The sequence below is a fragment of the Pseudomonas sp. TMB3-21 genome, from assembly GCF_054898145.1.
This window is the reverse complement of the sequence record NZ_CM142718.1, coordinates 2,338,140-2,565,000: the sequence shown is the minus strand read 5'-3', so window position 1 is coordinate 2,565,000 and position 226,861 is coordinate 2,338,140. Positions and strand designations below refer to the sequence as shown.

The window sequence follows — 226,861 nt, the reverse complement described above, 5'->3', positions numbered from 1 at the left end:
AGCCAAACAACACCGCTCTTCCAACTCCTTCCAGGCTTCGATGATCTGAAGCAAGCCACTGTCGAAAACCGCTTAACTCATTGTTTACCAAGGAGTTTTCCGTTTCGACTGCGCCGGAAGTGGGGCGAATTATAGACTTCCTGAATCTGCCGTCAACCCCTAATTTACGCTTTTCCTGGAGAATCTGGTTTTTTTGCACCAAGGCGCGGAATTCGCCGAGCAACACCAGGCAAACGTAGGGCTAACAGAACAGCACCTATAGATGCATAGATAGCCCATTCCTTGAGGTCGGCACGCGCGATCCACAACATGTGCAGCAATCCCAGCGCTAAAACTCCATAAACCAAGCGATGCAGCTTTTTCCAGCGAGCCCCCAAGCGTCGCTGACTGTAGCGATTGGAAGTTACCGCCAGTGCCAATAAGCCAAGAAAACCCAGCGCCCCGACTATGATGTATGGCCGCTTGCGCAACTCCACGCCGAGTTGAGACCAATCAAAACCTAGGATGAAAGCGGTGTACCCCGACAAATGCAGGACTACATAAGCGAAGCACCACAGACCCAGTTGGCGCCGGACAGATATCCACCCCGCCCAGCCAGTGAGCTTTTGCAGTGGAGTCATGCACAAGGTAATCAGCAACAATATCAGCGTACCCAGGCCGAGGCGATCCACCAGCACTTTGCCAGGATCCGGCCCAAGCACATCGGCCCACGCTTCATATAGCCAAAGCAGCGGCCAAATCGCCGCGGCTATAAAGACGCCCACATGCCAGAACGGATAGCGCATCAGTAATTCTTCCGCAAATCGAGCCCAGCATATAAAGAAGCGACTTCCTCCGAGTACCCGTTGAACATCTGGGTATCACGCACATTGGGCTTGAACAACCCGCTCGGCAGACGGCGCTCCCGCGCCTGAGTCCAGCGAGGGTGATCAACAGTCGGGTTCACGTTGGCATAAAAGCCGTACTCGTCGGCCGCAATACTTTGCCAGGTGGTTTTCGGCTGCTCACTGACCAGGCTGATGCGCACAATGGATTTGATGCTTTTGAAGCCGTACTTCCATGGCACCACCAAGCGTAGCGGCGCACCGTTCTGGTTAGGTAATTCGCGACCGTACATGCCCACCGCAAGAATCGCCAACGGATTCATTGCTTCATCCAGACGGAGCCCTTCTACATAAGGCCAGTCAATCAGAGCAAAACCGGAGCGCTGTCCGGGCATGGTCTTGGGGTCCTGCAGCGTTTCAAATCGGATGAACTTCGCTTTGGACGTTGGCTCAACTTGCTTGAGCAACGCTGCGATGGGAAAACCGATCCACGGAATCACCATCGACCATGCTTCTACGCAGCGCAGGCGATAGATGCGCTCCTCCAGCTGATAGGGCTTCATGAAGTCTTCCAGCGCATAACGCCCCGGCTTGGCCACTTCACCGTCGATCACCACACTCCACGGTTCGGTCTTGAGGGAGCCGGCATTCGCTGCCGGATCGCCCTTATCAGTGCCAAACTCATAAAAGTTGTTGTAGTGAGTCGCGTCCTTGAACGGCGTGATCGCCTCGTCTTTGACGGTAACCGCTTGCCATTTGGTAGCCGGCAGCTTGTCGTTGAACCAGCCGGGTGCCCTGCCCGGCTCAACACCGGGATAAAGCGCAGGCTGATCTGCACTGGCCCAGCTCGGAAGACTACTGGCGGCGACAGCGGCCAGCGCTCCACCCAGCAAGCTGCGGCGAGAAACATAAAAGGATTCGGGGGTGACTTCCGATTCGAGGCAATCGGACGTTTTTGGCAATTTGATTAACATGGCAACTCCGCAGCTTTGGAGAACTGATGCACCAATAGACTGCGGAGTATGGGGAACATTACATTAAGGCAATGTTTTGCGCCGACGCAAATGCAGCAAATATTGCACCGGACCCGAGGCCGCATAAGCGAGGAACACCAACAGCAGGATTCGCGGCGGATCACTGAACACCACTGCAAACACCAGGACGACAGCCAGGATCGCCACGAAAGGCACACGCCCTTTGAGATCCAGCTCCTTGAAGCTGTTGTATTTGATGTTACTGACCATCAGCATGCCGGCAGCGGCAACCATCAAGGCGACCAGGAATGACATCTTCGAACCCTGGATTCCGAAATCGCTGAAAGCCCAGACTATACCCGCGACCACACCCGCCGCGGCCGGACTGGCCAGACCGATGAAGTAGCGTTTGTCCGCAGTGCCGACCTGAGTGTTGAAGCGTGCCAGGCGAAGCGCCGCGCCAGCCACATAGATGAAGGCCACCATCCAGCCGACTTTGCCCATATCGCCCAAAGCCCAGGCAAACGCCAGCAATGCCGGTGCAACACCAAAGGCAACCATGTCGGACAGAGAGTCGTACTCGGCGCCGAAAGCGCTTTGCGTATTGGTCATGCGCGCAACACGGCCGTCGAGACCGTCAAGCACCATCGCAACAAAGATGGCGATCGCGGCAAAAGCGAAGTACTTGCTCGCGTTGACCGAGTCACCGGCACTCAGGGCCGCTTGGGCACTCATGGAGTTGATGATGGAATAAAACCCCGCGAACAGGTTCGCGGTGGTGAACAGATTCGGCAGAAGATAGATACCACGATGCCGGACTTTACGGCCTTCAGCGTCGTGCCCTTCTTCGACATGTTCATCGATGGGCAGCAGGCTTTCGGCGTCAGAAGCCTGGTTTGGCTCTTCGGGACGTTCGCTCATGGACAATACCTTGCAACTGGGTGGAAAAAATTACGACAAGTGTCTGCGACAACCTTCGGCCGCAAACGATGCAGCTTTATACCAGAACCGACCCCCCAAACGAAAAAACGCGGCCTGGGCCGCGTCTTCCGTACAAGAGTGCGACTTAGTTTTTGGCTTTGTCGACGATCTTGTTGGCACCAATCCACGGCATCATGGAGCGCAGCTGCTCGCCGATGATTTCGATGCCGTGAGCAGCGTTGTTACGACGCTTGGCGGTCATCGAAGGATAGCCGGTCGCGCCTTCGCTGATGAACATCTTCGCGTATTCGCCGTCCTGAATACGTTTCAGAGCGTTGCGCATGGCCTGACGGGATTCGGCGTTGATCACTTCCGGGCCGGTCACGTACTCGCCGTATTCGGCGTTGTTGGAGATCGAGTAGTTCATGTTGGCGATGCCGCCTTCGTACATGAGGTCAACGATCAGTTTCAATTCGTGCAGGCATTCGAAGTAGGCCATTTCCGGCGCGTAGCCAGCTTCAACCAGGGTTTCGAAACCGGCTTTGACCAGTTCAACGGTACCGCCACAGAGAACGGCTTGCTCGCCGAACAGATCAGTTTCGGTTTCGTCCTTGAAGGTGGTTTCGATGATGCCGGTACGACCGCCACCAACGCCGGCAGCGTAGGACAGCGCAACGTTTTTGGCGTTGCCCGAAGCATCCTGATAGATAGCGATCAGGTCAGGAATACCGCCGCCCTTGACGAATTCGGAACGCACGGTGTGGCCCGGTGCTTTCGGCGCGATCATGATCACGTCGAGGTCAGCGCGTGGAACAACCTGATTGTAGTGAATCGCGAAACCGTGGGAGAAGGCCAGGGTGGCGCCTTTCTTGATGTTCGGCTCGATTTCGTTCTTGTACAAGGCAGACTGGAATTCGTCCGGGGTCAGGATCATGACCAGGTCGGCAGCGGCGACAGCAGAAGCAACGTCGGTCACTTTCAGGCCGTGAGCTTCAGCTTTGGCAACAGTCGCCGAACCTTTACGCAGGCCAACGGTGACGTCCACGCCGGAGTCTTTCAGGTTGCACGCTTGAGCGTGGCCCTGGGAACCGTAACCGATGATGGCAACTTTCTTGCCCTGGATGATCGACAGGTCGCAGTCTTTTTCGTAATAAACTTTCATGAAATTCCCCTATATATCCAGGCCGTTCAGGCCATTCACTAATTTGGTTTAGATGCTGAGTACTTTGTCGCCGCGGGCGATACCGGTTACGCCACTGCGGACGGTTTCCAGAATCGAAGCGGTGCCGATGGACTGAATGAAGCTGTCGAGCTTGTCGCTGGTACCGGTCAATTGAACGGTATACACGCTGGCGCTGACATCGACGATCTGCCCACGGTAAATATCGGTGGTGCGTTTGATCTCGGCGCGCTGGGCGCCCGTAGCCTTGACCTTGACCAGCATCAGTTCGCGCTCGATGTGAGCACTCTCCGACAGGTCGACCAGCTTGACCACCTCGATCAGTTTGTTCAGGTTCTTGGTGATCTGTTCGATCACTTCATCGTGCCCCACGGTGGTCAGCGTCAGACGCGACAACGTCGGGTCTTCGGTTGGCGCCACGGTCAGGCTTTCGATGTTGTAGTTGCGCTGCGAGAACAGGCCGACTACACGAGACAGAGCGCCGGGTTCGTTTTCCAGAAGCAGGGAAATAATGTGCCGCATGATTATGTACGCTCCGTCTTGCTCAGCCACATATCGCGCATGGAGCCGTCTTTGATCTGCATCGGGTAGACGTGCTCGCTGGTATCGACCGACACATCAATGATTACCAGACGGTCTTTCATGGCGAACGCCTCTGCCATCTGCGATTTCAGGTCTTTCGAATCGGTGATGCGCACGCCGACGTGACCATAAGCCTCGGCCAGCTTGACGAAATCAGGCAACGATTCCATGTAGGAGTGAGAGTGACGGCTGCCATAACTCATGTCCTGCCATTGACGAACCATGCCGAGCACGCCGTTGTTCAGAATGACGATCTTGACCGGCAAGCCGTACTGCAGGCAGGTCGACAGCTCCTGGATATTCATCTGGATGCTGCCTTCGCCCGTCACGCAGACGACGTCATCATCCGGAAAGCTCAACTTGATACCCATGGCTGCCGGAAAACCGAAACCCATGGTTCCCAAACCGCCGGAGTTGATCCAGCGATTCGGCTTGTTGAACGTGTAGTACTGAGCGGCGAACATCTGGTGCTGGCCAACATCGGAGGCGACATAAGCATCGCCCTTGGTGACTTCGCACAAGGTTTCGATCACGGTCTGAGGTTTGATGACGCTACCGTCGCCCTTGTCGTAAGGGAACAGACCGCGATCACCGCGCCACTCATCGACCTGCTTCCACCAGCTGGCGACCGAGTCCTTGTTCGGGGTCTCGCCGATTTCCTTGAGGATCGCGACCATTTCGGTCAGGACGCTCTCGACCGGACCAACGATAGGCACGTCGGCCTTGATGGTCTTGGAAATCGAAGCCGGGTCGATATCGATGTGAATGATCTTGGCGTTCGGGCAGAACTTCGCCGGGCCGTTGATCACGCGGTCATCAAAACGCGCGCCGACTGCGAGGATCACATCGGCATGGTGCATCGCCAGGTTGGCGGTGTAGCTGCCGTGCATGCCGAGCATGCCGATGAACTGACGGTCAGTGCCAGGATAAGCACCCAAGCCCATCAGGGTATTGGTGACTGGCAGGTTGAGCATTTTCGCCAGTTCGGTCAGCGGCGCGGAGCCACCACCGAGGATCACGCCGCCGCCTGCGTACATCACAGGACGTTTGGCCGCGAGCAGCATTTCTGCTGCCTTGCGAATTTGCCCGGAGTGACCACGAACGGCCGGGCTGTAGGAACGCAGCTTGGCTTTCTTCGGGAAGATGTATTCGAATTTCTCGGCCGGGTTGGTCATGTCTTTCGGAATATCGACAACGACCGGTCCAGGACGACCGGATTGCGCCAGGTAGAACGCTTTCTTCATGACTTCCGGGATTTCCGAGGCGTGTTTGATCATGAAGCTGTGCTTCACGATCGGCCGGGAGATACCGATCATGTCGGTTTCCTGGAACGCGTCGGTGCCTACCATGGTGCTCGGCACCTGGCCGGAAATGACCACCATCGGAATGGAGTCCATGTAGGCCGTGGCAATACCGGTGATGGCGTTGGTCGCGCCCGGGCCGGAAGTCACCAGTACCACACCGGCTTTACCGGTGGCACGGGCATAGCCGTCAGCCATATGGGTCGCGGCCTGTTCATGACGAACCAGAATGTGGGTCACTTCCGGTTCTTTGAACAGGGCATCGTAGACATGAAGAAGAGCACCGCCCGGGTACCCGTAGATGTATTTGACGCCTTCGTCACGCAAAAAGCGGACGAGCATCTCACCGCCAGATAAAAGCTCCACGTTGTTCACCTCTAAAACGCCAGAATACCGCCCACATACAAGAGGACGGGTCTTAATAGGTTTACTTCTCGGCAGAGCATGAGCGACGGTGGTCGCCGACTACGTCAGCACTGACTGAGCAAGTATTGGGATCGTCCCAGTGTTGCGGGCCTTTCCCACCCAGCGCGAGGTAACGCGTTGCGGGTGTAACAGGTCGGCGCGGGTGTGCGCCTCATGATCTGCCGAGTGGGTCTGCTTCTGGCAGTCCCTCTACAGCGGACTTTGGATTCTTCTGTTTCGCCCTCTCCAAGTCAAGTCGTCAATGTGCTTTATTGAAGTAAGCACATGAGAAAGCAAGAAAAAACCGCCAAAGCGCCACTGTGTTAGCTTCAATTGCGCAACCCACTACAAGGAAATGCCATGCGATCGATGTTCCTCATTGCCAGCCTGCTGATCGGCCCTGCGTGCATGGCAGGCCAGATCTACAAATGGGTCGACGCCCAAGGCGTGACTCACTTCGGCGCTCAGCCGCCGCCAGGGCAGGAGGCGAGCACCGTGACGCCATCCGCGCCGCCCGCCAGCAAACCGCTGTCGTCGCAGGGCAGCTCGCCCATCGGCGATCAGCAGGCAATCGATAGAAAAGTGAAAAGACAGGTCGCCGAACAGCAAGCCGAGCTGAAGGTATTTTGCGAACAGGCACGCACGAATCTGGCGCAACTGCAGAACAATCCGCGCGTGCGAGAAGATGTGGAGGGTGAAATGCGCCGCTTGAGTGAAGAGCAGCGTGAGGAGCGGATTGTCGAAGCCCAGCGGCATATCAAGGAGAATTGCTCTTGAATCCGACGCTCTACCCTGTGGGAGCCGAGCTTGATCGCGATGGCGGCCTCGCATTCAACATTTCAGTTGAATGTTACGCCGCCATCGCGAGCAAGCTCGGCTCCTACAAGTACTTAATCGTCAGCGCGAGGCCGTGATCATCTGATCGAACTCTCTGAGCAGAACCTGCAATTGCCGATCCTTGCCTTGAACATTGCGCGCCGCGAAAACCATTCCGGCCATTTCCTGGATTCCGGAAGCGTTCGGTAAAGGTAGATCCTGTTCAAGGATAATCTTCATGCGCGGCAGGAAGATCCACTGCAACCACTGCTCGAAATCCAGTGTGTCGACCGAGAAAGGCTCGACACTGGACAACGCTTCGACTGAGGGCGACTCATTGTCCCACCAGCCTTGAACCCGCAGTTCGCGCTCGATCAGCAGCAACTGCTCAGCGATCTTCGGAAAGCGTGCGTCCATCACGAAGCGACCTTGGCCTTCTGACGGGCCAATGCAGCGCCAGCGGAATCGCCCTGTTTCTCACGGGCCTGAGCGATCAATTCCCACAGACTGGCCTGCAGCGCAGGGCGACCATTGGCGAACGTCAGACCACGACGGGCAAGCTGCTCAGCCTGGGCTGCATCACCTTGAGCCATGCGCACTTGAGCCAGTCGATAAAGCACTTGCGGCTCACGTGGCGCAACGCGCTGAGCGCGCTCGAGGCTGGAAGTCGCGCCATTCAGATCGCCGCCCGCCTGCTGTTGCTGGGCAGTGGTCAGCAGCGCCAAAACCGGACCGTCGAGTTGTTCGTCGGCAGACAGACCGCCCGAGTTTGTCGACGGAATGCCGCTGGGCGTCGCCGGCATGCTGTAGCTGCCCTGATTGACCGGCGCGGATTGCACCGGCGAAGTATCGATCGGGCCTGGAGTGATCGGTGCCGTGCTGATCGGCGCCGACGCGACTGCGCCGCCACCGGGCACCATCACGACCACACCGGTATCACCCTGGGGGATCGCCTGAGTCTGATTTTGCGCAGGGCGCTGGACCGTCGTCTGACGGAACCCGCCGTTTGCCGAAACACGTTCGCTGTTAGACACGGCGCTGCCGGAATCCACAACCGGAATCGAACCGCGCTGCACGCTGGAGCAACCGCTGAGCAAAGCCACGGCAGTAACCGCTGGAATCAACCACTTGTTCACTTCAAACCCTCTTCGCTTAGTTCATCCAGCCCTTGACCCAATCCATCACCGTTTCACCGGATGCAGGGTTTTCGCCACTGCAAGCCGGGCCGGGAGGCGGTTCGCTGCCGCGAATATACGGCATCTGCACGGCGCCGGGGCAGTTGCCATCGGCACCTTGCCCCGTCCGGGAATCCACCCAGGCCTGGACAATATTATCCGGTTGCGGCATGTCCAGCGGCAGCGGGTCAGCCTTGCGCATGAAACTGGTCCAGACTTGCAATGCACCGGTGGCACCGGTGAACGGCGTTTTGCCGTTGTCATCGCGCCCCAGCCAGACAACGGCCAGCAGATCCTGACTGAAGCCCGCGAACCAGCTGTCCCGCGAATCGTTACTGGTGCCGGTCTTGCCCGCCAGGGTCAGGGTTTTCGGCAACACCTTGTACACCGAACTGCCGGTGCCCTCTCGCATCACGCGCTGCATGGCGCTCTGCACCAGGTAGATGGAAGCGGGGTCGAAACGTTGTTGAATCTGGAATGGATAGCGCTTGAGGGGCTCACCCTCGGCCGTCAAGACGCTGCGAATGCCACGCATCGGCGTATTGAAGCCGCCGTTGGCCAGGGTCTGATACATCGTTGCCACTTCAATCGGCGTCAGACCACCCGCACCCAGCAACATAGACGGGTACGCCGGAAATTCGCGACTGACACCCAGACGTGCCAGGGTTTTCAATACGTTCGGCACACCCACCGCCAAACCAAGCCGCGCGGTCGACAGGTTGTAGGAATGCGCCAGACCTTGATACAGGAAAACCGTACCGTGGGACCGGCGATCATAGTTCTGTGGCTTCCACACCTGGCCGTCCGCACCTTTGACCGAGAACGAATCGTCCGACAGCCAACTGGTTAGCGTGTACTGGCTGGGTTTCTCCAGTGCTGTCAGGTAAACCGCCGGTTTGATCAGCGATCCGATCGGCCGAACCGCATCCAGCGCCCGGTTGAAACCGGCGAAACTGGCCTGACGACTGCCGATCATGGCCTGCACTTCACCGGTTTCCGGGTTGGTCACGACCATTGCCGCTTCCACCTCATCGGAGCCTTTGCGTCCGGACAAGCGCTTGAAGGTGTCATTGACCGACGCTTCCGCTTTCATCTGCAGGATCGGGTCGAAACTGGTGAAGATCCGCAGACCTTCTTCGGTCAAATCCTCGTCCCGATAGTCCTCGCGCAACTGACGTTTGACCAGGTCGATAAACCCGGGAAACGAGCTATCGGCCAACTTGCCGCGCGTGGTCACACCCAGTGGCATTTTCTTCGCGGCGGCAATCTGCTCGGCACTGGCAACACCTTGTTGCTCAAGCACATCGAGCACCAGATTACGTCGCTCAAGCGCCCGCTCCGGATTACGACGCGGGTTATAGTAGGAAGGCCCTTTGACCATGCCGACCAGCATGGCTACCTGGTGCAGCTTCAGCTCCGACAGCGGCTGTCCGAAGAAGAACTGGCTGGCCAGCCCGAAACCGTGTACCGCGCGCTGACCGTCCTGACCGACGAACACTTCATTAAGGTAAGCCTCAAGAATTTCCCGCTTGTCATAATGCAGCTCAAGCAGCATTGCCATCATGGCTTCGGTGAGTTTTCGGGTCAGGCTGCGTTCGCTGGTGAGGTAAAAGTTTTTCACCAACTGTTGCGTCAGCGTACTGCCGCCCTGGGTCATCCTGCCACCGGAAGTATTGACCCAAACAGCGCGGGCGATCGATTTCGGCGAGACGCCCCAATGGCTATAGAAGTCGCGGTCTTCCACGGCCACCAGTGTTTCCAGCAGATACGGCGGAACCTGGTCCAGCTTGATCAGAATGCGATCTTCGAGATTCTTCGGGTAAATCCCGCCGATCAGCAGCGGCTCCAGGCGCACGACTGAAAGCTTCGAACCGTTGGTAGCGGACAGTTCGGCCACGTAGTCGCCGGAGAACCGCACGCGCACGGGCTGCGCTTTCTCAAGGCCTTCATAAAACTGGAAGCCACGGGTATTCAGGTCGACGGTATTGCCGGTAACCGCCGCAGCGCCCGGACCGTTGCTCACGCTTTCACGGCGATAGCCCAACGCATCGAGCTCGGTGAGGAAGTCTTCCTTGCTCAACTTCTGCCCGGTAAACAATTCGAGCGGGCGCGCATACACCTTCGCCGGAATAGTCCAGCGCTTGCCGGAAAACTTCTCCTGAACGACCGCGTCAAGGTAAACCGCGAATCCGGCGAGCACTACAAGGCCTACCAGACTGAGTTTAAGGGCCCAGCCCAGCCAGGGGTGCATGCCCTTGGAAGGTGGTTTTTTGGGGGTACGGGGGGATCGAGTACGAGTCATGGCGGCGGATTATACGCACTTTATTCATACTCGACAGACGCCCTCCGAGGTTTGCGTCAGGCGGACTTGCCGCCATAATGACGGCCGTGAATTTTCCCAGACTCTGAAGGAACGCCTGTGAGCCAGTCCCTGATCGCTGCCCTGCAAAATCCCGCCCTCTACCCGCATCCTGTAGACGGGTTTCAGGTCATCGAGACCCATATCTCCTGGGTCATTCTCACGGGCCCCTTCGCCTATAAATTGAAGAAACCGGTCAATTTCGGTTTCCTGGATTTCACCAGCCTCGACGCCCGCGAGCATTTCTGCGCTGAAGAACTCCGTCTTAATCAGCGACTGACCAACGATTTGTATCTCGAAGTGTTGCCGATCACGGGCAGTGCCGAAGCACCGCAGTGGGGCGGCGACGGTCCGGTCGTCGATTTCGCTTTGAAAATGCGTCAATTCCCCCAGAGTCAGTTGCTCAGCACCCTGCAAGCCAATGGCGAGTTGACCACTGCCCACATCGACGAGATGGCCGCGCAAATCGCTCAGTTCCACCTCGACGCGCCTAAAGTGCCCGCCGAACATGATGCCGGCACACCGGACAGTGTCATGGCACCGGTACGGCAAAACTTCGAGCAGATTCGCCCGTTCCTCAGCGACAAGGCCGACCTGCTGCAACTCGACGCCCTGCAGGCGTGGGCCGAAAGCAGCTTCGAACGCCTCAAGCCATTGTTCGCTCAGCGCAAGGCCGATGGTTTCATCCGCGAATGCCACGGTGATATCCATTTGGGCAACGCCACCGTCATCGACGGCAGCGTGGTGATTTTCGACTGCATCGAATTCAACGAGCCGTTCCGTTTCACCGACGTGTACGCCGACACCGGTTTCCTCGCGATGGACCTCGAAGATCGTGGGCTGAAAAGCCTGGCCCGACGCTTCGTCAGCCAATACCTGGAGCTCACGGGCGATTATCAGGGCCTCGAGGTGTTGAACTTCTATAAAGCCTACCGTGCCATGGTTCGCGCGAAGGTCAGCCTGTTCAGCATGCCGGCCGAAGCCGATCCGGTGCAGCGCGCCACTACCCTGCGTCAGTACCGCAACTACGCCAACCTCGCGGAAAGCTACAGCACGATTCCTTCGCGATTCATGGCGATCACCCACGGCGTCTCCGCTGTCGGCAAAAGCCACGTAGCCATGCGCCTGGTCGAAGCGCTGGGCGCGATTCGCCTGCGCTCCGATATTGAACGCAAGCGTCTGTTCGGGAAGCAAACCGTCGCCAACGATCCACAGGCCGGCATCTACAGTGCTGAGGCCAGTGCTGCGACCTACGCACGCTTGCATGAGATTGCCGGGGTGATCCTGCACGCAGGTTTCCCGGTGGTCATTGATGCGACCTACCTCAAGCGCGATCAACGCGATGGCGCCGCAGCCGTCGCCGAGTCAACTGGCGCGCCGTTCCTGATTCTGGATTGCAATGCCCCACAGGCCGTAATCGAGAGCTGGCTGACGCTGCGTCAGGCGGATAACAAGGATCCGTCCGACGCCACTTTGGCCGTTATCGAAGCCCAACAAGCCTGTCGCGAAGCGCTGACGCCAGCAGAGATCCTTTACAGCAAACGCGTTCAGACCAACGAGAGCGGAACACTCGACACCGTTGTCGCACAAATCCGCCAGCGTCTGCCCGGCCTGTAAAAAAATATTTCAGCCGTGGAGCTCTGCCCGCTTCACGGCTACCAAATAGTGGCACTATACTGGCGCCATAAAACCAACAGGTATGTGACATGAGCCAGCCCAAAATTCTAGATACCCCGCTTTATGCCCTGCTGCACAAAGACGATATCACCGGGTTCAACAACGAACGCCCGTCAGGCGGTGCCGTCGATATGGTCGGTGGCGACTTCCGCGGTCTGGACCTGCGCGAACTGAACGCTGACGGCGTCGACTTCGGCGATGCCTATTTCCGTTCAGCCGACCTTCGTGGCATCGATTTCAGAAATTCCAATCTGCAAGGCGCGAGCCTGGCCCACGCGCAGATATCCGGCGCTTACTTCCCAGTGGAGTTGAGTGCAGACGAAATTCTGATGTCGATGAATTTCGGTACGCGTCTGCGCTACCGCACCCGCTGAACGCTGCGGTTGACCAAGTCCGGCGGCCCCGCTTGTGTCGGACTACGGTCAATATTTGTCCGTAATACTTCTCTCATGCGCCGCGTCCTGCGGCCTCGCGCCTCTTAAGCTGCCGCCAGTCCTGGCGTCTTAGAACCTTTTCGCATTGAAATATTCCAAAAAAACGCACTTTTCCTACTGATGACTACACTCCTCAAAGGCTTGCCCACGCACCATTCGGCCGTCGCAAGGAGGCTTGATGAATGATGAATTGCAGCACCTGAAAAATCTTGGCAAGACATCGGCACAATGGCTGCACGCCGTCGGCATTCACAGCGCTTCGGATCTGCGTCGCCTGGGCGCGGTGGATGCCTATCGAGCCGTACGCACGCGCGGATTTCGAGCTTCCAAGGTACTGTTGTATGCCATTGAAGGGGCGTTGATGGATGTGCACTGGAACGAAATTCCGGCGGAGCGCAAGGAAGCCTTGAACAAACAACTTGAGGCAATCTCGTCACGCCACAAGAACTGAACGGGCGACGCTGAATGTATTTACTTGGGGAACAACCGGCTTACGCCGATGCTTTGATCAATCGACTGCAAACCATTCCCGGCCATCTCCTGGCTCAGCTGTCTCCAAGTGGCCCGACACTGGAGGTTGCAGCCACGGACGATGTGGGGGCGTCTCTGCCCGGCGATCAGATATTTGTGCTGGAAACCGGTTCGCTGCACGGGTGCGTCAATGACCGCCCGTTGTTTTATCTGCACGAAGGCGATCTGATTGGCTTGCGTCAGGATCGGGATATGCCGCGGTTGCGTTTGTGCAGCGACAACCCGGTGACATTGCGTCCCTATCGGCGATCAGAAGTGTTCCAGCACATATTTGCTGACGAGCAACGCTCAGAGTCCTTTCTGGAATACCTGACCGGCCAGACCGCGCTGCTATCCGATGCGGTCGCTCGCCTTAAACAGCCAGAGTTTCGTAGCACCAACGGTTTCCAGCGCGTTGCCCGTGGTGAAGTACTGATCAGTCAGGGCGATGAGGCGGACCATGTATTTGTCATCATCGAGGGCCATGCCGAAGCATTCGTCGACGGCGTCAAAGTGGGTGATGTGCCCAAGGATGAGATTTTCGGGGCGATGGCGGTGTTCACCAGTGAAAGACGCAACGCCAGCGTGATCGCCAGCGAACCGAGCACCGTGATGTTGATTCCCAAAGACCAGTTTCTGACGCTGACCCAAAGCAATCCCAAGATTGCTCACAGTCTGATCGAGAGCATGGCTCGGCGCATTGATCATCTGAACAAGCAGATTATCCAACTGAGCAAATCTGCCAATGTTGCCTGAAGGCCGGTAGCAACAAGGGCTGCAGCGCAGAAGAACGCGGCTTTCAGGGCAAATGAAAATGAACGGTTGACACGCTAATGAGAATCGCTATGATTATCACAACTGGTCGCGAGACTGGTCGATATTTGAAAAGCCCTTGGTTCGGACTCTCAGATATCTCCTCATCAGGCTAATCACGGTTATTTGACCCGGCTCTTGTCGGGTCTTTTTTTGCCTGCAGAAAATTGCGCTTACTTCTCGAACTGCTTGCGCATCTCTGCGCAGTAATCCACAGCCGGCATGGCGGGTGTGTACCAGACGTAATCGGCCATTGCCGCCGTGACCTCACTGCCCTCCTTGGCCAGCATCAAAATCGTTGGCGCTTCGGGCGCACCCAAGTCAAGTACATGGATGGGCACACCGACGTCCTTGCGTGCATGGTAAGCGCCGGCGAATAGCACAGCCGGTGTCGGCGCCTCAAGCAAGCGTTCGGCCATGCGCCGGTCACGTTGTTGCTGCACCGCGAGCATTGCCGGCATGTGCGCGGTGGGCAGCAGGCCACAATGGGATTCACCGATTTGCGCCAGCAACTCATTTTTGACCGAGGCAGCATTTGATCGCGCGCCGCTCAAGGTTAAGGGTTTGGCATAAAAGACGCGCAGCTCGACAGCATCCAGGTTGGCCGCCAACAGTGGATAGGGCTGACTCAATGCAAAGCGGATCACGGGCTCGTAAAGCGTCCAGTCCCACCCCTCCTGCCAGGCCAGCGCGGCAGGCAAATCTGCCGGCATGGAAGACGAACGTCGCACTGCGTCTACTTTGGGTTGTTGATCCGGCGTGAGCATTTCCAACAGCAAACTGCCTTGAGGTCGCTGCTGTCCCAGCGTCTGTAACAACCACAGCTGCAGCGCGTGGTGATCGCGATTGTCGTGTTGTTCACCCACAATCAATCGGGAAGGCTTGGCCATCTGCGCGATCAGTTCGCGGGGCGTCACGGCCTGGCCGTTGCGCAAATCGCGAATTTCGCCCACAACCGGTGGTGGTGCATGCTGACAGGCACTCATCAGCAACAGCGCCGCAATAAATATCAAACGCATGCCCTTCCCTCTTTGAACAGATCAGCGGGCGATGATCAGCGGATGCCCGCGCTCCGGATGTGCTTGTACCAGCACTTCCAGACCGAAAACGGCTTTCAGTGGTTCCGGACGCAGTACCCGCTCCGGTGTATCGAGCGCGACGGGCCGTCCACCTTGCAGCAGCAACAGACGGTCACAATAGCGTGCCGCCAGATTCAAATCATGCAGGATCACCAGCACTGCAGCGCCGCGGTCGGCAAACTCGCGCACTGCCTGTAACGTGGTGTGCTGGTGCAAAGGGTCGAGCATTGAGGTCGGCTCATCAAGCAACAGCGTCTGTCCCGTTTCGCCCGGCCATAGTTGCGCCAAAACCCGAGCCAGATGCACCCGCTGACGCTCACCGCCGGACAGCGCCAGATAGCTGCGCCCCAGCAAATGGCCGGCGTCGGCGGCCTGCAATGCCGCCGCGATAATTTCATCATCGCGCACCTTGCCGCTTTGATGCGGCAAGCGGCCCATGCCCACCACTTCCTCGACGCGAAAGGCGAAGTCCAGGGTTGATACTTGCGGCAATACCGCCAGGCGTTGCGCTCGTTGTGCACCGGTCCAGTCGCGCAGTTCGCGCTTATCGAGCCATACACTTGCGTGATCAGCTTGCAGCTCACCACACAAAGCGCCCAACAGCGTGCTTTTGCCGGCACCGTTGGGGCCCAGGACGCCGAGGATTTCTCCTGGCTTGAGCTCGAGGGTGATGTCCGTCAACACGATTTTGCCGCCCCGGCGGATGTGCAGGTTCTGCGTTCGCAGCATCAGGCTCGCCCTCGCAACAGCAAATACAGAAAGACCGGCGCACCTATCATTGCGGTGACGATACCGATCGGCAATTCGGCCGGCGCCAGCGCCAGACGCGCTACAAGATCTGCAAACAACAGCAGACTGGCGCCCGCCAGTATCGAGGCTGGCAGCAACACTCGATGATCTGGCCCTGACAGCAGTCGTACCAGGTGCGGCACGACCAATCCGACAAAACCAATCATTCCCGCTGCCGCCACGGCGGCGCCGACTCCCAATGCCGTGCACAGCACAAGTTCGCGTTTGAGCCGTTCAACGTCGATACCCAGGTGACCGGCCTCCGACTCTCCGAGTAACAAAGCATTCAATGCTTTGGCCCGACGCGGCAACCACAGCGCTACGCCGAGACTGATCAACAAGAGCGGCCACAGTCGCGAGTAACTGGCGCCGTTGAGGCTACCCAGATTCCAGAACGTCAGCGTGCGCAAGGTCGCGTCGTCCGCCAGGTAGGTGAACAGACCTACGATGGCGCCGGCCAGCGCTGTCAAGGCAAGGCCGGCCAAAAGCATTGTTGCAACATCGGTGCGGCCGTTAGTCCGGCCCAGTCGATAGACCAATGCCGTCACCGCGAGACCTCCGAGAAAAGCGCACAGCGACAGCAGATACGGCCCAAGGAATTCAGGCAACCCACCGAGCAACGAGCCGCCGACAATCGCCACTGCAGCGCCTAATGCCGCACCACCTGAAACCCCCACCAGACCCGGATCGGCCAACGGATTTCGAAACAAGCCCTGCATCGCCACGCCCGAAAGCGCCAGCACACCGCCCACCGCCAACCCCAGTAAAGTGCGGGGTAAACGAATCTGGCCGAGGATCAGTTCCGCCTGCTCCAAACCATCCGCCGAAATCGGCAGCCCGAGCATGCGCAAGCCAACGCGCAGTGTGTCTAACAACGGCAAGCTCACCGGCCCAAGCGCCAGTGACAGCCAGATCGCCAGCAAACACAGGAGGCTCAGGCCAATGAACAATGTGCGCGGTTTGACCAGGACTGTCATTGCCCGGCAGTGCCGGGAAAGAAACCGTCCGACAGTGTTTCAAGCGCATCAGGCAAGCGTGGCCCGAGCCCGCCTACCAGCAACGTTGGATCAAGCTCCATAACGCGCGCGTTGCGGGCTGCGCGGGTTGAGGACAGGACCGGATTTTCCGTGAAAAAGGTAATCATATTTACTGTTACCCCCCTCTAGACCCAATAGATATTGGATGAGGCGGCACGTAACTGATTTTCTGTTACAGGAAGTTCATATTTCCGAATAAAAATTTTCACTTCTGATCCTCATAAACCACACGCTGGTCGTCCCAATCGAGCTAAGAATTGTCTTATCGCGCCTGCAATTTGAACTGGCCGATTCCTGCCGGCAGATGGCAGTCATATAGCGCTTACAATTTCGCTTACCTAGTGGCACATTGCTTCTGAATGATTCCCTAAAATTTGCAATGGATAGCGTATGCGCCCTCAAGACAACCCTTCTAGCTTTACTGGTTCTTCTTGGAAACGTTGGGATCCACACATCCACGCCCCTGGTACCTTGCTCAACGACCAATTTGATGGCGATTGGAATCTCTACCTCACCGCGCTGGAAGCCGCCGCTCCTTCTATCCAAGCCTTAGGTATAACGGACTATTTTTCTATCGAAAGTTATCGGACGATCCGGCGATGGAAATCGCTGGGGCGGCTGTCAGAAGTGGGGTTGATCTTTCCCAACGTGGAAATGAGACTCGACATCAAGACCGAAAAAGCGAAGGGAATCAATCTTCATCTTCTCTTCTCCCCTGAAGAACCCGATCACTTAGAGCATATAGATCGACTTTTATCCAAGCTCACATTCGAGTTCCACGATCGAAAGTACGCCTGTACCGAAAGTGAGCTGGCGCAACTTGGGCGAGCATTTCATGGACGGACAATCGACGATGCCGCCGCTCGGCGAATCGGCGCAAACCAATTTAAAACCCAGTTGAGTGATGTGAAGCATCTACTCAAAGATGGATGGGCGCAGGAAAATGTGCTCGTAGCAGTTTCTGGCAGTAGCGTTGACGGCACCGCGGGGTTACAGGCCGACAGTTCATTTGCTGCCACCCGTCAGGAAATAGAGCGCCTTGCACATATTGTTTTTTCCTCCAATGCAGGCACACGCAAGTACTGGCTTGGGCAAGGTGCGTTAGATCGCAAGGCCATAGAAAAAAAATACCGTTTTTTGAAGCCTTGCCTTCACGGATGTGATGCGCACGCAGACGCCAAGGTGGGGAAGCCTGCTGATGACAGGTATTGCTGGATAAAGGGGGATCTCACATTTGATACCTTGCTGCAAACAGTCCTGGAGCCTGAAGAACGGGTTTGGATTGGTTCGGAGTGTCCGGACACGAGCTTGCCATCTTATTCCATCAGTTCAATGAGCACGTCGGGTACTGCTTGGCTCGAGAACCATCACATCCAGATCAACCCAGGTTTGGTCACCATTATTGGAGCCAGAGGTTCAGGGAAAACGGCGTTGGTCGAGCTGATTGCCCACGCGACTAATTCGGTCAGCGAACGGTCCTCAGAAGTTTCTTTTCTATCTCGAGCAACGAAGCCGAAAAACTATCTGAAAGATGCCGTCATTCATTTGGACTGGGGGGATGGTGCAACAACGGTAGCTGATTTCACTCCCTCGCGGGACTGGGATGCAGGCGATCCCCCCGCACCTGGAGTGCGATATCTATCCCAGCAGTTTGTTGACCAACTCTGCTCCTCATCGGGCCTGGCTACTGATCTGAGAAAGGAAGTCGAGCGAGTTGTTTTCGAAGCTATCAATCCGATTAACCGCTTGGAGGCAGATACCTTCGCGCAGCTTGCAAATACAGTCTTGCATCCTATCCGGGCTAGGCAGGCTGGGTTGCGGCAGCGAGTCGAACGCCTTTCCGAACAAATTGCCACAGAAGATATCAGTCAGAGAAATCTCGCGGGTCTACGAGCTAAACGTTCCTTAAGCGTTCAGCAAGTGGAAAAACTCAAAAAAGAGGCGGCAGCTTTGATTCCGAAGGGTCGTGAGGCCCGAGCCAAGGTGCTCGCCGACATGGAAGATACCTATCGGGCCTTGCAACAAAGAGTCGAAGGCCTAAATCTACAACTGCAAAAGGTCGGTGACCTCGCGGCGGAAGTAAGTGACCTGATGGATTTTGACGAGCCCGCCAGATGGCGGGAGATGCAGACAAATTATGCTGGGGCAGGCCTGTCCCAAGAGGAATGGACAGCCTTCAAACTTGTTTTTTTTGGAAACGTCACGGAAATACTTAAGACGAAAGAAAATGCAGTTCGTAGAAATATAACGCTGCTCAAAGAGGGGGATCGCTCTGTACGGGATCAGAGTCTTGATTCCAGCCACCAGCCACCGCTGACGGAATTAGAGCAACGGCTTATCGCAATCCGCAAGGAAGTCGGAATCGACATCTTGCAGCAACGAAAATATGACGAACTCCAGGCCAAGATTCGTAGCGATGAAGCTGCTTTGAAGCGTCTCGACGCGCAGATCAGCGCATCTGAAGGAGCGGAGGCGCGCAAGAAAGACTTGATATCCGCGCGTAGAGATATACACCTGGAAGTGTTTCAATCGTATATCGAGGAAGAGGAGCAGCTGCAAAATCTCTATGCCCCCTTGGAGGCCGAATTGCGCAACGCCACAGGTGCGCTGGCGAAGCTTAAGGTGATCGTAAAACGTCGAGTTTCGCTCGATTCTTGGACGAAAGCTGGTGAAGGATTTATCGACCTAAGGGTTGCCGAAAAGCTCAGGGGCAAAGGGACTTTACGCAAGGAGGCGGAGCAGTATCTATTGGAGGCTTGGTGCAGCGGAACGCCACAGGATGTTGCAGAAGCGATGGAAAGCTTCCGTGATTCGTTCTCTCAAGATCTGATGAGCTCCATTCCAAAAAACCTGTCCATTGAAGAGCGTAGTCGACGGACACAAGAGATTGCAGCGTGGCTCTATGATACGGGCCACATCCAGGTCGAATACGGAATTGCATTCGACGGGGTCGCGATCGAGAAGCTGTCGCCTGGCACACGGGGTATTGTACTTTTGCTGTTATACCTGGCCATCGACAAGCGTGACAGGAGACCTTTGATTGTCGACCAACCAGAGGAAAACCTCGATCCTCAATCTGTCTATGACGAACTGGTTCCCCATTTCCGAGAAGCGAGAAAGCGTCGTCAGGTCATCCTTGTGACACACAATGCCAATTTGGTGGTCAATACCGACGCAGATCAGGTCATAGTCGCAAGCTCAGAGCGAGGTAATTCCGAGGGTTTACCAAACATAAGCTACAAGGCAGGCGCACTGGAGAACCGTGATATTCGACAGGCTGTGTGCAACATACTTGAAGGGGGAAACCGAGCGTTCCTAGAGCGTGAGCGAAGATATCGGTTCCGGTGGGATGATGTCCTGACCGCAGAACAGCCGGATGAATGACGGATCTACCACCGTCGAGCCGACCGACTCATCCCGGCAGCATGGAAAAAGCTCGATTGGCTCATGCAGTAGCTTTAGCAAAAGGGGAATAACACGTGACGGATATCTGTCACCACTGCGTTGGTGAAGAGTTTCTCAGTGGCCTAATCCAAGCCTCTGGAATAAGAACGAAATGCGGATACTGCTCCGGGCAAACACGTCGATGCTGGTCGATTGATATGCTGGCGGATCACATCGAGCGAGCATTTGCCGAGCACTACATTCGAACAGCTCCTGATCCTGACGACTGGCAACTCCGGTTGCTACGGGACAAAGAGTCGACCTACGAGTGGGATCGCGAGGGCTCTCCAACACGCGAAGCCCTCGAGTTGGCGGCTGGCATTTCAGACCAAGTAATTGATGACGTAATAGAGATTCTAAGCGAGCGGTACTTTGATTTTGACAGCGCTGCTATGGGCGAAGAATCCGAATATGACGCGGAAGCTCATTATATTCAGACCCCGGTCAGCAGCACGATTTGGGAGGAAAACTGGATAAGCTTCGAGAATAAAATGCGAACGGAGGCGAGGTATTTTAGCCGCGAGGCTGCTGATCACCTGACGGAAGTTTTCGGTGGCATAGACATGCTGCGCACCAGAAAAGGCCTGCCCCTCGTGGTAGAGGCTGGCCCTGGACAGACGATCGAAGTGTTGTTTAGAGCGAGGGTATTTCAGGCATCTGACGCTTTGAAGCAGGCAATATGTCGTCCAGATAAGCATTTAGGCCCTCCTCCTGCACGTGCTGCATCCGCAGGTAGAATGAATGCTCGCGGTATCGCGGTATTTTATGGTGCGACTCACAAGGAGGCTGCTCTCGCTGAGGTACGCCCTCCGGTAGGTAGTGATGTAGCGTTGGCGGCCTTCAAAATCATCCGTCCGCTGCGGCTTTTGGATTTGTCCGCGCTGGGAGATGCTTTCGATGGCGGAAGTATATTTGATCCCGGACTGGCGAAGCGGCTAGGACGGGTTGCGTTTCTCCGTACGCTAAGTAACAAATTGACTAGACCTGTGATGCCTGATGATCAGGAATTTGATTACCTTCCTACCCAAGCAGTCTCTGATTTTCTCGCAACCGAAAATGAGCCATCGCTTGATGGAATCATCTTCCGGTCTACGCAAGCAGAAAAGGGCGAAAACGTTGTGCTCTTTCACAAGGCATCTCGTGTCAAGGGCACCGTTTTGCCAGAAGGAACGAGCTTGATCGCAAACATCGCTTGCTGCGATGAGGACGGCTGGTACCCCGACTACAGCGTTGTCGAGGAGATTCCCAATCCAGAAGATCAAGCAACTGCGCCCACTGCTCAAGCACACTATCAGATAAACTCGAATGGTAATGAGAAACCGCGACCAGAGACATTAGAGGTTCTGCCAGAATCACTGGAAGTCCATCACGTAAACAAAGTAAAAGTCGATTGCACTGCCTATCCGGTCGATCGTTCCCGCCGCTTCCGGTTTAACGCCGTTGATTTCTAATTTGTGTAGTTCGATCACAGTAGATGCTGCAGCAACTCATTAATCTCAATCGCCCGCTGCGCCGGCAAACGTGTCGGCGAGTGCTTTAGATAGGTCAGTTCGCCGGACGGTGACTGACGATCCGCCTAGGTGGGTAATTGCACAGAATTGCCCACCCATTTGCATTCGGCATGACCAGCCATTTGCATCGTATTTGGCCAGCACGTTTCGCGGACATGACCGGCAGAGAACGATCCATAGCGGTCATTCCATCTGAGGCGATGAGCTGGATGGCGTATACCAGTGAACTCTGGAGTCGATATGAACGTGTTTTTGCTTCTGAGACGTGAAGGGGCTGTCGAGTGTGCCCAGTGCAATCGAAACCCAATCGGTAAATTCACCTTGGGAACGTGACCAGAACAAAGTCGAGCCACACCGCGCGCAGAACTCGCGAAGCACCGATTCTGAAGAAGAATACCTGGTGATGTGCCCGGCGCCGTTGAGTATCCGTAGTGCGATACGGGGCACGCTTCCATACGAAGCGAATGCTGCCCCGTGACCTTTGCGGCATTGACCGCAGTGACAATGACTCACTGCTTTTGGCGTCGTCAGTAGCTCGTAACGGATTGCTGTGCAAAGGCACCAGTCACGGGATAGGTGCGCCTGCACCAAGCCAAAAACCTCAAACTAACCCACTAACTGAGGAACAAAGGTCAACAAAGGGCCGAAAAACCGCTCAATGTGGTGAGTAGGTTCTCCGGTGGTGTGCGTAAGTTCAGGCGATCTGAAAATCTGACTTTTTCAACAGAATCGGCCAATAGCTGCCGCTTAGGCCGTCTGCATTCGGCTAGTTGGAGTTTTGCGCTCAGATGGATTCCATGAGTACCACCTGAACTGACTTCGCTCGGCAGCGCTGCAGCCCGCCCGGTCAATTAATCTTAAGGTTCGCCGCAAGGAAATCCATGAAAGCCCTGACGCGTGTGGGCAACCGACCTCCTTGCCCGACGTAAACCGCATGCACCTCAGTTTTCCCCGGGGGCATGAAATCCTCTAGAACTGGCAGGAGCTGCCCAGCGGCCAAGTCCTGCTCGACCTGGCAGAAGCCTACGCGCGCAAGGCCAAGCCCGAGGATCGCCAGGTTCCTGACACCATGGCCATCGCTGACTCGAGTGTTGCCGGTCACGTGTATAGAAAACGACTGGCCGTCCCCATCCACGAAGCCCCACTCCATACTTGGCTGGTTGAATGTGAATCCCAGGCAGTTGTGGGACGCGAGATCCGAGGGCAACGTCGGAGTGCCATGCGTTTCGAGATAGAGCGGTGACGCCACGATAAGTGTTCGAGTCTCACCCAGGCGCCTGGCCACGAGGTTGGAACTCTTGAGGGGCCCGCTGCGGATCGCTACATCTGCCCGCGAGCTGATGAGATCAACAACCTCATCACTGAGGAAAATCTCTACCGACACCCCAGGGTGGTAGCCGAGGAACTCGTTCAGCAGCGGCAACAGGTACAAGCACCCTATGTCCACGTTGCAGTTTACCCGCACGGTCCCCTGTGGTGCCGAGCTGGCGGCTGCTTCTTGCTCAGCCTCATCGAGAGCGGCCAGGATTGTCAGACTGCGCTCATAGAAAGCCGTCCCTTCGGGAGTAAGCAGCTGTCGTCGCGTCGAGCGATTGAGCAAGCGGGTGCCCAACCTATTCTCCAGCCGAGAGATCAGCTTGCTCACCGCGGAGGGGCTCATCGCGCAACTCTTGGCCGCAGCTGTATATCCACCGTCCTCGACAACCCTGACGAATACGCTCATCTCGGCAAAGCAGTTTATGTCTAGTCGTCTCATTTGAATTCAAGTCACAAGTTGTATGCCTGAGCACCGGCTATATCTGCCGAAACGCCACTCTTATTCTGTTCTCCAGAGCCCGTGTTGAGCCTCGAAACTTAGCAACAGGCGTGCCACCGCTATAGATGTCCAGTCTGGAGGATGAGATGAACAGCAAGGTAAAACTGATCCTGATCTACGACGGCAAGGATGAAGAGGAGATCGGTCCTGCGCTGGTGACGTGGGCCACGGAAGTTATAGCTCAGCGCGCCGAGTTCGAGTGCTGTCTACTTGAGCCCACCCACCTTGTGGGTGGCCCTCACGATGACGGTCAACCTCAGCGACGAGAAATCTTGCGTCAGCTTGCCACAGCTGATGCTTTCCTGATCCTCGCTTCGGAGCGGAGCAACGGGTATTCCGCGAAATTGAAAGCAATCATCGACAAGGTAGCAATTCGTTGGCAGGCCAGGCCGGTGGCATTCATCGGGTACGGCGGCGAGTCTGGCGGAATGAACGCTATCGGGCAGCTTCGTCAAGTAGTGGCGGGGCAACACGCGGTACCCATCTGCAGCTTTGTGACATTTCCTAATCCCTGGACGCTCTTCGATGAGTGTGGGGTCTTGCGCCTGCAAAATCAGGCAAGACTTCCCATGGCGAGAATGCTCGTCCAGCTCAACTGGTGGGCCAGAGCTCTGAAGATTGCACGAGAACAGAAGCCCTATGAGCTAGTAAGCCAATATCAATAGCTGAGGCAGAAATAGGCAATTATTTCACAGGAATCGATTACTGCTTCCTCGGCCTCCGACCCTAACCTTATGTCCATGCCCACTGCGGGGTGAACATAAGAGGAATCGAACATGATGAACATTGAAGGCAAAGTCATCGTAATAACTGGCGCCAGCAGCGGCATTGGTGAAGCTACTGCACGACTGTTGGCCAGTCGTGGTGCCAAGGTGGTACTCGGCGCTCGGCGTACCGAGCGTCTTGAAAAGATTGCCGGCGATATCCGAGGCTCCGGCGGTAGCGCGGAGTACCGTGCGCTTGACGTCACCGATAGACAAGACGTCCAGGACTTCATTCACTTCACCGTTACCCGCTTCGGTCGAGTCGATGTGCTGGTAAACAACGCCGGTGTGATGCCGCTTTCCAAGCTTGAAGCGCTCAAGGTGGATGAGTGGGATCGCATGATCGACGTGAATATCCGTGGAGTGCTGCACGGTATCGCTGCGACCCTGCCGTTGATGCAGACGCAGCGAGCTGGGCAGATCATCAACATTGCCTCGATTGGCGCATATGCAGTTAGCCCGACGGCGGCCGTTTACTGCGCAACCAAGTACGCCGTGCGAGCAATTTCGGAAGGCCTTCGCCAGGAAGTGGGCGGCGACATTCGGGTCACCGTTATCGCGCCTGGCGTGACCGAATCCGAGCTGGCAGAGAGCATTTCCGATGAAGGAGGTCGTGCCGAAATGGCGGAGTTCCGCAAGATCGCCATTCCTGCCGATGCCATTGCGCGGGCCATTGCCTACGCAGTGGAGCAGCCTGCGGAAGTAGATGTAAGCGAGCTGATCGTACGGCCAACAGCGAGCCCTTTTTGACGGGATGCGCAATTGCGAGGCTGACCATCGGGCCAGCCTCGCGTTGTTAGTGCGACTAACTGCCATGCCGAACGTTTTGCGAAGCGAGCGGCGCCTTAACTAAACCACGGAGGACCGACATGGCGAACCCCTCAGGTAATCAAAACAAGTATGTCGGCATGTGGGTTACTGCGGATGGCCACATTTGTCATGAACTGCTGACCGGCGGGCGCTATGACGAGGCCCGTGGTAACAAGAAAAGTGCCTACCAGGGCCGCTATTGGCTCGAAGGCAACCACATAGAGTATGTGGACGATACCGGCTTCACAGCGGACGGTGAGTTTCGCGATGGGGTCCTCTACCACGCAGGCATGGTTCTCTGCCGGGAGGAGTCATAAGCCGAATTCCTAATGCGTAAATCTGAACGCTGTATCGCCCATGACCGGCTGCTTTAAGTCGGATAGCAACCACCGCATCCAACGACGATTCTTTCCTCCCTCTACATGACGGAAAGGACACATCCAATTCATGTCGGGTGCTTTTTTCATCTCGGTGAAGACTGCTAGGAAGACTCGGAACAGCTTTTTAAGAAGTCTGATGAAGTTGACGATCCGTCCTGCAAAGCAGGTCCGCATTCGACGATCTATTTATTCGAACAAAACCTTCGATATTAGCCGGCTATTTAGGCAAGAAGACTGGGCGCAGAATTCTTCTCACTGCGGCTCACCGAGGTGGTGAGCTCTTCAAGGAAAAACAGCCATGACTCGAGCAATCGCAAACGCCAGCAGCACTTCCCGCACCAACGCCATCACTATCGATACGCTCTCCGCGTCGGCCTCACTAACCGGTCGCGTGTTTTTAAGCGCGATTTTTCTGCTCTCGGGCGTCAGTAAGATCAGCGCACCGGAGGGGATGATCGGCTACATCGACGCCGTCGGACTGCCGTTCCCGACCCTCGCACTGGCGGTCGCCATTCTGCTGGAAGGAGCCGGTGGCGTTGCGCTGATCCTGGGCTATCGCACCCGCCTGGTGGCGGCAGGGCTCGCCGTATTTAGCGTGTTCACCGCTCTGGCGTTCCACAGCCAGCTGGGCGACCAGAACCAGTTCATCCACTTTTTCAAGAACATCGCCATGGCGGGCGGGCTGATGCACGTCGTCGCTTTCGGTGCCGGACGTTGCAGTCTGGATGCACGTCGCGGCTGAATACCATCAGATTCTGGCCGGCACCAACCGCCGGTTCGCTCAAGCAACACACACTAAATTCGAGGTGAGAGATGAAAGCGATTCGCGTAGCGCAATACGGGCAGCCTGAAGGTTTCGTGTTCGAGGAGTTGCCATCGCCAGTGCCGGGCAAGGGCGAAGTGTTGATCGAGGTGGCCGGCAGCGGGGTGAACCCTATCGACTGGAAGGTGCTGTCCGGTGCGATGAAAGCCTTCATTCCGCTACAGCTGCCCTATACGCCGGGCGTCGAAGTTGCCGGTCGCGTGGCGGCGCTGGGCAAAGGTGTCAGCGGATTTTCGGTGGGTGATGAGGTGTTTGGTTTCATCAATATCGTCGGCGGCTACGCTACTGAGGTGGTGGCCAGCGCAGATCGTCTTGCCCATCGGCCGAGCCGCTTGTCGGCGTTGCACGCAAGCGGTGTACCGGCGGTTGCTCTTACTGCCTGGCAGGCGCTGCACGAACATGCGCAAATCAAGGCGGGCCAGCGGGTGCTAATTCATGGCGCCGCCGGCGGAGTCGGCAGCATGGCAGTGCAGATGGCACGCATTACTGGCGCCACCGTCGTCGCCACTGCCTCAGCCGGCAACCACGATTACCTGCGTGAGCTGGGGGCGTCAGAAGTAATCGACTACAACCAGTCGCGGTTCGAGACGGCTGTCGAGCCGGTCGATGTGGTGCTGGATCTGGTCGGCGGCGACACTCAAACTCGCTCGTGGTCGGTGCTCAAGCCTGGCGGTGTGTTGGTGTCCCCTGTGAGCCCGCCGGACGTCAAACAGGCAGAAGCCGCCGGCGCTACCGGCAAGCATTTCGCCACACAATCCGACGGCAAACAGCTCCAAAAAATCGCCGCGCTGTTCGAAACCGGCGAGCTGGTGATCGAGGTGCAAGTGCTGCCCTTATCCCAGGCTGAAGGGGCATTGCGTAAAAGCTCGGGGCGACACACACGCGGCAAGCTGGTACTCGACGCCCGCCTCTGAGCTGGCGCAACAGTCGATAAAGCCGGGCGGTGCCCGGCTTTTTCACGTCTCGAATTTACCAACTGCCTGGCAAGCTGTTCGTTCTAGGCGCAGCCGTGATCACACGAACTGAAGTTGCCATTTGTCTCAGCGCAATTTCGCGACATCTTCAACAGGCTCGCAACAGACGCAGCGCTGCGCTTGCGAGACGCTGACCTCATCTTTCAACCATGAGGACGCCGCTATGCACCGCTATGACAAGTTCGACTTCCCCCTGGCCAAGACCCGTCAGCATCTTGAGACCGGCCCGATAGTGCTTGTCAGCTCATGCTGGCAAGGCGAAACCAACATTATGACCATGGGCTGGCACATGATGATGCAGTTCAGCCCCGCGCTGTTCGGCTGCTATATCTGGGAGGGAAACCACAGCTACGAGATGATCCGCCGCAGCCGGGAATGCGTGATTAACATCCCCACAGCGGCCAACGTCGATGCCGTCGTCGCGATCGGCAACAGTTCGGGACGCTCGGTGGACAAGTTCGAGGCATGCGGGTTAACCGCTGCGCGTGCCAGTCAAGTGCAGGTGCCCTTGATCGAGGAGTGCTATGCAAACTTTGAATGCCGCCTGGCCGATGATAGCCAGATCGACGCCTACGGCCTTTTCATCTGGGAGGTGGTGAAAGGCCATGTCGCCACCGACGTTAGAGAGCCGGCTACCTTGCATTACATCGGGCAGGGCCGATTCCGTGTGGCGGGCCGGGTGATCGATATGAGCGAGCTCTTTAAACCGCAGAATCTCTGAGGCCGCCGTCACGCGTGCCTATAGATGCTGGGCGTGACGCCTACCTCGCGGCGAAACACCTGGGAGAAATGGCTGGGGCTCGAGTAGCCAACCTCTAATCCGACATCAATGATGCTGCGGTCCGTCTCCAGCAACAGATGCCGGGCGCGGTTCATACGCAAACGGATGAAGTACTGCGAAGGCGACAGCCCGGTGGCGCGTTTGAACATCCGACTGAAGTGGTACTCGCTCAAGCCGGCAACCCGGGCAAGATTGGCGAGACTGAAGTCTTCGGCCAGGCCTTCGTTCATCGCCTCGATGACGCGCCGCAACTTGTAGGCCTGCAACGCATTGCTGCGCCGGGCGCCGCGGCGGGGATCAAGGTATCGGCGCACCAGATGCACGGCGAGCGCCTGAGCCAGGCTGTGAGCAAACAAGGGGCTGGGGTGGCGCTCGTCGAGGAGCTCTTGGCGCAGCTGCTCCAACATGACGCTGATCCGATCATCCTGCGCGCCGGAAATATCGAGAAAGGATACCGGGTCGGCGTGATCGCCCAGTACGTCGCGAGCTGCCTGGTCGATCAGCGGCAGGCCGAGGTACAGGTGCATCACCTCGAAGATTTCGCAGCCTTGCGTTTGCCAGCGCATCTCGTAGGGCTCGCCAGTGTTTGTGAGAAAGAAGTCACCGGCTTTTATATCGGACGCCTCCCATTCGCCGCCCAGGGCGCGCTCCTCGACTCGGGCGGCGCCCGCCAGCACCCACACTAGAAGTGGCTCGACCACCGCGGGCACCAGGATCGGCTCGACGATGCTGCGATGGCTAAACCGCAGCAGCACCACGTCCTGCATCTGCGGGCGCGGCGGCAAGGCCTGCGGCGTACCTGGCAGGTAATGCAGCATCGATTCGCCCGTGATGCGCTGAGCATCGCTTGCAGGGAGGTTCTGGGGATCTGCTTGGCGCACAGGAAACTCCATCGACAGAGCCCTCTGGCGAGGGCTGGTGTAGATAGGGTAACCCAGCCTCGGCGGCTTTGAGCAGGGTAGCGCTGCGGATCAGCCGGCTAACGCAGGGATCGGCGCATCCAGGGCAAGGGCAGCCCGGACCGGGTCGAAGTATTCGCGGATAAACGCGAGCTTACCGTTCTCGACGCGTACAAACAGCACGTACTCCTGCTCGTAGATGCGTCCGGTCGGTTTGATGAGGCCCACGGCCTTAACCTCGGCGCTGGCCTCAAGCGGGCTCGCGCCGGGGTGAATTCGTAAGTCAAAGAAGCGGAAGTTCTCCACCGCGTTGATGAACCAGCCGACATGGCCAAGCACCTGGTCGCGCCCTTCGAGACGCGCTGGATGCCCGAGTGCGGGCGCAAATGGCAGCTCCCACACTAGGTCGTCAGTGATCATGGTTTTCCAGCGTTCAGAGTCATCAACAAAGGTTTCGAAATGCAGGCGCAGCAGCTGTTCGGCGGTCATGATGTTTGCTCGTATCCAGGAGAAAGGAAGGGCTTGTCAGAGGGCAAGCCCGGAACGGTCAGCCGAACAGCTTGATAGCTGTTTTGGCGATCAACTCTCCTTGGTGGCGAGCACCGTCCAGCTCGATGTCACTGGGCTGACGCGAGCCGTCACCGCCCGTGATGGTCGTCGCGCCATAAGGGGCGCCGCCCACCACTTCTGAAATGCTCATCTGGCCCTGGTGGCTGTAAGGCAGGCCGAGGATGGTCATGCCGAAGTGCAGCAGGTTGGTAATGATCGAGAACAGCGTAGTTTCCTGGCCGCCATGTTGAGTCGCGCTCGCCGTGAAGGCTCCGCCGACCTTACCGTTGAGCGCACCACGCGCCCAGAGGCCGCCGGCCTGATCGAGGAAGGCGGCCATTTGGCTGCTGATGCGGCCGAAGCGGGTGCCGGTGCCGACGATGATGGCGTCGTACTGTTCGAGCTCGGCGACCGTTGCAATCGGTGCGGTCTGATCCAGCTTGAAGTGGGCACCGCGGGCGATGTCTTCGGGGACAGTCTCCGGGACGCGTTTGACGTCTACCTGCGCACCGGATGCCCGGGCGCCCTCAGCGACGGCGTTGGCCAATGTTTCGAGATGTCCGTAGGACGAGTAGTAGAGAACCAGAACCTTTGCCATGAGATGTCTCCATTGGGTAAGTGCCAGCGGCGTGTTGCCGCGATGGAGCCAATGTCTCATGGCGCTACGATTCGAAAATAGGCGACTAATCTCGAGCGTTAGGTTCGATTTTATCGAATGGTCAGGCGTCTCCGGCGGCCTGCGCCTTGAACCGTTCGATCAGCCAGTTCGCGGCCGGGCCGGGCGGTGTGTCGGTGCGGTAGATGACATCGAAGGCGTAATCGCCGCCGAAGCAGTCAGGCAGGTCGAGTTGCACGAGGCGTCCGTCGGCTAGGTCATCGCGGATCATGTCGATCGGCATGTTGCCCCAGCCAATACTTTCGCGGAGCAGCATGTGCTTGGCGCCCAGATCCGCCAGTCGCCAGGTGCGAGTGCCGACTACGGCGAACTCCTGATCCTCGGTAAGTTGCGAGCGGTCGGTCAGGACCAGTTGGACATGTGCGCGGCCTGTACCGGGCGCGTGTGGACCCGGTTGCGCCAACGGGTGGTCGGGCGCCGCCACCGGAACCAGCGCCACCTTGCCTACGCCGATACGTTCGATGCCGTCGATGCTGGTGGTCAGCGGGCCGCTCACCCCCAGGGTGGCGCCGCGGTCGAGCACCTGTTGCGTCACTGCGCCAAGAGCCTCGATGTGCAGGTGCAGCGACACGGTGGGAAATTCCTCCCGGAAGGCTTTTAGCGCGTCGACCATACGTTCGCGGGGCAACATCACGTCGAGCACCAGATGCACCTCGGCTTCCAGGCCATGCAACAGCCCACGGACCTTGGCTCTCAACCCGTCGATTCCGTTATAGATGGTGCGAGCTTCGGCCAGCACCGTTCGGCCGGCGTCAGTCAGTTGTGGTTTGCGGGTGGTCTTGCGATCGAAGAGGCTGACGCCCAATTGCATTTCCAGGTTGGCAATCGAGTAGCTCACGACCGATGTGGCGCGGTGCAGCTTGCGCGCTGCACCAGCGAAACTGCCGACGTCTACCACCGTGAGAAATACGCGTAATTGGTCGAGGGTAGGGGTGCCTGGGTCTGAAATCATTTCTAATCTCTCGAACGTTTCGTTGCATATTATCCGGGTTTTGCAGATAAGCCAGCGGGCCTAGAGTGATCTCACTTTCTCACTCAATCAACGAGACCCGCCATGACCCTGTAGACCTCGACCACCGGAAGTATCGAACAGATCATTCTCCCCAACGTGCGCGACATCGGTGGGTTCGACGTGCGCCGAGCGTTGCCGTCGGCGCAGCGGCGGATGGTCGGGCCGTTCATCTTTCTCGACAGCTTCGGGCCGGTGGTTTTCGACTTGTTCTACGCGGACCTTCAGCTGCAAGCCGGCGCGCGTTATCGCCTGTCTGCCGAGCATATCGAGCGCGCTCTGTATGTAATCAGTGGTGAGGTCGAGGTGGTTGGGCAACCGGGTCGCTTCGGTGCCGATCGCCTGGTTGTGCTGCGCCCGGACAGCGAGGTGGTGCTGCGCGCCATCGGGCCCGCACGGTTCCTGCTGCTTGGTGGCGAACCGCTGGACGGACCGCGGCACATCTACTGGAACTCCGTCTCCAGTCGGCAGGACCGCATTCTCCAGGCGGCTGAGGATTGGCGCGCGCGCCGCTTTCCCGACGTGCCTGGCGATGACGAGTACATACCGCTACCCAGCACCGGGGCGCAATGGCGCTTCAAGTGATTACGGCTCCTTAGCACAGAAGCTGCGTTTGCAGATTTCAGGTTCGGGTACTCCAGTGATCATGATCAATTCGTATCGTTTTTATGTTGGCGCCGCTGCGGCGTTGTTCACCAATGGCATGTCGTTACTGGGTTTCGCTGACGAATCGGCGGGTGGCTCGCTCGGGCGCTGGAATGCAAAAGCTGTCTTAGCCGAAGCTCGGAGATCGTCTCGGCCATTGAGCTTGCCAGCGAGCCGCTTATATCGAACAAACCGCCGGCAGCTATTCCACCAGCGATGGAGCCAGACCAGTTCGGAGCAAAAACCCGACAGCCTAGGCAAACGCCCGAAGGCCGCGCTCGGCCATCTGCGAGATAGTAGAGCCGTCATCAACGACGGCACCCGACGGGTGCAGGCCGGCGAATGTTTCGCTTGGCCTCGAATCTGGAGGAAACAGCATGATCGATATCAAGAACACCGTCTCGCAGGAAGTTGAAGGCAAAGTCGCCCTGGTCACCGGCGCCGCTAGTGGCATCGGCAAGGCAATCGCACTGTTGCTGCATGCACGTGGTGCCAAGGTCGTTGCCGAAGACCTGAACCCCGCTGTAGAAGATCTCGCACGTCCCGGGCTAGTCCCGCTGGTGGCGGACATCAGCGAAGATGGCGCCGCAGAGCGCGCAGTCGGCCTTGCCGTTGAGCGGTTCGGCCGGCTGGATATCCTGGTCAACAATGCCGGGATCATCATCAACAAGCTGGTCGTCGACATGACCCGTGAAGATTGGGAACGCATTCAGGCGGTCAATGCAACCGCGGCATTTCTGCATTGCCGCGAGGCAGTCAAGGCGATGATGCCTAACAAATCCGGTGCCATCGTCAATATCGCCTCCTATGCCTCCTACTTCGCCTTTCCGACCATCGCGGCGTACACCGCTTCTAAGGGCGCGCTGGCTCAGCTGACTCGCACGCTCGCGCTCGAGGCCATCGAGCATGGCATCCGGGTCAATGCCATCGGCGTCGGCGACGTGGTCACCAACATCCTCAATGACGTGGTCGAGGACGGTCCGGGCTTTCTCGCCCAGCATGGCGAAGCCGCACCCATCGGCCGTGCCGCGCAGCCGGAAGAAATTGCCGAAATCGTCGCCTTTCTCGCCTCTGAACGAGCGAGCTTCATGGTCGGCTCGGTTGTCATGGCCGATGGCGGCATGACCGTCACCGCAGGTTGATCGACCCATCACTCATACAGGAGACCGCCTCATGAGCACGCTCACCAAGGTTGCTTTCTTCACCGCCCGCCCTGGGCAAAGCGATGCCCTCGGCCAGTGCCTGTTGGCGCTGGTCGGTCCCACACGGCAGGAGCCCGGCTGCGTCCGTTACGACATTTACCAATCGAGCGACTCGGCCGAGCACTGGTTCGTTTACGAGGACTGGCACTCGCCCACGGACTTTGACGGACATATGCAGGCGCCCTATGTGCAGGCCTTCATGAACGAACTCGATGCACTCTGCAGTGAGGCCCCCGAGATCCGCACGTTCGAGCGCCGTTCCGAAGCGGCCGAGCGCTGAACCTGACACTTGCAGGAGGACCTTCCCATGAGCACGCAAAACACTTGGCTGGTAACCGGCTGTTCTACCGGTTTCGGCCGCTACATCGCAACCCATCTACTTGAGCAGGGCGAGCGCGTGGTCGTCACCGCGCGCAAGACCGAACAGGTGCAGGATCTCGCCAGGCTCGGCCATGCCCTAGTGCTGCCACTGGACGTCACCGATGCCGAGCAGGCCAAGGCTGTGGTGGCTGAAGCCGAGCGCGCATTCGGCTCGGTGGATGTATTGGTCAACAATGCCGGCATCGGTTACTTCGCCGCGGTTGAGGAGACTGACCCGCAGGCGGCGCGCCGCCTGTTCGAAGTCAATTTCTTCGGAACCGCCCATGTGATCCACGCGGTGCTACCCGGCATGCGCCAGCGGCGTCGGGGCATGATCGTCAACCTGACCTCCATAGGCGGGCTCGTGGGTTACCCCGCGGTGGGCTACTACTGCGCGAGCAAGTTCGCCGTCGAGGGGCTGTCGGAAACCCTGCGCGCCGAGCTTGAGCCCTTAGGCATCAGCGTCATGACGGTGGAACCCAGCGCATTTCGCACCGAATGGGCAGGCTCAGCGGCCGAAGTGCCGGAACCGATCGATGACTACGACGTCACCGCCGGTGAGGCGCGCCGCGCCTACCACGCCTCGGTCGGCAAGCAGGAAGGCGATCCGGCCCGTGCCGCCGCGGCGATTCACACCGCGGTCACCACGGCTCAGCCACCGCAACGGCTGCTGCTGGGCAACAGGGCATTCGATGTGGCGACGGCCAAGCTCTCGGCCATGCGCGTGGAGTTCAACACCTGGGAAGCCATAGCTCGCGGCGCCGATTTTCTAGAATCAAATGTTTGATAACCGTCCCGGCGGCTCGCCGCGCGGGCTGCCGTCCAACCGAAATAGCTTTGGAGGATCGCAGATGTCTGACCATCACAGCAAGGTCGCCCTTATCACCGGTGGCGGTTCCGGCATCGGTGCCGCTGCAGCGCGCCGGTTCCTGCGCGGAGGCGGATCGGTCGTCGTTGCCGGGCGTAACCGGGACCGGCTAAACACCTTTGTGGCCGACCTGCCCGCCGACCGCGTGCTGGCTCACGCAGCAGCCGTTTCTCAGCGCGACGCCTGCGAGGAACTGGTTCGCTTGACGGTCGAGCGCTTCGGACATCTCGACACGCTGATCAACGCCGCCGGCATGAACCTGGTTGGCAACTGGAAGAGACATCAGACCAGGACTGGCGAGCCTGCATGTCTGCGGACCTGCACAGCGTGTACCATGATCGGCAGAGAACGGCCATAAGCTGCCGCAGACAGAAAAATCCACTGTCCTAGCAACACCGAAAAGCCGCCTCAGCACCAACTCTGAGCACTCATCGAATCGACTTCGCCTGACTTCTAGGACTGTTGATCTTAGATAGCAGATCACGGTTCACGCCTTCCAATTGCTTGTTCTCCTTGGCCAGCTGAGCGTTTTGCTCCTGAAGTACTTTCTTCTCTGTACAAAGCCGCAGATTCACGATGGCTATCCTCTTCAGATCTCCATCTCGCTCAGCCAATATGTCACGTAGTTCCTTGACCAGCAGGTCTGCTCCTTGAAGGGCTTTCTCCTTCTTGACGAGCTTTTCTCGCGACTCCTTGTTGGTCTTTTGACGAATTAGCTCTGCAAGGTCTGGATATCGGTTGTGTATCGTCGCATTGCTTATGCCGGCCTCTTCGGCAACGGAGGCGATACTTAGCTTACGACTCATCTGAACTTGCTTGGGACGCCCTTTGGTAATCCTTGAGATAGCCAACTCAATTGCACGCCTTGTCTGGTCGTTTCCCATGCTACACCGCCTCTACTGCTGGTATGAGACGCGATGGACGTTCTGGTAAGGGATACAGCTCAACTGGGTGTCCAAGTTCGCCTAGCACCCGCTCTGCCTCTCGCAAGTGCCTTGTGGCTCGCTCCCAGGCTGGATCGCCAAGATCTGGCCATGAGAGCACCTCAGCCTGCTGATCTCTAATGCGCCGCCAGATGAGCAAGTGTCCCTGGTCAATGACACCCTCACCGCAGCCAACGCACCGGATCGCATCGTAAAGCCCCTCCCCGCCGCATCCGCTAGTCGATGCCAGACACCAAGAGTGGCCAGTGCCACGGATGAAAACACCTTCGCCAACAGCCCTGACCAGAGCTTTAGGGTCCTTTGCTGTCTTCACCTCGGGTCTCCCTCTGAATCGCACGATATGGTCAGCCCTACCGCCAGAAAGCTTCTGACTTGGAGCCAGCCATCCAGAAATGATACTTACCTGCAATTCGTCCCTTTTTGACAATACAGATTCAAGAAGCGTGTCATCAAATAGCGGGTCTTTTGCATAGTGCAGAGTCATATCCATTGACCAATGTTTGAAATGGTGTCGCAGATACCGAACATCGCCAAGCACGTTCCTCGCGACAAAAACAGCAAATGTCCTACGAAACTGGTGTGTTGCGAGCGGCCACAGTTTCTCCGGAGTTATCGCAGTGCGATCAATAACCTCACCCAAGTCATCACTCAACACGACTAGCTCAAAACGCTCTGCAACCTTTTTGAGGAGCGTATTTGTTAGTACGTTCTGTAGAAATTCAGGCCGTGTGCCAAGCGCTTTCCAGCCAAGAAAAAGGCTGCTGCCCAAGAGAGTGGCATCATTGACGATTTTTGATTTTAGTCCCTCACCTTTGGCTAGTTCGGACAGATACAATCTTCTTTTGCCGATGTAGGGCAGAAGAGACCTCCGCAACCCCGATGCCACGTTAACAGCCTTTTCGACGACAGGTGGAACCATCCATCTTGCAGGCTTTGGCTGCTCTTCCAGCTTGTATGTGAGCCCATGAAGCCAGCAAAATTCTTCGCCACCCATATCGAACGAGCGCTCAAAGCAATTATATTTTAACGAAATAATTTCGGAGTCCCGCATACCGCTAAACATGGCAACGACGATGTAGCAGCACGTACGCAGAACCCTGACCTCATCATCAAGATCCGTTAGAAAGCGAAGTCCGTTCGCGTCCAGCAAAGGCTGCATTTTAGAAAGTGCCCTTGCCCTCGCGATATCATAAGACACTGACTCTAGTGTCTGATGGGCGCTCTTCGCTCCTTTTTTCATTCTCACCTTTGCATGATATTCAGCAAGCTCCATCTCTTGTGAATAAAAGGAATGGAATGTATCCCAGATATGCAGAATTCGATCCGACTCATGTTCTATGAACTCTATGGATTTCCGTCCGAGATCGGCATATAAGCGCTTTGGTATAATCTCAGTCCTGACATCATACATACCACCTGTACGTCGAGCCCCCGCAAGACTGAACGCAGTTTCCTCTGGCCATGGATGCTCACTCATTGGTTTTGGTAAATGCGCTCTAAAAGCGTAAATTAATTCCAAAACCTCCAATAGAGCAACTTTCTGTCGCTGCTTAACAGACTTATCCGCGTTTACATATGACGCATACGCAGCACACCGCATAGGAGTCAGCTCATTGAAGCCCGTGATGGATTGCCCACACATCCAACGAAGAAGCGGCTTCACGTTTGTCCAGCAAGAAATTAGTGTTGCGGCTTTTATGTGCTTGGTTGATCGCGGTGACTTGGCGAGCCAACGCGTATATATAAAAGATTTAGCGGCTATTAGCAAACTAGTCTTTGCTTCGTCGGTGGATCTCACTTCATCGGCAAGAGGATGATCAAAATTTATATAGAGGTTTGACGTATTTTTGTTGAGGACATACGGGGAAAAGTCCCATATGTTATTCTCATACCTAGAAAGCGGCATTGATTCACCGTTTTCGCCGGCTATATATGTAACTGCAAGATCCTTGCGATCATCAACAGCGATTTTTCTTAGGACTGCACAGGGCGGCCTGGCTATAGTTGCATTAGTAGCGCTCACTCCTCACCTCCAAGTAAAGTCCTATCTCGCCACATTGGATGAGGGGTAGCGAGCGCTCGGCGTTTCTCACGCTCAACTACAGCCGGTTCAAAAAGGGGAGTTATATCGTTGTCGATGACCCGGATCACCCACGCATAGACGGAATTCCAGCGCGATTTGCCGAGTAGCCCGCGTTCTTTGATCAGAAGCCAGTAAAAACTGAACAGACGATAAAGGTCTGATTCGATCACGACCTGATTGGGGCAACGAAAGCAATGGAGAAAGCGCTGACAGTTGGTGGTGCCATTTCTTGGAGCAAAACGTCCATTGATGGGATCTGAACAACGCGCAACGCCTGTATTTAGTGCTCCGCTCAGTAGCAGATTAACTTTTTCGGGCTCTATGGATAGTTGAGCTGACAAGTCATCGCGAAAGCTCTGCTCATTCACCTGACCGGTCATGACGCCTTCGAGAATACGACCTACGAATTTATGATTCCGCTCCATCTCAGGCGTGACAGCGAGGTAGTGGCTATCAGTCATCCGCGTACTGTTACCCAAGAGCTGAGCCGTCTTGAACAAGTTTCCGTTGGTCAATTGCCATATTCGCGTTGCGAAGGTTTTTCGTAGCCTCGATACATTGACCTTCAGTAATTTTGGCAGACCGTTCGATGCGCTTCTATCGCCAAAAATTTGATGCCGGGCAACCAGTGCAGCGGCTTGTTGGTCAATATTGGAGGCGTTGAGAGTCTTCACGCCTCTATTTCCCTTGGCACGGTAAAGCCAGACACGATCGTGCATGGTCTTCGGCGCTAGATCTAGCAGAGGAAAGGATCTGGCTAGCGCCTCCCTGTACAGGGTGACCACATCGCTCGGTACCGACGCGGACTCATCATCAGCGGTGTGGTAACGAAAGGCTTGGCGGTGAATCTTGAAGCCTCTACGCTTGTACAATTGGAGCACGCCCATGTCCGGCTTGAGAGGGTGATCGGTGATTGCATCTCTGCTCATCTCTAGTAGTGGAGTGAGATTGCGGCCACTTCTGGCAGCGATCAGCAAGAGGTAGACCGTCATAGCGGCGGCCTCGCTCCCACTAGGCAAATTACCGGAGCGGATCATGTCTAAGTCCTTCAGGAGCGCTATCAGCAAGCGCTCTATCTCGCCCTGCGTGAATGCCTGATGACCAACATACGCTCTGTCGGCATTCGGAAATGGAATTTGAGGAAACACACCGATCCCAAGTTGGCCGGCGCGAACGCGGTTCATCAAGACTGTTTTTGTTGCGTTGTAGATGGCCCGCGCCGAGGTGATTGAGATTGTCCCCTTACCCCTTGCTGGCTGTTGCTTTAGCCATTCCGTGTAGCGTTCAACTGTGCGCGGGATTATGTCGGCGAGGCACCCTATGACGCGACCCTTACCCAATTCAGCGTCGAGGTACTTGAACCAGTAACGCATACCGGATGCACAAAGGTTCAGTACGGTCGATTGGCTGACCCCTGACGATTGAATTTCTTGGACAGCTTCGTGCATCTGACGTGAGAGCAATAGTCTCGTAGCTGGCTCAATCGATTCCGGTACCGATGCCCACTGCGAGAAGTCGAACACCCTCGTTCCAACGCAAATCGTCATGTCATCAAGAGGTCTTTTTGCTGTTTCAATTGAGATGATATTTTCCGGCTGCATGCCATAGCTTTTTCTAGGTCTAGCCATGTGCACTCCCGAGCAAGTCCAACTCTTCCTGATATGTATTCAGCTCCGCGTTTTCCATGAGATCAAGACAGTGAAGATAGATGCTAGTCGTTTGGACGCTGCTGTGACCCAGGCGATCTCGAACCCATGAAAGTGCTTGCCCCATGGCCACACGCTGTGACTGGTGGAGTAGTTCAAAAGTAGCAAAGGTGTGTCTCAGCATGTGCGGAGTAACCCTGAACATAACCCGAGGTTGTTTCCCAGACCAAAGTCGTCTGTACGCATTGTTCAAGCCTTTCTCGCTGAAAGGGTGACCATCTCTGTTTAAGAAGACGGGTTGAATCCCAGAGCGGCTTGCACCGCGACCGAAGTTGGCCCTGAATGCTCCCTCAGCGAAGCTCAGGTAATCGAAAAGCTCCCGCATAACGTGCCAACCAATGAAGACTGTCCTAGGTTTTGAATTCTTCAGCAGCATGTCTGATGGGCTCAGATCAACACGAATGCGCTTCCGTGCATCGAGCCCTGTCGGGTCAAAAACATACTTGGTAGGAAATGTCCTGCATTCTTCGTTGCGAAGGCCGGTTTGAAGCATCAGCACCGTCATCAATCGAAGCGTTTTAGTTGTGCATGCCTGAATCAGGAGCTTGGCTTGTTCAAGCGATAGAAGTTTAGGCGGCTCGCGGAAGACCTTCAGCCGAAGGTCGTCGCCATCTATCATCTTGGCGGCATGTGCATGTCTCAAGAAGCCCTGATTGTTCCCGGCAACAAATTTCGGTGAGGCATCCCATGGAACTGAGCTAATGCGGCCCCGTTTGTGCGCCCATTGATAGAACCCCATGAGGCATGTCAGCCGCTGATTCACAGTGCTCGGTTTTATGGCCCTTAAGCCCGTTGATGGACTTGTCAGAGAGATTGACCAGTTCCTATACGCGGCAAGATTACTTACGGCGGATCGAGCGTGCCCCGCGAAAGGGACATGAGCCCAATCGAGGGCGTTTGCTTCCAGCCAGGAGAAGTAGTCGTACAGTGCCTCGCCATGATTTCTCCAAGTCTTGGGGCTACGTGTCTTGCCTCGTTCCAGCGCCAGATACATGAGGTAATCGTTTGCCGGCTCAACCAATTCCATTTGCCCGTCCAGCAGGAAAGGAATTCCAATATAAGCCTGTGTGAGCAGGACGAAACCGTTATCGGTGAACAGTAGCCTCATGGTGCATACCACTCATTGAGTAATGAGAGATCCTTTGTCTCTAAGCTAATGAATCATAGGCGCTCTGTCTGTAACAGAAATAGGGTTACCCTGCTTGAACAACGCTGCACGCGCCGCCTCGCCGGCCAGGGCTCGGTCAGCGAACACCAGCACTTCGGGGTCGAGACTGATCAATGACTCGGTGGAAAATGGCTTGTAACCACTGTGCGTCGCCAGATTGTGTCCGCCCGCCCGCTGAATCATCCAGTCGGCAGCCGTGTCCTTGCCGGCGATCAGCGGTTTGCCGCCGGCATGCCCCAGCAGCATCAACACACCGGGAGACGGTTGCGTCAGTTGCGCCTTGGTCACCCGAATCTTCTGCTGTTCAAGCCGGTGTTGATAATCCTGGAACAACTGCGTCGCCCTGTCCTGCGCACCGAGCAGCTTGCCCAGCTGCTGCAAGTTAGCCTGCAGGGTCAGCACATCGGGCTGCGCTGAAAACAACTCGACCTGCACGCCAGCACTGCGAATCTGCGAAAGCACTGGCGGCGGCCCCGTTTCTTCGGTGCCGACCAGAATGTGCGGGCGCAAGCTCAGCACACCTTCTGCCGACAACTGCCGCTGGTAGCCTATGCTGGGCAACGCTTTGAGGCTTGCCGGGTGCTGACTGGTGGTATCGACGCCCACCAGTTTCGACTCCCCGCCCAAAGCACTGACCCATTCCGACAGCGCGCCACCGGCACTGACCCAGCGCTGAGGCAATTCCGCTGCGGCGGCGTGGTGACTCGCGAACAATCCGAGGCAGAGCGCAACAACGCGGGCAGGCAGGCGCATAGACAACTTCCTTGAAGGTTTGCAGGCATTGAGATGACAGGCCAAGTATCCTCGGCATCCGGCATCGGCAGCCAAACGGGGTAGGCGGCCATTTGATAATTGTTTGCATTTGAACGTCAAGCTCGGACATTTCCAGTCACGAGTCAGGCGCATTTGAGGATACACATGAAGTTTCTTTGCGCAGGCACAGAAATCAGCGAAGCCAGCAGCCGCGGTTTCGACATTTGCGGGCAGAAACTTTTTGCCGTAAGACGAGGCGGTCAGGTCCATGTCTACATTAACCGTTGCCCGCACCGTGGCGTGGGGCTGGAATGGAAGCCGGACCAGTTTCTCGATGCCAGCAACAGCTTGATTCAATGCGCGACCCACGGCGCCTTGTTTCTCATCGAAGACGGTGAGTGCGTGTCCGGGCCCTGCGCCGGTCGGTCACTCACTGCCGTCGAATCCCGCGAAGATGAACAGGGCATCTGGATCAACGTTTAACCGTTGAGCAAAACATCCAGACGCCGATCCACGACCATTTCTTCGTGGCTCAGCCGCACACCGTACGCAAGCACCTCCACTCCGCACGCTACCGCCTCGCGTAACGCTGCCGCGTAGGCCGAATCGATCTCTTCTGCAGGACGCACGGCATCGATGCCGCTGAGGTTGACGCAATAAAGCTGCACCGCACGAATCCCGTCCCGCGCCAGATGCGCCAATTCGCGCAGATGCTTCGCGCCGCGCTGGGTCACTGCATCGGGAAACGCGGCGACGGACGATCCGTCGTAACCCAGGGTTACACTTTTGACTTCCACATACGCGGGCCCGCTTGGGTAATCGAGGCGGAAATCAATGCGGCTGCTTTCCTGACCGTAAGCCACTTCGCGCCGCAGCTCGGTAAACCCGTTCAGCTCAGTGATCACGCCGGCGCGCAGGGCTTCCTCAATCAAGCCATTGGCTCGCCCGGTATTAACGCAAAACAGGCGTCCTTGCGGGGTTTCGCCGATTTCCCAGGTACCGGGCAACTTGCGTTTTGGGTCGTTGGTGCGGCTGAACCAGACCTGCCCGCCTTCGACCTGGCAGTTGAGCATCGAGCCGGTGTTGGGGCAGTGAATGGTCAGCAACTCGCCGTGAACAGTTTCGATGTCTGTGAGAAATCGCTTGTAACGGCGGATCAGGCGTCCTTCTTCGAGGGGAGGATAAAAGCGCATCAGCCTTGCCAGCTCCGCAAACCGCGAGCGATGCGTTCGACCGCTTCCTCCAGTCGCGCAAGACTTTGTGTGTAAGCGAATCTCACGTGATGGCCGGCCTGATAGCGACCAAAGTCGAGCCCCGGGGTAATTGCCACGTATTCCGTTTCGAGGAAATGTCGGCAGAATGCGAAGGCATCGCCGCCGAAACGGCTGATATCAGCGTACAAATAGAAAGCACCTTCGGGCTCGACGGCGATGCCGAAGCCGAGCTCGCGCAAGGCGGGCAGCAGGAAGTCGCGACGGCGACCGAACTCGGCGCGGCGCTCTTCCAGAATGCTGATAGTCGCCGGCTCGAAGCACGCCAGTGCCGCATGCTGGGCCATGCTCGGAGCGCTGATGTAGAGGTTCTGGGCGAGTTTTTCCAGTTCGCCCACCGCCGCCTGCGGCGCGACCAGCCAGCCAAGTCGCCATCCCGTCATGCCGAAATACTTTGAAAAACTATTCAGGACAAAGGCTTCATCGTCGACCTCCAGCACGCTGGCCGCATCGGTGCCATAGGTCAGTCCGTGATAAATCTCGTCCACCACCAGATGACCATGACGCGCTTTGATGGTCGATGACAGCCCCGCCAGCTCGCTGCGGTTCAGGATTGTTCCGGTGGGATTGGCCGGCGATGCCACCAGAGCGCCGACACTGTCGTGGTCCCAATGCCGCTCGATCAGGTCCGGTGTCAGTTGATAGCGCACATCCGGGCCAACCGGTACAAGCTGCGCCGTACCTTCGACCAAGCGCAGGAAGTGCCGGTTGCACGGGTAACCCGGGTCGGCCAGCAGCCAGTGCTTGCCGGGATCCACCAGCAAGGCACTGGCCAACAACAGCGCGCCAGACCCGCCGGGGGTGATGAGGATTCGCTGCGGATCTATATCCAAGCCGTAACGCTGCTGGTAAAAACCCGAGATCGCCTCGCGCAGCTCAGGGATGCCCCGTGCGGCGGTGTAGCGGGTTTTTCCGGCAGTGAGCGCCGCCTGCCCCGCCCGGATGATCGGCTCGGCGGTGGTGAAGTCCGGCTCTCCGATTTCCAGATGGATCACATCGTGGCCGGCAGCCTGCAATTCGTTGGCCCGTGCCAGCAACGCCATGACATGGAAAGGTTCGATCGCGCGACTGCGGGCACTGTAGGGCGAGGCCATTGGCGTTCCTTCAACGGGAAAAACTGTGATTCTACCCATGCACTGGAACGAGCGAGAACCTAAAGCGGTCACAGGCCTTGAGACCCTGGCCGCAAACGACTCGAGCGAGTGTTCCAGGTTTGACTAAAATCATTAATTGATCAGGCCTCCGTCACTTCCAGACAAGACTTGGCAGCCTTTTGCAAGCAGGACGGCGCATTCCCTCGACATCCGGGAGTAGCGCGGTCCGATTTGATCTGGTAAGTTCGCCCGCTTGCAGCCGCAGGGCCGGCAGGTGTCGGTGATGGAGCAATCCTGCGCAGATGGATTACAAGAGTAGAGGCGGTCCATTTCATGCCCACCCAAGCAAAGCAGCAAAATCAGTCGATCAGCGGCTTCGAACCCTACCAGTCGGTCAAGGGCGAGGAGTACATGGGCAAGCCCATGCGCGCTCACTTCACCAAGATCCTGAACAAGTGGAAACAGGACTTGATGCAGGAAGTCGACCGTACGGTTGATCACATGAAAGACGAAGCGGCCAACTTCCCTGACCCGGCAGACCGTGCCAGCCAGGAAGAAGAATTCAGCCTCGAACTGCGTGCCCGCGATCGCGAGCGCAAGTTGATCAAGAAGATCGACAAGACGCTTCAGTTGATCGAAGACGAAGAATATGGCTGGTGCGAGTCCTGCGGCGTCGAAATTGGCGTCAAGCGACTGGAAGCCCGCCCTACCGCCGACATGTGCGTTGACTGCAAGACCCTGGCGGAAATCAAGGAAAAACAAGTCGGCAAGTAATTTGCGATTTGATTCAAAACGGAGCGTGCGAACGCTCCGTTTTTTGTTTCTGATACTCGCGCCGGTCGCAGATCTTGAGGATGCATCCCGTTGTGGCGAGGGGATTTATCCCCGTTCGGCTGCGCAGCAGTCGCTAACCCGATTGACGCGCTCTATCTGACGTATCGCGATTATCGAGTTTGGGGCCGCTATGCGACCCAACGGGGATAAATCCCCTCGCCACAAAGGCTCGCTCCTACAGGGGTCTGGCGCCAGACCGGAAAATGACATCGCCTTTATGACCTCTATCCCCTACATCGGACGCTTCGCACCAACGCCCAGCGGCCACCTGCATTTCGGTTCGCTGGTGGCGGCGCTGGCCTCGTACCTCGACGCGCGTTCGCTCGGTGGGCGCTGGCTGGTGCGCATGGAAGACCTCGATCCGCCACGGGAAGAACCCGGCGCGCAGAGGGCGATTCTCAAAGCACTGGAAAGTTACGGTTTCGAGTGGGACGGCGAGATGGTCTGCCAGAGCGACCGGCACGACGCTTACGCCGAAGTCCTCAATCGCCTGTTCAATCATGGCCTCGCTTACGCTTGCACGTGTTCGCGCAAACAATTGGAGCCGTATCACGGCATTTACCCGGGCCTGTGCCGCAACGCCGGTCACGGCACTGAACACGCAGCGATTCGCCTGCGCGTGCCCGAGCTGGAATACCACTTCATCGACCGGGTGCAAGGTGAATTCTGCCAGCACCTGGGCCGTGAAGTCGGCGACTTCGTGATCCGCCGCCGCGATGGGCTCTACGCCTATCAACTGGCCGTGGTGCTCGATGATGCCTGGCAAGGTATTACCGATATCGTACGCGGTGCCGATTTGCTCGACTCCACGCCGCGCCAGCTGTACCTGCAGGAACTGCTCGGTTTACCACAGCCGCGCTACCTGCACATCCCGCTGATTACCCAGCCGGACGGCAACAAACTCGGCAAGACGTACCGCTCGCCGCCGTTGACGGAAGATCAGGCAACACCTTTATTGCTGCGTGCCCTGCGCGCACTCGGGCAGAATCCCGGCACCGAACTGGCTTACGCGGCCCCGCGAGAAGTGCTGAGCTGGGGCGTTGCCCATTGGGATGCGCAGACAATCCCACGCACGCTGGCCCTGCCGGAAGCGCAACTGCAGTGATCGCACTTGCAGTGGCGCGCCCATCCGTTACCATCGCCGCACGTTTTCGGGCACGCGCATAAAAAAGAGAGGCCGGGATGTACATCTATCGCTTGGTCCTGCTTCTGGTAGTGGGGATTTACCTGTTTTCCCCGGCCATCATGGATTGGTGGATTGACGCCACGGGCGCCTGGTATCGCCCGTATCTGCTTTGGCTGATTCTGATTGTCGTGACCTTCATCCTGCAGAGCCAAAAAGATGCCGATGAGCTTTAGCCTGACCCAGATGATCCTGATCAGCGCCGCGTATCTGGCGGTGCTGTTCGGCGTCGCCTGGATCAGCGAACGGGGCATGATCCCCCGAGCGATCATTCGTCACCCGTTGACGTACACCTTGTCGCTGGGGGTTTACGCCAGTGCCTGGGCGTTTTACGGCACCGTGGGTCTGGCCTATCAATATGGTTACGGCTTTCTATCGAGTTACCTCGGGGTGTCCGGCGCATTTCTGCTGGCGCCGGTGTTGCTTTATCCAATCCTGAAAATCACCCGCACGTATCAACTCTCTTCGCTGGCCGATCTGTTCGCTTTCCGGTTCCGCAGCACCTGGGCCGGAGCACTGACCACGATCTTCATGCTGATCGGTGTGCTGCCGTTGCTGGCCTTGCAGATTCAGGCGGTGGCGGACTCAATCGGCATCCTTACCCGCGAGCCGGTGCAGCATCGCGTGGCGCTGAGCTTTTGCGCACTGATCACGCTGTTCACGATTTTCTTCGGCTCACGCCACATCGCCACTCGCGAGAAACATGAAGGGCTGGTGTTTGCGATTGCTTTCGAATCGGTGATCAAGCTGATCGCCATCGGCGGCGTTGGCCTGTATGCGTTGTACGGCGTGTTTGATGGTCCGCAACAGCTCGAGCTGTGGCTGCTGCAGAACCAGACCGCTCTCGCTGCGTTGCACACACCGCTGCAGGAAGGTCCGTGGCGCACGCTGTTGCTGGTGTTCTTCGCCTCGGCGATCGTGATGCCGCACATGTATCACATGACGTTTACCGAGAATCTCAATCCGCGCTCGCTGGTCAGCGCCAGCTGGGGCTTGCCGCTGTTTCTGCTGCTGATGAGTCTGGCAGTGCCGCTGATTCTCTGGGCGGGCCTGAAACTTGGCGCCACGACCAATCCGGAATACTTCACCCTCGGGATCGGTATCGCCGCCAACAGCAAAGCACTGGCATTGCTGGCGTATATCGGCGGGTTATCGGCCGCCAGCGGCTTGATCATCGTGACGACCCTGGCACTGTCCGGCATGGCACTGAACCACCTGGTGCTGCCGCTCTATCAGCCGCCGGCCGAAGGCAATATCTATCGCTGGCTGAAATGGACCCGCCGGGCGCTGATCGTCGCGATCATCATGGCCGGCTACGGTTTCTACCTGATGCTTGGCGCGGAACAGGACCTGGCCAACCTCGGCATCGTCGCCTTTGTCGCCACTCTGCAGTTTCTCCCGGGCGTGCTTTCGGTTCTGTACTGGCCGACCGCCAATCGTCGCGGTTTCATCGCCGGTTTGCTGGCGGGCATTCTGGTGTGGCTGGTGACTATGCTGTTGCCGCTGGTCGGCAATCTGCAGGGCTTTTACATTCCGCTGCTGAACATGATTTACGTGCTCGACGACACCAGTTGGCACATGGCTGCAATTGCTTCGCTGGCGGCCAACGTGCTGATGTTCACGTTGATTTCACTGTTCACCAATGCCAGCCCGGAAGAGGCCAGCGCCGCTGAAGCCTGTGCGGTCGACAATGTGCGCCGCCCGCAACGTCGCGAGCTGCACGCCGCCTCGCCGCAGGAATTCGCCACGCAACTGGCCAAACCTTTGGGCGCCAAGGCTGCGCAGAAGGAAGTCGAGCAAGCGTTGCGCGACCTTTATCTGCCGTTCGACGAGCGTCGGCCGTACGCCCTGCGTCGTTTGCGCGACCGCATCGAAGCCAACCTGTCCGGCCTGATGGGCCCAAGCGTTGCGCAGGACATGGTTGAGACTTTCCTGCCTTATAAAGCCGGCGGAGAAAACTACGTCACTGAAGACATCCACTTTATCGAAAGCCGGCTCGAGGACTACCACTCGCGCCTCACCGGTCTTGCCGCCGAACTCGATGCCCTGCGCCGCTACCACCGCCAGACCCTGCAAGAGTTGCCGATGGGTGTCTGCTCGCTGGCCAAGGATCAGGAAATCCTCATGTGGAACAAAGCCATGGAGGAGCTGACCGGGATTGCCGCGCAACGGGTGGTCGGTTCGCGCCTGAGCACCATTGCCGACCCGTGGAAAGAATTGCTGCAGGGCTTCATCAATCTGCCGGACGAACATCTGCACAAACAGCATCTGGCGCTGGATGGCCAGACCCGCTGGCTCAACCTGCACAAGGCCGCGATCGACGAACCGCTCGCGCCGGGTAACAGTGGTTTGGTGCTCCTGGTCGAAGACCTGACTGAAACGCAGATGCTCGAAGACAAACTGGTGCACTCCGAACGTCTGGCCAGCATCGGCCGACTGGCGGCGGGCGTGGCCCATGAAATCGGCAACCCGATCACCGGCATTGCCTGCCTGGCGCAGAATCTGCGCGAAGAACGCGAGGACGATGGCGAGCTGAGGGAAATCAGCGGGCAGATTCTCGAGCAGACCAAACGCGTCTCGCGCATCGTTCAGTCGCTGATGAGTTTCGCCCATGCCGGCAGTCATCAGCAGAACGACGAGCCCGTCTGTCTGGCCGAAGTGGCGCAGGACGCGATCGGCCTGCTGGCCCTGAACCGGCGCAATTTCGAAGTGCAGTTCTACAACCTGTGCGATCCCGATCATTGGGTCGAAGGCGACCCACAACGTCTCGCACAAGTGCTGATCAATCTGCTCTCCAATGCCCGTGACGCCTCGCCTCCCGGCAGTGCCGTGCGGGTCAAAAGCGAAGCCGGCGAACACACGGTCGATCTGATCGTCGAAGACGAAGGCAGCGGTATTCCGAAGAACATCATGGACCGATTGTTCGAACCTTTCTTCACCACCAAGGATCCTGGCGAAGGCACCGGTCTGGGCCTTGCACTGGTCTATTCCATCGTTGAAGAGCATTATGGACAAATCACCATCGACAGCCCGGCTGATGTTCAAAGCCAACGCGGCACCCGTATCCGGGTGACCTTGCCGCGTCATGTCGAAGCGACGTCCGCTGTGAACTGAGACCGTCGAGAGTATCGAATCAATGCCGCACATTTTGATCGTCGAAGACGAAACAATTATCCGCTCCGCCTTGCGCCGACTGCTGGAACGTAACCAGTACCAGGTCAGCGAAGCCGGTTCAGTGCAGGAAGCACAAGAACGCTTCACCATTCCTACGTTCGACCTGATCGTCAGTGACCTGCGTCTGCCTGGCGCACCGGGCACCGAGTTGATCAAACTCGGCCAGGGTACGCCGGTGCTGATCATGACCAGCTATGCCAGTCTGCGCTCGGCGGTCGACTCGATGAAGATGGGCGCAGTCGATTACATCGCCAAGCCTTTCGACCATGATGAAATGCTTCAGGCTGTTTCGCGCATTCTGCGTGATCGGCAAGCGACGCCAGCGGGCGGCGAACCGGTCATCGGTAAAGCCGTGAATGGCACAGCGAAAGCGGGTGCAGATAACAGCAATGGCGAAATTGGCATCATCGGTTCGTGCCCACCGATGCAGGATCTTTACAGCAAGATCCGCAAAGTCGCGCCGACCGATTCCAATGTCCTGATCCAGGGTGAGTCCGGTACCGGTAAAGAGCTGGTGGCACGCGCTCTGCACAATTTGTCCAAACGCGCCAAGGCGCCGATGATTTCGGTGAACTGTGCAGCGATTCCGGAAAGCCTGATCGAATCCGAATTGTTCGGCCACGAGAAAGGCGCGTTCACTGGCGCCAGTGCCGGGCGCGCCGGACTGGTTGAAGCGGCGGACGGCGGCACGCTGTTCCTCGATGAAATCGGTGAACTCCCACTGGAGGCCCAGGCCCGCCTCCTGCGCGTATTGCAGGAAGGCGAGATTCGCCGCGTGGGTTCGGTGCAGTCGCAAAAAGTCGATGTGCGATTGATCGCGGCCACGCACCGCGACCTCAAGAGCCTGGCGAAGATCGGCCAGTTCCGCGAGGACTTGTTTTATCGTCTGCACGTCATCGCTTTGAAATTGCCGGCTTTGCGCGAGCGCGGTGCCGACGTCAACGAAATTGCCAATGCCTTCCTGGCGCGGCAAAGCGCGCGGGTCAACCGCACCGATCTGAAATTTGCCCCGGACGCCGAGCAGGCAATCCGTCACTACTCCTGGCCGGGCAACGTGCGCGAACTGGAAAATGCGGTCGAGCGTGCGGTCATTCTGTGCGAAAGCCCGGAGATTTCCGCCGAGTTGCTGGGCATCGACATCGAGCTGAGCGATCTGGACGACGAGGATTTCATTGGCCTGCCACCGCAACAAGGCAGCAACACCGGCAACAATAGCCACGAGCCGACCGAGGACCTTTCACTGGAAGACTATTTCCAGCATTTCGTCCTTGAGCATCAAGACCACATGACCGAAACCGAGCTGGCCCGCAAACTCGGTGTCAGTCGCAAATGCTTGTGGGAACGTCGGCAGCGCTTGGGCATTCCTCGGCGCAAGACCGGGGTGGCCAGCGAAAGCTGAATGTCACCTGAACACTGTGCGGGTAACAGGTGATTGGGCGCAGAAACTGTTACCTCACATTTTTCGCGTAACAAAAGCCGGGGCTTACGGTAACGAAGCCCCGGTTTTTTTATGCCATGAAATAGCCACTCAGGCAACGTAACCCCTTGTTTTGCTGGGCATCACAAATGTTGGCACGCACCCTGCTATATGTTTGGTACAAGAACAATAACAAGCAATGCACAAGACAATAAAAATAAGACGAATCGACTCACGCACAATAAAAACAAGACGGCGAGAGGCGCAGCTAACTGATTCTTTTGGAGAGGCGTTGTATTTGGGGCTAGCCCCACGACCAGGCCGAGAACAACAAAAACTGTCCTGAGACAGAGCCTGAACTGGTTGGATCGCAAGATCACTGCAGCACAGCGACCAAAGCAATCCGTTTGCTCTTGACTCCCGATTGGGAGGGTCACGAAGGAAACTTCATGACGCGGGCACTTAACAAAAACAAAAAGCCCGAATCAAAAATAAAAACAGAGCATGCAACTACTTTCTTGGGGAGCTTCGGCTCCCCTTGTAGTTTCTGTGATTTCACATTACGCCCTTGTAGCAGCTGCCGAGCAGCGCGAGGCTGCGTCCGGCTGCGAAGCAGTCGTAAAATCATGCACACGGGGTATCGGTGAAATCGGTCAGTGCGACTGCTACGCAGCCTCGCAGGCTCGACAGCGGCTACAAAGCCCAGCCGTAGACACGTCCTTCACGCACTTGCGCAGTGTCCTACACCATCCCCTGACTAAATGCTAGAATCCCCGCCCATCATGCGGTCATTCTTGGTTATGGCCGAACATTCCTTCAAACAGTGCATCCCATGCTGAAGAAGTTGTTCCAGTCATTCCGTTCTCCCAAGCGTCATACGCAACACATCCGCAGCACGCCTGAAGTGCTTAATAGCGGCCAGCATTCATTGCAAAAAGGCCAATTCAGCCGTTACGCGGTGAACATTGTCGAGCGCCTGCAGAACGCCGGTTACCAGGCTTATCTGGTCGGCGGGTGCGTGCGTGACATGATGCTGGGCATCACTCCAAAAGATTTCGACGTTGCAACCAGCGCTACGCCTGAGCAGGTGCGTGCGGAATTCCGCAACGCACGGATCATCGGCCGCCGTTTCAAACTGGTGCATATCCATTTCGGCCGCGAAATCATTGAAGTCGCGACTTTCCGCGCCAATCATCCGCAAAACGATGAAGAGGAAGACAGCAGTCAGTCTTCCCGCAACGAGAGCGGACGCATTCTGCGCGATAACGTTTACGGCACGCTGGAAGAAGACGCGCAGCGCCGTGATTTCACGATCAACGCCCTGTATTACGATCCGGTCAGTGAGCGCATTCTCGATTACGCCAACGGCGTACACGACATCCGCAATCACCTGATCCGTTTGATCGGCGATCCCAAGCAGCGCTATCAGGAAGATCCGGTACGCATGCTGCGGGCCGTGCGCTTCGCTGCCAAGCTCAATTTCGGCATCGAAAAACACAGCGCCGCGCCGATCCGTGAACTGGCGCCGATGCTGCGCGAGATCCCCTCGGCTCGCCTCTTCGAAGAAGTGCTCAAGCTGTTCCTTTCCGGGCATGCGGCCGACACCTTCGAAATGCTGGTCGACCTGCAGTTGTTCGATCCGCTGTTCCCGGCCAGTGCCGAAGCGCTCGAATACAATCCGACCTACACCCACACACTGATCAGTGAAGCGTTGAGCAACACCGATCTGCGCATCAAGCAGAACAAACCGGTAACCCCGGCCTTCCTGTTTGCCGCTCTGTTGTGGCCTGCGCTTCCCGCTCGCGTATTGCGCCTGCAGGAACGCGGCATGCCGCCGATTCCGGCGATGCAGGAGGCAGCGCATGAGTTGATCGCGGAGCAGTGCCAGCGCATTGCGATTCCGAAACGTTTCACCATGCCGATTCGCGAAATCTGGGACATGCAGGAACGTCTGCCTCGTCGCAGTGGCAAACGCGCAGACTTGCTGCTGGACAACCCGCGCTTCCGCGCCGGTTACGATTTCCTGCTGCTGCGCGAAAGCGCTGGCGAGCAGACTGACGGGCTCGGCGAGTGGTGGACGGATTATCAGGACGCCAACGACAGCGAGCGCCGCGACATGATTCGCGACCTCAGCGGCAAGGACGATGGCACCGGCGCACCACGCAAACGTCGTCGCAGCGGCGGCGCCAAGCGCAAACGCACCGCCGGCGCCCCGAGTGCCACGGGCGAGTAAGCATGGAACGCATCTATATCGGCATGGGCAGTAATCTGGCTGACCCGGCTGAACAACTGCGAAACGCCGTCCAGGCGCTGGCCCGGTTGCCGCAAACTGAACTGATCGGCGTGTCCGGCTTTTATCAGAGCGACTCGCTCCTGCCGGGCCAGCCCCGCTATACCAACGCGGTTGCTGCACTCGACAGCGAACTCGCGCCACTGGACCTGCTTGATGCGCTGCAAGCCATCGAAAACGAACAGGGCCGCGAGCGCATCGAGCGTTGGGGGCCGCGCACGCTGGACCTCGACATTGTGCTGTTCGGGGATCGTCTGATCGACGAGCCGCGCCTCAAAATCCCTCACTACCATATGCAGGAACGCGCCTTCGTTCTGTATCCGCTGGCCGAACTGGCACCTGCTGATCTGCAACTGGCCGATGGCCGCAGCCTTGAATCCCTTCTCGCCGACTGCCCGTTTGTCGGCGTGGAACGGCTCCCGCCGAATTGAAAAAAAAATCCCTGTGGGAGCTAGCCTGCTCGCGATTGCGGTGTGTCATTCAATAAAGCTGCTGATGACACACCGCAATCGCGAGCAGGCTAGCTCCCACAGTGAATCGTGCCGAGCATACGATCTGCGTTTGCTGAATCGCATCAGTTACTCCGGTAACACCCCCCACGTAACAACCCGGTAACACACGCAATTGACTTCCCGAGTCCTCCTCACGACTATAGGCGTCCCGCTGCCGCCAACACGGCATTCAAGGGCGCAATTCAGGCCTTAAAAGCACGACATCAGACCGTGCGCCTGTATTTCACGAAGAATCACGCGCGTTACTCGCAGTAGTGTCAACAGCGCCTGAACGAGGAACTTTTCATGCCAGCCATCACCCTGACCACGCTGCAAGGTCTCAAGCAAAAAGGTGAAAAAATCACCATGCTGACCTGCTATGACGCAACCTTCGCCCATGCCTGTAACGAGGCGGGCGTCGAGGTGTTGCTGGTGGGCGACTCTCTCGGCATGGTGTTGCAGGGTCACGACAGCACGCTGCCAGTGACCACGGCCGAAATGGCCTACCACGTTGCATCGGTGAAACGCGGTAACACCGACGCGTTGATCCTCGCCGATCTGCCATTCATGGCCTACGCCACCACCGAACAAGCGATGACCAACAGCGCCTTGCTGATGCAGGCCGGTGCGCACATGGTCAAGGTTGAAGGTGCGTTGTGGCTGGCAGATTCGATCCGCTTGCTCGCTGAGCGCGGCATCCCGGTGTGCGCGCACATGGGTTTGACGCCGCAGTCGGTGAACATTCTGGGCGGTTACAAAGTCCAGGGTCGCAACGAAAACCAGGCACGGCAGATGCGTGCCGACGCGATTTCCCTCGAACAGGCCGGCGCGGCAATGCTGTTGCTTGAGTGCGTACCGAGCGAACTCGCCGAAGAGATCACGCAAGCGGTGAAGATTCCGGTGATCGGCATCGGCGCTGGCAGCGCCACCGATGGCCAGGTGCTGGTTTTGCACGACATGCTGGGCTTGTCGATCACTGGCCGGGTGCCGAAATTCGTCAAGAACTTCATGGCCGGGCAGCAGAGCATTCAGGCGGCACTGGGCGCCTACGTTTCCGAAGTCAAAGCCGTTACTTTCCCGGGTACCGAACACGGATTCTCCGCATGAACACCGTCAAAACCGTTCGCGAATTGCGAGCCGCCGTGGCCCGCGCCCGTGGCGAAGGCAAACGTATCGCCTTCGTCCCGACCATGGGCAACCTGCACAGCGGGCACATCGCGCTGATCGCCAAGGCCAGCCAACGGGCTGATTTCGTGGTCGCGAGTATTTTCGTCAATCCGCTGCAATTCGGCGCCGGCGAAGACCTCGACAAATATCCGCGCACCCTGACGGCGGACCAGGAAAAACTGCTGCAGGGCGGATGCCACCTGCTGTTCGCGCCTACGGTCGAAGAAATGTACCCCGACGGCATGGCCGGGCAGACTCGGGTCAGCGTGCCGCAACTTTCCGAAGGTCTGTGCGGTGCGAGCCGTCCCGGGCACTTCGAGGGGGTGGCTACCGTGGTCAGCAAGTTGTTCAACATGGTTCAGCCGGACCTGGCCATTTTCGGCCAGAAAGACTTTCAGCAACTGGCGGTGATCCGCGCACTGGTGCATGACCTGAACATGCCGGTGCAAATCATTGGCGAGCCGACGGTGCGTGCGGCGGATGGCTTGGCATTGTCCTCTCGCAATGGCTTCCTCAGCGAAGAACAGCGGGCGACTGCGCCGGTGGTGTATCGCGCATTGAACGCGATTGCCGAGTCGATCAAGCAAGGTGACCGCGACTTTCCGGCATTGGTGAGTGGGCAGTTGCAGAAGCTGGAGGCAGCAGGCTTGCGTCCTGACTATCTGGAGATTCGTCATGCGCTGAGCCTCCGCCCGGCCACGGCGGAAGATCGCGATCTGGTGATCCTGGTGGCGGCGTTTCTCGGCACCACGCGGTTGATCGATAACCTGCACCTGAATCTCGACGCACCAGCTTGAAATACGCAATCCATTTTGTAGGAGCGAACCTCGCTCGCGAAGAGGCAGTGACATTCGACATCTGCGTCGGCTGACACGACGCGTTCGCGAGCAAGCTTCGCTCCTAAATGGGATTGCACAACTTCGCGCCTTGTTGCCGCCTCAGGCCGTCCGGCAAAATGCCCTCCATTCAAAACCATTTCCCCGTTTGTCGGACCGTTCCCGAGCTGATGTATAAAAAAGTACTGCCGTCGGGTCTGACAAAGTCAAGACAGATCGCAGCGCGAGGTTTACTGTATTCGCCCTGTGCCATGAATTCGTGTCGACGCAGTTGACCGGACGCTCACTGCAGCGCACCGGGATTTTTAGTGTTCAAAAGCCGTTCAAGTAATAAGGAAACCCGCAGCGATGGCGTATTACCGCACTCCTCACGATGTGACCGCCCTGCCCGCCTGGCAGGCGTTGAAAGATCACCGCCAAGCCATGCAGGATTTCAGCATGCGCGAAGCCTTTAATGCCGATCCGCAGCGCTTTACCCAGTTCACCCTTAGCAGTTGCGGCCTGTTTCTTGATTATTCGAAAAACCTGATCAACGCCGAGACTCGCAATTTGCTGGTGGGTCTGGCCAACGAAGTTGATCTGCAGGGCGCGATCAAAGCGCTGTTCGACGGCGAAATCGTCAATTCTTCCGAAGGTCGTCCGGCCCTGCACACCGCACTGCGCCGCCCGGTGGGCGACAAACTGTCGGTCAACGGCGTCAACGTGATGCCCGAAGTACACAAGGTACTGAACCAGATCACCGACCTCGTAGGCCGCATTCACGACGGTCTGTGGCGCGGTTACACCGAGAAGCCGATCACCGACGTGGTGAACATCGGCATCGGTGGTTCTTTCCTCGGCCCGGAGCTGGTCTCCGAAGCGCTGTTGTCCTACGCCCAGAAAGGCGTGCGCTGCCATTACCTGGCGAACATCGATGGCAGTGAGTTCCACGAGCTGACCATGAAGCTGCGCGCCGAGACCACGCTGTTCATCGTCTCGTCGAAGTCCTTCAACACCCTCGAAACCCTGAAGAACGCCCAGGCCGCTCGCGTCTGGTACCTGGCTCAGGGCGGTTCGGAAGCCGAGCTGTATCGTCACTTCATCGCCGTTTCCAGCAACAACGCGGCAGCCGTAGCCTTCGGGATTCGTGAAGAAAACATTTTCCCGATGTGGGACTGGGTCGGCGGGCGTTACTCGCTGTGGTCGGCGATCGGTTTGCCGATTGCTCTGGCCATCGGCATGTCCAACTTCAAGGAACTGCTGTCCGGTGCCTACACCATGGACCAGCATTTCCAGAGCGCGCCTTTTGAACAGAACATGCCGGTGCTGCTGGCGTTGCTCGGTGTCTGGTACGGCAACTTCTGGGGTGCGCAGAGTCACGCGATCCTGCCGTATGACCACTACCTGCGTAACATCACCAAACACTTGCAGCAACTGGACATGGAGTCCAATGGCAAAAGCGTGCGTCAGGACGGCACGCCAGTGTCCACAGACACGGGCCCGGTCATTTGGGGTGGCGTCGGCTGCAACGGTCAGCACGCGTATCACCAGCTGCTGCACCAAGGCACTCAAGTGATTCCCGCCGACTTTATCGTGCCGATCGTCAGTTTCAACCCGGTGTCCGATCACCACCAGTGGCTGTACGCCAACTGCCTGTCGCAAAGTCAGGCATTGATGTTGGGCAAGACGCTGGCAGAAGCTGAAGCAGAACTGCGCGACAAGGGCTTGAGCGAGGAAGAGGTGCACAAGATTGCACCGCACAAGGTCATCCCCGGCAACCGCCCGAGCAACACGTTGGTGGTCGAGCGCATCAGCCCGCGCCGCCTCGGTGCGCTGGTGGCCATGTACGAACATAAAGTCTTCGTGCAAAGCGTGGTCTGGGGTATCAACGCCTTCGATCAGTGGGGCGTGGAACTCGGCAAAGACCTGGGCAAAGGTGTTTACAACCGCCTGGTCGGCAGCGAAGAGTCCCCGGCGGATGATGCGTCTACCCAGGGTTTGATCAACTTCTTCCGCAGCCGTCACCGCGGATGATCTGACGCCGTTCCTACGGGGTACTAACCTTGTAGGAGCCGGCTTGCTGGCGAAAGCGGTTTGTCAGTCGACATTTGTATTGACTGATACACCGCTTTCGCCAGCAAGCCGGCTCCTACGAGGGTCGCGTAGCTCCCCTCTTGTCGAAAAACAAGAATAAGGAACCGTCATGTTCGATATCAGCACGTTCCCCAAAGCCGATGCCGTCCGCCGGGCTGCGAATTTGAGTCAAGACGACTATCAGCGTCTGTATCGCCAGTCCATCGAGCATCCCAGCACCTTCTGGGCCGAACAGGCCACCCGGTTTCTCGACTGGAGCAAGCCTTGGGACACCGTCCAGCGCTATAACCTGAAGACGGGCGAAGCCAGCTGGTTCGCCGGCGGCAAGCTGAATGTCAGTTACAACTGCATAGACCGCCACCTGGAAAAACGCGGCGATCAGATCGCAATCATCTGGGAAGGCGACGACCCCGCCGAATCCGCGCAAATCACCTACAAAAAACTCCATCACCACGTCTGCCGACTGGCCAATGTGCTGAAAAGCCGTGGCGTGAAGAAAGGCGACCGCGTGTGCATTTACGTGCCGATGATCCCCGAGGCCGCGTACGCGATGCTCGCCTGCACTCGCATTGGCGCAGTGCATTCGGTGGTGTTCGGCGGTTTTTCCCCGGACTCGGTGCGTGACCGCATTCTCGACGCAGACTGCCGCACCGTGATCACCGCCGATGAAGGCGTGCGCGGCGGCAAATTTGTTCCGCTCAAAGAGAAGGTCGACAAAGCACTGGAGAGCTGCCCGAACGTCAGCACCGTGATTGTCGTCGAGCGCACACAGGGCGAAGTGAACATGCTCGAAGGCCGGGACATCTGGTATCACCAAGCCCTGCGCGACGTCAGCGACGATTGCCCGCCCGAGCCGATGGACGCAGAAGATCCACTGTTCATCCTCTACACCTCCGGCAGCACCGGCAAGCCCAAAGGCGTGCTGCACACCACCGGCGGTTACCTGTTGCAAGCGGCGATGACCTTCAAATACGTACTCGATTACCGCGACGATGAAGTGTTCTGGTGCACCGCCGACGTCGGCTGGGTCACCGGTCACAGCTACATCGTCTATGGTCCGCTGGCTAATGGCGCTACCACGCTGATCTTCGAGGGCGTGCCGAGCTACCCGAGCAGCTCGCGCTTCTGGCAGGTCATCGACAAACACCACGTGAATATCTTCTACACCGCGCCGACCGCCCTGCGCTCACTGATGCGCGAAGGTGCCGAACCGCTGAAGGAAACGTCCCGCGCCAGCCTCAGATTACTCGGCAGCGTCGGTGAACCGATCAACCCCGAAGCGTGGGACTGGTACTTCAACGCGGTCGGCGAACAGCGTTGCCCAATCGTCGACACCTGGTGGCAGACCGAAACCGGCGGCATCATGCTCAGCCCATTGGTCAGCGCTCAGCGAATCAAACCCGGCTGCGCCACGCAACCGATGTTCGGCGTGCAACCGGTGCTGCTGGATGAAACGGGCAAGGAAATCAAAGGCGCCGGCAGTGGCGTGCTGGCGATCAAATCCAGCTGGCCAGCGCAGATTCGCAGCGTTTATGGCGATCCGCAACGGATGGTCGACACCTATTTCAAACCCTACCCCGGCTACTATTTCACCGGTGACGGTGCTCGTCGCGACGAGGATGGCGATTACTGGATCACCGGGCGCATCGACGACGTGATCAACGTTTCCGGGCACCGCATCGGTACCGCCGAGGTGGAAAGTGCGCTGGTAGTGCATGACAGCATCGCTGAAGCCGCCGTCGTCGGTTATCCCCATGACGTCAAAGGCCAAGGCATATACGCCTTCGTCACCCCCATGAACGGCACCGAGCCCAATGACGAGTTGAAGAAGGAATTGCTGGCTCACGTCAGCAAGGAAATCGGCAGTTTCGCCAAGCCGGACCTGATTCAGTGGGCGCCGGCCTTGCCGAAAACCCGTTCCGGCAAGATCATGCGGCGGATTTTGCGCAAGATTGCCTGCAACGAGCTCGATACACTGGGGGACACGTCTACGCTGGCTGATCCAAGCGTGGTGCAGGACCTGGTGGATAAACGTTTGAATCAATAATCTGTACGCAGCTCCCCGGTGGGAGCGAGCCTGCTCGCGATGGACGTGAACGGTAACGCCGGTTTCCTGAGGAACGCGGCGCGCTTGAGCCTATCGCGAGCAAGCTTCACTCCTACAGGGAGCTTCTATTTTTCACCACAGAGTCGCCATGGAATTTATCCGCAGCCGCATCGAAACCCAGGTCATGAGCCTCACTGGTCTATCCCTCGGCAAGCTTGATCTGGAAAACCCCAAAGGCGATCCCGGCCTGTTCGGCCCCGATTCGGTGAGCTGGCAAATCCACGGTGATTTCAGCAGCATGCTTATCGGCGGCATCAGTGCGTTGATGCTCCAGGCCCTGCATCCGCTCGCACTGGCCGGGGTCTGGGACCATTCGAATTTTCGCGAGGACATGCTCGGTCGGTTGCGCCGCACCGGGCAGTTCATTTCAGGCACTACCTTCGGCTCGCGCCAGGATGCCGACTGGTTGATCGAGAAAGTGCGCACCATTCACTTGCAGGTCACCGGCACAGCGCCGGATGGGCGGACTTATGCGGCCAGTGATCCAGACCTGTTGACCTGGGTGCATGTGGCCGAAGTCAGCAACTTTATGGCGGCGCATCTGCGTTATCGCAATCCGGATTTATCGCTCGACGATCAGGACCGTTATTACGACGAAATCGCCCTGATTGCCGAACGCCTCGGCGCCCGTGATGTGCCACGCTCGCGGCAGCAAATTGCCGATTACCTTGAACGAATCCGTCCGCAACTGCTGTGCGATGCGCGCAGCCGCGAAGTCTTGCGACTGCTGCTGAATGCGCCTGCGCCGAGTCGTCTCGCCAAGCCGTTCGGCGGTCTGATGATGCAGGCCGGGATCGATTTGCTGCCGGACTGGGCGAGCGACATGCTCGGCGTCAGGCAAAATCTGCTGCAACGCAAAATGATCCGCGCCAGCGTCAACCGCAGCGCGCCGATGCTGCGCTGGGCGGTTCGTAATGGTTCGGTGCAACGGGCGCGACGGCGGATGGGGCTGAGCTGACGCTCAGAGCTGCAAGCTTGAAGCTTGAAGCTTGAAGCTCAGTAACTGCTAAACTCCCGCGCCAAATTCCCTCCTGCAAGGCGCCCAGCATGTCTTCCTTGAATCAGGCGCTGCGCGCCGCCCTCGATCATCGCCAGGACCTGCTTGCCGAACTGCATCAGCAAGGCACCGATTGCTACCGCCTGTTCCACGGCAGCCAGGAAGGCGCCGGCGGCCTGACCATCGACCGTTACGGCCCGCAACTGTTGGTGCAAAGCTTTCACCAGTCGCTCGAACTGAACGATCTCTTGCAGTTGCACGCCATCGTCAATCAGCAACTGGGCCTCGAAACCCTGCTGGTCTACAACGATCGCTCACGAGGCAATTCGCGCATTGACCGTGATGACAGCGTCTACCGCGCCGACCAGGCCGCGCTGCAAGACCTGATCGCGCACGAATGGGGTTTGAATTACCGCGTCCGTGGACGCCATGCCGGTCAGGACCCGCTGCTGTTCCTCGACCTGCGCAACACGCGCGGCTGGGTCAAGGCGCACAGCAAGAACAAAAGCGTGCTGAACCTGTTTGCCTACACCTGTGGCGTTGGCCTCAGCGCAGCAGCGGGGGGGGCGAGTGAGGTGTGCAACCTGGATTTCGCCGAGGGCAATCTCGCCGTCGGTCGCGAGAACGGGCTGCTCAACCCGCAGCTGCCGACCATGCAGTTCATCCAGTCGGACTATTTTCCGGCGATCCGCCAACTCGCCGGCCTGCCGATCAGCCAGCGTCGCGGGCAAAAACTGCCAAGTTATCAGCGCCTCGAACAACGTCAGTACGATCTGGTGCTGCTCGATCCTCCGGCCTGGGCCAAGAGCGCGTTCGGCACAGTCGACCTGTTGCGCGACTATCAAAGCCTGCTCAAACCGGCACTGCTGACCACCGCTGACAACGGCGTGCTGATCTGCTGCAACAATTTGGCGAAAGTCAGCATGGACGACTGGCGCGAGCAGGTTTTGCGTTGCGCAGAGAAAGCCGGACGGCCAGTGCGTGAGTGGACGGTGATGAAGCCGGGCGGCGATTTCCCGTCAATGGATCAACAACCGCCGCTGAAAACCCTGATCCTGCAGCTGTGAAAACCAGAGAAACTTTCAGATAAATCCTATAACGCAAGGTGGCTTCGGAACCGGATTCGCGTGCCATACTCCAAGGCATTCCGATTCAGACAGATGAAGCCGCACATGCCCAAAGGATTGATCCGCGCTTTCGGCGCACTGTTGACTGCTCTGGCCCTCTACAGCCTGTTGGGTTTTCTGATTTTGCCGGGCATCGCGTTGCGTGTGGCCAATCAGCAACTGGCCAACTACGCGACGACGCCCGCGACACTTCAACGGATCGAAATCAACCCCTTCAGCCTTGAAGTCACCTTGTGGGGTCTGGTGGTCGGCGAGCCGGGCAAAGAGCAGATCGGCTTCGAACGGCTGTACGCGAATCTGCAGCTCGACAGCCTTTGGACCAAAGCGCTGCATTTGTCCGACATCGAGCTCGACAAATCCAAAACCGAAATCCTCTTCGGCAAGGACGGCAAGCTGTATCTGCTGGGGCTGTTCAAAGTGCCCGCCAGCGAGCCAACCCCTGCCGACCCGGACGCCAAACCGTTCCCGCTGCGCATCGAGCGCATCAAACTGGCCGACGGTTCCGTGCACTTCAAGGATGAACGCCCGAGCGAACCGATCGAGTTTCTCTACGACCAGCTCGATTTCGAACTGAATAATCTCAGCACCTTGCCTGAAGACAGCGCCGACATGACGCTGGTGGCCATCGGCCCGGCAGGCGGCAAGATCGACTGGACCGGCAATTTCAGCCTGATCCCGATCGCCTCCGAGGGTAAGCTGAAGATTACCGACGGCAAAATGAAATCCTTCTGGCCTTATGTGCGTGACGCTGTGCCATTGGTGCTTGAGGACGGCGTCTTCAGCCTCAGCACCGACTACAAGCTGAACCTGTCCAAGAAAACCGAACTGCTGCTGAGCAACGTCGCGCTCAACGTTGCACCGTTCGCCATCAAGGCGCCGGATGGCCGCCCACTGGCGAGGCTTGCACGCCTGGACCTCAGCGAAACAAGCGTCGATCTGGCGAAGCAGCAAGTGATCGTTGGCAAGATCCGCAGCCAGAAACTGGAAACCTGGGCAGCGCTCGAAGCGGACGGGCAACTCGACTGGCAAAAACTGTTTGCCAGCCAACCGTCCAAAGAGGCCGCCAAGGCCAACGCCGAACCGGTCGACACGCCGGCCGCCGCCGATTCACCTGCGGCAGAACCGACGCCACCGAGCAAACCGTGGCAAGTGCTGCTTAAAGACGTGCAGTTGCGCGACTACCAAGTGCATTTGGAAGACCGCAAAGCGCAGCCCGTGGTGGCGCTGGATGTCGGCCCGCTGAATCTTGATTTGCAGAATTTCGACAGTCTCAACGGTTCGCCCTTCGCGCTCAAGCTCGACACTGGCGTGGGCAAGCAAGGCAAACTGATGGCAGACGGTCAGGTTAATCTGGCCCCGGTCAGTGCCAGACTGAACGTGCAAACCCGCGACATCGACCTGCGGATCGCACAGTCCTACATCAATCCGTTTATCCGCCTCGAGCTGCGCAGCGGCATGCTCGGCAGTGATCTGGCGGTGGACCTGAAAAGCACCGAGCCGCTGGCATTCAGCGTCACCGGCAAAGCCCAGGTTGATCAACTGCACACCCTCGACACCCTGAAAACCCGCGACTTTCTCAAGTGGCAGCAACTGGTGCTCGAAGGCTTGAATTACCAGCACGGCGACAGCCTGACGATTGCCAAGGTCAACCTGTTCCAGCCCTATGTGCGCTTCATGATCAACGACGACCGCACCACCAACGTCGATGATCTGCTGATTCCGCAGCCGGCGGATTCAACCGCCAAGACGACCGCAGGCAAACCCGCCAACCGGGAAAAACCGCTGGGTATTCACGTGGGCGGTGTTGCCATCAATGACGGTTCGGCGAATTTCGCCGACTTCAGCCTGACGCCGAATTTCGCCACGGCCGTGCAACAGCTCAATGGCCAGATCGGCACCATCGACAGCCGCCAGGCAAAACCGGCGACGGTGGACATCAAAGGCAAGGTCGACCGCTATGCACCGGTGACCATCAAGGGCGCGGTCAATCCGTTCGACCCGATGGCCAGCCTCGACATCGCCACCAGTTTCAAGCGTGTAGAACTGACCACGCTGACGCCCTACTCCGGCAAATTCGCCGGTTACCGCATCCGCAAGGGTCGGCTCAATCTCGACCTGCATTACATGATCACCAAAGGCCAGCTCAAAGCCGAAAACAAAGTGGTGGTGGAACAGCTGCAACTGGGTGAAAAGGTCGACAGCCCCGACGCCACCAGCCTGCCGCTGAAGCTCGCCATCGCTCTGCTCAAGGATGTCGACGGCAAGATTTCCATCGAGTTGCCGGTCACTGGCGACCTCAACAATCCGCAGTTCAGCGTCATGCCGATTGTCTGGCAGACCCTGCGCAATCTGATCGTCAAAGCCGCTGCGGCGCCGTTCAAGATGATAGGTGGTCTGGTCAGGGGCGGCGGTTCGGAAGACCTGGGCACGGTGTCGTTTGCGGCCGGTTCCAGCGAATTGAACAAGGATGCCGAGGGTTCGCTGATCAAACTTTCACAGGCGCTGAAAGAACGTCCTACCCTGCGTCTGGAAATTGAAGGCACTGCCGCTGCTCGCAGCGACGGCCCGCTGATTGCCAACGAGCGCCTGGAACGCGAATACCAGTACAACTACTACAAAATGCTCCAGCGTCGCGGCGACAAAGTACCGGCGCAAGCGTCATTACTGGAGGTGCCCGAGGGCGAGAAAGGTGCGTTGCTGGAAGGCATCTACCGCACCCGATTGAAAACCCAGCCACCGGCAGAATGGAAGGACCTTGGCAAGGAAGAGCGCACGGCGAAAATGCGTGAGGGTGTGATCGCGTTCTGGAGTTCCAGCGAAGTCTTGCTGCGCCAGCTCGGTCAGGACCGTGCCAGCAGCATCAAGGATTATCTGGTCGACAAAGGTCAGCTGGCTGACGACCGCGTGTACTTCATCGACTCCAGCCTCGGTGAACCCGAGAGCGATGGCCGCGTGGTTACGCCATTGCACCTGGATGCCGAGTGATGATCAAACGTTTTGTGTTGGGCTTGATACTGAGTGTTGCCGCCAGTCATACGATGGCCGCCAATACGTTGCGTTGCGGTAGCCACTTGGTCAGCGTCGGCGATCGCTCGGGCGAGGTTCTGCACAAATGCGGAGAGCCAGTGAGTCGCGATGTGCTGGGCTACAAGCGCAGCGCCAACCGGCGGGAAGAGTTTCAGGTCGAGGAATGGACTTACGGTCCGAACGGCGGGATGTATCAGTACCTGCGGTTCGAAGGTAATCGCCTGAAGCGAATCACCAGCAACCGCGGCAATTGAGCCACCGAGCGCTTTTGTAATTGGATGGACTCGCCCTCGCTGTCGATGGCTGTTTAGACTGCCACCGTGGCGCATTGACGCCTCGGCTTGGGCGAGTCCATCCAATTACAGGTTTTGCGTTGCCCACAATAGAACAGGCCCCGGACACGAATGTCAGGGGCCTGTAATGGCCACAATCCTTGTGGCCGTCGCATGAACTCTCAGTTGCGGTAGACGTATGACTCGGCTCGTCTACCGCGCCTTCTCCCGGTTCAGGCGAGAAGTCTTAACTTACTCGGATTTCAGGCCGTCAGCGGAGACCGCTTTAACGCCTTTGATCTTCTTGGCAATAGCGACTGCAACGTCTTTTTGCGAATCAGTCACTGCAGTAGTCGACGACAGGGAAACAACGCCTTTGTTGGTTTCTACCTTGATGTCGGTACCAGGAATGCCTTTTTCGGTAACCAGATCAGCTTTGACTTTAGTGGTGATCCAGGTGTCGGAGGTAACTTCTTTTGCTTCAGTCACTTCACCGGCGGCCAGAACCATTGGAGCCTGGGATGCCTGAGTGGCGGCGAAGGCAGCGTTGGCCATGGTCAGGGTCAGCGCGGTAGCAGTAGCGGCAGCGATAGCGAACTTCTTCATACGAGTAACTCCTGTTTTTCTTTAAAGTCTGCTGCGTGTGTTGTCAGCAGGGTTACTGGGTATGTTGCGAAGGGTGTGCCAACTTTGAGACAGGATTTTATTTGTTATAAATCAATAGGTTATGGAGAAGGTTGATTTTCGGAATCATGCATTTTGCATGAGTTGGAAATTATCGACATGCAAGTTGCGGGATTTGGGGTGGGCGTAAGGCCATGAATTTGCGGGAATTTCTGTTTTGCTGCTAGCCAATGTTTCAGAAATAAAAAACCGCCTCATTGAGGCGGTTCATTCAACACATCCCGTCTATGCACCGTCACAGCCTTTAGGAGCGTATTCCTGCGTCACTGCAGTCGTACACGCCCAGCCAGTCTCAGCCGCGCGTGTCAATGTGATTGTTTTCCCGCCTACCGGAGCTGGCGCATTAGCGATTGTGCAAACGATCGTTCCTTTACCGTCAGCAGCTGTCCCGGATGCAGTCACCGCGCAGTTTGGGGTCGTGGCAAGGCCACCTAATGCCGCCACATCTTTCACTCCAGTGCCGTCATTCATAAGTTGCTCAAATGGCACCTTAAGGGCAGAAATCTCAGCCAGCCCCGCCGTCACGCTTGCCCGAGCCTGATACTTCGAATAAGCCGGCAAAGCAAACGTCGCCAAAATCCCGATAATCGCCACCACGATCAGCAGCTCGATAAGGGTAAAACCTTTCTGTGTGTTCATTAACAAGCTCCGGTGCATGAGTCAAAATCCCATGATCTGATTAGCCCAAAGCACAGCTCATGCCAAAGCCGTTACCCGCAGTCGGCCGCGCGCGAAAAACCTCAGAGCGCCCTTTCCTACCCCCACCGTCCGCACTTTCTGACAATTTTTGTCACCTCGGCATCCATGGTTTGGCTCCGCCGGTTGACTACGCTATAAGTCATGCATAGTTTGCGTCCGGAATCCCCATGAACGATATCGCCCTAAGCGGCTTGGCCAAGCAATTGGTCCTGGCCGAACTGATCACTGAAAAAAGCGCACAACAGGCGTATGAGCAAGCTCAGCGCAGCAAAACCTCCCTGATCAGTTATCTGGTGCAGAACAAACTGGTGGGCAGCCGCCAGGTGGCCGAGATCGCCTCGGAGCATTTCGGCATGCCGTTGCTGGACCTCAGTTGCCTCGACAAAGAGTCCCAGCCCACAGGCCTGGTCAGTGAGAAACTGCTCCGCCAGCACCACGCGCTGCCCCTGTGGCGACGCGGCAATAAGCTGTTCGTCGGCGTTTCCGACCCGACCAATCTTCAGGCCATCAACGATATCCAGTTCAGCACCGGGCTCGGTACCGAAGCCATTCTGGTCGAGGACGACAAGCTCTCGGACGCGTTGGACAAGTTCTTCGACAACCAAAGCACCGGCCTCGAAGACATGGCCGATGTCGACCTTGATGGCGTGAACATCGAGTCGGACGACGACAACCGCCAGGAATCCATCGCCGGGCAGGATGCCGATGACGCACCGGTGGTGCGCTTCGTCCACAAGATGTTGCTCGACGCCATCAAAAGCGGCTCTTCCGACCTGCACTTCGAACCTTACGAAAAAACCTACCGCGTGCGGATGCGCACCGACGGCATGCTGCGTGAAGTGGCCAAGCCGCCGATCCAGCTGGCCGCGCGTATTGCCGCGCGCCTGAAGGTCATGGCCAGCCTGGATATTTCCGAGCGGCGCAAACCTCAGGACGGGCGAATCAAGATGCGTCTGTCGAAGAGCAAGTCGATCGACTTCCGGGTCAACACCTTGCCGACCCTGTGGGGCGAAAAAGTGGTGATCCGGATCCTCGACCCCACCAGCGCGCAGATGGGTATCGACGCGCTCGGCTATGAGCCCGGCCAGAAAGATCTGTACATGGCCGCCCTGAAACAGCCGCAGGGCATGATCCTCGTCACCGGCCCTACCGGTTCGGGTAAGACCGTCTCGCTCTACACCGGCCTGAATATCCTCAATACCGTGGACATCAACATCTCCACGGCCGAGGACCCGGTGGAAATCAACATGGAAGGCATCAACCAGGTCAACGTCAATCCCAAACAGGGGCTGGGCTTTCCCCAGGCGTTACGCTCATTTTTGCGTCAAGATCCTGACGTGATCATGGTCGGTGAGATCCGCGACCTGGAAACCGCAGAGATTGCGATCAAGGCTGCGCAGACCGGTCACCTGGTGTTATCGACCCTGCACACCAACAGCGCCGCCGAAACCCTGACCCGTCTGCACAACATGGGCATTCAGGGTTTCAACATCGCCACCTCGGTCACGCTGATCATTGCCCAGCGTCTGGCCCGCAAACTGTGCAGCCATTGCAAGAAACCCATCGACATCCCCCGCGAAGCGCTGATCAAGGAAGGGTTCCCCGAGCAGCTTCTCGGCTCGTTCACCATTTATGAGCCAGTCGGCTGCGATCACTGCAACGGTGGCTATAAAGGACGTGTGGGGATTTACGAAGTGGTGAAGAACACGCCGGACCTGCAACGCTTGATCATGGCCGAGGGCAATTCACTGGAAATCGATATTCAGATGCGCAAGGACGGTTTCAACGACCTGCGCACGTCCGGGCTGATCAAGGCCATGCAAGGCATCACCAGCCTTGAGGAAATCAACCGGGTTACCAAGGATTGAACATGGCGGTCAAAGCAGCAAAAATCAGTGTTTACAGCTGGGAAGGTACGGACAAGAAAGGCACAAAAATGGCCGGCGAGCTCACCGGTCAGAGCCCGGCGCTGATCAAGGCGCAACTGCGCAAGCAAGGCATCAACCCGGGCAAGGTGCGCAAGAAGTCCGCGTCGATCCTGAGCCTGGGCAAACGCATCAAAGCTCAGGACATCGCCCTGTTCACCCGGCAGATGGCGACCATGATGAAAGCCGGCGTGCCACTGTTGCAGTCGTTCGACATCATTGGCGAAGGCTTCGACAACCCGGCCATGCGCAAACTGGTCGACGAGGTCAAACAGGAGGTCGCGGCAGGCAACAGCTTCGCCGCAGCCTTGCGCAAAAATCCGCAATATTTCGATGAGCTCTACTGCAACCTCGTCGACGCCGGTGAACAGGCGGGTGCGCTCGATACCCTGCTGGAGCGCGTCGCCACTTATAAAGAAAAAAGTGAAGCCCTCAAGGCCAAAATCAAGAAGGCGATGACCTACCCTGCGGCGGTGGTGTTTGTGGCGATTATTGTGACCGGGATCCTGCTGGTCAAGGTCGTGCCGCAGTTCGAATCGGTGTTCAAGGGTTTTGGCGCGGAACTGCCGGGTTTTACCGTAATGGTCATCGGCCTGTCGGAGTTTCTGCAGGAATGGTGGTGGGTGATCCTTGGCCTGCTGATCGCGGCGATATTCGGCGTCCGGCATGCCTTCAAGAAGTCCCAGGCCTTCAGGGACCGCACCGACACCTGGATGCTGAAAGTTCCGCTGGTTGGCACGCTGATGTACAAGTCTGCCGTGGCTCGCTATGCGCGCACCCTCTCGACCACGTTCGCCGCCGGCGTGCCGCTGGTGGAGGCGCTGGAATCGGTAGCGGGTGCCACCGGCAACATCGTCTTCAAGCGCGCGGTGTTGCGCATCAAACAGGATGTGTCGACGGGCATGCAGCTGAATTTCTCCATGCGCACCTCGGGGATCTTTCCCAACATGGCGATTCAGATGACAGCCATTGGCGAAGAGTCCGGCGCACTGGATGACATGCTCGACAAGGTCGCCAGTTTCTACGAGGCCGAAGTGGATAACATGGTCGACAACCTCACCAGCCTGATGGAGCCCTTCATCATGGTGGTCCTCGGCGTCATCGTCGGCGGTCTGGTGGTTGCGATGTACCTGCCTATCTTCCAACTCGGCTCAGCGATCTGACATGCCTTTGAATGAAATCCTGACTGTCTATCCGCTGGCCTTCATCGTTATTGCCTGCATCGTTGGCCTGCTGGTCGGCAGCTTCCTTAACGTGGTGATCTGGCGTCTGCCGAAGATGCTCGCCCGTGAGTGGCGCGAGCAAGCCCTCGACATTCTCGGTTTGCCCGCCGAGCCCGCGCTGCCGACCTACAACCTGCTGTTGCCGCACTCACAGTGCCCGCATTGCGACCATCGTATCCGCGCGTGGGAAAACATCCCGGTGGTCAGTTATGTGTTTCTGCGCGGACGCTGTGCGGGGTGCGCAGCGTCCATCAGCCAGCGTTATCCGCTGACCGAACTGGCGTGCGGCGTGCTGTCGGGGTTCGTGGCCTGGCATTTCGGTTTCGGCTGGCCGGCGCTGATGGTGCTGTTGCTGACCTGGGGCCTGTTGGCGATGAGCCTGATCGACGCCGAGCATCAATTGCTGCCGGATGTGCTGGTGCTGCCGCTGTTGTGGCTCGGCCTGATCGTCAACAGTTTCGGGCTGTTCGTGCCGCTGACGGAAGCCTTGTGGGGCGCAGTGGCCGGTTATCTGGCCTTGTGGTCGGTGTTCTGGGTGTTCAAGCTGATCACCGGCAAGGACGGCATGGGCCATGGCGATTTCAAGCTGCTGGCGATGTTGGGCGCTTGGGGCGGCTGGCAGATTTTGCCGCTGACGCTGCTTTTGTCTTCACTGGTGGGTGCCGTGATCGGCCTGATCATGCTGCGCCTGCGTAACGCGCAAACCTCGACGCCGATCCCTTTTGGACCTTATCTGGCCATTGCCGGCTGGATTGCCTTGCTCTGGGGTGGTCAAATAACCGCCTTCTATTGGCAGTTTGTCGGTTTGCAATGAAAACCCCTGTGAAAACCCCCTGGATTCTTGGCCTCACCGGCGGCATCGGCAGCGGCAAAAGCGCGGCCGCCGAGCACTTCATCAGCCTTGGTGTGCACGTGGTGGACGCCGATCACGCAGCGCGCTGGGTGGTCGAGCCGGGCCGTCCGGCGCTGGCGAAAATCGCCGAACATTTCGGTCCCGGCGTGCTGCAAGGCAATGGCCAGCTGGATCGCGCGGCCCTGCGCAAACTGATTTTTGAAGTGCCGGAACAGCGCTTGTGGCTCGAAGCGCTGCTGCATCCGCTGATCGCTGAAGAAATCGTCGAACATCTGGGCAAGGCACAATCGCCTTACGCGATTCTGGTGTCGCCGCTACTGATCGAGTCCGGCCAGCACAGCATGACCCAGCGCGTGCTGGTGATCGACGCCCCCGAACAACTGCAGATTGAGCGCACCTTGCAACGTGACCAGACCAGCGAGCAACAGGTCCAAGCGATCCTCAAGGCGCAATCCAGCCGCCAGGATCGCGTGAGCCATGCCGACGATGTGGTGGTCAATGACCGCGACCTCGCCTGGCTGCACAGCGAGATCGAGCGTCTGCATCACTTTTACCTTACTTTGCGTGGAGGCCAGTCATGAGCCAAACCCCAACCGTCGAATGCCCAACCTGTGGCGCCCCGGTCGAATGGACCCCAAACAGCACGTTCCGGCCGTTCTGTTCCGATCGCTGCAAACTGATCGACCTGGGCGCCTGGGCCTCGGAAGAACACAAGATCCCGGTCAGCCCGGACGCCGAAGACGATCTGTTCAGCGAAGACTTCGAACCGCGTCATTGACCGCGTCATTGATCAGGGTTTCGGCTCTTCATCCTTCCACGGCGCTGACAGGTAGCGCGTGCGGTTGAAGGTCTCCAGCCATTCAGGGCTGAACACCACCAGCGCGCTGACCACCATCCCGTTGATGAACGCCTCCGGAAAAATGATCAACCACAGGTAACCGACGAAATCCTCCAGCCAGTACGGCATGGCGAATCGTCCGTCGAACCACAGCAGCCACAGGGCCAGCAGCAGGCACAACAACGCCGAGACCGCCGCCGCGAAGAAGCCCGAAACGAAGATATACACAAAGGGATTTCGCGGCTGTGCGCGCTCCACCAGAATCGCACAGCACTCGGTCACCAGCACCGGCAGCAGAATCAGCAACGCGCCATTCACCCCCATTGCGGCCAGGTCCTGGCGCCCCAGGAGGATCAGCCCCACCTGCGCAATCAGCCCGCCGACGATCGCCAGCGGCCAATCGAGCAGCAGCGTCACCGCCGTCATGCCGAGAAAATGGTAAGACACGCCGGTATCGAAATCCCTTCGCACCAGCCACAGCATGAACAGCGCAAACACAGTGCCGAATAGCAGATGCTGGCGCCGGCTGTCCGCGAACAATTCAACCCACGGCACACGGCAGATTGCCCACAGCAGTACCGGCGCATAGATCAGCCAACCCACTGTGAGGCTCTGCGGTGATAACAATTCGGCGCCGATCATGGCTACAGGTCTCCGGCACTTGGGCCAATACAACCGGGAGGTCGCCCGGGTAGCAGAGTGCCCCTGAGGATCTCCCTCAGTCTACACCGGGGTTCCCGGTGGCATTAAGTAACGTATCCCACCGACGTAAATGGATTTATTGCCTAGACTCTTTCTGTCCACCGTGCGTTTTGGAATAAACGACACGACAAAACAACAAGAGGAACATGTGAATGCTCAAGTCTTTTTGCAAGGCAGCGGTCTGTGTATTGGCGCTGGGGGCGTCCGGTCTGTCGCTGGCAGCCGATCCGATCATCATCAAGTTCTCCCACGTGGTGGCCGAACAAACGCCCAAGGGTCAGGGCGCGCTGATGTTCAAGAAGCTCGTGGAAGAACGCCTGGCAGGCAAAGTCCGGGTCGATGTGTACCCTAACTCTTCGTTGTTCGGTGACGGCAAGGAAATGGAGGCGCTGCTGTCAGGCGATGTGCAACTGATTGCGCCGTCGCTGGCAAAATTCGAGCAATACACGCCGAAGCTGCAGCTGTTCGACCTGCCGTTTCTGTTCAACGACATCGCTGCAGTGGATCGCTTTCAGCTCAGCCCTGAAGGTCAGAATCTGCTGAAGTCGATGGAGGGCAAGAACATTACGGGGCTGGCGTATTGGCACAACGGCATGAAGCAATTGTCGGCCAACAAGGCACTGCGTGAACCCGCCGATGCGCGAGGTCTGAAGTTCCGCGTACAAGCCTCCGCCGTGCTGGAAGAGCAGTTCAAGGCCGTGCGCGCCAACCCGCGCAAAATGAGCTTCGCCGAGGTGTATCAAGGCTTGCAGACAGGCGTGGTGAATGGCGCGGAAAACCCTTACTCGAACATCTACAGCCAGAAGATGCACGAGGTGCAGAAATTCATCACCGAAACCGACCACGGCTTGCTCGACTACATGCTGATCACCAACACCAAGTTCTGGAGCGGCCTGCCGGCGGATGTGAAAACCGAACTGGACAAGATCATCGTCGAGGTGACGGCGCAGGTTAACAAGGACGCCGAGAAGCTGAACCAGGACGCCAAGCAGAACATCCTCACTGCAAAAACCACCGAGATCATCACGCTGACTCCAGAGCAGCGCGGCAAATGGCGTGAAGCGATGAAACCGGTGTGGTCGAAATTCGAAGCGGATATTGGCGCTGACCTTATCAAGGCCGCCGACGCCGCCAATCAGGCTCAGTAATCTGCCCGTGAGCGCCGCCTTAACGGGCGGCCGCTCGTTCACAGTCGTCACTCGATCGGGAGATGCCACTCATGAATGCCTTGCGGCGCATCTGGGAACATTTCGAAGAAGGCTTCATTGTTTTCCTGCTGGCAGCGATGACGCTGGTGACCTTCGTTTACGTCATCCTGAACAACCTCTACAGCGTTTTTTACAGCTTCGCCGACTCGTGGCCGAGCGCCAGTGAACCGATGTTCGCGATTGGCGACAGCATCATGGGCATGGCGCAAGCGATGACCTGGAGTATTTCGATGACCAAGGCCCTGTTCGCCTGGCTGATCTTTTTCGGCTTGTCGTACGGGGTGCGCACCGCGGGCCACATCGGCGTCGACGCTCTGGTGAAACTGGCGAGCAAACCGGTGCAGCGTTACATCGGTATCATTGCCTGCCTGTGCTGCCTCGGCTACGCGGGCCTGCTCAGTGTTGCGAGTTTCGAATGGATTCAAACCCTGTTCATCGCCGGCATCGGTGCCGAAGACCTGGGCCATTACGGCATCATGCAATGGCACATCGGGCTGATTGTCCCGGTGGGTTTCGCCTTGGTGTTCATCCGCTTTGCCGAAATCTTCGTGCGCATCGTACAGAATCGCCAGACTGGTCTGGGCCTGGCCGATGAAGCGGCAGACGTGCTGAAACTTACCGAGCATGAGGATGACCGCAAATGACCATTCTCTTCCTCTTTGTGGCGCTGTTCGTGCTGATGTTCATCGGCGTGCCGATTGCTGTATCGCTAGGTTTGGCCGGTTCGTTGACGATCCTGTTGTTCAGCCCCGACTCCGTACGCTCGCTGGCCATCAAGCTGTTCGAGACCTCCGAGCACTACACGCTGCTGGCGATCCCGTTCTTCCTGTTGGCCGGCGCCTTCATGACCACAGGCGGCGTGGCGCGGCGCCTGATCGACTTCGCCAACGCCTGCGTCGGTCATATCCGAGGTGGTCTGGCCATCGCTGCCGTGCTGGCGTGCATGCTGTTCGCCGCGCTGTCCGGCTCTAGCCCCGCGACCGTGGCGGCGGTGGGCTCGATCGCCATTGCAGGCATGGTCCGTTCCGGTTATCCACAGGCGTTTGGCGCCGGTATTGTCTGCAACGCCGGCACGCTGGGCATTCTCATTCCGCCCTCCATCGTGATGGTGGTGTATGCGGCGGCGACAGAAACCTCAGTCGGTAAACTGTTCATGGCCGGCGTGGTGCCTGGGCTGCTGCTGGGTACATTTCTGATGGTTGCCATCTACGTGGTCGCGGTCTGGAAAAACCTGCCGGCCATGCCGCGGGCGTCGATTCGTGAATGGCTGACGGCTGCGCGCAAGGCGATCTGGGGCCTGCTGCTGATGGTGATCATCCTCGGCGGCATCTATTCCGGGATGTTCACGCCGACCGAAGCAGCGGCAGTGGCGGCGGTCTACTCGGCATTTGTGGCACTGTTCATCTATAAGGACATGACGTTTCGCGAGACACCAAAAGTGCTGCTGGAATCGGCCAAGCTGAGCATCATGCTGATGTTCATCATCGCCAACGCCATGCTCTTCGCCCATGTGCTGACCACGGAGCAAATACCGCAAACAATCACCGCCTGGGTTATCGCCGCGGGCCTGACACCGGTGACTTTCCTGCTGGTGGTCAACATTGTGCTGCTGATCGCGGGCGCATTCATGGAACCGTCGGCGATCATCCTGATCCTGGCGCCTATCCTGTTTCCGATTGCCATGGAATTGGGGATCGATCCGATTCACCTCGGCATCATCATGGTGGTCAACCTGGAGATCGGTCTGATAACCCCCCCCGTGGGGCTCAACCTGTTTGTCACGTCGGCGGTTACCGGCATGTCGCTGGGCGCCACTATCCGTGCGGCGATGCCATGGCTGATCATCCTGCTGCTGTTCCTGATATTGATCACCTACGTACCGTGGATTTCCCTGGCTCTGCCGAACTGGCTTGGAATGACGTGACGGAGCGTTACCATTACGACGCATTTGAACGCTAAGCTTGGGTCTATGGATGATTCAGATTACTTACGCCTGCTGACCATTGCGGCCGAGCAAGCCAACGCGTTCCTTTCCAATGCCCGCAAATGGGAGCGGGAGCGGTGGGTGTGTCAGCGTCTCTTGCAGGGGCTGAACATTCCCTACCGCGTTGATGAATTCGCCCCCGCCGGTGAGCCGCCGGACGTGCTGTTTCGCGATGCCAGTTTTGAAGTGTTCTTCGTCCTCGACGAAGGCCGCCGCCTCAATGACGAGTGGCGCGATGAACTGCAACGTCGACGCAGCGCGTTTTCCCTGAGCCAGCTGGTGCGCCGCGAAGCAAAACCCAAACGCATCCCTGCCAATGAATTCCTTTTGAGACTGGCACCGACCTTGCGCAAAAAAGCTCACAACTACAAAGAACGCGGTATGGACCTCGGTGAGCTGGACATCATTGCCTTCGCCAGTCTCAAGCGCGAAGTGCTCGACCTCAACAGTCATTTCCCGCCGCCCACCGAATACCTGCGCCAGGGCTGGCGCTCGTTGTCGCTGGTCGGTCCGACCTTCGCCCGTGTGTTGTTCGCCCACCCGGATGCGCCGGATTTCCTGCGCAGCAATTTGGGGCGCAGCATCGTCTTCGACGTCGGGATCAGCCTGTGACGCCATTGCAGGAATTGATTGCCGAGGTGCCGCAACAAGGTCGTGTTCGCTGGATCGGTGTACGCCCGGAACGGCACGCGCCGATGATCGAACTCGACGCGGTTGAAGCGCGCCTCGAAGCGGGCCTGACCGGTGATCGCGCGCGCCCCGGCGTGCGCAATGCGCGGCAGGTGACGCTGATTCAGTGGGAACATCTGGCCGTGATCAGTTCGCTGCTGGGACGTGCCGATGAGCATCCGGTGGCGCCTGCGGACTTGCGCCGCAATATCGTCGTCAGCGGCATCAATCTGTTCAGCCTCAAGGGCCGGCGTTTCCGGATCGGCCAGGCGATTTTCGAAACTACCGGTTGGTGTCAGCCCTGCGCGCGTTTGCAGAACAGCCTCGGCCCAGGGACTTTTCAGGCTGTGCGCGGCCATGGTGGAATCACGGCCCGAGTGTTACAAAGCGGGATCATTCGCCTGGAAGACGCAGTGAGCGTCGAGCCGATTCCGGACACCGGCTATGCTCCGTTCAACGTACGATAAAACCCCGCTGTAGCTTCTTCACATTCAGTAACGTCTACCTGACGAGGCCAATATGACCAGCCGCCTGAACCCGGACGACCAGAAGCATGTCGAAGAGTACTTGCAATTGGCGCAGCACCAAGTCGAGCGCCGGCCTTTCCGGCCGTGGATGCTCCTTATGCTGGTCGTCGCAGTGACCATTGGTCTAGGCCTGTTGAGCCGATTTATCAGTTACCTGACGCTATGAGCTGCTTAGCGCTCGCTCGGGTAATTGCACCGATTTCTTTTAGCCTTGCGAGATATCCCCATGACTCATCGTATTGTCATCGTTGGCGGCGGCGCCGGCGGTCTGGAGTTGGCTACCCGTCTGGGTAAAACTCTGGGCAAGCGCGGTACGGCCAGCGTAATGCTGGTCGACGCGAACCTGACCCACATCTGGAAACCGTTGTTGCACGAAGTGGCGGCCGGTTCTCTGAACTCCTCCGAAGACGAACTCAACTATGTTGCCCAGGCGAAATGGAACCACTTCGAGTTCCAGCTGGGGCGCATGAGCGGGCTTGACCGCGCGCAGAAAAAAATCCAGCTGGCCGCCACCTATGACGAAGCCGGACTGGAACTGGTGCCGGCGCGTGAAGTGGGTTACGACTCGCTGGTGATCGCGGTCGGCAGCACTACCAATGATTTCGGCACGCAAGGCGCGGCGCAGCATTGCCTGTTCCTCGACACGCGCAAGCAGGCCGAGCGTTTTCATCAGCAGTTGCTCAATCATTACCTGCGCGCCCATGCCGGGCAGACCGACAAGGTCGAGCAGATCAGCGTCGCCATCGTGGGCGCCGGTGCCACCGGTGTCGAACTGGCCGCCGAGCTGCACAACGCCGCGCATGAACTGGCGGCGTACGGGCTGGACCGGATCAAACCGGAAAACATGCACATCACCTTGATCGAAGCCGGGCCACGGGTCTTGCCTGCCCTGCCGGAGCGCATCGGCGGGCCTGTGCATAAAACCCTGGAGAAGCTCGGGGTGAATGTCATGACCAACGCAGCGGTCAGCGAAGTCACGGCCGATAGCCTGATCACCGTCGATGGCAAAGTGATCAACGCCAGCCTGAAAGTCTGGGCGGCGGGGATTCGCGCGCCGGATTTCCTCAAGGACATCGACGGTCTGGAGACCAACCGCATCAATCAACTGCAGGTGCTGCAGACGCTGCAAACCACTCGCGACGAAAACATCTTCGCGTTTGGCGACTGCGCGGCCTGCCCGCAACCCGGCACCGATCGCAACGTGCCGCCGAGGGCCCAGGCTGCGCATCAACAGGCGTCGTTGCTGGCGAAATCGCTGAAACTGCGCATCGAAGGCAAGGCGCTGCCGGAATACAAATACACCGATTACGGCTCGCTGATTTCGCTGTCGCGCTTTTCGGCTGTGGGTAACTTGATGGGCAACCTGACCGGCAGCGTGATGCTCGAGGGCTGGCTGGCGCGGATGTTTTACGTGTCGCTGTACCGCATGCACCAGATGGCGTTGTACGGCGCATTTCGTACGGCGATGTTGATGCTGGGCAGCAAGATCGGGCGCGGAACCGAGCCTCGGTTGAAGTTGCACTAACGCCACCTGCTGTAGGAGCAAGCTTGCTCGCGATAGCATCGGCGCGGTGCACATGAACGACCGCGCTGTCTGCATCGCGAGCAAGCTTGCTCCTACACCGGGTTTCTTTGGACCTGGTTCCTGTGTCCCACTGTATCTCCTCCGCCGTTTCACCCCTTGGCTTACAAACTCCCCCTGTCGCGACACAGTAGCGATACACCACTGACGCTAAATGGCCACACCCGAGCAAGGCAACCCGCCCGCTACGGGTATCGCCGCACTTGCGTGGCGTCCTTTATCGATGGTTGTGTCGTGCAACCCAGGAGAATGTAAATGTCCCGTACCCCTAAAAACACTATCGGTTTGCTTGGCGCAGTGCTGGCCGGCGGCATGATGTTGTCCGGCTCGGTGTTCGCCGCGCAGCCTTTGTCTCAAGGTTATCTGCTGGCGTCGGCAGAACAGGCGGTCAAAACCCCTGAAGGCAAATGCGGCGAAGGCAAGTGTGGTGAAGGCAAGTGTGGTGATGAGTCGATGACCAAAACCGACTCCGATGGCGACGGCAAGGTGTCTCGCGCGGAATTCAAAAAAGTCGCGCCAAAGTCCGATTTCGCCAAGATCGACACCAACCATGACGGCTTCATTGATGAGCAAGAGGCCTACGACAACGTGAAGGCCAACTTCGAAGCCAATGGCAAGAAAATGCCTAAAGGCCTGTTCGAGCATTTGAAAGATCAAGACGGCGCCTAAGCTATAAGGCATCCAGCCGCGCTTGCCAAGATCGGCAGCGCGGCTTTTTTGCGTCCGCGATTAGCCCAGGCCTGCCATGGCCGAGCGTCATCGCATGAGCGGCAGGCAAAAAAAATCCCCGTATCTTTCGATACGAGGATTTTTAATATGGTCGGGGTAAGGGGATTCGAACTCCTGACATCCTGCTCCCAAAGCAGGCGCGCTACCGGACTGCGCTATACCCCGGTAAAAAAAAGGCACCTTTAAAAGGCGCCTTCTGCGAACAGAGCTTTTGGCGTCTGATCTTAAGATCTGATCCCAGCGTTAACTGGTTTCAAAAATGGTGGGTCGTGTGGGATTCGAACCTACGACCAATTGGTTAAAAGCCAACTGCTCTACCAACTGAGCTAACGACCCAAAAATGGTCGGGGTAAGGGGATTCGAACTCCTGACATCCTGCTCCCAAAGCAGGCGCGCTACCGGACTGCGCTATACCCCGGTTTGAAATTGGCTCCGTGACCAGGACTCGAACCTGGGACCCAATGATTAACAGTCATTTGCTCTACCGACTGAGCTATCACGGAACTACATATTTCAATACTACTGATATTTCAATTACAACGTTTGAAGCTTTATTGCGTCTCTTCGACCCGTTCGCATCGCTGCGTTCGTGTGTCTGAGGCGCGCTATTCTACAATCTTAAGCACCTCTGTCAACCCTTTAAATTGCTTTCAAGTTAATGATTTGCAACTTATTTCAGATTTCTGCTTGGGGAGCAAAAACCCTTCCGGGTGACGTACTGCGGGGCGCACTTTACAAGCCTTTTCCTTTCAGTTCAACAACCTGACGAAAAAAAGGCCCCGCATTGCGGGGCCTCCAGGGTTTTCCAGCCAGCGTGGATCAGACGAAAACGATTTCGTCGTTTTCCACCACACCTTTTGCCGTGTCGCCGGGCATGAAATGCCCCGACAGAATCAGCTGCGCCAGCGGGTTTTCGATCCAGCGCTGGATTGCTCGTTTCAGTGGCCGGGCACCGTAGACCGGGTCGTAACCGACGGCGATCAACTTGTCCATCGCCTCCGGGCTGAGCTCCAGTTTCAACTCCCGCTCGGTCAGGCGACTGCGCAGGCGACCCAACTGGATCTCGGTGATGCCCGCGATCTGATCCCGCGCCAATGGCTCGAAGATCACCACTTCGTCGACCCGGTTGATGAACTCTGGCCGGAAGTGCATGGAGATCGCATCCATCACCGCCGCACGCTGCGCTTCACGATCACCGACCAGTTCCTGGATCTGCGCCGAGCCCAGGTTGGAGGTCATGACAATCACGGTATTCTTGAAATCCACCGTACGACCATGACTATCGGTCAGCCGGCCATCTTCCAACACCTGCAGCAAGATGTTGAAAACATCCGGGTGGGCCTTCTCGACCTCATCCAGCAGGATCACCGAATAAGGCTTGCGACGCACCGCCTCAGTCAGGTAACCGCCCTCCTCATAGCCCACGTAGCCTGGTGGCGCACCGATCAAACGAGCCACGGAATGTTTCTCCATGAACTCGGACATGTCGATCCGCACCATCGCCTCTTCAGTATCAAAGAGGAACTCGGCCAGCGCCTTGCACAGCTCGGTTTTACCGACACCGGTCGGGCCGAGGAACATGAACGAACCGCTCGGACGATTAGGGTCGGACAAGCCGGCCCGCGAACGTCGCACTGCGTTGGAAACCGCAATCACCGCTTCGTCCTGACCGATGACTCGCTTGTGCAACAGGCTTTCCATCTTCATCAGCTTGTCGCGCTCGCCCTCGAGCATTTTCGACACGGGGATGCCGGTCCACTTCGACACCACTTCAGCGATCTCTTCCTCGGTCACCTTGCTGCGCAGCAACTGATTCTCGCTTTTGCCGTGCTGGTCGACCATCTGCAGGCTGCGTTCCAGATCCGGGATCACCCCGTACTGCAACTCGGCCATGCGGTTCAGGTCGCCTTTACGGCGCGCGGCTTCCAGCTCCTGACGGGACTGTTCGATTTTTTGCTGAATCTGGGCAGAACCCTGGACTTCGGCTTTTTCCGAGTTCCAGATCTCTTCCAGATCCGAATAATCACGTTCGAGACGGGCGATTTCTTCCTGGAGTTTTTCCAGACGTTTCTTCGCGGCGTCATCGCTTTCTTTCTTCAGCGCCTGGGATTCCACTTTCAGCTGGATCAGACGGCGCTCCAGACGGTCGAGCACTTCCGGCTTGGAGTCGATCTCCATGCGGATGCGGCTGGCCGCCTCATCAATCAGGTCGATAGCTTTGTCCGGCAGCTGGCGGTCAGTGATGTAGCGATGACTGAGCTTGGCCGCCGCGATGATTGCGCCATCGGTGATCGCCACTTTGTGGTGAACTTCATAGCGCTCTTTCAGGCCCCGCAGTATAGCGATGGTGTCTTCTTCACTCGGCTCTTCCACCAATACTTTCTGGAAGCGACGCTCGAGTGCGGCGTCCTTCTCTATATATTGGCGGTACTCGTTCAGCGTGGTTGCGCCGACGCAGTGCAGCTCGCCACGTGCCAGTGCCGGCTTGAGCATGTTGCCCGCGTCCATCGAGCCTTCGCCTTTACCGGCGCCGACCATGGTGTGCAGCTCGTCGATGAACAGAATGATCTGCCCTTCCTGCTTCGACAATTCGTTAAGCAGGGATTTCAGGCGTTCTTCGAACTCGCCACGGTACTTGGCGCCGGCAATCAGCGCGCCCATGTCCAGCGACAACAGCCGCTTGCCTTTAAGGCCGTCCGGCACTTCACCGTTGATGATGCGCTGCGCCAGACCTTCGGCGATCGCGGTTTTACCGACGCCAGGCTCACCGATCAGCACCGGGTTGTTCTTGGTGCGGCGTTGCAGCACTTGAATGGTCCGGCGAATTTCGTCGTCACGGCCGATTACCGGATCAAGCTTGCCTTCTTCGGCGCGCTTGGTCAGGTCGACGGTGTACTTGTCCAGCGCCTGGCGCGACTCTTCGTGGTTGGCGTCATTGACCGCCTCGCCGCCACGCAGGTTGTTGATTGCATTTTCCAGAGCTTTTTTGCTGACGCCCTGGCCGAGTAACAGTTTGCCGATTTTGCTGTTCTCGTCCATCGCGGCGAGCAACACCAGCTCGCTGGAAATGAACTGGTCGCCCTTCTGTTGGGCCAGACGGTCGGCCTGATTGAGCAGACGCGCCAAGTCCTGCGCCATGTTCACGTCGCCGGTGGGGTTCTGGATTTTCGGCAGTTGGTCGAGTTCTTTGGTCAGCTCTTTACGCAAGCTGTTGACGTCGAAACCCACTTGCATCAACAGGGGTTTGATCGAACCACCCTGCTGTTCAAGCATGGCTTGCATCAAGTGCGCCGGCTCAATGCCGGGATGGTCGAGGCCGACAGCCAGAGATTGGGCGTCGGATAGAGCTAACTGCAATTTGCTGGTTAAACGATCTATACGCATGGGTCACCTTCCTTTTGAGCAGGCCGGACCTATAAAACATCCTGAATGAAGAAACCTGCCAGATACCACTGTAGATGCGGTCGATTCTGGGAGTTTCAAGCGTCGATCAGTTGATGCAGATCAGGGAAGTCTAGCGTTCCAGCCAAACGAGGGAGGCAAACCGGCCCGTGCGTGGCGCGCGGCGGTAGGAAAAGAAGCACGGATCGGTCACGGTGCAGAAACCGCCGCCATAAACCGCAGTGACACCGCGAGCGGCCAGACGTAAACGCGCCAGCTCATAGATGTCGGCCATGAATTTGCCGTCATTCTGGCTGGGCGTGAAGGCTCTGGCAGCTTGCGGCAGCTGCTCGACAAAGGTCTCGCGTACTTCCGGGCCGACTTCAAAGGCTTTTGGGCCAATGGCTGGACCGAGCCAGACCAGAATTTCTTCAGGCGCAACGGCGAGCGAGTCGAGGGTGGCTTCGAGCACACCAGCTGCCAGTCCGCGCCAGCCGGCATGAGCCGCTGCTACGCGAGTGCCTGCACGGTCGCAGAACAAAGCAGGCAGGCAGTCGGCAGTCATTGCCGTGCAGGCAATACCGGGTGTCGCCGTCCAGCAGGCATCGGCAGTGGCCACGCCACCGGGGTCCGCGTGTGCCACAGCGATCCCGTGGACCTGCTTCAACCAGGCTGGCTGGATGGCAAAATGATTGGTGAGGCGACGGCGATTTTCTGCAACCGCTTGCGGGTTGTCGTCGACGTGATCGCCAAGGTTGAGGCTATCGAACGGCGCCAGACTGACGCCGCCCGCACGGGTGGTCACACAGGCTTTCACCCCGGCAGGCGCAGGCCAGTCGGGAATCAGCCAGTCAATCATCCGATGAACGCCTCGCGATCTTGCTTGAGCAGGGTCAACAACCAGACAAAATCGTCAGGAAGTGGCGATTCCCAGCTCATGCGCTTACCGGTCGTCGGGTGATCCAGCTCCAGGAACCGCGCGTGCAGTGCCTGACGCGGGAACGCCTTCAACGATTCGACCATGGTCACACTGGCCGCCGGCGGAATGCGGAAACGACCGCCGTAGGCAGGGTCTCCGACCAACGGGAAGTTGATGTGAGACATGTGCACACGAATCTGGTGCGTCCGCCCCGTTTCCAGTTTTACCCGCACGTGTGTGTGGGAGCGGAAACGTTCGAGCACGCGGTAGTGGCTGACGGCTTGCTTGCCGCCTTCCATCACCGCCATGCGCTGGCGTTGCTGGCCGTGACGACCGATCGGCGCGTTGATCTTGCCGCCCGCCGTCACTACGCCGATGACGATGCACTCGTAGATGCGACTGACGCTGCGGCTCTGCAACTGTGTAACCAGCTGCGTCTGCGCCTGAATGGTCTTGGCCACCACCATCAGACCGGTGGTGTCCTTGTCCAGACGATGCACGATGCCGGCGCGGGGCACATTGACGATATCCGGCACGTGGTGCAGCAAGGCGTTGAGCAAGGTGCCATCGGCGTGACCGGCAGCCGGGTGAACCACCAGACCCGCCGGTTTGTTGATCACCAGGATGTCGTCATCTTCATAGACGATGTCCAGCTCGATGTCCTGAGCGATCCATTCACCCTGAGCTTCCTGCTCGGCAGTAAGCTCAAGAATGGCGCCACCGTGGACGATGTCTCGCGGGCGGATAACCGCCCCATCCACAGTCAGGCGGCCGTCTTTGATCCAGGCGGAAAGGCGCGAGCGCGAGTGCTCAGCGAATAATTGTGCGGCGACTTGATCGAGGCGTTGGCCGCCCAATTCGGACGGCACCTCTGCGCGAAGTTCAATTTTATCGGACATGCTCAGACTAGGCGTCGGCACAGCCTTTGGTTTCGGCTGCGCGCTTGTGGTTAAATACGGCGTCTTTTGCCCCGAGGCTATTCAACGGGGCGCTCATCATAACAGGACGGCCCCGCCCAAGACAGCGGCCGTCATAGGGACGCAAGCCGCCATGCAAGTGAAACACCTGCTGCTGATCGCCATCCTCGCATTGACCGCTGCTTGCTCATCGAAGGAAGTCGTCGACGAAAACCTGAGCGAGGTCGAGCTGTACCAGCAGGCTCAGCGCGATCTGGACAACAACAGCTACACCGCCGCCACAGCCAAGCTGAAGGCGCTGGAGTCGCGTTATCCGTTCGGTCGCTACGCTGATCAGGCTCAACTCGAGCTCATCTACGCCAACTACAAGAACGCCGAGCCTGAGGCTGCGAAGTCTGCCGCCGAGCGTTTCATTCGTTTGCACCCTCAGCATCCGAACGTGGATTACGCGTATTACCTCAAGGGTCTGACGTCTTTCGACCAGGACGTCGGCCTGCTGTCGCGTTTCCTGCCGCTGGACATGACCAAGCGTGACCCGGGCGCTGCTCGCGACTCCTATAACGAGTTCGCGCAGCTGACCAGCCGCTTCCCGAACAGCCGCTACTCGCCGGACGCCAAGCAGCGCATGATTTATTTGCGCAACCTGCTGGCGGCTTACGAGATTCACGTCGCCGACTATTACCTGACTCGTCAGGCCTATGTCGCCGCTGCGAACCGTGGCCGTTACGTGGTGGAAAACTTCCAGGAAACCCCTGCGGTCGGTGACGGCCTGGCAGTGATGACCGAGTCCTACCAGCGTCTGCACCTGGACGAACTGGCGGCCACCAGCCTGGAAACCCTGAAGCTGAACTACCCGGATCACCCGAGCCTGCAGGACGGTCAGTTCGTGCCTTCGCGGGACGAGGCTGACAACCGTTCATGGTTGAGCAAGGCAACATTGGGCCTGATCGAATCGCGTCCACCGCTGCCGCCGGGTGAAACTCGCGCCAACCAGGACGTGCAGAAGCAATTCCAGGACGCCAAGGACGCCATTCCTAGCGAACTCAAGCCGCGCGATGAAAACGGCGACGTGCTGGAAGAAGAGGAACAAGAGTCGGAAGTCAACAACAGCGACCGCTCGTGGTTCAGCTACATGACGTTCGGCGTGTTCGACTGACACACCGGGTTATGCCGAAAAAGGAGCCTTGCGAGGCTCCTTTTTTATTGCCGGTTTTTTATCGGCGAATGATTGAGCTGTGCGCTGGGGATGTCCTTGGCTAAACTGCGGAATCACTCGTCATAAAGCAGCTCACCATGCTTCGTTTATTGTTCTGGATCGCCCTGATTGCCGCTGCGATATGGTTATGGCGCAAATTCAAGGGATCAAACTACAGCCCCCCATCCACCGCGGAGAAAGACGCGGCGCCGATGGTCCGTTGCGCTCATTGCGGTGTGCACCTGCCCCGTGATCGCGCGCTGAGCGTTCAACAACAGTGGTATTGCAGCCAGGCTCACCTTGAGCAAGGCCCGGGCTCCATTGATCGCTGAGGGACTCAGTCCCGGCGACAAACAGGCGCAGCGACTGCTGCGTCTTTATCACCTGTACCGTTTAAGTGTCGGCATCATTCTGGTGCTGCTGATTTCCACTGACATGGACAACCAGTTGCTGGCGTCCGCCAACGACGATTTGTTGCGCGCTGGCAGCTGGCTTTATCTGATCCTGAATATTGTGTTGGTGGTTTTCTTCGAGAAGACCCGCCGTCCGACGCAGCTGTTCAGCCTCGCGCTGGTCGACGTTCTGCTGTTGTGCGCCCTGTTTTATGCGGCCGGCGGCGTTGCCAGCGCCCTGGGCAATCTGCTGATCGTCTCCGTAGCCATCAGCAATGCCCTGCTGCGCAGCCGAATCGGTTTGCTGATTGCGGCCATCGGTGCGCTCGGCATTGTCGGGCTGAGCTTTCTGCTGAGTCTGAGCCATGCCGCCAGCCCCAACGATTACCTGCAGGTTGGCACGCTTGGCGCATTGTGTTTCGCCGCCGCGTTGCTGGTGCAAGGGCTCGTCCGGCGACTGGAGGTCAGCGAAAGCCTGGCTGAACAGCGGGCCAGTGAAGTCATGGGGCTGGAGGCGCTGAACGCGTTGATTTTGCAGCGTATGCGCACCGGCATCCTGGTGCTCGATGATCAGCGACGGGTGCAACTGGCCAATCAAAGCGCCCTGTTGTTACTGGGCAGCAGCCACCTGGAAGGCCAACGGCTGGAGGACTGTTCACCCGAGCTGGTCGAACGCCTGCAGCTGTGGCGCAACAACCCGACCCTGCGTCCCCAAACCGTGAAGATCGCCTCTAACGGGGTCGAGCTACAGCCCAGTTTCATTGCCCTCGACCACAGCCTTGCGCCGCAGACGCTGGTGTTTCTGGAGGACATCTCGCAGATTGCGCAGCACGCTCAGCAACTGAAACTGGCCGGCCTTGGCCGACTGACCGCCGGCATCGCTCATGAGATCCGCAACCCGCTGGGTGCCATCAGTCACGCGGCGCAACTGTTGCGTGAATCGGAGGAACTGAACAGCGCCGATCGCCGTCTCACGCAGATCATTCAGGACCATTCACAACGGATGAACCGGGTTATCGAAAACGTTCTGCAATTGTCTCGACGCCAGCAAACCGAGCCGCAACGGCTTGATCTGAGGCCGTGGCTAGAGCAATTCGTCGCGGAAACGCGCGAAGGCGCAATCGATCGACAGCAAATTCATCTGCACATCGGCTCGGGAGACCTGCGAACCTTGATGGACCCGAACCAGTTGACGCAGATTCTCGACAATCTGGTGCGCAATGCCTGGCGTCACAGCGCTCAAGAGCACGATCAGGCGCGAGTCTGGCTGGATCTGTTCGTTGACCCCGCCAGCCAGTTACCCATCATTGAAATTCTGGACGACGGCGCAGGCGTCGCACCAGAACAGCAAGCGCATCTGTTCGAACCGTTTTTCACTACCAGCGCTCAAGGCACGGGGCTGGGGCTTTATCTGTCCCGTGAGCTGTGCGAAAGCAATCAGGCGCGCCTAGACTTTATGCCACGCCAAGGCGGCGGTTGCTTTCGCATCACTTTTGCTCACGGACGGAAACAAAGTTGAATATAAGCCCACAGCAAAAAGTCCTCATCGTCGACGACGAACCGGACATCCGCGAACTCTTGGAAATCACTCTGGGACGGATGAAACTCGAGACGTTCAGCGCCTGCAACCTTGCTGAAGCCCATGCCCTGCTCAAGCGCGAGACCTTCGACCTGTGCCTGACCGACATGCGTCTGCCCGACGGTACGGGCCTTGATCTGGTGCAGCACATTCAGCAGCGCTACCCGCAACTGCCGGTGGCCATGATCACTGCCTATGGCAACCTCGAAACGGCGATCAATGCGCTCAAGGCCGGCGCTTTTGATTTCCTGACCAAACCGGTGGACCTCACGCGGCTGCGTGAATTGGTCAGCAGCGCCCTGCGCATGCCGGCACCCGGCATGGTCACCGACCGTCGCCTGCTCGGTGACTCTTTGCCCATGCGCAACCTGCGCAAACAAATCGACAAACTCGCCCGCAGCCAGGCACCCGTGTACATCAGCGGTGAGTCCGGCAGCGGCAAAGAGCTGGTCGCCCGCCTGATTCACGATCAAGGGCCGCGCGCTACTCAGCCGTTTGTTCCAGTCAATTGCGGGGCGATCCCGTCGGAACTGATGGAAAGCGAATTTTTCGGTCATCGCAAAGGTAGCTTCAGCGGCGCCATCGAAGACAAGCCCGGTCTGTTTCAGGCCGCTCAAGGCGGAACGCTGTTTCTCGATGAAGTGGCGGATTTGCCATTGGCCATGCAGGTCAAACTGCTGCGGGCAATTCAGGAAAAAGCCGTTCGCAGCGTTGGCGGCCAGAATGAAACCGTGGTCGATGTGCGCATCCTCTGCGCTACACACAAAGATCTTGATGCGGAAGTCGCAGCCGGTCGTTTTCGCCAGGACTTGTATTATCGGCTCAACGTGATCGAGCTACGCGTGCCCTCGTTGCGTGAGCGCCGCGACGACATCGAGTCGCTGGCCGCTCATGTGCTCAAGCGCCTGGCAGCGGCCAGCGGGCAACCGCCCGCGAACCTGCTGCCGCAAGCCCTTGAAGCGCTGAAAAGCTACCGCTTCCCGGGCAATGTGCGAGAGCTGGAAAACATGCTCGAGCGTGCTCACACCCTGTGCGAAAACCAGCAGATCGAAGCCAGCGATTTGCGTTTGGCGGAAGGCAATTACAGTGCCGAGAACGGCCCGCCTGACCTGACGCGGGTCGATAACCTGGAAGATTATCTCGATAACGTCGAACGCAAACTGATCCTGCAAGCACTGGAAGAAACCCGCTGGAACCGCACGGCAGCGGCGCAGCGGCTGAATCTTTCATTGAGGTCCATGCGCTATCGGCTGAAAAAATTCGGTCTGGATTGAGGCCCGAGATATCGCAGCCTTCGCAGCACGCATCCCTCTGTAGGAGCTGCCGCAGGCTGCGATCTTTTTCTGTCAGATTCGCCCACCTGGCGCATACGGCACCGGGTCGATAATCGGCGCCCTCCCCAACATCACATCGGCAAACAGCTGACACGACGCTGGCGCCAACACCAGACCATTTCGGTAGTGCCCGCAGTTGAGCCACAACCCCTCGAACCCCGGCACTTGCCCAATGTAAGGAATGCCCTCCGGCGATCCCGGACGCAAGCCAGCCCAGTGCCCCACCACCTCGGCGCCCGCCAATGCCGGGATCAGTTCAACTGCCGAGGCTTTCAGGCTTTCCAGCGCGGAATGGGTGGGCGTCTTGTCGAAACCTTCGTGCTCCAGCGTGCTGCCAATCAGGATGTGTCCGTCGCGGCGAGGAATGGCGTAACGACCTTTGGCCAGCACCATGCTCGGCAGGAAATCCGCTGCACATTTGTACAAAATCATCTGGCCTTTTACCGGCTCCACCGGCAACTCGAGCCCGAGCTTTTTGAGCAGCTCCCCGCTCCAGGCGCCTGCGGTCAAAACCACCTGCTCTGCGTGAACGTCGCCCGTGCTGGTTTGCACTCCGATGACTTTATCTCCTCCACGGATGAAGCCGCTGACCTCGCACTGCTCGTGGATCGTCACGTTTGGCAGCGCCAGGAGCGCCGCCTTGAGCGATTTGACCAAGCGTGGATTACGCACATTGGCGACGTCAGCCATGTAGATGGCGCGAGAGAATCCGCTGCCCAGTACCGGCACCGCGTCATGAACCACCGAAATGTCCACCGCCCGCAGCGGACGACTCTCCCGTTTGGCCCATGCCAGTGCATCGGCTTCGTCATCCAGATCTAGCCAGTACAACCCGGTGGTATGAACTTCAGGATCAACTCCGGTCGCCGCAAACAGACGCTCGCCCAGCTGTGGATAGAAGTCCTGCGACCAATGCGCCAACGCGGTAACGGCCGGGCTGTAACGCCACGGGTAAAGCGGTGAAACGATACCGCCGCCCGCCCACGACGATTCCTGGCCGACATTCGCGCGATCCAGCAGCACCACGCTGGTTACATGTGAGGCAAGGTTGAATGCGGTCAGCAGGCCGATTACACCACCGCCGACGATCACCACTTGTTGTTGCATGGTCATGTTTCTGGTCCAACCGGGAAATAGACAGGGCGCAAAGGGCGCCCAAGAAAAACTCAGCGACCCCAGCAGTCTTTGGCCACGACGCCTGCCTTGGCATTAATAATGTCGCGGACACCGGTGTTGCTGATTCGGAAGTCGCCGCACTTGTCTGCGGCCATGGCTTTATCAGGCCTACGCACTGCGATCAGCGTAAACGCCTGGTCGACCACCAGGGATTTGTCGATTGTGTAGAAATCATTTCCAGCGCTGAGCCCGGTTGCATCCTTGTAGCGGCCCTGGCCCTGGTTCGAGTAGAAGCGTTCGAGGATCTGCGCCTGCTCGGACAGCAGCCCCGCCACTTCCGCCCGACGTCCCTTGTTCACGTATTCAGTGAGGCTGGGGTAACCGATGGTGATGATGATGCCGATGATCGCCACCACGATCAGGATTTCGATCAGGGTAAAGCCTCGGTTGTTTCTGCGCATGCTCAGCTCTCGCTTACTGTATTTGTCGCCACATGATGCGGCGGCTTCCGCCGCCGCCCTTTTCAGTCAGTTTGGTCACCGTCGCACTGGTGTCGCCCACGAGCTTGCCCGTCCCGCCGTTGACGATGGCGTTGAGGATCGGAATCCCGCCGGAGAAGACCACGCCACTGGTGATCATGTCCGAGCTGTCGACCACGCCGTCGTTACCGGTATCGAGCACTGCATAGTTGAGCATCTTACCGTTGAACGCATCCAGTTCGACCAACTTGCCCGTACCAAAACTGGCGCAGGGGTCCGTGGTATCGACGATAGCCGTGGTGAAAACAATCCGGCCAAGCACCAGCGCCGCTTGATTGATCACTCGCTCACCCGTCAATACGTTGTTGTACGCCAGAGGCAGATACCAGCCTTTTTTCGCCGGGTAAGAAACTTCATTCTGGCTGGTGGTGATGAACTGCCCCGTGCTGCCCGAGACTACCCCGGTCACCGACTGGAGTTGCAGATTGGCCGTGGTGATCTGTCCTGAGCCACCTTCGGCGTCCCACACCGCATAGAACGCCTGAAGGTCCTTGTTGGTTTTGTCGACGGTCTCGTTAAATTTGCCGGTACCGAAAAACACGAATTTGCCGCCCAGTGAGTTGTCCGCAAGCAGCGGTTGCGCGGTGATAGGCTGGGATGCGCCTCCTGCGGTGGTGAATAACGGCTTGCCGGAAAACGCGACGCCCCAAGTGTCGGTCGAGATGCCGCTCAGGTTGAATTTCCATAACTGGCCCTTCAGGTCTCCGCCGTAAGCCGCCTGAACCACATTCTGCGAGTTGACCCTGAGCTTGACCGAAGACAGACCATTGTTGGTGTCCGCGCTGTTGACGACGATTTTCTTGATCAGCGATCCGTCACGGATATCCACCACGTAAAGCGCCGCCACTCCGGAATTGCTGCCGTAGCCATTCGAGATGAAGGCCGCCCAACGACCATCGGCCAGCCGTGCCACTTCCGGCCGGGCGTAGGCATAACCCAAATCATTAAAAACGTTAGCGGGGATGGATGAGGCCGGCGCGCTGATTTCCCACAAAGCTCGATTCACGTTACCGGCTGCTGCGTCAAACAACTGCAACGCATAAAAAGTCTTGCCGCCCGCGCCCGTCCCACCGACTGCCACGGTTTTCCAGGCACTCCCAGACTGGACATCGAAAACACCGAGCTGACCGTCGACCAGGAATTTGTGGCCAACACCATTGGCGTAGGAAGGCTCGGCAATATAGTGCAAAGACGGCAGCACGTTGGTGGGCATATAGGCGTAGCGTCGAGTGCCATCACTCGCATTGAGGACGCTGACGAAACCATCATTGGCATTAACCACCAGGCTGGTGCTCATGTTGGCGGCTTTTGTGGCCAGAAAGGCGCTGTATGAGGTATCGGCCACCAGATCAGCGGCTGTCTGTTCGGAAGGCGAAGCGAGGACCAGCGGCGAGTTGATGATGTCGCCGAGCAACACGGTTCGGACTTTCAACCCGGTTTTGTGGGTGCCTTTGCTCCACTCCACCAAATCGTTGCCAGTAATGCCCAGGGGCAGGTTCTGACTGAGCAAGGCTTGTTGAGCCGGTGCAAAATTATTGAAAGCCAGAGTAACTGGCTTGTTGCTGGCGCTGTTCCACGATTGGTAGATGGGCACGGTGGCCGCGGGCACGACCGTCGTGTCCGTGGTCCAGAGAACTGTCGAAGTGTTGACCGCCCCCGTGGCGGTGAACCCATAGGATTTGATGGTGCCGCGCCAATCCTTGGGATCGTAGCTGGTCTGGTAATACGAGGACCCGACGCCGACGATGGACCCACTGCTGGCACCGGTTCCGCCAGAGCCGGACTTGGAGGTGATGTCGCGCAGCGCCGCCGATAGGGCCGCGTTCAGCCCGGCACTGTCTGTTGCCTGGTAATAACGACCCTGCCCGTAACTCGCAGCGTCCGACAACATCTGGTTAGCCGCCGTGAAACCTACGGTGTACGTGTTCATATTCTGTACGGGGAAATCTCCGCTGTTCCAGCTTTTGCCGGTAGCGTCATCGCCGGTACTGCGCATGTCGATGTCGAAGGCAAACTTGGCAATGTCATCCAGAAACAGCGAATCCCCTTCGCCATCGCCACCGAGCGGGTTGTCGCCATCGTTGCCTTTGCCATCCCAGTTGGGCAGCCTGGGGCCACCTTGGGCGATGGCCTGCGGATCATTGTTCGGGAATGTCCGGTCAAACGTCGGCAAGCCGTCGGTGATCACTACGCCATAGTTTTTCTGGCAGCGGTATTGGATGGGGCTGGTGTAGGTACTCGGTGACGAGTTGTAGTACGGCGCTAGTCCGCGCATGTAACGGGTAATTTCGTAATAGGCCTCTGCCAGAGGCGTGTTCGCGACCGCGCCCAGACCATTGATCGAGCTGATCAGGTTGTTGTAGTTGGTGTTCGCAGTGGCCTGGGTAACGCTGCCGACGGGAGACAGATCACTGATGGCGCGGGCAATATAGCCACCGGGCCCCGAGTTGCCGCTCGCTGGCGGATTGAACGTTGCCAGGCCTATCCGCAACGAACGGTTACTGGTGACCAGACTTTTTGAAACATCCCGCGCAACGGTGAGGCGGACTTCATCGGGGATTGCACCGTTCGTAAAATCTGTATCCGCACCGCCGGCCTTGCTCAACAGATAAGACAGGTAGTTGGCTGTGTACCGCGTGGTCTCATTGCGAGCCGGGTCCGGAAGTTTGAGACAAACTGATGACAATCTGGAACCACGATAGAAGCCATACCATCGGCCATTGGTCGTGTTGGTCGAGCAACCTCCGCGGTTGAGGGTGGACAACTGGACATTGGTATCGGTCATGTCCAGATTAAAACCACCATCACATGACGTGTTGGAGTTGCAATAAGCGATTTGCGGGTAGTTGGTTGCCGGTATGAAAAGAGGGTCCCAGATGATGTTATTCATGCTGCCCGAGTCATCGATCAACAACATCACATTCGGCGGAACAGCCGCCGCACTCAACAACGGCGAATCCGACGGCGTAAAGGCATAGGCCGGTGCCGCGAGGTACAACCCCAACAGCCCGCCGCACAACAACTGCCATAACCCGGCGCGCTTTTCAGAACTTGGCATAAACGCTCTCCACCACACTACGAACGTTGTCGCCAACGATTGCCACTGCCGTGACCCGATAAAGCGTCGCCGAGGTGCCGCTGGGCACATTCACGGCGTCCAGGGTGGTGCCGATATTTTGCACCCCGTAAAAACCTTTACCGGCTGCGACCCATGTGACTCCCGACCAGGTGCCTGCGGTGGTCAGAGTCAATGCATCTTTTGGCGGCAGACACTGAACGCCTGCACACGGCGCCAAGGTATAGGTTTCCGCCTGAACAGCGCTCTCGCCGATGCGCAACGCCGCTTCGGCGATCTGAAAAGACTGATTGCGCAGCGTCACGCTGCTGGCCATTTTTTCCTGCAGGTTGGCGTTCTGCATCGACGAAACACCGATCAGTGTCAGCAACAGCAAAAATACCAGGCTGACCAGCAACGCCATACCGCGCTGGGACTCAGGAGACGTGTTCATCAGTGCGCCCTTCATGGCAGGCGGTTGCGCAAAGCGGCAACCACGTTGAAGGTCTGATCCCGGACGCGCTCGTCCGGATCACTGAGGATCAGCGTCAGCCGTACGCTGCGGATTCGTGCCGCGTCGGTCGGGTTGAGGCTGTAGCTGGAAGCGGAATCATCAGCTGCAGAACTGGCCAGACCGAAACTCACTTTGAAGTCCCTGACGTTATCCACCAGTACGTATTGATTCGGATTTCCAGTGCCAACGCCCATGGTCAGCTGCTTGTCCTTGAGGGTGTAAGTCAGACGGCGAATCGGGAAGGCCTGCTCACCCGCTGCGGGAATGCGTGCGTCGGAGTAAGCAGTGGCCACATTTCGGCAGTTGGAAATCACGGTCCAGGTCGGCGCACCACCGCCGGCGCCGACATCAGCCGTCACCAGCGTCAGCTTCGCGGTGGCATTGTCCCAACTGATCGGCGCGAGTTGACTGGGATAAAAACTGGCTCCCTTACTTACGTCTGTAATCGTGCCAAGGCAACCAAACATGCCGACCATACGAATTTCCTGAATCATTTTGCTCAGGACGAACCGCGCATCTTCCTGCATGTTCGCCGCTGTGTTCTGGCTCACGAACGTGTTCTTGGCCGAAATGAATATCTGTGCCACGCCAAGCACCACCACCAGGCTCAACACCAGCGCAATCAGCAATTCGATCAGGCCGAAACCTCTGCTCGTGCGGTTCATGGTGTCGCCACCGGATCAATGCTGGCGCGACTGACAAGGACAAAACTGCGCCGGGTATCGGCGACATTCGCCGCTCTTGAGTCGTCCCAAGTGATGGTGATCGTGTAGTCGCGCTTATCGAGCTTGACGCTGCCGGTCGCGGTCGCGCCCAAAGCAGTCACGATGTTGGTAGTGAAGTCGTAAAGGTCCTGATCCCGGGCGACGCTCAGGTTGGGGGCCGTAGGCGGCGTGCCGGTGTAATCGGCTCCCGAGTTCGCGCGAATGCGGTCCATCATGTCATAGGCGATGAAGCTGGCCTGACTGGTCATTCGAGAGCTGTCGGTGTACTTCAGCGCATTGAGCTGAAACGCCGCCGCACCCAGCAAACCCACGGTCAGAATCAACAGCGCGACCAATACTTCGATCAGCGTCGTGCCCTCCTGAGCAACCTTGCTCCGTCCCCTCATCCGCAGTTTCCGCCCAATAGAATTCGTCCGTTCAGACACACATTAAGCCTTCTGCTTTGCGCCCCCAGCACATAGTCGATCACCACCGGCATGGCCGGTGCCGACAAACCGCCCAGATTATTGAAATCGATGGCGGTCACTCCCAAGGGTAGCGTCAGAGCGGCTCCGCTGCTCATCGCGGGAACAACACGCAATACTTTCGGCTGATCGCCAGTACCGTCGTAGACCGAAATTTCACCGGTCCAGGCGCCGCCAGCGTTCGTGGGACGCACACGGGTGGTGATCCCGCGATCAATCGCCTCCAGCCGGGCGTAATTCAAGGCACGTTGCAGGTCACCGATTTCGGTGTCGGCCTTGGTCGATTGCACCGAACGGGTAAAAGCCGGCACTGCCATTGTGATCAGGATCAGGAACACCGCGAGCGCGACCAGCAACTCGATCAGCGTGAAACCTTTTGTACGAAGATCCATCGGTGCCCTCCGCTGCCGTCGGCTATACCTGCTTCTACACGCTAAAACATACGACCGACAGATGTAACGTAGTTTTGCCATGACTCACGCAAGGATTGCGTGGGCCTTAGTCACTCAAGGAGGACATGACATGCATCAGCGAGGCTTCGGCCTGATCGAACTGCTTATGGGACTGATGATTGCCGGGATTGTTCTGCTACTGGTAAGCCCAGCCTTTGCCGCATTGACACAATCGACCCACCGCGATGAAGCAGCGCAGTCGATCATCAGCGGGATACGCACCGCCAGGACCCTCGCCATCTCGCGCAATGAAGTCGCGATGATTTACGGCATCAATGGTGACTGGAGTCAGGGTTGGCGAATCATACTGGACATTACTGGAAATGGTCCGGACGACAGCGATAACCCTGTGATAGCCGAGCACGCAAACAGTGATCGCGTAAAGGTTATCGGCAACAAGTGGGTAAAACATTACATTCGCTTCACCAGCCTGGGTGAACCTTATATGCCACACGGCGAATTTCAGGGCGGGACGCTGCATTTCTGCGACAGCGTTGAGCCGGTGAGCAGGCTTCAGTTAGTACTGTCACCGTCCGGTCGGACCAGGCTGTTCAACAAAGAGGCTGAGCAGGCCCGGTGCCAGACGGAGAAGACTTAAAGCAGCGACCGCACGCGCAGCTCCTTGGGCATGGAGAACGTGATGTTCTCTTCACGCCCTGCCAGTTCGTCAGCGCCTGTCGCGCCCCACGCCTGCAATTGCTGAATGACGCCGCGCACCAGCACTTCCGGGGCGGAGGCACCGGCAGTGATGCCGATCCGCTCGACACCGTCGAACCAGCTTTTTTGCAGGTCTTCGGCGCCATCGATCAGGTAAGCCGGGGTGGCCATGCGTTCGGCCAGCTCACGCAGGCGATTGGAGTTGGAGCTGTTCGGGCTGCCGACCACCAGCACCACGTCGCATTCGTCAGCCAATTGCTTTACCGCATCCTGACGGTTTTGCGTGGCGTAGCAGATGTCGTCCTTGCGCGGGCCGCCAATGGCCGGGAAGCGTGTACGCAAGGCGTCGATAACGCGGCTGGTATCGTCCATCGACAAAGTCGTCTGGGTCACGAAAGCCAGTTTTTCCGGGTTGACCACCTGCAAGGAGGCAACGTCTTTCTCGTCCTCGACCAGATAGATCGCGCCACCATTGCTGCCATCGTACTGGCCCATGGTGCCTTCGACTTCCGGGTGACCGGCGTGGCCGATGAGGATGCATTCACGGCCGTCGCGGCTGTACCGTGCGACTTCGATATGGACCTTGGTCACCAGCGGGCAAGTTGCGTCGAACACCTTCAGGCCACGCCCGGCGGCTTCGGTGCGCACCGCCTGGGAAACGCCGTGGGCACTGAAGATCACGATGACGTCGTCCGGCACCTGCTCCAGTTCTTCGACGAAGATCGCACCGCGAGCGCGCAGGTCTTCGACGACGAATTTGTTGTGGACCACTTCGTGGCGCACATAGATCGGCGGCCCGAAGACTTCCAGAGCGCGGTTGACGATTTCGATCGCCCGGTCCACACCGGCGCAGAAGCCACGGGGATTGGCGAGTTTGATTTGCATGCTGTGCCTCGTGTCTTGCGCGCAAGAAATAGCGGAAACATTGGAAAACGTACTGTGGCAGCGAGCCTTTTGTGGCACTGGGCTCATGTGGCGAGGGGGCTTGCCCCCGTTCGGTTGCGAAGCAATCGTAAAACCGGTCAGCAACGTTCTCATTCGAGATCGCGGTGTCTGGTTTCGGGGGGCGCTTCGCACCCCGACGGGGGCAAGCCCCCTCGCCACTTCTGGTTTCAGGGGCGCTTCGCACCCCAACGGGACGGTGCGACGTTTCGCTAAATCCCCTCGCCACAACAGCTCGCTATTACAGGTTACAGCGATCTGACGCTAATGATCTCAACGTCGAAGGTCAATGTCTTGCCGGACAACGGGTGATTGAAGTCGATGGTCACCTGTTGCTCATCGAACTCTTTTACCACGCCCGGCAATTCAGTATTCGCCGCATCGTTGAAGATCACCAGCAGACCTGGCGACAGGTCCATATCGGTGAACTGCGACCGCGGGATGACCTGCACGTTTTGCGGATTCGGCTGGCCGAATGCGTTTTCCGGGGCAATGGTCAGCGTACGCTTGTCGCCGGCCTTGAAGCCGAACAGCGCCGCTTCGAATCCTGGCAACAGGTTGCCATCACCGACCTTGAAGGTCGCCGGGGCTTTGTCGAAGGTGCTGTCGACGGTGTCGCCGTTCTCCAGGCGCAATGCAAAGTGCAAAGTGACTTCCGTGTTCTGGCGGATGCGTTGCTCAGCCAATACGTGTTCAGTCATGAACGGCTTCTCCGGTCTTTTTACTTTTGAACATGTCCAGCGCCAGCATGATTGCGCCGACAGTAATCGCACTGTCAGCGAAGTTGAACGCCGGGAAATGCCAGCGGTTCTGCCAGTGCACCAGAATGAAATCGATCACATGGCCATAGGCAATGCGGTCGTACAGATTGCCCAGCGCGCCACCGAGGACCAGCGCCAGCGCAACCGCCAGCCAGGTTTCGTTGCGCCCAAGACGCTTCAGCCACACCACCAGCACGCCGCTGACCACTATAGCGATCAGGGCAAACAACCAGCGCTGCCAACCCGAACTGTCCGCCAGGAAGCTGAACGCCGCGCCGGTGTTGTAAGCCAGGGTCCAGCTGAAGTAATCGGGGATTACCACGATCTGCTGATACATCGTCAACGAGCCTTCGAAGTAGAACTTGCTGGCCTGGTCAATGACCAGAACCAGCAAGCTCAACCAAAGCCAGCTCAAGCGTCCAAAACGGCCAATGCTGTCAGGCATAGTGACGAACCTCGCCAGCGCCGCTGATGTTGTCGACGCAACGGCCACAGATTTCAGGGTGCTCCGGGTTCACGCCGACGTCTTCACGGCAGTGCCAGCAACGGGCGCACTTGGCGAAGGCCGACTTGACGATCTTCAGCTTCAGGCCGCTGACTTCGGTCACCACGGCGTCGGCCGGAGCCTGCACCAATGGTGCAACGCTGGCGGTCGATGTGATCAAGACAAAGCGCAGCTCGTTGCTCAGTTTGGCCAGATCGGCCGTCAGCGCGTCTTCGGCGAACAGCGTCACTTCGGCTTGCAGATTGCCACCGACGGCTTTGGCAGCGCGCTGGATTTCCATTTCCTTGTTGACCGCAACCTTCACCGCCATGATCCGCTCCCAGTAGGCGCGGCCGAGTTCGACGTCGTCCGGCAATTCGGTCAGACCTTCGTACCAGGTGTTGAGCATCACCGATTCGTTACGCTCGCCTGGCAGGTATTCCCACAGCTCGTCGGCAGTGAACGCGAGGATCGGCGCGATCCAGCGCACCAGCGCTTCGGAGATGTGATACAGCGCGGTTTGCGCCGAGCGGCGCGCCTTGCTGTTGGCGCCAGTGGTGTACTGACGGTCCTTGATGATGTCGAGGTAGAAACCACCCAGTTCCTGCACGCAGAAATTGTGGATCTTGGAGTACACGTTCCAGAAACGGTATTCGCCGTAGTGCTCTTGCAACTCGCGTTGCAGCAGCAGTGTGCGGTCCACGGCCCAACGGTCCAGCGCGAGCATTTCTTCAGCCGGCAGCAGGTCGGTGGCCGGGTTGAAACCGGTCAGGTTGGAGAGCAGGAAACGCGCGGTGTTACGGATCCGCCGGTAAGCGTCCGCACTGCGTTGCAGGATCTGGTCGGACACCGCCATTTCGCCCGAGTAATCGGTCGAGGCAACCCACAGACGCATGATGTCGGCGCCCAGGGTGTCATTGACCTTTTGCGGTGCAATCACGTTGCCCAGCGATTTCGACATCTTGCGGCCGGCCTCGTCGACGGTGAAGCCGTGCGTCAGCAGCTCGCGGTACGGCGCGTGGTTGTCGATGGCGCAACCGGTCAGCAGCGACGAATGGAACCAGCCACGGTGTTGGTCCGAGCCTTCCAGATAGAGGTCCGCGCGTGGGCCGCTCTCGTGGCCCATCGGGTGCGAACCGCGCAGGACGTGCCAGTGCGTGGTGCCCGAATCGAACCAGACGTCGAGGGTGTCGCTGATCTTGTCGTACTGCGGCGCTTCGTCACCGAGCAACTCGGCAGCGTCCATCTTGAACCAGGCTTCGATGCCTTCGACTTCGACGCGCTTGGCGACTTCTTCCATCAGCTCGGCAGTACGCGGGTGCAGCTCGCCGCTTTCCTTGTTGAGGAAGAACGGTATCGGCACGCCCCAGTTGCGCTGACGGGAGATGCACCAGTCCGGACGGTTGGCGATCATCGAGTGCAAACGTGCCTGGCCCCAGGCCGGAACGAATTTGGTCTGTTCGATGGCTTTGATCGCCCGCTTGCGCAGGGTCTCGCCGGTAGCAGGCTCTTTGTCCATGCCGATGAACCACTGCGCGGTGGCGCGGTAGATCAGCGGGGTCTTGTGACGCCAGCAGTGCATGTAGCTGTGTTCGATGACGGTGGTGTGCATCAGCGCACCCACCTCAGTCAGTTTTTCGACGATGGCCGGGTTGGCTTTCCAGATGAACTGGCCGCCAAAGAACTCCAGCGAGGTGACGTAAACGCCGTTGCTTTGCACCAGATTGAGGATGTCGTCGTTGACCATGCCGTACTTCTTGCAGGTCACGAAGTCGTCCACGCCGTACGCCGGGGCGGAGTGAACCACGCCAGTACCAGCGCCCAGTTCTACGTAGTCGGCCAGATAAACCGGCGACAGGCGATCATAGAACGGGTGACGGAAGTTGATCAGCTCCAGCTCTTTACCGGTGGTAGTCGCGATGACCGAGCCTTCCAGGCTGTAACGGGCCAGGCACGACTCGACCAGCTCTTCCGCGAGCACCAGCAATTTGTCGCCGACATCGACCAGGGCGTAGTTGAATTCCGGGTGGACGTTCAGCGCCTGGTTGGCCGGGATGGTCCACGGGGTGGTGGTCCAGATCACGATCGAAGCGGGTTTGCCCAGCGATGGCAGGCCAAACGCGGCGGCCAGTTTGGCGTCGTCGGCAATCGGGAAGGCGACGTCGATGGTCGAGGACTTTTTGTTCTCGTACTCGACTTCCGCTTCAGCGAGGGCCGAACCGCAATCGAAGCACCAGTTCACCGGCTTCAAGCCCTTGAAGACGAAACCGCCCTTGACAATTTCGGCCAAGGCGCGGATTTCACCGGCCTCGTTCTTGAAGTCCATGGTCTTGTACGGATTGGCGAAATCGCCCAACACGCCCAGACGGATGAATTCGAACTTCTGCCCTTCGATCTGCTCGGTGGCGTAGGCACGGCACAGTTCGCGGGTCTTGTCTGCGCCCAGGTTCTTGCCGTGGGTGACTTCGACCTTGTGCTCGATCGGCAGGCCGTGGCAGTCCCAGCCCGGAACATAAGGCGCGTCGAAACCCGAAAGGGTTTTCGAGCGGATGATCATGTCCTTGAGAATCTTGTTCAGCGCATGACCGATGTGAATCGTGCCGTTGGCGTACGGAGGACCGTCGTGAAGCACGAACTTCGGACGATCCTTGCCAATTTCGCGCAACTTACCGTACAGGCCAATGCTGTCCCAGCGCTGCAGAATCTGCGGTTCGCGCTGGGGCAGGCCGGCCTTCATTGGGAAGGCGGTGTCCGGAAGGTTTAGCGTGGCTTTATAGTCGGTCATTTAAGGCTCTTCATTAGCGATTGGCGCTAGGTGCGACAGGGCACGGGCGGCGGCGACATCCGCACTGATCGCCGTCTTAAGCGCCTCCAGAGAGGCGAAACGCTGCTCTTCACGCAGCTTATGGTGGAAAACCACCGTCAAACGCCGGTCATACAGATCGCCGGCAAAATCTAAAAGATGCACTTCCAGGTGGGCTTTGCCATCACCTTGAACCGTGGGCCGCACGCCAATATTGGCGACACCGGGCCAGGTCTTGCCGTCAATATCGACATCGACCAGGTAAACCCCGGTCAGCGGCACCCGACGGCGCTTGAGTTGGATGTTGGCGGTTGGCGTACCCAGTTGGCGCGCCAGCTTCTGACCATGCAGGACGCGCCCGGTGATCTGGAACGCACGCCCCAGCAGCCGCTCGGCCAAAGCAAAATCAGCAGCGGCCAGGGCATTGCGAACCTGGGTGCTGCTGACTCGAATACCGTCCAGCTCAACAGTTTGCGCCGCTTCAACGGTAAAGCCCTGCATGGCGCCGGCCTGCTGCAGGAATTCGAAATCTCCCACCCGATCGCAACCGAAGCGGAAGTCATCACCGACTTCGAGGTGTTTGACGCCGAGGCCGTCGACCAGAATCGTGTCGACGAATTCGCTGGCGCTGAGTTTGCTCAGGCGCTGGTTGAAGGCCAGGCACAGGACCCGGTCAACCCCTTCGGCGGCCAACAGCTGCAATTTGTCGCGCAGCCGGGCCAGCCGTGCGGGTGCCGTGTCCGGAGCAAAAAACTCCCGAGGCTGCGGCTCGAAAATCACCACGCAGCTGGGTACGCCCAACTCCAGTGCACGCTCACGCAGCCTCGCCAGGATTGCCTGGTGACCACGGTGAACACCGTCAAAGTTGCCAATGGTGGCGACACAGCCCCGATGCTGGGGGCGCAGATTTTGGAGGCCTCGAACCAGCTGCATAACGCGCTTCTTGCTCATAAAGTGGTCGATTATAACCACACCCGGCGGCCGACGACAGGCAACACCGTAACCCAAAGTGATCGAGCCGACAAAACCGTCGGTTCGCTCGTGTTTATTCAGGAAAAAGCCTCAGTTCAGCGCCTTGCGATTAAAGTCGCGCAAACGGAAACCCATCAACAACAACATGCCGAAATAGGAGACCACGCCAGCCGCAACCAGAGCGCCCAGACGCACGAACCGCTCAAGCATATCTCCATCGCCCCAGGCCGGCATGAAATGCATCCCGGCCAGCAATACAGCGGACATTACCGCCACCGCGACCACCAGTTTGGCGCCGAACTTCACCCAGCCCGGTTGCGGCTGATACATCTGCTGTTTGCGCAGTTGATAAAACAGCAGCCCGGCGTTCAGGCACGCACCGGCACTGATTGCCAAAGCCAGACCCGCGTGGGCCAGCGGGCCGACGAGCATCAGGTTGAACAGCTGTGTACACACCAAAGTGAAAATCGCGATCTTGACCGGCGTACGGATGTTCTGTTGCGCATAAAAGCCCGGCGCCAGCACTTTGATCACGATAATGCCGAGTAAGCCGACGGAATAAGCGATCAGTGCGCGCTGCGTCATGGACGCGTCGAACGCACTGAACTGGCCGTACTGGAACAGGGAAACGGTCAATGGTTCGGCGAGAATCCCCAGCGCCAGCGAGCACGGCAACACCAGCACGAAGCACAGGCGCAGGCCCCAATCGAGAATCCGCGAATATTCGTGACGATCCTTGCTGGCGTAGGTCTTGGCCAGCGTCGGCAGCAGAATCGTGCCCAACGCCACGCCGAGCACACCGGATGGCAACTCCATCAAACGGTCCGCGTAATACATCCACGATACAGAGCCGGCGACCAGGAAAGAGGCAAAAATGGTGTTGATGATCAACGAAATCTGACTCACCGACACTCCGAGAATGGCCGGCAGCATTTGTTTCATGACGCGCCACACGCCGCTGTCGCGCAGGTTAAGCCTTGGCAGCACGAGCATGCCGATCTTTTTCAGGTGCGGCAGCTGGTAGAGCAATTGCGCCAGACCACCGACCAATACTGCCCAGCCCAGAGCCATCACCGGCGGATCGAAGTACGGCGTCAGGAACACCGCGAAGATGATCATGCTGACGTTAAGCAATGTCGGCACGAAGGCTGGCACCGAAAAGCGGTTGTAGGTATTGAGGATCGCCCCGGCCAGCGAAGACAGGGAGATCAGCAATATATAAGGGAAGGTCACTCGCAGGAGATCAGTGGTCAGCTGGAATTTTTCCGGGGTATCGGTAAAGCCCGGGGCCGTCGCCCAAATCACCCAAGGCGCGGCGAGCATCCCCAGTGCAGTCACCAGCGCCAGTACCAGCGTGAGCAGACCCGAAACATAAGCAATGAATGTCCGCGTCGCCTCTTCGCCCTGCTGACTTTTGTATTCAGCCAGGATCGGCACAAAGGCCTGGGAAAAGGCGCCCTCGGCGAAGATCCGTCGCAGCAGATTGGGCAGTTTAAAGGCGATGAAGAAGGCATCCGTCGCCATTCCGGCACCGAATGTACGCGCGATCAGGGTGTCACGGACAAACCCCAGAATCCGGGAGATCATCGTGATAGAGCTGACGGCGGCCAACGATTTGAGCAGATTCATTGAAAGAGTTTGTGCCTGTCGATAAACAGCAGGCGAACTAAGCGCCCACTTATGCGATACTCCGCGCCGCAGCAGCACAGAGCCAAAGCTCGCGAGTTTACAGGTCAAGCGCCGGAAATAAATATCCCGCCTCTTTATACCTACCACTTAGCGGAACGTCTCAACCGCCCTTGACAAGACATCAACTCATCGGCATGATTCGCGGCCTATTTTGTTTGCTATTTCCTAAAAAGTCTTTCGAGGAGCTCGACGGTGGCCAACACACCTTCCGCCAAAAAACGTGCAAAACAGGCTGAGAAGCGTCGCAGCCACAACGCCAGCCTGCGTTCCATGGTCCGTACTTACATCAAGAATGTAATTAAAGCCATTGACGCAAAAGACGCTGAAAAAGCTCAAGCTGCTTACGTTCTGGCCGTGCCAGTTATCGACCGTATGGCCGATAAAGGCATCATCCACAAGAACAAAGCTGCTCGTCATAAGAGCCGCCTGAATGGCCACGTAAAGGCCCTGAACGTTGCCGCTGCTGCCTAAGCGACACGTTCGTTAAAAAACCGACCTCAGGGTCGGTTTTTTATTGCCTGTGATTTTGTCAGACGCCCTGCGAGACAAAGATGCGGGTGGTGAGGGGGCTTGCCCCCGTCAGGATGCAAAGCACCCTTTGATCAATTGCCGCAACATCATTGTGAAGGCGATGACTGTTTTACGATTGCGTTGCAATCGAACGGGGGCAAGCCCCCTCGCCACACAAGCTTGCTCCACAGTTAATGTTTTCGTCAGATTATTGAGCGTGCGGCCAAGGCAAGATCGGGATCGCCGTTACCGCATTCTGCGGACTACCCTCGATCAAACGATCGCTATAAACCAGATACACCAGCGTGTTGCGCTTCTTGTCGAGGAACCGCACCACCTGCATGGTTTTGAACACCAGCGATGTACGCTCCTTGAATACTTCATCGCCATCCTTCAACTCGCCCTTGAAGTTGATCGGCCCGACCTGACGGCAAGCGATGGACGCCTCCGCACGGTCTTCAGCCAACCCCAGACCGCCCTTCACACCGCCTGTCTTGGCACGTGACAAATAGCAGGTCACGCCCTCGACCTTCGGATCATCAAACGCCTCGACCACGATGCGGTCATTCGGGCCGACGATCTTGAATACCGTCGATACCTGGCCAATTTCCTCAGCCGAGGCCAGCAGCGGCATCGCCAACAGCAGACCCAACAATCCTTTTGCAACGCGCATTCAAGTATTCCTTCAGACCAGGATCAGGTTATCGCGATGAACCAGTTCCGGTTCCGCCATGTAACCCAACAGACCGACAATCGCCTCAGACGACTGCCCGATGATTTTTTGTGCCTCCAGCGCGCTGTAGTTGGCCAGGCCGCGGGCGATTTCACGCCCGTCCGGTGCGACGCACACCACCATCTCGCCACGACGGAAACTGCCCTGAACGAGCTTGACACCCACCGGCAACAAACTCCTGTTGCCCTGAGACAGCGCGGCAACCGCACCCGCATCCAGCACCAGCGTGCCGCGAGTCTGCAGATGCCCGGCCAGCCATTGCTTGCGCGCCGCCAGCATGCCGCGCTCTGGCGACAGCAAGGTACCGATGCGCTCGCCCGCCTTCAAGCGATCAAGCACACGCTCGATGCGACCGCCGACGATGATGGTGTGCGCACCGGAACGCGCCGCCAGACGAGCCGCGCGCAACTTGGTCTGCATACCGCCACGCCCCAGCGCCCCACCTGTCCCGCCAGCCACCGCATCCAGCGCCGGATCATCGGCCCGCGCTTCGTAAATGAGGCTGGCGTCGGGATTGTTGCGCGGATCGGCATCAAACATGCCGTCGCGATCCGTGAGAATCACCAGCAAGTCCGCTTCCACCAGGTTAGCCACCAGCGCCGCCAGTGTGTCGTTGTCGCCGAAGCGGATCTCGTCGGTGACCACCGTGTCGTTTTCGTTGATCACCGGGATCACTTTCAACTCGACCAGCGCACGCAGGGTGCTGCGGGCATTCAGGTAGCGCTTGCGGTCGGACAGATCGTCGTGGGTCAGCAAAATTTGCGCAGTGTGCCGGTCATGCTCGGCAAAGCTCGACTCCCAAGCCTGCACCAATCCCATCTGGCCAATGGCAGCGGCTGCCTGCAGCTCGTGCATTGCACTGGGTCGTACGGTCCAACCCAGGCGACTCATACCCGCCGCCACTGCGCCGGAGGACACCAGCACCAGTTCGACGCCCGCTTCATGCAATGCCACCATCTGCTCGACCCAGACGCCCATTGCCGCGCGATCCAGGCCCTTGCCATCCGCTGTCAGCAACGCACTGCCGATTTTCACGACCCAACGCTGCGCACCTGTCACTTTGCTCCGCATCATCTTCAACCTTAGCTTGAGGGCAGCGCGACCTGGCACTGCCCGTGACCTTAATCGTGGCTACTGCTGACCAACGATCGATTTCCAGATACTAAAACGCCGCTCGATTGAGCGGCGTTCAAGTTTATCGCAACGAATCAGTCACGCACGTAAATGATTTCCGGACCGTCTTCGTCATCCACATCTTCTTCGTCCCAGTCATCGTCGCCGATGTCATGGACCGACTTCACGCCGCTGCGACGCAGGGCACGCTGATCGTCCAGCGCCTGCAGCTGAGCGCGGGCTTCGTCTTCGATGCGCTGATCGAGCTCGGCCAGCTCTTCCTTATAAGCCGGGTCGTTAGCAAGGCGATCAGCACGATCTTCCATGTAGCGCATGATGTCGTGGCACAGACGCTCGGTGCCCAGCTTGGAAATGGCCGAGATAACGTAAACAGGACCGGTCCATTCCAGGCGATCAACAATTTCCTTGACGCGAGCATCGTGCTCTTCTTCAAGGATCTGATCGCACTTGTTCAGCACCAGCCAGCGGTCACGCTCAGCCAGGGACGGGCTGAACTTGGTCAGCTCACTGACGATGATTTCAGCAGCATCCGGAGCGCTTGCGTCATCCAGCGGAGCCATGTCGACGAGGTGCAACAGCAAACGCGTACGCGAGAGATGCTTGAGGAAGCGAATGCCCAGGCCGGCGCCATCGGAAGCACCTTCGATCAGGCCCGGAATGTCGGCGACCACGAAACTCTTCCAGCGATCGACGCTGACCACACCCAGGTTTGGCACCAAGGTAGTAAACGGGTAATCGGCGACTTTCGGCTTGGCAGCCGATACCGAACGAATGAAGGTACTTTTACCCGCGTTCGGCAGACCCAGCAGGCCGACGTCCGCCAGCACTTTCATTTCCAGCTTGAGGTCACGCGCCTCACCCGGCTTACCCGGAGTGGTTTGACGCGGAGCACGGTTGGTACTGGATTTGAAACGGGTGTTACCCAGACCGTGCCAGCCGCCGTGTGCCACCAGCAGGCGCTGGCCAGCCTTGGTCAGGTCGCCGATCACTTCCTGGGTTGCGGAGTCGATTACTGTGGTGCCGACCGGCACGCGCAACACCAACTCTTCACCTTTTTTACCGGTGCAGTCAGTGCTGCCGCCGTTGGAACCACGCTCGGCATCGAAGTGCCGGGTGTAACGGTAGTCCACCAGGGTGTTGAGGTTTTCGTCGGCGACCATATAGACCGATCCGCCATCACCGCCATCACCGCCGTTCGGGCCGCCGTTCTCAATGAATTTTTCGCGACGGAAGCTCATGCAACCGTTGCCGCCGTCACCGGCCTTTACTCGAATGGATACTTCATCAACAAACTTCATAACAAACGCCTCTCGTCATACGGACGAGCCGAGAAAATCTAGACATAAGACTCTTGCAAAAATGAGCGCAGCGACCTCAATCAACGACCGCAAAATCCAGCGCTGGAGCCCATCACAAACAGCTTTGCAAGAGACTCACCCCACAAACGAAAAAGCCCCGTCGCGAGACAGGGCTTTTCCAGCAACTACGCAATTATGCCGCGACGACTTCAGTCTTCGGGACAATGCTCACGTAACGGCGGTTGAAAGCGCCTTTTACTTCGAACTTGATCACGCCGTCGATTTTAGCGAACAGAGTGTGATCTTTGCCCATGCCAACGCCGTAACCGGCGTGGAATTGGGTGCCGCGCTGACGCACGATGATGTTGCCCGGAATGATAACCTGGCCGCCATACATCTTCACGCCAAGGCGTTTGGCTTCTGAGTCGCGACCGTTACGGGTACTACCACCAGCTTTTTTGTGTGCCATGAGTCAATTCTCCTAGTGAGGAATTAGGCTGAAATTAAGCCTGAATACCGGTGATTTTGATCTCGGTGTACCACTGGCGGTGGCCCATACGCTTCATGTGGTGCTTACGACGACGGAACTTGATGATGCGGATTTTATCGTGACGACCTTGCGAGATCACTTCAGCCACAACGGTAGCGCCTGCAACAACTGGAGCGCCGATGTTCACGTCGTCGCCATTGGCGACCAACAGAACGCGATCAAAAGTTACGGATTCGCCGGTAGCGATTTCCAGTTTTTCAATCTTCAGGTATTCACCTGGGGCGACTTTGTACTGCTTGCCACCAGTAACGATTACTGCGTACGACATGGTATTTCTCCGATAATCCTGCTCACCCAGCTCTTTATAAGAAGAGGTATTGGCTGGCATGGCTGCATAAGGCTGGAAGGCCTGTTTGCAATTGCGTAAGGCAGGTGCTGCCCAGGAAGTTCAGGGTGCGCGATTGTACGCAAGCTGCCGGGGTGATGCAAGAGGCCGTCCATCGCGCCTTGACACCCGGGGGCGCGGGTCCTAGCATGCCGCGCAACCCTTCTGGAGCAACTGTCGCTGATGCAACCCCAAGCTTTCTACCGCGCGGTGGCGGACGATTTTAGCGCCGTCGACGGCATCATCAAGAAGCAGCTGACTTCCCGAGTGCCGCTGGTATCGAAAATCGGCGACTACATTACCTCGGCCGGCGGTAAACGCCTGCGTCCTCTATTAGTCCTGCTGTGTGGCAAGGCCCTCGGCCGCGAAGGCGACGACTTGCGTCTGCTGGCCGCGACCATCGAGTTCCTGCACACCGCGACCCTGCTGCATGACGACGTGGTCGACATGTCCGGCATGCGCCGTGGCCGCTCGACCGCCAACGCCATGTGGGGCAACGCACCCAGCGTGCTGGTTGGCGACTTTCTGTATTCGCGTTCTTTCGAAATGATGGTCGAACTGGGCTCGATGCCGGTGATGAAAATCCTTTCGCAAGCCACCCGCATCATCGCGGAAGGCGAAGTGTTGCAGCTGTCCAAGGTTCGGGACGCCAGCACCACCGAAGAAACCTACATGGAAGTCATCCGCGGCAAGACGGCGATGCTGTTCGAGGCCTCGACCCACAGCGCCGCGGCCCTGTGCGAAGCGACGCCGGAGCAGGCTGAAGCGCTGCGCACCTTCGGCGACCACCTCGGCGTAGCCTTTCAGCTGGTCGACGACCTGCTCGACTACAAGGGCGACGCCGAGACCCTGGGCAAGAACGTCGGTGACGATCTGGCCGAAGGCAAGCCAACCCTGCCGTTGATCTTCACCATGCGTGAAGGCACGCCGGAACAAGCGGCACTAGTGCGCAAGGCGATCCAGAAAGGCGGTATCGAAGACCTGGAAAGCATCCGTGAAGCCGTTGAAGCATCCGGCTCGCTGGAATACACCGCTCAATTGGCCCGTGATTATGTGGCCCGTGCCATCAAATGCCTCGACGCGCTGCCCGCCAGCGAGTATCGCGATGCGTTGGTAGAGCTGAGCGAGTTCGCGGTCGCGCGTACGCACTGACCTGCTCTTTGTAGGAGCCGGCTTGCTGGCGATCCAATCGCCGCGGTGTTCCAGCAATACCGCGGTGATGCAATCGCCAGCAAGCCGGCTCCTACATGCTACAAATCCCTATATAATGTGCGACTTTTAGCGATCCTCAACCCAAGGAGCTTTAGTGAGCACGTTGCCACCCTGCCCGAAATGCAATTCCGAATACACTTACGAAGACGGCGCGCAGCTGATCTGCCCGGAGTGCGCGCATGAGTGGTCTGCCACTGGAGAAGCCGAAGCAGCGTCCGACGACGCCGTGAAGAAAGATTCGGTAGGCAACGTTCTGCAAGATGGCGACACCATCACCGTGATCAAGGACCTCAAGGTCAAAGGCACGTCGCTGGTGGTCAAGGTCGGCACCAAGGTCAAGAATATCCGCCTGTGCGACGGCGATCACGACATTGACTGCAAGATCGACGGCATCGGCCCGATGAAGCTCAAATCCGAATTTGTCAGAAAAGTCTGAACCTGCTGTACGCCATCCCGCGCCCTGCGTGGGATGGTGCCGAGCCCTCCCCCGCATGACTCAATAATCCCTCGCAATAGCCCAACGCCAGCCGATTTGACCTTAAGCAATCTTTACCCACTAAAAATCGCGAATGGCCAATAGGCACTTGCTATTTAATGAATAAGAATTATTCTCATTGAACCCCATTGATGGAGATGATATTCATGACTTATTTGATCGACGCCTGGCTGGACCGCCCACACCCCTACCTCAGAATCCTTCATCGGGAGACCGGCGAAGTGTGTGCCGTGCTTGAAGAGGAAGCGTTGAACGAGTTGCAGGATCAAGGGGATCTGGACTTCAACGGCTTGAATTCCAGCGAGCCGGTGGTGCTCAAGGAATTGGTGCGCAATCTGTTTCTGTTCTGTTATGCGCGGGCGTTGCGCCCATCGCATGAATTGCAGCACAAGATCGAGGTATGAAAATCACGGCAAAAACTGTGGGAGCCAGCCTGCTGGCGATGGTATCTATGCGGTCTTGAAGAAAAACCGGTCGACCCTATCGCCAGCAGGCTGGCTCCCACATCAGCCCGTCATCGCGACAGGCTCTGAATTACAGAACGTCGAGCAGCTCGACGTCAAACACCAGAACGCTGTGCGGCGGGATGCTGCCAACGCCTTGAGCGCCGTATGCCAGTTCGCTCGGCACGTACAGACGCCATTTGCTGCCGGCGTTCATCAGTTGCAGGGCTTCGGTCCAGCCGGCAATTACGCCGCCAACCGGGAATTCCGCTGGCTGACCACGATCGTAGGAGCTGTCGAACACAGTGCCGTCGATCAGGGTGCCGTGGTAGTGCGTACGCACGGTGTCTTCACGGGAAGGCTTGGCGCCTTCGCCAGCGGTCAGCACTTCAAACTGCAGGCCGGAAGCCAGAGTGGTGATGCCGTCACGCTTGGCGTTTTCAGCCAGGAACGCAAGACCTTCGCCAGCCGCCGCTTCAGCTTTTGCAGCCGCTTCAGCCTGCATGATTTCGCGAATGACCTTGAAGCTGGCGGACATTTCTTCCTGACCCACACGGCTTGGCTTGCCGGCGAACGCGTCGGTCAGACCTGCCAGAATCGCGTCCAGATCAACGCCCGGTGGTGGGTTGTCGCGCAGCTGGTCGCCCAACTGACGGCCAATGCCGTAGCTGACGCGAGTTTCGTCGGTGGACAGATTTACTTCGGACATGACACTGCTCCGCTGTGCGGACGGCCCGGGAACTTGCCGTGCGTGCACAGCGCGTCCCGGAGCGCCCGGAACCAAAAGGGCCAGCAGACTAGCACAGATGCCATCGCGTTGATCAGAGGGCCAGTGTTACCAGGTAGACCGGAAGGCGATTGGCACTTTCAGGCTCTCTCCCGCACTGGCGCCCAGCCCGCACATTTCGTCATGCACCGAGGTGTGCACCAGATTGAATTGCACTTTGGGGCACGCATGCAGCACTTGCCGTGCGTGCTCGACCGAACGCAGGTGAAACGCCTTGCCACGGTCATCGCTCAATGGATACGCCGCACCGTGCATGCGCGCCTCCAGCAAGTAGATCCCACCTTCCATCGAGATCAGGTTCAGCTCATCGACCTTGCCGGCGATGGCATACGCATTCAACTCTTGCAGGTTCATCAAAACACCCCACGCTGTCGCGAGACCGTATCCTTACAGGGATAGGCTTTGGCGCATCAAAGCACAAGCGGCAAACAACGCCGCTCGTCTGTTTGCACTGGCTCGCCGCGACGGTGCCGCAGGGTCAGTGCTTGGTCAGCTTGTCCAGGTAACCCATGGCGAACGCCGACACCACGAACGTCATATGAATGATCACATACCACTTCAAATGCTCGGGATCGACATTCTTGGCGTCCATGAAAATCCGTAGCAAGTGAATCGAAGATATCGCCACGATGGACGCCGCGACCTTCATCTTCAACGAAGATGAATCCATGGTACCCAGCCAGTTGAGCTTTTCCTTGCTGTCGTCGATATCCAGCTGCGAAACGAAGTTTTCGTAACCGGAAATCATCACCATCACCAGAAGACCACCCACCAGCGCCATGTCGATCAGCGACAGCAGCACCAGAATCAGCTCGGATTCGGCCATGGCGAAGACGTTGGGAATGACGTGGAAAACTTCTTGAAAGAATTTCAGCGCCAGGGCCAACAGGCCGAGAGACAGGCCAAAGTAGATCGGCGCCAGCAGCCAGCGGGAGGCGTACATTGCATTTTCGATAAAGCGTTCCATTGAATCTCACACATTGGGCTGGAAATGGCCGCGAGTATAGCAGTCACCTGCCGGTCCCCAGAAGCAGCCGGAAACAAGTGCAAAATCCGTTGCCTGCGAGTGTGTGACGAAGTCTTTCTGCTAGTGTCCCACTCACTGACACTTCAGCGATATCGGACAGGAAAACTGGAAAATGGATGTGCGATTGCCTTTAACGAGCGCCGGAATCTGCATGGCGCTGCTGATGAGCGGCTGCTCGCCCAGCGATGAAAAACGTCAGGTCAGCCTCGACGAGAAAACCGTGCAGTTCGAACAGTCGGTGAATGCGATAGAGGATCCACAGCTGCGGACGGCCGTGGCCGAACTCGGCAGTTCGTTGATACTGCTCGAACGCGCGCAACTCAAGCTCGACAGCAAACCGCTGGAAACCGAGTACAGCGAAGACGTCCTCGCTGTCCTCAAGCACTACCCGACGCCGCAGGCGCTGGTCGACACCTTCATCAACGGCCTGTTCGTGCTGCACAAGGATTCCAGTTCCGACTACCTCACAGACCTGCAGCCGGTATTCCCTTTCAGCTTCAACATTCCGGACACCTTTCTGTTTCCCCACGGCCTGGAATGGCAGTCGGTGATTCTCAGCGACAAACGCGTTATCCCGTTCCAGCCGGAGTGGTCGGAAACCGATCCCGGCATCCAGCTCAGCCCGTCCAGTTCGAACCTGACCAATCCGGATGACCTGACGGTGACCTACCCCTTCATCGATGGCCTGGATGTGGACAACAAAAACCAGCCACAGCCGATAAGTCTGCAAGGCAAAGTGGAAGTAATCGCACCGCGTCGTCTCTATAGCTTCGACCTGAGTAAAAAGGATGTCGGCCAGACCCGTAACAACGACAACCTCAGCGTCACGCTGCTGAAACTGGAAAACAACTACGCTGAAATAGAGTTTCACAACAGCTTGCCGCTGGCCACCGAGGTGGCCGAGACGCCGCTTAATCCGCTGATCGTTCAGGCCAAGGACAACACCGGGCAATTTCTCGCACGTTCTGGCGCGATCAATGAAACCCCGGCGCAAATCGCCTTCTACGAAAAACAATTGGCAAAACTGCAGGCGCAGAAAACCTGGAGCGACACGCTGGCAACCCAGTTGAAGGAAGAGCAACGGGCCTTTGACCAACAACAGGACAAGCAATACACGAGGGTTTATTTCAACGGGCCGATTGAAACCCTTGAAGTCAGTTTGCTGGATTTCTCGACGGCCACCGTGACGCGCAAAGACCTCGACCTGCCGGTGCGACGCTTCGACCCGCACACCACGCAAAAAACCGTTGCGCCATTGGCACTGCCGGTGGTGGTCTACGACGATCAGGCCCCAACCTGGCTTAAAGGCGCGGCGCTAAATGAGGAGCAACTGAAAAAGGGCGTGAGCATTCGCCAATCCGTGGAAGATCCGAGCGCGGCGACCATTGAATTCAGCCATCCGAAAAGCTTCAACGATGAGTTGTTGGGGACTGCCCTCAACCCCGGTGAAAGCCCGGTGACGTTCTTTACCGGCGATGGCTCCGGCAAGCGCGATGAACCCATTGAATTGCCACCGCAAGCCTATGAAGTCGACGCACTGGGCGGCACCATCACCTACGACCTTAATCTTTTCCCGGAGACGCCGGCATTCGCCGTCGGTTCCTTCCCGTTGTTCCTGGCCACGGTCGCCAAGCACACACTCAGCATCGATCAATTGCCCCAGGGTCTGGAGATTCGCGACAACGCACTGGTGGTTGATCGCACAGTATTCCCGGCGCAGGAATGGCGTTTTTTCGCCAAGGATGACAGCGGCAATTACCTGAAGGAGATTCTTGCGGTCAGTCACGACGCGAGCGCAGAAGGCCCGGCAGTGATGGGCGTACAGTACTTCTACGGCAAGCCGACCCGAGTGGAAAGCTACCAGCGAACCGACCTCACCACCGTGCAGTACGGCTTTGAGCTGAAACTTGACGAGGCTGATCTGAGCAGCCTCGATCCCTGACGCATTTACAGCGAAGGCCTGGTTCCACGACAACGTCCGCCGTTGATTTCGCGCAGTTGCGCCTGCAGGTGCAGGCTCCAGATCTGCGGATCATCGGCCAGTTCGTAGCCGTGCAGGGTCAGGCTTTCAACGATGGTGTCGAGAATGGATTCGGCGGCGAACGGCCCGTGAAAAGGCCCTTGGGCTTTGATCGCAGACGGTTGCTCGCCGGCCATTCCGGCGGCGAACAGCAACGTCCACATGCCCGTATCCCCCGCCAGAGGGCGGATGGCACATTCGATCCGGGTCACAAGACCCAGGCATTGACGGGTGAGGCAGAGGTTGCGCGACATGGCGGCGACCCTCGATAGATCCGGTATTCAGCTCCCACAGAGGAGCTGTCTCGATCCAGTGATACTGTCGATATCCTTGTGCTGAGAATAGAAGAAAAGTCTGCTCGGGACGCCACTTGAGACCAGAAGGCGCCGAATGGTCATTGTGTGAATCTTGACGCCAGAGTGATGGCACTTTCACCATCAGTCATGGAATCAGATGTGGGAGCGAGCCTGCTCGCGAAAGCGGTATGTCAGGCGAACTTCATATCGACTGACACCCCCATTCGCGAGCAGGCTGGCTCCCACAAATGGCCGATTTTCAGGCCGGTTTGGCTTCAACGAGCGCTTCGAGCGCGATCTCCTTTTCCGCTTCCTTGAGATCCTCTTCGCTGATCATTTCCGCGATCACTCGCAAGCGCTCCACGACTCGGGCATTGACGCTGCCTTCCGGAAATTCGCCATTCTCATCCGGCGCACCGGCGGGCTCGCCGACCAGCAGGCTCAATGCCTCATCCGCCTGACGCACCGCGTACACGTGGAACTGCCCCGCGCGCACTGCCGCCAGCACTTTCTCATCAAGCATCAGGGTCGCCACGTTCGCCTGGGGAATAATCGCCCCTTGCTCACCGGTCAGCCCGCGCGCTTCACAGAGGCGGAAGAAGCCTTCGATTTTTTCGTTGACCCCGCCCACCGCCTGCACTTCACCGAACTGGTTGATCGAACCGGTGATCGCGAAGCATTGTTTGAGCGGCGTTTTCGACAACGCTGAAATCAGCGTACACGCCTCGCCCAGCGACGCACTGTCGCCATCGACGTAACCGTAAGACTGCTCCAGCGCGATGCTAGCGGAAATCGCCAAGGGGAATTCCTGGGCATAACGGCTGCCCAGATACCCGGTAAGAATCATCACGCCCTTAGAGTGGATCGGCTGACCGAGGTTGACCTCTCGCTCGATGTCGACGATGCCGCTGCCACCCGGGTACACCGTGGCGGAAATCCGCGCCGGCACACCGAACGCCGAGTCACCGACTTCCAGCACTGTCAGCCCGTTGCACTTGCCGACCGCCGCGCCATCCGTATCGATCAGGATGATCCCGGCGAGCATGTCATCGAGAATCCGCGCCGAGACACGCCCGGTGCGCGTGGCCTTGGCCTTGAGAGCCCGTTCGATATGTCCGGCATCGGTCATTTCATCGCTGGCCAGGTGACGGATGAAATCCGCTTCGCTGACCAGTTGAAACAGATCGCCAATGCGCGCCGACAGACGTCCCTGGTGCTCGGCCAGACGGGCGCTGTAAGTGGCCAGACGCGCTACCGCATCGGCGGTCAGCGGCGCCATGCCCTCCTCGGAAGTGCGGGTCTTGAGCAGTTGAGCGAACTGCTCAAGGCTCTCGTCGACCATCGGGATGTCTTCATCGAAGTCGACCAGAACGCGGAACATCTCCTGGAAGTCCGGATCGAGATCCTGCAGCGTGTAATACAACTGGCGGGCGCCAATGATGACGACTTTGACCTGAAGCGGAATGTTCTGCGGGGTCAGGGTCACGGTGGCCAGACGACCCAGTTCACCGAGCGGCGATTCCATTTTCAGCTTGCGTGATTGCAGGGCACGCTTGAGCGCGTCCCACACGAACGGCTCGCTGAGCATTTTTTCCGCTTCTAGAATCAGGAAACCGCCGTTGGCCCGATGCAAGGCACCCGGTCGCAGCTGCCGATAGGTCGTGTAGAGCGCACCCTGATCGGTGCTGTATTCAATGCGGCCGAACAGGTTTTCGTACGTTGGATGCGGCTCAAACACCACCGGCGCACCGCCGCTGGCCGAATGACCGACCACCAGGCTCGGCGCGTACTGCTCTTCGAGCATCTTGCGCGCGACGGCATCCGGCTTGCTGTCATCGACCAGTTGCTCGACCACCGTCTTCAGCAGATAAACCTGCATGGCCTGCAAGTAACCGCACACCGCGGCGTTCTCGGCGTACTTTTCCGACAGCGGGGACAGCAATGGCTGCAACGCCAGGGTGATGGTTTCTTCGTTGAGGTGGCGAAGTTGATTGCTCGACTCGCGCTTCCACTGCGGCAGGCTGGCGAGTTCCTCGTTCAGACGCTCCTCAAGGCCGGAGATATCGTCGTGAAAGCGCTCACGATCGGCTTCCGGCAACTGCGCAAACTCGGCTTCGTCCAGCGCTTTGCCTTCGGCCATCGGCGTGAACGCGATGTTGCTGGCGTCGCGATACAGCGCGACGTCTTTCTCCAGCGCCAGGCGCTCGATGATGTCCAGGGCCTTGTCGTAGCGCTGATTGAAGGCGCGGTCTATGGCGCTTTTTTTCTGCTGGTAGGACGGATGCTCGAACACCGCCGGAAACGTCGCCAGCAGATTGTCGATCAGACCGTTGATGTCGCCGATGAAAGCGCCAGCCGTACCCGAAGGCAATTCCAGGGCGCGAGGCTCGCGGGGCTCATCGAAATTGTTGACATAAACCCAGTCTGCCGGGGTCTGCAGGCGTTTGCCTTCGGCCTTCAGATAGCGTTTGACGAACGAGAAGCGGCCAGTGCCGGGCTCGCCCATGACGAATACGTTGTAACCGGGGCGTGGCATGGCCACACCGAACTGCAAGGCTTCGACCGCACGTTCCTGGCCAAGCACACCGCGGAAGGGCTCCAGATCATTGGTGGTAGAGAAGCTGAACTGTTCAGCGGAAAACGGACGGGTCAGCGCTTCGGGCGCTAGACGCAAGCTGGCAGCAACAGGATCAGGCATCGGGCTTCCTTACATCAGGCGGGGCAGATAGCGGCATTCTGGCGCTGCCTATACCTCACTGGCAAGGCGCGCCTTTTGTCAGAGCATAGCTAAACGCGCATCGCCCGGCAGACCGGGGGTTAAACAATGCTCTCAACGAATGTTTCGTAAAAAGTCACGGAACCCTTGGAACGTGCCTAAACTCCAAATTGCGCGGCTGGAACAATAACCGGCCCACTGGCGCCAGATCGGGCCAGACCCTTGTCCATTGGTATGCACATAAAGAGAACAAAGCTATGAAACGGATTCTTCTCGGTACTCTCTTCACCGCTGTATCCATCAACGCCATGGCTCAAGCACCAGGCGGCCCGGATTGCGGTTGGGGCAACATGCTGTTCGAAGGTCAGCGTGGCACTCCGGCTCACTTCCTGGCATCCACCACTAACGGCACTTCCGGCAACGCAACGTTCGGTATGACTTCGGGTACCAACGGTTGCTCGACAAATGCGTCGCTGACTTACGGCGGCAAATCCTGGCTGGCCATGAATGGCATGATGAACGAGCTGTCCGAAGACATGGCTAAAGGTCAGGGCGAAGCGCTGACTACTTATGCCGTGGTACTGGGCGTGGCGCCGGAAGACCGTGCGCACTTCGCCGCTGTGACTCACGAGCACTTCCAGCAGATCTTCAGCAAAGCTGACGTGACCGCTGAAGACGTGCATACCAATACTGTGTCCGTTCTGAAGAACGATGCTCGTCTGGCCAAGTACGCCACTCAAGCATAAGCTCGACCCGCCCGCTCCTTCCGGGGAGCGGGTTTTGTTTTCTGGACCTGCCCTCTTTCGTGAAACGTGCCTGTAGGAGCCGGCTTGCTGGCGATGGCATCACCGCGGTCATTCAAAAGCAGCGTGTCGATGCAATCGCCAGCAAGCCGGCTCCTACGGGAACGGATTGCCTTAAGGGTCTTTATCTTTTTCGACTTAAGTTGCCCACTATGCTCAAACGCCTTGCCTGGCTGGCGCTCTGTGTCTGCGCCCCGCTGTCCGCCGCGCCACATATCGACAATCAACGTTTGCAGCAACTGGCCAACGATCCCTTCTGGATTTCTTTGGGCCATTACGAAACCGCCAAACTCGGGGGCTGGCGCAGCTATGTCAGCGACCGTAAATTCTTTCTCGCGGCCGACGGCAACGAACACCCCGACCGTGAACTGGCGGCGACCGTGCAAGCGTTGTATGCCCCGGCCAGTGCCGGCGAGCAACACGCTCAATGCGTCTATCCGGCGCGCACCCGCTGGCTCAAGGCGCAACTCAGCCTGACCGATTTGCCGAAGCCGGACTGTGCCGAATTCACACAATGGTTCAAGGATGTGGCGCCGCACAGCGCGGTGATGATTTTCCCTGCGGCCTATCTGAACAGTCCTTCGTCAATGTTCGGTCACACCTTGCTGCGCATCGATCAGGCCGATGTGCAAACCGACAAGACCGCGCTGCTCAGTTACGCGATCAACTTCGGCGCCTACATTGAAGGCTCGGACAACAGCATCCTGTACGCCTGGAAAGGCTTGATGGGCGGCTACCCGGGCCTGTTCGCGCTCGTGCCCTATCAGGAGAAACTCTCGGAATACCGCAGTCTGGAAAACCGTGACCTGTGGGAATACCGGCTGAACCTGACGCAGGCGGAAACCGAGCGCATGGTCGAGCACGTCTGGGAACTCAAGCAGATCCAGTTCGATTATTTTTTCTTTGACGAAAACTGCTCCTATCGCTTGCTGGAATTGCTGCAAGTGGCGCGGCCGGGTCTGCGTCTGACTGAACAATTCCCGCTGACCGCGATTCCGACCGACACGGTCAAAGCGGTGAAAGAAGCCGGGCTGGTGGAATCGATCCAATACCGTCCTTCCCGCGAGCGTGAGCTGCTGAGTCGCGCCGAACCGCTGGATCCTGAAGAGCAACAGTGGGTGCTGAAAGTCAGCGCCGACCAGAAACAGTTACATGAGCCGGCCTTCAAGGCGCAGCCTCGCGACCGCCAGGCGCTGATCATCGACGCCGCCTACCGTCTCGAACGTTACCGGGCCAACGGTCAGGAGCGCGATGCAAATCGTGCCCAGCGCAGCTTTGAACTGCTGCGAGCGATCAATCAGAACCCGGCGCCGGAGCTGGACATCCCGCAGCCCGGCCTCCCCGAGGATGGCCATGAATCGCGCACCTGGCAGGCCGGCATCGGTACTCGCGGCGATCAGGCCTTTGGCGAATATGGCCTGCGCATGGCGTATCACGATCTCAACGACAACACCGAGAGCTTCCCGCTGGGCGCTCAGATTGAAATCCTGCAGATGAAACTGCGCCAGTACGAAGGCAATAACTGGCAATTGCAGCAACTGGATCTGGCGACGATCCGCTCGCTGACTCCACGCAACGAGTTATTGCAGCCATTGTCATGGCAAGTCACCGGCGGCCTGGAGCGAGTACCCGGCAAGCACGACGACGAAACCCTGGTCAGCCACGTCAATGGCGGCGCCGGCGGCACCTGGCAATTGAGCGAGGACATGCTTGGTTTCGCTTTGGGCACCGTGCGCGTCGAGCACAACAACGACTTTGCCGAATTCATTTCACCCGCTGCGGGTTTCAACAGCGGTGTGCTGTGGCACAACCCGTTGGGCAACTTCAGCCTGGAAGCCAAGGGCGACTTCTTCACCAATGGTGAAGTACGTCGTAGCGTTAGCCTGAATCAGCAGTGGGAATTGTCGCGCAACCTCGGCTTGCGCCTGAGCGCCCAACGCGAATTCAGCCACCTCGCCTCGCCGGAAAACGAAGTGATGCTGGAAGTGAAGTGGTATCACTATTGATCCAGCCTTTGTAGGGGCCGGCTTGCTGGCGATCGCGATTTCGAGTACGCCATCGCTGGCAAGCCAGGCTCCTTCAGAAGTGAAGACATGAAACCAATGAACGCAGCCATGGCCCAATCCTTATCAAGGGAGAAAACCATGAGTCGCGCTTTCGTCAATGAAGATAACGCTGCTGCGCAAGCTGATCAGCCGGTTGAACGGCAGATCAGCGCGCAGACCAATTACGTCACGCCAACCGGCCACGCCCAACTGCAGGCCAAGGTCGCCGAGCTGCAACAACTGCACAGTGCTCAATCGGCCAAGGGCGAACAGGCGGACAAACAACGCCAGGCAGACCTCGAACGTGATTTACGCTATTTCAATCAGCGCCTGCAAAGCGCACAGGTGGTATCAACCGCCAGTTCTACGCAAAACATCCAGATCGGCAGCCGCGTGACGTTCGCCGACGAGCATGACAGCGAACAGACGGTGCAACTGGTGGGTGAAGACCAGGCCGACGCGGCAGCGGGCCTGATCAATTGGAGCTCACCGCTGGGTCGGGCCCTGCTCGGGGCGCAGTTGGGTGACGAAGTACTGTGGCAGCGCCCGGCCGGCGATCAGACGATCGAAGTCATCCGCATCGAACCGGCTTAAACCACACCTTGCGCGAGCATGGCGTCGGCGACTTTGACGAAGCCGGCGATGTTCGCGCCTTTGACGTAGTTAACCCGTCCGTTTTCTTCGCCGTAATGCACGCAGGCGTGGTGAATCGACTGCATGATTGCATGCAGCTTGCTGTCCACTTCGCCGCCGGTCCACAGCAGGCGCATGGCGTTCTGGGACATTTCCAGACCACTCACCGCCACGCCACCAGCGTTGGACGCTTTGCCCGGCGCAAACAAAATGCCGGCTTCGATAAACACGTCCACGGCCTCCAGTGTCGTCGGCATGTTCGCACCTTCTGCCACACACACGCAGCCATTGCGCAGAAGCGTGCGAGCAGCGTCCGCATCGAGTTCGTTTTGCGTCGCGCACGGGAGCGCAATGTCGCAACTCAGCGACCAAGGGTGCTGGCCGGCCATGAACTCCAGGCCGAAGCGCCCGGCCAGTTCGCTGATCCGTCCACGCTGGACGTTTTTCAGCTCCAGCAATGCCAGCCATTGCTCCTCGGTCAAACCCGCCTCGCAGTACAGCGTGCCTTCGGAGTCGGAGAGCGAGATCACTTTGCCGCCCAGGTCCATGACCTTGCGCGCAGCATATTGCGCCACGTTGCCGGAACCCGAGATGGCCACGCGTTTACCTTCGACGGTCTCGCCGCTGCGCTTGAGCATTTCTTCAGCGAAGTACACGCAGCCAAAACCGGTGGCTTCCGGGCGGATCAGGCTGCCGCCATAGCTCGGGCCTTTGCCGGTCAATACGCTGGTGAACTGGTTGCTCAGGCGTTTGTACTGACCGAACAGGAAACCGATCTCGCGCGCCCCGACGCCGATGTCACCGGCCGGAACGTCAACGTCTGCGCCAATATGGCGATACAACTCGCTCATGAAGGCCTGGCAGAAGCGCATGACTTCGGCATCACTTTTGCCTTTCGGGTCGAAATCCGAACCGCCCTTGCCGCCGCCCATGGGCAGTGAGGTCAGCGAGTTTTTGAACGTCTGTTCGAAGGCGAGGAATTTCAGCACGCCGAGGTTGACCGAAGGATGGAAACGCAGACCACCCTTGTAAGGGCCGATCGCACTGTTCATCTGAATGCGGAAACCGCGATTGACCTGCACGTTTCCGTGATCGTCGACCCATGACACACGAAATACGATGGCCCGCTCCGGCTCGCAGATCCGCTCGAGAATTCCGGAATTCAGATAATGAGGATTGGCTTCGAGAAACGGCCACAAGCTGCGCAGGACTTCTTCTACGGCCTGGTGAAATTCGGGCTGATCCGGGTCGCGTTTTTTCAGACAGGCGAGGAAATGGTCGACGGATTCGATCATGGAAAAGTCTCGGCAAATTGTTGTCGTTGGAGGAGATTAAGCCGGACTGTAACAAAGGGATTGTGTACAGGAATAGAGTGAAATGTCGCATTTAAGAAATTAAATGGTGCACAGGATATAAATAGAGATCTTTTACGAACTTATTTTGCACCTGATTGGGTCTTCACAATTGAGTTGTGCACCAACAGTTACGCTGCTTTCGCGAGCAGGCTCGCTCCCACAATGGACCGCGTTTTACAGGCTGGCATCGCCCCCTTGTGGGAGCGAGCCTGCTCGCGAAGAACGCGACTCGGTGTCACTAAAAACGCGCAAAAAAAACGGAGCCCCAAAGGCTCCGTTTTTCATGCAACCCACCCGACATCAGGCCAGTTTTTTGTGCCGTACACGGTGCGGCTGGGCAGCCGCTTCGCCGAGACGCTTTTTGCGATCGGCTTCGTATTCGGTGTAGTTGCCTTCGAAGAACACCGCTTGCGAGTCGTCTTCGTACGCCAGGATGTGCGTCGCGACACGGTCAAGGAACCACCGATCGTGAGAGATCACAATGGCGGCGCCCGGGAAGTCCAGCAGGGCTTCTTCCAGTGAACGCAGGGTTTCAACGTCGAGGTCGTTGGACGGTTCGTCGAGCAGCAGGACGTTGCCGCCCTCCTTCAGAGTCAGTGCCAGGTGCAAGCGGCCGCGCTCACCACCGGACAGGTCCTTGACGAACTTCTGCTGATCGCCACCCTTGAAGTTGAAGCGACCGACGTAGGTACGCGACGGAATCTCATAGTTGCCGATGCGGATCTGATCGGAACCGTCAGAGATTTGCTGGAATACAGTCTTGCTGCCGTCCAGGTCTTCGCGACTCTGATCGACGCACGCAAGTTGCACGGTTTCGCCGACTTCGATGCTGCCCGAATCCGGCGTTTCCTTGCCCATCAGCATGCGGAACAGGGTCGATTTACCGGCACCGTTACCACCAATCACGCCGACGATCGCGCCTTTAGGCATGGAGAACGACAGGTTGTCGATCAATACGCGATCGCCATAACCCTTGGAAACGTTTTTGAATTCGATGACCTTGTCGCCCAGGCGAGGACCCGCCGGGATGTAGATCTCGTTGGTTTCGCTGCGCTTCTGGAATTCCTGCGACTGCATTTCTTCGAAGCGTTGCAGACGTGCCTTGGATTTCGACTGGCGGGCCTTGGCGCCTTTGCGCACCCACTCCAGTTCTTCCTTCATGGCTTTTTCGTGGGCCGATTGCGACTTGGATTCGGCAGCCAGACGGTCGGATTTGGCTTCGAGCCAACCGGAGTAGTTGCCCTCGTACGGGATACCGGCGCCACGGTCGAGCTCGAGAATCCAGCCGGCGACGTTGTCGAGGAAGTAACGGTCGTGCGTGATCGCAACCACGGTACCCGGGAAGTCGTGGAGGAAATGCTCCAGCCACGCGACCGAATCGGCGTCCAGGTGGTTGGTCGGTTCGTCGAGCAGCAACATGTCCGGGGCGGACAGCAGCAAGCGGCACAAGGCCACGCGACGTTTTTCACCACCAGAGAGGAATTCGACCTTGGCGTCCCACGCCGGCAGACGCAGCGCGTCGGCGGCGACTTCCAGTTGACGCTCCAGGTTATGGCCGTCGCTGGCTTGCAGGATGGCTTCCAGCTTGGCCTGTTCGGCAGCCAGCTTGTCGAAGTCGGCATCTTCTTCGGCGTAAGCGGCGTAAACCTCGTCCAGGCGAGCCTGGGCGTTCTTGATCACGCTGACCGCTTCCTCGACCACTTCACGCACGGTCTTGGTGGGATCAAGGATCGGTTCCTGCGGCAGGTAACCGATGTTCAGCTCCGGCATCGGACGGGCTTCGCCTTCGAACTCGGTATCGACGCCGGCCATGATTTTCAGCAGCGTGGATTTACCCGAACCGTTGAGGCCGAGCACGCCGATCTTGGCGCCGGGGAAGAATGACAGCGAAATGTTTTTCAGGATTTCCCGCTTCGGCGGAACAACTTTGCCCAGCCGATGCATGGTGAAGACGTATTGAGCCATGGAGAACCTTGGGTCAGTGACAGATGAATGATTGGAGCGCGGGCGCGGCCCGGCCAGACCGTGCGCGTCGTCCGCCTGATAAGGACCAATGCGTGCGCGCTGAAGAAAGTCTGAGTCTAGGAGCTGGAACGCTCCCACGTAACCGGCAAAGCTACCTTAATGATGGGTGGCAGTCCAGCCGAGCGGGACTGGCACTTTGCCACAACTCAAGGCATGCTAGCCGCCCTTCGGGCGTCCGGCTTATAGTGCACGTCGCGCCAGTCCAGCCAAACCGCAGGATTACAGTTTGCCGAACGCCTCCCCACCCCTGACCTCTCGTGCAGCGACTGCTGCGCCCGGCTCCCCTTTGCGTGGAACCCTTAAAGGCGCACTGGCGACACTGGTGCTGTTGCTGTTGGCATTACTGTTCTGGCAGTTGCTCGATCAGCTGCGCGAAACGCAGAAACACCAGCGCCAATATACGATTGACTACACCGCTGACCTGGCCGCTCAAGTCAGTCTCAATATGGCCCTGAATGCGCAGATCGCTCTGAACCTGCTGCCCATTGTCGAGCAGCCGCAAACCGCCGCCGACCAGCAAGCCCTGCTGCGTAAAGTGCAGCAGTCGTTACCGGAGGTGCGTAGCCTCGCGCTTCTGAGCCCTTCCGGGAAAATTCTCAGCGACACTGCGGACAACGCCACCGACGCCGACTACCTCGCCGATCTGGTACGCCGCAGCCGTAATCAGGCCCACTATTTCAGCAATGCCGAGGACGGCTCGACCGTGCATCTGTTGCTGCATCAGGCCAGTGGCAGCGGTCGTGGCTACTGGGCGCTGCGTCTGACACCCACGTTTTTCTCGTCATTGACCCAGCACGACGATGGGGTCATCCGGCCTTTATGGTTGGTGGAAAATCGTCTCAATCACCAGATCATCAGTCGCGACGAGATGCTGCCTGCGATCCGACCTGCCCTGCTGACGGCGGACGATCTGGCCGACAGCGTGCTCACGGTTCCCCTGAGCAACAGCGACTGGCAGATGCGTGGCCTGTTCAACCGACAACGTGTGATCGAGGAACTACTGCCAGCCTTTATCGGAAAATGCCTGTTGGGATTGGCATTCTCCCTGCTGCCACTGATTGCGTTGCTGAACATGCGACGCCGTCAACTTCAGGTCAGCGAGGGTCGGCGGCGCTATCAGGATATTTTCGACGGCACCGGCGTGGCGCTTTGTGTCCTGGATGTCTCAAGCCTGCAGGGCACCTTCGACAAGGCCAGGCTGCGCACCGGCGCGGAACTGGGCGCGTGGCTGGCTGTGCCGGAGCAAAAACGTCTATTACTGCAGCAACTGCGTATCACCGAGGTCAATCAGGTCGCCCTGCAACTGCTCAACGTCAATTCACCCGATCAAGCCTGGAACGTGCTGATCGCCGGCCATTCACTGGACGGCGCGGCCATCGGCACTCAGGTCCTGGAAGCGGTCCTTACTCAACAGAAACAGCTGGAACTGGAGATCACGCGCGAGGACGCCAACGGCCGGGATCAGCATCTGTGGCTGGTGCTGCGTCTGCCCGAAGACACCAGCGACTATAAAGCGGTGATCCTCAGTATCAGCGACATCACCAGTCGCAAACTTATCGAGTTATCGCTGCTTGAGCGTGAAGGATTCTGGTCGGACGTGGTGCGCACAGTGCCTGATCACCTTTACGTACAGGATGTGGTCAGCCAGCGGATGATTTTCAGCAATCACCATTTGGGCCAGACCCTCGGCTACGACCGCACTGAACTGCACCAGATGGGCGAATATTTCTGGGAAATTCTTCTGCATCCCGAAGACGCCGACCATTACCACCGCTCCCGGCAGATTCAGCGGCAGGCCGGTTACAGCCAGTTACTGCAATGTCAGCTGCGTTTCCGTCACCGCGATGGCCAATGGCGGCGCTTCGACATACGCGAGCAAGCGCTGGCGCGTGACAAGCACGAACAGGTCACGCGGATCATCGGTGTAGCCAAGGATGTCACCGAGCAGATCGAAGCCAGCGAATCCTTGCGCGACAGCGAGCAACGCTACCGAATGCTCGCCGAAAGCATCAGCGACGTGATTTTTTCCACCAACAGCAAACTGTCGCTCAATTACGTCAGCCCTTCAGTGCAAACCGTGCTGGGCCACGACGCTGACTGGATTTTCCAGAACGGCTGGCAATCGACCATCGCCAACCCGCAACAATTGGCCGGCATCACCGAGTTGATGGACCGGGTGAGCAAGGCGCTGGACAAACCCGAGCAGCTGGAACAGTTGCGCAATCAGGTACAAACCCAGCTGTTTCTGTTCGATTGCCTGCGCGCCGACGGACGCAAGATCCCGATCGAGCTAAGACTGGTGCTGGTTTGGGACGAACATGGCGCTTTCGAAGGGGTGCTGGGTGTCGGTCGCGATGTCAGTCAGCAACGCCGCGCCGAGAAGGATTTGCGCATGGCGGCCACCGTTTTCGAACACTCGACGTCGGCAATTTTGATCACCGACCCGGCCGGCTACATCGTCCAGGCCAACGAAGCGTTCAGTCGCGTCAGCGGTTATGCGGTGGAGCAAGTGCTCGATCAGCTGCCGAACATGCTCACCGTGGATGAACAGCAGAACGCGCATCTGCGTTATGTGATCAAGCAGCTGAATCAGCACAGTACCTGGGAAGGTGAAGTGTGGCTGCGCCGGCGCAATGGCGAACATTACCCGGCCTGGGTCGGGATCACGGCGGTGCTCGATGACGAAGGCGACTTGGCCAGTTATGTGTGTTTCTTCAGCGACATCAGCGAGCGCAAGGCCAGCGAACAGCGGATTCACCGCCTCGCCTATTACGACGCCCTGACGCATTTGCCCAACCGCACCCTGTTTCAGGATCGTCTGCACACTGCGCTGCAATCGGCGGAGCGGCAGAAGTCCTGGGTGGTGCTGATGTTCCTCGACCTGGACCGCTTCAAGCCGATCAACGATTCCCTGGGTCACGCTGCCGGCGATCGCATGCTCAAGGAAATGGGCACGCGCCTGCTCGGTTGCGTTGACGATGACGACACCGTAGCGCGCATGGGCGGTGACGAATTCACCCTGCTGCTGCAACCGCGGGCTAGCCGCGAGGTGGCGTTGAACCGGGCGATTCATGTCGCCGAGCAGATTCTCGCCAGCCTGGTGAAACCGTTTGTGCTGGAAGGTCGCGAGTTCTTTGTCACTGCCAGCATCGGCATCGCGCTGAGCCCGCAGGATGGCAGTGAACTCAGTCAATTGATGAAAAACGCCGACACCGCGATGTACCACGCCAAAGAGCGCGGCAAGAACAACTTCCAGTTTTATCAGACCGACATGAACGCCAGTGCGCTGGAGCGTCTGGAGCTGGAAAGCGATTTGCGCCACGCCCTCGAGCAGGACGAATTCACGTTGTATTACCAGCCGCAGTTCAGCGGCGACGGCAAGCGTCTGACCGGTGCCGAAGCCCTGCTGCGCTGGCGCCATCCGCGCCGTGGCCTGGTGCCGCCGGGGGATTTCATTCCGGTGCTGGAAGAGCTTGGGTTGGTGGTGGATGTCGGCGACTGGGTGATCAGCGAAGCCTGTCGTCAGCTCAAGACCTGGCATCAGGCCAAGGTGCGCGTGCCGAAGATTTCGGTGAACATTTCCGCGCGGCAGTTCTCCGATGGTCAACTCGGCACGCGGATCGCCACCATCCTTAAGGAAACCGGGCTGCCGCCGGCGTGCCTGGAGCTTGAACTGACCGAAAGTATCCTGATGCGCGAAGTCAACGAGGCGATGCAGATTCTCGACGGTTTGAAAAATCTCGGGCTGAGCATTGCGGTCGACGACTTTGGCACCGGCTACTCATCGCTCAACTACCTCAAGCAGTTCCCGATCGATGTGCTGAAAATCGACCGGACATTCGTCGATGGCCTGCCGTCCGGCGAGCAGGATGCGCAGATCGCCCGGGCGATCATCGCCATGGCGCACAGCCTGAACCTGGCAGTGATCGCCGAGGGCGTGGAAACCCATGAGCAGCTCGAATTCCTGCGTGAACATGGCTGTGATGAGGTTCAGGGTTACCTGTTCGGACGGCCGATGCCGGCAGCCAGGTTCGAGGCGCAGTTCTGTAATGATGCGCTCTTCGTGTTTGAATGATTGAAGCTGTCAGCTTCAATCAATCAAACATGAAGAGTAGCTGCAAGCTGCAAGCTTCAAGCTGAAGCCGGTCATCTGTCGCTTTTAGCTTGCCGCTTGTAGCTTTCAGCTTGCAGCTGAATTCCTTTCATATGCCATCCAAAAGCGGTTGGGTTAGAATGCCCCCCTTTTCTGCCCCGATCCTTGAGGACCGCCATGTTCAGCCGTGATTTGACTATTGCCAAGTACGACGCCGATCTCTTTGCCGCCATGGAGCAAGAAGCTCAGCGCCAGGAAGAGCACATTGAGCTGATCGCTTCGGAAAACTACACCAGCCCTGCGGTGATGGAAGCTCAAGGCTCGGTACTGACCAACAAGTACGCCGAAGGCTACCCGGGCAAGCGTTACTACGGCGGTTGCGAGTTCGTCGATATCGTCGAGCAACTGGCCATTGACCGCGCCAAAGAACTGTTCGGCGCAGATTACGCCAACGTTCAGCCGCACGCCGGTTCGCAAGCCAACAGCGCGGTGTACCTGGCCCTGTTGCAAGGCGGCGACACCATCCTCGGCATGAGCCTGGCCCATGGTGGTCACCTGACCCACGGCGCCAGTGTTTCCTCTTCCGGCAAGCTGTACAACGCCGTTCAATACGGCATCGACATCAACGGCCTGATCGACTACGACGAAGTCGAGCGCCTGGCGGTCGAGCACAAGCCGAAAATGATCGTGGCCGGTTTCTCTGCCTACTCGCAGATCCTCGACTTCCCGCGCTTCCGCGAAATCGCTGACAAGGTCGGCGCTTACCTGTTCGTCGACATGGCCCACGTGGCCGGCCTGGTCGCCGCTGGCGTCTACCCGAACCCGGTGCCATTCGCTGACGTCGTGACCACCACCACGCACAAGACCCTGCGCGGTCCACGTGGCGGCCTGATCCTGGCGCGTGCCAACGCCGACATCGAGAAAAAACTCAACTCCGCCGTTTTCCCAGGCGCCCAGGGTGGCCCGCTGGAGCACGTGATCGCTGCCAAGGCGATCTGCTTCAAGGAAGCGCTGCAGCCTGACTTCAAGGCCTACCAGCAGCAAGTGGTGAAGAACGCCAAGGCCATGGCCGGCGTGTTCATCGAGCGCGGTTTTGACGTGGTGTCCGGCGGTACGGAAAACCACCTGTTCCTGCTCTCGCTGATCAAGCAGGACATTTCCGGTAAGGACGCTGACGCCGCTCTGGGCAAAGCCTTTATCACCGTGAACAAGAACTCCGTGCCAAACGATCCACGCTCCCCGTTCGTCACGTCCGGGCTGCGCTTCGGCACCCCGGCCGTGACCACTCGCGGCTTCAAGGAAGCAGAGTGCAAGGAACTGGCCGGCTGGATCTGCGACATCCTGGCTGACCTGAACAACGAAGCGGTGATCGACGCCGTTCGTGAGAAGGTCAAGGCCATCTGCAAGAAGATGCCGGTATACGGCGCTTAATTGCGACGCTAAACCGCGTCATAAAAAAACCGGCCAGAAATGGCCGGTTTTTTTTGCCTGGCGCTTTCAGCTCAGCCATTGGTCGGCGTTGCGAAATCCAGCGATAACACGTCGGGCAATCCGGCGTCCACGGCATGTAGCAGCGCCTGCCCGCCCCCCGAAATTCCAAGCATCAGGCCCAAATCGGGAACCGTTTGTTCATCCAGAAAATCTTCGCTGAAGAAATTCGCCGCAACGCCAGACAATGACCGCCGCACCTTGACGATGCCCTGAGCATTGCCGGTCGTGCGATATAGCCTGAGCAAGCACATAAGGTTGCCGAAATCACCGTGACACAAACTGAAACCGGAACCGAGGCCATGCTCCCACAGATGCCGTTCGCAACGGGCGGCATCTTGTTCGAGGATGCTTTTGGTATCGGCGTCCAGTGTGTCGCCCAGAGCGTGTAGCAACCAGATTCGGTTGATGAGGATGCCGCCGTCTCCATGGCACCATTTCACGGTGCGGGAAGATTTTGCAGCTTCACGCAAATCAAGCCAGAAACCGTCAGCCATGATTCGGTTTTCGGCCTGCAAGCATTGCGTGATCAACTCAACCAGCCTTGCGTCTTTCGTTACCTCCCAGACTTTGCCATACGCGTGCAGCACCCCGGAAATGCCATGGGACAAACCGGTCCATAATGGCTTTCCGGTAGCCTTTAGCAACAGTGTGCCGTTTTCCAGTACCAGCGCCGACTGTATTGACTGTGAGAATTTCTCGATCAACCGAAGCAACGAATCGCGCTGTTCAAGCTGATAGAGATTCACCAGCACAACAACGGCCCCGCACCAACCATGAATGATGTCGAATTCATTGCCCTCGTGCGGCAAGTCACTCAACCGGTGCAACAGCCCCTCTACGGTTGCCCGGTAAGTCTGGCGACCGGTCATCAACTGATAATTGACCAGAACGTACAGGTAGGAGGCTAGTCCGTAATAGGCGCTAACGGTGAGCTCATCTGCAAAATGGCCGTGAGACTTGCTGATACCGCAAAGAATACGCTCACTCTGGTCGAGATAGTCCGCCTCGCCGCTGACCCGGTACAGGCTGAGATAGAAAATTGCCAGCCCGCCCATCCCGTTATACAAACCGCACCCCATGGGCGACAGGAGGTAATGGCGAGTCTGCGGATGGATGTCCATGAACGTCCAGCCGACATCCCCTTCCTCACCCTCTATCCGCCAGCGTTCGATGACCTGGGCAATGCTGATCGCGTGTTCGACGTATTGCTCGTGATTCAACTCCGGCAATGCCTCGATACGGTGTTCCCGGTTAAGAGGCAGAGCTCCAGTGCCCACAGGAAACAGACACGTAAGCAATATGTGCTTTTGAAATGCTTTGTCTTTAGAGCTGAGACTTTCCAGCTTGCGCCGGCAACTGTCGAACGGTCGCTCGATGGCCAGAGAGGCGACATCGGCACCGTGGGCATCGACCAACAGGGTGGACAGCAGAGGGAGCATGAAACAGGGAATATTCGCCCTCTCCAAATCTTTGATTTCATGCTCGGGTATGCCGACGTCGCTGAGGGATTCGCTCAGATCAGACCATAACGTCGCCAGAAGCATTTCGTGGCGAAACTTGCACTGTGTGAAGCGCGGATGAACCATCATCCCGAGGAAATCGGCATACCGCTGGGTATTTTTGAACAGCACTCGGGTTTTCAACACGGCAGCATGCTGTTCAAGCAGCTCAACCACCGAGATGCGGCTTTTCATGACTTCGTCGTAAGCTTGATCGAAAGCGAGTAAAAAAACGTCTTTGTACTCGGCGACGGAGTGCGTCCGTTTCTGGAAAACCGGAAGGTGACGAATAGTCGGCAGGCTGTCGACGACGACTTTCTTTACCCGATAGTAGCCCTGCTCGCAAACCAGCCGGGTTTCTTTCGAAACAAACTGCTGCTGCCTGCTCAAACCGCTGAAATCATTAGTGGCGCTGGGAGAATTACGTACAAAGCCGCTGGAATACACTGACAGGCTATTGAGTTTCAAAGCTTTGAACAGGGCTCTGCCCGGAGACAGGTTTACCCTCAAATCGGTCATGGCCGCGGTGAACAGGCATTCCAGATCGACCATCACCGGGCTGCTGCCGCAGGCAATAATGTTTTCGTAATGAAAGTCGATGCCGTTCAAGGCATGAATTACCGCCACTTGGGCGCCAAGGCGCTGAAAGAAAAGCGCCAAGTCACTCTCGGTCTTGCATGGGAGATTTTCTAATTTCTCGATCCAGCAATGATTATCCACTGACACCATGATCGGTGCGTAAACCGAAAAGCAGTCTTTGCCGGACTGCTCATGAAGCAGATCGAGAAGGGCTGTATAAAACAGTGCCTCCCGATTGCTTCGCGGTTTATAGATTAGCGAGCAGTCACCGATGGTGAGGCAACACACGGTTTCGCCGTTGGCGTGGGAATCACCCAAGCCAAGGGTGATCGAACTGACCTGCCAGGAGGCAGTACCGAAAGCACTTTGAAGTCGATCAATGTCTTGGCCGAAGTGAGTAATCACTTTGTAGAGATAATTCACGGTGTCTTCGATTTGCTCCAGCAACAGCCGTGTGAGCACCGGATAGGAAGTCAGAAAAGTCTCTAGCGCCTTGCCTGAGAGAGACTTGTTAAAGGCCACCAGATCCAGATCAGCTCCCTCTGCGATCTGACTGTTTAAACGATGGATCAGCGACTTTTCAGATAGGCTTTTGACCACCTTGACTACATAAGGCCGAACACTGACTAAAACTGGCTCTAGTTCAATCCAGCAACAAGTCGACAGGTATTTCTCGTGCGAGAAAAAAACGTGTTTGAAATAGCCGTACCAGTGAGCGTAAAAAAGACCAAACGCCTCTTGACCCTCCTCTTCGGGGGGCAGTGAAAGAATTATGTCGATTTTTTTCTGAAGTGCAGCGATGGATTCTGTAATTGCGTTGTCAACTAACGAAGGCGACTGTCTAAGTTCGTTCAAGAGGTCTTTCCGACCTATATGAAAATATTTTATAACAGCTTTATCATTTTTGTGCAGAAGATCCATGCACCTGCGCATCTCCTCATGATCGGTTGCTACGAACCTGGTTTTGCGCTCATCGAAAGTCAGAACATCGTTCAACATCGGCGGCCGTTCCTGATGAACAGAGCGGACGTATGTCCGCCCTGCATTATGGGAGGACTGGAGATCAGCAGCAGCCGAGCACGGTGCACTGCAGAGTGCCGGACGAAACCACGGTACAAATAGCGGCACCGCTTTCCATATCCGCGCTTGCGGAACTTACATAAGCTTCAAATTCGGCATCCAACTCTCCGGACAGATCCATGATTTGCTCTTGCATGTCGTTCTCCTGATAATTTCTTTAGATGCCTTTGTTGGCACGCACAAAAAGTACCACCACTTGCTGATCTAATCCGCTTATCAAATAAAACAAAATGTGAGATCACACAGGCAACTAGGCGCCATCACAAACCTTGCAACACAAGTGCATTAGGAACCGTTAAAAACAAGGTAATCCGAAGGGAGTGCTTCACCAAACATGAATACAGATTTGTTCCCTCAGCCAACTAACACGTTTATGGAAATACCCGGCCGGCCCGAAGCCAACCAGGTGATCTTGATTAATCCGACGCCACCCGCGCAAACCCTTCGCGAATCTTCTCTTCCGGCAGATCATCGGCAATGAACACGATCACGCTTTCGCGCGTTTCGTCGTCGGCCCATTCGGTATCCCAGTCGAAACCGTAAAGTTTCAGCACGCCTTGGAACACCATCCGCCGTGGCTCGCCGGCGATGCTCAAAACGCCCTTGTAGCGCAGCAATTGCTTGCCATGTTCTTCCAGCAGTTCATTCATGAACTCGCTGAGCTTGTCGATATCCAGCGGCTTATCGGTGCGCAACACCAGGCTGGAGATGCGGTCGATGGAAGGCGCAGTGCTGACCGGACGCAGGCTCATGCCGCCGCCCAGGTCGGCATTCAGGTTGAACCCGCGCACATCGAGCATTTGCGCCAGATCGATGTTGCCATGATCGACGGTGTGAATGGGTGCGCGCCGGTTGATGCGGGCCAGGCGCTCACTCAACGCGGTAAAGGTTGGCTCATCGACCAGATCACGTTTGCTCACCAGCAAGCGGTCGGCGAAACCGATCTGCGCCTGGGCGATGGTCTGGGTCAGGTGAACGTCGGCGTGGGCCGCGTCGACCAAGGTGATGATGCCGTCGAGGATGTAGCGCTCGCGCAGCTCTTCATCAATGAAAAATGTCTGGGCCACCGGCGCCGGGTCGGCAAGGCCGGTGCACTCGATCACCAACCGGTCGAAGGCGATTTCGCCGCTGTCGAGGCGCTCCAGCAACAGGTACAACGCCTTGGTCAAGTCGGTGTGGATGGTGCAGCAGACGCAGCCGTTGGACAGCGTCATTACCTGCACCGGCTCGTCGCCCAAAAGTTGGGTATCAATGCCGGCGTCGCTGAATTCATTTTCGATCACGGCGATTTTCAGGCCGTGCTCGGCTTTCAGCAGGTGCCGCAGCAGCGTCGTTTTACCAGCGCCGAGGAAACCGCTGAGGATCGTGACCGGGATGGGAGAGGACAAAGCTGGATCTCCTGGCTTAAAAAATTTAAGTATCAACACAAAACAAATGTGGGAGCCAGCCTGCTGGCGATGGCGGACTGTCAATCAACAGTGATGTTGAATGTTCAGCCGCTATCGCGAGCAGGCTAGCTCCCACAGGGATTGCTGTTAACCCGGAAACCGGATCAACAGCATTTCGGCCCACCCTTGCCACCGTAACGTGCTTCCTGGCGTTCGCGGAAGAACATCTCGTAGCTCATCACCGGTTTGTCCGGGTGGTTGGTTTGCATGTGCTCGACGTAATTGTCGTAGTCGGGCATGCCGACCATCAGGCGTGCGGCCTGACCGAGGTATTTACCGAGGCGACTCAGGTCATTGAACATGCTGCATTCCTCGCTTACGCATCCGGCAGCGCCTGAAATGGCGCTTCTTTATCCGTACGTTCCTTGGTACCCCAGGCGGCGATGCCGACTTTGAGGGCAAAGAACAGGATGCTGAAGACCACGAACAGGAACAGCGCCGTCAGCGTGGCATTGGTGTAGGCGTTGAAGATCACGTGCTGCATCTGATCGATGTTCTTGGCCGGAGCCAGGATCTGACCATTGGCCAGCGCATCACTGTATTTTTTCGCCAGCGACAGGAAGCCGATCGCCGGATTGGCGTCGAACAACTTGATGAAGCCTGCAGTAGTGGTGCAGATCAGCAACCACACGGCGGGCAGCATGGTCACCCAGATGTAGCGCTGACGCTTCATTTTGATCAATACAACCGTCGCGAGCATCAGTGCGATACCGGCCAGCATCTGGTTGGAGATGCCGAACAACGGCCACAAGGTATTGATGCCACCCAACGGATCGATCACGCCCTGATACAACAACCAGCCCCACATCGTCACACAACCGGCGGTGGCGATCAGGTTGGCGGTCCAGGATTCGGTGCGTTTCAGTGCAGGCACGAAAGAACCGAGCAGGTCCTGCAGCATGAAACGGCCGGCCCGGGTACCGGCGTCGACGGCCGTCAGAATGAACAGCGCTTCGAACAGAATCGCAAAGTGGTACCAGAACGCCATGGTGTTTTCACCCGGCAGGACACTGTGCAGAATCTGCGCAATACCGACCGCCAGGGTCGGCGCACCACCGGCACGGGCCAGGATGGTGGTTTCACCGATGTCCTTGGCCACCGCTTCCAGCGCTTCCGGGGTGATCGCAAAGCCCCAACTGCTGACCGTCTGCGCCACCGAGACCACATCACTGCCCACCACTGCGGCCGGGCTGTTCATGGCGAAGTACACGCCCGGTTCAATCACCGATGCGGCCACCATCGCCATGATTGCAACGAAAGATTCCATCAGCATGCCGCCGTAGCCGATGTAACGGGCATTGACCTCGTTATCCAGCAGTTTGGGCGTAGTGCCGGAGGAGATCAGCGCATGGAAGCCGGAAACCGCGCCACAGGCGATGGTGATGAACAGGAACGGGAACAGACCGCCCTTCCACACCGGCCCGGTACCGTCGATGAACTGCGTCACTGCCGGCATTTTCAGCTCGGGCATGGTCACCAGAATGCCGATCGCCAGAGCGATGATCGTGCCGATTTTGAGGAAAGTCGACAGGTAGTCGCGCGGTGCCAGAATCAGCCAAACCGGCAACGAGGCCGCCACGAAACCGTAGCCGACCAGCATCCAGGTAATCTGCACGCCCGTGAAGGTGAACGCTTTGGCCCACACCGGATCGGCGGCAATCTGCCCGCCCAGCCAGATCGAACCCAACAGCAGCAGCACGCCAACGATGGAGATCTCACCGATGCGGCCCGGGCGGATGTAGCGCATGTAAATGCCCATGAACATGGCAATCGGGATCGTCGCCATCACGGTGAAGATGCCCCACGGGCTTTCCGCCAGCGCTTTCACCACGATCAGCGCCAGCACCGCGAGGATGATAATCATGATCAGGAAGCAGCCGAACAGCGCGATGGTGCCGGGAATACGGCCCATTTCTTCACGGACCATGTCGCCCAGCGAACGGCCGTTGCGGCGCGTAGAGAGGAACAGGATCATGAAATCCTGTACCGCACCGGCCAGCACCACGCCGGCGATCAGCCAGAGCGTGCCGGGCAAATAGCCCATTTGCGCTGCCAGCACCGGCCCGACCAAAGGCCCGGCGCCTGCGATGGCGGCGAAGTGGTGACCGAACAGAATGTGTTTGTTGGTCGGGACATAGTCCAGGCCGTCATTGTTGAGCACGGCGGGAGTTGCCCGACGTGAATCGAGTTGCATCACGTTGTTGGCGATAAACAGACTGTAGTAACGATACGCCACCAGATAAATGGCCACCGCAGCGACCACAATCCACAAGGCGTTGATCGCCTCGCCCCGACGCAACGCCACTACGCCCAGGGCGCACGCTCCCACGATTGCCAGCAGCAGCCAGGGTAAATGGCGTACCAGGCTATTATTATTTTTCATTTTAGGATTCCAGCCAGAGTGGACAAGAAAGACAGCCATCCCGAGTTTAGCTCGCCTGACGATAAAGGCCATAGTCAGACGTTAGGCGCATGTCCGGGTGGTGCTGGCAGTTGTCGGTGATGCAGGTCTATAGTCAGTGCACACCTTGAGGATTGCGCCATGAGCGAACAACCTGCCGATCGACGCCGCTTCAAACGTATCGCGTTCGATGCCCGAACCGAGTTGATTCAGGGGGAGCAGACCTGGCCTGTGCGACTGATCGATTTGTCGCTGAAGGGTTTGCTCATCAAAAAGCCTGAACCTTGGGAGGGCGATCCGGAGAATGATTTTTTTGTCGACATTCATCTGAGCAAAGACGTCGACATAAAAATGGAGGTGCACCTGACCCATGACGACAACGGGCAACTGGGTTTTGTCTGCCGTCACATCAGTCTGGAGTCCATTGAGCTTCTACGGCGCCTTATAGAGTTCAACCTCGGAGATCCCGAAGAGCTGGAGCGCGAGTTGGGCGCCTTGATAGAAGTGTGACCAACACCGCCGTCTACTGTGGGAGTGAGCCTGCTCGCGATGGCGCCGGCACCTTCAAGCCAAATGTGTCAGTCCAACCGCTTTCGCGAGCAGGCTCGCTCCCACAGGGTTCGATTCAGTTGCAGCGTTTATTCGAACAGCGCATCCAGCGCCTGTTCCAGACGCGTCACCGCAATAATCTGCAAACCCGGCGGCGCTTCCTTCGGCGCATTGCCCTTGGGCACGATGGCCCGCTTGAAGCCGTGCTTGGCGGCTTCTTTCAGACGCTCCTGACCGCTCGGCACCGGGCGCACCTCGCCGGACAACCCGACCTCACCGAACACCAGCAAATCATGTGGCAACGGCCGGTTACGCAAACTGGACATGACCGCCGCCATCAGCGCCAGGTCCGACGCCGTTTCCAATACCTTCACACCACCGACCACGTTGAGAAACACGTCCTGATCGTGAGTCGGAATGCCGCCGTGACGGTGCAGCACCGCCAGCAGCATCGCCAGGCGATTCTGGTCCAGCCCCAGCGTGACCCGGCGCGGATTGGCCAAATGACTGTCATCGACCAGTGCCTGAACTTCCACCAGCATCGGCCGCGTGCCTTCCCACGTCGCCATGACCACACTACCCGGCACTTCTTCCTGCGCCCGTGTCAGAAAAATCGCCGAGGGGTTGGACACTTCTTTCAAGCCCTTGTCGGTCATACCGAACACGCCCAATTCGTTGACCGCACCGAACCGGTTCTTCACCGCCCTCAGTAGCCGCAAACGCCCATCGGACTCGCCTTCGAAATACAGCACCGTGTCGACCATGTGCTCCAACACTCGCGGCCCGGCCAATGCGCCTTCTTTAGTCACGTGGCCGACCAGGAAGATGGCCGTGCCGCTCTGCTTGGCGTAACGCACCAGCAGCGCCGCGCTCTCCCGAACCTGGGACACGCCGCCCGGCGCCGATTGCAGTTGTTCGGTAAAGATCGTCTGGATCGAATCGATGACCATGACCTTGGGCTTTTCGACACGGGCCGTGGCGATGATGGTTTCGATGCAGGTTTCGGTCATGACGCGCAGTTGGTCCTGCGGCAGCCCGAGACGTCGGGCGCGCATGGCCACTTGCTGTTGGGATTCTTCGCCGGTGACGTAAAGCGCCGGCATGCTCTTGGCCAGGTTGCACAAGGTTTGCAAGAGTATGGTTGACTTGCCGATGCCCGGATCACCGCCAATCAACACCACCGAGCCGTCCACCAGGCCGCCGCCAAGCACGCGATCAAGCTCGCTGGATGCCGTGGAAAACCGCGGGATTTCTTCGACGCTCACTTCAGCGAGCGTCTTGATTTGCGCCTGTTGACCGGTCCAGCCGGTGCGTCCGCTCGGGGATGCGGGGGCACCGCTTTCGATCATGGTCTCGGTCAGCGTGTTCCAAGCCCCGCACTCGCCGCACTGGCCCGCCCACTTGGGAAAAGTCGAACCGCACTCGGTGCAGCCGTACATGCGTTTGGCCTTGGCCATCTGAACTCCCGGCAAAAGCGCGATGATAGCTCAGCTGACCGGCATCGGTGCAGCGCACTCGGCAGACGGCCCGGGACGCGTTCGCCGGATTGCCGCCACCGGATAAACTTTTCAGCGCTGCTCCGGTCGACTGCTAGCTAACGATGTGAGCAGTTGTTTCGGGCAAGACCTGTTTTGCTGATTTACACTGCCTTACCAAACTCATCTGTAACAGGGAATAACCTTATGGGCGTGATAAGCGAGTTCAAGGCCTTCGCGGTCAAAGGCAACGTGGTCGACATGGCCGTCGGTATCATCATCGGCGCCGCGTTTGGCAAGATAGTTTCCTCATTTGTCGGTGATGTGGTCATGCCACCTCTCGGCCTGCTGATCGGTGGAGTGGACTTCAGCGATCTGGCGATTACGCTCAAGGCAGCCTCGGGCGATGCGCCCGCGGTGGTATTGGCCTACGGCAAGTTCATTCAGACAACCATTGACTTCATCATCGTCGCGTTCGCGATTTTCATGGGCGTGAAAGGTATCAATCGTCTAAAGCGCGAAGAAGCCGTCGCGCCAACCTTGCCACCGGTGCCAACCAAGGAAGAACTGCTGCTGGGCGAGATTCGCGATCTGTTGAAGGCACAAAATAATCAGCCACCACAGCTGTAATGAATTTCTAGAAAACAGGCGCCTACCCAGGCGCCTTTTTTCTACCAGTAAGTTTCTACGGCGACCTGCCCCGGCCGGCGACTCAGGCTCAGATTCAGGCCTCGCTGTTTGAGCATCTTTCGTGTGTCATCAATCATTTGCGGGTTACCGCACAACATGACGCGTGAGTGTTCTGGCGTGAGGGGCACGCCGGCAACGCGCTCCAGCTCGCCATTTTCGATCAGCGATGTAATACGGCCATTCAGGGTTTGCGGCCACACTTCGCGGGTGACCGTCGCGATGAATTGCAGCTTGTGCGCGTGCTCGGCCAGGTAGTCACGTTCTGCCAGCCCGGCGACAAGTTCCTGGTAAGCCAATTCTCGTCCCTCGCGCACGCTGTAAACAAGGATGATGCGCTCAAATTTCTCCCAGACTTCAAAGTCCTGCAAAATCGACAGAAACGGCGCTACGCCTGTTCCGGTCGACAATAACCAGAGATCGCGGCCATCGGCAAAACGGTCCAGCGTCAGGTAACCGAAGGCCTGGCGATCAACCAGCAATATATCGCCAACCCCGAGCCGATGCAGTTCACTGGTGAACTCTCCCCCGGGGACTACAATGGAAAAAAATTCGAGAAACTCGTCATAGGGTGAGGACACCATGGAATAGGCGCGCCAGACAGTGCTGCCGTCAGGTTTGGTAATTCCCAGTCGGGCAAACTGCCCTGCACGAAAACGAAAACCGGGATCGCGAGTGGTGCGCAGGGTAAACAGGGCAGGCGTCAACGGTTGAACGTCGGTCAATGTCTGGCGAGTGAATTTCTCGACGCTGGCAGTCATGGGGCGCTCCTTTGATTGAAGAAGTACAGTGTCCCGCAAACCCGCCCGGCTAAACACCGGTTGTTTGTAATGTCTTTAATAGTTGTACTATTTTCCTGTTGAACTTGTACAAATGATCCGGCCCGTGATTAGCTTTTCAATGATCCACTCAAAGTCTTTCCTAATAAATAAATATTAGCCTCATCATTCAAAGAAATTGATAGATGTATGGGCGAGGGTTATAGAACACATATTTAAATTTCAATTACGAAAATTTACTGAAATTCATCACCGTTGCGTAGGAAGAGTCCTACACTCAGCCACTCCTGGCATTGGATCCAGGAACCTGCAAGCTGACCAAAGGTTATGGAGACGGATGATGGAACAATGGAAAGAATCACAACTGAAACAGTTTTCAAGTACGACCGAAATTGATTCCGCTTATCGGAGTGCGGTGTGCTTTGCCAAAAATATTGGCTTCAATTACTTCGGATTTTCAACAACTTATCCCTCCAGAGATCATCAACCAAAGACAGTTAAATTCAATAATTATCCGACCAGTTGGAACCGCGAGTATGACCGAAACAAAATGCGCAACATTGATCCGGTAGTAGCGCATTGCAATCACTCAATGATGCCCATCCTGTGGACCGAAGACATGTTTTCAGACAGCCCGATTTTGTGGGATGCATTGAAAATGCACGGCCTGCAACACGGTTGGTCGCAAGCATTGCATGATGAAGAAAAGGGCTTGTGCAGCATCTTGAGTCTTGCACGCAGCCATTGCCCGATCACAGCTCTCGAGCTTTATGAGAATCTCGGATTTTCCGTATTCATGGCGCGGCATCTGCACGTACTGGTGGAACAATCGCTGCCCAAACACTGTGTCAAACAGGCTCTGCCGCGTCTTTCGGCGCGTGAGATAGACGTTTTGAACCTAGCGGCGACTGGCAAAACTGCCGAAGAGAGCGCCCGGATTCTTCACCTGAGCCCGCGCACCATTCATTTTCATACCCAGAGTGCGATCGAAAAACTCGGCGCCAAAAACAAGATCTCGGCAATCATTGTGGCGATGAAGGCCGGCCACTTGAGTGAAGCTTCGATCCGCTGACCGGTAAAAACCTGCGGGCAATCCGATGGAAAAAAACGTACCATTTGCGGTCCCTCCTGAGTGATGGCGTGAACTCCACGACGCAGTTCACCTGGACGGTCTCGCCCGCCACAGCGCCTCAGGGCCGCGGGATCCCTGTTGATTATCAGAGCTACCCGCCTCATGCCTTTGCTCGAAACACCTTTCGCCCGGCTCGACCTCATTCGCCAGCCTGAACAGCAGAACGAGCCTTTGCAGGCATTCGACGCGGCAGACGAGTACTTGCTCGGTCACCTGGCCGATCAAAATCCGAACGCAGACATGCGCGTGCTGGTGCTCAACGACAGTTTCGGCGCATTGGCGGTGAGCCTGTCGGGCAAGGTCCGGGTGACCAGCAGTGGCGACTCGATTCTGGCCTTGCAAGGACTGGAAAAAAATCTGCTGCGCAACGGATTGCCATTCGACGCGGTGCCGCACCTACCCGCCAGCGAAGCCATCGTCGGTCCGTTCGATCGGGTACTGATTCGCGTACCGAAAACCCTGGCGTTGCTGGAGGAGCAGTTGATACGGCTCCAGGGCCAACTGGCACCCGGCGCCCAAGTGATTGCTGCGGCGATGGTCAAGCATTTGCCACGGGCTGCAGGCGATTTGCTGGAGCGCTACATTGGCCCGGTGCAAGCTTCACTGGCGGTGAAAAAAGCCCGCCTGTTGATTGCCACCGTTGAGGCAAAGGCACCGGCTGCGTCCCCCTACCCCACTCGTTATAAGCTCGACGCGCCGCCGATTGAACTGATCAACCATGCCAACGTGTTTTGTCGCGAAGGGCTGGACATCGGCACGCGGGCCTTTCTCCCGCACCTGCCAGTCAACCTTGGCACGGCGCGGGTCGCCGACCTCGGTTGCGGCAATGGCGTATTGGCCATCGCCAGCGCGCTGCAAAACCCCGAAGCGCATTACACGCTGGTCGATGAATCATTCATGGCAGTGCAATCCGCTGTCGAGAACTGGCAGGCGGCGTTGGGTGATCGAGAAGTGACCGTGCGTGCCGGCGATGGTCTGGCCGGGCAGGAACCGCAGTCGCTGGACGTCGTACTGTGCAACCCGCCATTTCATCAGCAGCAAGTGGTGGGCGACTTCCTCGCTTGGCGCATGTTCCAGCAAGCCCGCGAAGCGCTGGTAGTGGGCGGCGCCTTGTACATCGTCGGCAATCGCCACTTGGGTTACCACAGCAAGCTGGCGCGGTTGTTCCGTGGCGTCGAACAAGTAGCCGCCACGCCAAAATTCGTGATTCTGAAAGCGCGCAAGTAATCAGGTGCGAAAAAAAACCCTCCATCACAGGAGGGTTTGAGGACTGCGCCACAAGGCACAGAATGGGAACAGTTGAAGTGTTTCAGGGCGTGCTGAGGCCCGCAGCATTCATAAACATACGCATCAGAGTGGCGACGATGAACAGCGCTACCACGCTGCCGGTCCAGATCATCGCCAACCATCCAAGCCGCTGCCAGAGCGGCTTTTTTTCGGCCTCCTGGATGTCGTGCAGTGAAGGTTTGTTAGACATCTCGTTCATTCCTCTTCGAAGGTCGTTGGCGCCGTCGAGGACGCCATCGCGAGCAAGCACGGCTGACTAGTGATAACCATCTTCATGGGTAACCTTGCCGCGGAATACGTAGTAGCTCCAGAAGGTGTAACCCAGAATGAACGGGATGATGAACAGTGTACCTACCAGCATGAAACCCTGACTCTGCGGCGGCGCAGCAGCATCCCAGATTGAAATCGACGGCGGTATGATGTTTGGCCACAGGCTGATGCCGAGCCCGCTGTAGCCGAGGAAGATCAGCACCAACGTCAAGAGGAACGGCGTGTAATTGGCATGGCGCGCCACAGCGCGCAGCAGACCATACATCGTCACCAAAACCAGAATTGGCACCGGCAGGAACCAGAACAGATTTGGCAGGGTGAACCAGCGAGCGGCGATATCCGCGTGCGTCAGCGGCGTCCAGATACTGACGATACCGATGACTGCCAGCACCACAAACGCCAAAGGCCTGGCGATATCGTGCATCTGCTTCTGCAATTTGCCTTCGGTTTTCATGATCAACCAGGTGCAACCCAGCAAGGCATAGGCAACCACTAAAGCCACGCCGCAAAACAGTGTGAACGGCGTCAGCCAAGCCAGCGAGCCGCCGACGAATTGCCGGTTGGCCACCTCGAATCCGTCGATGAACGCGCCCAACGCAACACCCTGAAAGAACGTCGCCGCAATCGATCCGCCGATGAATGCCTTGTCCCACAAGTGGCGCTTTTCGTCCTTCGCCTTGAAGCGGAACTCGAACGCTACGCCGCGAAAGATCAAACCCATCAGCATGAAAATCAGCGGTAGGTACAACGCCGAAAGCACGACCGAATATGCCAGCGGAAACGCGCCGAACAACGCGGCGCCGCCCAGCACCAGCCAGGTTTCGTTACCGTCCCAGACCGGCGCCACCGTGTTCATCATCACGTCGCGGTCGGTTTTGCCTTTAACGAACGGGAAAAGAATCCCGATGCCCAGGTCAAAACCGTCCATGACTACGTACATCATGATGCCGAAGATAATAATAACGGCCCAGATCAGCGGAAGATCGATACCCATGATTCAAATCTCCTTGTTCAGGCTGATAGGGTCGTGCACGTCGCCTTCGCCGTTATCTTCATCGGCAGCCGAGAGTGGACGGGCCGGCGTACGCTTCTTGCCTGGGCCGCCGTCGTTGGTTTCCTTGCCCTCATCGGTGACCGGGCCTTTGCGCACCAGGCGCATCATGTAGCTCAGACCGGCGCCGAACAGGGCGAAATAGACCACCACAAACATGATCAGGGTGATGCTCATCTGCATGAAACTATGCCCGGACGATGCATCCGCCGTGCGCATCAACCCGTAAACCACCCACGGCTGACGGCCGATTTCGGTGGTAAACCAGCCAGCGAGAATTGCGATCAACCCGGACGGCCCCATCCACAGGGCCAGATAAAGGAAGGGCCGCGAGGTGTAGAGAGCGTCCCGTTTGCGCAGCCACAAGCTCCACAGACCGGTGAAGATCATCAGCATGCCCAGGCCGACCATGATCCGGAAGGACCAGAATACGATGGTCGAATTTGGCCGGTCTTCCGGCGGAAAGTCTTTAAGCGCGGGCACTTGTTTGTCCAGCGAGTGGGTCAGGATCAGGCTGCCGAGGTACGGAATTTCGACGGCATACTTGGTCCGCTCTTCTTTCATGTCAGGCCAGCCGAACAGGATCAACGGAGTCGGTTCGTCGCCGTGGTTTTCCCAGTGGCCTTCGATCGCCGCGATTTTCGCTGGTTGATGCTTGAGCGTGTTGAGGCCATGGAAGTCGCCGATCACGGCTTGAATCGGCGCGACGAGTAAGGCCATCCACATCGCCATCGACAGCATGGTGCGGATCGCCGGGTTGTCGCGACCGCGCAGCAAGTGCCAGGCCGCCGAGGAACCGACGAAGAATGCCGTTGCCACGAACGCAGCAGTCGCCATGTGTGCCAGGCGGTACGGGAACGACGGGTTGAAGATCACTGCAAACCAGTCGGTCGGGATGACCTGGCCATTGATGATCTCGAAGCCCTGCGGGGTCTGCATCCAGCTGTTGGACGCGAGAATCCAGAAGGTTGAAATCAGCGTGCCCACAGCGACCATGACGGTGGAGAAGAAGTGCAGGTTGCGCCCCACCTTGTTCCAGCCGAACAGCATGACACCGAGGAAACCGGCTTCGAGGAAGAAAGCGGTCAGCACCTCGTACGTCAACAATGGCCCGGTCACGGCACCGGCAAAGTCCGAGAAGCGGCTCCAGTTGGTGCCGAACTGATACGCCATCACCAACCCGGACACCACACCCATGCCGAAGTTGACGGCAAAGATCTTCGACCAGAAGTGATACAGATCGCGATAGGTGTTGTTGTTGGTTTTCAGCCACAGCCCCTCAAGCACCGCCAGGTAACTCGCCAGACCAATGGTGATGGCCGGGAACAGGATGTGAAACGAGATGGTGAACGCGAACTGGATTCGGGCGAGATCGAGCGCCTCCAAACCGAACATAAGTCTTCCTCTGTCAGGTAATACCGGCTGAAGGCTTGTGGCCTGCACCCACTGCCCCCACGGATATGGAGTGTGGCGAATTCGAATTCGTTCTTTTTTTACCAACATCACAACGTAGGGAGTCTGGCCATTTGGCCGCCGGATCAAATCCTGGTGCGGTTTTGATCTGGATCAAGCAACGATGAAAGAGTAGTCCGAATTTCGACGATGGACGGTGTGGTCTATTGCCGCGTGACAGGTTGCCTCATCAACGGGGATGGAACTGTGCAGCAGCTGCCTTCGGCGTTTGGTCATCAAATGCGCTGCGCTCGCAACTTCTGGTTACAGGTTGGTGATAATGTCGCCCTTTCCTTCATTCAGATTGACCGTCGATGCCCAGCCAAGCGCCGTTGCTGTTACGTCATCACCGCCCATTTATTGCGTTCTGGCTGGCCAGGGTATTCACCGCCAGTGGCTTTCAAATGCTTACGGTCGCCATTGGCTGGAACCTTTATCAACTGACCGGCAACGTGCTCGACCTCGGCCTGGTCGGGCTGGTCGAATTTGCCCCGCGTGTTCTGTTCATGCTGCACACCGGGCATGTGGCGGACCGTTACGACCGGCGCAAGGTCGCGGCCATCTGCCAGTCGCTGCAAGCCTTGATCGCCCTGTCGCTGGCGATCGGCAGCGCGACCGATAACGTCACGCGTGAAATGATCTTCATCCTCGCCTTCCTGCTGGGCGCCGCGCGATCCTTCGAGATGCCGACTACGCAGGCCCTGTTACCGAGCATCGTGCCCAAAGCGCTGTTTCCTCGCGCTGTCGCTGCCGCTCAATCGGCGCAGCAATCGGCAACCATCGTCGCCCCGGCACTCGGTGGTTTGCTCTATGCCTTCGGTAGCGTGTGGGTTTACGGCCCGACGGTGATCCTCTACGTGATTGCCTGCCTGTTGATGCTCAACCTGCCCGCGCGGCAAACACCTTTAAACAAAGGCAAAGCGACGCTGGATTCGTTGCTCGCAGGCATCCGCTTCATCCGCAGCCGCCCGGACATTCTCGGGGCGATTTCCCTTGACCTGTTTGCCGTGTTGCTCGGCGGCGCGACGGCGCTGCTGCCGGTGTTCGCCAAGGACATTCTGCTGACCGGGCCATGGGGGTTGGGCCTGTTGCGCTCGGCGCCGGCCGTTGGCGCGCTGTTGATGTCGCTGTGGCTGGCGCGTTTTTCGGTGGATCGACAGGTCGGGCGCGTAATGTTTACCGCCGTAGGCGTGTTCGGCGTCGCGACAATCGCCTTCGGCCTGTCAACGTCGTTCTGGTTTTCCCTGGCGGTGCTGGTGGTGTTGGGTGCGGCCGACATGATCAGCATGGTGATCCGCGCCTCGTTTGTGCAACTGGAAACCCCGGACGAAATGCGCGGCCGGGTCAGCGCCGTGAACGGTCTGTTCATCGGCGCTTCCAATCAGTTGGGCGAATTTGAATCGGGCGTGACCGCGCACTGGTTCGGCACGGTCCCGGCAGTGGTGATGGGCGGCATCGGCACGCTGGTGGTCACCGGGGTCTGGATCAAATTGTTCCCGACCCTGGCCAACCGCGACCGCATGCACGAGCCGCTTGAGGAAGTGAAAGCCTAGAGCAGCTTGTCCAGGGTGATCGGGAAGTCCCGCACCCGTTTACCAGTGGCGTGATAGATCGCGTTGGCCACCGCTGCCGCCACCCCGACGATGCCGATTTCGCCAACACCTTTGGAGCCCAGGGCATTGACGATTTCGTCGTGTTCTTCGACGAACAGCACATCGATGTCGCCAATGTCCGCGTTCACCGGGATGTGGTACTCGGCCAGGCTGTGGTTCATGTGGCGGCCCAGCGTGTGATCGGTCTGCGTTTCTTCGTGCAGTGCCATACCAATGCCCCAGACCACACCGCCGAGGATCTGGCTGCGCGCCATCTTCGGATTGACCACCCGACCGGCCGCGATCGCGCTGACCACCCGGTTGACCTTCACCGTGCCCAGGTGCTCATCCACCAGCACCTCGACAAACACCGCCGAATGGGTGGCCGTTGCATAGGCATCGCGCTTCTTGTCCGGCTCGGCATCGACCTGCACTTCGACCTTCTCATCCCCGCTATTGCGGGCAAGCTCGGCCAGGGCGATGCGCGCGTCTGCGAACGTCAGCATGCCGTCTTCAAACACTGCTTGCTCCGAGGTTACAGCGCTGAAGGCCGGCGAGGTTTGCCGCGCCACCGCCAGTAACTTTTCCTTCAACGCTTCGCAAGCCTGCTGCACGGCCGTACCGACCGAGGACACGGTGAACGAGCCACCCTGCAATGGCGCCGTCGGCAACGACGAATCGCCGAGGACAAAAGTGACGTTCTCCACGGCAACACCTGAGGCCTGCGCGGCGATTTGCGTCATCACCGTGTAAGTCCCGGTGCCGATGTCCGTCGTCGCGCTGCTGACGGTCAGTTTACCATTCTGATCAAGACTGGCCTTGGCACTGGCCTTTTGTTGCATGGCCTCCCAAACACCGCCGGCCATGCCCCAGCCAACCAGTTGATGGCCCTGACGCATACTGCGCGGTTCAGGGTCACGCTGATCCCAGCCGAAGCGCTTGGCGCCTTGCGCATAGCACTCACGCAGCTCTTTGCTGGAATAGGGTTTGTCTTCGTTCTGATTGCGTTCGGCATAATTGACCAAGCGCAATTGCACCGGGTCGATCGCCAAGGCGCAGGCCAGTTCGTCCATAGCGCATTCCAGACCGATCAACCCCAGCGCCGCGCCCGGGGCGCGCATGTCCAAGGGGGTGAAGACATCCAGGGGCACCAGTTTGTAAGTCAATTGCACGTTGTCGCAGTGGTAGAGCATGCCGCTCCACTCCACCACGTGTTCGGTAAAATCTTCAAAACGCGACGTCTGGCCGATGGCCGTGTGGCCGACCGCGAGCAAGCGGCCATTGGCGGCAGCGCCCAATTGCAGGCGCTGCAGCGTGCGAGGGCGATAGCCAAACGTAAACATCTGCTGGCGCGTCAGCGTCACACGCACCGAACGTTTCAGGTGCAACGCCGCCATCACCGCCAGCGGCAGTTGATATTGCGGACGCAAACCTGAGCCAAACGCGCCACCGACATAGGCGGCGAAAATTCTGACCTGTTGTTTCTCCAGACCGAAGACTTTCTGCACGTAAGACTGACAGTTCTGCGGGCCTTGGGTCTTGTCGTGAATATGCAAACTGCCGTCCGCTTGAAACAACACCGTACTGGCATGCGGTTCCATCGGATTGTGGTGCTCGATCGGCGTGCTGTAATTGAGGTCGAGACTCAACGCCGCCCCGGCAAACTCGGCCTGAAAATTCCCACGAGGTTCGGGCAATTCTGCAGGGGCCGGATGCGCTTCGTCCTGCAGCGTCAACAGATCAGTCTGATGGGGCTGGATTTCGTACTCGATCTTCACCAACGAGCCGGCGTAGCGCGCCAGTTCGAGATTGTCAGCCACCACCAGCGCCAGCGGTTGACCGCTGTACAGCACGCGGTCGTTGTACAACGGACGGAATGGCGAACCTTCCGCCGAATCGGCGTCGTCGTAGCTTTCATCGTAACTGGCGATTTTCGGCCGATTGGTGTGATCAATCACGGCGATCACGCCTGGCAGAGCCAGGGCCCGCGATGCATCAATGCTCACAACACGCCCATTGGCGATGGAACTCGACACCACGCTGCCGTGAAGCAGGCCTTCTTCGGGATACTCACCGGCATAGCGAGCCTGACCGGTTACTTTCAAGTGGCCGTCGACCCTGTCAAGAGGCTGGCCCATAGGTTTCGTGAGGGTATTCATCAGGCGTGGCCTCCCAGCGCGGCTTCGCTCAGGGCGCGGACGATGGCCCGGCGCGCCAGTTTCACTTTGAAAGCGTTGTGTTCCAGCGGTTCGGCGTTTTGCAGCAACGCGTCGGCAGCGGCGGCGAAGGTTTCTTCACTGACCGATTTACCCACCAGCCACCTTTCCACGTCCAGGTCGCGCCACGGCTTGTGCGCCACGCCGCCCAGTGCCAATCGCGCCTCACCAATGACCGATCCGCTGATCTCCAGCGCGGCGGCCACCGAGACCAGCGCGAACGCGTAAGACGCCCGGTCACGAATCTTCAGGTAATGACTGTTTGCGGCAAAGCCAGCAGCGGGCAGTTCTACGGCGGTGATCAGCTCATCATCAGCCAACTGGTTATCGCGTTCGGGCGAATCACCGGGCAAACGATGGAAGTCGGCGAACTCGATGGTCCGCGCGCCGGCCGGTCCCTGAACATGAACCACTGCACCCAGCGCGGCCAGCGCCACACACATGTCGGACGGATGAGTGGCAACGCATTGCGCACTCGCACCGAGGATGGCGTGAATCCGGTTCAGCCCGTCTCGCGCCGGGCAACCGCTGCCCGGTTCGCGCTTGTTGCAGGGCACGTTCGCGTCGTAGAAGTAATAGCAGCGTGTGCGTTGCAGCAAGTTGCCGCCGGTGCTGGCCATGTTGCGCAATTGCGGCGAAGCACCGGCGAGGATCGCTTGAGAGAGCAACGGGTAGCGCTGCTCGATCAACGGGTGCCAGGCCAGATCGGCATTGCTCACCAAGGCGCCGATCATCACCCCACCGCTGTCCGTCTCCGTCACGTCACGCAACGGCAGACTGGTGATGTCGATCAGGTGTTCCGGGCGAGCGATGTTTTCCTTCATCAAATCCAGCAGGTTGGTCCCGCCGGCGATGAAACGGGACGTGGGCCCGGCAAGATCAACGGCGCTCTGCACCGAATCCGGTTTGCTGTACTGGAAGGGATTCATTGCTCACCTCCTTGCCCGGCGCGTTGACGGCAGGCGGGAAGCGCCTCTTCGATGGCATCGCGAATATTGCTGTAGGCACCACAGCGGCACAGGTTGCCGCTCATCAGTTCCTTGATCTGCTCGGTTGTCTGCGCCCGCCCCTCATTGGCCAGTCCGACCGCAGAACAAATTTGCCCCGGCGTGCAATAACCGCACTGGAAGGCGTCGTGCTTGATGAAGGCCTGTTGCATCGGATGCAGTTGATCACCTTCAGCCAAGCCTTCAACCGTGGTCAATTCAGCTCCGTCACACATCACCGCCAGCGTCAGGCAGGCGTTCACCCGCTTGCCGTTGAGCAACACCGTGCAGGCACCGCACTGGCCGTGATCGCAGCCTTTCTTGGTGCCGATCAGGTCCAGTTGCTCACGCAGCAAGTCGAGCAATGTGGTCCAGGGCAGGACCTCAAGCTGACGCTCCTGGCCATTCAAAGTCAGTTTCAGCGGGTGGCGGACGAACGCCGGTTGCGCCACGTCGGGAGTGGTCACGCTCATAAACACCTCACGGTTGGTCGTATGTTCGCGGCGTTTTGGCAAACCGCCGTCATAAGGGGTACGACTTCGGGGGTTTGTGAGCGTTCAAGGGGATTGATAGGCGATATAAAACCTTAATGAAGCGCCAAACGTGCCATTCGCGGCCAAGCCGTTAGACCGGTAACTCCGCCGCCACCGTCGTCCGCGTGGCCTTGCCACACAGTTGCTCAACCAGCGTCAGGGCGAATTCCAGGGCTGCGCCGGAGCCTTGCGCGGTGATGCAGTTGCCATCGACCACCACCGGTTGGTCGACGAAATTGCAGCCTGAGAGTTGATGACTGGTGCTCGGCAGACAGGTCATGCGGCGCTGACGCAACACGCCAGAGGCTTGCAGCGCCAGCGCGGGTGCTTCGGCAATGCCGGCGAACAGGCGCCCGGCCGCCGCTTGATCCTTGATCAGTTGCTGCAAAGGTTGATGGGCCGCCAGATGCTGCGCGCCAACGGCACCGCCGGGCAGGACAATCAGGTCGAACGGTTGCGCGAGCAGATCCACCAGCATCGCGTCGGCAGTCAAGCGGGTGCCGCGGGCACAGGTCAGCATGCGCCGCCGCTCGATACTGGCGACCACCACTTCCACTTGTGCGCGGCGCAGCACGTCTATCAAGGTCACGGTTTGCAGGTCGTCGATGCCCTCGGCGAGGGTTATTAAAGCTCTAAAGGTCATGTGCGAAGGTCCACGGAATGATCTTTAGAGCGTAGTCAGCTTTCCAGACCCTTGTTCGGGTCCAGCCGTTACTTGATGTAAAGCTGCGTCGACATCGTATTGCCGGGGGCGTTGATCGACGTATTTCTGAACGTGAAAGTGCCCTCCTGCTTGCCCGCCAGATCGAGAACGTACAGATAACCGACAGTTTTCTTGCCGGCCGTGCATTCCGTCAGGTTGCCGTTATCAAATGCGCAGACCGGCGTTCGCGTGCCGTTGACTTCAAAACCGTCCAGGGCGACATGCGCCTTGCGGCCATAGCCGACCTCCAGCACGTAGACCTTGATGTTCGGCCCACCGTGATCGCAGCGCGTGCGTTCCTGTCCGGGCGTGATGTCTTCAAAACCGCAGGCCGGCGATTCGACCTTGAGCACCTTGAGCTGGCTCAACGCGCCCGCCGAGGCCGCTGACGCACTTGGCGCGCTCAGCAACAGGGCGAGCAACAGACCGAATCCGCCAAACAGACGCTTTTTCATGCACGACCCACTGTTCCGAAAACCAGCACGCAGTATGGCGCGTTTGGCTTTAACGCAAAACATCGACGACGAACGCAGCCATCAGCAGCCACAACCCCACGCTGCTGGTATGATGCGCGGCTTTTTCCGACCCACAGAAAATAACAGGCGCGATCAGTGCCCTGTGCTTTGCTGTTGAAGTCCATACATTCACGGCGCCGGGCGCGCCACGGGGAGCAGACATGCTGGAAAGGCTGTTTCAACTCAAGGCACACAACACCAACGTGCGCACCGAGATTCTTGCGGGCGTCACGACCTTCCTGGCCATGGCCTACATTTTATTCGTCAACCCGAGCATCCTCGGCGAGACCGGCATGGACAAAGGTGCGTTGTTCGTTGCGACGTGCCTGGCAGCCGCCATCGGCTCCGCAGTGATGGGCCTGATCGCCAACTACCCGATCGCCCTCGCGCCGGGCATGGGTCTGAACGCCTTTTTCACCTACACCGTCGTGTTGCACATGGGCCACACCTGGCAAGTGGCGCTGGGCGCGGTGTTCATCTCGGCGGTGCTGTTCTTTCTGTTGTCGATCTTTCGCATCCGCGAATGGATCATCAACAGCATTCCGTTGCCGCTGCGCTCGGCGATTGCCGCCGGTATTGGCCTGTTCCTCGCGTTGATCGCCCTGCACAACGCCGGCATCGTAGTCAGCAACCCCGCCACCATGGTCGGCCTCGGTGACCTGAAACAACCTGCGCCGATCCTCGCCACCGTGGGCTTTGCCCTGATCGTTGCACTGGAAGCGTTGAAGATTCGCGGCGCCGTGCTGATCGGCATTCTGGTGGTGACCATCGCTTCCATTGCGCTGGGCGTCACGCCGTTTGGCGGCGTGGTATCGATGCCGCCATCACTCGCGCCGACTTTCCTGCAACTGGACATCAAAGGTGCGCTGGACATCGGTCTGGTCAGCGTGATTTTCGCCTTCCTGTTCGTCGACCTGTTCGACAACTCCGGCACCTTGATCGGCGTTGCCAAACGCGCCGGGCTGATGGGCAAGGACGGTCACATGCCGAAAATGGGCCGCGCCCTGATCGCCGACAGCACCGCGGCCATGGCCGGCTCGCTGCTGGGCACATCGACCACCACCAGCTACATCGAATCCGCAGCCGGCGTCAGCGCCGGTGGCCGCACGGGGTTGACCGCCATCGTCGTAGCGGTTCTGTTCCTGCTGGCGTTGTTCTTCTCGCCATTGGCGGCCAGCGTTCCAGCCTTTGCCACAGCGCCGGCGTTGCTGTTCGTCGCGGTGTTGATGACTTCCGGCCTGGCCGAAATAGACTGGGACGACATCACCGTTGCGGCACCGGTCGTGGTCACTGCGCTGGCCATGCCGTTCACTTATTCCATCGCCAACGGCATCGCCTTCGGTTTCATCGCCTGGACCGCCATCAAGCTACTGTCCGGCCGCGCTCGTGAGCTCAATCCGGCGCTGGTGATTCTGTCGATTCTGTTTGTGATCAAGCTGGGTTGGTTCAACGCATGACTTTTGATTCTCAGGCTTACGCCGTTCAGCTCGAAGAAAAGGTCACGCGCCTGCGTGATCTGCTGGCGCCGTTCGATGCACCCGAGCCGGTGGTCTTTGACTCGCCGCTGCAAAACTTCCGCCTGCGTGCCGAATTCCGCCTGTGGCGCGAGGCCGGCGATCGCCACTACGCGATGTTTTCCCAGGAAGACAAACGTACGCCGATCCTCATCGAAGAATTCCCGATCGCCAGCCTGCGTATCAACGAGCTGATGCCCCAGTTGAAGGCGGCGTGGCAGGCCAGCGCGGCATTGAGCCACAAGTTGTTTCAAGTGGAGTTTCTAACCACGCTGGCCGGCGATGCGATGATCACACTGTGCTATCACCGCCCGCTTGACGAGCATTGGCACACGGCTGCTTCAAAGCTCGCAGCGGACCTGAACGTGAGCATCATCGGTCGCTCCAAGGGCAAGCGCGAAGTAATCGGCCACGACTATGTGGTCGAGCGGCTCGAAGTCGGCGGTCGCACCTTCAGCTATCGCCAACCGGAAGGCGCGTTCACCCAGCCCAACGGCACGGTGAATCAGAAGATGCTCAATTGGGCGTACGAAGCACTGGGCGATCGCACCGATGATTTGCTGGAGCTGTATTGCGGCAACGGCAACTTCACCCTGCCCCTCGCCACTCGTGTGCGCAAAGTGCTGGCGACTGAAATCAGCAAGACTTCAGTCAATGCGGCGCTGAGCAATCTCAGCGAAAACGCTGTGAAGAACGTGACGCTGGTGCGCTTGTCGGCCGAAGAGCTGACCGAAGCACTGAACGAAGTGCGCCCCTTCCGCCGCCTGCACGGCATCGACCTCAAGAGCTATGAGTTTGGCAGCGTCTTCGTCGACCCGCCGCGCGCCGGCATGGACCCGGACACCTGCGAACTGACGCGACGTTTCGATAACATTCTGTACATTTCCTGCAACCCGGAAACCCTGGCTGCCAATATTGCCCAACTGCACGACACCCACCGCATCACGCGCTGCGCGATGTTCGACCAGTTCCCATGGACCCATCACATGGAATCCGGGGTGTTGTTGACCCGGCGTTGATTGCCACTGAGTGAAACAAAACAGCCGTCACTGCGACGGCTTTTTTGTGGGTGTTCAAACAGTGCTATCTGGTTTGCGCGGGCGCCTGAAAAAAGGGTAAGCATTCCTTCCGCTAATTTGATAAACACATTTCAAAACCTTTGAATCCGATCCCCCGGCGCAATCATCCATGCAGCGAACCTTCGACGATCTTCAGCTCGGCAGCATCGAACTGTTCTGCCTGGCCGCCGAGGCCGGCAGTTTTACCGCTGCCGCGCTGGTGGCCGGGGTGACGCCGGCGGCCGTGAGTCGCTCGGTCTCGCGCATGGAGGAGCGCCTCGGCGTGCGCCTGTTTGCGCGCACCACCCGCAGCGTGAAACTGACCGACAGCGGTCGGCGTTATTACGAAGAGTGTCGTCAGGCGCTGGCGCAACTGGTCGAAGCGCAACGCGAAATCATGGGGCAGCAGCAGGAGCCTTCAGGGACGCTGCGCATCAGCATTCCGACGACCTACGGCCATCACCGGATCCTTCCGTTGTTGCCGGCGTTTCGCGAGCGCTTCCCCCTGGTCAAGGTCGAGTCGCACATCAGTAACCGCAACATCGATTTCGTCGGCGAAGGCTACGACATCGCCATTCGCGTGCGGGCGATTCCGGATTCCGGGCTGATCGCCCGACACCTCGAAGATGCCGCGTTGGTGATGATTGCCAGTCCCGATTACCTGAAGCGCGCCGGTGTGCCGCAGACCCTGAACGACCTCAAGCACCACGAATGCATCCAGTACGAATTGCCCAGTAGTGGTCGGCGGATTGCCTGGCTGTTCAACGACAATAGCGAGCAGCGCGAGATTCTCGCCGAAGGCAATCTCAGTTGCTCCGACGACGTTCTGGGTGGCGTGACGCTGGCGAAACATGGCGCCGGGTTGTTCCAGACGTATCGTTTTATCGTTGAGAAGGAATTGGCCGATGGCTCGCTGGTGGAAATTCTCAAGCCTTATGGCGGACGCTCGCGACCGTTCACGCTGCTCTATCCGCAAAGTCGTCACATGCCCTTGCGGGTGAGGGCTTTCATCGATTTCCTGGTTGAACAGATACCGCGTTGAATCGCCCGTAGCGTCCGATCACCGCACACAAATGCTTGACGCTGCGTTGGATTGATTGACCGAATTAACCGTCTAGTACAATTTATCTCCACAGGCTGAAATCGAGCCGTTCCCAAAAACAATAAACGGAGATATTCACGATGACCCTTATCGTGCTGGTGCTCAACGGCCTGAAAAGGCACCTCTCATGAATCGCAATACAACCATCCTGGCCGGGCTGATCGGCGCTGGCATACAGGCCTCGCGCACCCCGGCATTGCACGAGCGCGAAGGCGACGCGCAGGGTTTGCGTTACCTCTATCGCCTGATCGACCTCGACCAATTGAAGCTGGACAGCGCCGCCCTGCCCGACCTTTTGCTGGCCGCCGAGCGCATGAGCTTCACTGGCCTGAACGTTACATTTCCCTGCAAACAGACGATCATCCCGTTGCTCGACGAACTGTCGCCAGAGGCGCGCGGTATCGGTGCCGTGAACACCGTGGTACTCAAGGATGGCAAACGCATCGGCCACAACACCGACTGCCTGGGTTTCGCTGAAGGTTTGCGGCGCGGCTTGCCGGGCGTTGCCGTGGAGCATGTCGTCCAGATGGGCGCCGGCGGTGCCGGTGCGGCGGTGGCCCACGCGTTGCTCAGCGAAGGCGTACAACTGCTGAGCGTTTTTGATGTGGACAGCAACCGGGCGCAGAGTCTTGCCGACAACCTCAACCAACATTTTGGTCCAGCGCGCGCAGTGGCAGGGCATGACCTGTCAGGCGCGATGGCCGTGGCCGATGGTCTGGTCAATACCACGCCCATGGGCATGCAGAAACTGCCGGGCACGCCGGTGCCTGTGGCGTTGCTGCGGGCGCAGTTGTGGGTGGCCGAAATCGTTTATTTCCCGCTGGAAACCGAACTGCTGCGTAACGCCCGTGCGTTGGGTTGCCGGACGCTGGACGGGGGGAACATGGCGGTGTTTCAAGCCGTGAAGGCATTCGAATTGTTCAGCGGCGTGGTGCCGAATGCGCAACGGATGCTCGCGCATTTTCAGGACATGAATGGCTGAAATGCATAAAATCCCGACCCCGTAGGAGCCGGCTCGCTGGCGATGGCCGCCTCAAATCGCTATCGTCAGAGCACTCAGGCCTTCAGGTAACGCAGCACCGACTCGCAAATCATCTCGCGATGACGCTGCTTGATCTGTTCATCGGGCAGATCGATCTGGAAAATCTCACCCAGTGTGTGGCGGTTTGACACCCGATAAAAACAGAACGAGGTGATCAGCAGATGTACGTCCAGCGGCTCGAGCCCAGCGCGGAACAGTCCGGCCTCGACACCCCGACGCAGGATCACGCCCAGTGAGTCCAGAATCGTGTTGTTCATCGCCTTGATCGCATCGGAACGCTTTACGTATTCGGCGTTGTGGATGTTTTCAATGCTGACGATGCGCACGAAGTCGACATTGCGATCGTGGTGATCGAAGGTGAACTCCACCAACCGCCGAATGGCTTCCAGCGGCGCCAGTTCAGCCAGGTGCAGGCGGTTTTCGGTGTTGCGAATATCGCCGTAGAGTTTCTCCAGCACCTCGACGTACAACTGCTCCTTACTGCCGAAGTAGTAGTAGATCATGCGTTTTGAGGTATGAATGCGCTCGGCGATCGCATCGACGCGCGCGCCGGAAAGCCCCTGCTGCACAAACTCCACAATGGCTTCCTGAAGGATGTTCTCGCGGGTCTTTTCCGGATTGTTCTTGCGACTCTTGCGAGGCTCGGCGATGGGAGCCTCGGGCGCTGCGGAAAGTTCTGAAATTATCGTCATTGTGGGCCACGGCCATCACTGCACAGGGTGGCGATTATGGGCCGCACTGCACAGTGAAGGAAGCCGCGCAGCCACGCTTTCAACTCATGGTTACGAAATACCTACAACTTGGCCTGGCGGACCGCACCGCTGCGGGATTTGGCCATGGCCGCCAGTCGCACGGCAACATTGGCCGCACCGTAGCCGGCGTAACCGTTCTTGCGCTGGATGATTTCGAAAAAGAAACGACCTTCGAACGGCTCGGTGTACACGTGAAACAATTCGCCGCCCTGTGCATCGCGGTCGTAAAGCACGTTGAAGTAAGCCAGTTCGCTGAGAAATTCATCATCAAAGTCGAAGCGCGCAGCGAGGTCATCGTAATAATTGAGCGGGATGTCCAGCAGCGGTACACCGGCTTCCTTGGCCCGGCTGACTTCGGCAAAAATGTCATCGCAATCGAACGCGATGTGATGCACGCCAGAGCCGCGATAACTCGACAGCGCATGTGAGATCGCGGTATTGCGGTTCTCGGAAATGTTCAGCGGCAAGCGGATCGAACTGTCCCGGCTGCGCAGTGCACGACTTTTCACCAGGCCGTACGGGTCGGGCAGGACCACTTCGTCGTCGGCTTCGAAATCCAGCAAACTTTTGTAGAACAGTACCCAACTGTCGAGGCTGTCGGCCGGCAGCGCCATGGCCATGTGGTCGATGCGTTTCAGCCCGCCGCCAGCAGTAGCGCCCGGCTGCAGATTGAAATCCGTGCCGTAGACATCGGCGTGCTGATCCACCAGATAGATCAGGCTGCCATCCGGCGCACGCACAGCGGCCAACTCCAGTTCATTGGGGCCGACCAGTCCGCGATATGGCTGACCCTTATAAGCCACCGCCCGCGCCAGCGCGCTGACGCTGTCGGTCACCCGCACCGCCGTTGCGCACAACGATGGGCCATGCGCTTCGAAGAAACTGTGGGCAAACGAATACGGCTCGGAATTGAGGATCAGGTTGATGTCGCCCTGGCGCATCAGGCTCACGCTCTTGGAACGATGTTGCCCGGCTTTGACGAAGCCCAGCCGCTCCAGCCAGTGAGACAGTTTTGCCCCGAGGCTTTCGTCCACGGCGAACTCGAGAAACTCAATGCCATTGTATTCACTGGCTCTGGGTGTCTCGAACAGAATCTCGGGGTTAATCGTCGGTTTGGCTTCCTGCGCCAGTCGCTCGCGGGTTTTTTCTTCGAGGTACAGCAGCGAACGCAAACCGTCAGCCGCGTTCGCCCGTGGCGGTGCAGCGCGGAAGCCGTCGTTGAAGATTTCCAGCGACAAGGGTCCGGTGTAGCCACTTTTGATGATCGGTGCGAGAAACCCAGGCAGATCGAATTCGCCCTGGCCAGGGAAGCAGCGGAAGTGTCGGCTCCACTCGAGCACATCCATGGCCAGAATCGGCGCGTCGGCCATCTGCACGAAAAAGATCTTGTCGCCGGGAATGTCCGCGATGGCACTCGGATCGCCCTTGAGCGACAGCGTGTGGAAACTGTCCAGCAACACGCCGAGATTGGGATGATCCGCCTGGCGGACGATGTTCCACACCTGCTGCCAGGTATTCACATGCCGGCCCCAGGCCAACGCTTCATAGCCGATTCGCAAGCCGCGCGCAGCGGCGTGTTCGGCCAGCAGGCGCATGTCGTCAACGAGAATCCGTTCATCACCGAGGGCGTCGGCCGAAGCGTTGCTGCAGACCAGCACGAGGTCGGTGCCGAGCTCCTGCATCAGATCGAACTTGCGCTCGGCCCGTTCCAGATTGCGTGAGAGTCGGTCGCGGCGGCAGCCTTCGAAATCCCGGAAGGGCTGAAACAGCGTGATGGCGATCCCGAGATCGGCGCACATCTGCTTAACTTCCCGCGGGCTGCCGTCGTAGTAGAGAAGGTCGTTCTCGAAAATCTCCACCCCGTCGAAACCGGCGGCGGCGATGGCTTCGAGTTTCTCCGGCAAGGTACCGCTCAAGGACACGGTGGCAATGGAACGCTGCATGTTTCGACTCCCGGTGGTGAAGATGAAGGCCTTCACGCTGATGTTCTTCGTAGGAGCACGGCTTGCCCGCGATGGCGATCTCGATGGCGCCATCGCGGGCAAGCCTTGCTCCCACGGGATTGCGTTTTCATGAGAGGAATTATTGGCTGCGGAATTCCACACAGCAATTTAAAGTGTACTACCCAGTTAGTTTTGCGTGCGATTATCGAACACAATGGCCGTTGGCGAATTGACGATTTTTTGTTCACTGCGCACCATCAACCGCACATTGAGTCCGGTCACGAGCAGTGGTCTCAGTGACAACAGACCCAAAACACCACATAAAAATAATCGGTGGCCCACATGACTCCTTCTCAAAGCTCTTCCATGGAGCGTTCCTCCATGACACCTGCCCCAACCGGAATCGGCGACAAGATCCGCGGCGCCATGGCGGTCGGCAAGACCCGCTGGGGCATGCTCGCGCTGGTGTTTTTCGCCACGACCCTGAACTACATCGACCGCGCCGCACTGGGCGTCATGCAACCCATCCTGGCTAAGGAAATGAGCTGGACGGCGATGGACTACGCCAACATCAATTTCTGGTTTCAGGTCGGCTACGCCATCGGTTTCGTCCTGCAAGGGCGCTTGATCGACCGCGTCGGCGTCAAGCGCGTGTTCTTTTGCGCCGTACTGCTCTGGAGCCTGGCGACCGGCGCTCACGGGTTGGCGACATCGGCCGTCGGCTTCATGGTTTGCCGCTTCATCCTCGGCCTGACCGAAGCCGCGAATTACCCGGCCTGTGTGAAAACCACGCGGCTGTGGTTCCCGGCTGGCGAACGCGCCGTGGCCACCGGCATCTTCAATGCCGGCACCAACGTCGGCGCCATGTTCACACCGATGCTGTTGCCATTGATTCTGCACGTGTGGGGCTGGCAGGCGGCCTTCCTGTGCATGGCGTCACTGGGCGGCATCTGGCTACTGTTCTGGGGCTTGAAATACTTCAACCCGGAAGATCATCCAAGCGTCAAACAATCGGAACTGGACTACATCCAGAGGGAAGTCGAACCGGAACAATCCCGCGTGCCGTTCTCGAAAATCCTGCGCATGCGTGGCACCTGGGCCTTCGCCCTCGCCTACTCGCTGACGGCGCCGGTGTTCTGGTTCTACCTGTATTGGTTGCCGCCGTTTCTCAATCAGCAATACAACCTGGGCATTAACGTGACGCAGATGGGTATCCCGCTGATCATTATTTACCTGACGGCCGACTTCGGCAGCGTCGGCGGCGGGATCCTGTCTTCGTTCATGATCGGGCGCGGGATGAATCCGATCAAGGCGCGCTTGCTGTCCATGTTCCTGTTTGCCTGCTGCATCATCGGGGTGGTCATGGCCGCCGGTTCGAGCAACCTGTGGGTGGCGGTTGCCGCCATCTCGCTGGCCATCGGCGCGCATCAGGCCTGGACCGCGAACATCTGGAGCCTGGTGATGGACTACACGCCCAAGCACATGATGAGTACCGTATTCGGTTTCGGCGGCATGTGCGCCGCGATCGGCGGGATGTTCATGACTCAATTGGTCGGCCATATTCTGACCATCACCAATAACAACTACACCGTGCTGTTCACCATGATCCCGGCGATGTACTTCATCGCGCTGATCTGGATGTACTTCATGGCACCACGCAAGATTCCTACGGTTACCGAGTAAACGCCCTTCCCCCGGCAGGCCTGAATCCAGGCCTGCTTTTTCTTGTCAGCGCCGACTCTGCTGCCAGGCCGCGGCCAGTCCGCTGCAGCAAATCACTGAAATACCGATCACCGTGGTCAACGTCGGCGTGTGCGCAAACAGCATCCACCCCAGCAAACCGGCAAAGATAATCTGGCAATAGCCGAACGGTGCCAGCAATGCCGGTGCCGCATGCCGGAACGCCTGGGTGAGGAACAAATGCGCGGTCATGCCGCACGCTCCGAGCGCCACCATCATGAAACCGTGACCCAGCGTCGGCACCTGCCAGAAGAAAGGCACCAGTGCACTCATCACTAGCGTGTTGCATAACCCGGCGAAAAAATTACTGGTGGTCGGGCTGTCGATCGCGCTGAGCTTGCGTGTGAGCAACTGGTAGAAGCAGAAAAAAAGCGCCGAGCACAGTGGCAACAGGATCGCCGGGGTGAACAGCTCCCCGCCGGGATGGACGATGATCAACACCCCGATAAAGCCGCAGATCACCGCAATCCATTGGCCACGGGTGACATGCTCACGCAGCAGTGGAACCGACAATGCGGTCACCAGAACCGGCGCAAGGAAGTTGACAGCCGTGGCTTCGGCCAAGGGGATGTATTGCAGGCCGGTGGTGAAAAACAGACTGGTGCCCAGCAGGCATAACGCCCTCATTAGCTGCAGCATCGGCCGTTTGGTCCGCAGGACGCGCAAGCCGGATTGCGGCAGGAAGATCCCGGCCATCAGCAAGGTATGAACCACGTAGCGAGCCCAGACCACCATGACAATCGGATAGAAACCCGACAGGTATTTGGAAAACGCGTCGTGACTGGAAAACAGGAAGGTTGCGACAACGATCAGCAAAATCCCTTTGAAGGGTTTGTTTACGCCAGAGAGCGGAGTGCTGAGGGTCATAGGCTTCCCTTGGATTTTGATTCAAACGCTTCGGGGCAAGCGGATTGTCGCGCTGCACGCGTCCGCACATCGATGTGCGCCTTGATTCTGCGGTCTACGCCGCCGCGGTGCAAACGCGTCCGCGCCTGATCGTTGCTGCACAAAACATTTCTGCCTACGGAATTCGATGAGGTATCCGCGTTCAATAGCAGTCAGCATCCATCCCGAATCTGCAACAGTGGCCGGCAACGCCGCAAAAAGCCGGACGACCGGACTGGCGCTGCTCCTACTCACCAGCAACACTCTTCCCACGGATAACTAGAGGATTCCCACATGCTATGGAAAAAAGGCCGACGCAGCGACAACGTGGTTGACGCTCGGGGCGAGGGTGGCGGCGGTGGCGGAATGCGCTTTGGCGGTGGGAAAGGTCTGAGCCTGACGGCGATCGTTCTGATTGTTGGCTTCGGCTTGATCACCGGGCAAGACCCGATGCAGATCCTCGGGCAGCTCACCGGGGAACAATCCGCTCCCACGTCGACGCAGACTCGCCAGGCACCGCCGGCCAATGACGAAGGGGCCGAGTTCGTCCGCTCGATCCTCGGCGATACCGAAGACACCTGGGGCCAGATTTTCCAGCAGGCCGGGCGCCAATACAAAGACCCGACCCTGGTGATGTTCAGTGGTCGGGTCAATTCGGCGTGTGGTCTGGCGACATCGGCGACAGGCCCGTTCTATTGCCCGGCAGACCAGAAAGTCTATCTGGACACGAGTTTTTTCCAGGAGATGTCCCAGCGTTTCTCCGCCGCGGGCGACTTCGCTCAGGCCTATGTGATCGCGCATGAAGTCGGACACCACGTGCAGACGTTGCTTGGCGTCTCGGCGAAAATTCAGGCAGCGCGCCAGCAAGGCCAGCAGATGGAAGGCGACGGTGGTTTGTTAGTACGTCAGGAACTGCAGGCCGATTGCCTGGCCGGTGTCTGGGCGCATAACGCGCAACAGCGCCTGAACTGGCTGGAGCCGGGCGACATTGAAGAAGCGCTGAACGCTGCCAACGCCATTGGCGACGACCGCTTGCAACAGCAGGGTCAGGGCCGCGTCGTGCCGGACTCGTTCACCCATGGCACGTCGGCGCAAAGGGTGCGCTGGTTCAAAACCGGATTTGCGCAGGGCCAGGTTGGCCAGTGCGATACCTTTGCGGCGAAAAATCTGTAAATGACCAAGTGGCTGTTGATGTTGCTGTGCGTGTGCTCGACAACGCAGGCTGCCGAGCAAGGGGTCGAGCAGATCAGCCCCGGCCGTCTGCTGTTGAAATCCGGCGAAATGGTCGTGAGCATCGGCCCGGCGCCGGCAAAAATAGAGCGCGTGCTGGTCATCATTCACGGCCGACTGCGCAATGCCGATACCTATCGTCAAAGCGCCGAACGCGCTGCCGAGCAGGCCGGGCAGAGTGCGAATACGTTAGTGATTGCCCCGCAGTTTCTCAATGAAACCGATGTTTCACGCCATCCCGTGGCTGACACCGTGTTGCGCTGGCAAGGCAATGAATGGATGGCTGGAGGCATGTCCACCGCGCCGTTTGCGATGAGTTCCTACGCTGCACTCGACGAAATCATCACCCGCCTGGGCGACCGGCGACAGTTTCCCGATGTGAAGCAAATTGTCATCGTCGGGCATTCCGGTGGTGCTCAGGTGGTTCAGCGGTATGCACTGCTGGGCCACGATCAGCCAGAGCTTCAGGCTGCCGGCGTGCAGATCCGCTTCGTGATTGCCAACCCGTCTTCTTATGCGTACTTCGATGAGCGTCGCCCAGTGGCGTTCAGTCATGCCGGCTGCCCTGACTACAATCGCTGGAAGTACGGGCTGTCAGACTTGCCTGCCTATGCTGAAGGACAAACGCCCAAGCAGCTGGAGGAAAAGTACCCGCAGCGTGAGATTGTTTACCTGCTGGGTCAGCTGGACATCGACCCCAATCATCCGGCTCTGGACAAGCGGTGCGAAGCGCAGGCTCAGGGTCCGAACCGATTGGTTCGGGGGCGCAATTATTTTCAGTATTTGAAGCGGCTGTATCCGCAAGGCTTGCGCCAGCAGCTGATCGAAGTGCCCGGGGTTGGGCATGATGGGGATGGGATGTTTAATTCGCCTGAGGGGCGGAAAGTTATATTCGGGAAGTGAGTTTTTGGCTGGCTGATCTGACGTCTTCGCGAGCAGGCTCGCTCCCACAGGGATTTGGATCAGACGCGCAATCTGCGACTGCCGAGAATCCAATGTGGGAGCGAGCCTGCTCGCGAAAGCCCCTGAGCTGACGCTTTCGCGAGCAGGCTCGCTCCCACAGGGGACTTTAGTCAGGCGAAAAACCGCGCCCGCTGAAGTTCCAAAGTGGGAGCGAGCCTGCTCGCGATGAGGCCATCAAGCCAACAGCATCTGCCTGAGCGCAACACAATCCACCGCATGCCAATCCGTCAGCTCCGGCCACGGATTATCCGGCAGGTTGACCAGCACCGTCCGCGCCCCCGCCGCCCGGCCGCAATCCAGATCAAAGCGGTAATCGCCAACCATCACCATCGTATTCGTCGGCACCTTCCAGGCTTCAGCCAGCTTCAACAACCCGCCCGGGTGCGGTTTAGGCGGAGCTTCGTCGCGACCCAATACATCCTCGACCGCGAAACAGTCGGCCAGGCCGATCGCCTCCAGGGTGACGTGCGCCAGCTCACGGGCATTACGCGTCAAAATGCCCAGACGGTAGCCCCGCCCCGCCAGTTCACGCACCAGTTCCACAGCGCCGGGCGCCGGTTTTGAACCCAGTGCCAGGTCACGCTCGTGTTCCAGCAGCCAGGCATGTTTGGCGGCGGCGTCTTCTGCGGGCAACGCCGCGAGATGGGTCAGGATGTCGTCTTCGGCGGGGATCGCCAATGCGACGCGAATCGCCGCGAAGTCGTGCACGGCAACCGTGAGGGTGCCGTCCATGTCGAACACCCAATGCCGCACATCGGCCAGGCTCATGCCCAATCCTTGCGATGACGAATCAGGCCTTCCTGAGTCACGGAGGCGACCAGTTGCCCGGCGCGATTGAACACACTGCCACGGGTAAATCCTCGGGAGTTGCCGGCCCACGGGCTATCCATCGCGTAGAGCAACCAGTCATCGGCGCGCAGATCTGCATGGAACCACAGCGAATGATCCAGACTGGCGACCTGCATATCTTTCTGCCACACCGACTTGCCATGCGGCTGCATCGACGTGGTCAACAGACCGAAATCCGAGGCGTAGGCCATCAGGTATTTATGCAGCGCCGGGGTATCGGCCAAGGCGCCGTCGGCGCGAAACCAGACGTACTTGACCGGATCGGACGGCTGCGGGTTGTAAGGATCTTTCTCGGTGACCGGGCGGAACTCGATCGGTTTAGGGCAGAGAAATTTTTCCCGCATGTGTTCCGGAATCAGGTGCGCACGCTGTTGCATGAGCTCCAGCTCCGATGGCAGATTTTCCGGGCCGACCACCGTCGGCATTTCGGCTTGATGCTCGAAGCCTTTTTCGTCGTACTGGAAGGAGGCGCTGCAGGTGAAAATCGGCTGGCCTTTCTGAATCGCCGTCACCCGGCGCGTGCTGAAACTGCCGCCGTCGCGCACCCGGTCAACCTGATACACCACGGGCAACGCAGAATCACCCGGACGCAGAAAATACCCGTGCATGGAATGCACATGTCGCGCTTCTTCCACGGTCTGACTGGCCGCCGACAGCGACTGACCGACGACCTGGCCGCCGAACAACTGACGGAACCCCAGGTCCTGGCTGCGCCCGCGGAACAGGTTTTCTTCGATCGGTTCCAGGGTCAGCAGGTCGACCAGATCATCCAACACTTGGCTCATTCAGACTCTCCTCACACAACGCAGTGCCGCGCAGTCTTGGCTGCGGCGGTCGATTCGGTTTCTGGCCGTGGCCACATGGGCGCCATTGTAAACGTCCGCGCACGCTTAGCCATGCAAGGTTTGCAGCCATTGCTCACGACTGATGCGATAAAGAATGTGATGACGCAGCGGGTGATCGGCCGGCAATTTGGGGTGCTCGAAATCGTCGGCCGGGTCATGGTGCATGCCGATGGCCTGCATGACTTTCTCCGAGGGCAGATTGCATTGCGCGGTAAATGACACCACCTCTTCCAGCGCCATGCGATCAAACCCGCAGCGCAGAGCGGTCCACGCCGCCTCACTGGCGTAGCCAAGGCCCCAATGTTCGCGGGCCAGGCGCCAGCCGATTTCGATCGCCGGGGTGAACGGCGCGTTGAAACCGACCACACCCAACCCGGTGAAACCGATGAAGGCACCGGTGTCCTTGCGCTCCAGTGCCCACAGGCCAAAACCATGCTCGGCAAAATGGCCGCGCACGCGACCGATCAGCGAGGCGCTTTCCAGGCGACTCAAGGGCGCGGGAAAATAACGCATAACTTGCGGATCGGCGCACATCGCCGCAAACGTCGGCAAATCTTCATCCCGCCACTGGCGCAATAACAATCGCGCGCTTTCGAGTTGCAGTATCGGCTCCATTACCCCTCCCCTGTCCATGTCACAAGTCTAGATCGCTGGTAGGATCCTTCACTCATTCCTACCCGCTGCCCCCTATAAAAACCATGCCATTGCCGCTGATCTACCACGAAGACTACAGCCCCGAATTCCCGGTCGATCACCGCTTCCCCATGGACAAGTTCCGCTTGCTGCGCGATCACCTGGTGGACAGCGGCCTGACCTGCGACGCCGATCTACTGCGTCCGCAACTGTGCCCGCCAGAGATTCTCGCCCTTGCTCATGACCCTGCGTATATCGAACGCTATATGAGCGGCGAGTTGTCTCGCGAAGACCAGCGGCGTCTCGGCCTGCCCTGGAGCGAAGCGCTGGCGCGGCGAACGGTGCGGGCGGTGGGCGGTTCGCTGCTGGCAGCGGAGCAAGCGCTGGAACATGGCCTGGCCTGTCACCTGGCCGGTGGCACGCATCATGCGCATTACGATCATCCGGCAGGTTTCTGCCTTTATGCTGACAAAATATGTAAACAAACCCAATCAGATGAGAGGAAATAGCACCTCAGAGAGTCAAGGTTTCGAAAATGGAAATAAACGCTCGCAACGCGCCGAGATGTTTACAAAAAGGCACCACACCAAGCATTCAGGCAGTTGAATTTATGTTGATACAGCTGGCGGAAGGGCTGGGCTTACTAGTCTTTTGCAAGACCCATTGCATGGGATTGGACTTGCATGCTTTGTTACAAAGATCGGCCATATCCAAAGCTTACTGAATCGCGCCACATCACTAGTCGTAATAGGCGATTGAACGATACGATAATTGGGATAGTGCCACCTAAAAAATGCACGCCAGCGCCACTGGGTTCCAAGCCTGTAAAGGATGGCCAACAAGGAGAGAATATGAATCAGGCTTGGCCCTTCGTCGGCGCCCGCTGGTGGAAGTTCGATTTCCACACCCACACCCCGGCATCAAAGGATACGAATGCTTGGCAAGCCGCGATTGGGACTCCCGATGAATTGACGCCGCAGAAATGGCTACTCAAGTACATGGCTGCAGGAATCGATTGTGTGGCAGTCACTGATCACAATAGTGGCGAGTGGGTTGACCGACTCAAGGCCGCATACGCCGAAATGAAGTGTCAGGCCGATGCTGATAGCGCGCCTGATGGTTTTCGCGAACTCCATGTATTCCCTGGTGTAGAGATCTCCGTTCAGGGCGGCTTCCATCTGCTGGCCATCTTCGATCCGTCTGCTTCCAGCCAAACTATCAGTGATTTGCTCGCAAAAGTGGATTATGCGGGTACCCGTGGCGACAGTGATGGCGTAACACGCGAGGGTGCAGCCAAGGTGATCGAACGTGTTATTGCAGAAGGTGGGATAGCGATTCCTGCCCATGTGGAAGGTGACAAAGGGCTGCTGAAAGTCGAGTCGGGTACACGCAAATGTCTGCTGGATACCAATACCATCAAGCAGGTTCTACAGGAGCCGGGCATCCTAGCATTGGAGTGGACAGCGGGAAGCACCTCGTATCCCATAGTGCTGGAAGAACTGAAGCTTCGCTTTGCCAGTGTGGTTGGAAGTGACTGCCATAGCTTCAAAGGCTCAGCGGTTCCTGGCTCGCGCTTTACTTGGATCAAGATGGCCAAACCTACTGTCGAAGGACTGCGCCTGGCGCTACTGGACGGGCAGGAGGTTTCGGTTCGCCGTAACGACCAAAGCAATGGATTCGCACCCTTTAATACGCCCGAGCATTTCATAGAATCTATTGAGATTCGTAATGCTCGGTATATGGAGCGCGGCAAAGCGGGCGCCTGCTTGCCACTCAACCCCTATTTCAATGCACTAATCGGTGGTCGGGGTACAGGAAAATCCACCATCGTGCATGCCCTTCGCTTGGCATACCGAAGGGAAAAGGAACTGTCTCTGGCATCGGAGGCCGGACAGACCTTTAACAAATTCAACGCTGTCGCCAAGACCAAAAATGATAATGGCGGTTTACTTGACGATACGGTTGTACACGTAAAGATTCATCGGAACGGTTCGCCGTATCGCCTCACGTGGCGCAAAGACGATCACGAGAACAGGGTGGAAGAATGGAATGTACTTACTTGCGATTTCACGCCCTCGGACAGTCAGGTTGTTAATGAGCAGCGGTTCCCGGTAAGACTCTTTAGTCAGGGACAAATCGCCGCGCTAGCTGGGGACAGTCAGCAAGCTTTGCTGAAGGTCATCGATGATGCTGCTGACATCCGTCTGCAGCGAACAGGACTGGATGAAGCAAAAAGCGCGTTTCTCGCGTCTCGAGCACGGATGCGAGAACTGGAGGGAAGGCTATCTAGCCTTGAATCTGTGACGCTCGCATTACACGACCTACAGCGAAAGCTTGACCGCTTCGAAGGTGCTGACCACACGGTGGTATTGAAAAATTACCAGCGAACCAACCAACAAAGCCGCGAGCTTGAGCGCCATTTTGAAGCGGTAACTGAGCTTGCCGCTCAATTAAAAACCGTCGCGGCTAGCTTACAGCCTGAACATTTAGATACAGACCTTTTTGATGCCAATAATGACAGCCCAGCGCTAGCGTTTCTGCAGACGCTAAAAGACGTCATCGACAAAACGAGGCAGGACATTTTGGACTCCGCCTCAAATTTAGCAACTCTTGGGCAATCCATTAAGGGGGATCTAGAATCCTCGGATTGGTTTACTCGAGTCGCGATTGCCAAAGAAGCCTACGATCAGCTTAAGACGAATCTGCAGCAGCAGGGAGTCAAAGATCCCAGCGAATATGGACGCTTGGTTCAAGAAAAACAGCGGCTCGAAACCGAGCTGAGGAATTTGGACACTCTCAAGACGCAACACGCTGAGCTACGTAAAACAGCGATGTCACAACTGGAGGAAGTTCAGTCGGCGCGCCGAGCAATCAGCGCTCAACGCAGCGCGTTTCTGCATGCCACACTTCACGACAATCCCTACGTGCGAATCGAGCTCACACCTTATGGCCGGGATTCGCAGGGAATCGAACGATCGCTTCGCGAAGCGCTTGGTGTTCCAGACGGTAAGTATGCAGAAGACATTTACCAGGAGCAGGATGGTTCGTCTGCAAAGGGTCTCATAGCGGATCTGATGGTCGTGGCCAAGCTTCTCGGCGATACGCCAAGCTTCGAAGAATCGTTGAAGACTTTGAAGGCACGATTGACGCAGGCATGTCGTGGCAAGGCTGAATTTGGAGGGTGGTTCAATAAGTTTTTGAAAGCTGAAACTGATCGAAGACCCGAGTATATGGATCACTTGCTATGCTGGTTCCCTGAGGACGGTCTGCAGGTGGAATACAGTCGGAAAGGTAACGGTCGGGATTTCCAGTCCATTGGACAAGCTTCTGCGGGACAGCGCGCGGCAGCAATGCTGGCCTTTTTGCTGGCACATGGCGGTGAGCCGTTAGTGCTCGACCAGCCCGAGGACGACCTCGATAATCATCTTATCTACGGACTGGTAGTCCAGCAGATTCGCTCTAACAAGCAGCGCCGCCAGCTAATTATCGTGACTCACAATCCTAACATCGTGGTAAACGGAGATGCCGAACTTATCCATGTCCTGGACTTTAACCATCAGTGCCATGTGAAGCAGACAGGTTCTCTGCAGGAACAGGACATGCGCCATGAGGTATGCCAGGTGATGGAGGGCGGCGCAGAGGCATTTGAGCGACGCTATCAGCGCCTAGGTGGTGAGGTTTGATCAGCGCGTGATTTAGTGAAGCTCGACGAACAACTCTGAAAACGGGTCGGATGATTAACAGAGAATAACTGCGCCAGAAGCTCCGTTTTGCTTCGAACCGTTTTCTGCTTTGGACAACGAGCTGAGTTGCGAAAAAATAACGTCTCCGCGGGTTGACTGATAAATACGATGCTTATACGGATAGTTGATTCCGGCATCTATAAAAATTAGGGTAGTCAAGTGGAGGCTTGACTTACAACCTCAAATCCATTCATTTCGGCGTATTGATGCCACCGAAGCCGATAAATTATTTCATTTAGTAGCGCGACATCGTCCCGATGGTGTTCGCTCCCCTCATCAAGGCCTATCCCAAAAGAAACTCCACCAATATCGGTTAAAACATACCGATTGTGTAATTTCTCCCCATTTGCGAGCTCTCTAATTGACTTGAATGTAACATTACACCGAGTTACCAACACTGGTTCTTCAGCGATCAGTTTTGCCTTCAAGAATGCAGGAGTTGCCATGTTTGCCTTATCACCACTAAAAAGCACTTCCAGTGTTGGCGCAGGACCCGGCCTTCTTGCCAAGGCGGTGTTAAGAAAATGAATCAAAGGCTGCCACTTTGTAGGCTGTGTATTGAAATAAGGATCCACAAAAACAATCGTCGTTGCTAATCGAAGAATGTTTGCAACCGCTGCTGCCATATCAGAAGCAACTCTCTTTACTAGCAACTGATTTGGGTAAGTGATTTCGCCATCGAACAACTGCTCTAATCTCAGTGTAGGTAAAGCTCCATGATTCAATGCGCTCACCACGTGATCAAATGCAACGCGGACATTTTCACTTTCAACACTTTTCAACCAATCACTGCCGTCATACTCAGACTCCCTTTTCACCCTCGGTGTCTCACTCAAAAATCGCACAAGCTCTTCAAGTCGTTGTTTCTCCGATTCATGCACTCCATCAGGCTGAAGCCTAAACACCTGCTTTCGGATATTTTTTAATTTTGGGTAATCACTGATGACCTGAGGAGCCCCTAGAGAAAAGAGCTCCAAGAATTGACGGTAATTTCGACGGGATCGAGCAACTTCATTGAGTAAACAGGGTTCAACCACAAATTCGTATAGCATTACATTAGCTCCCTACGACGCTCACCAAAAAAGCCCTTAGGCCAGCGTTGTATAAATTCACCGTCCTCATCAATCTCAATCCGGCGAACAACGACCTCCCCATCCGGAGCTTCCAGATAGATAACAGCAATATCCGATGGCTTTACTTCTTGCAAACTGTTTCTAAGTTCTTTATCAGTAGTCTCGCGAATACGTCGTAGTATCCTGAGCATCAAGTGCTCGCTATGTGTCTCAATCAAAAAAGTTGGCCTGCGGCTAGGATCAACTTCCAACTGTGTGAAGAGATCACCAACTTCAACCTGAAAAGCTGGGTGAATGTGAAGCTCGGGTTGTTCAATCGCAACTAAGCCATCGGTGACGTAGTGAGCAGCCGTGACAACAGGAATTATTTGTGAAATACCGCAACCAACTTGATTGGGCGCTAGGGTGATACATTTTTTTTGATCGTACAACACCGCAGCTTCAGAGAATTTCATATCATCAAAATCCGAATCCGGCTTGCCTGATTTTATTGAGTTATTCAACTGCTCCTTCATCTGATCAAGATCATGGCTCTTGTCGGACTTCACTTCTACATAGGTTTTTTTGACTACAGATGCCAACGCATATCCACTATCAAAACCATTTTTTCCGGATAACCAGCGATTTACAGGCTCATTAAGCTCAGCGTTACAACGATGTAGCAAATCCCATGCTGCGGTTCCGTCGATCCAACTTGACTGCACAGGATGAGGGTTTGGAACAAATGAGCTTCCAGGAATAGTTCTAAGAGGACCAATACAGACGCTTTTACGAAGCATCTCTAGCACTTTGTCCAAAGGTGATACAAATATTTGTGTTAAAACACGATGACAAACTAACTTATTAAGATACTCGTCCCCTTCGCGCGTATTTTCAACAGAACGAAGAGGCTCCACGATGTTCGTTTCAAGTATGTGGCCATGTGGTGGTATGGCACCATAAAAAGTCTTGACCGATATGGCCTTACATTCGTGCTCGATACTCTCGATATTTACCGAGCCTTCGACAAAGGGAGTGCTTGTGTCTATTTCGAAGTGAAAAGCCGAGTGCCAACCGCTAGCTTCTTCAACGTAATCACCACTTGCCTTCTGCTCTTCAGACAGCTGACTAGGATGCACGGACGTCCCGTCTTCAAAGCTCCTAATGACCCAATCTTCATGATTGGAAGGAAAAAGTAGTGGGTGGGTGAAGTTCAATGCGGTAATCGCTGCTTGTTTGAGCCCTTTATCCGCCTCTATTTGCCCCGCAAAAATGCCATTCAATGTCACTGTGTAACGCTTTACATAAGCTTTATTCATTAAGAATGACCAAGCCACTTCAAGCTCAATAGCGAATGTTTCCGTGTCATCCGCAACATTTGGCATGTCCAACTTATCGAGGTAGCCAGGAACCCAATCAGCAATGGTTTCGTATTCTTTACCTATTGTATTGCCAACCTCGCATTCAAGTTTTAGAGTTATGCTTTTTTTGAGATCTTTGCCATTGACTAAGGACGCAAACCCACCAATATCACGCTCCCCCAAAGCGTCAATTCTAACTGGATCGCAGTGGCCCTTTTCCAAAATTTGCTGGATATAAAAAATGGCCATCAACACACTACTTTTGCCAACACTGTTTGGTCCAAACAACAAAGTTATTGGCGCAAAATCGATAACCTGCTCAGACCCAAAAGAACGAAAGTTAGAAAGTGATAACTTCTTAATACGCATATTTAACTTACACCCCTCTATGAAAACTCACTTAATTTCGTAATTTCCGAGAACACCATTATTTATAGAACGATATAAAAATAATTCCCTCGCCCTGTTTGCATTCGAAGCGCCGCAGATGTAAGGCTGCAAGTTTTGAAGCAGAGACCGAAAATTTTCTTGCGAGGCAGACTGCCGAACGAGACGAGCCTCCGCTGCATCAGCGTGCCTTTGCAAATCTGATTGCAGTTGACGATGAATGCACTGAAAAAGTGGTGAATCATCGGAATTAAGAGAAGATTCGAATATACGATGACATCCATGTAGATGATAACTCATGCTTTATAGTTGACCAGCAAAAGCTCGTTGATTAAGGGCTGCGAACAAGCGCTGGAACTCCACAAGTTGGTTCCTAGCTGTCTTAGTCGAATTTCTACTCCTTGAAACAATTTCAAAATATTTATTTTGCACAACCATAGGAGGGATCCGCAGCTCTATAGATTTCACATCCTGCTGGTTAATACTTGACTGATTTACCGCATCTTTGCATGAAGTAAGAATTTGGCCTTTTACGTATGGCGTGCAGAGTTGGTCAACTACAAAGCTTGGTATTGCTATTCTTTCATCCACCTTGAAATTCATCATATTTGACTCAAATACTGTCGGCTCATTTAGACCCTCAATCAAGGCACACTTACCCAAGTATTCTCTGCTGTTGACTCGATTAATAACTATGGATTTGTCGCACAATGCATATTTTTCCACTTCGCCACTTGACAACCTAACCCTCTTTAGATTGTTTTGATCTTCAAGTACTCCGTTGTAAAATCCGTCAATTCGGAGGATTCTCGTTCCCTCACCATATTCACTCGAATGTTTATAGAGCCCGTTGGAGGGGCCGCTAGTTATCAAGTCACCTAGGCAAAATGTATCCCACCCTTTCGGATTACTCACCGGATCGCCGAATATTTTTAGAAATACACTTCGGAGGAATTGGTCGGCTAGACCGATGGTTTGCTGACGCCTGTAACGTAGGTCGTCGGCTTTATCCAAGATAGCTACGATGCGCTGTTGTTCGGCAAGGCTCGGAATGGGGATTTCGTGCTCCCAAAGTACATTCATGGATACCCGTGGCATCTTGGCACCTGCTACCTGCGCGCTGACCCAACTTACAAACTTGTCCGACCGAAGGTAATACGCTAAATATTTACGATCCAAGCGATAAGGATCAGGAACCATCGGCACTAACTCTGTAGTTGCGATCCCTTGCTTCTCTGGCACAACGACTTTGTTCAAATACGGTCTAAGCTTCGAGTACAAAACATGTCGTTCATCAAACCATTGTGTTGAGTTACCGGCTTCGCTAACAGGAGCGATTATCTCATCGAGGATTCTGCCTGTTTGAGGCTCAACCTGATCCAGGTTTAAGTGCCATACCAGTTCAGAATCGTCTGTGACCTTCTTTTTTAGCGCCCTCGCAGGTGCAACATCAGCTAGTTTTGCGGTGGAAAATTTCAAAGCATTCCCTCCAGCTCTTCCATTTCCTGCTGAATAACGCTTTCTAGCGCCTTCAACTTAGTTAGGATCACCTTGGGTGTATCGTACTCTTCGGCCACATGTATCTGCTCCCTGTAACGATTAAGAGACAGGTCGTATTTGTTCTCAGCAATTTCGCTCCTGCTGATCCAGAATTGCTGGGAGGTGCGATCGTTCTGGACGCTCACTGCTAGTGACTTGTCACGGGTTTTAAAACTATTAATTAGATCAGGTAAATTATCTATGTTGATGCGCTGGCGCTTGTCATCCAAAGAAAATCCATCGGCCTGTACATCGTAGAACCAGACATGATCTGTCTCGCCACCTTTAGTGAAAATCAGAATGGCTGTGGAAACTCCAGCATAAGGTTTAAATACGCCGCTGGGTAAGCTAATTACCGCTTCAAGTTGATTATCTTCGATCAGGTGCTTGCGCAACTGCTGGTGCGCGTTGCTAGAGCCGAATAGTACGCCGTCGGGAATGATAGTGGCGCTGCGTCCACCAACTTTGAGCATACGCAAGATAAGGGCGACGAATAGCAGCTCGGTTTTTTTTGTTTTGACCACCCGAAGGAGTGCCGGATCAACATCCTCTTCATCAAGACTACCCTTGAATGGCGGGTTGGCGAGAATAACGTCGAAGCTCTCTTTAGCTGCTCTAGGGAAGCGCTCGACAAAACGCTGGCTCAGAGTGTCCTGGTAATGGATGTCAGGCTCGGCAACTCCGTGCATCACGAGGTTCATAGCGGCGATTCGCAGCATGGTGGCGTCAAAATCGAAGCCGTGAAACATGTCGCTATCGACATGCTTACGGTGCTCATGCAGCAGGTCACCGCTGTAGATTTTTTGCTCTACCAATTCACCCTTATCATTGATTAATGTTTCGGTGATCACGCCCTCAGGGGAGCTGTATTTTTGCAGCAGATATTCATAACTACTCGCGAGAAAGCCAGCAGTACCGCAGGCCGGATCCGCGATTCTGTCAGTGGCGACAGGATCGAGAATCTCCACCATAGCGCGGATGATATGGCGCGGAGTACGAAACTGACCGTTAATGCCTGCGGTAGTGAGCTTCGAAAGCAGATACTCGTATAAATCGCCCTTCACATCCGAGCTATCCAGGGGGAGTTCGCTGATCATGTTGACCGCTTTCACAAGCAGGGTAGGCTTTTGAATCATCAGCTGGGCATCTTTCATAAACTCAGCAAAAAGGGTGCCCTCGCCAGCCAGATCCTTAAAGTGGGGAAATACTTCGTCCTTTACTAGTTTGTACATTTGCTCGGCGGGCAAATGACGGAAGCGCTCCCAACGCATTTCCTGTTCCAGGTTTTTGAAGCGACGGTTAAAAGGTCTGCCTGTACGTTCGGTACGTTTTTCGTCGCGGCGTTCGTTCATATCCAGCATGCGCGCGTACATCAGGAAGGTGATCTGTTCGATTACAGTCAGCGGGTTGGCGATGCCGCCCGTCCAAAACTCTTCCCAGAGCTTGTCTATTTTACTTTTCAGTTCGCCGGTGATCATCGAGGGGTCTCTTAGCTACAGATAATTAATCAGGTGCGCACGGTGCGCTGTGTTGCACTGCGGCGGTGGCCTATCGCTATGCCGAAGCGCTCCACCAGTGCCACGAGAGCATTGGCGTGACGCGGCTCGGTAAATATGCCGTCAAGTCCCTCGGTATGGATCGTAGTAAAGGGCTGGTCATACAGCTGCTCGATTCGGATGGTACCGAATTTACAAAGATGGATCTTCAGCAGAGCGATAAAGCGCTGCTGGCGGGCGTTGAGGCTGACATGATTGGCTTGCACGAACTCAGTAAAAGCATTTTCGATGGCGTGGACGTTCAACCCAATTAAAGTACGCAGTAATTGGTCGAGGGGAGCGCTAGAGTCGGGAAAAAACTCTTTCAGCGTTTCCAAATCCAACATGGGGTTCTGCACGTGTACAAGGGCATTGAGCTGGGCGAGTTCAGCCTCAGTCACAGGCTCACCATTGCGGATTTTGACCAGTACCGGATCAGTATCGAATAGAGGAGACAAGGTAGCCTCTACCTGCTGGCGGAAGATCTGGTAGTCAACAGTGACGATTCGCGTCTGGCGGTCTGAGGTTTGGAGCTCGGCTGTGTCTTCCTTGATGTCCAATACAGGCAATTCACTGGAGATGGGACGGCTTCCGCTTTTATCGCGCAGGTGGATAATACCTCGGAGAGCCAGACGCTGCTGCTCCAGTTCCTGGAAACTCACATCCTGCCAAAAAGCATCTTTCTGGATCGACTTGATCGCCTCTGCTTTGGCCCGCACGGGGTTGAGGTGCATAGAAAGCTGTCTGACTTTGTCTAATACGGGATGTTTTGCGACATCAATCTGTGAGGGGCTTGTCAGGTTAATCAGTTGTAATTCAGTAAGCTGTTGATCCCAGTGCAACGCTTCACTCTGACCTTTAATGTTGCGCCACTGCATCAGCGGGGAGATTTCGTTGCGTAACAGGTTACGGGTATCAGGGGTGAATTGCTGAAGCTTTTTGGTATCCCCCAGCTGCGCCTTTAGCTGCCACTTGTCCCGTACAGCAATGCAGCGGTCGTCGAGGGCGTCTATATCCTCTTTGATAAGGGTGATCGTGTGATGGAAAAGATCCATCTCCGCGCGCTTCAAGGCGTTTTCCGCTAGATCGAGTCGGGTGTCAAACAGCTTCTCACACAGGGATTTACTCGGACGGCCCTCGTCATCGGCCGGATCCATTTCGAAATAATCGAAGTTACCCCAGTGGTCGAAGATAAGGAAATGGCTCTTATGCAGGCCGGGGCCATATAAATTTTCACATAGACGGGTGCCGCGTCCCACCATTTGCCAAAACTTCACCTTGGATTTGATTGGTTTGGCGAACACAAGATTCACGACCGCTGGGACGTCGATGCCGGTGTCTAGCATGTCCACCGAGATTGCAACAGTGACCTCATCGGAGGGTTTTTCGCCAGATCCCTTAAAATCGTCAATTAGCTCTTCGGCACGCTCGTACTTGGAATGAATCACACGGCAAAAATTACCACCGTATTGGGGATACATCTCGCTGAAAAGAGTGGCAAGTAATTCGGCGTGCTGGATACTACGGGCGAAGACAATGGTCTTGCCTGGCAGTTGACCGTCGATGTCGCGCAATCCGCGCTCCATCAGATTCCGCAGGATGGAGCGATTGGTGTCCTTGTTAAACACTGCTTTATCAATGTCAGGGGCGCTGAAATCAAGTTCGTTCGGATCGAGGCCTTGATCCTCTAGCTCAGCGAGCTGCTCGTCGTTGAGCGCGGTACCCTTGATTCCTTCACGTAGGAACTGGGTGGTATGGGTCACCACGCGAAACGGCGCGAGATTGCCATCTTCCACAGCTTGCTCCAATGGATAACTCGCAGTCGGCATTTTGTAGTCACAGCCGAAAAGGCGGCAGGTGGAACGACTGACCATTTCTACAGGAGTGGCTGTTAGACCAACCTGGCGGGCATCGAAGTATTTGAACAGGTCGCCGTAGACGTTATAGACCGAACGGTGAGATTCATCAGCTATGATGAGATCGAAGTATCCAACATCGAATTTCTCATAAATGCCCATCATCCCGGGATAAGTGGCGATGTAAATACGGGCGTTATGCTGATCCTGCTTCTTACTGCGACCAACCACGTAGAGAGGCTCTTTGACGAATTCGCTGTAAGCATTCTTGGCCTGCTTCCGCAACTCTTTACGATCGCACAGGAACAGCACCCGCTTTGCCCAGCCGGCATCAAGAAGGCGTTTTGTGAGTGCAATCGACACGCGAGTCTTACCTGTGCCTGTGGCCTGAACCACAAGCGCCTTGCGATGACCTTCGCTGAAACGCTCACTGATACGAGTGATTGACTCCATCTGGTAAAGACGACCGGCGATGGCGGTGTCGATAGGGGTGTTATTGAGGTCCTTACGTTGACGGCGCTGATTAATCAAATACTGCAAGCTGTCTTTACTGTAGTAGCCATAGAGCTTGCGTGGCACGGTGTCGAGCACATCGTCCCAAATCCAGACGTCATAACCGTTTGTGTAAAAGATAACCGGACGCTGGTTATGCTTCTTTTCCAGCGAGTCAGCATAACGTTTGCCTTGCTGGCGTCCCTTCTCCGCATTTTCACGGGCGCGCTTGGCCTCTACCACCGCTAGCGGCTTGCCGTCGTCATCCCATAGAACATAATCGCAGTAGCCTAGACCGCTGGCCGTATCTTGGCCATCCAGCTCGTGTTCGACTGTAACTTGTTCGGTATCTACACCATTGGCACCTACATCCCAACCCGCGAGACGCAGTTCGCTATCTATCAGACGACGGCGGGTTTCGGCTTCCTTAAAATCAAGGGTGTTAGTCGCTTTGATACTGCCGGAAGTGAAAGCCTGAACCTTGGTTTTATCGAACGCTACCTTGAGTTTGGCAGCCTGTTGCAGCGCTTCCTGCTCTGATTGCTGAGCGGTTACCAGTTCCTTCAAGGCACTTTCGAGCTGAATATTTTGTGCGGCGATCTGTTCCTGCAGTGCTTTGTTCTTTTTGTTGAGCCCTGCCTTTGCGGCGCCTGACGCAGTCGGTATCTGAGGGGGCTGAAAATCAGGGCATTGGTCGCGAACGCCTGCACCTTGGGCGATGAATAGCCAACAGGCTAGGTGATAAGCTTCCTGAACTAGCCATACCGAGGTATTCGCTGAAACGCTCCCTTCGTGCGCGGCCTTGTTGCCATGAATCCGAATCGCATGGAGCTTATCGAGAATTACCTTTGGCACAACTGCGGTAAAGCTACTGTTGGTAAGTCGATCCATAAAAGTTGCGTTGGGCTCAGCGGGCAACCTCAGATCGATGTAGATGAAGCCAACCAGTTTCTCTACAAAGCAGCGCAGCTTTACTAGCGAGCTCTGGGGATCGAGGTACGCGTAAGTCTCAGCGAAGCCGCCAAGATCCGACAAAGCAGGCCAATTTGTTCTGAGATGTTCAAAGTTTATGGACTTCATGCCTTTCTGCCCGTAGTGACTTCCTGATGGTTAATTTATTGTGCCAGCTGTTGGGTTACCAATGCCTCAAGTCTCTGTGATGCCGAGCTGCTTGATCCAATTACCCAACGTTCAGAGTCTAGCCAGATCTTTAGCTCTGGCCTTTTAATGAGTTTAGCTCCAAGGTTGCGGCTTCGAGCTCGGAAAAGTAGTCTCTTCTAGCTAAGTCACTCTGAGATTTACGCCACTCTCGAAAGCTGCTTGTCATGTCAATGATTTCTTCTTCTAATTTATCAAGAAAGTATTGGGTGCTGCGTTTAGGCCAAGTAGGGGGTCTGCGGTATAGTTGAGCTTCCAATAAGGCCAAAGGTGAATCAGGGGGTGACAATACCGAAGCTGTATCAATTTCTGGGACAACTATAGCGTCTGTTGTATAAATCACCTGACTTTCCAAAAGGGTTGAGGCGAGATTGCGCGGGCTCAACGATTCGAATCGGACTCTAGAGCGTAAGCGATATGGCCAATTCCCTGGGGAGTCAGATACCTTAATAAAGCCTCCATTTTCTATAGAGAAGCTAATGCCTCTTACTCGTCCCTCAGTGAGGGTCTCACCTGAGCATCGGAAGTTATATAGTGGCGTGTGATCGCCGCGCTCATACGACTGAACCGCTAATCCAGGAAGAATCTCTAGGTAGCCAACGACCCAGCCTTTCGGATTCCAGCCTAGTGTAAGAAATACAGACTCGACAGAATGAACGACCCCTTCTATGTCAGATTTGGTTTCTACAATAGTGCAGCGGGCTCGAGCACTGGAGTGGCTTATCGTAAATAAATAGACTGAAGGCCAGTATGAAGTTGATGGCGAACAGGATGTGTCCTGCTCCCAAACACCCGAATTAAATAGACTTTCACCGAAGGACGCGGACACGCTGTAGGCTTCACGGAAGTATTGCTTGAGCTGATGGCGCTCAACGATGACAGCTAGCTTCGCTTTGAGCAATTCCCATACGGCTTGAGCGGGTGAGAACGCACTTTCATCAATTTCGTCTTCAGCGCTGAAATAGTTAGAGCCTTCCGTGAGCTTTAGAATGGCATCGTGTCGAGCCATATTCATCAGGTTTGCAGCAGCTAGTGCAAGCTTAAGATATGGGGCTGGGCTCGCACATAACCTCGTTTTAGCTGCCCGCTTGCTTTTACCATCCGACAAAATGCAGTAAGCATTCAGGCTGTTAGCAGGGGCCTCAGGGAAGTGGGGCACTCCTGAAGCGACAACAATTGCACTCTTCTTTATGCCGCTGCTTTTTGCCGATGTCAGCAGAGTGCCCAAATTGCGAGCAAAGGTCTGCCTTTCGGTTTCAGGCATATGCTTCCTATAGCTACCGATCTTCTTCTCGATCGTGGTCGCGAGATACACGTCGCTCTTCGGCGGTAAGTCAGCGTTGGAGGTCATGTATCCGCATCCCTAGGAAAAGTTAAAACCGACGCGCGAAAGGTTGTTGCGCACGTATGTACCGCGCTCTGCTCGCACGTGCCCTGGAGGTCTTCAAGGTCATGGGAGTTTGAAGTCGCAGCCAAACCTCCCCGTGCTCATCCCGCTCAAATCCAGTGATCCGCCACACGCAGCCGAAATCGGTGCCTTTCAAATGGACCAGCATACCGACTGTCAGTGCGTGTAGGGAAATCGGGGTTCCTTCGTTCAATCGTCTGCGCATCTTCATCTCCTGTGCAGTTGACGTTGCAGGAGAAATTCTGGACGCGCGGAGAAAAACTATCTCTAAGCAAAGATTAGATTCTATTAAATATTTACATAGTTTTTTTAGCCACAATTACGTAAGTTTTTTGGCAGTAGTTCCATAGGTTTCGGTAGCCCGTGCCAGGTGCCCGCCGGCAGCTTAGGCAGCCACGGGGGATGCCGCGACAGGTGTTAACTCAGGCGAAGCGATGGCCACCATGGACCGACTTGCCCGGGAGATACCGGGGTATAGGCTACGTATGGATAGGCTTGTCGTATAAGGAAAAGCTCTCCAGTGGCCATCCTTCGCATCATTTCACTGGTGATCGCCAGCGCTGCAGGGGCTGCCAGCCAACGCGCGATTGTCATCTGCCGAGCGGCCGCATTTGGCCGACAGCTGCCCGCGATGATAGGCGGCAGATGGACAGACGCTGACGCTCGCCGGTAAGCGCTATTACTCGACCGTCGGCATTGAGACGTTTGGCAAATACTATGAGAATCCGCGTAATTTCATGGTGTCGGTGAAGGCGAGTATTTAGTCGTGGGTCCGGGCGCTAGCCGCCAGAGGACTCGGAAGGCAATTGGAATCTGGAATCTAGGGGTTGGTCGCGATGAGCAAGTCAGTACGTCGCGTCCGACTTATCCAGTGGCGAGTGATAAGAAGTTTGTCGTTCAGCAGCAAACTCAATCCTATTCAGATCTCCCAGTACGGATGGCAGAGTTAATCGGCCAATACACCCAGCTCACGCGATGGTGGCAGTTTGCCAAGCCTGCTGGCATGCTCTCGACGATTTGTCGGTAGACAGTGTTGAGCCAGGGAGAGCGACTGTGGGTTTAGAGAGCAAGGCAAAGGCAGCTCAACTGAGTGTTCTGAGCAAATATGGTGTATTGGCAGACTTTACCGACGTGGAAGAGGTGGTGCTTGACCGTGCCCTGAAGGGCCGCTTGTCTGCGAGCGCGTCGAAGGACCTGACCTTCGCTAGCTGGTGTGACCAGTTGCTGGGGCCGGGCGAGCGGCTTCCGGTTGCGCGTTTTGATAATCCAGTTCCGGGGCAAATCCGACTGGGCAAGCTCGCTGTGGGGCAGGACCTCGCCGCCAGCCTCAAGTCTCGCGAGCGGCAGTTGCAAGCTAGGCTCAAGGCGTCCGAGCAGGAAGTCATACGGTTGCAAGGCGAATTGCAGGAACTAAGGCAAACCAAAGCTCTTGTGGCATTGATGGAGCCGGTTGGCGAGGACGCGCGGAGGTTGAAATACTGGTATCACGAAACAACCGGTTATCTGCATAACATCCTGTGGGAGATCAAGGAAGTTGACGGTCACATCTTCGACCATCAAGGCCAACTCAACCGGGATTACCGTCAGCAACTGGTCGAGATCATTCTGCGGGCACTGAACGGCTTGGCCGCACTCGGCTTTTTTATCAAGGCCGAGTTGTGTGACGCGTCATCCAAAGAGCCTGTTTTGCCATCGGTGATGTTGCATCACAACCCGGCAGATCCTGATGAAGCCCATCTACTGGAGGGCTTTGCCTTTGTAGTCGAGGACGTACAGCCGGATGTGCTGGTGGCAGCCAGCGAGTGTCTTTTTCTGGGACGGGCTCTACCCGAAATCGACAAACAGCACCGCTTCAATTGTCACGTCAACGTCTCTTGGCGCCACGTGCATGAGTTGGACGAAGACGAACTGTTTCACCTGTCTTGCTTCCTGCATAAGTTGTTTGAGGCATTGGCCAGATCGAATGACGGTAGGCCGAGGGGGGCATTGCGAGAGGCGGCGATCCTTTGCCTAGTGCTTTCCAGCACCGCACCCTGCATGCCCACGCGATTACAGCAAGTGCAAGCGCTGAGCTTGCAGGATACGTTTTACCCGGGGTACAGGCCGTTCACGACCGCCTCCTCGAAGCCTGACACAGATGTATCCGCTGGAAAAATTCTCGAGCACCTGTTCCATACCTTGCATGCACTTGTCATGCGCTGACGTAAGCTTTGATTTGCAATGGAGTATGCAGGATCTGTGACCGGTAGCTACGGGGCGAGTAGCGGCAACGGAGCACTGAGACTGATACACCCGTACCCTCCAGCAACATGGAGGACACCACCATGAACACGCACTCTTGGGTGCCTCTTTGTGCTCAGAACTTGGGAGTAACCTTTGGAAAGACTTGAAGCGGCTTTGAAGCAACTGGTAAGTGCTCATTCAAAACTGACTGAACATGCGCCAATTACTGCACTTGCCCAACACTTGCGAGAAACCCAAAAAACGCTTGATCTCGGTGAGGATGATGAGCTTCCTGTCCTGCCTCAAAAGCCTGGGATTTATTACTTCGAAGCGAAATTTAAGTTTTCCACAGCAGCGGAACTTGGCGAATTTGGTGAGCGATGGGGAACAATACGGGCCAAAGCGCATGACGAAAAAATCCCTCGTTATTACCCGAGTCGGGTGAAGCATCACTTAGCGGCATTGGCAGCAGGCAAACCGATTCCATTTTATTTAGGGAAGCGAGAGTCAATAGCTGATCGAACCAAAATCACGTCGAATCGCTCTTGGAGTCCGGAACGTATGCACTTAAGCTTCGGGCAAGACCGCACTTAATTCGTGATGTGGAAATTACATATAGTTATCAGAGTTTCGAGGCGCCGCCGACATCTTACTTCGGGGTTGGGTTAATCGAGTCTGAACTACGAAAAATACTGAATCCGATTCTGGGGAAACAGTGAGCATGGAGAAAGTACAACTGTTGTTGAATCAGGCCGGCAGCCTGGTGAGAGAGACGAACGCCAAACTCGCAGCAAGCGGTGAGCTGTTCAACCTCTTCTCCATTACCCGAATCGAACGGGCCGAGGTCAACACTCACTCGGCGATGATCGCAGAACTCTTGAGCCCCGATGGCCGTCACGGTCAAGGTGTGTACTTCCTTGAACTGTTCCTGTCGACAATGGGTTTCGAACACGAATGCAGCCTTAGCGACGCCAGGGTGCAAAAGGAGCAGATTTTCGCGGGGTACGGTCGTGTGGATGTGGTGATTCACCTGAGGGATCACCTCATCCTGATCGAAAACAAGATCGACGCCCTCGACGGCAACCAACAACTCAAGCGTTATGACGATATTGGCAAGGCCTCAGGCAAGCAGTGGCAGTTGTGGTACCTGACAAAGAAAGGCACGGAGGCGCACGCAAGCAGTCATTGCGGCGTGAGCTACCGTCGACTGTCGTACCAGGAACACATCCTCGACTGGCTTGAGCGGTGCGTCAGCACCTCAAGCGCGACGCCGGCACTTCAGCATGCATTGATCCAGTACAAGAATCTGGTTCAGAAAATCACCGGGCGAGCCATGACCCATACCACACGAAATGCACTGATCGAACTTCTCATTGCCGACGACAATTTGCAGGCTGCCGAGGCCATCGCCCAGGCACTGCCCCATGCGAAGGGGACAGTATTGTTCGGCTTCTTTGATGCTGTGCGCCACGCATTGTCAGAACGCTGTACGCCCGTGTCATCGCCGATTGACTTTACCGGGCATGAAAGTAGCGAGGCGAATTGCCGCAAGTGGTTCTTGCCCAAGGCATTGAGGTTGAAGCACGTGGGGCAGTTTTTCGACATTGGTGTCGAGGGAATGCTGCTACGAATCGAGGTTGCTACTGATGCGCTGCATTATGGCGTGGTGCCGGTCAGTAGCGGGAAACTGGCGAGCGATGGAGGATTGTTGGCGCAAACGCCTCATTTGCCTTTGTACCTGATGTGGCGGAATTGGAATGCGTTCAAATGGTACTCATGCCTTTACCAGGACAACGTTGCCAGCAAAATGGACTGTTTGTCTGATCCCGGGGCATTGGTCACGGAGGTGCTGCGCACTGTCGAGCTGATCAAATCTGAGCTGTCTGGCCAGCCTGAGTTGCAGTGTGCAAGTGTCAGTGCGACGCAACCACAGGCAATGCCAGTCGGTTGACTAGCCAATTTGTCGGTTGAAAGCTGGCAATGTACCGTGCCGTTTCATGTGGGCCGTCTGTAGATAGACCTCAATGAGGGATACCACCACCGGGTCAGAGACCGTGATGACTGCAATCCGTGCTTCACCGTCTTGAACGTGAGGCACTGGATTTTTGTCGTTCGCAAACCCTGTGAACCGATGGTTGGGAAAGGTTCGCCAACCGTCTTCTCAGATGCTGGGCGTCTTAACATGGTCCCAGACCCGATGGTGCAGGTTGTTCCGGGTTGCCTTGCCGATATAGAGGATTTGCCCTTCAGGGGTACCAAAAAAATACACGCCGCTCTTGCACCCAACACCATCGCCGGTGACCAGCATTCCCGAGTTGGTTGGGTCCGACCAGTCGCCGATGGCGGGACTGGCGTCACCAAAGGCGAGTTCTATTGTGACCCTGTCGAATATCGCAGGCATGGCCTGGGCAAGATCATTTACCAGGGTGAATGCTTCTTTAAAGTCCACTTTTCCCCACCGTTCGCTATCCGTTTAGGCCAGCATTGGCATAATTCTTTTGGGGGCAGACTTCTCCCCCCAGAAACGTCCGCTACTGGCCGTTTTCTGCCGATCATGGTTGGAAAGCTGGTCAAATCCGATGCATTCGATGGTCAGGTCGAATTCAAACGGGTAGTTAAATAGAGTGCAATTTCGCACGAATAGCACGCGATCCGTGAGGGGGTGGTCTGCCGGATCGCAGGGGATGAAACACACTGGTCGCTGTCTGTGCGTCTAGGCAGTTGGTTGCAGCAAGGTGTAGGTCTGTCATTTGAATATTTCGAAGAAAGCATGGAAAACTCTGCTGAGAATTTGTTAGCGACAGTCACTGCGAGGTCTGTCGGTTAGGCAACAGATGTCTAGGGTAGCTTATCGTCGGAGCGCGTAGATTCTCGTGCGGGGGATATGTGCCGTTGTATCAGGCATCGACGGATGCTGATTGAAGCAGTGACCTAAATCCAGTCCATAAGCGTCCGCACGTTGAGGTCGACAGTCCAATATAAGGCGACCAGATTCGGTCACCTATAGTCGCTCTATAATCGCTCTATAATTCCCTATAAACCTGCGTCGTAAGCGTCCGCCTGTAGCGGTCTAATAGGCAGATCAGAAGCGCGTGTTCGAAACGCAGCCTCAAAGCTCAAGCTTCCTGGTTTTACCCGGCTTTATCCTTTCGAGCAGCATCGACAGTACTTCGGCGGCAGCCCCCATCAGCATGAGCTCCTTCGGTTCACCCATTGCAACGTCGACCTTGTTCACATGAATGACCGAAGCTCCAGACGCCAACGCAAGATCGGGAAGGCCTGCGGCAGGCATGACGATCCCGGAGGTGCCGACTGAGACCAGCAGATCGCAGTCTTTCACCAGCTGCACCGCAGTTTTCCAAGCCTCGGGCGGTAAATCCTCTCCGTACCAGACCACCGCAGGACGCATCTTGCCATTACAACGCTGACACCTAGGAGGGTCGATCAGAGCACCTTCATCTGGCACCGCTGATTGATCGGGTGACACAACCGCAGGCCGATGGCAGGCGAAGCATTTGGGCATTGCCAAACTGCCATGCAAATGCACCACATTTAACGAGCCGGCTCGCTCATGGAGGTCGTCAATGTTCTGGGTGACAACAGACACCTGGCACTGGAAGTTAGCCATCCGCGGTATTGCAAGATGTGCGGCATTGGGCTCTGCTTGAGCAACGCGGAGCCGCCGCCACAAATACCATCCCCACACCAATGCGGGGTTCTCCCGAAAGGCGTTGGCCGTCTCTAAATCCCTCGGATCGTATCCTGTCCAGATTCCAGAAAGTTTTTCGCGATAAGTGGGAATGCCGCTATCGGCGGAGATGCCAGCGCCGGTGAAAAAGACCACCTTTCTGGCCTTTTGCAGTGCGTCTACAGCTTGCTCTATGACCGTCATGCTACCCCTCCCAGCCTCAGTTGCTTTCCACAAGCAGCAACTGCCAGCTAATGCCGTCGAAGACCACCCCGCCCTGCTACGCTTTTGCCTTCACGGAGGAAACACCATGCCCACCTCAGACCTGCTGCCTTCCCTGTTGTCCAAGCTCAACGAAAACCAGCTGGCCCTGGAGGCGGCCATCCTAGAACTTTCAAACTGGGTAGAGCAGCGTGGTGCGGTTGAAGTCGCGGACAATGTACGCGGCGCCCTGGTGGCGATCGACCGAAATGAAGAATTCATCAAGATGACCCTCGCGGTAATGATGACGCCGGAATGAAGATCAAAAGCGAGCTGTAACCCACGAAACGCCACAACGGTGGAGTGACTACCCCACTCATCACAGCCAGAGACGAGAGGGCATCGTCTATCGATCCGCTTTTGGCACTGTCAGGACTGCTGACTTACGGTTTTCGACGACGAGTGTCGCCAGGCTGGAGATCCGCACCTACTCCCGCCAGCGGGCCGGGTGGCTCCTGGCTTTCATCGCGATGGCGCAGGTTATTGATCAGCCGCTCATCGAGCGCGCCAAACCCAAAAGTCGTTTCTTCCGCCTCTGGCTCAAGGCCTTCGGCGTCTGGTGCCAAGTACCCTGGGCTGAGCAAATAATGCGTAAGTAGCTTGTGCTGGGGATATCGATTCTCAAAATGCTGTAACAACCCATTGAAAATTTCTTCCCCGGCCGGAGTTCCGGCCACCCGCCGTATCACGAACTCGGCGACGGCTAGACGTACCTCGATCTCACTCGCGTTGAGCGGGAGCTCCTCTGCGGTTTCTTCAAACCATTGGTAACTGCCATATCTCAGAGGCTGATCAGACATCTTCGGACACCCGCCGCGAGTGGAACGCCGTGATGAGCAAGACCATACAGCAACGTCCAGCCAATCGTTATCAGGTGGCCGTCATTAAATCAATGCGGCAGCGAAATGCAACATACTGCAAGCGCGAGCCCAATGAAACCACCGGAATCCTGTGTACGCCCACGGGAAGGTCGCGGCAGTACATACGGCAACAAGCACCTGAATGACCGAATCTAAGTTCGTCACCATCATGGCCCTCCTGCCAGGCCCCTCCTCAGCCATTTCAACCACCGAGGCATCCTTTGGGACTGGCCCAGCTTAAGCTCGACCACCTCAGCCCATAACGCATTCGGCTGCCCCTTTAGATCAGAGCATGTATTAAACGACGAGGAACGGCCACTCCACACGGCACGAAACAGCCGTGAGGACGGGCGGCTTCAGCCCTCCGTCGGCCACCTATTTACTGCACGGTGAAAAGGCAGCGGCAACAGGTAGGCCTGCCGATAGCTACCAGTCCTCAGTTGAGGAGCTAAACACGGGGCTGATACTACCTATCCCTAGTTTTCTCGCTTGCTCTTCAATAAGACCAGCACGCAGAACATCACTCTTCGCGGGAAAGTGGCGTAAAAGAAACTGAGCATTTCGTCTAACACGTTCAGGCACCTCCGAGTCGTAAGCAAGTTCTGTCAGAAAATTGTGAGCTTGTGCGACAGATCTAGTACGTTCAAATGGCATTGTCATCTAAACCTCCATACGTTGAAGTCGTAGTGCAATAGAAGGGAAATTGAATACCTATCTGCCTATCAGGAGAAGCTTACTGCGCTGCTGGTGGGCGTTTTCCCCTGGTTTAGCGTGCTGTAATCATCAGGCAGCATCGGTGATATGCCTTAGTGGTGGCGCATCACCTTTGCGATGCCTGATTTTGACCAGATACTGCGAGACACCAAAAACGGATGTTTGACCCAGGCCTGCATAGACCAGCAGTGTTTCACATAGTCCTTATGTCCACCTGATGTGATGCAGTAATGCCCGCCTCGAGGCCCATAGCAAAATTCCCGCCGCCGCAGCTACAGTCAGGTTCGGAGTAACCACCTCCCGAGCTGGCCTTGGCTGATCTGGTCGAGGCCTTTGGAATATTTATGGTCTTAACCTGGTCGACCAGGCTGGCCACAAAAGGGTCCATGGATTTCACGTTTCGGATGATCCGGCACTCAAGCACGGTCACCATTGCAGCCCCTAACGCAGCATCGCTTTTACCCAATTTCGAGAACGCATCAAGGGCGTAACTGCGCTGGTCCGCATTGGTGTTATATGCATACACATACTTGCTGCGCATAGGTTCTTTGGCCGCTTGCTGTAGCATTGATGTGAATGTTGGTGCTATCGGGCGACCCAAATCCCGCAGCAGGCCTTGAACCTGTGTTGCTGCGCCTTCTCGACCCACCAAGTCTTCTGATAATCAGCCCACAACACCTCCGAGGCGAGCCGAGTGAGCCCAGCTAACTGCCGTGAATCAAGCGATGGAAAGTAGTGCTTTTCAAGGTTTGGTGCCGAGCAATACTGGGTGTAGAACTGTTCGAGATCCTGACCTGGCTCCCACGGAGAGACGCTTTCGGCATGCACATAAGCAACCGGCCAGAGTGTCACAGCCAAAGATACAACCACTCGTAACATAAGACTGTCCTTGTCGCTTTCCTATATTTCGTCGGGTCTAAGGGCCCCTTCATCGTGCAACTGCTCTAGGTAGCATTCAAGGTTGCTCGATACCTTTTCCAGAACACTCGGCAGGTAGGGCAGCAAATCTATAAACGCAGAGCCTTCCGGGCCGCCGTGATAGTACCGACAGTGGTCGAGAATGGCTTCGCATTCTTCGGCAGGAAGCAGTGACATCGGGTCTCGGTTGTTGTAATCGTGCAGGTTGGACAAGTGAATGAAGGCACACCCAAACGTGTATACGGAGCGCGTCCAACCTTGAAGCTGTTGAGCCAACATGACCATCTCGCGATCTGTTACACGACCCCGACCGCCGGGCTGCACCCATTGCTGCCCATTCACCGATGCTTCAATCAATTTCGCTCGCCTTGATGGCTCTTGGCTCAATAAGTAAATGACACGAACCATTGAGTCCAATTCCTGACGCAGAATGGCCATCATCTGGCTTGGAATATTGGCTGTCGCTAGCAGCTGCATGGCTCTTTTGTGGTCGCTTGAGCGACTGAGTATCTGCCTGGTGAAAACGGCAACAGCTTCCATCTGAGTACCTCCAGTTCCTAATTTTTGCGTATGGACAAGCGTGGAAATCTACATCTCGCACAAGCTCTTCCAACACAGGCAGATCAATCGCAGCGTACCACCCATAGCTCGTCCAGCCTGGTCGTATATGACTGCCTCATCATCTCTCGGCGCATCCCCAGTCAGGTGATCCGGAACACTGACAGCCCGCAGCGTCTCCCTTCGCCATCTATCGTTGATACTGTCCATGACCTGCATCAGGCGAACGCATTCGGCCGATTGCTTACGGGCGCACAGGCCTTCAGTGAACTCGCCTGGCTGCCTCAGATCCATCGGCACCACGACATCTCAACTTTGCTGTAACGGAAACCCGATCGAAAGATATTGTCTGCCGAGTCAGTAGCAAGTCGTGTCATGAGCAAGGTGTCACAAGTCGGGTAATCGAACCCGCTGGACAGACCCAAGTTGGGGTTTTGAGAAGCGATTGAAAGATTCGAATGATCTTCACTAGGCATTCACTTCCTGTCACGCTGGAAGGGAAAACCAGCCTACAAAAGGCGCCGAGTAAATCAGGTCAGTTACAGCCCTATTTCAGCCAGCTCAATTCGTATCCTCTCAAGCAACTGGTCCTTGCTGGCAGCATCATTGCACGTTAGGTATCCAGCGAAAATTATGCTTATCGGATGTACTCCGAGAACGTCCGCCATCTGCTCGATTTTGTCCAGCGATGCACTACCCCTTCCTGATTCAAGGTTGCTTGTATAGGGCTGACTTGGACCTAAGCTTTCTTGAGAGATATCTCTCTTGAGCCGGTATGACTTGATGACTGTGCCAATGGCCTGCTTGAGTTCCAATCGCATAAATGCTTCTCGCAAAAGGAACGATAAGGCCGGCCAAAGCATTTTTGTTCTATACTGTAAACAGTATAAATCTGCTCTTCCGCCTGATTTTTCTTTGAAAAGGGCTCAAGCAGAGCCATCAATGCACATCTGCGAAGGGTCACGTTTGCCGGATATTTCGCTATTCAGAAGGAACCCACTGCAGGCAACTCTCACTGCGTCGGTGTTCAAGAAGACTGAAAGGCAATCAGGTTGAGAAGGATACTGTAGTGTCGTTTGACCACAGTAAAAGACTGGCGCGCTTCACTTAGTCACTGCAAAATAATCCTCTGCGTCTGCGACAAAGGTTGCCCTATTAAGACGTTGGACGGTTAGACATTGGATGAAAAAATGGCTCGCCGAAAGGGTGTAATCATGGCATTCGCGAGATTTAACGTCTATGCAAACGAGATCATCACGGTTGCCCGTTTTCATTGAACTGCCAGAGCGCGCGATGCTTGCAGACGAAGCACTCTTTGTCCGCTTGCGAACGCTCGATGAGCTAGATGAATTTTGGTCTGAATTTCAAGATAAATTTGCCTTCGCCTGTCAGGGAAAACTCTCTGACCAACCCCTTTTTTTACATGAGTATGAATGGGTGTTTGGAGTGACCAAGGCGGCGGTGGTGCGCACGGTTTTACGCTGGGGGCAGTCAGGAATCGAGTGTGAGTTTTATGATTGGGCCAATCGAGATCCTCGACTGTATGAGATGTTTTTTCGGGATCGTGATGCGTATCGCGATTCTATGATTCAAAAGGGCAGTTGGTCAGAAAAGGATGAGACCAATTATCGCGTCGATTCCGTTCGTCGAACTGCCGCTACCTATCGTGGATGGTGGCGACTTTGCAATTTGCCCAATGGGTACAGCTCTGATGAGTGGTTGAGCGGTTGCAGAGACCATGAGGAACTGATTGATCCCCACATGCCCTATGGAGACGTTGCGAGCACCCTCATGGAGCAAACGTTCGATGATTGGCAAGATACCGATTTTTGGGAGCTCGAATCGCATGATGCGCAGAGCATCTACAGACTCATTCAGTACTGGAAAAATGAGCGGGCCAAAGGCGAGAGTTACTTTGGCGAAGAGAACGAAGTACCTTGATGGGGCTCACCGAGATCAGCTGAAGCCTGATGCGTGCTAGGGTTAGCTGAAATGTTGGGGTCAATGAGTCCATTCATGGCCTTCACCAACAATCTGATGCGATTCGCTGACCACCGTGAGTATCCTACCGCGATGCACTAGGCAAAAACTCGATACGAGGTCAGCGTCGACTCCCTCGGCGGATGTTATTGGGTAATTGCACGGACTTGCCCACCCATTTGCATTCGACCTGACCAGTCATTTGCATCGGATATGACCAGCACAATTCGTGGACATGACCGGCAGAGAACGACCCAAAGCAGACAGTCAGCATCGGTTCAAATCGGAAGGCTGCTGCCTATCGCTGCTGTGCAACCCATTAAACGCGAGCTTTGATTCATTGGCTGATGATTGCTGCCGAACCAAGCACTTGAAGTTGCGCGGATTCAGATGTGGCGGTCGTGAGGGTAAACAACATTTTTCGTGTCGCGCTTGAAGCTGACCATTCGTAGGAAAGAGTTTGAATTTGCCCACTTACGGGAGATTGCGTTTGCTCGTTTTTTACTAGCGTTGAGATAAAAGGAGAGGGGGGATTTTCGACCATTCCTGTGAACGGCTTTATAGCAGTCTCACTACTGGCCCTGCGGCCATGCAAGGCGCAAAAATTCTTGGCGCTAGGAAGCGCGAGCACTATAAGCTCTTAGCCATCGGCCAGATTAGTCATGTAGAAAGCATTGGGTCGGCGTTTTTCGAGGATCGCCTCGTCGCTTTCCACCAACAGTTCCGGCAACAGTTGCGCCAGGGGGCTTCCAGGGTCGATAGGCGAGCCAGGCGGACCTACGTGGCGAGCAAAAAATATAGGCGCACCTGCCCTGCGGACTTTGCTCAAGCGGTTTTTCAAAGTGTGCAGCAGCGCTTCGCCAGCCCTTGGTTTTATCCGGACCATGAAACAATCCAAGCTGCATATTGAGAGTCAACAGTGCATGCATAGTGCTTTTCTTTGCCTTTGGGCCAGCGACAAAGGGTAAAAGAAAAGGCTCTATCCATCGCTGGCGGGCCTTTGAAGTTGACGTTTATTGGCTCACGACACCTCTCACGACCCGCTTCGGGCGATAGTGGTAGGGGGGTCGAGGCAATGCGTAGCTGATTTATGAATCTGACAGTATCCGCACGGTGCTTGGTTGGCAAGGCGCGTAGACGAACTAAGTCAAACAACTCTTCACTCGCTACGAGATGCTCGCACAGCCGGCTAGTACCGAGCCGATCAAAAGCATGCGTGCTGCATCACGCATCGTTGAATGTGCCGCCAAGCCTTGAAAAGCGTGATCGCGCCATTGTTTACAAATCAGGAAAAGGTCAGCGCGAACAGCAGAAAGCCATGACGCGTGGATCGTGTGGGGCAATAACCTGGCCGACGTAGACGAGCCCCGGCGATACCGGGCAATGGTCGTGCCGCCGGTAATCCCCAGCAATTCCGCTCCAGACCACCAGTGCAATGGCTTACTTAGTAGCAAACAGTTCAATGCCCAGCGAAAACATCTCGATTTGATCGGATCCTGAGGGGTAATTGCAGACGTAGTTAGAAACAGCGACCGTCGGGAGCAGGCCCCTAGAAGCGATGGCTAAAGCCAGTTGCGCGGATCTTGAGCGCAACACGGCTCCAGCCGAACTCGAATTCAAACGCGAATACGAGTTCGGCCTACTTTTATTGCCTCCCTCTCAGCATTAATTGCTTACATACCTCATGGGATTTATCACTTCCAGTTCGCCGCGATAACTAGGTCTAGCTCGCTCCGTTGAGCCCCCGTTAAATTAACTTCACCACCTGCAGGTATGTTAAAAGACGCCATTTTGTCTACCAGATTTTGAACTTGAGAATCCAGAAGGCTACCTGTAGAAGTTTTTATTAACTCAATGTGTTTAGATTTAGCGCTATACCAATTACTAATCGTTACTACGTCTTCAGTGCCCAAGAGTGACACTTGAAGGTCGTTCTCGCTCTGTCTGAACCAGAGATTATGGTGGTCCACATCCTGACCAACCAACAATGTATCAGTAGCTCCATATCCGCCGTCATACTCATGTATCTCATCCTGTCCGTCGCCCACGTTGAAAACGTAGGTATCCGCCATCCAGCCGCCAGACAGTTTGTCGTTTCCGCTTCCGCCGGCGAGGATGTTTTTGTCGGAACTCAATGCCACTGTGAGCACGTCATCACCACCGTCGCCGTAGAGCTGGTTAGCTCCACCACCGGCATCCAGGGTGTCATTGCCGGCACCGCCATGAATGATGTCATTTCCGGTCCAGCCCACCAATATATCGGCTTGTTCCGTACCGAACTGTTCAATACCCCGCAATTTGATATCGGACCAGAGCCATGTCGTGCCATCGGCAAACTCGATCTTCTCGACCACATAGGCAGCGGTAATGCTTGCACCCGAATCTACGCTACTGAACAGATTTTTGATGGCTATCTGATCAACACCGTTGCTGTGCTTGAATACCAAATCCCGCCCAACCTTCGTCGCGCGAATATCCGATGCTGAGATGCCGCTGCCAAACCTCAAAGTATCAATTGAGCCATAGCCGCCGTCATACTCTTGTATCTCATCCTGTCCGTCGCCCACGTTGAAAACGTAGGTGTCCGCCATCCAGCCGCCAGACAGCTTGTCGTTTCCGCTTCCACCGGCGAGGATGTTTTTGTCGGAACTCAATGCCACTGTGAGCACGTCATCACCACCGTCGCCGTAGAGCTGGTTAGCTCCACCACCGGCATCCAGGGTGTCATTGCCGACACCGCCATGAATGATGTCATTTCCGGTCCAGCCCACCAATACATCGGCTTGTTCCGTACCAAACTGTTCAATACCCCGCAATTTGATATCGGACCAGAGCCACGTCGTGCCATCGGCAAACTCGATCTTCTCGACCACATAGGCAGTGGTAATGCTTGCACCCGAATCTACGCTACTAAACAGATTTTTGATGGCTATCTGATCAACACCGTTGCTGTGTTTGAATATCAGGTCCCGGCCTACTTTTAGCAGCGAGATATCGCTTGGCGCAATGCCAGTGCCAAACTTCAACGTATCGGTTGAGCCATAGCCACCGTCATACTCATGTATCTCATCCTGTCCGTCGCCCACGTTGAAAACGTAGGTATCCGCCATCCAGCCGCCAGACAGCTTGTCGTTTCCGCTTCCGCCGGCGAGGATGTTTTTGTCGGAACTCAATGCCACTGTGAGCACGTCATCACCACCGTCGCCGTAGAGCTGGTTAGCTCCACCACCGGCATCCAGGGTGTCATTGCCGGCACCGCCATGAATGATGTCATTTCCGGTCCAGCCCACCAATATATCGGCTTGTTCCGTACCGAACTGTTCAATACCCCGCAATTTGATATCGGACCAGAGCCATGTCGTGCCATCGGCAAACTCGATCTTCTCGACCACATAGGCAGCGGTAATGCTTGCACCCGAATCTACGCTACTGAACAGATTTTTGATGGCTATCTGATCAACACCGTTGCTGTGCTTGAATACCAAATCCCGCCCAACCTTCGTCGCGCGAATATCCGATGCTGAGATGCCGCTGCCAAACCTCAAAGTATCAATTGAGCCATAGCCGCCGTCATACTCTTGTATCTCATCCTGTCCGTCGCCCACGTTGAAAACGTAGGTGTCCGCCATCCAGCCGCCAGACAGCTTGTCGTTTCCGCTTCCACCGGCGAGGATGTTTTTGTCGGAACTCAATGCCACTGTGAGCACGTCATCACCACCGTCGCCGTAGAGCTGGTTAGCTCCACCACCGGCATCCAGGGTGTCATTGCCGACACCGCCATGAATGATGTCATTTCCGGTCCAGCCCACCAATACATCGGCTTGTTCCGTACCAAACTGTTCAATACCCCGCAATTTGATATCGGACCAGAGCCACGTCGTGCCATCGGCAAACTCGATCTTCTCGACCACATAGGCAGTGGTAATGCTTGCACCCGAATCTACGCTACTAAACAGATTTTTGATGGCTATCTGATCAACACCGTTGCTGTGTTTGAATATCAGGTCCCGGCCTACTTTTAGCAGCGAGATATCGCTTGGCGCAATGCCAGTGCCAAACTTCAGCGTATCGGTTGAGCCATAGCCACCGTCCGACTCAATAATCTCGTCCTGTCCGTCGCCCACGTTGAAAACGTAAGTGTCGGCCATCCAGCCGCCAGACAGTTTGTCGTTTCCGCTTCCACCGGCGAGGATGTTTTTGTCGGAACTCAATGCCACTGCGAGCACGTCATCACCACCGTCGCCGTAGAGCTGGTTGCTACCCACACCACCGTTGATTCGGTCGTTGCCATCATCGCCATGGATGATATCGTTCCCGTTTCCACCCTCCAAGACGTCGTCACCGAACGTTCCGTTTTGGGTCAAGCCTGCTGCTTCTATATCGGCCCAACTCCAAACGCTACCATCTGCGAAGTTCACCTTTTCAATGAGCTTAGAGCTGACAAAACTTGCGCTTGCTGAGTCAGAACTATAAATACCTCTTACTGCAATCTGATCAACACCGTTGCTGTGCTTGAATACCAGATCCCGCCCAACCTTCATCACGCGAATATTCGATGCTGAGATGCCGCTGCCAAACTTCAAAGTATCAATTGAACCATAGCCGCCGTCCAACTCAACAATCTCGTCCTGTCCGTCGCCCAGGTTAAAAACGTAAGTGTCGGCCATCCAGCCGCCAGACAGCTTGTCGTTTCCGCTTCCGCCGGCGAGGATGTTTTTGTCGGAACTCAATGCCACTGTGAGCACGTCATCACCACCGTCGCCGTAGAGCTGGTTAGCTCCACCACCGGCATCCAGGGTGTCATTGCCGGCACCGCCATGAATGATGTCATTTCCGGTCCAGCCCACCAATATATCGGCTTGTTCCGTACCGAACTGTTCAATACCCCGCAATTTGATATCGGACCAGAGCCATGTCGTGCCATCGGCAAACTCGATCTTCTCGACCACATAGGCAGCGGTAATGCTTGCACCCGAATCTACGCTACTGAACAGATTTTTGATGGCTATCTGATCAACACCGTTGCTGTGCTTGAATACCAAATCCCGCCCAACCTTCGTCGCGCGAATATCCGATGCTGAGATGCCGCTGCCAAACCTCAAAGTATCAATTGAGCCATAGCCGCCGTCATACTCTTGTATCTCATCCTGTCCGTCGCCCACGTTGAAAACGTAGGTGTCCGCCATCCAGCCGCCAGACAGCTTGTCGTTTCCGCTTCCACCGGCGAGGATGTTTTTGTCGGAACTCAATGCCACTGTGAGCACGTCATCACCACCGTCGCCGTAGAGCTGGTTAGCTCCACCACCGGCATCCAGGGTGTCATTGCCGGCACCGCCATGAATGATGTCATTTCCGGTCCAGCCCACCAATATATCGGATTGTTCCGTACCAAACTGTTCGATACCCCGCAATTTGATATCGGACCAGAGCCACGTCGTGCCATCGGCAAACTCGATCTTCTCGACCACATAGGCAGTGGTAATGCTTGCACCCGAATCTACGCTACTAAACAGATTTTTGATGGCTATCTGATCAACACCGTTGCTGTGTTTGAATATCAGGTCCCGGCCTACTTTTAGCAGCGAGATATCGCTTGGCGCAATGCCAGTGCCAAACTTCAGCGTATCGGTTGAGCCATAGCCACCGTCCGACTCAATAATCTCGTCCTGCCCGTCGCCCACGTTGAAAACGTAAGTGTCGGCCATCCAGCCGCCAGACAGTTTGTCGTTTCCGCTTCCACCGGCGAGGATGTTTTTGTCGGAACTCAATGCCACTGCGAGCACGTCATCACCACCGTCGCCGTAGAGCTGGTTGCTACCCACACCACCGTTGATTCGGTCGTTGCCATCATCGCCATGGATGATATCGTTCCCGTTTCCACCCTCCAAGACGTCGTCACCGAACGTTCCGTTTTGGGTCAAGCCTGCTGCTTCTATATCGGCCCAACTCCAAACGCTACCATCTGCGAAGTTCACCTTTTCAATGAGCTTAGAGCTGACAAAACTTGCGCTTGCTGAGTCAGAACTATAAATACCTCTTACTGCAATCTGATCAACACCGTTGCTGTGCTTGAATACCAGATCCCGCCCAACCTTCATCACGCGAATATTCGATGCTGAGATGCCGCTGCCAAACTTCAAAGTATCAATTGAACCATAGCCGCCGTCATACTCATGTATCTCATCCTGTCCGTCGCCCACGTTGAAAACGTAGGTATCCGCCATCCAGCCGCCAGACAGCTTGTCGTTTCCGCTTCCGCCGGCGAGGATGTTTTTGTCGGAACTCAATGCCACTGTGAGCACGTCATCACCACCGTCGCCGTAGAGCTGGTTAGCTCCACCACCGGCATCCAGGGTGTCATTGCCGGCACCGCCATGAATGATGTCATTTCCGGTCCAGCCCACCAATATATCGGCTTGTTCCGTACCGAACTGTTCAATACCCCGCAATTTGATATCGGACCAGAGCCATGTCGTGCCATCGGCAAACTCGATCTTCTCGACCACATAGGCAGCGGTAATGCTTGCACCCGAATCTACGCTACTGAACAGATTTTTGATGGCTATCTGATCAACACCGTTGCTGTGCTTGAATACCAAATCCCGCCCAACCTTCGTCGCGCGAATATCCGATGCTGAGATGCCGCTGCCAAACCTCAAAGTATCAATTGAGCCATAGCCGCCGTCATACTCTTGTATCTCATCCTGTCCGTCGCCCACGTTGAAAACGTAGGTGTCCGCCATCCAGCCGCCAGACAGCTTGTCGTTTCCGCTTCCACCGGCGAGGATGTTTTTGTCGGAACTCAATGCCACTGTGAGCACGTCATCACCACCGTCGCCGTAGAGCTGGTTAGCTCCACCACCGGCATCCAGGGTGTCATTGCCGGCACCGCCATGAATGATGTCATTTCCGGTCCAGCCCACCAATACATCGGCTTGTTCCGTACCAAACTGTTCAATACCCCGCAATTTGATATCGGACCAGAGCCACGTCGTGCCATCGGCAAACTCGATCTTCTCGACCACATAGGCAGTGGTAATGCTTGCACCCGAATCTACGCTACTAAACAGATTTTTGATGGCTATCTGATCAACACCGTTGCTGTGTTTGAATATCAGGTCCCGGCCTACTTTTAGCAGCGAGATATCGCTTGGCGCAATGCCAGTGCCAAACTTCAGCGTATCGGTTGAGCCATAGCCACCGTCCGACTCAATAATCTCGTCCTGTCCGTCGCCCACGTTGAAAACGTAGGTGTCGGCCATCCAGCCTCCAGACAGCTTGTCGTTTCCAGCCCCGCCTACGAGTATGTTGTTCGCGGAGGCGTGACCTACACTAATCAAATCGTCTCCTTCACCACCGTAAATTCTGGAACTATTAGCAGTGGACACGAGCTTATCATCTTCCCCCCCGCCGAGAACCAAATGGCTCCCTGCCGCAGACAAATCGTACGCATGCTTAGAAATGTAAGCTGCGTCATCGATAGATAGTTGGTTGACCCAGCTAGATATCTTACTGTCAAGCTGATAATCGGGCATATATCTTTGTAGATCCAACAAATCCAAAAAAGCATCTCTTGGACTGCCAGAAAATAATGCATCTAGCGCCTGCGAAACATTGGTGTAGTCCACGTGCAAGCTACCGGACTCAAGCCCAACTACAACTACATCGATATAGGGCCTAAGCCGTGCCTGGGAGATGATCCCGTTATATACCGATTTTTCTAAACTAGCATATGCTTGTTCTATAAACTGGACTTGACCGCTATTAAGATTAAAATCAGCCTCACTCAGCCTAATCCCATTTTCATATACAGAGGCCGCGTAATCTTTGGTTACTACAGAGCTACCAATATGTATGCTCAAACGTACTGTGCTATCAGCATTGATACTGACTGAGGTTTTGAAATAATCCTGACCGTTAAAAACCTCAAGGATTTCGATTTTTTCGAACAAAGATTTTATTTTTTGGCGACTAGCACTTAGCACCCCATCTAAATTATCAACATTATTTTCCCAAGAATATTCAAAATGAACATGACCGGAAAAGTTGGGGCTATTATTGATACGTCCCGATATGTCGTGATGGTTTGCAGTATCAGACCATGCTTGAATCAGATCACCAATGGAAGCTTCTTGGGCGGTACGACTGGAAGTGGCAGCAATAGTCCCTAATAAACTCTGCAGTACTCCACTTTGTGCTGCAGCTTCTCTGAGGTCTCTAACCAGCCCTGAACCGTGCATATCGAATAAAGACCGCAAATCTTCACCAATCGGAATGACATCTGAAAATTCGCGGTAGAATGGATTCGAAGCAAGGTCGAGGTTTGCGACAGTACTTTGGTTGCCAGTTAAAGCTGATGAATGACCATCCTCATAAACGAATTTTCCGACGCCTGTTATAACGTTATCGCCAACGCCAATATTAACGCCGCTCGAAGTAAGATCAATCGCTGCGACACCAAGCTGTTTTAGTGTAAAAAGCTCGACAGCATCGGATATACCATCTTGATTTTTATCACGCCAAACCTTTAACTCAGAAAATGCCGCATCTCGACTATCGAAAATCCCATCATGATAACTATCTAGATCTGCCAACGCGTCAAAACCATTCGCAGCTTTCGCGCCATCTTTTTTTACAGTATCTACACCAAACAATTCGGAGCCATTGTCAATGACGCCATTAGCGTTGCGATCCCACACGAGAAATCCGTCATCTCGGTTTACCCAACCAGTCCCAGTTCTTACTCCGTCACCATCAAAATCGAAAATTATTCCGTTCGTGGATGAGACCGTCTCTACACCATCACCATCCAAATCCAACGCTAACGGATCAATACGCGGAACAAAATTAAGTGCCGAACTATAATTGGTATTTGTATCCGAAGAAACGCCTGTGACAGGTAGTAACAAACCTTCGATGCCCGTCTCGATTGGCATAGGTGTGCGATACCCATTTTCTATCTGACGCTGCAGCTCCTGCTCGGTATAAAATTCTAGAATCTCAGGGAAATTTTCTATTAACAACACCGCGATCGATGCTGCTCCTACTACGGTCAACACCGCAGTAGAACTTGTTGTAATAGCAACAATCCCCCCCGCAACGGCACCTAAGTCGAGAGCAACGTGCGCAACGTCGTATAGAGTAGCCTCCCCTCTGTCAATTTTGTCGGCCAAATCCGATATGCTGCCTACTATGCCAAGCTGTCCAGTCAACAATGCAGCGTAGCCCTGCCCAAAAACCCCTCCTGCACCTGTCCGCTTTACAAGTTGGGTCACGACAAGCTGAACGACGTTGGTGGCTTTTTCAAGATTTGACGCAGTACTCATGATTGTAATTCTCGAGAGTGGGGATACATTGGTAGTCAGAGCATTCACAAACAGGGAATCTGGGGGTAGCCGGATGTCCGTTAATTAGTTCAAAGCGCAGGGCACATGAGCAGCCTGACCAACCTACGCCTACAAAAACTATTCAGTGATGACAAACTACGTGAACCATTCGAAAAACTTCCCAATCCGCTGGATTTTTGCGAAACACTGATGACTACAAAAAATGGATGCGGCCGCAAAAATAATCCCGGGGACGAGAAAAGCCAGGGTCAAAATCCCTGCTCCTACCAAAAAAAACAATATACCTACGACAACGGAGCCACTCCCTGCTAACAGGGTGTACCGGCGTTCCCGAGCTTGATCAGGGTATTTATCAAACATTGCTCTCTTCCATAACATTATTTGGCAAGATATTCCTACCCTGCTCCGAATTCGGTCCACCGTAGAGATCTAACCACACGAATCTGTTCGCAACTTCATTTACTCCGATATCTGTTACACCGGGTAATCACTTAGTTCCAGCAGGCTCGGCGGCTTGGGTTTATTTCGCGCCTATTAACTCGGCTCAAATAATTACGCTTTTGACATACCATTTTCAACCGAAAATTTCAGCTTATCTCTCCCGCAAACTTTCACTCGCGTGCTGCTGCAAAGGACTTAGGAAATACTCAATTACCCGACGAGTGTCAGTTTTGACTTCTGCGGTTACCGCCATACCCGGCGCCAGCTTGATATCCACCCCATTAATATTCAGGGCATCTTTACTTAGCAAAATCTTGCTGCTGTACACAAGCCCTCGTTTTTCATCCTCGATTGCATCTCCAGACACACTGATTACTTCACCATCAATCGTGCCGTATTTTGTAAAAGTGAACGTTTCAACTTTTACGGTTACCGGCTGCCCTGCTCGAATAAAGCCAACGTCCTTGTTCTCTAACATGGCCTCGACTTCAACTGGTTGATCGTGGGGAACCAGCACCATTAGTGGTTGCGCGGGCGTGATTACCCCCCCAACGGTATGTACGCCTAACTGCTGAACGGTACCATCTACCGGCGACTCGATTGTATTGAGGTTTTCGTGGTAGCGCGCTTTCATTAGATCTTGTGTAAACGTTGCAATTTTTTGATTGGATTGCTGCAATAAGTCGAGCATCGCACGCCGTGCTTGAGCCACGACACCTTCTCGTCGTCGTTCAGCTTCTTGGCGCGCAGCAGTCGATTGCAAAACGCTGGCTTGCTGAACACTAAGCTGACGCTCAATATCAAGACGCGCTTGTTCTTTCTCTAAGTACGCGTGACGCGCGATGTATTGCTTTTGCAACAATCTTTCGTAATCTCCAGCAAGCTTTACAGCAATGGGCAGCGTTTTTTGCAGACTGATTACTTGAATTTGTGCGGACTGAATATCTGCCCGACGCTGCTCAATCTCAGCATCCGCTTGATCAAGGCTACTGCGGTACTCCTGGTACTGACCTTGTAGCCAACGTTCAGCGGCGCGGACATGCGCGGGATCTGCGTCAGGAATAGTGCCATCGAGACTACGTGGAGATACTTTGTGGTTTATCGCATCTAACATAGCTGACGCTCGGGCACTGTCAATACGAGCAGCAAGTAAATCACCTCGCACACGCCCTACATCTGCATCTGCGGTTGTAGAGTCCAATTCAAGCAACACTTGACCAGCTTTGACTGATTGGCCATCTCGTACGTGTATCGCCTTGACGACTGCCGTTTCGCTTGTTTGAATGACTTTGGTTTTGCCGCTTGGAATAATCTTACCGGTCGCTGTCGCGACCACATCAATCCTTCCAAAGCATGCCCAAAGTAGCGTTAGCGCAGCAAATGCCATAATCGCCCAGCAGAAAATTCGTGGCGCAGGATGGGTTGGCTTATCCTGCAACTCAAGAGACGCAGGCAGAAATTGCACTTCATGCGCAAGGCGCTTAGGTGCGTCCATTTCTTTGCGCCGGCTCCACGACTGCCGCCAGACATGTCGGTATCGGCGCAGTAAGCCAGTAGCTTCAGAATTAGACATGGCTGCCTCCCTGCTGCAATCGATGGAGGCGTGAATAGTGCCCTGCCTGATGGGCCAGCAGTTCTGCGTGAGTCCCTTGCTCAACTATCTGCCCACGATCTACAACAACGATGCGATTGGCATCGCGAACAGCCGATAGCCTATGGGCAATGATAATCACTGTTCTGCCTTTACTGATCGCCTGCATATTCTGCTGAACGATGCGTTCGGACTCATAATCCAACGCACTCGTGGCTTCATCGAAAATGAGGATCCGCGGATTACCCATGAGGGCTCGCGCGATGGCGATTCGTTGCCGTTGGCCGCCTGATAACGAAGCCCCGTGTTCGCCCACCATCGTGTCATAGCCCTCTGGCAGCTCCAGAATGAACTCGTGAGCTCCCGCGAGCTTTGCGACGTTCATTACTTGTTCAATTGGAGCACCTGCGTCACTTAGTGCAATGTTTTCCCGGATGCTTCGGTTGAATAGCATGTTGTCCTGAAGCACCACGCCAATCTGACGCCTCAACGATGAGACATCCGCGAGGGCCAGGTCCATGCCGTCGACCATCACTCGACCGCGTTCCGGGACAAAAAGACGCTGGAGCAGACGTGTGAGCGTACTTTTCCCCGATCCTGATCGCCCCACTACACCTATCACTTGGCCTGGGTTTATCGTCAGATTGATGCCACGGAGAACTTCGGATCCATCGGGCCGGTAACGAAAGTGCACCTGATCGAATTCGATACGTCCCTTTATTGGTGGAAGCGCGCTGCGCGTAGAGTTCGAGAGCTCGGTTCGAGTGTTCAAGATGTCTCCAAGGCGCTGTACCGATACCCCAGTCTGTTGAAAATTGGTCCAGAGTTGCGCGAGTCGCATGATCGGCTGAGCAACACGTCCGGCGAGCATATTGAAAGCAATCAACTGTCCCACCGTTAGCTGGCCCTCTATGACCAGACGCGCACCGAACCAAAGCGTGGCCACTGTTACCAGCTTTCCAATGAGCGCCACACTCTCATTAGCGATCGTCGACAGATTCTGTGTTTTGAATCCAGCCGCGACATAACCTGCCAATTGGTTATCCCACTTACGGATCGCTTGAGGCTCGACCGCCATTGATTTCAGCGTGTCTATGCCATTGACCGTTTCGACCAGAAACGACTGGTTCTCAGCACCCCGGGCAAAGCTGTCGTTAAGCCTCTTCCGCAGCACTGGAGTGATGAGGACAGAGACCAGTATGTACAGCGGCAACGACAACAGGACTATCAGGGTCAACCAACCACTGTAGTAAAACATCACGGCAATAAAGACGACGGAGAACAAAACATCCAACAACAACGTAATTGCGTTACCAGTCAGGAAATTTCGGATATTTTCCAGCTCCCGCACACGCGCCACTGAGTCACCTACCCGGCGAGCCTGAAAATACGAAAGCGGCAAGGTGATCAGATGGCGAAATAGTTTCGAGCCCAGTTCCACGTCGATACGACTGGCGGTATGCGCGAAAACGTAAGTGCGTAGACCAGAAAGTGCGGACTCAAAAAGCATCACACCGGCGAGGCCTATGGCAATGACATCGAGGGTGGTTAAGCCGTGATGCACGAGCACCTTGTCCATCACGATTTGAAAGAACAAGGGTGTGATCAATGAAAATATTTGCAGGACGAAAGACACAAGCATGACTTCGCCCAGCAGTTTCCGATATTTAACGATAGCTGGGATGAACCAGGTGAAGTCAAAACGCGAAGACTCGCCAGGAGTTGCAGACTCAGATCGGATTAGCAGAAGCTGGCCATTCCACCGCTCTTTCAGCGCTTCGAACGTGATGATTTCGGGTCGAGCCATTCGAGGGTCATGGATCAAGACCTTGCCTTGGTCCAAGCGGGCAATGATGAAATAGCCGCCATTCTTATCCGCAGCCATAGCAGGCAATGGCGTCCGGTCCAATCGTTCGGGGGTAGTGTTGGCAGCCTTGGCTTTTAATCCGAGCTTTCGGGCTGCTAGGAGGATCTCAGCTTGGGATAGGTCCTGCCCTACATTACCGAACTCGTGAGTTAGTTGCTCGGACGACGCAGAGACCTGATGGAATCGTGCAAGCATAACCAGCGAGGCGAGTCCCGTATCGACAGCCACCGGATCTTCGGGCGCTGCAGCCGCCACTCCTGAATCGTTCATAGCACTTCCATGTATGTGACGTGCGGACGGGCCGCGCTCGATCGAAGCGATGGCAAAGGGCCATCGCGCAAAGAATCATAGCTGTAAAAAAATGTGTGTAAAACTCAAATATAGCCGAGACGATGAACGGCTCTAGATACTCGGAGGCAAAAAATCCCGCGCAGCGTCGTAGTCTTGTTTTAAGTACGCAGCCAGCGCTTTCAGGTCATCCGGGCTCAAAGTCCCCGCCGCCCGTTTCAGCTTTAAATTGTCGAGAATGTAGTCATAACGGGCATTGTTATAATCACGCACAGCTGCATACAGCTGCCTTTGGGCGTTCAACACGTCCGCAATATTACGTGAGCCTACGTCGACCCCTACTTGATTCGCCTCAACGGATTTTTGTCCGGAAATAATGGCTTGGCGGCGGGTTGCCAGTTGCTCAATGTCCACGTTCACCCCACGGAACGCATTGCGGGTATCCAGCACCACCTCGCGACGACGATCTTCATACTCGTCCTGACTTTGATAAAGGCGCTCCGTCGACTCTCTCACTTGAGAACTGGTCATTCCGCCTGAGTAAAGAGGGATATTGATCTCAATACCGATAGAGCTCTGAGCAACGTTATCGCGGTAACCATCGCGACCAAAATCGGTAGGATTGCTATAGCCAAAGCTGTCGTTATCCCCTTTGCGGTACGATGCAACGGCATCAATCGTAGGAGCATGTCCGGCTTTTCGCTGCTTTACAGTCTGCTCCGCAGCGCTAATACCGTGCTCTATTGCCCGTAATGTCAAATTTTGCCGGACAGCGGTTTGGACCCACTCTTGAGCAATATTGGGAACGGGAGGTCCGACAGGTAGCGCATGCCCCATACCTGCTATTGTGGTGTAGTCGATTTGAGTCAGGCGTCCCAAAGCTTCATATGCCTCGTCGACTTTCCGCTGGGCCTGTTGCCGATTGGCCCGCGAATTATCATAGGCTGACTGAGCATCGTATACATCCGTGATACTCGAAGCGCCGTCCTCCAACCTACCTTGTGCCTGATCGAGTTGACGTAGTAATGCTTTCTCTTCCGCCGCCGCGGCGGCGTGCGAGTCCAGCTGCCGCAGAGTTTCAAAGTAGCCCTGCGCCACGTTGAAAATTATATTTTGTTCTTTGGCAGACAGCTCCAGCCCGGCTTGGGTAACGGTGTCGCGCGCGGCTTTCACTTGGTACCAACGGTCAAGCCTGAACAAGGGCTGGCTAATGTTGGCCCGAATCGTCGTACCACTGCGCTCCCGGCTGAGTGAAGGCTCATCGCGTTCGAGGCGAGTGGTATCAGTCGTGCTTCCGGCGGTGAGGTTTGGCATTAACCCAGCGCGTGCTTGGGGTAAAGCTTCACGCTCGGCCAGATAATCATGACGGGCGGCAGCTAATTGAGCGTCATTGCTGAGCGCAGACTGGTAGACACCCATCAAATCCGCATGACTGCGACCTGAGTCGATAGACGCGCTGACCGCGTGGGCAAAAATCAACGCGGAGCATAGGACGCCCAGGCGAAATCTAGCTAATGAGGTCATCCAATCCATGAGAAAGCCGAGCCGCCTGAAGTACTACAATGAAATGTTTCAGGTATTCGGCACCCGTCGTAATTTCTTTAGTAACCCCTCGCGCTCTTAGCAACTGACTCTTTCTACGGCGCTGGGAAATTGATGCGGCTCGTCATCGATTCAAAGTCGACATGGCCAGCCTTGTCCTATGTGTATGCCCGAAGACTACCAGCAGGTACACGCACGGAAAAGCAGCCTTTCTCACCTAGATGGGCATGAGGCTCTTTCTACCAGTCGGACGTCCGAGGATAGGCGCTGGATGGTGCGCGAAATCACGTTCCAGTCATCGTTGAGGGTAAATGGCAACACCGGTTGAATGTTGGTCACCGTCTCCGGTCGGCCCCATTTTCTGATCCCAGTTGTACTCCACCGGCAAGCTGTACATGGCTGCCACGAGATTCAGGGCTTTTTCGCCAAATCTGCCGAATCTTTAGCCTGTGCCATGGGCACGAAGCACAGCGAAACGAACAGTGCCGACCGGGTGAAACTTCAGCGTTTTTCCAGAACCATCGCTCATCCCCCGAAATCGACTAAGCAGGATGAGCGTGGGCAACAGTGATCAATGTGCAATATTTACCAACGATTGGAGCCTTTCGGCGATATGATCTAACGTTGCGTGCCTATAGTATTTATCGCCTGCCTGGTGATATTTGAACGCCTGCAATTAGCAGATTTCCGCCTGTAGCCACCGTCAGCTTTGGGTCGAAAGCAGCCCCTCGTCATCGACTGCTAACGACACGCTGCTGATATTCAGTGAATGAGATTCTGAGCTAGTTACAACCTCATGCCAAAATCCCACGGGAAAGTTCCAATTTCTGAAGTTACTGATACGGCTGCCCAATTAATTTTCAGTTGGTCGGCGGGGCCTATGAGTACAGATTCGTCCTTATCCCATAGAAAATCATTCAACAAAAGAGGTCCTGGAATGTGTGGACTTAGCACCCCGAAGGCGATGAAGTGAAAAGCCCCTCGCGGTCCCTCGCTGCCGCTGATGATTAACTCACTGTGACGGGTCGACTCCTTAAACTCTACTGCCAGATGACTCACCTGAACGTCAGACAGGACCATCTTCCCTAACGGTGGGCAATCGAAATGCATAGCTGGGAACTCGAAGGTCGTTATATCGTCTGTGAGCGCGACGGCGAGCGTTGAAAGAGAGTGGCTCGCGTTAAATGTCAGAGAAACTAGGGAGTCGGAAAACCTGTAGCCCCACCAATTCTCGGCGATCCTATTCGGAGGCCCTAGTTGCTCTTTGATCCATTCCGCAGGTGCACCCAATTCGATGCCCGTGAAGATATTTTCGGGCGTCTTTCGGTCCTGCAATAGAACGGTTGGTCGCGAGAGTCTAGATCTCAAGTTTCTAATACCTTGCCGTCCCATTGCTAACCACAGCAATGTGGCGCTGCCCAAGAATCCACCAACGGCATTGATGGCAATGTCAGCTAAGCGAAGTGATTCAACAAATTCAAGGAAGGTGCTCATGGCGGTACTTTAGATCAGTTGAGGACTTATGTGGTAGCCATCATTCGCTGCATTCAGCCTGCTAAAAGGCCGCTTTTTGGAACGCAAAAGCTCACTCAGGAATGACTACTTTTGGCCGTTCTCTGCCGCTCATGGTGACAAAGCCTGCTGGTCAAATCCGACGCAAATCGTTGGTCAGAACGAATGCAAATGACTGGTCAGGTCGAATGCAAGCGGGTGGTCAAGTGGAGTGTAATTTCGCAGTTATGTCGCCAAGCGTGCCGATCCAGACATATCGCTGGGTTTCAAGGCAAGCCAAGTAGTAGCCGACAGACATAGCATTGCTCTATAAACAAAAATACTAATCCCAAGCTCCCTGAAATTACAGAGGGCGGTCGCAGCGTCAGGATGATCTCCACCCAGTATTAGCGCCTGCCATCCACTAGGGTGTTTGCTGTCGATTGATGGCGGGTAGAGGGCGGGATAGGAACTGTTCATCCAAGCCCCTGCTGTAAGCGTTGTAGGCCCACCGCACAAATTGTTCGAGCAGTCGACCATTCTCCATTTTCAGGCGCTGATTCTCGCCTTCCAAACGTGCGATTCGCTCGTTCGTCGCTTGTGACTCTGGGCTTATGGCCTTCTTCTTCCCAACCAAAATGGCGAGTGTTTTTTTACGTAAAGCGAACGCATTCCTAATCCGTTCATGTTTATGAAGCGCCTGACGCGTATAGGTCCCCCGCAAACGGCGAGCGACGCTTTGGATCAGAAGGTCCCAGGTCAACTTTCCAGACCAGCCATCAAGGATCGACACGATCTGCTCTATAGCACCAGGGGTAAGGTTTCTCGAGCGAGACATCACAGGTCCTCTGACTCTATGCGTGGCACAGTTGGATCTTCAATAACCGGGCCTTGTAGTTCACGCGCTTTCACACTTTGATGATGCGCCAGTAACTGTTCCAATCTTGACGCGGGTACAACCCCACGCGGCTGGATAATCGCGTTCGTGGCAACGGAAGAGTCGTCAAAAATGGCACACAGTTCATCCAATCGTTTTAGGGTCAGTGTCTGGTGTTCGACCCAACGGTTGGCACCAAACGCCTCCTCGCCCAGCGCTTCTAAGGCTTTCGCGAGGAGTACCTGGGTTTCCTGACGATGCTGACGTACAGCCTGCTCTCGGACCAAATCACCTTTAATGCACACATGTTCATCACAATTAAGGCAATCTCGATAGAGCTGACAAGGCAGCATGGAAAAATCGTGCAGGCAATATCCTAGGTCCGTTGTATGGGCGGTCACGATCTTCAGTGCTGCAAACTGATCCCGTGCAATCAAACTGCTGGGTGGAATACTCGCGATATGCCCAGCCGACTTTTCCGGATGACCTAAAGCGGACCTGGCGAGTGCCAGCACATCCCTGTCGGATTGGTGGTCATAGCACCTGTTCTGTCCAACCTTGGCCCGACCGCTCCACTTGGCTATGTCGAGTTGCGATAATCCGCCCATTTGCGCCACGGTATTTAAATAATGACGAAATTGATGCGTCGTGATTTTCATTGGGCTGCCATCTGATTCACGATATCCGAAACGATCAAAAATATTGAGGGCCCTTCGCGCACTAGACAATTGCTTCTGAATATAACCGGTGTCTGGTAAGACGATTACCCCACGGTACGTTCCCCACGCTTCGACTAATTCATTAAGGCGCGTCAAGCAAAGTGCTTCACTGTATTTCAGGTTGTTCTTCTGGTCCGCCATCGGAAAGTTGAATGGCAGCATCGAAATAATCACTCGTTCAACGTCCGCGAACAAAAACCTAGGGGCATCTTTATGCTGAGGATCATATGGAATTTGCTCAATGATCCCCTGATTCCTGCACCAGGAGGACCCACGTTCGGCTTGATTGACATTGGGCGGCGGGGTGTGAAAAACAATCGCACTCACCTGCTCTGAGCTTATAAGCGTTTTCTCTCGAAGCGCCTCCAATTCCGCAGGTAAATAAATGGCATCCGGATGTTGCTCATACCACCGTGCCACTTCCCGCGCGGGCATAGAAATGCTTCTGAGTTTACTTACCGCCTCGCGAGCAACGCTGGTCATGGATTGCACCACCCATTTGACCTGTGCCTTTCCACCCTTTGAAGGCCGCCAGCGAAATCCATACAAATGTTGATTTGTTTTTGGATCGAACTCCTCGACTTCGCACTGGTTTGAAATGGACAGCACTTCATTAATACGGCTCGGTGCCGACGCCAATAACGCGCACACACAAGAGGTAAAGACATCACCCGATTTCTCGGCTACTCCGAAGATTTCGGCAATCGCCTCTAACGAGGCCGACGAGGGCAGACGGGCCTGACGCGATGCATCAAACTTCGGCCCAACGCCGCGCCCAAAGCTCTCTGGCGCCCGAAGCGGGTTTTGCCATTGAATTGGCACAGTGCAGAGCTGATGCTCGACAAGAAAGTGCGAAATACGCTTGAGTTCTACACTGGCAAAATAGGCAGCGGAGGTTTGATAACGCTCATTAAGTATCGCGCACGCGCGATTAAAATGCCCCAGATCGGCTTTGATAGGTGTGACACAATCCTCCGTTTCCTCTATAGCTGCAGCCAGAGCACGGAGTGCGGCCAATCGTGAGCTGACGGTGGTATACGCACTCAACGCATAATCATAACGACAGTAAGATTTGGCAAAGTCTTTGTAAGGCTGAGGTAAGGAACAAGAATCCCTTTGCCCTCGCCCACTGGGGAACCCATGAAATCGGATGCTTGAACAAGAGTTGCGTCGTTTCAACCGAACAAAATTGGTGACATCCCAACTATCTGCATCAAAGATCAGCCCACTACCAAAGGCCGTCAGAGAATCTCTGGCGAAAGTAATAAATTCCCTTAAGTTTTCTCCAGCCGCAAGCTTTGCTCGGGGCTGGAACAGGATAACTCTATCGTCCATGAGCCTGCTCCTTTTTACTGCGGCATAATTGGACCACCTCTGCCACCGCGAGCAACGTTCGATCATTGATCGCCGCAATACGCGCGTCCGAAAAACGTTTAGCATCCTCTAGCAAGTAATCCAGGACCGCCTCATGCGGTCCGTCCAACCAAGGTTGAAAACATTGGCAGGTGTAGCAAGCCACGGGAGCATTCAATCCGCAGAAACTAAAGCTTCCACAAGACCCCATCGGTCGTGCGCTTTGATCGATACGCAGATCAATAATTCGGCTGGAACGGTCTGCCGCACGAACAGCACTGCCCTCATGAGCTATCAGTTGACCTTTAAAGGCTTGGGCCAGCGGCGCCATGTACAACGCGGTGGCCTTTTCAATCCGCATTGCAAGCTCTGGTGTAGCGGCTACATAAACACCAGCACAGTCCGTTCGCGAATGATCAAGCAAGTCCGCGATAACCAATACCCCATGGCCTTCACGAGCAAGATTTGTCCCTAACGTGCGCCGAAAGCGCATGGCACAGATATTAATCTCAGCCCCCGTGCGCTCAGATCGAACGGACAACTTTTCCAGCGCAGACACCAACAATCTTCGTAAAGCCACGCTGGTACGATGGAACCTGGCCCATCCTGGACCATCCGCCAAATACTGTGACTGCTGAGATAAAGGAAAAAGGGGCGCCTGCTGTGTGTCTGGAAACTCGCCAATAAAGCGTTCACTAGTGCGTTGAGCATAGTCAAACAGCGGTCGGCCAATTTGACTCACTAGTGCCCTAGGCTTGAGTTCCTGACGGGGCAATGGATTTTGTTGCTTTGCCCGCGGGATGAGCAAAAGAAAGGACTCTGTTCCATCCGCAGCCACAGAGCGCACGACATCACAAACCTTCAAGGCAGCCAACTGAACAGGGCGGGAACCCAACGCAATAAACAACCAGGCCAGCAAGTAAATTTCTTCCCTCAACCGCCCAGAGGCATAAGCGTCATTCAAGGCATCTTGAATACCCACTTGCTCAATTGGCGTAAAGGGACCTAATAAGGGATCCCACGTCAAAACGGCGATCCCCGTTTCTCGTTTTCGAAGCTTTTTCTTGTCTAGGACGTAAACCACATCATCTTGAACCCCCGGCAGGCCCATAGCATGCCATCGGCGTAAAAAAGCAAAGAGACTGCGTGTTTTGTAGTCATCGGCATCGCTATGTATCAATACGTCATTTCCGTTGATAAATTCCAACGGATCAACACGTCCTTTCTGTAATCGCAAGGCAAAGGCTTTCAAAGCAATAAAGTGCCCCATTAAGGTGCTTGGCGCCCTATTTTCAGCAAACCAAATCAACGTGAGGTGGACCGAAGTCTCAAGCAGGGCGGAAAAATTCAGCCCCGAAAAGTCCAAGTGAACCGAATGCACACCGTCTCGGTACGACCACGTACGCCGGTTAGGGTCAAACATAATCCCACTTTTGGTTCGAACCATCGATGGAAGTGAAGGATAGGCATCACCTCCAGCCATTACGACGTCTATTTCTGGACTTTTAGTCATCGCTTTGAAACTCCACACGCAATTCCTTTTGCATTTGCAGGGACACTGCGGTGGCTTTTTTCTTAATGTGGCGTTGGTTATACACATGCGCCATTCCGGACGTTTCTGACCACCCCATCAATCGTGATCGTAGTTTTTCTTCTAAGGTCGACGACACATCGTTTCTATCAATTTCCTCAGAAAAAAGATCATTCCAGGTATGACGAAGAAGATGGGGGCAGAGATTTTCCGGCAATTCCGGACAGTGTTTCCGTAAAATGACGAACACTTTATTTAGTCCTGCAAGACTCAGCGGTTTGCCGGATCCATCGGCCACCCATAGATATTCATGCTTACGCGCGCCTGCAACATTACGACGAATGGACATTACATAAGCTCGAGTGAGCCCTGCTAACTCTGCGTCGAGCGATAATAATCGACCGCTCGTTTTGGCATTGGGTTGCCTCGAGCGAGGATCCGCAGGATCATCTGCCCTCCTGGCAATCAAAACTTCATTGGTCTGGAAATTAATATCCGAAATTTTCACACCAAGCAATTCACCTCGTCGCACACCCAAGGACAATAACCAGCGAATCATTAAGTAGTTTCTCTGCCGGACAGTTTCATGTAACCAAGGATTTTGCCCAAATGTGGGAAAAACCACCTGTTGCAGAAGAGATAACATTTTCTCAGATAAGCCCTCGCGCGGCGTAACGTTTGAAAAACGTTTTACTGAAGGAATGCGAGCTTTTATGGATTTAGATACAAGCTCCCGTAGCTTTTCTAAATTAGAGAAGCCTGAGTTTCCGGCCCCTATTTTTAGTAAGTGATCGGTAGCTATCCAGTCAAGGTATCGAGCAATGTAAAAAAGCCGTATGGCAATAGTGGCGGGATTTAGCTCTTGATCATTAGAACTACCGGTAGAATGTGACCATACAACTACTCCGTTTTGAAAACGTCTTCTATCACCCGCTGAGATTGGCAATTTACACGCCCTAGCGATAGCTTCTATATCTCCTAATGTTAAAAGCTGCCCGTCGCGCAACCGGTCGCATAAATTTATTTTTTGTTCATCAAGAACAATGAACAACACCATCAGCGAGCGAAGTGCCTGATTCAGAGTGCTCGTTGACAAGCTAGCCGATCTTAACTCCGTCAGCACCCAAAGCGTGGCGCTGTGCACGGGCATACCATCCTGCCGAGTACAAAGGACGGGGAACCATTCGCCACTATCGAACCGCACGAGCTTAATTCTATAAGGGTTCATTGTTTACACACCTGACAGGTAAACAATAATTAACTTTAGATTACAAATTGCTTTTGTGCAAAAAATTGCAATAAGCCTCTGTTTTTATTAAGTGCATACCAAATAAATTTACACCCAAGAAATGATCATTATAATTGCATCTTCAATGACCTGGCGGTGATCAGCCATTTCCTGCTGGAAAGCGGCCGGGTGAATCGGGTGCTGATCTTCGATTGCGATGTGCATCAGGGCGACGGCACGGCGAGGATCCTGCACAACACGCCGGAAGCGGTCACCGTTTCCTTGCATTGCGAAAAGAATTTTCCTGCACGCAAGGCCGACAGTGACTGGGACATTCCCTTGCCGATGGGCATGGGCGATGCCGATTACCTGAAGGTCGTCGATGACGCACTCAATTATTTACTGCCGCTCTATCAGCCGAACCTGGTGCTGTACGACGCCGGGGTCGACGTGCACAAAGATGACGCGCTCGGTTATCTGAAGCTGACAGACGAAGGTGTGGCGGCACGTGATGAAAGCGTGATGCGTCATTGTCTCGGACGGGACATACCGCTGGTCGGCGTGATTGGTGGCGGTTACAGCAAGGACCGCAAAGCGCTGGCGCGGCGGCATGGCATCCTTCATTACAGCGCGCAAAGGGTGTGGGATTCATCAGGTTGTCACTGACCTGTGGATGCTTTATTCACAATGGCTGTGGAACTGCCTGTGGATAACCTGAGTGGAAAGGTCTGCAGGCCTTACGAGGTATAGCCTGCAGAGCTGTGGTTGTTTTTTAACCACCTCTGAAACCAACATCGATCAAATGTGTGAGCGGACGTGGGCTGCTAGAATGCGCGACTTAATTCCGCCAGACCATGCGCACCTCATGACTCAGCCCTCGACCTCCTTCCCCCCTCACGTCGCCATCATCGGCGGCGGCCCCGCCGGCCTGATGGCTGCTGAAGTGCTGAGCCAGGCCGGGATCAAGGTCGACCTGTACGACGGCATGCCTTCAGTCGGGCGCAAATTTCTGCTCGCCGGCGTCGGCGGCATGAACATTACTCACTCCGAAGCCTACCCGGCATTTCTCTCGCGCTACGCCGAACGCGCACCGCAGATCGCCCCGCTGCTTCGTTCATTCGGCGCCGACGCACTGTGCCAATGGATTCATGAGCTGGGTATCGAAACCTTCGTCGGCAGTTCCGGTCGGGTATTTCCCACTGACATGAAAGCAGCGCCGCTATTGCGTGCCTGGCTCAAACGCCTGCGCGACAACGGCGTAGTTATCCACACCCGGCATCGTTGGCTGGGCTGGAACACCGATGGCAGTCTTGATGTATCGAGTCCGGAAGGTCCGAAAACCCTGACGCCAGATGCAACGTTGCTGGCCCTCGGTGGCGGCAGCTGGTCGCGCCTCGGTTCCGACGGTGCGTGGATGCTGGCATTGGAGAACCAGGGCGTAGGACTGGCGCCGCTGCAACCGAGTAATTGTGGCTTCGAGGTGCAGGTATGGAGCGAACTGATGGTCAGCAAATTCGCCGGCGTCCCGCTAAAAAATATCGCGATCGGGCTCAATGACGACATTCCTCGGCTTGGGGAATGCGTGATCACGGCGACCGGGATTGAAGGCAGCTTGATCTACGCCCTGTCGGCACCGATTCGTGAAGCAATCAACTTGCATGGCTCGGCCACCGTTCATATCGATCTGTTGCCCGGCAGACCTGTGGACAAAATCGAGAAGGCTTTAAGCAAACCGCGCGGGTCGCGCTCGATGTCCAAACACTTGCACAGTCAGCTGGGGATTGATGGCGTGAAAGCCGCCTTGCTGCGTGAACTGACCCCGGCATCCAGCTTCGCCGATCCGGCGTTGCTGGCCCGGGCGATCAAGGCATTACCCCTGACGTTAGTGAAAGCTCGCCCGCTGGACGAAGCCATCAGCAGCGCCGGTGGTGTGTTGTTCGAGTCGATGGATGAGCGTTTGATGCTCAAGCAACTGCCCGGCGTGTTCTGCGCAGGGGAAATGCTGGATTGGGAAGCGCCGACCGGTGGGTATCTGCTGACCGCGTGTTTCGCCAGTGGGCGGGCGGCGGGGATGGGGGTGGTGGAATGGATGAGGAGCAGCGGCAAGCTGTAAGCCACAAGCCACAAGCCACAAGCCACAAGCCACAAGCCACAAGCCACAAGCGAACCGCTTCTAACTTGCCGCTTGCAGCTTGCAACTTATAGCTGCTTTCAAGGTTTTTTCTTGCGCGGGCCAGTATTAAACACCGGCACTTTGCGCACAGGCTTGATCGAAGGTTCCGGCGCCGAAGCGTCACCACTCTCCACCCACTTGCCCAGATTGCGCTTACCGCCACCCGAAGTTTTCGGCTTCTTGGGTTTCTTCGGCTTCTTCACCACCTGACCGCTGGCGTCGGTATCCGGTACACGATGCTCAGGCTCGAAGTCATGCTCCATCTGCCGGGGCAACGTCTGACGGGTCAGCGTCTCGATAGCTGACAGCAAATTCACTTCATCTGCGCACACCAGCGAAATAGCCTGCCCGGTCGCACCCGCCCGGCCCGTACGGCCGATGCGGTGAATGTAGTCTTCCGCGACGATCGGCAGATCAAAGTTGACCACCAGTGGCAAATCTTCGATATCCAGACCACGAGCCGCGACGTCGGTCGCCACCAGAATCTGCACCTCACTGGCCTTGAAGCGGTCCAGCGCACGCTGACGGGTCGCCTGCGGTTTGTCACCGTGAATGCCATCGGCGTTAACGCCCAGGCCCTGCAGTTTTTCCACCAGTGCGTCGACACCATTACGGGTCTTGGCAAACACCAGCACCTGTTTCCACTTGCCCTTGCGCAGCAGATGAATGAACAGCTCCGGCTTGCGCTTCTTGTCCACCACCACAACCCATTGCTTGACGGTGCTGGCGGCAACGTTGCGCGGGCTGACTTCGATGCTCAGCGGATCGTTGAGCATTTGCCCGGCCAGCAAACGGATTGCGTCGGAGAAGGTCGCGGAGAACAACAGCGTCTGACGCTGCTTCGGCAGCACGCGGTAAATATTTCCCAACTCCTCGGAAAAACCCAGATCGAGCATGCGGTCGGCTTCGTCAAGAATCAGGGTTTGCAGCTGATTGAACTTGAGAGCCTTCTGGCGATACAGGTCGAGCAAACGACCCGGGGTCGCCACCAGCACGTCGACACCTTTACGCAGTTTCATCATCTGCGGGTTGATGCTGACGCCGCCGTACACGGCGTACGTGCTCAGCGGCAGGTTCTCGGCGTATTGGCGAACGGCTTCGTGAACCTGTTCCGCCAGTTCGCGGGTCGGCACCAGAATCAATGCGCGCACTGAGTTGGAGGCCACTGTCGGCCCTTCCATGGCCAGCAACTGCAAGAGCGGCAGGGCGAAACCGGCGGTCTTGCCGGTGCCGGTCTGGGCCGCGGCCATCAGGTCGCGACCGGCCAGCACCGCTGGAATGGCTTGCGCCTGAACCGGCGTCGGGGTCTGGTAGCCGAGCGTCTCGAGGGAGCGCAGCAAGGGTTCGATCAGGCCAAGGGTGGCGAAAGTCATGGGTTTACCGTAGGAAAATTCAGCGCGGGTGCCACAAGTGGGTGCCACAAGTGGGTGCAAACAAGTGTGCAATGGCGCGCAGTTTACCCTAATTCACGCTCGATTCTGTCGGCACCACGGTAGCCGGTTTTTGCGCAGGTCGGCGCCATTGCGGTAAGCCGATCAAGACCACGGCGCTGATGATCACCAGCATGGCCAATGCTTCCTCGATGCCGATGGTTTCGCCGACAAACACAATCCCCAGCAAAACGGCGACGGCCGGATTGACGTAGGCATAACTGGTGGCCGCCGCCGGACGCACGTTTTTCAGCAGGTACATGTAGGCGTTGAAGGCAATGATCGAACCGAAAAAGGTCAGGTAAGCCAGGGCTGCCCAGCCCTCGATCGGTGGCAGCGCCTCCATGTGTTCCCCGCTCAGCGCGCTGCCGATCAACAGCGCCACGCCGCCGACCAGCATTTCCACGGCGCTGGCCATTGCGCCCTGCGGCAATGGCAAGTGTTTGCTCCACACCGAACCGAACGCCCACGCCGCCGCGGCGAAAATCAGCAAGGCGGCGCCCAGCGGGCTCGACTGCAGATTGGAGCCGAGGTTGAGCATGCCAATGCCGATCAGCCCGAGCGCAATCCCGGCCCATTCAAGACGGGTATTGCGCGCGCCCCAGAAATAGCCGAAGAGCAAAGTGAACAGTGGCACTGTCGCCACCGCCAGCGCCGCGACGCCCGAGGCCACGCCGGTGTGTTCAGCGACACTCACTGCACCGTTACCGCAGGTCAGCAACAAAATCCCGATGATCCCCGCTGCTTTCCACTGCGCCCACGTCGGCGCCGGAGCTCCGCGCCAGCGCAGGTAGGCGTACATCAAGGTCCCGGCGATCACGAAGCGCACGCCGGCGAGCAACAACGGCGGCCAGTATTCCACGCCGATACGGATCACCAGGTAGGTCGAGCCCCAAATCACGTACAGCGCAAAAAAGGCAGCGATCAGCGGCAAGGGAAAGCGACGTGGGCCAGGCATGGGGAAGCTCGCAGGCAGGACAATTGAACGACTATTCTAAAAAGGCCAGCTGCGAAAAATAAGTTACAAAACCTGTTTATAGCGACGGTACACTTTTCAAAACATGGAGATTACCGCTATAAACCGTGCTTTCGAAAGTCAGTCATTTTTCAGGAATTCGACCATGGACAAATACGACCGCATGCTCCTCGGCGCTCTGCTGGAAAACGGTCGTGCGTCCTACGCCGAACTCGCGCGCAAGGTGAACCTGTCCGCCCCGGCCGTGGCCGAACGCGTGGCGAAGCTCGAAGCGTGCGGGGTGATCACCGGGTATCAGGCGAAAGTCGACATGGCCAAGCTGGGATTGCCGATTCAATGCGTCATCGAGTTGCGTCTAAACCAGCACGGCAATCAGAAAGCCTACGACGACCTGATCAAGATTCCGCAACTGACTGAGTGCCATCGGGTCACGGGCGACCCTTGCGTGATCATGCAGGCAGCAGTGGGTTCGATGCCGGAGCTGGAGGAGTTGATCAACCGGATCGCCAAATTCGGCTTCAGCAAGACCTCGATTGTGTTGTCGAGCGCGATAGAGAAGCGCGTGCCGTTGGGGCAGCTGGAAGGGAACGGGAAAATTTGAATACGGCACGCCCCCTGTAGGAGCCGGCTTGCTGGCGATTGCGCTTCATCATTCAACACTGATGCCGACTGACAAACCGCTATCGCCGGCAAGCCGGCTCCTACAGGGGTTTTGTGGTTTTATCAGAACCCGCGATGGCGCTTAAGGTGGTCGGTGATTTTCGCTGCCGGCACCTTCTGCAGGCTCACCAGCAGATCGTGCGATAACTCGCGCAAGCCGTGCGTCTGCCGCAGTTCTTGCGCCAGATGCGCCGTCAGGTTGGCGGCCATTTCGGCATCGGCCATGGCCCGGTGAGCCTTGCCGGTGTGGGGTAACTGCGCGAAGGTCGTCAGGGTGCCGAGTTTGTGGTTCGGCGCCGCCGGTATCAGGCGACGGGCCAGCAGCAGCGAGCAGGCGAAGTTCTGCAACCGCGTACGTTTGATTCGGCCCAACTCGAAATCCCAGAACTTCTGGTCGAATGCGGCATTGTGCGCGAGCAACGGCGTGCAGCCGACGAACTCGTTGACCTCGTTCATCACCCGCTCTGCCGGAGGCGCGGTGCGCAGCATGGCGTTGCTGATGCCGGTGAGTTGTTCGATGAAGGCCGGTACGCGCACGCCCGCGTTCATCAGGCTCTGGTAACGCTCAACGATACGCCCCTGTTCGAGGATCACCACGGCAATTTCCGTGGCCCGGCAACTGCTGCTCGGAGAGATCCCGGTGGTTTCAAAGTCGATGACTGCTATGCGTTCCAAACCTGTTTCAACTCCGTAAAAATCAATTTTTGAGCAGCAATGCGCCTTCGATCGGCACATAGCGGCTAGCAGCACGGATCAGCGAATTGGCGGTCAGCCCCGGCACGCCGTACGCCACCGCTTGCACCCCGTGCTTGGCGATGATGCGCTCCAGCAGCATGTCGAAATCACCGTCGCCAGACGCGAGCACCACTTCGTCGACGTGGTCGGCGGCGTCCATGATATCGAGCGTGATACCCACATCCCAGTCGCCCTTGGCCGAGCCGTCGCTGCGCTGGATGTAAGGCTTGAGCTTCACGGTAAAACCGAGATTGCGCAGGATCTGCTGAAACTGCTGCTGTTTGCTGTCGCCACGATCGATGGCGTAGGCATACGCCTCGACGATCTGTCCTTGCTTGCTGATGTCAGCCCACAACGCGGCGTAGTTGAAATGGCAACCATAGGCTTGTCGCACGGTGTAATAAAGGTTTTGCACATCGGCGAACACTGCAATTTTTTTCACCGGAGTTCCTCATTGCGCACAGACGCGCGGGCAGAATCAGGCGCCAGGCCCGAAAAGTTGCCCAGTATGCCAGCCTGAAGGAATGTTCCGCGAATAATCGGTCCGGAGCGTCGCAGCGCCCCGGACGAATGGCGCGTCAGACGAAGGAATCGTCGTCACCACCAAAGAACGATGAGCTGTCATCGCTGTAATCGGCGTCGGTGAACCCGCCTTGATCGGCGGCGTTGTCGGCCACCCGCTGGTCATCGCCCCAACCATTGCTGCCGTCAGCCTGGTCGTTGACCTGCGCCGGCTCTTCCTTGATCACTTCGACCACTTCCGGCTGCTGATTGTGATGGAACAGGCTGCTGATGCCTTGCGCCAGCATCACACCACCGGCCACGCCGGCGGCGGTTTTCAAAGCGCCGCCCATGAAACTGCCGCCGGCCGTCTGCGCCGAGTTCTGGCCGTAATTTTGCGAAGGCGGTACTGCACCAAAGTTTTGCTGGGCTGGCTGACTGTTGAACGAAGGTCGACCCGGTTCACGCCAGCCGTTATTGGTCGGCGGGGCACTGTGCGTCGGCGCGGGTTGCGGATCACGCGAGGCACCACCAAAGATGCTCGATAAAAAGCCACCGCTGCTCGGGGTTGGCGATTGTGCCTTCGCCGATTGCAACTGGGCCTGCAACTGCTCGACTTGCCGGGTCAGCTGCTTGTTCTGCTCATCGAGGCTTTTGATTGCGGCCTCTTGCACCAGCACCGTCTGGGTCATGAAATAGCCCGCCGCAGGCTGGCGAGTCATGTGTTCCTTGATCCGCGCCTCGGCCTGGGCGTCGCGCGGGGCTGAATCCGTTTCGGCCTGTTGCAGCCGGGAAAACAGTCCATCGATCAGGGTTTGTTCTTCGCTGTTCATGGCGACCTCGTAGATTGCCGGGAAAATCATCGCCCTCATCCACTGTGGACAAGGTGCTCTGCAGTAATGGGGGTGATACAGAATGTTTCAATGGCCTTTACCGATCGTTTACGTTTGCTTCGGGCTGCACATGATCGGTTACAGTGAGTCACCCAATGTGATGTGCGATACCGACTGATGAATCCGTTCGACGTACTGCGTGACTCTCTGTATTTCTTCAAACGCAATCTGGGCCAGATTGTGCGGCTGTGCCTGCCACTGGTGATCGTCGAAGCTGTGCTGCAACAAGTGGTCGACCAGTCCACCGAGCCGGACAGTTTTCCCGGTATCAGCGTGATTGTCGGCCTGCTGGTGTACCCGCTTTACACCGCCGCGCTGATCCTCTTTCTGGATGCGCGCAGCCGCGGCGAGACGCCGCGCAACCGCGACTTGCTGGCAATGTCCGCCACCCTGTGGCCGCGCTTCGCCCTGCTGACGGCGCTGAACACGCTGCTGATCCTGATCGGCCTCTCGCTGTATTTTCTGCCGGGCATCTGGCTGATGGTGACACTGGCGTTCGGCGAATATCTGCTGGTGCTGCGCGGCATGGCGCCACTGGCGGCGATGAAGGAAAGCCTGCGCCTGACCCGAGGTAATTTCCTACGCATTCTGGTGTGTATTCTCTGCGTGATGGGCCCATTGTGGCTGCTCAAGGGCGCGACGCTGACGGTTTACCCGGAACCGCAGAACGCGGTTATTGCGCTTCTGATAGACAGTGCACAGAGCTTTCTGCAGTTGTTCACCAGCGTGGTGTTGTTCCGTCTGTTCATGCTGATCAGCGATGTGCCGGAAAAGATCGATCGGCCGGTTTAAGTACGGGAGAGGGCGCCGGACGCAGCCTTCGGCAGCTGCTACGAGGGCGGTTTGACGGCTAATTGATGGGCAGGCGGTTTAGGCTCGGTTATCCTCGGACCATCTTTTGTAACGCCATAAGCCGAGCCATGACCCGTCTGCTGCGCTACACCCTCCTGGGCTTGCTGATTGCCATCAGCCTGACCGGCCTGCTGATCTACAACCTCACCTGGCGCCCGGAGGCCAGGGAAACCGCGCCGGTCAGCTGCAATGCTCAGGCGCCCACGCTGGTGGCCGGTCAGGCGTTGAAGGTGATGACCTGGAACGTGCAATACCTGGCGGGCAAACGTTATGTGTTCTGGAATGACCTGGCCGCCGGCACCGACGAAAACCCCACGCCCGCCGACATGGCCTTCAGCCTGGATGAAGTGGCGCGGGTAATCCGCGACGAGCAGCCAGACATCGTGCTGCTGCAGGAAGTCGACGACGGCGCGAAGACCAGCGGCTACCAGCATCAGCTCAAATTGCTGCAAGAGCGGGTCGCAGACCTCTATCCGTGCAGCACCTATGCCTTCGACTGGAAAGCTGAATTCGTACCTGAACCGCAGATTTTCGGCAGCGTCGGCCGCCAGTTGGCGACCCTCAGCCGCTATCGGATAGACCACGCTGAGCGCCTGCAATTGCCAACAGCACCGGTTAATTTCATCCGCCGCCAGTTCGAGCCGAGAAATGCCCTGCTAGTCGCCTATCTGCCGTTCGGCACCGGTGGGCAGATGGCCGTGGTCAACACGCACCTTGAACGCGCCCGCCAACCGGACGATACGCTGCAGGCGCAAGTGACAGCCACGGCCAAAGTCCTCGACAAGTTCGAAAGTCGCGGTACGCCGTGGTTGATCGGGGGTGATTTCAACCTGTTGCCGCTGGGCCAGTACCGACGCCTGTCCGACGAACAACGGTCACCGTATTCCGCCGACAGCGTCCTGCATGTGCTGTGGGACAAATACCCGATGATTCCGACCAACAACGAAGCCAGCGGGGTCAATCGCGCGCAGTGGCTGACTCATTACCCTAATGACCCAGGCCTCAACGGCCCGGACCGCACGGTTGACTATCTGTTCTACAGCCCACGGATCAAGCGGGTCGAAGCGATGGTGCGGCAGGACGATACCTTGCGGATCTCCGATCATTTGCCGGTGATTGCGCGGTTTCTATTACCAACTTCCAACTAGTGGCCTGAAGCAATAAACGGGATGGTAATTCAATGCCAAGCGTGCAATGTGTGCCAGTCAGTAAAATGAAGCGCGTCAACTCGGCATCAAGCCCCAAGGTAATGAATAGTTACTGAACATAACAAACTGTCAACTATGACAGTATTTCCGCTTCGCAATCGGTAGTAAAAATCAGGTCACGCTACATTTCGCCAGAAGCTGGGCGTGTCCAAAGGGCAATTCCGCACCACGAGTCGCGCGGACGTCCAATAACTGATTAGCTGCAAGCGGAGATTATATGTCCACAAGCATTGCAAAACCCGTGTTCCCCATCCTGCTAGCCTTTGTTGCACTATTAAGCGCACATCAAAATGCTGCGGCACAGACGGCCGTGGGAGAAAACCTGACACAACCGACGGTCGACCCCGGCGAACCGCCTGAAAATGCAAGGGTGACCCGGTATGGATGCAGTTTTGAACATCGGAATCAGTACATCACCGCGAACGTCAGCGATTGGCAAGCTGCCGGAAAATACATTGCGCGCGTCACAGACGTTCACATAACGAAGTATCCCGATCACGCCACAGCGTCCGCGAGCCTGACCATATCGGCTACCGGTGCATCAAATCAGACTCACTCAGGCATCCCGATGGACGGAAAGTGGCACAGCTCGCCCATTTTTGTGGTCGGCACCGGCGGACCACGTCTTGAGGGCATTATGGAAAAACCTTTTGGAAACGGATGCATCTTGTCCGCAATTGGAAAGTAAAACGTTACGGTCGTCGGCCTGCCTGTTCTCGAGCAAGGGAAGAAATCTTTCTGTTCGGCGACCATGATAATCCCGTTGATAGCTGCGTCCCGATGTCGCCGGTATCACCCGAATCCAAGGAAATCCCAACTGTATGTTGCATTGTTTTCTGCCGTCACTTTGAAGTCCACCTGATAAGACGTCAGGATTTTCTCGGCTTCGCCCGCGCAGTCGCCTCCGCCACCAGCGGATCATCCGGCCAATAATGTTTCGGATACCGTCCCTTCAAATCCTTCTTTACCTCGGCGTAAGTGCTGCGCCAGAAGTTCGCCAGATCCTGCGTGACCTGCACCGGCCGACGCGCAGGCGAGAGCAGATGCAGCTTCACCACTTGGCGGCCACCGGCAATCCGTGGCGTCTCGGCCAGGCCAAACAACTCTTGCAAGCGCACCGCGAGAATCGGCGGCTGCTCACTGTAATCCAGCCGGATCGAGGAACCTGACGGCACGTTCAAATGCTGCGGCGCCAGCTCGTCCAGCCGCTGCGGTAGCGGCCAGGGCAGTAGATTACGGACGATGCTCGACAGGTCGAGATTGCCGAAGTGACTGAGCCGCGAGACTTTGCCCAGATAGGGCATCAGCCAGTGCTCAAGGCTTTTCAGGAGAAAAGCGTCACTGACATCTGGCCATTCACTTTCGCCTTTGCTGGCAAGGTCCAACTGGCGCAGCAAGGCGACTCGCGCCTGCCACTGACGCAGCTCCGGCGTCCACGGCAATAATTCCAGACCTTTACGGCGCACCAGATTGACCAGTGCCTGACTGCGCGCACTTTCGTCGAGCCCGGTCAGTGGCTCGCGGCTGAGGATCAATTCCCCAACCTTGCGCTGGCGCTCGGCGCGCAGCACGCCTTCGCGCTCGTCCCAGTCCAGTTGATCGATCACTCGCACCTGCTCGGCCAGTACGGAATCGAACAGTGCCGGATCGAAGTCCGCCGCCAGGTAAATTCGTTCCTCACGCTGGCCCTGACGACTGCCAAGATCGGCGATCACCAGCCACGCTTGCTTCATCAAACTGTCGGCTTCGGCGAACAACGCTGCACGCCCGTTGGCCAACCGGTATTCCGCACCGCCCGCGCGCCGTTGCTGGGCGACGCGATCCGGGTAGGCCAAGGCCAGCAAAGCGCCCAGCCAACAAGGATGATCAGGATCGCTGACGGGCGCGGTCGCTTTGCCGCGCAGATAACCGCGATATTGCCGCGCCAGTTGCCGGGCTCGCTGTACGCCACCCTGGGAGCCACGCGCGGCACGTTCCTCGCCCGACAACAGCACCAGCCGGCTATGCAGATCGGCACCGGCGCCGCGTAAAATATCGCGCTCGCCAAGCAGTGCTGCGACGTCGCAGGCCATTTGCGCCAGACCCAATGCCTGCCCCCGCAATAGCAGGTGGGCAATGCGCGGGTGCGCCGGCAGTTCAGCCATCGCCTGGCCGTGACGGGTCAGCGCATCACCGTCGAGCGCGCCGAGTCGATCCAGCAAGTCCTGCGCCTGCGCATACGCCGCCGTCGGCGGAATATCCAGCCACACCAATTGCCCTGGCGTCACGCCCCAGCGACCCAATTGCAGAGCGAGACCGGCCAGGTCCGCCGAGAGGATTTCCGCGCTCGCGTACGCCGCCAGTTGTTCGTGCTGGTCCTGCGACCACAGGCGATAACACACGCCTGGCTCCAACCGCCCTGCCCGACCGGCGCGTTGCGTGGCGCTGGCCTTGGAGATGCGTTGGGTATCGAGGCGGGTCATGCCGCTGCCCGGGTCGAAACGCGGCACCCGAGCCAGCCCGGCATCGATCACCACGCGCACGCCATTGATGGTCAGGCTGGTCTCGGCGATGTTTGTCGCCAGCACAACTTTGCGCTTGCCGACGGGGGCGGGATCGATGGCGGCGCGTTGCGCGGCGAGATCCAGCTCACCGTGCAATGGGCACAACAAAACTTGTGTGCCGTCGCCCAACGCCTCAGCGACTTGCTGATGCACGCGGCGGATTTCCGCTTGCCCGGGCAGAAATACCAGCAGGCTGCCGGTTTCATCATTCAACGCGTCGAGAATGGTTTGAACCACGCGCGGCTCGATGAATTCACCGGGCTGAAACGGCCGGCCCCAGCGCATCTCGACCGGGTACATGCGCCCTTCGCTGCGCAGGATCGGCGCGTCATCCAGCAGCCCGGCGAGGCGTTCGCCTTCCAGCGTGGCCGACATCAACAGGATCTTCAGCGGCTGATCTTCGCGGAACAACTCGCGGCCGTTCAGGCTTAGCGCCAATGCCAGGTCCGCGTCGAGACTGCGTTCGTGGAACTCGTCAAAGATCAGCAGGCCCACGCCCTCCAGCGCCGGATCATCCTGCAGGCGCCGGGTGAGAATACCTTCGGTGACCACTTCGATCCGCGTGTTGGGGCCAACCTTGCTGTCCAGGCGAATGCGGTAGCCGACCGTTTCACCGACCTTTTCACCCAGTTCACTGGCCAATCGCTCCGCCGCCGCCCGTGCCGCCAACCGCCGCGGCTCCAGCATCAGAATGGTCTGCCCGGCCAGCCAGGGCTCATTCAGCAAGGCCAATGGAACACGGGTGGTTTTACCGGCACCGGGCGGAGCTTCAAGCACCGCTTCATGGCGAATCGCCAAGGCGTCACGCAGGGCGGGTAAAACATCATCGATTGGCAACGAATTCATACTGGCTCCAAAGCAGAGCGGCGAGTATAACGGCGAACTGCACGGCGTTCGTCGCGGTCCTAATTCATATCGACGACGCTTCGTTTCAAGACTACTCAGGAGATTTCCCATGCGTGTTCCCTTTCGCTTGATCGGCGGTGTGTTGGTTGCGACCTTGCTGACCCAGCTCACTGCGTGCGGCTCGATTTTCTACCCGGACCGCCGGGGCCAGATCGACGGCAAGATTGACCCGGCGATCGCCGTTCTCGACGCCGTGGGCCTGCTGTTCTACGTCGTTCCGGGCCTGATTGCGTTTGCCGTGGACTTCGCCACCGGCGCGATTTATTACGCGCCAGGCGAG

193 protein-coding genes, 4 tRNA genes and 7 pseudogenes (1 of these 204 running past the window's edge) are annotated in these 226,861 nt (G+C 56.8%); 90 read left to right on the top strand and 114 right to left on the bottom strand.

From position 1 onward, the window contains the following. Positions 1-164 precede the first annotated feature (164 nt). From msrQ to ACYZTS_RS11815, 6 genes are all read right to left on the bottom strand, one after another. Positions 165-785 (bottom strand): protein-methionine-sulfoxide reductase heme-binding subunit MsrQ, encoded by a 621-nt coding sequence (gene msrQ / locus ACYZTS_RS11840; protein ID WP_461996051.1) that lies wholly within the window; start codon positions 783-785, stop codon positions 165-167. Next, positions 785-1,798 carry a protein-methionine-sulfoxide reductase catalytic subunit MsrP gene (gene msrP, locus ACYZTS_RS11835; protein WP_461996049.1) on the bottom strand — a complete coding sequence of 338 codons (1,014 nt, stop codon included), beginning with the start codon at positions 1,796-1,798 and terminating at the stop codon, positions 785-787. Before msrP ends, msrQ begins: the two co-directional genes overlap by 1 nt. A 63-nt stretch (positions 1,799-1,861) precedes the next feature. Next, positions 1,862-2,719: a CDP-diacylglycerol--serine O-phosphatidyltransferase gene (pssA, locus tag ACYZTS_RS11830; RefSeq protein WP_461996047.1), complete on the bottom strand. Its 858-nt coding sequence runs from the start codon at positions 2,717-2,719 to the stop codon at positions 1,862-1,864. 145 nt (positions 2,720-2,864) lie between these two features. Continuing rightward, positions 2,865-3,881: a ketol-acid reductoisomerase gene (gene ilvC, locus ACYZTS_RS11825; protein ID WP_007948647.1), complete on the bottom strand. Its 1,017-nt coding sequence runs from the start codon at positions 3,879-3,881 to the stop codon at positions 2,865-2,867. A 48-nt stretch (positions 3,882-3,929) separates the two neighbouring features. Further along, positions 3,930-4,421, bottom strand: coding sequence for an acetolactate synthase small subunit (gene ilvN, locus ACYZTS_RS11820; RefSeq protein WP_003176102.1), 492 nt, complete (start codon positions 4,419-4,421; stop codon positions 3,930-3,932). 2 nt (positions 4,422-4,423) lie between these two features. Continuing rightward, positions 4,424-6,148 (bottom strand): acetolactate synthase 3 large subunit, encoded by a 1,725-nt coding sequence (locus ACYZTS_RS11815; protein ID WP_028623043.1) that lies wholly within the window; start codon positions 6,146-6,148, stop codon positions 4,424-4,426. A gap of 399 nt (positions 6,149-6,547) precedes the next feature. Between ACYZTS_RS11815 and ACYZTS_RS11810 the strand changes: the two genes are divergently transcribed. Further along, positions 6,548-6,964, top strand: a complete 417-nt coding sequence (locus ACYZTS_RS11810; protein WP_461996045.1) for a DUF4124 domain-containing protein — start codon at positions 6,548-6,550, stop codon at positions 6,962-6,964. A 120-nt stretch (positions 6,965-7,084) separates the two neighbouring features. On the opposite strand, the gene ACYZTS_RS11805 is transcribed toward ACYZTS_RS11810, so the two are convergent. From ACYZTS_RS11805 to mrcB, 3 genes are read right to left on the bottom strand one after another with little or no spacing between them, the layout of a single operon-like run. Further along, positions 7,085-7,420, bottom strand: coding sequence for a YqcC family protein (locus tag ACYZTS_RS11805; protein ID WP_461996043.1), 336 nt, complete (start codon positions 7,418-7,420; stop codon positions 7,085-7,087). Further along, on the bottom strand, positions 7,420-8,139 hold the full coding sequence (locus ACYZTS_RS11800) for a tetratricopeptide repeat protein (RefSeq protein WP_461996041.1): 720 nt from the start codon (positions 8,137-8,139) through the stop codon (positions 7,420-7,422). The genes ACYZTS_RS11805 and ACYZTS_RS11800 overlap by 1 nt, the downstream gene beginning before the upstream one ends. A gap of 16 nt (positions 8,140-8,155) precedes the next feature. Further along, entirely contained in the window at positions 8,156-10,480 is a 2,325-nt protein-coding gene (gene mrcB, locus ACYZTS_RS11795) for a penicillin-binding protein 1B (RefSeq protein ID WP_461996039.1), read from the bottom strand. Positions 10,481-10,597: 117 nt separating this feature from the next. Between mrcB and ACYZTS_RS11790 the strand changes: the two genes are divergently transcribed. The 4 genes from ACYZTS_RS11790 to ACYZTS_RS11775 all read left to right on the top strand — a co-directional run bounded on the left by ACYZTS_RS11790 (position 10,598) and on the right by ACYZTS_RS11775 (position 13,914). Beyond that, positions 10,598-12,154 carry a bifunctional aminoglycoside phosphotransferase/ATP-binding protein gene (locus ACYZTS_RS11790; protein WP_028623038.1) on the top strand — a complete coding sequence of 519 codons (1,557 nt, stop codon included), beginning with the start codon at positions 10,598-10,600 and terminating at the stop codon, positions 12,152-12,154. Between the two features lie 89 nt (positions 12,155-12,243). Next, positions 12,244-12,588, top strand: a complete 345-nt coding sequence (locus ACYZTS_RS11785; protein WP_461996037.1) for a pentapeptide repeat-containing protein — start codon at positions 12,244-12,246, stop codon at positions 12,586-12,588. Between the two features lie 238 nt (positions 12,589-12,826). Further along, entirely contained in the window at positions 12,827-13,099 is a 273-nt protein-coding gene (locus ACYZTS_RS11780) for a TfoX/Sxy family protein (protein ID WP_028623036.1), read from the top strand. Positions 13,100-13,113: 14 nt separating this feature from the next. After that, positions 13,114-13,914 carry a Crp/Fnr family transcriptional regulator gene (locus tag ACYZTS_RS11775; RefSeq protein WP_461996035.1) on the top strand — a complete coding sequence of 267 codons (801 nt, stop codon included), beginning with the start codon at positions 13,114-13,116 and terminating at the stop codon, positions 13,912-13,914. Positions 13,915-14,144: 230 nt separating this feature from the next. Here the strand turns inward: ACYZTS_RS11775 and ACYZTS_RS11770 are convergent, their stop codons facing one another. The 4 genes and pseudogenes from ACYZTS_RS11770 to ACYZTS_RS11755 form a co-directional block, all read right to left on the bottom strand. Continuing rightward, complete coding sequence (locus tag ACYZTS_RS11770) at positions 14,145-14,990, bottom strand: ChaN family lipoprotein (protein ID WP_461996033.1); 846 nt, start codon at positions 14,988-14,990, stop codon at positions 14,145-14,147. 21 nt (positions 14,991-15,011) lie between these two features. After that, positions 15,012-15,779, bottom strand: coding sequence for a heme ABC transporter ATP-binding protein (locus ACYZTS_RS11765; protein ID WP_461996032.1), 768 nt, complete (start codon positions 15,777-15,779; stop codon positions 15,012-15,014). Then, positions 15,779-16,762, bottom strand: a complete 984-nt coding sequence (locus tag ACYZTS_RS11760; RefSeq protein ID WP_461996419.1) for a FecCD family ABC transporter permease — start codon at positions 16,760-16,762, stop codon at positions 15,779-15,781. The genes ACYZTS_RS11765 and ACYZTS_RS11760 overlap by 1 nt, the downstream gene beginning before the upstream one ends. Positions 16,763-16,812: 50 nt before the next feature. Further along, positions 16,813-16,971, bottom strand: a pseudogene (locus ACYZTS_RS11755) (hemin ABC transporter substrate-binding protein); the annotation flags it as partial. Positions 16,972-17,266: 295 nt separating this feature from the next. On the opposite strand from ACYZTS_RS11755, the gene ACYZTS_RS11750 reads away from it, so the two are divergent. Both ACYZTS_RS11750 and ACYZTS_RS11745 read left to right on the top strand, forming a co-directional pair. Then, positions 17,267-20,260, top strand: a complete 2,994-nt coding sequence (locus ACYZTS_RS11750; protein WP_461996030.1) for a TrlF family AAA-like ATPase — start codon at positions 17,267-17,269, stop codon at positions 20,258-20,260. A gap of 218 nt (positions 20,261-20,478) precedes the next feature. Beyond that, complete coding sequence (locus ACYZTS_RS11745) at positions 20,479-21,771, top strand: RES family NAD+ phosphorylase (RefSeq protein ID WP_461996028.1); 1,293 nt, start codon at positions 20,479-20,481, stop codon at positions 21,769-21,771. Positions 21,772-22,014: 243 nt separating this feature from the next. On the opposite strand, the gene ACYZTS_RS11740 is transcribed toward ACYZTS_RS11745, so the two are convergent. Together ACYZTS_RS11740 and ACYZTS_RS11735 are read right to left on the bottom strand one after the other, a co-directional pair. Continuing rightward, on the bottom strand, positions 22,015-22,419 hold the full coding sequence (locus ACYZTS_RS11740; protein ID WP_461996417.1) for a GFA family protein: 405 nt from the start codon (positions 22,417-22,419) through the stop codon (positions 22,015-22,017). Positions 22,420-22,678: 259 nt separating this feature from the next. Next, positions 22,679-23,587, bottom strand: a complete 909-nt coding sequence (locus ACYZTS_RS11735) for a LysR family transcriptional regulator (RefSeq protein ID WP_461996027.1) — start codon at positions 23,585-23,587, stop codon at positions 22,679-22,681. 146 nt (positions 23,588-23,733) lie between these two features. Between ACYZTS_RS11735 and ACYZTS_RS11730 the strand changes: the two genes are divergently transcribed. From ACYZTS_RS11730 to ACYZTS_RS11705, 6 genes are all read left to right on the top strand, one after another. After that, positions 23,734-24,312, top strand: a complete 579-nt coding sequence (locus tag ACYZTS_RS11730) for an NADPH-dependent FMN reductase (RefSeq protein ID WP_461996026.1) — start codon at positions 23,734-23,736, stop codon at positions 24,310-24,312. A 111-nt stretch (positions 24,313-24,423) separates the two neighbouring features. Beyond that, a complete protein-coding gene (locus tag ACYZTS_RS11725; RefSeq protein WP_461996024.1) occupies positions 24,424-25,161 on the top strand; it encodes an SDR family oxidoreductase in 738 nt (245 codons plus the stop codon). A 119-nt stretch (positions 25,162-25,280) separates the two neighbouring features. Continuing rightward, positions 25,281-25,538: an Atu4866 domain-containing protein gene (locus tag ACYZTS_RS11720; protein WP_461996022.1), complete on the top strand. Its 258-nt coding sequence runs from the start codon at positions 25,281-25,283 to the stop codon at positions 25,536-25,538. 361 nt (positions 25,539-25,899) lie between these two features. Beyond that, a complete protein-coding gene (locus ACYZTS_RS11715; RefSeq protein WP_461996020.1) occupies positions 25,900-26,343 on the top strand; it encodes a DoxX family protein in 444 nt (147 codons plus the stop codon). Positions 26,344-26,414: 71 nt separating this feature from the next. After that, positions 26,415-27,338, top strand: coding sequence for an NADP-dependent oxidoreductase (locus ACYZTS_RS11710; protein WP_461996018.1), 924 nt, complete (start codon positions 26,415-26,417; stop codon positions 27,336-27,338). Between the two features lie 223 nt (positions 27,339-27,561). Further along, on the top strand, positions 27,562-28,119 hold the full coding sequence (locus ACYZTS_RS11705) for a flavin reductase family protein (RefSeq protein WP_461996016.1): 558 nt from the start codon (positions 27,562-27,564) through the stop codon (positions 28,117-28,119). Between the two features lie 8 nt (positions 28,120-28,127). On the opposite strand, the gene ACYZTS_RS11700 is transcribed toward ACYZTS_RS11705, so the two are convergent. The 4 genes from ACYZTS_RS11700 to ACYZTS_RS11685 all read right to left on the bottom strand — a co-directional run bounded on the left by ACYZTS_RS11700 (position 28,128) and on the right by ACYZTS_RS11685 (position 31,255). Then, positions 28,128-28,997: a helix-turn-helix domain-containing protein gene (locus ACYZTS_RS11700; protein WP_461996415.1), complete on the bottom strand. Its 870-nt coding sequence runs from the start codon at positions 28,995-28,997 to the stop codon at positions 28,128-28,130. A 153-nt stretch (positions 28,998-29,150) separates the two neighbouring features. Continuing rightward, complete coding sequence (locus ACYZTS_RS11695; RefSeq protein WP_461996014.1) at positions 29,151-29,567, bottom strand: nuclear transport factor 2 family protein; 417 nt, start codon at positions 29,565-29,567, stop codon at positions 29,151-29,153. Positions 29,568-29,625: 58 nt separating this feature from the next. Further along, a complete protein-coding gene (wrbA, locus tag ACYZTS_RS11690) occupies positions 29,626-30,225 on the bottom strand; it encodes an NAD(P)H:quinone oxidoreductase (protein WP_461996012.1) in 600 nt (199 codons plus the stop codon). 121 nt (positions 30,226-30,346) lie between these two features. After that, complete coding sequence (locus ACYZTS_RS11685) at positions 30,347-31,255, bottom strand: LysR family transcriptional regulator (RefSeq protein WP_461996010.1); 909 nt, start codon at positions 31,253-31,255, stop codon at positions 30,347-30,349. 180 nt (positions 31,256-31,435) lie between these two features. On the opposite strand from ACYZTS_RS11685, the gene ACYZTS_RS11680 reads away from it, so the two are divergent. The 5 genes from ACYZTS_RS11680 to ACYZTS_RS11660 all read left to right on the top strand — a co-directional run bounded on the left by ACYZTS_RS11680 (position 31,436) and on the right by ACYZTS_RS11660 (position 34,745). Further along, positions 31,436-31,897 (top strand): pirin-like C-terminal cupin domain-containing protein, encoded by a 462-nt coding sequence (locus ACYZTS_RS11680; protein ID WP_461996009.1) that lies wholly within the window; start codon positions 31,436-31,438, stop codon positions 31,895-31,897. A gap of 437 nt (positions 31,898-32,334) precedes the next feature. Continuing rightward, positions 32,335-33,099, top strand: coding sequence for an SDR family NAD(P)-dependent oxidoreductase (locus ACYZTS_RS11675; RefSeq protein ID WP_461996007.1), 765 nt, complete (start codon positions 32,335-32,337; stop codon positions 33,097-33,099). Between the two features lie 31 nt (positions 33,100-33,130). After that, complete coding sequence (locus ACYZTS_RS11670) at positions 33,131-33,439, top strand: putative quinol monooxygenase (protein ID WP_461996005.1); 309 nt, start codon at positions 33,131-33,133, stop codon at positions 33,437-33,439. A 27-nt stretch (positions 33,440-33,466) separates the two neighbouring features. Next, positions 33,467-34,306 carry an oxidoreductase gene (locus tag ACYZTS_RS11665; RefSeq protein ID WP_461996003.1) on the top strand — a complete coding sequence of 280 codons (840 nt, stop codon included), beginning with the start codon at positions 33,467-33,469 and terminating at the stop codon, positions 34,304-34,306. A gap of 64 nt (positions 34,307-34,370) precedes the next feature. Beyond that, on the top strand, positions 34,371-34,745 hold the full coding sequence (locus ACYZTS_RS11660) for an SDR family NAD(P)-dependent oxidoreductase (protein WP_461996002.1): 375 nt from the start codon (positions 34,371-34,373) through the stop codon (positions 34,743-34,745). A 70-nt stretch (positions 34,746-34,815) separates the two neighbouring features. Here the strand turns inward: ACYZTS_RS11660 and ACYZTS_RS11655 are convergent, their stop codons facing one another. From ACYZTS_RS11655 to ACYZTS_RS11635, 5 genes and pseudogenes are all read right to left on the bottom strand, one after another. Then, positions 34,816-35,271 carry a hypothetical protein gene (locus tag ACYZTS_RS11655; protein WP_461996000.1) on the bottom strand — a complete coding sequence of 152 codons (456 nt, stop codon included), beginning with the start codon at positions 35,269-35,271 and terminating at the stop codon, positions 34,816-34,818. A gap of 1 nt (position 35,272) precedes the next feature. Beyond that, entirely contained in the window at positions 35,273-37,354 is a 2,082-nt protein-coding gene (locus ACYZTS_RS11650) for a site-specific integrase (RefSeq protein WP_461995998.1), read from the bottom strand. Beyond that, positions 37,351-39,042: a hypothetical protein gene (locus tag ACYZTS_RS11645; RefSeq protein ID WP_461995997.1), complete on the bottom strand. Its 1,692-nt coding sequence runs from the start codon at positions 39,040-39,042 to the stop codon at positions 37,351-37,353. The genes ACYZTS_RS11650 and ACYZTS_RS11645 overlap by 4 nt, the downstream gene beginning before the upstream one ends. Further along, the gene (locus ACYZTS_RS11640) at positions 39,035-40,228 is read right to left on the bottom strand and encodes a tyrosine-type recombinase/integrase (RefSeq protein WP_461995995.1); all 1,194 of its coding nucleotides are present in this window, start codon (positions 40,226-40,228) and stop codon (positions 39,035-39,037) included. Before ACYZTS_RS11640 ends, ACYZTS_RS11645 begins: the two co-directional genes overlap by 8 nt. Positions 40,229-40,288: 60 nt before the next feature. Next, positions 40,289-41,041, bottom strand: a pseudogene (locus ACYZTS_RS11635) (heme/hemin ABC transporter substrate-binding protein); the annotation flags it as partial. 165 nt (positions 41,042-41,206) lie between these two features. Between ACYZTS_RS11635 and ACYZTS_RS11630 the strand changes: the two are divergent. Continuing rightward, complete coding sequence (locus ACYZTS_RS11630) at positions 41,207-41,524, top strand: Rieske (2Fe-2S) protein (RefSeq protein ID WP_028623030.1); 318 nt, start codon at positions 41,207-41,209, stop codon at positions 41,522-41,524. Here the strand turns inward: ACYZTS_RS11630 and sfsA are convergent. Beyond that, positions 41,521-42,234, bottom strand: a complete 714-nt coding sequence (gene sfsA, locus ACYZTS_RS11625) for a DNA/RNA nuclease SfsA (RefSeq protein WP_028623029.1) — start codon at positions 42,232-42,234, stop codon at positions 41,521-41,523. The two genes, ACYZTS_RS11630 and sfsA, sit on opposite strands and share 4 nt — an antisense overlap. After that, positions 42,234-43,406 (bottom strand): pyridoxal phosphate-dependent aminotransferase, encoded by a 1,173-nt coding sequence (locus tag ACYZTS_RS11620; RefSeq protein ID WP_028623028.1) that lies wholly within the window; start codon positions 43,404-43,406, stop codon positions 42,234-42,236. Before ACYZTS_RS11620 ends, sfsA begins: the two co-directional genes overlap by 1 nt. 333 nt (positions 43,407-43,739) lie before the next feature. On the opposite strand from ACYZTS_RS11620, the gene dksA reads away from it, so the two are divergent. From dksA to ACYZTS_RS11545, 15 genes are all read left to right on the top strand, one after another. Continuing rightward, positions 43,740-44,180 carry an RNA polymerase-binding protein DksA gene (dksA, locus tag ACYZTS_RS11615; RefSeq protein ID WP_028623027.1) on the top strand — a complete coding sequence of 147 codons (441 nt, stop codon included), beginning with the start codon at positions 43,740-43,742 and terminating at the stop codon, positions 44,178-44,180. 277 nt (positions 44,181-44,457) lie between these two features. Further along, positions 44,458-45,345, top strand: coding sequence for a tRNA glutamyl-Q(34) synthetase GluQRS (gene gluQRS / locus ACYZTS_RS11610; RefSeq protein WP_461995991.1), 888 nt, complete (start codon positions 44,458-44,460; stop codon positions 45,343-45,345). A gap of 77 nt (positions 45,346-45,422) precedes the next feature. Continuing rightward, positions 45,423-45,599: a hypothetical protein gene (locus ACYZTS_RS11605; RefSeq protein WP_003176118.1), complete on the top strand. Its 177-nt coding sequence runs from the start codon at positions 45,423-45,425 to the stop codon at positions 45,597-45,599. Beyond that, positions 45,583-48,537, top strand: coding sequence for a sensor histidine kinase (locus ACYZTS_RS11600; protein ID WP_028623025.1), 2,955 nt, complete (start codon positions 45,583-45,585; stop codon positions 48,535-48,537). Before ACYZTS_RS11605 ends, ACYZTS_RS11600 begins: the two co-directional genes overlap by 17 nt. Before the next feature lie 22 nt (positions 48,538-48,559). Further along, positions 48,560-49,996 carry a sigma-54-dependent transcriptional regulator gene (locus ACYZTS_RS11595; RefSeq protein ID WP_461995989.1) on the top strand — a complete coding sequence of 479 codons (1,437 nt, stop codon included), beginning with the start codon at positions 48,560-48,562 and terminating at the stop codon, positions 49,994-49,996. An 850-nt stretch (positions 49,997-50,846) separates the two neighbouring features. Continuing rightward, entirely contained in the window at positions 50,847-52,247 is a 1,401-nt protein-coding gene (locus ACYZTS_RS11590) for a polynucleotide adenylyltransferase PcnB (protein ID WP_461995988.1), read from the top strand. A gap of 2 nt (positions 52,248-52,249) precedes the next feature. Next, on the top strand, positions 52,250-52,735 hold the full coding sequence (folK, locus tag ACYZTS_RS11585) for a 2-amino-4-hydroxy-6-hydroxymethyldihydropteridine diphosphokinase (RefSeq protein ID WP_461995986.1): 486 nt from the start codon (positions 52,250-52,252) through the stop codon (positions 52,733-52,735). Between the two features lie 366 nt (positions 52,736-53,101). Then, positions 53,102-53,902, top strand: coding sequence for a 3-methyl-2-oxobutanoate hydroxymethyltransferase (gene panB / locus ACYZTS_RS11580; protein ID WP_461995984.1), 801 nt, complete (start codon positions 53,102-53,104; stop codon positions 53,900-53,902). Continuing rightward, complete coding sequence (gene panC, locus ACYZTS_RS11575) at positions 53,899-54,759, top strand: pantoate--beta-alanine ligase (RefSeq protein ID WP_461995983.1); 861 nt, start codon at positions 53,899-53,901, stop codon at positions 54,757-54,759. Before panB ends, panC begins: the two co-directional genes overlap by 4 nt. Before the next feature lie 387 nt (positions 54,760-55,146). Next, a complete protein-coding gene (gene pgi, locus ACYZTS_RS11570; protein ID WP_028623482.1) occupies positions 55,147-56,811 on the top strand; it encodes a glucose-6-phosphate isomerase in 1,665 nt (554 codons plus the stop codon). 169 nt (positions 56,812-56,980) lie between these two features. Continuing rightward, positions 56,981-58,918 (top strand): acetate--CoA ligase, encoded by a 1,938-nt coding sequence (gene acs / locus ACYZTS_RS11565; RefSeq protein ID WP_461995981.1) that lies wholly within the window; start codon positions 56,981-56,983, stop codon positions 58,916-58,918. Between the two features lie 148 nt (positions 58,919-59,066). Then, the gene (locus ACYZTS_RS11560; protein WP_028623382.1) at positions 59,067-59,936 is read left to right on the top strand and encodes an oxygenase MpaB family protein; all 870 of its coding nucleotides are present in this window, start codon (positions 59,067-59,069) and stop codon (positions 59,934-59,936) included. A gap of 89 nt (positions 59,937-60,025) precedes the next feature. Continuing rightward, positions 60,026-61,042, top strand: coding sequence for a class I SAM-dependent rRNA methyltransferase (locus ACYZTS_RS11555; protein WP_461995980.1), 1,017 nt, complete (start codon positions 60,026-60,028; stop codon positions 61,040-61,042). A gap of 93 nt (positions 61,043-61,135) precedes the next feature. Next, positions 61,136-64,087: a DUF748 domain-containing protein gene (locus ACYZTS_RS11550; RefSeq protein WP_461995978.1), complete on the top strand. Its 2,952-nt coding sequence runs from the start codon at positions 61,136-61,138 to the stop codon at positions 64,085-64,087. After that, positions 64,087-64,383 carry a DUF2845 domain-containing protein gene (locus ACYZTS_RS11545; protein WP_461995976.1) on the top strand — a complete coding sequence of 99 codons (297 nt, stop codon included), beginning with the start codon at positions 64,087-64,089 and terminating at the stop codon, positions 64,381-64,383. Before ACYZTS_RS11550 ends, ACYZTS_RS11545 begins: the two co-directional genes overlap by 1 nt. A 270-nt stretch (positions 64,384-64,653) precedes the next feature. Here the strand turns inward: ACYZTS_RS11545 and ACYZTS_RS11540 are convergent, their stop codons facing one another. Beyond that, positions 64,654-65,007: a BON domain-containing protein gene (locus tag ACYZTS_RS11540; RefSeq protein WP_028623378.1), complete on the bottom strand. Its 354-nt coding sequence runs from the start codon at positions 65,005-65,007 to the stop codon at positions 64,654-64,656. A 303-nt stretch (positions 65,008-65,310) separates the two neighbouring features. Beyond that, positions 65,311-65,724 carry a pilin gene (locus ACYZTS_RS11535; RefSeq protein ID WP_461995974.1) on the bottom strand — a complete coding sequence of 138 codons (414 nt, stop codon included), beginning with the start codon at positions 65,722-65,724 and terminating at the stop codon, positions 65,311-65,313. A 227-nt stretch (positions 65,725-65,951) separates the two neighbouring features. Here ACYZTS_RS11535 and pilB point away from each other — a divergent pair, with 227 nt between their 5' ends. The 5 genes from pilB to yacG are packed head-to-tail and all read left to right on the top strand — an operon-like array spanning position 65,952 to position 70,563. Beyond that, positions 65,952-67,652, top strand: coding sequence for a type IV-A pilus assembly ATPase PilB (gene pilB / locus ACYZTS_RS11530; protein ID WP_461995972.1), 1,701 nt, complete (start codon positions 65,952-65,954; stop codon positions 67,650-67,652). 2 nt (positions 67,653-67,654) lie between these two features. Continuing rightward, complete coding sequence (locus ACYZTS_RS11525) at positions 67,655-68,872, top strand: type II secretion system F family protein (protein ID WP_028623375.1); 1,218 nt, start codon at positions 67,655-67,657, stop codon at positions 68,870-68,872. Position 68,873: 1 nt separating this feature from the next. Continuing rightward, positions 68,874-69,746 carry a prepilin peptidase gene (locus ACYZTS_RS11520; protein ID WP_461995970.1) on the top strand — a complete coding sequence of 291 codons (873 nt, stop codon included), beginning with the start codon at positions 68,874-68,876 and terminating at the stop codon, positions 69,744-69,746. Then, a complete protein-coding gene (gene coaE / locus ACYZTS_RS11515; protein ID WP_461995968.1) occupies positions 69,743-70,366 on the top strand; it encodes a dephospho-CoA kinase in 624 nt (207 codons plus the stop codon). Before ACYZTS_RS11520 ends, coaE begins: the two co-directional genes overlap by 4 nt. After that, a complete protein-coding gene (gene yacG / locus ACYZTS_RS11510; protein ID WP_028623372.1) occupies positions 70,363-70,563 on the top strand; it encodes a DNA gyrase inhibitor YacG in 201 nt (66 codons plus the stop codon). The genes coaE and yacG overlap by 4 nt, the downstream gene beginning before the upstream one ends. 12 nt (positions 70,564-70,575) lie before the next feature. On the opposite strand, the gene ACYZTS_RS11505 is transcribed toward yacG, so the two are convergent. Beyond that, entirely contained in the window at positions 70,576-71,265 is a 690-nt protein-coding gene (locus ACYZTS_RS11505) for an energy-coupling factor ABC transporter permease (protein ID WP_028623371.1), read from the bottom strand. 212 nt (positions 71,266-71,477) lie between these two features. On the opposite strand from ACYZTS_RS11505, the gene ACYZTS_RS11500 reads away from it, so the two are divergent. The 8 genes from ACYZTS_RS11500 to ACYZTS_RS11465 all read left to right on the top strand — a co-directional run bounded on the left by ACYZTS_RS11500 (position 71,478) and on the right by ACYZTS_RS11465 (position 77,964). Continuing rightward, entirely contained in the window at positions 71,478-72,473 is a 996-nt protein-coding gene (locus tag ACYZTS_RS11500; RefSeq protein ID WP_461995965.1) for a TRAP transporter substrate-binding protein, read from the top strand. A 71-nt stretch (positions 72,474-72,544) separates the two neighbouring features. Then, positions 72,545-73,177 (top strand): TRAP transporter small permease, encoded by a 633-nt coding sequence (locus tag ACYZTS_RS11495; protein WP_461995963.1) that lies wholly within the window; start codon positions 72,545-72,547, stop codon positions 73,175-73,177. After that, complete coding sequence (gene dctM, locus ACYZTS_RS11490; RefSeq protein ID WP_461995961.1) at positions 73,174-74,457, top strand: C4-dicarboxylate TRAP transporter large permease protein DctM; 1,284 nt, start codon at positions 73,174-73,176, stop codon at positions 74,455-74,457. Before ACYZTS_RS11495 ends, dctM begins: the two co-directional genes overlap by 4 nt. Positions 74,458-74,502: 45 nt before the next feature. Next, on the top strand, positions 74,503-75,129 hold the full coding sequence (locus ACYZTS_RS11485) for a DUF1780 domain-containing protein (RefSeq protein ID WP_028623367.1): 627 nt from the start codon (positions 74,503-74,505) through the stop codon (positions 75,127-75,129). After that, the gene (locus ACYZTS_RS11480; protein ID WP_461995959.1) at positions 75,126-75,653 is read left to right on the top strand and encodes an MOSC domain-containing protein; all 528 of its coding nucleotides are present in this window, start codon (positions 75,126-75,128) and stop codon (positions 75,651-75,653) included. The genes ACYZTS_RS11485 and ACYZTS_RS11480 overlap by 4 nt, the downstream gene beginning before the upstream one ends. Before the next feature lie 52 nt (positions 75,654-75,705). Next, positions 75,706-75,879, top strand: a complete 174-nt coding sequence (locus ACYZTS_RS11475) for a DUF3094 domain-containing protein (protein WP_461995957.1) — start codon at positions 75,706-75,708, stop codon at positions 75,877-75,879. 60 nt (positions 75,880-75,939) lie between these two features. Then, positions 75,940-77,238: an NAD(P)/FAD-dependent oxidoreductase gene (locus ACYZTS_RS11470; RefSeq protein ID WP_028623365.1), complete on the top strand. Its 1,299-nt coding sequence runs from the start codon at positions 75,940-75,942 to the stop codon at positions 77,236-77,238. A gap of 312 nt (positions 77,239-77,550) precedes the next feature. Then, on the top strand, positions 77,551-77,964 hold the full coding sequence (locus tag ACYZTS_RS11465; RefSeq protein ID WP_028623364.1) for an HvfA family oxazolone/thioamide-modified RiPP metallophore: 414 nt from the start codon (positions 77,551-77,553) through the stop codon (positions 77,962-77,964). A gap of 148 nt (positions 77,965-78,112) precedes the next feature. On the opposite strand, the gene ACYZTS_RS11460 is transcribed toward ACYZTS_RS11465, so the two are convergent. The 7 genes from ACYZTS_RS11460 to rluD form a co-directional block, all read right to left on the bottom strand. Next, positions 78,113-78,189 (bottom strand) — tRNA-Pro (locus ACYZTS_RS11460). Positions 78,190-78,284: 95 nt separating this feature from the next. Beyond that, positions 78,285-78,360 (bottom strand) — tRNA-Lys (locus ACYZTS_RS11455). A gap of 5 nt (positions 78,361-78,365) precedes the next feature. Next, positions 78,366-78,442: transfer RNA gene (locus tag ACYZTS_RS11450), tRNA-Pro, on the bottom strand. A gap of 9 nt (positions 78,443-78,451) precedes the next feature. Beyond that, a tRNA-Asn gene (locus ACYZTS_RS11445) sits at positions 78,452-78,527 on the bottom strand. 316 nt (positions 78,528-78,843) lie between these two features. Beyond that, positions 78,844-81,408, bottom strand: coding sequence for an ATP-dependent chaperone ClpB (gene clpB / locus ACYZTS_RS11440; protein ID WP_461995954.1), 2,565 nt, complete (start codon positions 81,406-81,408; stop codon positions 78,844-78,846). Between the two features lie 130 nt (positions 81,409-81,538). Continuing rightward, positions 81,539-82,264 carry a peptidoglycan editing factor PgeF gene (gene pgeF, locus ACYZTS_RS11435; protein ID WP_461995952.1) on the bottom strand — a complete coding sequence of 242 codons (726 nt, stop codon included), beginning with the start codon at positions 82,262-82,264 and terminating at the stop codon, positions 81,539-81,541. After that, positions 82,261-83,223 (bottom strand): 23S rRNA pseudouridine(1911/1915/1917) synthase RluD, encoded by a 963-nt coding sequence (gene rluD / locus ACYZTS_RS11430; RefSeq protein ID WP_028623361.1) that lies wholly within the window; start codon positions 83,221-83,223, stop codon positions 82,261-82,263. The genes pgeF and rluD overlap by 4 nt, the downstream gene beginning before the upstream one ends. Positions 83,224-83,374: 151 nt before the next feature. On the opposite strand from rluD, the gene ACYZTS_RS11425 reads away from it, so the two are divergent. The 4 genes from ACYZTS_RS11425 (at position 83,375) to ACYZTS_RS11410 (ending at position 87,681) form a co-directional block, all read left to right on the top strand. Then, positions 83,375-84,397 carry an outer membrane protein assembly factor BamD gene (locus ACYZTS_RS11425; protein WP_461995950.1) on the top strand — a complete coding sequence of 341 codons (1,023 nt, stop codon included), beginning with the start codon at positions 83,375-83,377 and terminating at the stop codon, positions 84,395-84,397. A 137-nt stretch (positions 84,398-84,534) separates the two neighbouring features. Then, positions 84,535-84,768, top strand: coding sequence for a PP0621 family protein (locus ACYZTS_RS11420; protein ID WP_461995948.1), 234 nt, complete (start codon positions 84,535-84,537; stop codon positions 84,766-84,768). Further along, a complete protein-coding gene (locus ACYZTS_RS11415; RefSeq protein WP_461996413.1) occupies positions 84,758-86,347 on the top strand; it encodes a sensor histidine kinase in 1,590 nt (529 codons plus the stop codon). Before ACYZTS_RS11420 ends, ACYZTS_RS11415 begins: the two co-directional genes overlap by 11 nt. Next, the gene (locus tag ACYZTS_RS11410) at positions 86,344-87,681 is read left to right on the top strand and encodes a sigma-54-dependent transcriptional regulator (protein ID WP_461995946.1); all 1,338 of its coding nucleotides are present in this window, start codon (positions 86,344-86,346) and stop codon (positions 87,679-87,681) included. The genes ACYZTS_RS11415 and ACYZTS_RS11410 overlap by 4 nt, the downstream gene beginning before the upstream one ends. 72 nt (positions 87,682-87,753) lie before the next feature. Here ACYZTS_RS11410 and thiO read toward each other — a convergent pair whose 3' ends face one another. Genes thiO through ACYZTS_RS11375 form a run of 7 tightly spaced genes read right to left on the bottom strand, consistent with a single transcriptional unit; the run spans position 87,754 to position 94,546 of the window. Beyond that, positions 87,754-88,854 (bottom strand): glycine oxidase ThiO, encoded by a 1,101-nt coding sequence (gene thiO / locus ACYZTS_RS11405; RefSeq protein WP_461995944.1) that lies wholly within the window; start codon positions 88,852-88,854, stop codon positions 87,754-87,756. 53 nt (positions 88,855-88,907) lie between these two features. After that, complete coding sequence (locus ACYZTS_RS11400) at positions 88,908-89,318, bottom strand: type IV pilin protein (protein WP_028623356.1); 411 nt, start codon at positions 89,316-89,318, stop codon at positions 88,908-88,910. A 13-nt stretch (positions 89,319-89,331) separates the two neighbouring features. Next, positions 89,332-92,454, bottom strand: a complete 3,123-nt coding sequence (locus tag ACYZTS_RS11395; RefSeq protein ID WP_461995941.1) for a pilus assembly protein — start codon at positions 92,452-92,454, stop codon at positions 89,332-89,334. Then, positions 92,441-92,905: a pilus assembly PilX family protein gene (locus tag ACYZTS_RS11390; protein ID WP_028623354.1), complete on the bottom strand. Its 465-nt coding sequence runs from the start codon at positions 92,903-92,905 to the stop codon at positions 92,441-92,443. Before ACYZTS_RS11390 ends, ACYZTS_RS11395 begins: the two co-directional genes overlap by 14 nt. 11 nt (positions 92,906-92,916) lie before the next feature. Then, entirely contained in the window at positions 92,917-93,630 is a 714-nt protein-coding gene (locus ACYZTS_RS11385; protein WP_461995939.1) for a PilW family protein, read from the bottom strand. Beyond that, complete coding sequence (pilV, locus tag ACYZTS_RS11380; RefSeq protein WP_461995937.1) at positions 93,627-94,076, bottom strand: type IV pilus modification protein PilV; 450 nt, start codon at positions 94,074-94,076, stop codon at positions 93,627-93,629. The genes ACYZTS_RS11385 and pilV overlap by 4 nt, the downstream gene beginning before the upstream one ends. Then, entirely contained in the window at positions 94,073-94,546 is a 474-nt protein-coding gene (locus ACYZTS_RS11375; RefSeq protein ID WP_028623351.1) for a GspH/FimT family pseudopilin, read from the bottom strand. The genes pilV and ACYZTS_RS11375 overlap by 4 nt, the downstream gene beginning before the upstream one ends. Positions 94,547-94,676: 130 nt before the next feature. Here ACYZTS_RS11375 and ACYZTS_RS11370 point away from each other — a divergent pair, with 130 nt between their 5' ends. Beyond that, positions 94,677-95,204 (top strand): GspH/FimT family pseudopilin, encoded by a 528-nt coding sequence (locus ACYZTS_RS11370; RefSeq protein ID WP_461995935.1) that lies wholly within the window; start codon positions 94,677-94,679, stop codon positions 95,202-95,204. Here the strand turns inward: ACYZTS_RS11370 and ispH are convergent. From ispH to murJ, 6 genes are all read right to left on the bottom strand, one after another. Then, positions 95,201-96,148 (bottom strand): 4-hydroxy-3-methylbut-2-enyl diphosphate reductase, encoded by a 948-nt coding sequence (ispH, locus tag ACYZTS_RS11365; protein ID WP_461995933.1) that lies wholly within the window; start codon positions 96,146-96,148, stop codon positions 95,201-95,203. The two genes, ACYZTS_RS11370 and ispH, sit on opposite strands and share 4 nt — an antisense overlap. A gap of 305 nt (positions 96,149-96,453) precedes the next feature. Further along, positions 96,454-96,891, bottom strand: a complete 438-nt coding sequence (fkpB, locus tag ACYZTS_RS11360; protein ID WP_177326990.1) for an FKBP-type peptidyl-prolyl cis-trans isomerase — start codon at positions 96,889-96,891, stop codon at positions 96,454-96,456. A gap of 7 nt (positions 96,892-96,898) precedes the next feature. Beyond that, a complete protein-coding gene (gene lspA / locus ACYZTS_RS11355) occupies positions 96,899-97,411 on the bottom strand; it encodes a signal peptidase II (protein WP_461995931.1) in 513 nt (170 codons plus the stop codon). Next, positions 97,404-100,235 (bottom strand): isoleucine--tRNA ligase, encoded by a 2,832-nt coding sequence (gene ileS, locus ACYZTS_RS11350; RefSeq protein ID WP_461995930.1) that lies wholly within the window; start codon positions 100,233-100,235, stop codon positions 97,404-97,406. The genes lspA and ileS overlap by 8 nt, the downstream gene beginning before the upstream one ends. Then, the gene (gene ribF, locus ACYZTS_RS11345; RefSeq protein WP_461995928.1) at positions 100,236-101,186 is read right to left on the bottom strand and encodes a bifunctional riboflavin kinase/FAD synthetase; all 951 of its coding nucleotides are present in this window, start codon (positions 101,184-101,186) and stop codon (positions 100,236-100,238) included. A 129-nt stretch (positions 101,187-101,315) separates the two neighbouring features. Further along, a complete protein-coding gene (gene murJ, locus ACYZTS_RS11340) occupies positions 101,316-102,854 on the bottom strand; it encodes a murein biosynthesis integral membrane protein MurJ (protein ID WP_461995927.1) in 1,539 nt (512 codons plus the stop codon). Between the two features lie 252 nt (positions 102,855-103,106). Between murJ and rpsT the strand changes: the two genes are divergently transcribed. After that, positions 103,107-103,385, top strand: a complete 279-nt coding sequence (rpsT, locus tag ACYZTS_RS11335; RefSeq protein WP_028624614.1) for a 30S ribosomal protein S20 — start codon at positions 103,107-103,109, stop codon at positions 103,383-103,385. Positions 103,386-103,632: 247 nt separating this feature from the next. Here the strand turns inward: rpsT and ACYZTS_RS11330 are convergent, their stop codons facing one another. From ACYZTS_RS11330 to rplU, 5 genes are all read right to left on the bottom strand, one after another. Then, positions 103,633-104,097 (bottom strand): CreA family protein, encoded by a 465-nt coding sequence (locus tag ACYZTS_RS11330; protein ID WP_028624613.1) that lies wholly within the window; start codon positions 104,095-104,097, stop codon positions 103,633-103,635. 12 nt (positions 104,098-104,109) lie between these two features. Continuing rightward, complete coding sequence (proB, locus tag ACYZTS_RS11325) at positions 104,110-105,228, bottom strand: glutamate 5-kinase (protein ID WP_461996411.1); 1,119 nt, start codon at positions 105,226-105,228, stop codon at positions 104,110-104,112. Between the two features lie 137 nt (positions 105,229-105,365). Beyond that, complete coding sequence (cgtA, locus tag ACYZTS_RS11320; RefSeq protein WP_028624611.1) at positions 105,366-106,589, bottom strand: Obg family GTPase CgtA; 1,224 nt, start codon at positions 106,587-106,589, stop codon at positions 105,366-105,368. 193 nt (positions 106,590-106,782) lie between these two features. Then, positions 106,783-107,058, bottom strand: a complete 276-nt coding sequence (rpmA, locus tag ACYZTS_RS11315) for a 50S ribosomal protein L27 (RefSeq protein WP_003215862.1) — start codon at positions 107,056-107,058, stop codon at positions 106,783-106,785. A 34-nt stretch (positions 107,059-107,092) separates the two neighbouring features. Then, positions 107,093-107,407: a 50S ribosomal protein L21 gene (rplU, locus tag ACYZTS_RS11310; protein ID WP_003230856.1), complete on the bottom strand. Its 315-nt coding sequence runs from the start codon at positions 107,405-107,407 to the stop codon at positions 107,093-107,095. 240 nt (positions 107,408-107,647) lie between these two features. Here rplU and ACYZTS_RS11305 point away from each other — a divergent pair, with 240 nt between their 5' ends. The 3 genes from ACYZTS_RS11305 (at position 107,648) to ACYZTS_RS11295 (ending at position 109,576) form a co-directional block, all read left to right on the top strand. Continuing rightward, on the top strand, positions 107,648-108,616 hold the full coding sequence (locus ACYZTS_RS11305; protein ID WP_028624610.1) for a polyprenyl synthetase family protein: 969 nt from the start codon (positions 107,648-107,650) through the stop codon (positions 108,614-108,616). A 154-nt stretch (positions 108,617-108,770) separates the two neighbouring features. Then, positions 108,771-109,112 (top strand): zinc ribbon domain-containing protein YjdM, encoded by a 342-nt coding sequence (locus tag ACYZTS_RS11300; RefSeq protein WP_028624609.1) that lies wholly within the window; start codon positions 108,771-108,773, stop codon positions 109,110-109,112. A gap of 206 nt (positions 109,113-109,318) precedes the next feature. Beyond that, complete coding sequence (locus ACYZTS_RS11295; RefSeq protein ID WP_461995922.1) at positions 109,319-109,576, top strand: PA4570 family protein; 258 nt, start codon at positions 109,319-109,321, stop codon at positions 109,574-109,576. A gap of 130 nt (positions 109,577-109,706) precedes the next feature. On the opposite strand, the gene ACYZTS_RS11290 is transcribed toward ACYZTS_RS11295, so the two are convergent. From ACYZTS_RS11290 to ACYZTS_RS11280, 3 genes are all read right to left on the bottom strand, one after another. Beyond that, positions 109,707-110,324, bottom strand: coding sequence for an FKBP-type peptidyl-prolyl cis-trans isomerase (locus ACYZTS_RS11290; protein ID WP_461995921.1), 618 nt, complete (start codon positions 110,322-110,324; stop codon positions 109,707-109,709). Between the two features lie 126 nt (positions 110,325-110,450). Continuing rightward, positions 110,451-110,756: a DUF6482 family protein gene (locus ACYZTS_RS11285; protein WP_461995919.1), complete on the bottom strand. Its 306-nt coding sequence runs from the start codon at positions 110,754-110,756 to the stop codon at positions 110,451-110,453. Between the two features lie 124 nt (positions 110,757-110,880). Beyond that, positions 110,881-111,369 carry a TIGR00645 family protein gene (locus ACYZTS_RS11280; protein ID WP_028624605.1) on the bottom strand — a complete coding sequence of 163 codons (489 nt, stop codon included), beginning with the start codon at positions 111,367-111,369 and terminating at the stop codon, positions 110,881-110,883. A gap of 172 nt (positions 111,370-111,541) precedes the next feature. Here ACYZTS_RS11280 and ACYZTS_RS11275 point away from each other — a divergent pair, with 172 nt between their 5' ends. Next, entirely contained in the window at positions 111,542-113,371 is a 1,830-nt protein-coding gene (locus ACYZTS_RS11275; RefSeq protein WP_461995917.1) for a hypothetical protein, read from the top strand. A gap of 5 nt (positions 113,372-113,376) precedes the next feature. Here ACYZTS_RS11275 and ACYZTS_RS11270 read toward each other — a convergent pair whose 3' ends face one another. Both ACYZTS_RS11270 and ACYZTS_RS11265 read right to left on the bottom strand, forming a co-directional pair. Next, positions 113,377-113,703 carry a PA4575 family protein gene (locus tag ACYZTS_RS11270; protein WP_028624603.1) on the bottom strand — a complete coding sequence of 109 codons (327 nt, stop codon included), beginning with the start codon at positions 113,701-113,703 and terminating at the stop codon, positions 113,377-113,379. 301 nt (positions 113,704-114,004) lie between these two features. Then, positions 114,005-116,443 carry a Lon protease family protein gene (locus ACYZTS_RS11265; RefSeq protein ID WP_028624602.1) on the bottom strand — a complete coding sequence of 813 codons (2,439 nt, stop codon included), beginning with the start codon at positions 116,441-116,443 and terminating at the stop codon, positions 114,005-114,007. A 275-nt stretch (positions 116,444-116,718) separates the two neighbouring features. On the opposite strand from ACYZTS_RS11265, the gene ACYZTS_RS11260 reads away from it, so the two are divergent. The 3 genes from ACYZTS_RS11260 to ACYZTS_RS11250 all read left to right on the top strand — a co-directional run bounded on the left by ACYZTS_RS11260 (position 116,719) and on the right by ACYZTS_RS11250 (position 119,903). Next, positions 116,719-117,207, top strand: a complete 489-nt coding sequence (locus tag ACYZTS_RS11260; protein ID WP_028624601.1) for a DUF3015 domain-containing protein — start codon at positions 116,719-116,721, stop codon at positions 117,205-117,207. Positions 117,208-117,416: 209 nt separating this feature from the next. Further along, a complete protein-coding gene (locus ACYZTS_RS11255; RefSeq protein WP_461995914.1) occupies positions 117,417-119,270 on the top strand; it encodes an Lnb N-terminal periplasmic domain-containing protein in 1,854 nt (617 codons plus the stop codon). Between the two features lie 138 nt (positions 119,271-119,408). Then, positions 119,409-119,903 carry a GreA/GreB family elongation factor gene (locus tag ACYZTS_RS11250; protein WP_461995913.1) on the top strand — a complete coding sequence of 165 codons (495 nt, stop codon included), beginning with the start codon at positions 119,409-119,411 and terminating at the stop codon, positions 119,901-119,903. On the opposite strand, the gene gdhA is transcribed toward ACYZTS_RS11250, so the two are convergent. Further along, positions 119,900-121,237: an NADP-specific glutamate dehydrogenase gene (gene gdhA / locus ACYZTS_RS11245; protein ID WP_461995911.1), complete on the bottom strand. Its 1,338-nt coding sequence runs from the start codon at positions 121,235-121,237 to the stop codon at positions 119,900-119,902. The two genes, ACYZTS_RS11250 and gdhA, sit on opposite strands and share 4 nt — an antisense overlap. A gap of 360 nt (positions 121,238-121,597) precedes the next feature. Further along, positions 121,598-123,262, bottom strand: a complete 1,665-nt coding sequence (ettA, locus tag ACYZTS_RS11240; RefSeq protein ID WP_028624287.1) for an energy-dependent translational throttle protein EttA — start codon at positions 123,260-123,262, stop codon at positions 121,598-121,600. Between the two features lie 286 nt (positions 123,263-123,548). Here ettA and ACYZTS_RS11235 point away from each other — a divergent pair, with 286 nt between their 5' ends. Together ACYZTS_RS11235 and glyA are read left to right on the top strand one after the other, a co-directional pair. Then, entirely contained in the window at positions 123,549-127,397 is a 3,849-nt protein-coding gene (locus ACYZTS_RS11235; protein ID WP_461995909.1) for a sensor domain-containing protein, read from the top strand. Between the two features lie 195 nt (positions 127,398-127,592). Further along, positions 127,593-128,846 carry a serine hydroxymethyltransferase gene (gene glyA, locus ACYZTS_RS11230; protein ID WP_461995907.1) on the top strand — a complete coding sequence of 418 codons (1,254 nt, stop codon included), beginning with the start codon at positions 127,593-127,595 and terminating at the stop codon, positions 128,844-128,846. 71 nt (positions 128,847-128,917) lie between these two features. Here the strand turns inward: glyA and lanM are convergent, their stop codons facing one another. The 5 genes from lanM to ACYZTS_RS11205 form a co-directional block, all read right to left on the bottom strand. Beyond that, positions 128,918-131,983, bottom strand: coding sequence for a type 2 lanthipeptide synthetase LanM (gene lanM, locus ACYZTS_RS11225; RefSeq protein WP_461995905.1), 3,066 nt, complete (start codon positions 131,981-131,983; stop codon positions 128,918-128,920). A gap of 64 nt (positions 131,984-132,047) precedes the next feature. Continuing rightward, a complete protein-coding gene (locus ACYZTS_RS11220; protein WP_461995904.1) occupies positions 132,048-132,200 on the bottom strand; it encodes a hypothetical protein in 153 nt (50 codons plus the stop codon). 280 nt (positions 132,201-132,480) lie between these two features. Continuing rightward, a complete protein-coding gene (gene yjiA, locus ACYZTS_RS11215; RefSeq protein WP_461995902.1) occupies positions 132,481-133,452 on the bottom strand; it encodes a GTPase in 972 nt (323 codons plus the stop codon). A gap of 164 nt (positions 133,453-133,616) precedes the next feature. Continuing rightward, positions 133,617-133,814, bottom strand: a complete 198-nt coding sequence (locus ACYZTS_RS11210) for a YbdD/YjiX family protein (protein WP_028620750.1) — start codon at positions 133,812-133,814, stop codon at positions 133,617-133,619. A 14-nt stretch (positions 133,815-133,828) separates the two neighbouring features. Next, positions 133,829-135,895 (bottom strand): carbon starvation CstA family protein, encoded by a 2,067-nt coding sequence (locus tag ACYZTS_RS11205; RefSeq protein WP_461995900.1) that lies wholly within the window; start codon positions 135,893-135,895, stop codon positions 133,829-133,831. 159 nt (positions 135,896-136,054) lie between these two features. On the opposite strand from ACYZTS_RS11205, the gene ACYZTS_RS11200 reads away from it, so the two are divergent. After that, positions 136,055-136,423 (top strand): PilZ domain-containing protein, encoded by a 369-nt coding sequence (locus ACYZTS_RS11200; protein ID WP_461995899.1) that lies wholly within the window; start codon positions 136,055-136,057, stop codon positions 136,421-136,423. A 128-nt stretch (positions 136,424-136,551) separates the two neighbouring features. Here ACYZTS_RS11200 and radA read toward each other — a convergent pair whose 3' ends face one another. Then, positions 136,552-137,919, bottom strand: coding sequence for a DNA repair protein RadA (gene radA / locus ACYZTS_RS11195; RefSeq protein ID WP_461995897.1), 1,368 nt, complete (start codon positions 137,917-137,919; stop codon positions 136,552-136,554). A 225-nt stretch (positions 137,920-138,144) separates the two neighbouring features. On the opposite strand from radA, the gene mscL reads away from it, so the two are divergent. After that, positions 138,145-138,567 carry a large-conductance mechanosensitive channel protein MscL gene (gene mscL, locus ACYZTS_RS11190; protein ID WP_461995896.1) on the top strand — a complete coding sequence of 141 codons (423 nt, stop codon included), beginning with the start codon at positions 138,145-138,147 and terminating at the stop codon, positions 138,565-138,567. A 41-nt stretch (positions 138,568-138,608) separates the two neighbouring features. Here mscL and ACYZTS_RS11185 read toward each other — a convergent pair whose 3' ends face one another. After that, positions 138,609-139,385 carry a ferredoxin--NADP reductase gene (locus tag ACYZTS_RS11185; RefSeq protein WP_461995894.1) on the bottom strand — a complete coding sequence of 259 codons (777 nt, stop codon included), beginning with the start codon at positions 139,383-139,385 and terminating at the stop codon, positions 138,609-138,611. 358 nt (positions 139,386-139,743) lie between these two features. Here ACYZTS_RS11185 and ACYZTS_RS11180 point away from each other — a divergent pair, with 358 nt between their 5' ends. Then, positions 139,744-140,475 carry an autoinducer binding domain-containing protein gene (locus ACYZTS_RS11180; protein WP_461995892.1) on the top strand — a complete coding sequence of 244 codons (732 nt, stop codon included), beginning with the start codon at positions 139,744-139,746 and terminating at the stop codon, positions 140,473-140,475. Positions 140,476-140,637: 162 nt separating this feature from the next. Beyond that, the gene (locus tag ACYZTS_RS11175) at positions 140,638-141,762 is read left to right on the top strand and encodes a methyltransferase (RefSeq protein WP_028620757.1); all 1,125 of its coding nucleotides are present in this window, start codon (positions 140,638-140,640) and stop codon (positions 141,760-141,762) included. Positions 141,763-141,844: 82 nt separating this feature from the next. On the opposite strand, the gene ACYZTS_RS11170 is transcribed toward ACYZTS_RS11175, so the two are convergent. The 3 genes from ACYZTS_RS11170 to ACYZTS_RS11160 all read right to left on the bottom strand — a co-directional run bounded on the left by ACYZTS_RS11170 (position 141,845) and on the right by ACYZTS_RS11160 (position 144,538). Further along, positions 141,845-142,012, bottom strand: a complete 168-nt coding sequence (locus ACYZTS_RS11170) for a DUF2474 domain-containing protein (RefSeq protein WP_461995890.1) — start codon at positions 142,010-142,012, stop codon at positions 141,845-141,847. A gap of 66 nt (positions 142,013-142,078) precedes the next feature. Then, positions 142,079-143,086 carry a cytochrome d ubiquinol oxidase subunit II gene (cydB, locus tag ACYZTS_RS11165; protein ID WP_028620758.1) on the bottom strand — a complete coding sequence of 336 codons (1,008 nt, stop codon included), beginning with the start codon at positions 143,084-143,086 and terminating at the stop codon, positions 142,079-142,081. Positions 143,087-143,089: 3 nt separating this feature from the next. Next, the gene (locus ACYZTS_RS11160; protein ID WP_461995887.1) at positions 143,090-144,538 is read right to left on the bottom strand and encodes a cytochrome ubiquinol oxidase subunit I; all 1,449 of its coding nucleotides are present in this window, start codon (positions 144,536-144,538) and stop codon (positions 143,090-143,092) included. Between the two features lie 371 nt (positions 144,539-144,909). Between ACYZTS_RS11160 and ACYZTS_RS11155 the strand changes: the two genes are divergently transcribed. Next, entirely contained in the window at positions 144,910-146,148 is a 1,239-nt protein-coding gene (locus ACYZTS_RS11155; RefSeq protein WP_028620760.1) for an MFS transporter, read from the top strand. Here the strand turns inward: ACYZTS_RS11155 and ACYZTS_RS11150 are convergent. From ACYZTS_RS11150 to ACYZTS_RS11130, 5 genes are all read right to left on the bottom strand, one after another. Continuing rightward, positions 146,145-148,346: a xanthine dehydrogenase family protein molybdopterin-binding subunit gene (locus ACYZTS_RS11150; RefSeq protein ID WP_461995886.1), complete on the bottom strand. Its 2,202-nt coding sequence runs from the start codon at positions 148,344-148,346 to the stop codon at positions 146,145-146,147. The two genes, ACYZTS_RS11155 and ACYZTS_RS11150, sit on opposite strands and share 4 nt — an antisense overlap. Further along, a complete protein-coding gene (locus ACYZTS_RS11145; RefSeq protein ID WP_461995884.1) occupies positions 148,346-149,332 on the bottom strand; it encodes an FAD binding domain-containing protein in 987 nt (328 codons plus the stop codon). The genes ACYZTS_RS11150 and ACYZTS_RS11145 overlap by 1 nt, the downstream gene beginning before the upstream one ends. Then, positions 149,329-149,862 (bottom strand): (2Fe-2S)-binding protein, encoded by a 534-nt coding sequence (locus tag ACYZTS_RS11140; protein ID WP_028620763.1) that lies wholly within the window; start codon positions 149,860-149,862, stop codon positions 149,329-149,331. The genes ACYZTS_RS11145 and ACYZTS_RS11140 overlap by 4 nt, the downstream gene beginning before the upstream one ends. Positions 149,863-150,013: 151 nt before the next feature. Next, complete coding sequence (locus ACYZTS_RS11135) at positions 150,014-150,565, bottom strand: DJ-1 family glyoxalase III (protein WP_028620764.1); 552 nt, start codon at positions 150,563-150,565, stop codon at positions 150,014-150,016. 68 nt (positions 150,566-150,633) lie between these two features. After that, positions 150,634-151,080 (bottom strand): DUF4879 domain-containing protein, encoded by a 447-nt coding sequence (locus ACYZTS_RS11130; protein WP_461995881.1) that lies wholly within the window; start codon positions 151,078-151,080, stop codon positions 150,634-150,636. A gap of 221 nt (positions 151,081-151,301) precedes the next feature. On the opposite strand from ACYZTS_RS11130, the gene ACYZTS_RS11125 reads away from it, so the two are divergent. The 4 genes from ACYZTS_RS11125 to ACYZTS_RS11110 all read left to right on the top strand — a co-directional run bounded on the left by ACYZTS_RS11125 (position 151,302) and on the right by ACYZTS_RS11110 (position 155,796). Next, positions 151,302-152,597, top strand: coding sequence for an NCS2 family permease (locus ACYZTS_RS11125; protein WP_461995879.1), 1,296 nt, complete (start codon positions 151,302-151,304; stop codon positions 152,595-152,597). Further along, positions 152,594-153,673 carry a tRNA (uridine(54)-C5)-methyltransferase TrmA gene (gene trmA, locus ACYZTS_RS11120; RefSeq protein WP_461995877.1) on the top strand — a complete coding sequence of 360 codons (1,080 nt, stop codon included), beginning with the start codon at positions 152,594-152,596 and terminating at the stop codon, positions 153,671-153,673. The genes ACYZTS_RS11125 and trmA overlap by 4 nt, the downstream gene beginning before the upstream one ends. Positions 153,674-153,842: 169 nt before the next feature. Next, on the top strand, positions 153,843-154,754 hold the full coding sequence (locus ACYZTS_RS11115; RefSeq protein ID WP_461995875.1) for a LysR family transcriptional regulator: 912 nt from the start codon (positions 153,843-153,845) through the stop codon (positions 154,752-154,754). A gap of 187 nt (positions 154,755-154,941) precedes the next feature. After that, positions 154,942-155,796 carry a shikimate dehydrogenase gene (locus tag ACYZTS_RS11110; protein ID WP_461995873.1) on the top strand — a complete coding sequence of 285 codons (855 nt, stop codon included), beginning with the start codon at positions 154,942-154,944 and terminating at the stop codon, positions 155,794-155,796. 74 nt (positions 155,797-155,870) lie between these two features. Here the strand turns inward: ACYZTS_RS11110 and ACYZTS_RS11105 are convergent, their stop codons facing one another. Together ACYZTS_RS11105 and quiC are read right to left on the bottom strand one after the other, a co-directional pair. Further along, entirely contained in the window at positions 155,871-156,548 is a 678-nt protein-coding gene (locus ACYZTS_RS11105; RefSeq protein ID WP_028620770.1) for a TetR family transcriptional regulator, read from the bottom strand. Positions 156,549-156,649: 101 nt separating this feature from the next. Then, entirely contained in the window at positions 156,650-158,551 is a 1,902-nt protein-coding gene (gene quiC / locus ACYZTS_RS11100) for a 3-dehydroshikimate dehydratase QuiC (RefSeq protein WP_028620771.1), read from the bottom strand. Between quiC and ACYZTS_RS11095 the strand changes: the two genes are divergently transcribed. Both ACYZTS_RS11095 and ACYZTS_RS11090 read left to right on the top strand, forming a co-directional pair. Next, entirely contained in the window at positions 158,550-158,684 is a 135-nt protein-coding gene (locus tag ACYZTS_RS11095; RefSeq protein WP_461995870.1) for a hypothetical protein, read from the top strand. The genes quiC and ACYZTS_RS11095 overlap by 2 nt on opposite strands. 233 nt (positions 158,685-158,917) lie before the next feature. After that, positions 158,918-160,234 (top strand): MFS transporter, encoded by a 1,317-nt coding sequence (locus ACYZTS_RS11090; protein WP_461996409.1) that lies wholly within the window; start codon positions 158,918-158,920, stop codon positions 160,232-160,234. A gap of 45 nt (positions 160,235-160,279) precedes the next feature. On the opposite strand, the gene ACYZTS_RS11085 is transcribed toward ACYZTS_RS11090, so the two are convergent. Further along, positions 160,280-161,158, bottom strand: coding sequence for a DMT family transporter (locus ACYZTS_RS11085; RefSeq protein ID WP_461995869.1), 879 nt, complete (start codon positions 161,156-161,158; stop codon positions 160,280-160,282). A 312-nt stretch (positions 161,159-161,470) separates the two neighbouring features. On the opposite strand from ACYZTS_RS11085, the gene ypfJ reads away from it, so the two are divergent. Together ypfJ and ACYZTS_RS11075 are read left to right on the top strand one after the other, a co-directional pair. Further along, positions 161,471-162,349, top strand: a complete 879-nt coding sequence (gene ypfJ / locus ACYZTS_RS11080; RefSeq protein ID WP_028620774.1) for a KPN_02809 family neutral zinc metallopeptidase — start codon at positions 161,471-161,473, stop codon at positions 162,347-162,349. Beyond that, positions 162,350-163,309, top strand: coding sequence for an alpha/beta hydrolase (locus tag ACYZTS_RS11075; protein WP_461995867.1), 960 nt, complete (start codon positions 162,350-162,352; stop codon positions 163,307-163,309). A gap of 234 nt (positions 163,310-163,543) precedes the next feature. Here ACYZTS_RS11075 and ACYZTS_RS11070 read toward each other — a convergent pair whose 3' ends face one another. From ACYZTS_RS11070 to ACYZTS_RS11060, 3 genes are all read right to left on the bottom strand, one after another. Then, positions 163,544-164,137: an HAD family hydrolase gene (locus ACYZTS_RS11070; RefSeq protein ID WP_461995865.1), complete on the bottom strand. Its 594-nt coding sequence runs from the start codon at positions 164,135-164,137 to the stop codon at positions 163,544-163,546. Further along, complete coding sequence (gene tesB / locus ACYZTS_RS11065) at positions 164,134-165,003, bottom strand: acyl-CoA thioesterase II (RefSeq protein ID WP_028620777.1); 870 nt, start codon at positions 165,001-165,003, stop codon at positions 164,134-164,136. Before tesB ends, ACYZTS_RS11070 begins: the two co-directional genes overlap by 4 nt. A 105-nt stretch (positions 165,004-165,108) precedes the next feature. Then, on the bottom strand, positions 165,109-165,678 hold the full coding sequence (locus tag ACYZTS_RS11060) for a GNAT family N-acetyltransferase (protein ID WP_461995862.1): 570 nt from the start codon (positions 165,676-165,678) through the stop codon (positions 165,109-165,111). An 83-nt stretch (positions 165,679-165,761) separates the two neighbouring features. Here ACYZTS_RS11060 and ACYZTS_RS11055 point away from each other — a divergent pair. Both ACYZTS_RS11055 and ACYZTS_RS11050 read left to right on the top strand, forming a co-directional pair. Continuing rightward, positions 165,762-166,166, top strand: a pseudogene (locus tag ACYZTS_RS11055) (arginase family protein); the annotation flags it as partial. Between the two features lie 381 nt (positions 166,167-166,547). Next, positions 166,548-169,379 carry a TrlF family AAA-like ATPase gene (locus ACYZTS_RS11050; protein WP_461995860.1) on the top strand — a complete coding sequence of 944 codons (2,832 nt, stop codon included), beginning with the start codon at positions 166,548-166,550 and terminating at the stop codon, positions 169,377-169,379. A gap of 215 nt (positions 169,380-169,594) precedes the next feature. On the opposite strand, the gene ACYZTS_RS11045 is transcribed toward ACYZTS_RS11050, so the two are convergent. From ACYZTS_RS11045 to ACYZTS_RS11020, 6 genes are all read right to left on the bottom strand, one after another. After that, complete coding sequence (locus ACYZTS_RS11045) at positions 169,595-170,491, bottom strand: hypothetical protein (RefSeq protein ID WP_461995858.1); 897 nt, start codon at positions 170,489-170,491, stop codon at positions 169,595-169,597. Continuing rightward, entirely contained in the window at positions 170,491-172,221 is a 1,731-nt protein-coding gene (locus ACYZTS_RS11040) for a DUF3696 domain-containing protein (RefSeq protein ID WP_461995856.1), read from the bottom strand. The genes ACYZTS_RS11045 and ACYZTS_RS11040 overlap by 1 nt, the downstream gene beginning before the upstream one ends. Positions 172,222-172,542: 321 nt before the next feature. After that, positions 172,543-173,718 carry a restriction endonuclease subunit S gene (locus tag ACYZTS_RS11035; RefSeq protein WP_461995855.1) on the bottom strand — a complete coding sequence of 392 codons (1,176 nt, stop codon included), beginning with the start codon at positions 173,716-173,718 and terminating at the stop codon, positions 172,543-172,545. Further along, a complete protein-coding gene (locus ACYZTS_RS11030; protein ID WP_461995853.1) occupies positions 173,715-175,256 on the bottom strand; it encodes a type I restriction-modification system subunit M in 1,542 nt (513 codons plus the stop codon). Before ACYZTS_RS11030 ends, ACYZTS_RS11035 begins: the two co-directional genes overlap by 4 nt. 29 nt (positions 175,257-175,285) lie before the next feature. Beyond that, positions 175,286-178,741 carry a DEAD/DEAH box helicase family protein gene (locus ACYZTS_RS11025; RefSeq protein WP_461995851.1) on the bottom strand — a complete coding sequence of 1,152 codons (3,456 nt, stop codon included), beginning with the start codon at positions 178,739-178,741 and terminating at the stop codon, positions 175,286-175,288. A gap of 130 nt (positions 178,742-178,871) precedes the next feature. Then, positions 178,872-180,170 (bottom strand): hypothetical protein, encoded by a 1,299-nt coding sequence (locus ACYZTS_RS11020; RefSeq protein ID WP_461995850.1) that lies wholly within the window; start codon positions 180,168-180,170, stop codon positions 178,872-178,874. Positions 180,171-181,280: 1,110 nt separating this feature from the next. Between ACYZTS_RS11020 and ACYZTS_RS11015 the strand changes: the two genes are divergently transcribed. The 3 genes from ACYZTS_RS11015 (at position 181,281) to ACYZTS_RS11005 (ending at position 184,401) form a co-directional block, all read left to right on the top strand. Then, positions 181,281-182,429, top strand: a complete 1,149-nt coding sequence (locus tag ACYZTS_RS11015; RefSeq protein ID WP_461995848.1) for a hypothetical protein — start codon at positions 181,281-181,283, stop codon at positions 182,427-182,429. Between the two features lie 174 nt (positions 182,430-182,603). After that, positions 182,604-183,044: a hypothetical protein gene (locus ACYZTS_RS11010; protein ID WP_461995847.1), complete on the top strand. Its 441-nt coding sequence runs from the start codon at positions 182,604-182,606 to the stop codon at positions 183,042-183,044. Between the two features lie 148 nt (positions 183,045-183,192). Then, positions 183,193-184,401: a PDDEXK-like family protein gene (locus ACYZTS_RS11005; RefSeq protein WP_461995846.1), complete on the top strand. Its 1,209-nt coding sequence runs from the start codon at positions 183,193-183,195 to the stop codon at positions 184,399-184,401. Between the two features lie 210 nt (positions 184,402-184,611). On the opposite strand, the gene ACYZTS_RS11000 is transcribed toward ACYZTS_RS11005, so the two are convergent. Next, positions 184,612-184,899 carry a hypothetical protein gene (locus ACYZTS_RS11000; RefSeq protein WP_461995844.1) on the bottom strand — a complete coding sequence of 96 codons (288 nt, stop codon included), beginning with the start codon at positions 184,897-184,899 and terminating at the stop codon, positions 184,612-184,614. 660 nt (positions 184,900-185,559) lie between these two features. Further along, entirely contained in the window at positions 185,560-186,342 is a 783-nt protein-coding gene (locus tag ACYZTS_RS10995) for an SIR2 family NAD-dependent protein deacylase (protein ID WP_461995843.1), read from the bottom strand. A 106-nt stretch (positions 186,343-186,448) separates the two neighbouring features. On the opposite strand from ACYZTS_RS10995, the gene ACYZTS_RS10990 reads away from it, so the two are divergent. Continuing rightward, on the top strand, positions 186,449-186,658 hold the full coding sequence (locus ACYZTS_RS10990; protein WP_419712687.1) for a hypothetical protein: 210 nt from the start codon (positions 186,449-186,451) through the stop codon (positions 186,656-186,658). 124 nt (positions 186,659-186,782) lie between these two features. On the opposite strand, the gene ACYZTS_RS10985 is transcribed toward ACYZTS_RS10990, so the two are convergent. From ACYZTS_RS10985 to ACYZTS_RS10960, 6 genes and pseudogenes are all read right to left on the bottom strand, one after another. Further along, the gene (locus ACYZTS_RS10985; protein ID WP_461995841.1) at positions 186,783-187,199 is read right to left on the bottom strand and encodes a hypothetical protein; all 417 of its coding nucleotides are present in this window, start codon (positions 187,197-187,199) and stop codon (positions 186,783-186,785) included. Positions 187,200-187,685: 486 nt separating this feature from the next. After that, on the bottom strand, positions 187,686-187,913 hold the full coding sequence (locus ACYZTS_RS10980) for a BPSL0761 family protein (protein ID WP_461996407.1): 228 nt from the start codon (positions 187,911-187,913) through the stop codon (positions 187,686-187,688). Positions 187,914-188,166: 253 nt separating this feature from the next. Next, the gene (locus ACYZTS_RS10975; protein WP_461995839.1) at positions 188,167-188,622 is read right to left on the bottom strand and encodes a hypothetical protein; all 456 of its coding nucleotides are present in this window, start codon (positions 188,620-188,622) and stop codon (positions 188,167-188,169) included. 251 nt (positions 188,623-188,873) lie between these two features. Then, entirely contained in the window at positions 188,874-189,431 is a 558-nt protein-coding gene (locus tag ACYZTS_RS10970) for a hypothetical protein (RefSeq protein WP_461995837.1), read from the bottom strand. Between the two features lie 83 nt (positions 189,432-189,514). Continuing rightward, a pseudogene (locus ACYZTS_RS10965) lies at positions 189,515-189,850 on the bottom strand (DUF4113 domain-containing protein); the annotation flags it as partial. 138 nt (positions 189,851-189,988) lie between these two features. Further along, a complete protein-coding gene (locus tag ACYZTS_RS10960; RefSeq protein ID WP_461995836.1) occupies positions 189,989-190,270 on the bottom strand; it encodes a helix-turn-helix domain-containing protein in 282 nt (93 codons plus the stop codon). Between the two features lie 472 nt (positions 190,271-190,742). On the opposite strand from ACYZTS_RS10960, the gene ACYZTS_RS10955 reads away from it, so the two are divergent. Further along, complete coding sequence (locus tag ACYZTS_RS10955) at positions 190,743-191,390, top strand: hypothetical protein (protein WP_461995834.1); 648 nt, start codon at positions 190,743-190,745, stop codon at positions 191,388-191,390. Positions 191,391-191,766: 376 nt separating this feature from the next. On the opposite strand, the gene ACYZTS_RS10950 is transcribed toward ACYZTS_RS10955, so the two are convergent. From ACYZTS_RS10950 to ACYZTS_RS10940, 3 genes and pseudogenes are all read right to left on the bottom strand, one after another. Continuing rightward, on the bottom strand, positions 191,767-192,060 hold the full coding sequence (locus tag ACYZTS_RS10950) for an NMCC_0638 family (lipo)protein (RefSeq protein ID WP_461995832.1): 294 nt from the start codon (positions 192,058-192,060) through the stop codon (positions 191,767-191,769). 15 nt (positions 192,061-192,075) lie between these two features. Continuing rightward, positions 192,076-192,358 (bottom strand): annotated as a pseudogene (locus ACYZTS_RS10945) (isochorismatase family protein); the annotation flags it as partial. A 765-nt stretch (positions 192,359-193,123) separates the two neighbouring features. Further along, the gene (locus ACYZTS_RS10940; protein ID WP_461995831.1) at positions 193,124-200,755 is read right to left on the bottom strand and encodes a calcium-binding protein; all 7,632 of its coding nucleotides are present in this window, start codon (positions 200,753-200,755) and stop codon (positions 193,124-193,126) included. Between the two features lie 105 nt (positions 200,756-200,860). Here ACYZTS_RS10940 and ACYZTS_RS10935 point away from each other — a divergent pair, with 105 nt between their 5' ends. Continuing rightward, positions 200,861-201,088 carry a hypothetical protein gene (locus tag ACYZTS_RS10935; protein ID WP_461995829.1) on the top strand — a complete coding sequence of 76 codons (228 nt, stop codon included), beginning with the start codon at positions 200,861-200,863 and terminating at the stop codon, positions 201,086-201,088. A 280-nt stretch (positions 201,089-201,368) separates the two neighbouring features. Here ACYZTS_RS10935 and ACYZTS_RS10930 read toward each other — a convergent pair whose 3' ends face one another. The 9 genes and pseudogenes from ACYZTS_RS10930 to ACYZTS_RS10890 all read right to left on the bottom strand — a co-directional run bounded on the left by ACYZTS_RS10930 (position 201,369) and on the right by ACYZTS_RS10890 (position 213,620). Next, the gene (locus tag ACYZTS_RS10930) at positions 201,369-202,790 is read right to left on the bottom strand and encodes an HlyD family type I secretion periplasmic adaptor subunit (RefSeq protein WP_461995827.1); all 1,422 of its coding nucleotides are present in this window, start codon (positions 202,788-202,790) and stop codon (positions 201,369-201,371) included. Continuing rightward, entirely contained in the window at positions 202,783-204,945 is a 2,163-nt protein-coding gene (locus ACYZTS_RS10925; protein ID WP_461995825.1) for a type I secretion system permease/ATPase, read from the bottom strand. Before ACYZTS_RS10925 ends, ACYZTS_RS10930 begins: the two co-directional genes overlap by 8 nt. A 132-nt stretch (positions 204,946-205,077) precedes the next feature. Continuing rightward, positions 205,078-206,487: a TolC family outer membrane protein gene (locus ACYZTS_RS10920; protein WP_461996405.1), complete on the bottom strand. Its 1,410-nt coding sequence runs from the start codon at positions 206,485-206,487 to the stop codon at positions 205,078-205,080. Between the two features lie 288 nt (positions 206,488-206,775). Continuing rightward, positions 206,776-206,961 (bottom strand): annotated as a pseudogene (locus ACYZTS_RS10915) (transporter); the annotation flags it as partial. Between the two features lie 330 nt (positions 206,962-207,291). Further along, positions 207,292-207,999 (bottom strand): hypothetical protein, encoded by a 708-nt coding sequence (locus tag ACYZTS_RS10910; protein WP_461995823.1) that lies wholly within the window; start codon positions 207,997-207,999, stop codon positions 207,292-207,294. A gap of 421 nt (positions 208,000-208,420) precedes the next feature. Then, entirely contained in the window at positions 208,421-208,789 is a 369-nt protein-coding gene (locus tag ACYZTS_RS10905) for a hypothetical protein (protein WP_461995821.1), read from the bottom strand. 44 nt (positions 208,790-208,833) lie between these two features. Beyond that, a complete protein-coding gene (locus ACYZTS_RS10900; protein ID WP_461995819.1) occupies positions 208,834-210,927 on the bottom strand; it encodes an integrase in 2,094 nt (697 codons plus the stop codon). Beyond that, positions 210,917-212,458, bottom strand: a complete 1,542-nt coding sequence (locus ACYZTS_RS10895; protein WP_461995817.1) for a site-specific integrase — start codon at positions 212,456-212,458, stop codon at positions 210,917-210,919. Before ACYZTS_RS10895 ends, ACYZTS_RS10900 begins: the two co-directional genes overlap by 11 nt. Continuing rightward, the gene (locus ACYZTS_RS10890) at positions 212,451-213,620 is read right to left on the bottom strand and encodes a tyrosine-type recombinase/integrase (protein WP_461995815.1); all 1,170 of its coding nucleotides are present in this window, start codon (positions 213,618-213,620) and stop codon (positions 212,451-212,453) included. The genes ACYZTS_RS10895 and ACYZTS_RS10890 overlap by 8 nt, the downstream gene beginning before the upstream one ends. Before the next feature lie 219 nt (positions 213,621-213,839). On the opposite strand from ACYZTS_RS10890, the pseudogene ACYZTS_RS10885 reads away from it, so the two are divergent. Both ACYZTS_RS10885 and ACYZTS_RS10880 read left to right on the top strand, forming a co-directional pair. Next, positions 213,840-214,370 (top strand): annotated as a pseudogene (locus ACYZTS_RS10885) (histone deacetylase family protein); the annotation flags it as partial. 199 nt (positions 214,371-214,569) lie between these two features. Beyond that, positions 214,570-215,817, top strand: coding sequence for a TIGR03862 family flavoprotein (locus ACYZTS_RS10880; protein ID WP_461995813.1), 1,248 nt, complete (start codon positions 214,570-214,572; stop codon positions 215,815-215,817). A 98-nt stretch (positions 215,818-215,915) separates the two neighbouring features. Here the strand turns inward: ACYZTS_RS10880 and ACYZTS_RS10875 are convergent, their stop codons facing one another. Together ACYZTS_RS10875 and yedA are read right to left on the bottom strand one after the other, a co-directional pair. Beyond that, on the bottom strand, positions 215,916-217,250 hold the full coding sequence (locus ACYZTS_RS10875) for a DEAD/DEAH box helicase (RefSeq protein WP_028620785.1): 1,335 nt from the start codon (positions 217,248-217,250) through the stop codon (positions 215,916-215,918). A gap of 88 nt (positions 217,251-217,338) precedes the next feature. Next, on the bottom strand, positions 217,339-218,265 hold the full coding sequence (gene yedA / locus ACYZTS_RS10870; RefSeq protein ID WP_028620786.1) for a drug/metabolite exporter YedA: 927 nt from the start codon (positions 218,263-218,265) through the stop codon (positions 217,339-217,341). Positions 218,266-218,428: 163 nt separating this feature from the next. Here yedA and ACYZTS_RS10865 point away from each other — a divergent pair, with 163 nt between their 5' ends. After that, positions 218,429-218,884, top strand: coding sequence for an Lrp/AsnC family transcriptional regulator (locus ACYZTS_RS10865; RefSeq protein WP_461995810.1), 456 nt, complete (start codon positions 218,429-218,431; stop codon positions 218,882-218,884). A 122-nt stretch (positions 218,885-219,006) separates the two neighbouring features. Here the strand turns inward: ACYZTS_RS10865 and ACYZTS_RS10860 are convergent, their stop codons facing one another. The 3 genes from ACYZTS_RS10860 to ACYZTS_RS10850 form a co-directional block, all read right to left on the bottom strand. Further along, positions 219,007-219,618, bottom strand: coding sequence for a 3'-5' exonuclease (locus ACYZTS_RS10860; protein ID WP_461995808.1), 612 nt, complete (start codon positions 219,616-219,618; stop codon positions 219,007-219,009). Positions 219,619-219,640: 22 nt separating this feature from the next. Next, positions 219,641-220,120, bottom strand: a complete 480-nt coding sequence (locus ACYZTS_RS10855; protein ID WP_017340917.1) for a LabA-like NYN domain-containing protein — start codon at positions 220,118-220,120, stop codon at positions 219,641-219,643. A 136-nt stretch (positions 220,121-220,256) separates the two neighbouring features. Beyond that, complete coding sequence (locus tag ACYZTS_RS10850; protein WP_461996403.1) at positions 220,257-221,012, bottom strand: DUF2076 domain-containing protein; 756 nt, start codon at positions 221,010-221,012, stop codon at positions 220,257-220,259. Between the two features lie 177 nt (positions 221,013-221,189). Between ACYZTS_RS10850 and ACYZTS_RS10845 the strand changes: the two genes are divergently transcribed. The 3 genes from ACYZTS_RS10845 (at position 221,190) to ACYZTS_RS10835 (ending at position 223,820) form a co-directional block, all read left to right on the top strand. Further along, a complete protein-coding gene (locus ACYZTS_RS10845) occupies positions 221,190-221,864 on the top strand; it encodes a YciC family protein (protein ID WP_461995806.1) in 675 nt (224 codons plus the stop codon). Positions 221,865-221,992: 128 nt separating this feature from the next. Further along, entirely contained in the window at positions 221,993-223,072 is a 1,080-nt protein-coding gene (locus ACYZTS_RS10840; protein ID WP_461995804.1) for an endonuclease/exonuclease/phosphatase family protein, read from the top strand. A gap of 277 nt (positions 223,073-223,349) precedes the next feature. Continuing rightward, a complete protein-coding gene (locus tag ACYZTS_RS10835) occupies positions 223,350-223,820 on the top strand; it encodes a hypothetical protein (RefSeq protein WP_028620792.1) in 471 nt (156 codons plus the stop codon). A gap of 181 nt (positions 223,821-224,001) precedes the next feature. Here the strand turns inward: ACYZTS_RS10835 and hrpB are convergent, their stop codons facing one another. Further along, positions 224,002-226,521 carry an ATP-dependent helicase HrpB gene (hrpB, locus tag ACYZTS_RS10830; RefSeq protein WP_461995802.1) on the bottom strand — a complete coding sequence of 840 codons (2,520 nt, stop codon included), beginning with the start codon at positions 226,519-226,521 and terminating at the stop codon, positions 224,002-224,004. A gap of 109 nt (positions 226,522-226,630) precedes the next feature. Here hrpB and ACYZTS_RS10825 point away from each other — a divergent pair, with 109 nt between their 5' ends. Continuing rightward, on the top strand, positions 226,631-226,861 hold the 5' portion of the coding sequence (locus tag ACYZTS_RS10825) for a polyribonucleotide nucleotidyltransferase (RefSeq protein ID WP_461995800.1). Its footprint extends 189 nt past the window's final position; only the first 231 of its 420 coding nucleotides appear in the window; its start codon is at positions 226,631-226,633; its stop codon lies off the right edge, out of view.

Excerpts from the sequence above, each read along its gene's own strand:
- yedA (WP_028620786.1), bottom strand. The coding sequence starts at position 218,265 with ATGCCTGGCCCACGTCGCTTTCCCTTGCCGCTGATCGCTGCCTTTTTT.
- ispH (WP_461995933.1), bottom strand. The coding sequence starts at position 96,148 with ATGCAAATCAAACTCGCCAATCCCCGTGGCTTCTGCGCCGGTGTGGAC.
- ACYZTS_RS11330 (WP_028624613.1), bottom strand. The coding sequence starts at position 104,097 with ATGCGCGTTGCAAAAGGATTGTTGGGTCTGCTGTTGGCGATGCCGCTG.
- ACYZTS_RS11465 (WP_028623364.1), top strand. The coding sequence starts at position 77,551 with ATGTCCCGTACCCCTAAAAACACTATCGGTTTGCTTGGCGCAGTGCTG.
- ACYZTS_RS11425 (WP_461995950.1), top strand. The coding sequence starts at position 83,375 with ATGCAAGTGAAACACCTGCTGCTGATCGCCATCCTCGCATTGACCGCT.
- ACYZTS_RS11175 (WP_028620757.1), top strand. The coding sequence starts at position 140,638 with ATGCCTTTGCTCGAAACACCTTTCGCCCGGCTCGACCTCATTCGCCAG.
- ACYZTS_RS11305 (WP_028624610.1), top strand. The coding sequence starts at position 107,648 with ATGCAACCCCAAGCTTTCTACCGCGCGGTGGCGGACGATTTTAGCGCC.
- ACYZTS_RS10850 (WP_461996403.1), bottom strand. The coding sequence starts at position 221,012 with ATGAACAGCGAAGAACAAACCCTGATCGATGGACTGTTTTCCCGGCTG.
- ACYZTS_RS10920 (WP_461996405.1), bottom strand. The coding sequence starts at position 206,487 with ATGACCTCATTAGCTAGATTTCGCCTGGGCGTCCTATGCTCCGCGTTG.
- sfsA (WP_028623029.1), bottom strand. The coding sequence starts at position 42,234 with ATGCGCTTTTATCCTCCCCTCGAAGAAGGACGCCTGATCCGCCGTTAC.
- ACYZTS_RS11025 (WP_461995851.1), bottom strand. The coding sequence starts at position 178,741 with ATGAAGTCCATAAACTTTGAACATCTCAGAACAAATTGGCCTGCTTTG.
- ACYZTS_RS10880 (WP_461995813.1), top strand. The coding sequence starts at position 214,570 with ATGACTCAGCCCTCGACCTCCTTCCCCCCTCACGTCGCCATCATCGGC.
- ACYZTS_RS11050 (WP_461995860.1), top strand. The coding sequence starts at position 166,548 with ATGAATCAGGCTTGGCCCTTCGTCGGCGCCCGCTGGTGGAAGTTCGAT.
- ACYZTS_RS10970 (WP_461995837.1), bottom strand. The coding sequence starts at position 189,431 with ATGGAAGCTGTTGCCGTTTTCACCAGGCAGATACTCAGTCGCTCAAGC.
- ACYZTS_RS11395 (WP_461995941.1), bottom strand. The coding sequence starts at position 92,454 with ATGCCAAGTTCTGAAAAGCGCGCCGGGTTATGGCAGTTGTTGTGCGGC.
- ACYZTS_RS11270 (WP_028624603.1), bottom strand. The coding sequence starts at position 113,703 with ATGTCGCGCAACCTCTGCCTCACCCGTCAATGCCTGGGTCTTGTGACC.
- ACYZTS_RS11810 (WP_461996045.1), top strand. The coding sequence starts at position 6,548 with ATGCGATCGATGTTCCTCATTGCCAGCCTGCTGATCGGCCCTGCGTGC.
- pssA (WP_461996047.1), bottom strand. The coding sequence starts at position 2,719 with ATGAGCGAACGTCCCGAAGAGCCAAACCAGGCTTCTGACGCCGAAAGC.
- lspA (WP_461995931.1), bottom strand. The coding sequence starts at position 97,411 with ATGCCTGACAGCATTGGCCGTTTTGGACGCTTGAGCTGGCTTTGGTTG.
- ACYZTS_RS11710 (WP_461996018.1), top strand. The coding sequence starts at position 26,415 with ATGAAAGCGATTCGCGTAGCGCAATACGGGCAGCCTGAAGGTTTCGTG.
- dksA (WP_028623027.1), top strand. The coding sequence starts at position 43,740 with ATGCCCACCCAAGCAAAGCAGCAAAATCAGTCGATCAGCGGCTTCGAA.
- ACYZTS_RS11715 (WP_461996020.1), top strand. The coding sequence starts at position 25,900 with ATGACTCGAGCAATCGCAAACGCCAGCAGCACTTCCCGCACCAACGCC.
- ACYZTS_RS11150 (WP_461995886.1), bottom strand. The coding sequence starts at position 148,346 with ATGAATACCCTCACGAAACCTATGGGCCAGCCTCTTGACAGGGTCGAC.
- ACYZTS_RS11020 (WP_461995850.1), bottom strand. The coding sequence starts at position 180,170 with ATGACCTCCAACGCTGACTTACCGCCGAAGAGCGACGTGTATCTCGCG.
- ACYZTS_RS11525 (WP_028623375.1), top strand. The coding sequence starts at position 67,655 with ATGGCGGTCAAAGCAGCAAAAATCAGTGTTTACAGCTGGGAAGGTACG.
- ACYZTS_RS11780 (WP_028623036.1), top strand. The coding sequence starts at position 12,827 with ATGAATGATGAATTGCAGCACCTGAAAAATCTTGGCAAGACATCGGCA.
- ACYZTS_RS11145 (WP_461995884.1), bottom strand. The coding sequence starts at position 149,332 with ATGAATCCCTTCCAGTACAGCAAACCGGATTCGGTGCAGAGCGCCGTT.
- ACYZTS_RS11200 (WP_461995899.1), top strand. The coding sequence starts at position 136,055 with ATGAGCGAACAACCTGCCGATCGACGCCGCTTCAAACGTATCGCGTTC.
- ileS (WP_461995930.1), bottom strand. The coding sequence starts at position 100,235 with ATGACCGACTATAAAGCCACGCTAAACCTTCCGGACACCGCCTTCCCA.
- ACYZTS_RS11735 (WP_461996027.1), bottom strand. The coding sequence starts at position 23,587 with ATGAGACGACTAGACATAAACTGCTTTGCCGAGATGAGCGTATTCGTC.
- ACYZTS_RS11685 (WP_461996010.1), bottom strand. The coding sequence starts at position 31,255 with ATGATTTCAGACCCAGGCACCCCTACCCTCGACCAATTACGCGTATTT.
- ACYZTS_RS11750 (WP_461996030.1), top strand. The coding sequence starts at position 17,267 with ATGCGCCCTCAAGACAACCCTTCTAGCTTTACTGGTTCTTCTTGGAAA.
- ACYZTS_RS11770 (WP_461996033.1), bottom strand. The coding sequence starts at position 14,990 with ATGCGTTTGATATTTATTGCGGCGCTGTTGCTGATGAGTGCCTGTCAG.
- ACYZTS_RS11560 (WP_028623382.1), top strand. The coding sequence starts at position 59,067 with ATGGAATTTATCCGCAGCCGCATCGAAACCCAGGTCATGAGCCTCACT.
- ACYZTS_RS11775 (WP_461996035.1), top strand. The coding sequence starts at position 13,114 with ATGTATTTACTTGGGGAACAACCGGCTTACGCCGATGCTTTGATCAAT.
- ribF (WP_461995928.1), bottom strand. The coding sequence starts at position 101,186 with ATGCAGCTGGTTCGAGGCCTCCAAAATCTGCGCCCCCAGCATCGGGGC.
- ACYZTS_RS11495 (WP_461995963.1), top strand. The coding sequence starts at position 72,545 with ATGAATGCCTTGCGGCGCATCTGGGAACATTTCGAAGAAGGCTTCATT.
- ACYZTS_RS11070 (WP_461995865.1), bottom strand. The coding sequence starts at position 164,137 with ATGAGCCTGGCCGATGTGCGGCATTGGGTGTTCGACATGGACGGCACC.
- ACYZTS_RS10925 (WP_461995825.1), bottom strand. The coding sequence starts at position 204,945 with ATGAACGATTCAGGAGTGGCGGCTGCAGCGCCCGAAGATCCGGTGGCT.
- ACYZTS_RS11205 (WP_461995900.1), bottom strand. The coding sequence starts at position 135,895 with ATGAAAAATAATAATAGCCTGGTACGCCATTTACCCTGGCTGCTGCTG.
- ACYZTS_RS10930 (WP_461995827.1), bottom strand. The coding sequence starts at position 202,790 with ATGTCTAATTCTGAAGCTACTGGCTTACTGCGCCGATACCGACATGTC.
- ACYZTS_RS11665 (WP_461996003.1), top strand. The coding sequence starts at position 33,467 with ATGAGCACGCAAAACACTTGGCTGGTAACCGGCTGTTCTACCGGTTTC.
- ACYZTS_RS11045 (WP_461995858.1), bottom strand. The coding sequence starts at position 170,491 with ATGCTATACGAATTTGTGGTTGAACCCTGTTTACTCAATGAAGTTGCT.
- ACYZTS_RS11140 (WP_028620763.1), bottom strand. The coding sequence starts at position 149,862 with ATGAGCGTGACCACTCCCGACGTGGCGCAACCGGCGTTCGTCCGCCAC.
- ACYZTS_RS11670 (WP_461996005.1), top strand. The coding sequence starts at position 33,131 with ATGAGCACGCTCACCAAGGTTGCTTTCTTCACCGCCCGCCCTGGGCAA.
- ACYZTS_RS10895 (WP_461995817.1), bottom strand. The coding sequence starts at position 212,458 with ATGACTAAAAGTCCAGAAATAGACGTCGTAATGGCTGGAGGTGATGCC.
- ACYZTS_RS11105 (WP_028620770.1), bottom strand. The coding sequence starts at position 156,548 with ATGACGATAATTTCAGAACTTTCCGCAGCGCCCGAGGCTCCCATCGCC.
- ACYZTS_RS11085 (WP_461995869.1), bottom strand. The coding sequence starts at position 161,158 with ATGACCCTCAGCACTCCGCTCTCTGGCGTAAACAAACCCTTCAAAGGG.
- ACYZTS_RS11595 (WP_461995989.1), top strand. The coding sequence starts at position 48,560 with ATGCCGCACATTTTGATCGTCGAAGACGAAACAATTATCCGCTCCGCC.
- ACYZTS_RS11275 (WP_461995917.1), top strand. The coding sequence starts at position 111,542 with ATGGATGTGCGATTGCCTTTAACGAGCGCCGGAATCTGCATGGCGCTG.
- ACYZTS_RS11040 (WP_461995856.1), bottom strand. The coding sequence starts at position 172,221 with ATGCGTATTAAGAAGTTATCACTTTCTAACTTTCGTTCTTTTGGGTCT.
- mrcB (WP_461996039.1), bottom strand. The coding sequence starts at position 10,480 with ATGACTCGTACTCGATCCCCCCGTACCCCCAAAAAACCACCTTCCAAG.
- ACYZTS_RS10865 (WP_461995810.1), top strand. The coding sequence starts at position 218,429 with ATGGACAAATACGACCGCATGCTCCTCGGCGCTCTGCTGGAAAACGGT.
- ACYZTS_RS11210 (WP_028620750.1), bottom strand. The coding sequence starts at position 133,814 with ATGTTCAATGACCTGAGTCGCCTCGGTAAATACCTCGGTCAGGCCGCA.
- ACYZTS_RS11375 (WP_028623351.1), bottom strand. The coding sequence starts at position 94,546 with ATGGATCTTCGTACAAAAGGTTTCACGCTGATCGAGTTGCTGGTCGCG.
- glyA (WP_461995907.1), top strand. The coding sequence starts at position 127,593 with ATGTTCAGCCGTGATTTGACTATTGCCAAGTACGACGCCGATCTCTTT.
- ACYZTS_RS11805 (WP_461996043.1), bottom strand. The coding sequence starts at position 7,420 with ATGGACGCACGCTTTCCGAAGATCGCTGAGCAGTTGCTGCTGATCGAG.
- ACYZTS_RS11655 (WP_461996000.1), bottom strand. The coding sequence starts at position 35,271 with ATGGGAAACGACCAGACAAGGCGTGCAATTGAGTTGGCTATCTCAAGG.
- ACYZTS_RS11545 (WP_461995976.1), top strand. The coding sequence starts at position 64,087 with ATGATCAAACGTTTTGTGTTGGGCTTGATACTGAGTGTTGCCGCCAGT.
- pilV (WP_461995937.1), bottom strand. The coding sequence starts at position 94,076 with ATGAGGGGACGGAGCAAGGTTGCTCAGGAGGGCACGACGCTGATCGAA.
- ACYZTS_RS11765 (WP_461996032.1), bottom strand. The coding sequence starts at position 15,779 with ATGCTGCGAACGCAGAACCTGCACATCCGCCGGGGCGGCAAAATCGTG.
- rluD (WP_028623361.1), bottom strand. The coding sequence starts at position 83,223 with ATGTCCGATAAAATTGAACTTCGCGCAGAGGTGCCGTCCGAATTGGGC.
- ACYZTS_RS11620 (WP_028623028.1), bottom strand. The coding sequence starts at position 43,406 with ATGGCCTCGCCCTACAGTGCCCGCAGTCGCGCGATCGAACCTTTCCAT.
- ACYZTS_RS10960 (WP_461995836.1), bottom strand. The coding sequence starts at position 190,270 with ATGCGATTGGAACTCAAGCAGGCCATTGGCACAGTCATCAAGTCATAC.
- trmA (WP_461995877.1), top strand. The coding sequence starts at position 152,594 with ATGACTTTTGATTCTCAGGCTTACGCCGTTCAGCTCGAAGAAAAGGTC.
- pilB (WP_461995972.1), top strand. The coding sequence starts at position 65,952 with ATGAACGATATCGCCCTAAGCGGCTTGGCCAAGCAATTGGTCCTGGCC.
- ACYZTS_RS11260 (WP_028624601.1), top strand. The coding sequence starts at position 116,719 with ATGAAACGGATTCTTCTCGGTACTCTCTTCACCGCTGTATCCATCAAC.
- ACYZTS_RS11095 (WP_461995870.1), top strand. The coding sequence starts at position 158,550 with ATGTTTCGACTCCCGGTGGTGAAGATGAAGGCCTTCACGCTGATGTTC.
- ACYZTS_RS11390 (WP_028623354.1), bottom strand. The coding sequence starts at position 92,905 with ATGAACACGTCTCCTGAGTCCCAGCGCGGTATGGCGTTGCTGGTCAGC.
- ACYZTS_RS11645 (WP_461995997.1), bottom strand. The coding sequence starts at position 39,042 with ATGGCTAGACCTAGAAAAAGCTATGGCATGCAGCCGGAAAATATCATC.
- radA (WP_461995897.1), bottom strand. The coding sequence starts at position 137,919 with ATGGCCAAGGCCAAACGCATGTACGGCTGCACCGAGTGCGGTTCGACT.
- ACYZTS_RS11130 (WP_461995881.1), bottom strand. The coding sequence starts at position 151,080 with ATGAAAAAGCGTCTGTTTGGCGGATTCGGTCTGTTGCTCGCCCTGTTG.
- ACYZTS_RS10955 (WP_461995834.1), top strand. The coding sequence starts at position 190,743 with ATGCTTGCAGACGAAGCACTCTTTGTCCGCTTGCGAACGCTCGATGAG.
- ACYZTS_RS10940 (WP_461995831.1), bottom strand. The coding sequence starts at position 200,755 with ATGAGTACTGCGTCAAATCTTGAAAAAGCCACCAACGTCGTTCAGCTT.
- msrQ (WP_461996051.1), bottom strand. The coding sequence starts at position 785 with ATGCGCTATCCGTTCTGGCATGTGGGCGTCTTTATAGCCGCGGCGATT.
- ACYZTS_RS11125 (WP_461995879.1), top strand. The coding sequence starts at position 151,302 with ATGCTGGAAAGGCTGTTTCAACTCAAGGCACACAACACCAACGTGCGC.
- ACYZTS_RS11700 (WP_461996415.1), bottom strand. The coding sequence starts at position 28,997 with ATGCTGCATTACCTGCCAGGTACGCCGCAGGCCTTGCCGCCGCGCCCG.
- ettA (WP_028624287.1), bottom strand. The coding sequence starts at position 123,262 with ATGGCTCAATACGTCTTCACCATGCATCGGCTGGGCAAAGTTGTTCCG.
- proB (WP_461996411.1), bottom strand. The coding sequence starts at position 105,228 with ATGCGGAGCAAAGTGACAGGTGCGCAGCGTTGGGTCGTGAAAATCGGC.
- ACYZTS_RS10985 (WP_461995841.1), bottom strand. The coding sequence starts at position 187,199 with ATGTCTGATCAGCCTCTGAGATATGGCAGTTACCAATGGTTTGAAGAA.
- tesB (WP_028620777.1), bottom strand. The coding sequence starts at position 165,003 with ATGAGCCAAGTGTTGGATGATCTGGTCGACCTGCTGACCCTGGAACCG.
- cgtA (WP_028624611.1), bottom strand. The coding sequence starts at position 106,589 with ATGAAGTTTGTTGATGAAGTATCCATTCGAGTAAAGGCCGGTGACGGC.
- ACYZTS_RS10910 (WP_461995823.1), bottom strand. The coding sequence starts at position 207,999 with ATGAGCACCTTCCTTGAATTTGTTGAATCACTTCGCTTAGCTGACATT.
- ACYZTS_RS11590 (WP_461995988.1), top strand. The coding sequence starts at position 50,847 with ATGCTGAAGAAGTTGTTCCAGTCATTCCGTTCTCCCAAGCGTCATACG.
- hrpB (WP_461995802.1), bottom strand. The coding sequence starts at position 226,521 with ATGAATTCGTTGCCAATCGATGATGTTTTACCCGCCCTGCGTGACGCC.
- ACYZTS_RS11720 (WP_461996022.1), top strand. The coding sequence starts at position 25,281 with ATGGCGAACCCCTCAGGTAATCAAAACAAGTATGTCGGCATGTGGGTT.
- ACYZTS_RS11090 (WP_461996409.1), top strand. The coding sequence starts at position 158,918 with ATGGAGCGTTCCTCCATGACACCTGCCCCAACCGGAATCGGCGACAAG.
- gdhA (WP_461995911.1), bottom strand. The coding sequence starts at position 121,237 with ATGATCGAATCCGTCGACCATTTCCTCGCCTGTCTGAAAAAACGCGAC.
- ACYZTS_RS11370 (WP_461995935.1), top strand. The coding sequence starts at position 94,677 with ATGCATCAGCGAGGCTTCGGCCTGATCGAACTGCTTATGGGACTGATG.
- ilvC (WP_007948647.1), bottom strand. The coding sequence starts at position 3,881 with ATGAAAGTTTATTACGAAAAAGACTGCGACCTGTCGATCATCCAGGGC.
- ACYZTS_RS11520 (WP_461995970.1), top strand. The coding sequence starts at position 68,874 with ATGCCTTTGAATGAAATCCTGACTGTCTATCCGCTGGCCTTCATCGTT.
- ACYZTS_RS11505 (WP_028623371.1), bottom strand. The coding sequence starts at position 71,265 with ATGATCGGCGCCGAATTGTTATCACCGCAGAGCCTCACAGTGGGTTGG.
- ACYZTS_RS11695 (WP_461996014.1), bottom strand. The coding sequence starts at position 29,567 with ATGACCGCCGAACAGCTGCTGCGCCTGCATTTCGAAACCTTTGTTGAT.
- clpB (WP_461995954.1), bottom strand. The coding sequence starts at position 81,408 with ATGCGTATAGATCGTTTAACCAGCAAATTGCAGTTAGCTCTATCCGAC.
- ACYZTS_RS11605 (WP_003176118.1), top strand. The coding sequence starts at position 45,423 with ATGTACATCTATCGCTTGGTCCTGCTTCTGGTAGTGGGGATTTACCTG.
- ACYZTS_RS11155 (WP_028620760.1), top strand. The coding sequence starts at position 144,910 with ATGCCCAGCCAAGCGCCGTTGCTGTTACGTCATCACCGCCCATTTATT.
- ACYZTS_RS11705 (WP_461996016.1), top strand. The coding sequence starts at position 27,562 with ATGCACCGCTATGACAAGTTCGACTTCCCCCTGGCCAAGACCCGTCAG.
- ACYZTS_RS11250 (WP_461995913.1), top strand. The coding sequence starts at position 119,409 with ATGAGTCGCGCTTTCGTCAATGAAGATAACGCTGCTGCGCAAGCTGAT.
- coaE (WP_461995968.1), top strand. The coding sequence starts at position 69,743 with ATGAAAACCCCTGTGAAAACCCCCTGGATTCTTGGCCTCACCGGCGGC.
- ACYZTS_RS11600 (WP_028623025.1), top strand. The coding sequence starts at position 45,583 with ATGCCGATGAGCTTTAGCCTGACCCAGATGATCCTGATCAGCGCCGCG.
- ACYZTS_RS11485 (WP_028623367.1), top strand. The coding sequence starts at position 74,503 with ATGGATGATTCAGATTACTTACGCCTGCTGACCATTGCGGCCGAGCAA.
- ACYZTS_RS11725 (WP_461996024.1), top strand. The coding sequence starts at position 24,424 with ATGATGAACATTGAAGGCAAAGTCATCGTAATAACTGGCGCCAGCAGC.
- ACYZTS_RS11160 (WP_461995887.1), bottom strand. The coding sequence starts at position 144,538 with ATGTTCGGTTTGGAGGCGCTCGATCTCGCCCGAATCCAGTTCGCGTTC.
- ACYZTS_RS11630 (WP_028623030.1), top strand. The coding sequence starts at position 41,207 with ATGAAGTTTCTTTGCGCAGGCACAGAAATCAGCGAAGCCAGCAGCCGC.
- thiO (WP_461995944.1), bottom strand. The coding sequence starts at position 88,854 with ATGACCATGCAACAACAAGTGGTGATCGTCGGCGGTGGTGTAATCGGC.
- ACYZTS_RS11785 (WP_461996037.1), top strand. The coding sequence starts at position 12,244 with ATGAGCCAGCCCAAAATTCTAGATACCCCGCTTTATGCCCTGCTGCAC.
- ACYZTS_RS11295 (WP_461995922.1), top strand. The coding sequence starts at position 109,319 with ATGACTTATTTGATCGACGCCTGGCTGGACCGCCCACACCCCTACCTC.
- ACYZTS_RS11660 (WP_461996002.1), top strand. The coding sequence starts at position 34,371 with ATGTCTGACCATCACAGCAAGGTCGCCCTTATCACCGGTGGCGGTTCC.
- ACYZTS_RS10900 (WP_461995819.1), bottom strand. The coding sequence starts at position 210,927 with ATGGACGATAGAGTTATCCTGTTCCAGCCCCGAGCAAAGCTTGCGGCT.
- quiC (WP_028620771.1), bottom strand. The coding sequence starts at position 158,551 with ATGCAGCGTTCCATTGCCACCGTGTCCTTGAGCGGTACCTTGCCGGAG.
- ACYZTS_RS10935 (WP_461995829.1), top strand. The coding sequence starts at position 200,861 with ATGAGCAGCCTGACCAACCTACGCCTACAAAAACTATTCAGTGATGAC.
- ACYZTS_RS11475 (WP_461995957.1), top strand. The coding sequence starts at position 75,706 with ATGACCAGCCGCCTGAACCCGGACGACCAGAAGCATGTCGAAGAGTAC.
- murJ (WP_461995927.1), bottom strand. The coding sequence starts at position 102,854 with ATGAATCTGCTCAAATCGTTGGCCGCCGTCAGCTCTATCACGATGATC.
- mscL (WP_461995896.1), top strand. The coding sequence starts at position 138,145 with ATGGGCGTGATAAGCGAGTTCAAGGCCTTCGCGGTCAAAGGCAACGTG.
- ACYZTS_RS11060 (WP_461995862.1), bottom strand. The coding sequence starts at position 165,678 with ATGGAGCCGATACTGCAACTCGAAAGCGCGCGATTGTTATTGCGCCAG.
- ACYZTS_RS11075 (WP_461995867.1), top strand. The coding sequence starts at position 162,350 with ATGACCAAGTGGCTGTTGATGTTGCTGTGCGTGTGCTCGACAACGCAG.
- lanM (WP_461995905.1), bottom strand. The coding sequence starts at position 131,983 with ATGTTGAACGATGTTCTGACTTTCGATGAGCGCAAAACCAGGTTCGTA.
- ACYZTS_RS11535 (WP_461995974.1), bottom strand. The coding sequence starts at position 65,724 with ATGAACACACAGAAAGGTTTTACCCTTATCGAGCTGCTGATCGTGGTG.
- ACYZTS_RS11170 (WP_461995890.1), bottom strand. The coding sequence starts at position 142,012 with ATGTCTAACAAACCTTCACTGCACGACATCCAGGAGGCCGAAAAAAAG.
- pgi (WP_028623482.1), top strand. The coding sequence starts at position 55,147 with ATGGCGTATTACCGCACTCCTCACGATGTGACCGCCCTGCCCGCCTGG.
- pgeF (WP_461995952.1), bottom strand. The coding sequence starts at position 82,264 with ATGATTGACTGGCTGATTCCCGACTGGCCTGCGCCTGCCGGGGTGAAA.
- msrP (WP_461996049.1), bottom strand. The coding sequence starts at position 1,798 with ATGTTAATCAAATTGCCAAAAACGTCCGATTGCCTCGAATCGGAAGTC.
- ACYZTS_RS11555 (WP_461995980.1), top strand. The coding sequence starts at position 60,026 with ATGTCTTCCTTGAATCAGGCGCTGCGCGCCGCCCTCGATCATCGCCAG.
- ACYZTS_RS11640 (WP_461995995.1), bottom strand. The coding sequence starts at position 40,228 with ATGAGGCTACTGTTCACCGATAACGGTTTCGTCCTGCTCACACAGGCT.
- ACYZTS_RS11420 (WP_461995948.1), top strand. The coding sequence starts at position 84,535 with ATGCTTCGTTTATTGTTCTGGATCGCCCTGATTGCCGCTGCGATATGG.
- ACYZTS_RS11550 (WP_461995978.1), top strand. The coding sequence starts at position 61,136 with ATGAAGCCGCACATGCCCAAAGGATTGATCCGCGCTTTCGGCGCACTG.
- rpmA (WP_003215862.1), bottom strand. The coding sequence starts at position 107,058 with ATGGCACACAAAAAAGCTGGTGGTAGTACCCGTAACGGTCGCGACTCA.
- wrbA (WP_461996012.1), bottom strand. The coding sequence starts at position 30,225 with ATGGCAAAGGTTCTGGTTCTCTACTACTCGTCCTACGGACATCTCGAA.
- ACYZTS_RS11180 (WP_461995892.1), top strand. The coding sequence starts at position 139,744 with ATGGAACAATGGAAAGAATCACAACTGAAACAGTTTTCAAGTACGACC.
- ACYZTS_RS11500 (WP_461995965.1), top strand. The coding sequence starts at position 71,478 with ATGCTCAAGTCTTTTTGCAAGGCAGCGGTCTGTGTATTGGCGCTGGGG.
- folK (WP_461995986.1), top strand. The coding sequence starts at position 52,250 with ATGGAACGCATCTATATCGGCATGGGCAGTAATCTGGCTGACCCGGCT.
- ACYZTS_RS10845 (WP_461995806.1), top strand. The coding sequence starts at position 221,190 with ATGAATCCGTTCGACGTACTGCGTGACTCTCTGTATTTCTTCAAACGC.
- ACYZTS_RS11185 (WP_461995894.1), bottom strand. The coding sequence starts at position 139,385 with ATGACTGCCAGCGTCGAGAAATTCACTCGCCAGACATTGACCGACGTT.
- ACYZTS_RS11110 (WP_461995873.1), top strand. The coding sequence starts at position 154,942 with ATGAATCGCAATACAACCATCCTGGCCGGGCTGATCGGCGCTGGCATA.
- ypfJ (WP_028620774.1), top strand. The coding sequence starts at position 161,471 with ATGCTATGGAAAAAAGGCCGACGCAGCGACAACGTGGTTGACGCTCGG.
- ACYZTS_RS11265 (WP_028624602.1), bottom strand. The coding sequence starts at position 116,443 with ATGCCTGATCCTGTTGCTGCCAGCTTGCGTCTAGCGCCCGAAGCGCTG.
- ACYZTS_RS11255 (WP_461995914.1), top strand. The coding sequence starts at position 117,417 with ATGCTCAAACGCCTTGCCTGGCTGGCGCTCTGTGTCTGCGCCCCGCTG.
- acs (WP_461995981.1), top strand. The coding sequence starts at position 56,981 with ATGTTCGATATCAGCACGTTCCCCAAAGCCGATGCCGTCCGCCGGGCT.
- rplU (WP_003230856.1), bottom strand. The coding sequence starts at position 107,407 with ATGTCGTACGCAGTAATCGTTACTGGTGGCAAGCAGTACAAAGTCGCC.
- ACYZTS_RS11290 (WP_461995921.1), bottom strand. The coding sequence starts at position 110,324 with ATGTCCGAAGTAAATCTGTCCACCGACGAAACTCGCGTCAGCTACGGC.
- ilvN (WP_003176102.1), bottom strand. The coding sequence starts at position 4,421 with ATGCGGCACATTATTTCCCTGCTTCTGGAAAACGAACCCGGCGCTCTG.
- gluQRS (WP_461995991.1), top strand. The coding sequence starts at position 44,458 with ATGACCTCTATCCCCTACATCGGACGCTTCGCACCAACGCCCAGCGGC.
- yacG (WP_028623372.1), top strand. The coding sequence starts at position 70,363 with ATGAGCCAAACCCCAACCGTCGAATGCCCAACCTGTGGCGCCCCGGTC.
- ACYZTS_RS11385 (WP_461995939.1), bottom strand. The coding sequence starts at position 93,630 with ATGAACCGCACGAGCAGAGGTTTCGGCCTGATCGAATTGCTGATTGCG.
- ACYZTS_RS11470 (WP_028623365.1), top strand. The coding sequence starts at position 75,940 with ATGACTCATCGTATTGTCATCGTTGGCGGCGGCGCCGGCGGTCTGGAG.
- ACYZTS_RS10980 (WP_461996407.1), bottom strand. The coding sequence starts at position 187,913 with ATGCCATTTGAACGTACTAGATCTGTCGCACAAGCTCACAATTTTCTG.
- panB (WP_461995984.1), top strand. The coding sequence starts at position 53,102 with ATGCCAGCCATCACCCTGACCACGCTGCAAGGTCTCAAGCAAAAAGGT.
- cydB (WP_028620758.1), bottom strand. The coding sequence starts at position 143,086 with ATGGGTATCGATCTTCCGCTGATCTGGGCCGTTATTATTATCTTCGGC.
- dctM (WP_461995961.1), top strand. The coding sequence starts at position 73,174 with ATGACCATTCTCTTCCTCTTTGTGGCGCTGTTCGTGCTGATGTTCATC.
- ACYZTS_RS11115 (WP_461995875.1), top strand. The coding sequence starts at position 153,843 with ATGCAGCGAACCTTCGACGATCTTCAGCTCGGCAGCATCGAACTGTTC.
- ACYZTS_RS11400 (WP_028623356.1), bottom strand. The coding sequence starts at position 89,318 with ATGCGCAGAAACAACCGAGGCTTTACCCTGATCGAAATCCTGATCGTG.
- ACYZTS_RS10835 (WP_028620792.1), top strand. The coding sequence starts at position 223,350 with ATGTCCACAAGCATTGCAAAACCCGTGTTCCCCATCCTGCTAGCCTTT.
- ACYZTS_RS11745 (WP_461996028.1), top strand. The coding sequence starts at position 20,479 with ATGCTGGCGGATCACATCGAGCGAGCATTTGCCGAGCACTACATTCGA.
- ACYZTS_RS10875 (WP_028620785.1), bottom strand. The coding sequence starts at position 217,250 with ATGACTTTCGCCACCCTTGGCCTGATCGAACCCTTGCTGCGCTCCCTC.
- ACYZTS_RS10995 (WP_461995843.1), bottom strand. The coding sequence starts at position 186,342 with ATGACGGTCATAGAGCAAGCTGTAGACGCACTGCAAAAGGCCAGAAAG.
- ACYZTS_RS11135 (WP_028620764.1), bottom strand. The coding sequence starts at position 150,565 with ATGACCTTTAGAGCTTTAATAACCCTCGCCGAGGGCATCGACGACCTG.
- ACYZTS_RS11280 (WP_028624605.1), bottom strand. The coding sequence starts at position 111,369 with ATGGAACGCTTTATCGAAAATGCAATGTACGCCTCCCGCTGGCTGCTG.
- ACYZTS_RS11675 (WP_461996007.1), top strand. The coding sequence starts at position 32,335 with ATGATCGATATCAAGAACACCGTCTCGCAGGAAGTTGAAGGCAAAGTC.
- ACYZTS_RS11220 (WP_461995904.1), bottom strand. The coding sequence starts at position 132,200 with ATGCAAGAGCAAATCATGGATCTGTCCGGAGAGTTGGATGCCGAATTT.
- ACYZTS_RS11285 (WP_461995919.1), bottom strand. The coding sequence starts at position 110,756 with ATGAACCTGCAAGAGTTGAATGCGTATGCCATCGCCGGCAAGGTCGAT.
- panC (WP_461995983.1), top strand. The coding sequence starts at position 53,899 with ATGAACACCGTCAAAACCGTTCGCGAATTGCGAGCCGCCGTGGCCCGC.
- ACYZTS_RS11540 (WP_028623378.1), bottom strand. The coding sequence starts at position 65,007 with ATGAAGAAGTTCGCTATCGCTGCCGCTACTGCTACCGCGCTGACCCTG.
- ACYZTS_RS11730 (WP_461996026.1), top strand. The coding sequence starts at position 23,734 with ATGAACAGCAAGGTAAAACTGATCCTGATCTACGACGGCAAGGATGAA.
- ACYZTS_RS10990 (WP_419712687.1), top strand. The coding sequence starts at position 186,449 with ATGCCCACCTCAGACCTGCTGCCTTCCCTGTTGTCCAAGCTCAACGAA.
- ACYZTS_RS10840 (WP_461995804.1), top strand. The coding sequence starts at position 221,993 with ATGACCCGTCTGCTGCGCTACACCCTCCTGGGCTTGCTGATTGCCATC.
- ACYZTS_RS11030 (WP_461995853.1), bottom strand. The coding sequence starts at position 175,256 with ATGATCACCGGCGAACTGAAAAGTAAAATAGACAAGCTCTGGGAAGAG.